Origin of the sequence: Antiquaquibacter metalliresistens, assembly GCF_029211225.1 — a bacterium.
Classification (GTDB): Bacteria; Actinomycetota; Actinomycetes; order Actinomycetales; family Microbacteriaceae; genus Rhodoglobus; species Rhodoglobus metalliresistens.
The window spans coordinates 1-225,615 of the sequence record NZ_JARGEM010000001.1; the positions used below are offsets into that span (position 1 = coordinate 1).

General features: G+C 69.5%; 218 protein-coding genes and 5 tRNA genes (1 of these 223 only partly in view). 84 read left to right on the forward strand and 139 right to left on the reverse strand.

All coding sequences use genetic code 11. The features are described 5' to 3' along the window. Positions 1–616: 616 nt before the first annotated feature. The 5 genes from PYV02_RS00005 to PYV02_RS00025 all read right to left on the reverse strand — a co-directional run bounded on the left by PYV02_RS00005 (position 617) and on the right by PYV02_RS00025 (position 4,798). Positions 617–706: transfer RNA gene (locus tag PYV02_RS00005), tRNA-Ser, on the reverse strand. A gap of 42 nt (positions 707–748) precedes the next feature. After that, positions 749–1,849 carry an ABC transporter permease gene (locus PYV02_RS00010; RefSeq protein WP_275754894.1) on the reverse strand — a complete coding sequence of 367 codons (1,101 nt, stop codon included), beginning with the start codon at positions 1,847–1,849 and terminating at the stop codon, positions 749–751. After that, the gene (locus PYV02_RS00015) at positions 1,849–2,769 is read right to left on the reverse strand and encodes an ABC transporter ATP-binding protein (RefSeq protein WP_275754896.1); all 921 of its coding nucleotides are present in this window, start codon (positions 2,767–2,769) and stop codon (positions 1,849–1,851) included. Before PYV02_RS00015 ends, PYV02_RS00010 begins: the two co-directional genes overlap by 1 nt. 104 nt (positions 2,770–2,873) lie before the next feature. After that, a complete protein-coding gene (locus PYV02_RS00020; protein ID WP_275754898.1) occupies positions 2,874–3,533 on the reverse strand; it encodes a response regulator in 660 nt (219 codons plus the stop codon). Next, positions 3,530–4,798, reverse strand: coding sequence for a sensor histidine kinase (locus PYV02_RS00025; RefSeq protein WP_275754900.1), 1,269 nt, complete (start codon positions 4,796–4,798; stop codon positions 3,530–3,532). Before PYV02_RS00025 ends, PYV02_RS00020 begins: the two co-directional genes overlap by 4 nt. A gap of 93 nt (positions 4,799–4,891) precedes the next feature. Between PYV02_RS00025 and radA the strand changes: the two genes are divergently transcribed. Beyond that, positions 4,892–6,232: a DNA repair protein RadA gene (radA, locus tag PYV02_RS00030; protein ID WP_275754902.1), complete on the forward strand. Its 1,341-nt coding sequence runs from the start codon at positions 4,892–4,894 to the stop codon at positions 6,230–6,232. Between the two features lie 35 nt (positions 6,233–6,267). On the opposite strand, the gene PYV02_RS00035 is transcribed toward radA, so the two are convergent. The 9 genes from PYV02_RS00035 to PYV02_RS00075 form a co-directional block, all read right to left on the reverse strand. Then, a complete protein-coding gene (locus tag PYV02_RS00035; protein ID WP_275754903.1) occupies positions 6,268–7,335 on the reverse strand; it encodes a DUF2510 domain-containing protein in 1,068 nt (355 codons plus the stop codon). Positions 7,336–7,386: 51 nt separating this feature from the next. Beyond that, complete coding sequence (locus PYV02_RS00040) at positions 7,387–8,277, reverse strand: aminotransferase class IV (RefSeq protein ID WP_275754905.1); 891 nt, start codon at positions 8,275–8,277, stop codon at positions 7,387–7,389. Between the two features lie 15 nt (positions 8,278–8,292). Beyond that, positions 8,293–9,765 carry an MFS transporter gene (locus PYV02_RS00045; protein ID WP_275754907.1) on the reverse strand — a complete coding sequence of 491 codons (1,473 nt, stop codon included), beginning with the start codon at positions 9,763–9,765 and terminating at the stop codon, positions 8,293–8,295. A gap of 57 nt (positions 9,766–9,822) precedes the next feature. Further along, complete coding sequence (locus PYV02_RS00050; protein ID WP_275754910.1) at positions 9,823–10,221, reverse strand: SseB family protein; 399 nt, start codon at positions 10,219–10,221, stop codon at positions 9,823–9,825. After that, on the reverse strand, positions 10,221–10,841 hold the full coding sequence (locus PYV02_RS00055) for a hypothetical protein (RefSeq protein ID WP_275754912.1): 621 nt from the start codon (positions 10,839–10,841) through the stop codon (positions 10,221–10,223). The genes PYV02_RS00050 and PYV02_RS00055 overlap by 1 nt, the downstream gene beginning before the upstream one ends. Before the next feature lie 68 nt (positions 10,842–10,909). Beyond that, complete coding sequence (locus PYV02_RS00060) at positions 10,910–11,677, reverse strand: LLM class flavin-dependent oxidoreductase (protein WP_275754914.1); 768 nt, start codon at positions 11,675–11,677, stop codon at positions 10,910–10,912. Further along, positions 11,674–12,174, reverse strand: coding sequence for an amino-acid N-acetyltransferase (locus PYV02_RS00065; protein WP_275754916.1), 501 nt, complete (start codon positions 12,172–12,174; stop codon positions 11,674–11,676). Before PYV02_RS00065 ends, PYV02_RS00060 begins: the two co-directional genes overlap by 4 nt. Positions 12,175–12,183: 9 nt before the next feature. After that, positions 12,184–13,005 carry a DUF2207 domain-containing protein gene (locus tag PYV02_RS00070; RefSeq protein WP_275754918.1) on the reverse strand — a complete coding sequence of 274 codons (822 nt, stop codon included), beginning with the start codon at positions 13,003–13,005 and terminating at the stop codon, positions 12,184–12,186. An 81-nt stretch (positions 13,006–13,086) separates the two neighbouring features. Further along, entirely contained in the window at positions 13,087–15,564 is a 2,478-nt protein-coding gene (locus PYV02_RS00075; protein WP_275754920.1) for an ATP-dependent Clp protease ATP-binding subunit, read from the reverse strand. A 125-nt stretch (positions 15,565–15,689) separates the two neighbouring features. Between PYV02_RS00075 and PYV02_RS00080 the strand changes: the two genes are divergently transcribed. Then, positions 15,690–15,836, forward strand: coding sequence for a hypothetical protein (locus PYV02_RS00080; protein ID WP_275754922.1), 147 nt, complete (start codon positions 15,690–15,692; stop codon positions 15,834–15,836). Positions 15,837–15,839: 3 nt separating this feature from the next. On the opposite strand, the gene PYV02_RS00085 is transcribed toward PYV02_RS00080, so the two are convergent. Both PYV02_RS00085 and PYV02_RS00090 read right to left on the reverse strand, forming a co-directional pair. Then, positions 15,840–17,069: an RNA polymerase sigma factor gene (locus PYV02_RS00085; RefSeq protein ID WP_275754924.1), complete on the reverse strand. Its 1,230-nt coding sequence runs from the start codon at positions 17,067–17,069 to the stop codon at positions 15,840–15,842. After that, the gene (locus PYV02_RS00090; protein ID WP_275754926.1) at positions 17,066–17,491 is read right to left on the reverse strand and encodes a YciI family protein; all 426 of its coding nucleotides are present in this window, start codon (positions 17,489–17,491) and stop codon (positions 17,066–17,068) included. The genes PYV02_RS00085 and PYV02_RS00090 overlap by 4 nt, the downstream gene beginning before the upstream one ends. 114 nt (positions 17,492–17,605) lie before the next feature. Between PYV02_RS00090 and PYV02_RS00095 the strand changes: the two genes are divergently transcribed. Then, positions 17,606–18,574, forward strand: a complete 969-nt coding sequence (locus tag PYV02_RS00095) for a pirin family protein (protein WP_275754927.1) — start codon at positions 17,606–17,608, stop codon at positions 18,572–18,574. On the opposite strand, the gene PYV02_RS00100 is transcribed toward PYV02_RS00095, so the two are convergent. The 15 genes from PYV02_RS00100 to tilS all read right to left on the reverse strand — a co-directional run bounded on the left by PYV02_RS00100 (position 18,558) and on the right by tilS (position 30,908). Next, positions 18,558–18,791, reverse strand: a complete 234-nt coding sequence (locus PYV02_RS00100; RefSeq protein WP_275754929.1) for a hypothetical protein — start codon at positions 18,789–18,791, stop codon at positions 18,558–18,560. The two genes, PYV02_RS00095 and PYV02_RS00100, sit on opposite strands and share 17 nt — an antisense overlap. A 98-nt stretch (positions 18,792–18,889) precedes the next feature. Next, positions 18,890–19,030 (reverse strand): hypothetical protein, encoded by a 141-nt coding sequence (locus PYV02_RS00105; RefSeq protein ID WP_275754931.1) that lies wholly within the window; start codon positions 19,028–19,030, stop codon positions 18,890–18,892. 1 nt (position 19,031) lies between these two features. Next, complete coding sequence (lysS, locus tag PYV02_RS00110; RefSeq protein ID WP_275754933.1) at positions 19,032–20,531, reverse strand: lysine--tRNA ligase; 1,500 nt, start codon at positions 20,529–20,531, stop codon at positions 19,032–19,034. Between the two features lie 9 nt (positions 20,532–20,540). Continuing rightward, a complete protein-coding gene (gene panC, locus PYV02_RS00115; RefSeq protein ID WP_275754935.1) occupies positions 20,541–21,407 on the reverse strand; it encodes a pantoate--beta-alanine ligase in 867 nt (288 codons plus the stop codon). Between the two features lie 47 nt (positions 21,408–21,454). After that, on the reverse strand, positions 21,455–22,153 hold the full coding sequence (locus PYV02_RS00120) for a DUF2520 domain-containing protein (protein ID WP_275754937.1): 699 nt from the start codon (positions 22,151–22,153) through the stop codon (positions 21,455–21,457). Further along, positions 22,150–23,688 carry a PH domain-containing protein gene (locus tag PYV02_RS00125; RefSeq protein WP_275754939.1) on the reverse strand — a complete coding sequence of 513 codons (1,539 nt, stop codon included), beginning with the start codon at positions 23,686–23,688 and terminating at the stop codon, positions 22,150–22,152. Before PYV02_RS00125 ends, PYV02_RS00120 begins: the two co-directional genes overlap by 4 nt. Continuing rightward, positions 23,685–24,209 carry a PH domain-containing protein gene (locus tag PYV02_RS00130; protein ID WP_275754941.1) on the reverse strand — a complete coding sequence of 175 codons (525 nt, stop codon included), beginning with the start codon at positions 24,207–24,209 and terminating at the stop codon, positions 23,685–23,687. The genes PYV02_RS00125 and PYV02_RS00130 overlap by 4 nt, the downstream gene beginning before the upstream one ends. Then, on the reverse strand, positions 24,206–24,685 hold the full coding sequence (locus PYV02_RS00135; protein ID WP_275754943.1) for a DUF3180 domain-containing protein: 480 nt from the start codon (positions 24,683–24,685) through the stop codon (positions 24,206–24,208). Before PYV02_RS00135 ends, PYV02_RS00130 begins: the two co-directional genes overlap by 4 nt. Then, complete coding sequence (gene folK / locus PYV02_RS00140; protein WP_275754946.1) at positions 24,682–25,185, reverse strand: 2-amino-4-hydroxy-6-hydroxymethyldihydropteridine diphosphokinase; 504 nt, start codon at positions 25,183–25,185, stop codon at positions 24,682–24,684. Before folK ends, PYV02_RS00135 begins: the two co-directional genes overlap by 4 nt. Further along, positions 25,182–25,580, reverse strand: a complete 399-nt coding sequence (folB, locus tag PYV02_RS00145; RefSeq protein WP_275754948.1) for a dihydroneopterin aldolase — start codon at positions 25,578–25,580, stop codon at positions 25,182–25,184. Before folB ends, folK begins: the two co-directional genes overlap by 4 nt. Beyond that, positions 25,577–26,386 (reverse strand): dihydropteroate synthase, encoded by an 810-nt coding sequence (gene folP, locus PYV02_RS00150; RefSeq protein WP_275754950.1) that lies wholly within the window; start codon positions 26,384–26,386, stop codon positions 25,577–25,579. The genes folB and folP overlap by 4 nt, the downstream gene beginning before the upstream one ends. Continuing rightward, on the reverse strand, positions 26,383–26,949 hold the full coding sequence (gene folE / locus PYV02_RS00155; protein ID WP_275754952.1) for a GTP cyclohydrolase I: 567 nt from the start codon (positions 26,947–26,949) through the stop codon (positions 26,383–26,385). Before folE ends, folP begins: the two co-directional genes overlap by 4 nt. A 6-nt stretch (positions 26,950–26,955) precedes the next feature. Then, positions 26,956–28,959 (reverse strand): ATP-dependent zinc metalloprotease FtsH, encoded by a 2,004-nt coding sequence (gene ftsH / locus PYV02_RS00160; protein ID WP_275754954.1) that lies wholly within the window; start codon positions 28,957–28,959, stop codon positions 26,956–26,958. Between the two features lie 224 nt (positions 28,960–29,183). Next, positions 29,184–29,735 carry a hypoxanthine phosphoribosyltransferase gene (hpt, locus tag PYV02_RS00165; protein WP_275754956.1) on the reverse strand — a complete coding sequence of 184 codons (552 nt, stop codon included), beginning with the start codon at positions 29,733–29,735 and terminating at the stop codon, positions 29,184–29,186. A 9-nt stretch (positions 29,736–29,744) separates the two neighbouring features. Next, complete coding sequence (gene tilS / locus PYV02_RS00170; RefSeq protein WP_275754958.1) at positions 29,745–30,908, reverse strand: tRNA lysidine(34) synthetase TilS; 1,164 nt, start codon at positions 30,906–30,908, stop codon at positions 29,745–29,747. A 47-nt stretch (positions 30,909–30,955) separates the two neighbouring features. On the opposite strand from tilS, the gene PYV02_RS00175 reads away from it, so the two are divergent. After that, positions 30,956–31,447, forward strand: coding sequence for an inorganic diphosphatase (locus tag PYV02_RS00175; protein ID WP_275754960.1), 492 nt, complete (start codon positions 30,956–30,958; stop codon positions 31,445–31,447). A 27-nt stretch (positions 31,448–31,474) separates the two neighbouring features. On the opposite strand, the gene PYV02_RS00180 is transcribed toward PYV02_RS00175, so the two are convergent. Together PYV02_RS00180 and PYV02_RS00185 are read right to left on the reverse strand one after the other, a co-directional pair. Continuing rightward, positions 31,475–32,725: a C40 family peptidase gene (locus tag PYV02_RS00180; RefSeq protein ID WP_275754962.1), complete on the reverse strand. Its 1,251-nt coding sequence runs from the start codon at positions 32,723–32,725 to the stop codon at positions 31,475–31,477. Positions 32,726–32,950: 225 nt separating this feature from the next. Further along, positions 32,951–34,120 carry a M23 family metallopeptidase gene (locus PYV02_RS00185; RefSeq protein ID WP_275754964.1) on the reverse strand — a complete coding sequence of 390 codons (1,170 nt, stop codon included), beginning with the start codon at positions 34,118–34,120 and terminating at the stop codon, positions 32,951–32,953. Positions 34,121–34,401: 281 nt separating this feature from the next. Here PYV02_RS00185 and PYV02_RS00190 point away from each other — a divergent pair. From PYV02_RS00190 to PYV02_RS00200, 3 genes are all read left to right on the forward strand, one after another. Then, a tRNA-Glu gene (locus PYV02_RS00190) sits at positions 34,402–34,474 on the forward strand. 41 nt (positions 34,475–34,515) lie between these two features. After that, a tRNA-Asp gene (locus tag PYV02_RS00195) sits at positions 34,516–34,589 on the forward strand. Between the two features lie 45 nt (positions 34,590–34,634). After that, positions 34,635–34,710: transfer RNA gene (locus tag PYV02_RS00200), tRNA-Phe, on the forward strand. A 28-nt stretch (positions 34,711–34,738) separates the two neighbouring features. On the opposite strand, the gene PYV02_RS00205 is transcribed toward PYV02_RS00200, so the two are convergent. Both PYV02_RS00205 and PYV02_RS00210 read right to left on the reverse strand, forming a co-directional pair. Beyond that, positions 34,739–35,017, reverse strand: a complete 279-nt coding sequence (locus tag PYV02_RS00205) for an amidohydrolase family protein (RefSeq protein WP_275754966.1) — start codon at positions 35,015–35,017, stop codon at positions 34,739–34,741. Then, a complete protein-coding gene (locus PYV02_RS00210; RefSeq protein ID WP_275754968.1) occupies positions 35,014–35,931 on the reverse strand; it encodes an amidohydrolase family protein in 918 nt (305 codons plus the stop codon). The genes PYV02_RS00205 and PYV02_RS00210 overlap by 4 nt, the downstream gene beginning before the upstream one ends. A 175-nt stretch (positions 35,932–36,106) precedes the next feature. On the opposite strand from PYV02_RS00210, the gene PYV02_RS00215 reads away from it, so the two are divergent. Next, complete coding sequence (locus tag PYV02_RS00215; RefSeq protein WP_275754970.1) at positions 36,107–36,340, forward strand: hypothetical protein; 234 nt, start codon at positions 36,107–36,109, stop codon at positions 36,338–36,340. A 43-nt stretch (positions 36,341–36,383) separates the two neighbouring features. Here the strand turns inward: PYV02_RS00215 and PYV02_RS00220 are convergent, their stop codons facing one another. The 5 genes from PYV02_RS00220 to PYV02_RS00240 all read right to left on the reverse strand — a co-directional run bounded on the left by PYV02_RS00220 (position 36,384) and on the right by PYV02_RS00240 (position 48,337). Continuing rightward, positions 36,384–41,015, reverse strand: a complete 4,632-nt coding sequence (locus tag PYV02_RS00220; protein ID WP_275754973.1) for a LamG-like jellyroll fold domain-containing protein — start codon at positions 41,013–41,015, stop codon at positions 36,384–36,386. A gap of 263 nt (positions 41,016–41,278) precedes the next feature. Next, positions 41,279–45,343, reverse strand: coding sequence for a LamG-like jellyroll fold domain-containing protein (locus tag PYV02_RS00225; RefSeq protein WP_275754976.1), 4,065 nt, complete (start codon positions 45,341–45,343; stop codon positions 41,279–41,281). 182 nt (positions 45,344–45,525) lie between these two features. Then, entirely contained in the window at positions 45,526–46,257 is a 732-nt protein-coding gene (locus tag PYV02_RS00230; protein ID WP_275754978.1) for a GntR family transcriptional regulator, read from the reverse strand. A 21-nt stretch (positions 46,258–46,278) separates the two neighbouring features. Further along, positions 46,279–47,535 (reverse strand): HupE/UreJ family protein, encoded by a 1,257-nt coding sequence (locus tag PYV02_RS00235; RefSeq protein WP_275754980.1) that lies wholly within the window; start codon positions 47,533–47,535, stop codon positions 46,279–46,281. 40 nt (positions 47,536–47,575) lie between these two features. After that, on the reverse strand, positions 47,576–48,337 hold the full coding sequence (locus tag PYV02_RS00240) for a GntR family transcriptional regulator (protein ID WP_275754981.1): 762 nt from the start codon (positions 48,335–48,337) through the stop codon (positions 47,576–47,578). 136 nt (positions 48,338–48,473) lie between these two features. Here PYV02_RS00240 and PYV02_RS00245 point away from each other — a divergent pair, with 136 nt between their 5' ends. Genes PYV02_RS00245 through PYV02_RS00255 form a run of 3 tightly spaced genes read left to right on the forward strand, consistent with a single transcriptional unit; the run spans position 48,474 to position 51,753 of the window. Then, complete coding sequence (locus PYV02_RS00245; protein ID WP_275754983.1) at positions 48,474–48,968, forward strand: hypothetical protein; 495 nt, start codon at positions 48,474–48,476, stop codon at positions 48,966–48,968. Continuing rightward, positions 48,968–50,863 carry an ATP-binding cassette domain-containing protein gene (locus tag PYV02_RS00250; protein WP_275754985.1) on the forward strand — a complete coding sequence of 632 codons (1,896 nt, stop codon included), beginning with the start codon at positions 48,968–48,970 and terminating at the stop codon, positions 50,861–50,863. The genes PYV02_RS00245 and PYV02_RS00250 overlap by 1 nt, the downstream gene beginning before the upstream one ends. Beyond that, the gene (locus PYV02_RS00255; RefSeq protein ID WP_275754987.1) at positions 50,860–51,753 is read left to right on the forward strand and encodes an ECF transporter S component family protein; all 894 of its coding nucleotides are present in this window, start codon (positions 50,860–50,862) and stop codon (positions 51,751–51,753) included. The genes PYV02_RS00250 and PYV02_RS00255 overlap by 4 nt, the downstream gene beginning before the upstream one ends. Here PYV02_RS00255 and metH read toward each other — a convergent pair. The 6 genes from metH to PYV02_RS00285 all read right to left on the reverse strand — a co-directional run bounded on the left by metH (position 51,641) and on the right by PYV02_RS00285 (position 61,602). Further along, positions 51,641–55,261 (reverse strand): methionine synthase, encoded by a 3,621-nt coding sequence (metH, locus tag PYV02_RS00260; protein WP_275754989.1) that lies wholly within the window; start codon positions 55,259–55,261, stop codon positions 51,641–51,643. The two genes, PYV02_RS00255 and metH, sit on opposite strands and share 113 nt — an antisense overlap. Positions 55,262–55,290: 29 nt before the next feature. Continuing rightward, positions 55,291–56,526 (reverse strand): alpha-hydroxy acid oxidase, encoded by a 1,236-nt coding sequence (locus PYV02_RS00265; protein ID WP_275754991.1) that lies wholly within the window; start codon positions 56,524–56,526, stop codon positions 55,291–55,293. After that, on the reverse strand, positions 56,519–57,148 hold the full coding sequence (locus tag PYV02_RS00270; protein ID WP_275754993.1) for a GntR family transcriptional regulator: 630 nt from the start codon (positions 57,146–57,148) through the stop codon (positions 56,519–56,521). The genes PYV02_RS00265 and PYV02_RS00270 overlap by 8 nt, the downstream gene beginning before the upstream one ends. A 202-nt stretch (positions 57,149–57,350) precedes the next feature. Continuing rightward, positions 57,351–58,745, reverse strand: a complete 1,395-nt coding sequence (locus PYV02_RS00275; RefSeq protein ID WP_275754995.1) for a rhamnulokinase — start codon at positions 58,743–58,745, stop codon at positions 57,351–57,353. Then, positions 58,742–60,778, reverse strand: a complete 2,037-nt coding sequence (locus tag PYV02_RS00280; protein ID WP_275754998.1) for a bifunctional aldolase/short-chain dehydrogenase — start codon at positions 60,776–60,778, stop codon at positions 58,742–58,744. The genes PYV02_RS00275 and PYV02_RS00280 overlap by 4 nt, the downstream gene beginning before the upstream one ends. A 77-nt stretch (positions 60,779–60,855) precedes the next feature. After that, positions 60,856–61,602: a DeoR/GlpR family DNA-binding transcription regulator gene (locus PYV02_RS00285; RefSeq protein ID WP_275755001.1), complete on the reverse strand. Its 747-nt coding sequence runs from the start codon at positions 61,600–61,602 to the stop codon at positions 60,856–60,858. Positions 61,603–61,827: 225 nt separating this feature from the next. Between PYV02_RS00285 and PYV02_RS00290 the strand changes: the two genes are divergently transcribed. The 6 genes from PYV02_RS00290 to PYV02_RS00315 are packed head-to-tail and all read left to right on the forward strand — an operon-like array spanning position 61,828 to position 68,614. Beyond that, complete coding sequence (locus PYV02_RS00290) at positions 61,828–63,093, forward strand: cupin domain-containing protein (protein WP_275755003.1); 1,266 nt, start codon at positions 61,828–61,830, stop codon at positions 63,091–63,093. Then, the gene (locus PYV02_RS00295; RefSeq protein WP_275755005.1) at positions 63,090–64,130 is read left to right on the forward strand and encodes an aldose 1-epimerase family protein; all 1,041 of its coding nucleotides are present in this window, start codon (positions 63,090–63,092) and stop codon (positions 64,128–64,130) included. The genes PYV02_RS00290 and PYV02_RS00295 overlap by 4 nt, the downstream gene beginning before the upstream one ends. Further along, a complete protein-coding gene (locus PYV02_RS00300; RefSeq protein ID WP_275755008.1) occupies positions 64,127–65,623 on the forward strand; it encodes a sugar ABC transporter ATP-binding protein in 1,497 nt (498 codons plus the stop codon). Before PYV02_RS00295 ends, PYV02_RS00300 begins: the two co-directional genes overlap by 4 nt. Beyond that, complete coding sequence (locus PYV02_RS00305) at positions 65,620–66,612, forward strand: ABC transporter permease (protein ID WP_275755010.1); 993 nt, start codon at positions 65,620–65,622, stop codon at positions 66,610–66,612. Before PYV02_RS00300 ends, PYV02_RS00305 begins: the two co-directional genes overlap by 4 nt. Beyond that, complete coding sequence (locus PYV02_RS00310; RefSeq protein ID WP_275755012.1) at positions 66,609–67,652, forward strand: ABC transporter permease; 1,044 nt, start codon at positions 66,609–66,611, stop codon at positions 67,650–67,652. The genes PYV02_RS00305 and PYV02_RS00310 overlap by 4 nt, the downstream gene beginning before the upstream one ends. Beyond that, positions 67,649–68,614, forward strand: coding sequence for a sugar ABC transporter substrate-binding protein (locus PYV02_RS00315; RefSeq protein ID WP_275755014.1), 966 nt, complete (start codon positions 67,649–67,651; stop codon positions 68,612–68,614). Before PYV02_RS00310 ends, PYV02_RS00315 begins: the two co-directional genes overlap by 4 nt. 78 nt (positions 68,615–68,692) lie before the next feature. On the opposite strand, the gene PYV02_RS00320 is transcribed toward PYV02_RS00315, so the two are convergent. Both PYV02_RS00320 and PYV02_RS00325 read right to left on the reverse strand, forming a co-directional pair. Then, positions 68,693–69,694, reverse strand: coding sequence for a LacI family DNA-binding transcriptional regulator (locus PYV02_RS00320; RefSeq protein ID WP_275755016.1), 1,002 nt, complete (start codon positions 69,692–69,694; stop codon positions 68,693–68,695). A 104-nt stretch (positions 69,695–69,798) separates the two neighbouring features. Beyond that, a complete protein-coding gene (locus PYV02_RS00325; RefSeq protein WP_275755020.1) occupies positions 69,799–70,086 on the reverse strand; it encodes a hypothetical protein in 288 nt (95 codons plus the stop codon). Between the two features lie 133 nt (positions 70,087–70,219). Between PYV02_RS00325 and PYV02_RS00330 the strand changes: the two genes are divergently transcribed. Further along, the gene (locus PYV02_RS00330; protein WP_275755023.1) at positions 70,220–71,242 is read left to right on the forward strand and encodes a LacI family DNA-binding transcriptional regulator; all 1,023 of its coding nucleotides are present in this window, start codon (positions 70,220–70,222) and stop codon (positions 71,240–71,242) included. On the opposite strand, the gene PYV02_RS00335 is transcribed toward PYV02_RS00330, so the two are convergent. The 6 genes from PYV02_RS00335 to PYV02_RS00360 form a co-directional block, all read right to left on the reverse strand. Beyond that, on the reverse strand, positions 71,214–71,675 hold the full coding sequence (locus PYV02_RS00335) for a pyridoxamine 5'-phosphate oxidase family protein (RefSeq protein WP_275755025.1): 462 nt from the start codon (positions 71,673–71,675) through the stop codon (positions 71,214–71,216). The genes PYV02_RS00330 and PYV02_RS00335 overlap by 29 nt on opposite strands. Positions 71,676–71,707: 32 nt before the next feature. Continuing rightward, a complete protein-coding gene (locus PYV02_RS00340; RefSeq protein ID WP_275755028.1) occupies positions 71,708–72,307 on the reverse strand; it encodes a hypothetical protein in 600 nt (199 codons plus the stop codon). Next, a complete protein-coding gene (gene cydC / locus PYV02_RS00345; protein ID WP_275755030.1) occupies positions 72,304–75,588 on the reverse strand; it encodes a thiol reductant ABC exporter subunit CydC in 3,285 nt (1,094 codons plus the stop codon). Before cydC ends, PYV02_RS00340 begins: the two co-directional genes overlap by 4 nt. Then, entirely contained in the window at positions 75,585–76,613 is a 1,029-nt protein-coding gene (gene cydB / locus PYV02_RS00350; protein WP_275755032.1) for a cytochrome d ubiquinol oxidase subunit II, read from the reverse strand. The genes cydC and cydB overlap by 4 nt, the downstream gene beginning before the upstream one ends. 28 nt (positions 76,614–76,641) lie before the next feature. Beyond that, on the reverse strand, positions 76,642–78,213 hold the full coding sequence (locus tag PYV02_RS00355) for a cytochrome ubiquinol oxidase subunit I (RefSeq protein WP_275755033.1): 1,572 nt from the start codon (positions 78,211–78,213) through the stop codon (positions 76,642–76,644). A gap of 92 nt (positions 78,214–78,305) precedes the next feature. Next, entirely contained in the window at positions 78,306–79,142 is an 837-nt protein-coding gene (locus PYV02_RS00360; protein ID WP_275755035.1) for a universal stress protein, read from the reverse strand. A 212-nt stretch (positions 79,143–79,354) separates the two neighbouring features. Between PYV02_RS00360 and PYV02_RS00365 the strand changes: the two genes are divergently transcribed. Both PYV02_RS00365 and PYV02_RS00370 read left to right on the forward strand, forming a co-directional pair. After that, positions 79,355–80,950, forward strand: a complete 1,596-nt coding sequence (locus PYV02_RS00365) for a sensor histidine kinase (RefSeq protein ID WP_275755037.1) — start codon at positions 79,355–79,357, stop codon at positions 80,948–80,950. Continuing rightward, on the forward strand, positions 80,947–81,594 hold the full coding sequence (locus PYV02_RS00370) for a response regulator (RefSeq protein WP_275755039.1): 648 nt from the start codon (positions 80,947–80,949) through the stop codon (positions 81,592–81,594). The genes PYV02_RS00365 and PYV02_RS00370 overlap by 4 nt, the downstream gene beginning before the upstream one ends. 16 nt (positions 81,595–81,610) lie before the next feature. On the opposite strand, the gene ypfJ is transcribed toward PYV02_RS00370, so the two are convergent. Then, entirely contained in the window at positions 81,611–82,498 is an 888-nt protein-coding gene (gene ypfJ, locus PYV02_RS00375) for a KPN_02809 family neutral zinc metallopeptidase (protein ID WP_275755041.1), read from the reverse strand. A gap of 67 nt (positions 82,499–82,565) precedes the next feature. On the opposite strand from ypfJ, the gene PYV02_RS00380 reads away from it, so the two are divergent. Next, entirely contained in the window at positions 82,566–83,363 is a 798-nt protein-coding gene (locus PYV02_RS00380; protein WP_275755043.1) for a tryptophan-rich sensory protein, read from the forward strand. Between the two features lie 9 nt (positions 83,364–83,372). Next, on the forward strand, positions 83,373–84,962 hold the full coding sequence (locus PYV02_RS00385) for a DHA2 family efflux MFS transporter permease subunit (protein WP_275755045.1): 1,590 nt from the start codon (positions 83,373–83,375) through the stop codon (positions 84,960–84,962). Positions 84,963–85,074: 112 nt separating this feature from the next. Here the strand turns inward: PYV02_RS00385 and PYV02_RS00390 are convergent, their stop codons facing one another. The 5 genes from PYV02_RS00390 to PYV02_RS00410 form a co-directional block, all read right to left on the reverse strand. After that, positions 85,075–86,682 (reverse strand): hypothetical protein, encoded by a 1,608-nt coding sequence (locus tag PYV02_RS00390; protein ID WP_275755047.1) that lies wholly within the window; start codon positions 86,680–86,682, stop codon positions 85,075–85,077. Between the two features lie 126 nt (positions 86,683–86,808). Further along, positions 86,809–88,290, reverse strand: a complete 1,482-nt coding sequence (locus PYV02_RS00395) for a helix-turn-helix transcriptional regulator (RefSeq protein ID WP_275755049.1) — start codon at positions 88,288–88,290, stop codon at positions 86,809–86,811. A 190-nt stretch (positions 88,291–88,480) separates the two neighbouring features. Further along, a complete protein-coding gene (locus tag PYV02_RS00400) occupies positions 88,481–90,553 on the reverse strand; it encodes an acyl-CoA dehydrogenase family protein (RefSeq protein WP_275755050.1) in 2,073 nt (690 codons plus the stop codon). A gap of 140 nt (positions 90,554–90,693) precedes the next feature. After that, the gene (locus tag PYV02_RS00405) at positions 90,694–91,497 is read right to left on the reverse strand and encodes an SDR family NAD(P)-dependent oxidoreductase (RefSeq protein ID WP_275755052.1); all 804 of its coding nucleotides are present in this window, start codon (positions 91,495–91,497) and stop codon (positions 90,694–90,696) included. 41 nt (positions 91,498–91,538) lie between these two features. Further along, positions 91,539–92,090 carry a TetR/AcrR family transcriptional regulator gene (locus PYV02_RS00410; RefSeq protein WP_275755054.1) on the reverse strand — a complete coding sequence of 184 codons (552 nt, stop codon included), beginning with the start codon at positions 92,088–92,090 and terminating at the stop codon, positions 91,539–91,541. 37 nt (positions 92,091–92,127) lie between these two features. On the opposite strand from PYV02_RS00410, the gene PYV02_RS00415 reads away from it, so the two are divergent. Continuing rightward, positions 92,128–92,508 (forward strand): thioredoxin family protein, encoded by a 381-nt coding sequence (locus PYV02_RS00415; RefSeq protein WP_275755056.1) that lies wholly within the window; start codon positions 92,128–92,130, stop codon positions 92,506–92,508. A gap of 25 nt (positions 92,509–92,533) precedes the next feature. Here PYV02_RS00415 and PYV02_RS00420 read toward each other — a convergent pair whose 3' ends face one another. From PYV02_RS00420 to PYV02_RS00445, 6 genes are all read right to left on the reverse strand, one after another. Beyond that, positions 92,534–93,058: a GNAT family N-acetyltransferase gene (locus PYV02_RS00420; RefSeq protein ID WP_275755058.1), complete on the reverse strand. Its 525-nt coding sequence runs from the start codon at positions 93,056–93,058 to the stop codon at positions 92,534–92,536. Next, a complete protein-coding gene (gene recQ, locus PYV02_RS00425; RefSeq protein WP_275755060.1) occupies positions 93,055–94,854 on the reverse strand; it encodes a DNA helicase RecQ in 1,800 nt (599 codons plus the stop codon). The genes PYV02_RS00420 and recQ overlap by 4 nt, the downstream gene beginning before the upstream one ends. A gap of 58 nt (positions 94,855–94,912) precedes the next feature. Then, entirely contained in the window at positions 94,913–99,145 is a 4,233-nt protein-coding gene (locus tag PYV02_RS00430) for an ExeM/NucH family extracellular endonuclease (RefSeq protein ID WP_275755062.1), read from the reverse strand. 189 nt (positions 99,146–99,334) lie between these two features. Beyond that, positions 99,335–99,871: a serine O-acetyltransferase EpsC gene (epsC, locus tag PYV02_RS00435; RefSeq protein WP_275755064.1), complete on the reverse strand. Its 537-nt coding sequence runs from the start codon at positions 99,869–99,871 to the stop codon at positions 99,335–99,337. Continuing rightward, positions 99,868–100,800, reverse strand: coding sequence for a cysteine synthase A (gene cysK, locus PYV02_RS00440; protein WP_275755066.1), 933 nt, complete (start codon positions 100,798–100,800; stop codon positions 99,868–99,870). The genes epsC and cysK overlap by 4 nt, the downstream gene beginning before the upstream one ends. 68 nt (positions 100,801–100,868) lie before the next feature. Then, positions 100,869–101,351 carry an ATP-dependent zinc protease family protein gene (locus PYV02_RS00445; RefSeq protein ID WP_275755068.1) on the reverse strand — a complete coding sequence of 161 codons (483 nt, stop codon included), beginning with the start codon at positions 101,349–101,351 and terminating at the stop codon, positions 100,869–100,871. A 27-nt stretch (positions 101,352–101,378) separates the two neighbouring features. On the opposite strand from PYV02_RS00445, the gene PYV02_RS00450 reads away from it, so the two are divergent. Then, a complete protein-coding gene (locus tag PYV02_RS00450; protein WP_275755070.1) occupies positions 101,379–102,569 on the forward strand; it encodes a RimK family alpha-L-glutamate ligase in 1,191 nt (396 codons plus the stop codon). 165 nt (positions 102,570–102,734) lie between these two features. On the opposite strand, the gene PYV02_RS00455 is transcribed toward PYV02_RS00450, so the two are convergent. Then, complete coding sequence (locus PYV02_RS00455; RefSeq protein WP_275755072.1) at positions 102,735–104,831, reverse strand: DEAD/DEAH box helicase; 2,097 nt, start codon at positions 104,829–104,831, stop codon at positions 102,735–102,737. 228 nt (positions 104,832–105,059) lie between these two features. Here PYV02_RS00455 and PYV02_RS00460 point away from each other — a divergent pair, with 228 nt between their 5' ends. Continuing rightward, positions 105,060–106,016, forward strand: a complete 957-nt coding sequence (locus PYV02_RS00460) for an alpha/beta hydrolase (RefSeq protein ID WP_275755074.1) — start codon at positions 105,060–105,062, stop codon at positions 106,014–106,016. Here PYV02_RS00460 and PYV02_RS00465 read toward each other — a convergent pair whose 3' ends face one another. Further along, positions 106,017–106,382 (reverse strand): DUF4406 domain-containing protein, encoded by a 366-nt coding sequence (locus PYV02_RS00465; protein WP_275755076.1) that lies wholly within the window; start codon positions 106,380–106,382, stop codon positions 106,017–106,019. It lies immediately after the preceding gene. A 59-nt stretch (positions 106,383–106,441) separates the two neighbouring features. On the opposite strand from PYV02_RS00465, the gene PYV02_RS00470 reads away from it, so the two are divergent. Continuing rightward, positions 106,442–107,197 (forward strand): DeoR/GlpR family DNA-binding transcription regulator, encoded by a 756-nt coding sequence (locus tag PYV02_RS00470; protein WP_275755078.1) that lies wholly within the window; start codon positions 106,442–106,444, stop codon positions 107,195–107,197. A 4-nt stretch (positions 107,198–107,201) separates the two neighbouring features. On the opposite strand, the gene PYV02_RS00475 is transcribed toward PYV02_RS00470, so the two are convergent. Next, a complete protein-coding gene (locus tag PYV02_RS00475) occupies positions 107,202–110,267 on the reverse strand; it encodes an efflux RND transporter permease subunit (RefSeq protein WP_275755080.1) in 3,066 nt (1,021 codons plus the stop codon). 104 nt (positions 110,268–110,371) lie between these two features. Beyond that, a complete protein-coding gene (yczR, locus tag PYV02_RS00480; protein ID WP_275755082.1) occupies positions 110,372–111,790 on the reverse strand; it encodes a MocR-like transcription factor YczR in 1,419 nt (472 codons plus the stop codon). A gap of 61 nt (positions 111,791–111,851) precedes the next feature. Between yczR and yczE the strand changes: the two genes are divergently transcribed. Further along, positions 111,852–112,490, forward strand: coding sequence for a membrane protein YczE (gene yczE / locus PYV02_RS00485; protein ID WP_275755084.1), 639 nt, complete (start codon positions 111,852–111,854; stop codon positions 112,488–112,490). A gap of 153 nt (positions 112,491–112,643) precedes the next feature. Here the strand turns inward: yczE and PYV02_RS00490 are convergent, their stop codons facing one another. Then, positions 112,644–113,405, reverse strand: coding sequence for a MerR family transcriptional regulator (locus PYV02_RS00490; RefSeq protein ID WP_275755086.1), 762 nt, complete (start codon positions 113,403–113,405; stop codon positions 112,644–112,646). Between the two features lie 343 nt (positions 113,406–113,748). Between PYV02_RS00490 and PYV02_RS00495 the strand changes: the two genes are divergently transcribed. The 5 genes from PYV02_RS00495 to PYV02_RS00515 are packed head-to-tail and all read left to right on the forward strand — an operon-like array spanning position 113,749 to position 117,775. After that, positions 113,749–114,549: a DUF4097 family beta strand repeat-containing protein gene (locus PYV02_RS00495; protein ID WP_275755088.1), complete on the forward strand. Its 801-nt coding sequence runs from the start codon at positions 113,749–113,751 to the stop codon at positions 114,547–114,549. Further along, the gene (locus PYV02_RS00500) at positions 114,546–115,178 is read left to right on the forward strand and encodes a PadR family transcriptional regulator (RefSeq protein WP_275755089.1); all 633 of its coding nucleotides are present in this window, start codon (positions 114,546–114,548) and stop codon (positions 115,176–115,178) included. Before PYV02_RS00495 ends, PYV02_RS00500 begins: the two co-directional genes overlap by 4 nt. A 56-nt stretch (positions 115,179–115,234) precedes the next feature. Beyond that, positions 115,235–115,507 (forward strand): hypothetical protein, encoded by a 273-nt coding sequence (locus tag PYV02_RS00505; protein ID WP_275755091.1) that lies wholly within the window; start codon positions 115,235–115,237, stop codon positions 115,505–115,507. A 2-nt stretch (positions 115,508–115,509) separates the two neighbouring features. Then, the gene (locus PYV02_RS00510) at positions 115,510–117,285 is read left to right on the forward strand and encodes an alpha/beta hydrolase (protein WP_275755093.1); all 1,776 of its coding nucleotides are present in this window, start codon (positions 115,510–115,512) and stop codon (positions 117,283–117,285) included. Positions 117,286–117,289: 4 nt separating this feature from the next. Beyond that, positions 117,290–117,775 carry a hypothetical protein gene (locus PYV02_RS00515; RefSeq protein ID WP_275755095.1) on the forward strand — a complete coding sequence of 162 codons (486 nt, stop codon included), beginning with the start codon at positions 117,290–117,292 and terminating at the stop codon, positions 117,773–117,775. Here PYV02_RS00515 and PYV02_RS00520 read toward each other — a convergent pair. After that, positions 117,772–118,407 (reverse strand): hypothetical protein, encoded by a 636-nt coding sequence (locus PYV02_RS00520; protein ID WP_275755098.1) that lies wholly within the window; start codon positions 118,405–118,407, stop codon positions 117,772–117,774. The genes PYV02_RS00515 and PYV02_RS00520 overlap by 4 nt on opposite strands. Before the next feature lie 63 nt (positions 118,408–118,470). Here PYV02_RS00520 and PYV02_RS00525 point away from each other — a divergent pair, with 63 nt between their 5' ends. Genes PYV02_RS00525 through PYV02_RS00535 form a run of 3 tightly spaced genes read left to right on the forward strand, consistent with a single transcriptional unit; the run spans position 118,471 to position 121,234 of the window. Further along, positions 118,471–120,498: an APC family permease gene (locus tag PYV02_RS00525; protein ID WP_275755100.1), complete on the forward strand. Its 2,028-nt coding sequence runs from the start codon at positions 118,471–118,473 to the stop codon at positions 120,496–120,498. After that, positions 120,495–120,881, forward strand: a complete 387-nt coding sequence (locus tag PYV02_RS00530; protein ID WP_275755102.1) for a fluoride efflux transporter FluC — start codon at positions 120,495–120,497, stop codon at positions 120,879–120,881. The genes PYV02_RS00525 and PYV02_RS00530 overlap by 4 nt, the downstream gene beginning before the upstream one ends. After that, positions 120,878–121,234, forward strand: coding sequence for a fluoride efflux transporter FluC (locus PYV02_RS00535; RefSeq protein ID WP_275755104.1), 357 nt, complete (start codon positions 120,878–120,880; stop codon positions 121,232–121,234). The genes PYV02_RS00530 and PYV02_RS00535 overlap by 4 nt, the downstream gene beginning before the upstream one ends. Positions 121,235–121,237: 3 nt before the next feature. Here PYV02_RS00535 and PYV02_RS00540 read toward each other — a convergent pair whose 3' ends face one another. Next, the gene (locus PYV02_RS00540; protein ID WP_275755106.1) at positions 121,238–122,398 is read right to left on the reverse strand and encodes an AAA family ATPase; all 1,161 of its coding nucleotides are present in this window, start codon (positions 122,396–122,398) and stop codon (positions 121,238–121,240) included. 102 nt (positions 122,399–122,500) lie between these two features. Here PYV02_RS00540 and PYV02_RS00545 point away from each other — a divergent pair, with 102 nt between their 5' ends. The 3 genes from PYV02_RS00545 to PYV02_RS00555 are packed head-to-tail and all read left to right on the forward strand — an operon-like array spanning position 122,501 to position 124,100. After that, entirely contained in the window at positions 122,501–122,929 is a 429-nt protein-coding gene (locus tag PYV02_RS00545) for a hypothetical protein (protein WP_275755107.1), read from the forward strand. Further along, positions 122,923–123,147, forward strand: a complete 225-nt coding sequence (locus PYV02_RS00550; RefSeq protein ID WP_275755109.1) for a helix-turn-helix transcriptional regulator — start codon at positions 122,923–122,925, stop codon at positions 123,145–123,147. Before PYV02_RS00545 ends, PYV02_RS00550 begins: the two co-directional genes overlap by 7 nt. Beyond that, a complete protein-coding gene (locus PYV02_RS00555) occupies positions 123,144–124,100 on the forward strand; it encodes an NAD(P)-dependent alcohol dehydrogenase (RefSeq protein ID WP_275755111.1) in 957 nt (318 codons plus the stop codon). The genes PYV02_RS00550 and PYV02_RS00555 overlap by 4 nt, the downstream gene beginning before the upstream one ends. Here PYV02_RS00555 and lspA read toward each other — a convergent pair. From lspA to PYV02_RS00570, 3 genes are read right to left on the reverse strand one after another with little or no spacing between them, the layout of a single operon-like run. Beyond that, positions 124,097–124,621 (reverse strand): signal peptidase II, encoded by a 525-nt coding sequence (lspA, locus tag PYV02_RS00560; RefSeq protein ID WP_275755113.1) that lies wholly within the window; start codon positions 124,619–124,621, stop codon positions 124,097–124,099. The two genes, PYV02_RS00555 and lspA, sit on opposite strands and share 4 nt — an antisense overlap. A 7-nt stretch (positions 124,622–124,628) precedes the next feature. Continuing rightward, on the reverse strand, positions 124,629–124,784 hold the full coding sequence (locus tag PYV02_RS00565; RefSeq protein WP_275755115.1) for a hypothetical protein: 156 nt from the start codon (positions 124,782–124,784) through the stop codon (positions 124,629–124,631). Then, positions 124,784–125,890: an NAD(P)-binding domain-containing protein gene (locus PYV02_RS00570; RefSeq protein WP_275755117.1), complete on the reverse strand. Its 1,107-nt coding sequence runs from the start codon at positions 125,888–125,890 to the stop codon at positions 124,784–124,786. Before PYV02_RS00570 ends, PYV02_RS00565 begins: the two co-directional genes overlap by 1 nt. A 165-nt stretch (positions 125,891–126,055) precedes the next feature. On the opposite strand from PYV02_RS00570, the gene PYV02_RS00575 reads away from it, so the two are divergent. Further along, a complete protein-coding gene (locus PYV02_RS00575) occupies positions 126,056–126,295 on the forward strand; it encodes a DUF3073 domain-containing protein (RefSeq protein WP_275755118.1) in 240 nt (79 codons plus the stop codon). A 6-nt stretch (positions 126,296–126,301) separates the two neighbouring features. On the opposite strand, the gene purM is transcribed toward PYV02_RS00575, so the two are convergent. After that, positions 126,302–127,408, reverse strand: coding sequence for a phosphoribosylformylglycinamidine cyclo-ligase (purM, locus tag PYV02_RS00580; RefSeq protein ID WP_275755120.1), 1,107 nt, complete (start codon positions 127,406–127,408; stop codon positions 126,302–126,304). A 260-nt stretch (positions 127,409–127,668) separates the two neighbouring features. Here purM and purF point away from each other — a divergent pair, with 260 nt between their 5' ends. Together purF and PYV02_RS00590 are read left to right on the forward strand one after the other, a co-directional pair. Then, positions 127,669–129,126, forward strand: a complete 1,458-nt coding sequence (gene purF / locus PYV02_RS00585; RefSeq protein ID WP_275755122.1) for an amidophosphoribosyltransferase — start codon at positions 127,669–127,671, stop codon at positions 129,124–129,126. After that, positions 129,126–129,578: a DUF2087 domain-containing protein gene (locus PYV02_RS00590; RefSeq protein ID WP_275755124.1), complete on the forward strand. Its 453-nt coding sequence runs from the start codon at positions 129,126–129,128 to the stop codon at positions 129,576–129,578. Before purF ends, PYV02_RS00590 begins: the two co-directional genes overlap by 1 nt. Here the strand turns inward: PYV02_RS00590 and PYV02_RS00595 are convergent. The 3 genes from PYV02_RS00595 to PYV02_RS00605 are packed head-to-tail and all read right to left on the reverse strand — an operon-like array spanning position 129,563 to position 130,678. Beyond that, complete coding sequence (locus PYV02_RS00595) at positions 129,563–129,850, reverse strand: hypothetical protein (protein WP_275755126.1); 288 nt, start codon at positions 129,848–129,850, stop codon at positions 129,563–129,565. The two genes, PYV02_RS00590 and PYV02_RS00595, sit on opposite strands and share 16 nt — an antisense overlap. Continuing rightward, positions 129,847–130,218 carry a sterol carrier family protein gene (locus tag PYV02_RS00600; RefSeq protein WP_275755127.1) on the reverse strand — a complete coding sequence of 124 codons (372 nt, stop codon included), beginning with the start codon at positions 130,216–130,218 and terminating at the stop codon, positions 129,847–129,849. Before PYV02_RS00600 ends, PYV02_RS00595 begins: the two co-directional genes overlap by 4 nt. Next, a complete protein-coding gene (locus tag PYV02_RS00605) occupies positions 130,190–130,678 on the reverse strand; it encodes a hypothetical protein (RefSeq protein WP_275755129.1) in 489 nt (162 codons plus the stop codon). Before PYV02_RS00605 ends, PYV02_RS00600 begins: the two co-directional genes overlap by 29 nt. Positions 130,679–130,723: 45 nt before the next feature. Here PYV02_RS00605 and purD point away from each other — a divergent pair, with 45 nt between their 5' ends. Genes purD through PYV02_RS00620 form a run of 3 tightly spaced genes read left to right on the forward strand, consistent with a single transcriptional unit; the run spans position 130,724 to position 133,271 of the window. After that, positions 130,724–131,965 carry a phosphoribosylamine--glycine ligase gene (gene purD, locus PYV02_RS00610; RefSeq protein WP_275755132.1) on the forward strand — a complete coding sequence of 414 codons (1,242 nt, stop codon included), beginning with the start codon at positions 130,724–130,726 and terminating at the stop codon, positions 131,963–131,965. Continuing rightward, positions 131,962–132,807, forward strand: coding sequence for a phosphoribosylaminoimidazolesuccinocarboxamide synthase (locus PYV02_RS00615; RefSeq protein WP_275755134.1), 846 nt, complete (start codon positions 131,962–131,964; stop codon positions 132,805–132,807). Before purD ends, PYV02_RS00615 begins: the two co-directional genes overlap by 4 nt. Beyond that, on the forward strand, positions 132,804–133,271 hold the full coding sequence (locus PYV02_RS00620; protein WP_275755136.1) for a GNAT family N-acetyltransferase: 468 nt from the start codon (positions 132,804–132,806) through the stop codon (positions 133,269–133,271). The genes PYV02_RS00615 and PYV02_RS00620 overlap by 4 nt, the downstream gene beginning before the upstream one ends. Here PYV02_RS00620 and PYV02_RS00625 read toward each other — a convergent pair. After that, the gene (locus PYV02_RS00625; protein WP_275755138.1) at positions 133,249–133,695 is read right to left on the reverse strand and encodes a MarR family winged helix-turn-helix transcriptional regulator; all 447 of its coding nucleotides are present in this window, start codon (positions 133,693–133,695) and stop codon (positions 133,249–133,251) included. The genes PYV02_RS00620 and PYV02_RS00625 overlap by 23 nt on opposite strands. 49 nt (positions 133,696–133,744) lie before the next feature. On the opposite strand from PYV02_RS00625, the gene PYV02_RS00630 reads away from it, so the two are divergent. After that, entirely contained in the window at positions 133,745–134,611 is an 867-nt protein-coding gene (locus PYV02_RS00630; protein WP_275755140.1) for a VOC family protein, read from the forward strand. A gap of 9 nt (positions 134,612–134,620) precedes the next feature. Further along, positions 134,621–134,947, forward strand: coding sequence for a hypothetical protein (locus PYV02_RS00635; protein WP_275755142.1), 327 nt, complete (start codon positions 134,621–134,623; stop codon positions 134,945–134,947). On the opposite strand, the gene PYV02_RS00640 is transcribed toward PYV02_RS00635, so the two are convergent. Continuing rightward, positions 134,944–135,957, reverse strand: a complete 1,014-nt coding sequence (locus PYV02_RS00640) for a serine hydrolase domain-containing protein (RefSeq protein ID WP_275755144.1) — start codon at positions 135,955–135,957, stop codon at positions 134,944–134,946. The genes PYV02_RS00635 and PYV02_RS00640 overlap by 4 nt on opposite strands. Positions 135,958–135,980: 23 nt before the next feature. On the opposite strand from PYV02_RS00640, the gene PYV02_RS00645 reads away from it, so the two are divergent. Further along, the gene (locus PYV02_RS00645; protein WP_275755146.1) at positions 135,981–136,715 is read left to right on the forward strand and encodes an SGNH/GDSL hydrolase family protein; all 735 of its coding nucleotides are present in this window, start codon (positions 135,981–135,983) and stop codon (positions 136,713–136,715) included. Here PYV02_RS00645 and PYV02_RS00650 read toward each other — a convergent pair. Next, entirely contained in the window at positions 136,684–137,904 is a 1,221-nt protein-coding gene (locus PYV02_RS00650) for an MFS transporter (protein WP_275755148.1), read from the reverse strand. The two genes, PYV02_RS00645 and PYV02_RS00650, sit on opposite strands and share 32 nt — an antisense overlap. 51 nt (positions 137,905–137,955) lie before the next feature. Here PYV02_RS00650 and PYV02_RS00655 point away from each other — a divergent pair, with 51 nt between their 5' ends. Then, the gene (locus PYV02_RS00655; RefSeq protein WP_275755150.1) at positions 137,956–138,570 is read left to right on the forward strand and encodes a nucleoside/nucleotide kinase family protein; all 615 of its coding nucleotides are present in this window, start codon (positions 137,956–137,958) and stop codon (positions 138,568–138,570) included. Between the two features lie 48 nt (positions 138,571–138,618). Here the strand turns inward: PYV02_RS00655 and PYV02_RS00660 are convergent, their stop codons facing one another. The 5 genes from PYV02_RS00660 to phnD are packed head-to-tail and all read right to left on the reverse strand — an operon-like array spanning position 138,619 to position 143,965. Next, a complete protein-coding gene (locus tag PYV02_RS00660) occupies positions 138,619–139,284 on the reverse strand; it encodes a phosphonatase-like hydrolase (RefSeq protein WP_275755152.1) in 666 nt (221 codons plus the stop codon). Continuing rightward, positions 139,281–140,378, reverse strand: coding sequence for a TIGR03364 family FAD-dependent oxidoreductase (locus tag PYV02_RS00665; RefSeq protein WP_275755154.1), 1,098 nt, complete (start codon positions 140,376–140,378; stop codon positions 139,281–139,283). The genes PYV02_RS00660 and PYV02_RS00665 overlap by 4 nt, the downstream gene beginning before the upstream one ends. Then, complete coding sequence (phnE, locus tag PYV02_RS00670) at positions 140,375–142,147, reverse strand: phosphonate ABC transporter, permease protein PhnE (protein ID WP_275755157.1); 1,773 nt, start codon at positions 142,145–142,147, stop codon at positions 140,375–140,377. Before phnE ends, PYV02_RS00665 begins: the two co-directional genes overlap by 4 nt. Beyond that, on the reverse strand, positions 142,144–143,022 hold the full coding sequence (phnC, locus tag PYV02_RS00675; protein ID WP_275755159.1) for a phosphonate ABC transporter ATP-binding protein: 879 nt from the start codon (positions 143,020–143,022) through the stop codon (positions 142,144–142,146). The genes phnE and phnC overlap by 4 nt, the downstream gene beginning before the upstream one ends. 13 nt (positions 143,023–143,035) lie before the next feature. After that, positions 143,036–143,965: a phosphate/phosphite/phosphonate ABC transporter substrate-binding protein gene (gene phnD, locus PYV02_RS00680; RefSeq protein WP_275755161.1), complete on the reverse strand. Its 930-nt coding sequence runs from the start codon at positions 143,963–143,965 to the stop codon at positions 143,036–143,038. Between the two features lie 201 nt (positions 143,966–144,166). On the opposite strand from phnD, the gene purS reads away from it, so the two are divergent. Genes purS through PYV02_RS00695 form a run of 3 tightly spaced genes read left to right on the forward strand, consistent with a single transcriptional unit; the run spans position 144,167 to position 145,604 of the window. Then, entirely contained in the window at positions 144,167–144,445 is a 279-nt protein-coding gene (purS, locus tag PYV02_RS00685) for a phosphoribosylformylglycinamidine synthase subunit PurS (protein ID WP_275755163.1), read from the forward strand. Beyond that, on the forward strand, positions 144,445–145,140 hold the full coding sequence (gene purQ / locus PYV02_RS00690) for a phosphoribosylformylglycinamidine synthase subunit PurQ (protein WP_275755165.1): 696 nt from the start codon (positions 144,445–144,447) through the stop codon (positions 145,138–145,140). Before purS ends, purQ begins: the two co-directional genes overlap by 1 nt. Continuing rightward, entirely contained in the window at positions 145,137–145,604 is a 468-nt protein-coding gene (locus tag PYV02_RS00695) for a DUF3817 domain-containing protein (protein ID WP_275755166.1), read from the forward strand. The genes purQ and PYV02_RS00695 overlap by 4 nt, the downstream gene beginning before the upstream one ends. Positions 145,605–145,619: 15 nt before the next feature. Here PYV02_RS00695 and PYV02_RS00700 read toward each other — a convergent pair whose 3' ends face one another. Then, entirely contained in the window at positions 145,620–146,480 is an 861-nt protein-coding gene (locus tag PYV02_RS00700; protein WP_275755168.1) for a CPBP family glutamic-type intramembrane protease, read from the reverse strand. An 83-nt stretch (positions 146,481–146,563) separates the two neighbouring features. Here PYV02_RS00700 and PYV02_RS00705 point away from each other — a divergent pair, with 83 nt between their 5' ends. From PYV02_RS00705 to PYV02_RS00715, 3 genes are read left to right on the forward strand one after another with little or no spacing between them, the layout of a single operon-like run. After that, the gene (locus tag PYV02_RS00705) at positions 146,564–147,985 is read left to right on the forward strand and encodes a thioester domain-containing protein (RefSeq protein ID WP_275755170.1); all 1,422 of its coding nucleotides are present in this window, start codon (positions 146,564–146,566) and stop codon (positions 147,983–147,985) included. Positions 147,986–148,021: 36 nt separating this feature from the next. Further along, positions 148,022–150,304, forward strand: coding sequence for a phosphoribosylformylglycinamidine synthase subunit PurL (purL, locus tag PYV02_RS00710; RefSeq protein WP_275755173.1), 2,283 nt, complete (start codon positions 148,022–148,024; stop codon positions 150,302–150,304). Positions 150,305–150,307: 3 nt separating this feature from the next. Further along, positions 150,308–152,719 carry an HAD-IC family P-type ATPase gene (locus tag PYV02_RS00715; RefSeq protein ID WP_275755174.1) on the forward strand — a complete coding sequence of 804 codons (2,412 nt, stop codon included), beginning with the start codon at positions 150,308–150,310 and terminating at the stop codon, positions 152,717–152,719. On the opposite strand, the gene PYV02_RS00720 is transcribed toward PYV02_RS00715, so the two are convergent. The 5 genes from PYV02_RS00720 to PYV02_RS00740 form a co-directional block, all read right to left on the reverse strand. After that, positions 152,680–153,135: a hypothetical protein gene (locus PYV02_RS00720; protein WP_275755177.1), complete on the reverse strand. Its 456-nt coding sequence runs from the start codon at positions 153,133–153,135 to the stop codon at positions 152,680–152,682. The two genes, PYV02_RS00715 and PYV02_RS00720, sit on opposite strands and share 40 nt — an antisense overlap. Then, positions 153,128–154,033, reverse strand: coding sequence for an SDR family NAD(P)-dependent oxidoreductase (locus PYV02_RS00725; protein WP_275755179.1), 906 nt, complete (start codon positions 154,031–154,033; stop codon positions 153,128–153,130). Before PYV02_RS00725 ends, PYV02_RS00720 begins: the two co-directional genes overlap by 8 nt. Next, on the reverse strand, positions 154,030–154,338 hold the full coding sequence (locus PYV02_RS00730; RefSeq protein ID WP_275755180.1) for a chorismate mutase: 309 nt from the start codon (positions 154,336–154,338) through the stop codon (positions 154,030–154,032). Before PYV02_RS00730 ends, PYV02_RS00725 begins: the two co-directional genes overlap by 4 nt. Positions 154,339–154,436: 98 nt before the next feature. Next, positions 154,437–156,032: a solute symporter family protein gene (locus tag PYV02_RS00735; protein ID WP_275755182.1), complete on the reverse strand. Its 1,596-nt coding sequence runs from the start codon at positions 156,030–156,032 to the stop codon at positions 154,437–154,439. Between the two features lie 8 nt (positions 156,033–156,040). Continuing rightward, positions 156,041–156,391, reverse strand: coding sequence for a DUF485 domain-containing protein (locus PYV02_RS00740; protein WP_275755184.1), 351 nt, complete (start codon positions 156,389–156,391; stop codon positions 156,041–156,043). Between the two features lie 179 nt (positions 156,392–156,570). Between PYV02_RS00740 and PYV02_RS00745 the strand changes: the two genes are divergently transcribed. Genes PYV02_RS00745 through PYV02_RS00760 form a run of 4 tightly spaced genes read left to right on the forward strand, consistent with a single transcriptional unit; the run spans position 156,571 to position 160,338 of the window. Next, positions 156,571–157,776 carry a sensor histidine kinase gene (locus PYV02_RS00745; protein WP_275755187.1) on the forward strand — a complete coding sequence of 402 codons (1,206 nt, stop codon included), beginning with the start codon at positions 156,571–156,573 and terminating at the stop codon, positions 157,774–157,776. After that, positions 157,773–158,510 carry a LytR/AlgR family response regulator transcription factor gene (locus PYV02_RS00750; RefSeq protein ID WP_275755190.1) on the forward strand — a complete coding sequence of 246 codons (738 nt, stop codon included), beginning with the start codon at positions 157,773–157,775 and terminating at the stop codon, positions 158,508–158,510. Before PYV02_RS00745 ends, PYV02_RS00750 begins: the two co-directional genes overlap by 4 nt. After that, on the forward strand, positions 158,507–158,872 hold the full coding sequence (locus tag PYV02_RS00755) for a DUF485 domain-containing protein (RefSeq protein WP_275755192.1): 366 nt from the start codon (positions 158,507–158,509) through the stop codon (positions 158,870–158,872). The genes PYV02_RS00750 and PYV02_RS00755 overlap by 4 nt, the downstream gene beginning before the upstream one ends. Continuing rightward, positions 158,869–160,338, forward strand: a complete 1,470-nt coding sequence (locus PYV02_RS00760; RefSeq protein ID WP_275755194.1) for a sodium/solute symporter — start codon at positions 158,869–158,871, stop codon at positions 160,336–160,338. The genes PYV02_RS00755 and PYV02_RS00760 overlap by 4 nt, the downstream gene beginning before the upstream one ends. On the opposite strand, the gene PYV02_RS00765 is transcribed toward PYV02_RS00760, so the two are convergent. Next, positions 160,324–160,926, reverse strand: a complete 603-nt coding sequence (locus tag PYV02_RS00765) for a GNAT family N-acetyltransferase (RefSeq protein ID WP_275755195.1) — start codon at positions 160,924–160,926, stop codon at positions 160,324–160,326. The genes PYV02_RS00760 and PYV02_RS00765 overlap by 15 nt on opposite strands. A 26-nt stretch (positions 160,927–160,952) precedes the next feature. On the opposite strand from PYV02_RS00765, the gene PYV02_RS00770 reads away from it, so the two are divergent. Continuing rightward, positions 160,953–161,600 carry a hypothetical protein gene (locus PYV02_RS00770; protein WP_275755197.1) on the forward strand — a complete coding sequence of 216 codons (648 nt, stop codon included), beginning with the start codon at positions 160,953–160,955 and terminating at the stop codon, positions 161,598–161,600. Positions 161,601–161,606: 6 nt separating this feature from the next. Here PYV02_RS00770 and PYV02_RS00775 read toward each other — a convergent pair whose 3' ends face one another. The 3 genes from PYV02_RS00775 to PYV02_RS00785 all read right to left on the reverse strand — a co-directional run bounded on the left by PYV02_RS00775 (position 161,607) and on the right by PYV02_RS00785 (position 165,162). Then, positions 161,607–162,893 carry an adenylosuccinate synthase gene (locus PYV02_RS00775; protein WP_275755200.1) on the reverse strand — a complete coding sequence of 429 codons (1,287 nt, stop codon included), beginning with the start codon at positions 162,891–162,893 and terminating at the stop codon, positions 161,607–161,609. A gap of 121 nt (positions 162,894–163,014) precedes the next feature. Further along, positions 163,015–164,472 carry a TolB family protein gene (locus tag PYV02_RS00780; RefSeq protein ID WP_275755202.1) on the reverse strand — a complete coding sequence of 486 codons (1,458 nt, stop codon included), beginning with the start codon at positions 164,470–164,472 and terminating at the stop codon, positions 163,015–163,017. Between the two features lie 75 nt (positions 164,473–164,547). Next, positions 164,548–165,162 (reverse strand): TrmH family RNA methyltransferase, encoded by a 615-nt coding sequence (locus tag PYV02_RS00785; protein ID WP_275755204.1) that lies wholly within the window; start codon positions 165,160–165,162, stop codon positions 164,548–164,550. 125 nt (positions 165,163–165,287) lie between these two features. Here PYV02_RS00785 and PYV02_RS00790 point away from each other — a divergent pair, with 125 nt between their 5' ends. The 3 genes from PYV02_RS00790 to PYV02_RS00800 are packed head-to-tail and all read left to right on the forward strand — an operon-like array spanning position 165,288 to position 168,041. Further along, positions 165,288–166,343, forward strand: a complete 1,056-nt coding sequence (locus PYV02_RS00790) for a zinc-dependent alcohol dehydrogenase family protein (protein ID WP_275755207.1) — start codon at positions 165,288–165,290, stop codon at positions 166,341–166,343. A gap of 46 nt (positions 166,344–166,389) precedes the next feature. Then, positions 166,390–167,244 carry a DNA-methyltransferase gene (locus PYV02_RS00795; protein ID WP_275755209.1) on the forward strand — a complete coding sequence of 285 codons (855 nt, stop codon included), beginning with the start codon at positions 166,390–166,392 and terminating at the stop codon, positions 167,242–167,244. Next, the gene (locus PYV02_RS00800; protein ID WP_275755211.1) at positions 167,241–168,041 is read left to right on the forward strand and encodes an HAD-IIA family hydrolase; all 801 of its coding nucleotides are present in this window, start codon (positions 167,241–167,243) and stop codon (positions 168,039–168,041) included. The genes PYV02_RS00795 and PYV02_RS00800 overlap by 4 nt, the downstream gene beginning before the upstream one ends. On the opposite strand, the gene PYV02_RS00805 is transcribed toward PYV02_RS00800, so the two are convergent. The 3 genes from PYV02_RS00805 to PYV02_RS00815 form a co-directional block, all read right to left on the reverse strand. Further along, on the reverse strand, positions 168,038–169,177 hold the full coding sequence (locus PYV02_RS00805; protein WP_275755214.1) for a septum formation family protein: 1,140 nt from the start codon (positions 169,175–169,177) through the stop codon (positions 168,038–168,040). The genes PYV02_RS00800 and PYV02_RS00805 overlap by 4 nt on opposite strands. 4 nt (positions 169,178–169,181) lie before the next feature. Continuing rightward, positions 169,182–169,733 carry an orotate phosphoribosyltransferase gene (gene pyrE / locus PYV02_RS00810; RefSeq protein WP_275755216.1) on the reverse strand — a complete coding sequence of 184 codons (552 nt, stop codon included), beginning with the start codon at positions 169,731–169,733 and terminating at the stop codon, positions 169,182–169,184. A 78-nt stretch (positions 169,734–169,811) separates the two neighbouring features. Beyond that, positions 169,812–169,952 carry a hypothetical protein gene (locus PYV02_RS00815; protein WP_275755218.1) on the reverse strand — a complete coding sequence of 47 codons (141 nt, stop codon included), beginning with the start codon at positions 169,950–169,952 and terminating at the stop codon, positions 169,812–169,814. Positions 169,953–170,054: 102 nt separating this feature from the next. On the opposite strand from PYV02_RS00815, the gene PYV02_RS00820 reads away from it, so the two are divergent. Continuing rightward, the gene (locus tag PYV02_RS00820; RefSeq protein WP_275755219.1) at positions 170,055–170,891 is read left to right on the forward strand and encodes an exodeoxyribonuclease III; all 837 of its coding nucleotides are present in this window, start codon (positions 170,055–170,057) and stop codon (positions 170,889–170,891) included. Here PYV02_RS00820 and PYV02_RS00825 read toward each other — a convergent pair. Beyond that, positions 170,888–171,811, reverse strand: coding sequence for an AEC family transporter (locus tag PYV02_RS00825; protein WP_275755221.1), 924 nt, complete (start codon positions 171,809–171,811; stop codon positions 170,888–170,890). The two genes, PYV02_RS00820 and PYV02_RS00825, sit on opposite strands and share 4 nt — an antisense overlap. A gap of 75 nt (positions 171,812–171,886) precedes the next feature. On the opposite strand from PYV02_RS00825, the gene PYV02_RS00830 reads away from it, so the two are divergent. From PYV02_RS00830 to PYV02_RS00855, 6 genes are all read left to right on the forward strand, one after another. Next, positions 171,887–172,546 (forward strand): GntR family transcriptional regulator, encoded by a 660-nt coding sequence (locus tag PYV02_RS00830; protein ID WP_275755223.1) that lies wholly within the window; start codon positions 171,887–171,889, stop codon positions 172,544–172,546. 153 nt (positions 172,547–172,699) lie between these two features. Beyond that, on the forward strand, positions 172,700–174,073 hold the full coding sequence (locus PYV02_RS00835) for a DUF6421 family protein (protein WP_275755225.1): 1,374 nt from the start codon (positions 172,700–172,702) through the stop codon (positions 174,071–174,073). Positions 174,074–174,077: 4 nt separating this feature from the next. After that, positions 174,078–175,136, forward strand: a complete 1,059-nt coding sequence (locus PYV02_RS00840) for a threonine aldolase family protein (protein WP_420833585.1) — start codon at positions 174,078–174,080, stop codon at positions 175,134–175,136. Continuing rightward, the gene (locus PYV02_RS00845; protein WP_275755228.1) at positions 175,133–175,504 is read left to right on the forward strand and encodes a hypothetical protein; all 372 of its coding nucleotides are present in this window, start codon (positions 175,133–175,135) and stop codon (positions 175,502–175,504) included. Before PYV02_RS00840 ends, PYV02_RS00845 begins: the two co-directional genes overlap by 4 nt. Positions 175,505–175,582: 78 nt before the next feature. Further along, complete coding sequence (gene acs / locus PYV02_RS00850; RefSeq protein ID WP_275755231.1) at positions 175,583–177,562, forward strand: acetate--CoA ligase; 1,980 nt, start codon at positions 175,583–175,585, stop codon at positions 177,560–177,562. A 41-nt stretch (positions 177,563–177,603) separates the two neighbouring features. Continuing rightward, on the forward strand, positions 177,604–178,074 hold the full coding sequence (locus tag PYV02_RS00855) for a GyrI-like domain-containing protein (RefSeq protein WP_275755233.1): 471 nt from the start codon (positions 177,604–177,606) through the stop codon (positions 178,072–178,074). Positions 178,075–178,104: 30 nt separating this feature from the next. Here PYV02_RS00855 and PYV02_RS00860 read toward each other — a convergent pair whose 3' ends face one another. From PYV02_RS00860 to dnaK, 5 genes are read right to left on the reverse strand one after another with little or no spacing between them, the layout of a single operon-like run. Continuing rightward, a complete protein-coding gene (locus PYV02_RS00860; protein ID WP_420833580.1) occupies positions 178,105–180,273 on the reverse strand; it encodes an ATP-dependent Clp protease ATP-binding subunit in 2,169 nt (722 codons plus the stop codon). Positions 180,274–180,279: 6 nt separating this feature from the next. Next, positions 180,280–180,696: a heat shock protein transcriptional repressor HspR gene (locus tag PYV02_RS00865; RefSeq protein ID WP_275755237.1), complete on the reverse strand. Its 417-nt coding sequence runs from the start codon at positions 180,694–180,696 to the stop codon at positions 180,280–180,282. Further along, positions 180,696–181,673, reverse strand: a complete 978-nt coding sequence (locus PYV02_RS00870; protein WP_275755240.1) for a DnaJ C-terminal domain-containing protein — start codon at positions 181,671–181,673, stop codon at positions 180,696–180,698. Before PYV02_RS00870 ends, PYV02_RS00865 begins: the two co-directional genes overlap by 1 nt. 17 nt (positions 181,674–181,690) lie before the next feature. Further along, positions 181,691–182,287 (reverse strand): nucleotide exchange factor GrpE, encoded by a 597-nt coding sequence (locus tag PYV02_RS00875; protein WP_275755242.1) that lies wholly within the window; start codon positions 182,285–182,287, stop codon positions 181,691–181,693. Beyond that, a complete protein-coding gene (gene dnaK, locus PYV02_RS00880) occupies positions 182,287–184,140 on the reverse strand; it encodes a molecular chaperone DnaK (RefSeq protein WP_275755244.1) in 1,854 nt (617 codons plus the stop codon). The genes PYV02_RS00875 and dnaK overlap by 1 nt, the downstream gene beginning before the upstream one ends. Positions 184,141–184,313: 173 nt before the next feature. Here dnaK and PYV02_RS00885 point away from each other — a divergent pair, with 173 nt between their 5' ends. After that, positions 184,314–185,729, forward strand: a complete 1,416-nt coding sequence (locus PYV02_RS00885; protein WP_275755246.1) for an MFS transporter — start codon at positions 184,314–184,316, stop codon at positions 185,727–185,729. A 31-nt stretch (positions 185,730–185,760) separates the two neighbouring features. Here the strand turns inward: PYV02_RS00885 and PYV02_RS00890 are convergent, their stop codons facing one another. Continuing rightward, positions 185,761–186,333 (reverse strand): MarR family winged helix-turn-helix transcriptional regulator, encoded by a 573-nt coding sequence (locus PYV02_RS00890; protein WP_275755248.1) that lies wholly within the window; start codon positions 186,331–186,333, stop codon positions 185,761–185,763. A 26-nt stretch (positions 186,334–186,359) separates the two neighbouring features. On the opposite strand from PYV02_RS00890, the gene PYV02_RS00895 reads away from it, so the two are divergent. Beyond that, on the forward strand, positions 186,360–186,740 hold the full coding sequence (locus tag PYV02_RS00895; RefSeq protein ID WP_275755249.1) for a hypothetical protein: 381 nt from the start codon (positions 186,360–186,362) through the stop codon (positions 186,738–186,740). 9 nt (positions 186,741–186,749) lie between these two features. Beyond that, complete coding sequence (locus PYV02_RS00900; RefSeq protein ID WP_275755251.1) at positions 186,750–187,169, forward strand: MarR family winged helix-turn-helix transcriptional regulator; 420 nt, start codon at positions 186,750–186,752, stop codon at positions 187,167–187,169. Position 187,170: 1 nt separating this feature from the next. Here PYV02_RS00900 and PYV02_RS00905 read toward each other — a convergent pair whose 3' ends face one another. From PYV02_RS00905 to PYV02_RS00930, 6 genes are read right to left on the reverse strand one after another with little or no spacing between them, the layout of a single operon-like run. Continuing rightward, complete coding sequence (locus PYV02_RS00905; protein ID WP_275755253.1) at positions 187,171–188,028, reverse strand: prenyltransferase; 858 nt, start codon at positions 188,026–188,028, stop codon at positions 187,171–187,173. Continuing rightward, positions 188,021–188,314, reverse strand: coding sequence for a lycopene cyclase domain-containing protein (locus tag PYV02_RS00910; protein ID WP_275755255.1), 294 nt, complete (start codon positions 188,312–188,314; stop codon positions 188,021–188,023). The genes PYV02_RS00905 and PYV02_RS00910 overlap by 8 nt, the downstream gene beginning before the upstream one ends. Next, positions 188,311–188,619: a lycopene cyclase domain-containing protein gene (locus tag PYV02_RS00915; protein WP_275755256.1), complete on the reverse strand. Its 309-nt coding sequence runs from the start codon at positions 188,617–188,619 to the stop codon at positions 188,311–188,313. The genes PYV02_RS00910 and PYV02_RS00915 overlap by 4 nt, the downstream gene beginning before the upstream one ends. Then, on the reverse strand, positions 188,616–190,196 hold the full coding sequence (gene crtI / locus PYV02_RS00920; protein ID WP_275755259.1) for a phytoene desaturase family protein: 1,581 nt from the start codon (positions 190,194–190,196) through the stop codon (positions 188,616–188,618). Before crtI ends, PYV02_RS00915 begins: the two co-directional genes overlap by 4 nt. Continuing rightward, on the reverse strand, positions 190,193–191,029 hold the full coding sequence (locus PYV02_RS00925; protein ID WP_275755261.1) for a phytoene/squalene synthase family protein: 837 nt from the start codon (positions 191,027–191,029) through the stop codon (positions 190,193–190,195). Before PYV02_RS00925 ends, crtI begins: the two co-directional genes overlap by 4 nt. After that, positions 191,026–192,096, reverse strand: a complete 1,071-nt coding sequence (locus PYV02_RS00930; RefSeq protein WP_275755263.1) for a polyprenyl synthetase family protein — start codon at positions 192,094–192,096, stop codon at positions 191,026–191,028. The genes PYV02_RS00925 and PYV02_RS00930 overlap by 4 nt, the downstream gene beginning before the upstream one ends. Positions 192,097–192,113: 17 nt before the next feature. Here PYV02_RS00930 and idi point away from each other — a divergent pair, with 17 nt between their 5' ends. Further along, the gene (gene idi / locus PYV02_RS00935; protein WP_275755265.1) at positions 192,114–192,638 is read left to right on the forward strand and encodes an isopentenyl-diphosphate Delta-isomerase; all 525 of its coding nucleotides are present in this window, start codon (positions 192,114–192,116) and stop codon (positions 192,636–192,638) included. Here idi and dcd read toward each other — a convergent pair. Both dcd and PYV02_RS00945 read right to left on the reverse strand, forming a co-directional pair. Then, on the reverse strand, positions 192,635–193,240 hold the full coding sequence (gene dcd, locus PYV02_RS00940; protein ID WP_275755267.1) for a dCTP deaminase: 606 nt from the start codon (positions 193,238–193,240) through the stop codon (positions 192,635–192,637). The genes idi and dcd overlap by 4 nt on opposite strands. A 21-nt stretch (positions 193,241–193,261) precedes the next feature. Next, complete coding sequence (locus PYV02_RS00945) at positions 193,262–193,882, reverse strand: hypothetical protein (protein ID WP_275755269.1); 621 nt, start codon at positions 193,880–193,882, stop codon at positions 193,262–193,264. 65 nt (positions 193,883–193,947) lie between these two features. Here PYV02_RS00945 and PYV02_RS00950 point away from each other — a divergent pair. After that, positions 193,948–194,018: transfer RNA gene (locus PYV02_RS00950), tRNA-Gly, on the forward strand. 156 nt (positions 194,019–194,174) lie between these two features. On the opposite strand, the gene PYV02_RS00955 is transcribed toward PYV02_RS00950, so the two are convergent. The 5 genes from PYV02_RS00955 to PYV02_RS00975 all read right to left on the reverse strand — a co-directional run bounded on the left by PYV02_RS00955 (position 194,175) and on the right by PYV02_RS00975 (position 202,355). Then, positions 194,175–194,678, reverse strand: a complete 504-nt coding sequence (locus PYV02_RS00955) for a DUF4190 domain-containing protein (RefSeq protein WP_275755271.1) — start codon at positions 194,676–194,678, stop codon at positions 194,175–194,177. A gap of 105 nt (positions 194,679–194,783) precedes the next feature. Beyond that, the gene (locus tag PYV02_RS00960; protein WP_275755273.1) at positions 194,784–197,873 is read right to left on the reverse strand and encodes a type I restriction endonuclease subunit R; all 3,090 of its coding nucleotides are present in this window, start codon (positions 197,871–197,873) and stop codon (positions 194,784–194,786) included. Then, positions 197,873–199,081 carry a restriction endonuclease subunit S gene (locus PYV02_RS00965; RefSeq protein WP_275755275.1) on the reverse strand — a complete coding sequence of 403 codons (1,209 nt, stop codon included), beginning with the start codon at positions 199,079–199,081 and terminating at the stop codon, positions 197,873–197,875. The genes PYV02_RS00960 and PYV02_RS00965 overlap by 1 nt, the downstream gene beginning before the upstream one ends. Further along, entirely contained in the window at positions 199,078–201,018 is a 1,941-nt protein-coding gene (locus PYV02_RS00970; protein WP_275755276.1) for a type I restriction-modification system subunit M, read from the reverse strand. The genes PYV02_RS00965 and PYV02_RS00970 overlap by 4 nt, the downstream gene beginning before the upstream one ends. Positions 201,019–201,680: 662 nt before the next feature. After that, the gene (locus tag PYV02_RS00975; RefSeq protein WP_275755278.1) at positions 201,681–202,355 is read right to left on the reverse strand and encodes a TetR/AcrR family transcriptional regulator; all 675 of its coding nucleotides are present in this window, start codon (positions 202,353–202,355) and stop codon (positions 201,681–201,683) included. A gap of 160 nt (positions 202,356–202,515) precedes the next feature. Between PYV02_RS00975 and PYV02_RS00980 the strand changes: the two genes are divergently transcribed. The 5 genes from PYV02_RS00980 to PYV02_RS01000 all read left to right on the forward strand — a co-directional run bounded on the left by PYV02_RS00980 (position 202,516) and on the right by PYV02_RS01000 (position 204,949). After that, positions 202,516–202,998: a DUF6326 family protein gene (locus PYV02_RS00980; RefSeq protein WP_275755280.1), complete on the forward strand. Its 483-nt coding sequence runs from the start codon at positions 202,516–202,518 to the stop codon at positions 202,996–202,998. A gap of 162 nt (positions 202,999–203,160) precedes the next feature. Beyond that, the gene (locus PYV02_RS00985) at positions 203,161–203,454 is read left to right on the forward strand and encodes a DUF2470 domain-containing protein (protein ID WP_275755282.1); all 294 of its coding nucleotides are present in this window, start codon (positions 203,161–203,163) and stop codon (positions 203,452–203,454) included. Positions 203,455–203,456: 2 nt separating this feature from the next. After that, complete coding sequence (locus PYV02_RS00990) at positions 203,457–203,852, forward strand: DUF4383 domain-containing protein (protein ID WP_275755284.1); 396 nt, start codon at positions 203,457–203,459, stop codon at positions 203,850–203,852. Between the two features lie 73 nt (positions 203,853–203,925). Next, complete coding sequence (locus PYV02_RS00995) at positions 203,926–204,576, forward strand: biliverdin-producing heme oxygenase (RefSeq protein ID WP_275756001.1); 651 nt, start codon at positions 203,926–203,928, stop codon at positions 204,574–204,576. Continuing rightward, complete coding sequence (locus tag PYV02_RS01000; protein ID WP_275755286.1) at positions 204,554–204,949, forward strand: hypothetical protein; 396 nt, start codon at positions 204,554–204,556, stop codon at positions 204,947–204,949. Before PYV02_RS00995 ends, PYV02_RS01000 begins: the two co-directional genes overlap by 23 nt. Here PYV02_RS01000 and PYV02_RS01005 read toward each other — a convergent pair. After that, positions 204,939–206,234 (reverse strand): ATP-dependent DNA helicase, encoded by a 1,296-nt coding sequence (locus PYV02_RS01005; RefSeq protein WP_275755288.1) that lies wholly within the window; start codon positions 206,232–206,234, stop codon positions 204,939–204,941. The two genes, PYV02_RS01000 and PYV02_RS01005, sit on opposite strands and share 11 nt — an antisense overlap. An 82-nt stretch (positions 206,235–206,316) precedes the next feature. Here PYV02_RS01005 and PYV02_RS01010 point away from each other — a divergent pair, with 82 nt between their 5' ends. Further along, positions 206,317–207,288, forward strand: coding sequence for a hypothetical protein (locus PYV02_RS01010; protein ID WP_275755290.1), 972 nt, complete (start codon positions 206,317–206,319; stop codon positions 207,286–207,288). On the opposite strand, the gene PYV02_RS01015 is transcribed toward PYV02_RS01010, so the two are convergent. The 5 genes from PYV02_RS01015 to rpmB form a co-directional block, all read right to left on the reverse strand. Then, entirely contained in the window at positions 207,289–209,259 is a 1,971-nt protein-coding gene (locus PYV02_RS01015; RefSeq protein WP_275755293.1) for a bifunctional copper resistance protein CopD/cytochrome c oxidase assembly protein, read from the reverse strand. 81 nt (positions 209,260–209,340) lie between these two features. Beyond that, positions 209,341–209,628, reverse strand: a complete 288-nt coding sequence (locus tag PYV02_RS01020; RefSeq protein WP_275755295.1) for an HU family DNA-binding protein — start codon at positions 209,626–209,628, stop codon at positions 209,341–209,343. Between the two features lie 80 nt (positions 209,629–209,708). Continuing rightward, on the reverse strand, positions 209,709–210,014 hold the full coding sequence (gene rpsN, locus PYV02_RS01025; RefSeq protein WP_275755297.1) for a 30S ribosomal protein S14: 306 nt from the start codon (positions 210,012–210,014) through the stop codon (positions 209,709–209,711). A 2-nt stretch (positions 210,015–210,016) separates the two neighbouring features. Then, positions 210,017–210,184 (reverse strand): 50S ribosomal protein L33, encoded by a 168-nt coding sequence (gene rpmG / locus PYV02_RS01030; protein ID WP_108518565.1) that lies wholly within the window; start codon positions 210,182–210,184, stop codon positions 210,017–210,019. Next, positions 210,184–210,420, reverse strand: coding sequence for a 50S ribosomal protein L28 (gene rpmB, locus PYV02_RS01035; RefSeq protein WP_275755301.1), 237 nt, complete (start codon positions 210,418–210,420; stop codon positions 210,184–210,186). The genes rpmG and rpmB overlap by 1 nt, the downstream gene beginning before the upstream one ends. A 169-nt stretch (positions 210,421–210,589) precedes the next feature. Here rpmB and PYV02_RS01040 point away from each other — a divergent pair, with 169 nt between their 5' ends. Beyond that, positions 210,590–211,684, forward strand: a complete 1,095-nt coding sequence (locus PYV02_RS01040) for an LLM class F420-dependent oxidoreductase (protein ID WP_275755303.1) — start codon at positions 210,590–210,592, stop codon at positions 211,682–211,684. Here PYV02_RS01040 and PYV02_RS01045 read toward each other — a convergent pair. From PYV02_RS01045 to PYV02_RS01080, 8 genes are all read right to left on the reverse strand, one after another. Then, complete coding sequence (locus PYV02_RS01045) at positions 211,681–212,085, reverse strand: Fur family transcriptional regulator (RefSeq protein ID WP_275755305.1); 405 nt, start codon at positions 212,083–212,085, stop codon at positions 211,681–211,683. The genes PYV02_RS01040 and PYV02_RS01045 overlap by 4 nt on opposite strands. After that, a complete protein-coding gene (locus PYV02_RS01050; RefSeq protein ID WP_275755307.1) occupies positions 212,082–212,954 on the reverse strand; it encodes a metal ABC transporter permease in 873 nt (290 codons plus the stop codon). The genes PYV02_RS01045 and PYV02_RS01050 overlap by 4 nt, the downstream gene beginning before the upstream one ends. Continuing rightward, on the reverse strand, positions 212,954–213,751 hold the full coding sequence (locus tag PYV02_RS01055) for a metal ABC transporter ATP-binding protein (protein WP_275755309.1): 798 nt from the start codon (positions 213,749–213,751) through the stop codon (positions 212,954–212,956). Before PYV02_RS01055 ends, PYV02_RS01050 begins: the two co-directional genes overlap by 1 nt. Continuing rightward, a complete protein-coding gene (locus PYV02_RS01060; RefSeq protein ID WP_275755311.1) occupies positions 213,751–214,683 on the reverse strand; it encodes a metal ABC transporter solute-binding protein, Zn/Mn family in 933 nt (310 codons plus the stop codon). Before PYV02_RS01060 ends, PYV02_RS01055 begins: the two co-directional genes overlap by 1 nt. Before the next feature lie 78 nt (positions 214,684–214,761). Beyond that, positions 214,762–216,081 carry a dihydrolipoamide acetyltransferase family protein gene (locus PYV02_RS01065; RefSeq protein WP_275755313.1) on the reverse strand — a complete coding sequence of 440 codons (1,320 nt, stop codon included), beginning with the start codon at positions 216,079–216,081 and terminating at the stop codon, positions 214,762–214,764. 9 nt (positions 216,082–216,090) lie between these two features. Then, positions 216,091–217,071, reverse strand: a complete 981-nt coding sequence (locus PYV02_RS01070) for an alpha-ketoacid dehydrogenase subunit beta (protein ID WP_275755316.1) — start codon at positions 217,069–217,071, stop codon at positions 216,091–216,093. Then, a complete protein-coding gene (locus PYV02_RS01075; RefSeq protein WP_275755318.1) occupies positions 217,068–218,183 on the reverse strand; it encodes a thiamine pyrophosphate-dependent dehydrogenase E1 component subunit alpha in 1,116 nt (371 codons plus the stop codon). Before PYV02_RS01075 ends, PYV02_RS01070 begins: the two co-directional genes overlap by 4 nt. Positions 218,184–218,219: 36 nt before the next feature. Further along, a complete protein-coding gene (locus PYV02_RS01080; protein ID WP_275755319.1) occupies positions 218,220–219,281 on the reverse strand; it encodes a histidinol-phosphate transaminase in 1,062 nt (353 codons plus the stop codon). Positions 219,282–219,335: 54 nt separating this feature from the next. Between PYV02_RS01080 and PYV02_RS01085 the strand changes: the two genes are divergently transcribed. Then, the gene (locus PYV02_RS01085; protein ID WP_275755321.1) at positions 219,336–219,734 is read left to right on the forward strand and encodes a phage holin family protein; all 399 of its coding nucleotides are present in this window, start codon (positions 219,336–219,338) and stop codon (positions 219,732–219,734) included. On the opposite strand, the gene PYV02_RS01090 is transcribed toward PYV02_RS01085, so the two are convergent. Both PYV02_RS01090 and PYV02_RS01095 read right to left on the reverse strand, forming a co-directional pair. Continuing rightward, positions 219,712–221,166: a hypothetical protein gene (locus tag PYV02_RS01090; RefSeq protein ID WP_275755323.1), complete on the reverse strand. Its 1,455-nt coding sequence runs from the start codon at positions 221,164–221,166 to the stop codon at positions 219,712–219,714. The two genes, PYV02_RS01085 and PYV02_RS01090, sit on opposite strands and share 23 nt — an antisense overlap. Then, positions 221,159–221,413: a hypothetical protein gene (locus PYV02_RS01095; RefSeq protein WP_275755325.1), complete on the reverse strand. Its 255-nt coding sequence runs from the start codon at positions 221,411–221,413 to the stop codon at positions 221,159–221,161. Before PYV02_RS01095 ends, PYV02_RS01090 begins: the two co-directional genes overlap by 8 nt. Before the next feature lie 110 nt (positions 221,414–221,523). Here PYV02_RS01095 and PYV02_RS01100 point away from each other — a divergent pair, with 110 nt between their 5' ends. Both PYV02_RS01100 and purB read left to right on the forward strand, forming a co-directional pair. Continuing rightward, entirely contained in the window at positions 221,524–222,048 is a 525-nt protein-coding gene (locus PYV02_RS01100; RefSeq protein ID WP_275755327.1) for a low molecular weight protein-tyrosine-phosphatase, read from the forward strand. Then, complete coding sequence (gene purB / locus PYV02_RS01105; protein WP_275755329.1) at positions 222,045–223,430, forward strand: adenylosuccinate lyase; 1,386 nt, start codon at positions 222,045–222,047, stop codon at positions 223,428–223,430. The genes PYV02_RS01100 and purB overlap by 4 nt, the downstream gene beginning before the upstream one ends. Positions 223,431–223,435: 5 nt before the next feature. Here the strand turns inward: purB and PYV02_RS01110 are convergent, their stop codons facing one another. Together PYV02_RS01110 and PYV02_RS01115 are read right to left on the reverse strand one after the other, a co-directional pair. Further along, positions 223,436–225,412 (reverse strand): flavin-containing monooxygenase, encoded by a 1,977-nt coding sequence (locus tag PYV02_RS01110; protein WP_275755331.1) that lies wholly within the window; start codon positions 225,410–225,412, stop codon positions 223,436–223,438. Then, positions 225,396–225,615, reverse strand: the end of a protein-coding gene (locus PYV02_RS01115; protein ID WP_275755333.1) for an FAD-dependent monooxygenase. 1,391 nt of this gene lie beyond the right edge of the window; the window shows 220 of its 1,611 coding nt (coding positions 1,392–1,611); its start codon lies beyond the right edge, outside the window; the stop codon is at positions 225,396–225,398. Before PYV02_RS01115 ends, PYV02_RS01110 begins: the two co-directional genes overlap by 17 nt.

A 225,615-nucleotide genomic window follows, 5' to 3' on the forward strand; every position in this document is an offset into this window, starting at 1 on the left:
ATGAAGCTGCTCACCGAACACGAGGAGGTGGCGATCCCGGAACTGACCGCGGCATAATCAACTCAGCTAGATCTCGCACGGTGTCCAGAAACTCCACCACTCAGCGGGACGTCACCCAGATCCCGCGGTTCAGTGGTTGTGGCGCTGATTGGTTCCCAGTACCTCGGTTGAACTACACGCGGCCCCCGGGTCAGCGGGGGCGCTGAGCGTTCAAAGCGACATCACTTCCAGAAAAGGGGAACAAGTCCGCCCCGGTGGGACGAACTTGTTTTCGTTAGCCGTACCGGTGGGATCTGACGCCCCTACTGAGCCGCCTGCCCACCGCGCGGTCACGCGTCGGCGAGACCTCTGAGAGGGCGCGATGGTCCGGACTGCTCAGCGGGGGCCCTGAGGGTTCGAAGCGACACCACTGCCACAAACGAAAACAAGCCCGCCCCGGTGGGACGGACTTGAATTCGATGGCGGTACCGGTGGGATTTGACGCCCCACCGGCACGGCCGCCAAGCCGCTACGCGGCTCGTCGGAACCGGCGCGGCGGGGACCCCTGAGCGTTCAAGGCGACACCAGTGCCACAAATGAATCAAGTCCGCCCCTGAAGGGACGGACTTGATTCATTTGGCGGTACCGGTGGGATTTGAACCCACGGTGGGCTTTCACCCACACAACTTTTCGAGAGTTGCACCTTCGGCCGCTCGGACACGGTACCGGGAGAGAGTTTAGTACACCCCGGCGGCGTGGGGCGCGGCGGTTAGGTTGCCTTCAGGGCCTCGCGGAGGGAGACTCGGGCGCCCATGCGCAGCAGGGAGTTGCTGTAGATCTTGCTGGCGATGAGCACCACGACTGCGGTGGAGGCCACGAGCAGGGCGAGGGAGATGAGGGGCTCCCACCACTGGGCCTCTCCGAAGAACAGGCGCACGGGCATCCCGACCGGGGCACTGAAGGGCACGTACGACAGGATCGTCAAGATCAGCGGGTTGTCGCCGAAGAAGACCACCCCGAAATACGGGATCATCACGAGCATCATCGCCGGCGTCATCACGGCGCCGGTGTCCTCCTGCCGCGAGACCAGGGCGGCCCCGGCGGCGAAGACGCTCGCCACCAGCACGAAGCCGAAGATGAAGAACACCACGAACCAGATCAGCGGTGCCGACAGCAGATCGAGCAGTTCGCTCTGACCGGTGATCGCCAGGCCCAGCGCGGCGGCAGCGGCGATCGCCGCCGCGGTGCCCACCCCGATCACCGAGTTGCCGAGGATCTTGCCGGCCAACAGCGCCCGGGCGGGCACCGCCGCGAGCAGGATCTCAACGACCCGGGACTGCTTCTCTTGCACCGTGTTCTGCATGATCGTCGCGCCCGAACCGAGCACGGCGAGCATGAACACCAGGCCGAAGGCCAGACCGATGAGGAAGCGCAGGCCCGGCGCCGTCTGCGCTGGGTCGAGCAGTTCGAGCTGCGGGCTCACCGAGAGCGCCGCCATGAGCGCGTCCGGAGCCTCGTCGAGCGCGACCACCATGAACCCGACCGGGCTGTCGTCGGGCACGAGCGCCGCCTCGACATCGCCGGAACGGATCATCCCCTCCGCCTCGTCGCGGTCGGCCACCTCGGTGACCTCTACCAGCTCGGAGCCGGCGACCGCCGCGGGCACCGACCCGACGACCGCGATCGGCGTCGCCTCGGTGCGTCCCCCGAGCACGCTCGAGAGGATGATGCCGCCGATCACCAGCGCGAGCGTGATGCCGGTCGAGATGATGAACGCCTTCGAGCGCACCTGCGAGAGGATCTCGCGCTCGGCCACCAGCAGCGTCGCACCCCAAGTGCTCAGACGCTCGGTCTTCGTGTTCGTGCTCATCAGGCTGCCGCCCCCTTCGCGTTGTCGTGCTCCGTGGCGTCCACCACGATGTCCCTGAAGATCTCGCCGAGCGTCGGCCGCACCGGCCGGAAGCTCGACACCGTGCCGCGTTCCACCGCGGCGCGCAGCACCGCGTCGGCCGCGGCGGGCTCCGCCTCGAAGAGCACCGTGGTGCCGGCGAGCTCCGCGACGGTGACGCCCGGGATGCCACGCACCCAGCCCGCATCCCCGCTCGTCTCGATCGACCAACGATTGCCCGAGTACTGCGCCCGCAGCGCCTCCCGCTCGCCGGAGGCGCGCACCTGGCCGCCGGCGATGATCACGACGTCGTCGCAGAGCCGCTCGACGACATCCAGCTGGTGCGACGAGAACAGCACCGGCACCCCGCGGGCCGCGTGCTCGGCGATCACGGTGACCACCTCATCCACCGCCAGCGGGTCGAGGCCCGAGAATGGCTCGTCCATGATGAGCACGTCGGGGTCGTGCACGAGGGCCGCCGCGACCTGCACGCGCTGCTGGTTGCCCAGCGACAGCGCCTCGAGCTTGTCGCGGCGACGCTCGATGAGCCCCAGCCGCTCGAGCAGGTCGTCCGCACGCTGCGTGGCGGTGGCCTTGTCGATGCCGTGCAGTCGCGCCAGATACGCGAGCTGCTCGCCAATCTCCATCTTCGGGTACAGGCCGCGCTCCTCCGGCATGTAGCCGAAGCCGTGCAGCACGCTCTCGCCGATCGGGGCGCCATCGAGGGTGACCTCGCCGGAGTCCGGACGCAGCACCCCCAGGATCATGCGCATCGTCGTCGTCTTGCCCGCGCCGTTGCCGCCGACGAACCCGGTGAGGCGCCCGCGCCCCACATCGAAACTGACATCGTCGACGACGCGACGGGTGCCGAAGCTACGCGTGAGATTGCGCACGCTGAGCATATGACCTCCTGGATTGAATGGATGCCTCAACGCTACGAACCCCGCGAGGCGGCCGCCTCCCCCGCCGGGCTGAACCCGCCCCCTCCGCCTCGCGGCGGAGGGGGTCACTCCACGAGGCCGGAGCGGTACGCGAACGCGACGGCCTGCACTCGGTCGCGCAGCGACAGCTTCATCAGCACGTTCGAGACGTGCGTCTTCACCGTCGCGCGGCCCACGACGAGCCGCTCGGCGATCTCGTCGTTCGACAGGCCCTGCGCCATCAGCCGCAGCACCTCCACCTCGCGCTCGGTGAGCTGCTCGGGCATCACCCCGGTGGGCGTGCTCGGCGTGCGCTCGCGGGCCACGGCCCGCTCGATCACCGCACGGGTGAGCTCGGGCGCGAGCAGCGCCTCCCCGGCCGCGATCGCCCGCACCCCGTCGACGAGGTGCTCGGGCCGCGCATTCTTCAGCAAGAACCCGCTCGCGCCGGCCTCGAGCGCGGCGAGCAGGTAGTCCTCCCGCTCGAACGTCGTGAGCATGAGCACGTGGGCGGTCACCTCGGGGTCGGCGACGAGCCGCCGGGTCGCCTCCAGTCCGCCGATGCCGGGCATCTCGACATCCATGCACACGACGTCGGGCCGGGTGCGGCGCACCACCTCGATGGCCTCCTCGCCGCTGGATGCCTCCCCCACCACCTCGAGGTCGGCCTGCGCCGACAAGATGGTGCTGATGCCCTGCCGCATGAGGGCGTGGTCGTCGACGAGCACGACGCGCACGCGGCTCATACCCGTGCCCCGAGCGGCACGGTGACCCGCACGACCCACCCGGAGTCGGCGCGGGCGCTCGCCTCGAGGGTGCCGCCGAGGGTCGCCGCGCGCTCGCGCATCCCGAGCAGGCCCAGCCCAGCGCCGCGTTGCTTGGGACCTGGGCGACCGCGGCCGTCGTCGGTGATCTCCAGCTCGACCGCCTCGTCGCCGTAGCGCAGGTGCACGCGCGTGCGCGTGCCGGGGCCCGCGTGCTTAAGCACGTTCGTGAGCGACTCCTGGGCGATGCGGTACAGGTTGAGGCCTACGAGGGCGGGCACGGGGAACGGGGCACCCACCTGCTCGAGCGAGGCGCGCAGACCGGCGGCCTCGGCATCCGCGATCAACGTCGGCAACGCGTCGAGCCCCAGGGATGCCGTCGCCGGCTCGATCGCGGACTCCTCGTCGCGCAGCGTGCCGAGCAACTGGTACAGCTCGCTCACCGCCGCCCGGGACGAGGCCTCCAGCGCCTCCAGCTGATCGCGCGCCCGCTCGGGCTCGGTGTCGAGCACCGCCCGCGCGGCCGCGGCCTGCACCCCCATGAGCGACACGTGGTGCGCCACCGCGTCGTGCAACTCGCGGGCGATGCGCAGCCGCTCGATGGTGATCGCCTGCCGAGCCACCTTCGCCTGCTCGCGCTCGAGCTGCACGGTGCGCAACTGCGTCAGCGCGCGCTGGCGCGCCGAGGCCCAGGCGTGGTCGCCGAACCACCAGGCGCCCGCGAAATAGAGCACGTTCACCAGCACCTGCTGCAGCATGTACGCGGCGACCGGGGTCAGCACGCCGATGCCCGGCCCCTCGAACTCGAGCTCTTGCGTGCTCGCGCGGAAGAAGCCGATGAGCAGCCAGATGCCCATGACGACCACGAGCACCCCGCGCGCGACGTTCGCGCGGGTGCGGTCGCGATCCCAGGCGCCGACGCTGTAGATCGCCATGAAGAGCGCGATGTTACTGATCGTCAGCTCGGGCACGCGCAGCTCGCCGAGTAGCACGAACCCCACCGCGGTCACGGCGAGCACCGGCACGGGAGCCACCCGGCGGAACGCGAGCGGCAGCGTGATGAGGGCCAGGATCCCGGCGCTCAGCGCCGGATCGGCGGGGTCGGGCCACAGTCCCATCGCCCGCCCGAGCACGAGGGAGAGGATCGCGGAGGCGAACAGACCGGCGGCGATCGCAGCATCCGCCTTGCGCTGCCCGGCATCCGCCGCGGGTCGCCGCCAGGCGCGGGAATCTGGGTCGGCGCTCACCAGGCCAACCTACACAGCGGGTGCGGATGCCACCTCCGCCCCAAGACGGAGGTGCACCCACCCCGTGACGGCGGCCCCGCCTAGAGTTGCCCCATGGCCCGCCCCACCACCACGTTCCGCTGCACCGAGTGCGGGTGGACGAGCCTGAAGTGGGTGGGCCGTTGCGGCGAGTGCCAGCAGTGGAACACCGTCGTCGACGACACCGCGCCCGCCGCACGCGTGACCGCGATCGTGCCCTCCCGCGGGGCGCTCGCGATCACCGAGATCGGGGCGGAGGCCGCCGCGCACTGGCCGAGCGGCATCGCCGAGTTCGACCGGGTGCTCGGCGGGGGCATCGTGCCGGGGGCGGCGATCCTGCTCAGCGGGGAACCCGGCGTGGGCAAGTCGACACTGCTGCTGGAGGTGGCCAGTCGGGCCGCGGCATCCGGTCAACGCGTGCTCTACGTGAGCGCCGAGGAGTCGGTGAGCCAGGTGCGGCTGCGGGCCGAACGCACGGGTGCGCTGCAGCCGAGCCTGTTCCTCGCGGCCGAGACCGATCTCGCCACGATCCTCGGGCAGATCGACCAGGTGTCGCCGCAACTGGTGATCGTCGACAGCGTGCAGACCGTGGCATCCGGGCTCACGGATGGCCTGGCCGGCGGCCCCTCGCAGGTGCGGGAGGTGGCGTCCACCCTCATCCGCGTCAGCAAAGACCGCAACCTGCCGGTGCTACTCGTGGGCCACGTGACCAAAGACGGCTCGATCGCCGGCCCCCGACTGCTCGAACACCTCGTGGATGTCGTGCTGCAGTTCGAGGGCGACCGCCAGACCGCGCTGCGCTTCGTGCGCGCCCACAAGAACCGCTTCGGCCCCACCGACGAGGTCGGCTGCTTCGAGATGACCGGCGACGGCATCGCGGAGGTCGCCGACCCCTCCGGGCTGTTCCTCTCCCGCTCGCGCACCCCGACCAGCGGCACGTGCGTCACCGTCGCCGTCGAGGGCCGGCGCGCGCTGCCGGTGGAGGTGCAGGCGCTCATCGTCAAGACGCAGGCGCCGCAGCCGCGCCGGGTGGTCAACGGCGTGGACTCCTCGCGCGTGGCGATGCTGCTCGCGGTGCTCGAGCGGCGGGCGGGCCTGAAGCTCTCGGATGTCGACGTCTACGTCTCGACCGTCGGCGGCATCCGCCTCACCGAGCCGGGCGCGGACCTCGCGATCGCGCTGGCCCTCGCGAGCGCCCAGCGGGATGCCGCCCTGCCCGTGACCCTCGCGGCGATCGGGGAGATCAGCCTCGCCGGGGAGATCCGGCACGCGTCATCCGCGAAGCAGCGCATCGCCGAGGCGAAACGGCTCGGGTTCTCGACCGTGCTCGACTCGGATGCCGTGCACCTGCGCGAGGCGATGCGGCTCGCCTTCCAGCACGCCGACCGCGATCGCGTCGACGCCCCCGACTTCTAGTCGGCGCTTCTCGTCGGCGCTTCTCGTCGGCGCTTCTAGTCGGAGAGCACCCAGCTGCCCCAGTCCTCCACGCGCCAGGCGATCCAGCCGTTCTCGCGCTGGAGGCTCACCGAGATGGAGTCCGTGGCACCGTCGACCTTGGTCGCGCGGCAGGTGATCGATTCCCCGACCAGCAACGGCGGGGCGGGGCACTCGACGGTGAGGTCCGCGCCGAACGCCGCGGCATCCGCCGATACCGACTGCTCGATCTCGTCGGAGAAGGTCTGCGGCAGCACCGACAGCAGCAGGCCCGGCAGCACGAGCACGCCCACGAGCACGCCGAGCAGGCTGGAGGCCCAGACGATGAGCGGCGCGAAGCCCTTGCCGGTCTCGCCGTAGCTGCGCAGGGCGCGGGCCACGAGGTAGCCGGGCTGCCCGAGCAGCGCCCACCACGGGCTCGCCGGGTTGCGGTGACCCCAGGTCTGCAGCACGAGCTTGTCGTACGCGGCCATGCCGAGCACCAGCACGTACGGCCCGATCCACACCACGAGCAGCAGCGGCAGGTTGTGACCGAGACCGCCGACGATCAGGGCGATGCTGACGATCACCTGCAGTAGCGGCAACGCCGCCATGAGCCACACCGCGCCCGTGTAGGTGCGCATCTGCTTGATCTCGCGCTCCGGCGCCAGCTCCTCGGCGAGCGCGGAGAGCGTGGATGCCGCGGGCGCAGCGTTCGTGTGGGCGCTCGCGCGCTTCGGGCCCGGCGCACCCTCGTCCACCGCGTCCGCGGGCGGCGGCTCGAGCTCGCGCAGGGTCATGGCCAGCAGCGGCTGCGCGCTCAGCTCGTCGTCGACGGAGTCGGTCTCGGTCTCGAGCGTGTCGGGCAGGGCCGCCTCGAACGGCTCGGCGCTGTGCTGGGCGCGCTCGCGCTCGCGCTGTTCCCGGCGCGAGGGAAGGTCGTCGTCGGCGTACGCGAACTGCGTCGCCGGCTGCTGGATCACGATCGGCGCACGCGCCTCGGAGGTGTGCTCGGTCCATGCCTGGGAGTCCCACCAGCGCAGCTGTGGGAGCCCGAGGGGGTCTGGATACCACCCCGCAGGCACGCCGAACTTGTTGTCCTCCACCAGTTCAGCGTACTGGCCGCAGAAGAGGATAGAAAGTCGGTTCTACCGGCACTATTCCGCGAGCACGCGCAACCAGGAGTTCAGCGCGGCGGTGAACTCCGGGTCGCTGCCGAGCGGGGCGCCGTCGACGGAGCGGATGGGTGCGGCCAGGCGCACGCTGGAGACCAGCCACGCGGCATCCGCCGAGCGCAGCGAATCGGGGGTGCCGAGTTCGAACCCGGTCGACAGGCCGCGTTCGCCCGCGAATCGGAACACGTTCGCGAGCGTCGTGCCGTCGAGGATGCCCAGCCCCGTGCCCGGCGAGAACAGCGTGTCGCCGCGGCGGTACACCAGCGTCGAGGTCGGGCCCTCGAGCAGGTAGCCGTCGCTGGAGACGAAGACCACGTCCTGCGCCCCGCGCCGTGCCGCCTCGCGGGCGACCGCGCGGTTGATCGCGTAGCTCAGCGTCTTGGCGCCGGTGAGCAGCCACGGCGAGGTGGACTCCACGTCGTGGCGGTAGCCGCGGTCGAGCAGCACGACCGTGACGCCCTCGGTGCGCTCGCGCGTGAAGTCCGCGGAGTGGGTGGCATAGACCCAGCCGGTGGGGCGGCCATCGCCCTCCACGCCGCGGGTCATGACCGCTTTCGCCCAGGCCTCCTCGGCCGGGTCGAGTTCGGCCGCGGCGGCCAGGATCGCGGCGCGCCAGGCCGAGGCATCCGGTGCCGGCAGGTCGAGCGCGGCGGCGGATGCGGCGAACCGGCGCAGGTGGTGGTCGAAGGCCTGGGGCTTGCCGAAGCCGATGCTCAGGGTCTCGAAGATGCCATCCCCGCGAGTGGCACCCAGGTCGAGCACGCTCAGCTGCGGTGCGGCGGGGTCGGCGAGGCGCCACGGCGCGGCCGCGGGGTCATGGGCCGGGGCATCCAACGAGGGCTGATTGAGCATGACGAGAACCTGGCTGGACATGGCGCCCATTCTCCCTCAGTCCTGCACGGGGATGCTGGCCGTGGCCATGCCGGTCCAGCGACGCGGAATGAAGAACGCGAGCACGAATCCCGCGGCCGTCACGCCGACCCCCATCACGAACACCCAGGCGAAGGCCTCCCTGCTGGGACTCGCGACCCCGGCGACCGTGACGTGGTTGGCGGCGAGGATGACCCCCACCAGCGTCGCCGACAGGCTCGAGCCCAGCGTGCGCATCACGGCGTTCAGGCCGTTCGCCGCCGCGGTCTCGGTGGCCGGCACCGCGCGCATGATCAGGGTCGGCATGGCGGCGTAACTCAGGCCGATGCCGATGCCGGTGATCGTCGAGATCAGCACGACGTGCCAGATCTCGTCGAGCAGCACGATGCCGAGCGCGAAACCCGCCGCGATCACCGCGATGCCGATGAGCAGACTCGTGCGCGGTCCGCGCGCGGCGGTGAGACGGGCGGCCAGCGGCGAGATCGCGAACATCACCAGGCCGAGGGGCATGAGGCACAGGCTCGCGGTCACCAGGTCGAGGCCGAGGCCGGCCGGGGTGGTGACCGGCGCCTCGAGCACGATCGGCAGCGACCCGGTGACGACGAAGAACGAGAAGCCCACGGCGATCGACGCGAGGTTGGTCAGCAGCACCGGCCTGCGCGCGGCGACCCGCAGGTCGACGAGCGGGTCGGTGACGCGCCGCTCGTAGGTCGCCCACGCGACGAGCACCACGATGCCGCCGACCGCCAGGGCGAGGGTCACCGGACTGAGCCAGCCCCACTCATCCCCCTTGGAGATGGCTAGCAGGATGCCGACGAGCCCCACGGCGAGCCCGAGCGCGCCGATGAAGTCGAATCGGCCACCCGACCGCAACGTGCTCACCGGGATGACGCGCAGCACCACCACGATGATCGCCCCCGAGAGCACCGCCCCCAGCCAGAACAGCAGGTGCCAGTCGAAGTTCTGCGCGATGACCGCGGCGAACGGGAGCCCGACCGCGCCGCCGACCCCGAGGGTCGCGCTCATCAGCGCCACGGCGCCGCCGAGTCGCTTCGGGTGCAGCACGTCGCGCATGATGCTGATGCCGAGCGCGATGGCACCGAGGCCGGCGCCCTGCAGGGCACGCGCGACGATCATCGGGATGAGGTCGTTCGAGAACGCGGCGATCACGTTGCCGATCGCCACCAGCACCAGGATCGCGACGAGCACGCGCCGCTTGCCGTACATGTCGCCGAGGCGCCCGCTGATCGGGGTGAAGATGGTCGCGGCGAGCAGGGTCGCGGTGAGCGCCCAGGAGGCATCGGCGGGGGTGGTGTGCAGGTACTCGGGCAGGTGCGGGATGATCGGCGTGATCACGGTCTGCATGAACGACACCACGAGGCCGGCCGCGGCGAGGGCGGCGATGCGCGCCCTGTCACTCGAGATGCGCGTCAGCGCCTTGCGCTGACGGGAGGTGAGGGGCTCCGAATCGGAGTCGCCCTCGTCTGTCACACTTTCACCATACTCCGCGAGCACGGATGCGCCGACCGGGGCGGACTGCGAGAGCGCTCAGGCCTCGAGGGTCAGCGCGTCGAGCACGTCCTGCGGGGTCGCCTGCATCGCGTGCGGCCCGGCCACGTCGAACCACACCGCCTCGAGCACGCCGAGGTTCTGCTCGAGGAACTCGCGCAGACCCTCGGGACCATAGGTGAGCACCCGGTGGTCGCTCTCCTGCGGAACCATGCGTACGTAGTTCTCCGCCGACGAGAAGAGCAGCAGCATGTACTTGTCGGCGTCCCCCCGGCGGAACACCCGCACCTGCGGGGGTCCCTCCACCGGCAGCATGGGCACGACCACCCGGTCGTTGCGCAGCGCAAACGCGACCGCCGCGGTGTCTTGCGCCTCGAGCGCGCTCGCGAGCGCCTCGGAGCGGAACTCCGCGTCATCCGCCTGGATCTTCTTGGCCATCAGTAGAGCAGGAACTGCCGGGTCTCGGCCGACGTGAGTTCGCCCACCTTCACGCCCAGGTGGTAGCTGGCCCCTTCGGCGGTGACGGGTGCCCGCTCGCTGTTGCAGGTGTCGGTGGACGACCGAGTGCGATCCCAGGTCAGTGACGGACCCTGTTTGGGAACACCCGGCATCAGGGTGACGACCGCGGCGACCTCGTCGGTCTGGCAGTCGCGGGACGACCAGATGAGCTCGTCACCGCTGGTGATCGTGAACTCCTGCACGTCCGAGCCTGCCGCGACCGTGCACGGCACGGTCATCGTGCTCTTGAGGGTGAACGACAGCACCGGATTGACGCCGGCGTCATAGCTGTTGGAATCGGTGACCGGCGTGAGCGTGACCTTCGCGGGGTCGCACGCCTCGGCATCCGCGGCGTCGGTGGGATTGCCGGTGGAGGTCGACTGCCCACTCGGCGATGACGAGGGAGTCGGATTCGGCCCCGGCTGCGCTCCGCCTCGGGGCTGCACGACGATGAGCACGATGATCGCGATGACCGCGACCAGCCCGATGAGCACCAGCAGGCGGCGGCGCCAATACACCCGGCTCGGCTGCGGGCCGACGGGATTGCGGAACGTCGACATGCGAACAGGGTAAGCGCGGGTGCGTCAGGCCGCGGCAGGGCACGCCAGAACGCGGCGAACCGGCAGCCTCAGAGTGCGGCGACCGCGGCATCCACGAAGGCGAGCAGCTCGGCCCTCGACGAGCCGGCCGTCACGACCCGCAGTACCACCTCGTCGACTGCGGCCGAGAACTCGGCCAGCCGCGGCGCGAGTGAGGCGATACCGTCGATCGTGGTGTCCATCGGGGCGATGCCGAGCAACGCGAGATTCGCGGCGTACGAGGGGATGCGGCCGTAGCGATCCGCCTCGGCCTCGAGCGCCGGGCGCGCGGCGTCGTCGAGCGCGGTGCGCACGTAGAGCACGCTGCGTCGCGGCGCGCCGCCGGAATCCGCCCGCAACTGCGCGGTCGCCGCTGCCGCGGATGCCGGGTCGAGCCAGTTGAGCAGGATGCCGTCGGCGCGTTCGGCGCCCAGCCGTCGCATCCGCGGTCCGAGCGCACCGACGAAGACGGGCGCGGTGAGGTCGGCGTGCAGGCGGTCGACGGCGTCGCCGACCCGGCGCAGCGCGTCGTGCGGGCCGCCCGAGCCGACGCCGACCGAGAGGCGATGCTGCGGAAGGCCGAGCGCGAGAACGGAGGCCGCGACCTGCGCGGCGTCGCGGCGATCGAGCGGGATGACGCCGCTGCCGAGCCCGAGCATGGTCGTCACCTCGGCGGCCACCGCCAACCCACCGAGCGAGTCCGCGCCGCCGCTCTCGTTCAGCCAGAGCGCGGCGAAGCCGGCCGCCTCGATGCGCGGGGCCAGCTCGCGCAGCACGGCGTGATCGGTGGAGCCGACGAGACCGATCGAGACGCTCATAGGCGCTTCAGCATCCGGGTGTTGCCGAGGGTGTTGGGCTTGACCCTGGCCAGGTCGAGGAACTCGGCGACGCCCTCGTCGGGCGACAATGCGAGTTGTGCGAAGACATCGGGCGAGACGAGCTCCTCGCCGATCGGCTCGAAGCCGTGACGGCCGAAGAAGCCGGTCTCGAAGGTGAGGCAGAACAGCTTCGTCACGCCGAGCTCCCGCGCGTCGTCCTCGATGCGCTCGAGCAGGGCGTGACCGACTCCCTTGCGCAGCCATGACTCCTCGACGGCGAGGGTGCGCACCTCGGCGAGGTCGTCCCAGATCACGTGCAGCGCGCCGCACCCGATCAGGCGACCGCCGTCGTCCTCCGCGACGCGGAACTCCTGCAGTGCCTCGTAGAAGACCACCCGGTCTTTGCCCAACAGGATGCGACGCTGCACGAGCGGTTCGATGAGGGCTTGGATGGCGGGCACATCGCTGGTTCGCGCGGGCCGGACGGTGAAACTCACCTGCCCACGCTAGCCGAGGTCGGGCAGTTCCAGGTTCGAGAGCGCCTCGCCGATGCCGCCGAAGACGGCGCCGACGCCCTCGAGGGCGTCCGTGGCATCCACGAGCGTCGCGATCTCGGCGACCGCGCCGACCAGCTCCAGTCCCTGCCCGGCCACCTCGACGATCAGGAGCAGATCGCCCAGCTGCTCGGTGAACTCCGCGGGCAGGTTGCGGTACTCGAGGTCGAGTTCGCGCATCCACTGCTTCTCGAGCCCGAACAGCACCGCGTAGGGCAGCAGCTTCTCGTTGAGCTGCAGCACCTCGAGCTCGTTGCGCAGCGCGCCGTCCGGGGATTGCAGCACCCGGAACCGCTCCTGCTCCGCGAGGCGCACGTAGTCGTGGATGCCCCACAGATGATCGACGATCGGCGCCGCGAGCGCGGTCGGCTCCACCGGCTGCTTGCGCCACGGGGTCAGCAGCTTGCGCCAGAACGGCACCTGCCCCGCGAGCCCGGATGCCACGAGCCGTGCGACCGCGTCGCGCTGCACCGTGCGCAGCCGCTGCCCGAGCTCGCGGTTGCGCCCCCGCGCCAGGCGCACGCTCGCGGCATCGTTCGCGAACAGGTGCTGCAGGAACTCCTGCTCATCGGCGCCTGCGCCCTCCCCCTGCAGCGTGAGCGTGAAGCCCTTCTTCCGACGGCTGATCGCGATCACCTTGCGCACGGCGAGATCGATCACCTGGGCGGCGGCGGCGCGCTTGCCGTCGCCCAGAAGCTCGGCGGCGGCGATGAGGCTGAGGTTCTTCGGGGCCGTGTACTGCGGCACGATGATGCGGTCGGGGCGGGGGAGCATGGGCACAAAAATACCGGTGATCGAGCCGTGTCGAGATCAGATCTCGACCGGCCCGATCACCGGTACAGGGCGATCGGCGGATTACGCCTCGACGGCCTCCGGCTCCTTCTCGGGCAGGCCGGGCTGCCGCGAGGTGGTGAAGACGAACTCGCCGTCCGCGTAGTCGACGTGCACGTGGTCGCCCGCGTTGAGCTCGCCGTGCAGGATCTTCTCGCTCAGCGCGTCCTCCACCTCGTGCTGCACCGCGCGGCGCAGCGGCCGGGCGCCGAGCGCCGGGTCCCATCCCACCTTGATGAGCTGGGCCTTGGCCGGCACCGTGAGCTCCACGGTCAGGTCGCGGTCCATCATCCGGTCGCTCAGGCGCTTGATGAACAGGTCCACGATCTGGAGCAGTTCGTCCTGCGTGAGCTGCGGGAAGACGATGGTCTCGTCAACACGGTTGAGGAACTCGGGCTTGAAGTGCTTCTTCAGCTCCTCGACGACCTTGCCGCGCATGCGGTCGTAGCTCGTGGCGGTGTCGCCCTCGATCTGGAAGCCGACCGGGCCACCCGTGATGTCCTTCGTGCCCAGGTTGGTGGTCATGATGATCACGGTGTTCTTGAAGTCGACCACGCGACCCTGGCCATCCGTCAGGCGTCCCTCCTCCAGAATCTGCAGGAGCGAGTTGAAGATGTCCGGGTGCGCCTTCTCGATCTCATCGAACAGCACCACGCTGAACGGCTTGCGCCGCACCTTCTCGGTGAGCTGGCCGCCCTCCTCGAAGCCGACGAACCCGGGAGGGGCACCGAACAGCCGCGAGACGGTGTGCTTCTCGCCGTACTCGCTCATGTCGAGCGCGATCAGTGCGTTCTCGTCGTCGAAGAGGAACTCGGCGAGCGCCTTGGCGAGCTCGGTCTTACCGACACCCGTGGGGCCGGCGAAGATGAACGAGCCCGAGGGCCGCTTCGGGTCCTTCAGTCCCGCACGCGTGCGGCGGATGGTCTTGGCGAGCACACTGATCGCCTCCTCCTGACCGATGACGCGCTCGTGCAGGGCCTTCTCCATGAAGATGAGCCGGCTCGACTCCTCCTCGGTGAGCTTGAAGACCGGGATGCCCGTGGCTGCAGCCAGCACCTCGGCGATGAGTCCCTCATCCACCGTGCCGCTGGCGCCGACGTCACCCGACTTCCACTGCTTCTCGAGGCGCAGCCGCTCGCCGAGCAGCTTCTTCTCCTCGTCGCGCAGGGACGCGGCCTTCTCGAAGTCCTGGTCCTCGATCGCGCCCTCCTTCTGGGCGCGCACGGCGGCGATCTTGTCGTCGAACTCGCGCAGCTCCGGCGGGGCCGAGAGGATCGACAGCCGCAGGCGTGCGCCCGCCTCGTCGATCAGGTCGATCGCCTTGTCGGGCAGGAAGCGGTCGGCCACGTAGCGGTCGGCGAGGTTCGCGGCGGCGACGATCGCGCCGTCGGTGATCGAGACCTTGTGGAAGGACTCGTACTTGTCGCGCAGCCCCTTGAGGATGTTGATGGTGTGCGGCAACGAGGGCTCGTGCACCTGCACGGGCTGGAAGCGGCGCTCGAGCGCGGCATCCTTCTCGAAGTGCTTGCGGTACTCGTCGAGCGTGGTCGCACCGATGGTCTGCAGCTCGCCACGGGCCAGGAGCGGCTTGAGGATGCTCGCCGCATCGATCGCGCCCTCGGCGGCACCCGCACCGACGAGGGTGTGGATCTCGTCGATGAAGGTGATGATGTCGCCGCGCGTGCGGATCTCCTTGGTCACCTTCTTGAGGCGCTCCTCGAAGTCGCCGCGGTAGCGGCTGCCGGCGATGAGGCTGCCGAGGTCGAGCGAGTAGAGCTGCTTGTCCTTGAGCGTCTCGGGCACGTCGCCGCGCGCGATCGCCTGGGCGAGCCCCTCGACGACGGCGGTCTTGCCGACGCCGGGCTCGCCGATCAGCACGGGGTTGTTCTTGGAGCGGCGGGAGAGGATCTGCATGACCCGCTCCATCTCCTTCTCGCGCCCGATCACCGGGTCGAGCTTGCCCTCGCGCGCGGCCTGCGTGAAGTTGCGGCCGAACTGGTCGAGGATCTGGCTGCCCTTGTCGGGGGCCTGGTCGTTGCCGCCGACGGCGACCGCTTCCTTGCCCTGGTATCCGGAGAGCAGCTGGATGACCTGCTGGCGCACGCGGTTGAGGTCGGCGCCGAGCTTGACGAGCACCTGCGCTGCCACGCCCTCGCCCTCGCGGATGAGACCGAGCAGGATGTGCTCCGTGCCGATGTAGTTGTGGCCGAGCTGCAGCGCCTCGCGCAGGGACAGCTCGAGCACCTTCTTGGCGCGTGGCGTGAACGGGATGTGGCCCGTCGGCTGCTGCTGGCCCTGGCCGATGATGTCCTGCACCTGCTCGCGCACGGCGTCGAGCGAGATGCCAAGGGACTCCAGTGCCTTGGCTGCGACGCCCTCACCCTCGTGGATGAGGCCGAGCAGGATGTGCTCGGTGCCGATGTAGTTGTGGTTGAGCATCTTGGCCTCTTCTTGGGCCAGGACGACGACACGACGGGCGCGGTCGGTAAATCTTTCGAACATCAGTCACTCTCCCCGACGCCGGGCAGGAGGCGCCGATATAGAGAGACTAGCCACCAGGGACGGCCGCGTGGCCGGTGTTCGCCGTGGGCGTGAGGGCGAGCGCACGCGCCGCTAGGCTCGCCTTCATGAGCGATGACGATGACGACCGCCCGGTCGGCTTCCTGGGACGACTGCGCAACATGAAGGCGATCGCCTGGATCGTCATCATCGGGCTCGTGCTGCTCACGGTCGGGGCGTCGACGATCCTGTTCATCCTGCAACTCGGCCGCTGAGGCTCAGCGCAGGCCGTCGACCTTCGCCTGCAGCACGGCGCGCTCCCGCTCGTTCGCCGCGAGCTCGACCGCGCAGAGCAGCTCCGAACGGGCCTCCTCGGTGCGGCCGAGTCGGGCGAGCAGTTCGCCGCGCACGCTCGGCAGCAGGTGCGACCCGCGCAGCGCCCCATCCTCGGCGAGGCGATCCACGATGCGCAACGCGTTGGCCGGTCCCGTGGCCATCGACACGGCGACGGCGCGGTTGAGCTCGACGACGGGGCTCGGCGCGAGCCGGCCGAGCGCCTCGTAGAGCAGGACGATGCGTTCCCAGTCGGTCTCCTCGACGCTCGGCGCGATCGCGTGGCACTCGGCGATGGCCGCCTGCAGCCCGTAGCTGCCACGGCCGCGGCCCGCGGCATCCGCGCGCTCGAGCGCCTGACGTCCCCGGCGGATCTGCGCGCGGTCCCAGCGGGCGCGGTCCTGGTCGGCGAGCAGCACGGCGTCGCCGTCGGGCCCCACCCGTGCGGCGAACCGCGAGGCCTGCAGCTCCATGAGCGCCACGAGCCCGTGCACCTCCGGCTCACGCGGCAGCAGTCCGGCGAGCACCCGCCCGAGTCGCAGGGCCTCGTTCGCGAGGTCGGCGCGAATCCAGCGATCCCCGGATGTCGCGGCATACCCCTCGGTGAACACGAGGTACACCACCCCCAGCACACCGCCCAGCCGTTCCCCCCACTCGGCGGGATCCGGCGTCTCGAACGGCACGCGCGCCGCCGCGAGCGTCTTCTTGGCCCGCACGATGCGCTGCTGCACGGTGGCGACCGGCACCAGGAGCATCCGGGCGATCTCCTCGGTGGTGAGGCCGCCGACGACGCGCAGGGTCAGGGCCACCTGCGACTCGCGGGAGAGCGCCGGGTGGCACGCGGTGAACACCAGCCGCAGCACGTCGTCGTCGATCGGCTGCCAGTCGTCGTCCTCCCGATCCGCGAGCGCGTGCGCGATGGCGCGGTGCCGCTCGTCCAGGCGTTCGCGGCGACGCCATCCGTCGATCGCCCGGCGCTTGGCGACGGCCGTGAGCCAGGCGCCCGCGTTGCGCGGGACGCCCGACTCCGGCCACTGTTCGAGCGCGGCGAGCACGGCCTCCTGGGCGAGGTCCTCGGCCAGGCCGACGTCGCCGGTCATCTTCGCGAGGCTCGCGACGATGCGGACGCTCTCGATGCGCCAGATCGCATCGACGGTGCGCGCGATCTGCGTCATCGCTTGTTCTCGAGCTCCTCGCGCCAGCCGGCCTCCTTCTGCACGTACTCGTTGTCAGCGAAGTCCGCGAAGTCGCTCTCGCTCGTGACGCGGCGCACCTCGAGCTTCGCGCCCGGGCCGAGCGGGGCGCGGCTCGCCCACTCCGCCGCCTCCTCCTTCGACGAGACCTCGAGAATCCAGAAGCCGTTGAACAGCTCGTGAGTCTCGCCGTAGGGCCCGTCGGTGATGATCGGCTTCTCCGCGGCGAAGTCCACCACGAAGCCCTCCTTCGCGTCCGCGAGCCCCTCGCCCGCGATCAGCACGCCCGCCTTGATCATCGATTCGTTGTAGGCCCCCATCGCGTTGATGATCTCCTCGAAATCGAGGTCCTTCGAGGCCTCGAGCGCGGCATCGGTCACCCGCATGATCAGCATGTACTTCATCGTCGTCTCCTTCTGGTCTGGCCGCCGGATGCGTCCTCCCACTATTGCGTCGAATGGGGCGCACGCCAATCGACATCGCGCCGACACTTCGTGTGCCGCGGGTAGCATTCCGGCATGAGCAACCAGGAGCTCGACCCGCCCGAGGTGGTTGCGGTCGACATGGCCGGGCACGGCGTCGAGATCCTCGAGCCGCGTGAGGTGCCGTTGGGCGGACCGCGCGCGATGACGGTGCGCCGCACGCTGCCGCAGCGGGCCCGGTCCCTGATCGGAGCGTGGTGCTTCGTCGACCACTACGGACCCGACGATGTCACCCAGCGTCCGAACATGGACGTTCCGCCGCATCCGCACACGGGACTGCAGACGGTGAGCTGGCTGTTCCAGGGCGAGATCGAGCACCGCGACAGCCTCGGATCGCACGCGCCGGTGCGCCCCGGCGAGCTCAACCTCATGACGGCGGGTGCCGGCATCGCGCACTCCGAGGTCGGCTACCCGACGAACACGATCGTGCACGGCGCCCAACTCTGGGTGGCATTGCCGGATGACGCCCGCGGCGGCCCCCGAGGCTTCGAGCACGTCGTGCCGGAGCCCGTGCGGCTCGGGGCCGCGACCGTGCGGGTGTTCATCGGCGAACTGGCGGGCGCGGCATCCCCGGCTCGGGTGTTCTCACCTCTGGTCGGAGCGCAGGTGGACGTGCCCGCGGGCGAGACCGTGCGCATCCCGATCGAGGCAGGCTTCGAACACGGCGTGCTCGTCGACGCCGGCGAGATCACCGTCGACGGTGAGAGCGTGCCGCTCGCGCATCTGGCCTATGTGGCGCCCGGGGCGAGCGAACTCACGATCGCCGCGATCACGGATGCCCGCCTGCTGCTCATCGGCGGCGCGCCGTTCGGCGAGCAGATCGTGATGTGGTGGAACTTCATCGGGCGCAGCCACGAGGAGATCGTGGGATTCCGCCAGCAGTGGCAGACCGAGGTGATCGAGGGCCGCTACCCGGACGGTCGCTTCGGATCGGTCGCCGGTTACGCGGGCAGGCCGCTGCCGGCGCCGGAGCTGCCGACGGTGCGGCTCAAGCCTCGGGGGTAGGCGACTGGGCAGATCGAGCCTGTCGAGATCCGGTCCCGACGGTCTGCGCCGCCGACAGTCCGGCCTTGGCGCGCTCCTCGGCCTCCACCTTCGCGTAGGCCTTGCGCTCGGTGCGGTCGGAGCGGATGATCGCCCGGATAACGAACCAGAAGATCAGCCCGAGCGCGATCGTGGGCACGAGCGAGTAGATCGCGTTGAACCAGAACTCCTCGGGCATGTCTCAAGCGTACGTGTTCAGCAGCCACACGACCGCGACGACGACGATGGTGCCGACCAGTGCGAGGGTCATCACCAGCCGGGAGGTGCGACGGTCCATCAGCCGCCCTTGACGAGGATGCCCACGATGCCGGTGATGAGCAGGTAGGCGCCGATGCCGCCGACGATCACCCAGATCGCGATGCGCCCGAACGACGGGCCCTTCTTCTCGTCCTCGCCGGGCAGCTTCAGGTCGCTCATGTCATTTCACCAGGGGGAAGAGGATGGTCTCGCGGATGCCGAGACCGGTGATGGCCATGATAAGCCGATCGATGCCCATGCCCATGCCGCCCATCGGCGGCATGCCGTGCTCCATCGCCCGCAGGAAGTCCTCGTCGAGGCGCATCGCCTCCGGGTCGCCGCGCCCGGCGAGCAGCGCCTGCTCGACGAAGCGCTCGCGCTGGATCACCGGGTCGACGAGCTCCGAATACCCGGTGGCCAGCTCGAAGCCGCGCACGTAGAGATCCCACTTCTCCACGACGCCGGCGGTCGTGCGGTGGTCCCGCACGAGCGGTGAGGTGTCGACGGGAAAGTCCATGACGAAGGTCGGGCGCGTGAGGCCCGGCTTCACGTAGTGCTCCCACAGCTCCTCGACGAGCTTGCCGTGGGTGGGCAACGGCACCTCGATCTCGACGGTCGCGGCGTGCGCGATCAGTTCATCGACCGGGGTCTGCGGGGTGATCGCCAGTCCGGATGCGGCGTTCAGCGAGTCGTACATCGACAGCCGGTCCCAGTGCCCGCCCAGGTCGTACTCGCTGCCGTCGGCCCAGGTCACCGTCGTGGAACCCGCGACCGCGAGCGCGGCGTTCTGCACCAGCTCCTGCGTGAGGTCGGCGATCTGGTGATAGTCGCCGTACGCCTGGTAGGCCTCGAGCATCGCGAACTCGGGGCTGTGCGTGGAGTCCGCGCCCTCGTTGCGGAAGTTGCGGTTGATCTCGAACACCCGCTCGATGCCGCCGACGACGGCGCGCTTGAGGAACAGCTCGGGCGCGATGCGCAGGTAGAGCTCGGTGTCGAACGCGTTCGAGTGGGTGACGAAGGGGCGCGCGGATGCCCCGCCGTGCTGCACCTGCAGCATGGGGGTCTCGACCTCCAGGAAGTCGTGCCCGGCGAAGGTGGCGCGCAGCGACGCGTTGACCGCGGCGCGCGCGCGAACGGTGGTGCGCGCCTGATCGCGCACGATGAGGTCGAGGAACCGGCTGCGCACCCGAGCCTCGTCGGAGAGCTCGCTGTGCAGGTTCGGCAGCGGGCGCAGGGCCTTGGAGGCGATGGCCCAGTCGCTGACGAACACCGAGAGCTCGCCGCGACGACTCGAGATCACCTCGCCCTTGACGAACAGGAAGTCGCCGAGATCGACGAGCTCCTTGAACTGCTCGAGCGACTCTTCGCCGACCTCACCGAGGGAGACCATGGCCTGGATGCGCTGCCCGTCGCCGGACTGCAGGCTCACGAAGCACAGCTTGCCGGTGTTGCGAAGGTGCACCACGCGTCCGGCGAGGCCGACGATGTCGCCGGTGGAGGCATCCGCTTCGAGCGCCGGGTACTTGGCCCGCACCTCGGGAATCGTCGTCGTGATCGGCACCCCGACCGGGTACGCCTGCGCACCGGAGTCGATGAGGCGTTGGCGCTTCTCGAGCCGCACCTCGCGCTGTTCGGAGGTCTCGGCCTCCGTGGGCTCGGCGGCTTGAGTCTCGTCAGTCACCATGCAAGCTTAATGAGTCAGGTGCACGGTCTCGTTGTCGATGAGCCGGGTGCCCCCCAGGCGCGCGGCCACGATCGCCGTCGCCTTGCCGCGGTAGTCGTCGTCGACGGGCAGGAACGTGATGGGGTTCACGATCGTGAAGTAGTCGAGTTCGACGAGCTTCTCGCCCATGAGCGCGCCCTGGGCGGCACCCAGCGCGGCGTCGATGCCCTGGTCTGCGGCCGACGCCGCGGCGTCGAGCGCGATCGAGAGGGTGCGTGCGGCCCGTCTCTGGGCCGGGTCCAGGAAGCGGTTGCGGCTGGAGAGGGCGAGTCCGTCCGACTCGCGCACGGTCTCGATCACCTCGATGCGCACCGGGATGTTGAGATCGTCGACCATGCGTCGCACGAGGAAGAGCTGCTGGGCATCCTTCTGCCCGAAGGTCGCGACGTCGGGGGTGACGATGTTCAGCAGCTTCGCCACGACCGTGAGCACGCCGTCGAAGTGACCCGGGCGCGCGCGGCCCTCGTACATGCCGCCGACCGCCCCGGCGTGCACCGTGACCTGCGTGGCGCCGTAGGGATACATCTCATCGACCGAGGGGTGGAAGACGTAGTCGACGCCCTCCTCGGCCAGCCGATCGAGGTCGTCGTCGAGGGTGCGCGGGTACTTGGCGAGGTCCTCGTTCGGGCCGAACTGGGTCGGGTTGACGAAGATCGAGACGATGCGCACGTCGGCGAGCGCCGCGGCCGTGCGCACGTGCTGCAGGTGCCCCTCGTGCAGCGCGCCGAGCGTCGGCGTCAACGCGATCGTCAGTCCCTCGCGTCGCAGGGTGCTCGTCAGGTCGCGGATGCCCGCGATCGAGTCGATCACGACGGGCCTCGTCGCCGCAGTCACGGTGGTGCCTCCTCGTCGGCAGGTGCTGTGGGGCCGACCACTCGATGCTAGCCCTGCGGCAGACCGGCTCCCGCCGCGCCGAGCGCGGTCTCCACCGAAGAGCGCACCAGCGGGCCGAGCACAGTCGCCGGCTCGTCGATGCCGAGCTCGGCCAGCAGGCTCGTGGACTGCCGCACGATCTCCGCCGAGAAGCTCGTCGCCGTGGCGACCGCCTCCGCCCAGGTCGGGCGATCGTCCTCGGCGATCACGATCGGCTCGGCGCCCATCTCCACCACCAGCGCCTGGGCGATCGGCAGCACGGGGTTCGGGGCGGTGACCGCGCACCAGCTCTCCCGCAGCCGCACGAGATCGAGACTCGTGCCCGTGAACACCATGGCCGGATGCACGGCGAGCGGAATCGCGCCGGCCCGGGTCGCGGCATCCAGCGCAGCCGTGCCGAGGCCGGGCGCGGTGTGCAGCACGAGCTGGCCGGGGTGCCACGCGCCGGTGGCGGCGAGGCCGGTGACGAGCGACTCGATCTCGGACTCCGGGATGGCGAGGATCACCAGCTCGCTGCGCTCGAGCAACTGCGGGATCGGCAGGATCGGCACCCCGGGCAGCATCGCCTCCACGCGCTCGCGGTTGCGCTCGGTGACGGTGGCGAAGCCGACGATCGCGTGACCGGCACCGGCCAGGGCCGAGGCGAGCACGGGCCCGACGCGACCACCGCCGATCACGCCGATGCCGAGCCGGCCGGGCGGCGTCATGCCGGGCGCTCCCGCCAGCGGTGGCTGGTGTCCGAGTCGGCGGCGGCGACCGCGGCGTCGGCGATGTCGGCGAAGGCGCGTTCGGCCTCGGTCGCATCGATCGCGCCCAGTTGCGCCGAGACGGGTCCGGCCACCGTGTGCAGCCGGATGGCCGCGAGCCGCAAGGAGCGCAGCACGGGGCCCTGGCGCAGGGAGACGCTCTGCAGACGAGCCTGCGGCACGATCACCAACTGGCGCCACACCGCGCCGCGGCGCAGCAGCACGACGCCCGAGCGCAGGGCGAACCCGTTGCGCTTGCGAGAGAACCAGCGCAGCACCCGCGCCCGCGGCGGGGAGTTCACGAAGCCGTCCTCGTCGCTCGCGCGACCCAGTCCGCTGTCGATCACCGGGTCGTCGGCGATGGTCGGCACGATCAGCTCGAGCACCTTGCGCACGTCGCCGAGGTTGCCCACCGGCAGGATCGTGGTGTTCGCCTGTCCGGCCGCCCCCTGCGCCTGCGACTGGGAGGCCCGGTTGATCTTGATCTCCCACCAGCCGAAGGGCCGCCAGACCAGCGGCTGACTGACCTGCACCGCGTGGATGCGACCGGGCGGCAGCGTCTCGTTGCTGGTCGTGAACAGGCCATGCCCGACCCGCACCCCGTCTGGGGTCGCGGCGATGGAGTAGCGCAGCGACTTGGTGATGCGCGACAGGTAGTAGCCCCCGAAGCCGATCGCGACGGGCACGAGGCTGAAGAGCAGCCAGCCGGAGCGCACGAGTCCCAGGCTCAGGCCGATCACCAGTCCGAACGCGATGAGCAGCAGCGGCAGCGCGCTGAGGGCGATCGAGCCGACGAGGCGGCCGGTGTTCAGCTGCACGACGGACTCGGGCGGTGCGGCATCCGGGTCGAGTTCGGGGGCGAGCAGCTCGTTGACGCGGCGTTCGATGACCGATCCGGACTGCGCCCGATCACCCGTCGTCGCCTCGGCCCGAGTGCCGGATGCCAGCAGCAGGATGTCGCGTCGCAGCTCGTCGGCCGCCGCCGACCCGAGGTAGGCGAGCGAGACGTTGGCGTCCTGGCCCGCGACGTTCACCTCGAGCTTCGCCGCGCCGAACAGCCTGGCCAGGAACGGCCGCACGATGTTGATGCCCTGGATGCGGTCGAGCCGCCCACGGCGATGCGTGCGGAACAGGATGCCGCTGCGCACCTCAACGAGTTCGTCCGTGATGCGGAAGGTGTGCATGCGCCACGACAGCCAGAAGCCGCCGATCGTCAGCAGCAACCCGAGGAGCACGGCGAGCAGCACGAGGCCGAGCAGCTCGTGCTCGATGAGGTACTCGAAGGGCTCGGCCTCGTCGCCGGGGCCGCCGATGAGGATCTCGATCCAGAGGTCGCGCAGGTTGACGAGCACCACACCGAGGATCGCGACGAAGGCGATCCCGCCGCGCAGCAGCGGCGTCGCGGGGTGCAGCCGGTGCCACTGACCGTCGGCGAGGCGCGAGTCGAGCGGCGGCGCGACGACCGGCTCGGCCTGCGCGGCATCCGGTTCGGTCACAGCCCCGCCCGGCGGCTCTCGGCGAGCGCGACGAGCCGGTCGCGCAGCTCCTCGGCCTCCGCCTCGGGCAGACCGGGAACGACCACGTTCGTGGCGGCCGCCGCGGTGACGAACTTGAGCTCGCTGAGACCCACGGCCCGATCCAACGGTCCGCGATTGATGTCGACGAGCTGCATGCGACCGTATGGCACAGCGACGAACCGCTGGAACATCAGCCCCTTGCGAAACAGCAGGTCGTCTTCACGCAGCTGGAACCCGATCGCCCGCACGCGACGCGGCGTGAGGGCGAGCGTGATGATGAACACGACCGCCAGCGACGCGGGCAGCGCCCAGAACCACGCGATCCCGGTAACGAACACGGGCACCGAGGTGGCCGCGAGGGCGACGACGGCACCGATGAGCGTGCCGCCGAGGTCGACCCAGACGTACTTCGGCGAGACTCGTCGCCACTGAGCGGGGATGTCGATCGACTGTCGCTCTTCGGTGGTCGCGGGGCTCGCATCGCCCTGGTGGAGTGTCACGCGTGTCCTTGGGGTTCGGGGGTGCCGGGATGCTCGTCATCGTCCGGCGGGATGGTGCACCAGTGCTCGGCGACGAGACCGGCGACGAGCAGCAGGATCGCACCGGCGGCCGCGGAGACCGCCATCGCGATCGAGCCTACGCCCGGCACCACCGACCGGGTCAACAGGTAGGCGACCACACCCAGTCCGCCTCCGCCGAGCAGTGCGCCACCGAGACTCGACGCCTTCGCCAGCACCACGACGCGGGTCGCGTAGAACGGGTCGACGTGCGCGCCCGGCACCCGTCGCGAGACCCGCCAGACCGGCCAGGCCATGGCCACGATGATCACGCCGATCAGCAGCAGGGCGATGCCGAGCGTGTACGGCGGGATGATCACGGGACGGCCGGCGACCGCGAGCGCGACCTCGACGAACCACAGCACGGTCGCCCCGAACACGGCGAGCAGCACGAGGGTGAGCGGGCGAGTACGGGTCACAGCAGCGGCTCCGCGGGGTACGGCGTCGGCGCCTGCGTGATGAGCTGGGCGATCGGTCCACGGCCGGGCAGTTCGGCATCCGGATCGATCTGCGCCCACGGCGCGAGCACGAAGTCGCGATCGGCGGCGCGCGGATGCGGCACGGTCAGCCCCGGCGAGTTGATGGTCTCGCGGCCGAAGGTGATGATGTCGAGGTCGAGGGTGCGGTCACCCCACTGGATGTCCCGCACCCGGCCGTGGTGCCGCTCGATGCCGTGCAGCGCCTCGAGCAGTTCGTGCGGGTCGAGCAGCGTCGTGACGGCGACGACGGCGTTGAGGTAGGCGGGGGCATCCGTGTCGACGCCCTCGGGCTTGAGGGCCGGGGTCTCCACGAGACCGGATGCCGCGACCAACACCACACCCGGCAGCTCGCCGATCTCGTGCACGGCCGCCCGGATCGTCGCCTCCCGGTCGCCCAGGTTGCTGCCGAGCGCGAGCACGGCGGTGTGCGCGGCGGTCACAGCCCGAACCCCACCGAGCGAGGACGCTCCGGGCGGGCGCGCACGATGCGCACCGAGACGTCCTCGAAGGGCACGGCGATCGGGGCGCTCGGCTTGTGCACGGTCACGGTGACGAGCAAGGCGCGCTCGTGGGCGAGCACGACCTCGGCGACCCGCTCGGCGACGGTCTCGATCAGATCCACCGGGTCGCGCTCGACGGCGGCCACGATCTCCTCGGCCAGCTCGCCGTAGTGGATCGTGGCATCCAGATCGTCGGAGGCGGCCGCGGCCGCGAAGTCCATGCCCACGGTCACGTCGATGAGGAACACCTGCCCGGTGCGACGCTCGTGCTCGAGCACTCCGTGGTGGGCCGAGGCGCGCAGGCCGGTCAGGGTGATCTCGTCCAGGGGGTTCATGCGTTCCGTCCGTCGTCCAGGGCCTGCCACGTGGCGAGCGCCACGCGGGTCGATTCGGCGTCGTGCACGCGCACCGCCCACACGCCCGCCTCCGCGGCGAGCGCGCTCAGCACCGCCGTCGGCAGGTCGCGCTCCGCGGTCGGCGCGCCCTCCGGCAGCAGGGCGCCGAGAAACCGCTTGCGCGAGACGCCGACGAGCATCCGGTGCCCGAGTGTCGCGAACTCGGGCAGGTGGCCGAGCAGCCGCCAGTTGTGCTCGGCGCTCTTGGCGAAGCCGATACCCGGGTCGAGCACGACCTTGCGCAGGTCGATGCCCCACACCACCATCTCGGCCAGGCGGGCCTTCAGCTCCTCGCGCACCTCCGCGACCACGTCGCCGTACACGGGCGCGTCGTGGCCGTGCGAGCCGGCCTGGCGCCAGTGCATCGCGATGTACTCGAGCCCGGTCTCGGCGACGATGCGGTACATCCCCGGGTCGGCCAGGCCGCCCGAGACGTCGTTGATGATGGATGCCCCTGCCGACGTCGCCGCGACCGCGGTGTCCGCGTTCATGGTGTCGACGCTCACCGTCACGCCCGCCGCCACGAGCTCGCGCACCACCGGCACGACCCGCGCGATCTCCTCCTCCACCGGCACGCGTGACGCACCCGGACGAGTCGATTCGCCGCCGACGTCGATGAGCTGCGCGCCCTGGTCGCGCAACGCGAGCCCGTGCGCGATCGCGTCGTCGAAGCTCTCGTAGCGGCCACCGTCGCTGAACGAGTCGGGGGTGACGTTGAGCACGCCCATGATCAGCGGGGCGGTCATTCGGCCCCCCGTGCGATGAGGGCGACCGCCTCGGCGCGACCGGCGGCCTGCGCGAGCGTGCCGCGGGCCGCCACCGTGAGGGTGGAGCTGCCGGCCTGCCGGGGGCCGCGCGTGCGCACGCAGCCGTGCTCGGCATCCAGGATCACCAGCGCACCCGCCGGTTCGAGCGCGGACTCGATCGCGTCGGCGACCTGCTCGCCGAGCCGCTCCTGCAACTGCGGGCGGGATGCCACGACCTCCAGCACCCGCGCCAGGTCGCCGAGCCCGGCGATCCGCTCCCCCGGCGCATAGGCGATGTGCGCCACCCCGGTGAAGGGCAGCAGGTGGTGCTCGCACATCGAACGGAACGCGAGATCGCGAACCACGACGAGCTCGCCCTCGCCGTCGGTGGGCACCCCCGGCAGCAACGGCACCGGGTCGACGTCGACGCCCGCGAAGAACTCCGCGTACGACTCGGCGACGCGGCGCGGGGTGTCGACGAGACCGGGCCGGGCCGGGTCCTCACCGATCGCGGAGAGGAGCTCGGCCACGGCGGCCTCGATGCGCGCGCTGTCGACCGGCACGTCGGTTCAGGCCGTGGCGATGCCGGGCGTCTTGCGCGGGCGCGGGGTGCGCTTGGGCTTCTCGACGTCCGACTCCACCCCGCCGTCGACGAGGTGCGAGTCGACCGGAGCCTTCGTCGGCACCTTCACGGGCGGGCGGTCCGAGAGCGGACGCGCATCGCTCGAGAGCCACTGCGGGCGCTCGGGGAGCTTGTCGACATCCTTGAAGATCTCGGCGAGCTGCAGGTGGTCGAGCGTCTCCTTCTCCAGCAGCGCGGTGGCGAGCCGGTCGAGGGTGTCGCGGTTCTTGTTCAGCATCTGCCAGGCCTCGTCGTGCGCCTGGTCGATGAGCGCGCGCACCTCCTCGTCGACCGTCTCGGCCATCGTGTCGGAGAAGTCGCGGGTGTAGCCCATGTCGCGACCGAGGAACGGCTCGCCCTGGCTCTGCCCGAGCTTGACCGAGCCGACCTTCGCGCTCATGCCGTATTCGGTGACCATCTTGCGCGCGATCGCGGTGGCCTTCTCGATGTCGTTGGATGCACCGGTGGTCGGGTCGTGGAAGACGATCTCCTCGGCGACCCGCCCGCCCATCGCGTAGGTGAGCTGGTCGAGCAGCTCGTTACGGGTGACCGAGTACTTGTCCTCGAGCGGCAGCACCATCGTGTAGCCGAGGGCCCGGCCGCGCGGCAGGATCGTGACCTTGGTGACCGGGTCGGTGTGGCGCATCGACGCGGCGGCGAGGGCGTGGCCGCCCTCGTGGTACGCGGTGATGAGCTTCTCCTTGTCGTTCATCAGTCGCGTGCGGCGCTGCGGTCCGGCCATCACGCGATCGATGGCCTCGTCGAGGGCGCGGTTGTCGATGAGCTGCGCGTTCGAGCGGGCCGTCAGCAGGGCGGCCTCGTTGAGCACGTTCGCGAGGTCGGCACCGGTGAACCCGGGCGTCTTGCGCGCGACGACCTCGAGGTCGACGCCCTTGGCCATCGGCTTGCCCTTGGCGTGCACCTCGAGGATCTGCTTGCGACCGTGCATGTCGGGCGAGTCGACGCCGATCTGCCGGTCGAAGCGGCCCGGGCGCAGCAGTGCGGGGTCGAGCACGTCTGGCCGGTTGGTGGCGGCGATCAGGATGACGTTGGACTTCACGTCGAAGCCGTCCATCTCCACGAGCAGCTGGTTGAGGGTCTGCTCGCGCTCGTCGTTGCCGCCGCCGATGCCGGCGCCGCGGTGGCGACCGACCGCGTCGATCTCGTCGATGAAGATGATGGCGGGCGAGTTCTGCTTGGCCTGCTCGAACAGGTCGCGCACCCGGCTGGCGCCGACGCCGACGAACATCTCCACGAAGTCCGACCCGGAGATCGTGTAGAACGGCACGCCCGCCTCGCCTGCGGTCGCACGCGCGAGCAGGGTCTTGCCGGTTCCGGGAGGGCCGTAGAGCAGCACGCCCTTGGGGATGCGCGCGCCGACCGCGAGGAACTTCGCCGGATCCTTGAGGAAGTCCTTGATCTCCTCGAGCTCCTCGATCGCCTCGTCCGCGCCGGCGACATCGGCGAAGGTAACCTTCGGGGTCTCCTTGCCGACGAGCTTGGCCTTGGACTTGCCGAACTGCATGACGCGGTTGCCACCGCCCTGCATCCTCGAGAGCAGGAAGTAGAAGATCACACCGATGATCAGAAACGGCAGCAGGATGCCCAGCAGGCTCGTCCAGAAGTTCGCCTGGGGCACTTCGTCGTCGAAGTCCTTGAGGTTGGCGCCGTTGATGGCCTCGACGACCTCGGAACCGCGGGGCGTGACGTAGTAGAACTGCACCTTCGTGCCGTTGTCGCCGTCGGCCTTGGTCAGCGTGAGATCGACGCGCTGCTCGCCGTCGACGATCTTCGCGGACTCGACCGTGTTGCCCTTGAGCAGCTCCAGCCCCTGCTGGGTCGAGATCTCGCGGAACCCGGTGCCGGTCAGCAGCGAGGACCCGATCCACACGGCGGCGATGGCCAGCACGATGTAGATGATCGGGCCGCGGAAAATGCGCTTGATATCCATGTTCTTCCGGGCGTCGAGCCCCCGGCACCTTCCTCACGAGAAATGTCCTGCAAGGCTACCGTTCCCCCGCTGCACAGCGGCTGCGTGTTCGCCGTAGGCGTGCTCCGGGTGCGCTCGGGTCGCGAGCCCGCCATTGCGGAGGATGACACGCCGCCGCGCGGCAGGACGCGCGCCGCGTGCGGCGCGTCGTCCTCCGCAATGGTCGGGCGGGGCCGATGCGCGCGCTAGGCGTAGACGTGGGGGGCGAGCACGCCCACGCCGCGCAGGTTGCGGTAGCGCTCCGCGTAGTCCAGGCCATAGCCGACGACGAACTCGTTCGGGATGTCGAAACCGAAGTACTTGACGTCGACGTCGACCTTCGCGGCATCCGGCTTGCGCAGCAGCGCGAGGATCTCGAGGGATGCCGGAGACCGGGTCTCGAGGTTGGCCTTCAGCCACGCGAGCGTCAGCCCGGAGTCGATGATGTCCTCCACGATGATCACGTGGCGACCGGCCAGATCCGCGTCGAGGTCCTTGATGATGCGCACGACGCCGCTCGACTCGGTGCTGGAGCCGTAGGACGACACGGCCATGAAGTCCAGCTCCACCGGCAGCTTCAGCTCGCGCGCGACATCCGCGACCACCATCACGGCACCCTTGAGCACGGCGACGAGCAGGGGGGTCTCACCGGCGTAGTCCCGCTCGACGCGGCGACAGAGTTCGGCGATCTTCTCGTGGATCTGCTCCTCGGTCAGCAGCACCTGGGTGAGGTCGCCCGCGACGTCGTCGATGTTCATGTGTGGTGTTCAGTCCTTCGCGGTGAAGAGGAGCAGGCCGTCGTGCCGTTCCACCCTAACGCCGGGCACGTCGACCGGCCCCTGGCCGTGCCAGTCGGTGATCAGGCGCGCCACCTCCAGCGTGTGCGCGCGACTGAGCGAGGCGTGGAACTCGCTCGCGACCGCGAGCCGGATCAGCCGCTGCCGCAGCGCCGGCGGCTGGGCGGCGAGCGCGGCGACGGGCAGCGAGATGCCCGCCTCGGAGTGCTCGGCGAGGTCCTCGACGATCTCGTGCGCGAAGTGGTCGAGGGCGTCGGCGTCCTCCCGCAGCTGGTCGGCCGTGCGGGCGAGTGCCTCGGCGATGCCGGGGCCGAGCTCCTCCTCCATCACCGGCAGCACCCGGCGGCGCACCCGCACGCGCGCGAACGCACCGTCGTCGTTCTGCGGGTCGAGCCATGGCTCGAGCCCCGAGTCCGCGCAGCACTGCACCGTGGTGGAGCGACGGATGCCGAGCAGCGGCCTGCGATACAACCCGGCCACGCGATCCATGCCCGTCAGACTCGTCGCGCCGCTGCCCCGCGCAAGGCCCAGCAGCACCGTCTCGGCCTGGTCGTCGAGGGTGTGGCCGAGCAGCACCGCCACGGCGCCCGTCTCGGCGGCGACCCGGGTCAGCGCCGCGTAGCGGGCGGCGCGGGCGGCGGCTTCGGGTCCGCCCTCGGCGCCGACGACGACGTGCTCGAGCCGCACGGGGTCGAGGCCCAGGGCGGTGGCCTGCGCCGCGGCGTTGGCGGCGGCATCCGCGGAGCCCGGCTGCAGCCCGTGGTCGACGATCACCGCACCGGCGCGCAGACCGGCGCGGGGTGCCTCGAACGCGGTCGCGGCCGCGAGGGCGAGGGAGTCGGGGCCGCCCGAGAGGGCGACGAGCACGAGGGGCGCTCCCCCCTTTCGCAACTCATGGTCCGAGGCCTCGGCGCGCCGCGCAGCAGCCGTCGGGTCGGCGTGTTGAGACTCATCCCATGAGTTGCGGTAGGCGGGGAGGGGGTTTCGGCCGGCCGGGAGGGGGTTGCGGTCGGCCGGGAGGGGGTTGCGGTCGGCCGGGAGGGAGTTGCGGTCGGGCAGGAGGGGGGCGAGGGATGCCCGCACCGCCCGTCGCACGTCGGCGATCGCGGGGCTGAGCCGGGGCCGATCGGGCATCCGATAACGTTAGTGCAGCAATCCCAGAGACTTCCGAGGAGCATCAAGTGGCCGTGTACGACATCATCGTCGAGATCCCCAAGGGCAGCCGCAACAAGTACGAGGTCGACCACGAGACCGGCCGCGTCTTCCTCGACCGCTACCTCTTCACGACCTTCCAGTACCCCACCGACTACGGCTTCTTCGAGAACACCCTCGGCCTCGACGGCGACCCGGTCGACGCGCTCGTGCTGCTCGACGCTCCGACGTTCCCCGGTGTCGGCATCAAGGTGCGCCCGGTGGCCGTCTTCAACATGACGGATGACGGCGGCAGCGACGCGAAGGTCATCTGCGTGCAGGCGAAGGACCCGCGCTGGACTCACATCCAGGACATCGACGACATCCCCGAGCTCACCCGCCAGGAGATCCAGCACTTCTTCGAGCACTACAAGGACCTCGAGCCCGGCAAGTGGGTCAAGGTCGAGGGCTGGGGCAACGCGGCCGAGGCCGAAGCGGTCGTGCAGGCGGGCCTGGAGAAGTTCAAGGCCGAAGGGCACTGAGCCGCCGCGTAGTGCACGAGCTCGAGCTCAGCCCGCCGGTCGCGCCGCGTACGGCACGAGGTCGCGGTAGCGCAACGGCGTGACCTGCACCGAGAGCGGCTCGTACGGCGCCTCGATCATCAGTCCGCCGCCGATGTAGATCGCGGTGTGGTACTTCGTGCCCGAGGTCGATCCGCCCGTGGAGTAGAACACGAGGTCGCCGGGGATCAGCGAGTTCACCGAGACGAGTCGACCCTGGCCCGCGAGGTAGTTGTACTGGCTCGACGCACCGTGGATGCCGATGTAGACCCCGACCGACTGGTAGGCCTTCATCGTCAACCCCGAGCAATCCCAGCCGTTGGGCCCCGCACCGCCGTAGACGTAGGGGTCACCGACCTGCGCGTAGGCGAAGTTGATCGCACCCTGTGCTGCGCCGGATGCCGGCGGCGGGCTCCCCGGGTCCGGATCGGTGGGCGGTGGCGTCCCCGGCCCCGGACCGGGGTTGCTCGGGTTGCTCGGCGTGCCCGGGTTCGCGACACCGGCGAGGTACTGACGCTCGGTCTCCGCGGTGGTGCCCTTGAGACTCGCGAGCTGGGCGTAGAGCTGGTCGGCCGCGGCGTACTGCGCGGCGAGCTCCTGCCGCGCGGCGGCGGAGGCGGCCTCGGCGGCGGCTGCGGCATCCTCGGCGGCCTTCGACAGCTTCGTGCGCTCGGTCTCGGCGACCCGCGCCTGCTCGGTGAGGGATGCTGCGGCATTGCGGTCCGCGATCGCCTCCTGGTAGATGCGCGACGACTGCTCGGTGACCTTGCCCATCGTGCCGAGGGTGGCGAGCAGGTCTGCCGCGTCGGGACTCGTCAGCAGCGCGAGACTCACGCTGCCGCCGCCGGTGCGCGCGAGCTGGGCGATGAGCTGGCCCGCGCGACGTGCGGAGTCCGTGGCGCGCTGCTCGGCATCCTTCGCCTGCTGTTCGAGGGTGTCGGCACGCGCGGCGGCGACGTCGAGCTCGTTGCGGGCGGCGTTGTAGGCCTCGGCCTGCGTCTGAGCCTGCCGGGCGAGCTCCGCGGACTGCATCTCGAGGCCGGCGAGCAGCTCCTCGATCTCGCTCACGGCCGCGGCCGCCGAGGCTTCGTTCTGGCGGGCCTGCTCGACCTCATCCCAGGTCGGGTAGTCGTCGGCGAGCGCGGGGGATGCCACGGCGAACCCCGCGAGCAGGCTCCCGACCGCGAGCACGCCGAACAGACGGTTGCGCACTCGCGCTCCCGTTGCGCCCGCCCCCGGACGCACTCGACTGATGGCCATGATGTCCCCGACCCGTGTCAGCGAATCACGCTGATCACACCAATAACAGTGATCACAGTAGCAACATCGCGGGCGTTTGCCCAGGGCGATCGGGCGGGCGCGACGGCGCCACAGCGGGCGCGCGCGACGGCGCCACAGCGGGCGCGCGCGAGTTGCGGGCGTGAGCGGGTGCGGCGGGGGGGGTGAGCGCGCGCCCGGCAGAACCCGTGCTCGACCGGCCGGGGCTCAGCCGATGCGAACGCCCTGGTTCGCGAAGAACGTGACCGGGTTCTGGGTCTGGCCGTTCACCTTCACCTCGAGATGCAGGTGGCAACCGGTGGACTTGCCGGTGGTGCCCACCTTGGCGATCTGCTCGGCGACGCCGACCTGCTGGCCGTACTGCACGAGGATGCCGCCGTTGACGATGTGGCCGTAGGAGGTGGTCAGCCCGCCCCCGTGGTCGATCATCACGAAGTTGCCGTAGTTGCCGTACCAGCCCGCGTAGATCACGGTGCCGGGGTGCGCGGCGAAGATGGGCGCATTGCAGCCCGCGCCGATGTCCGTGCCGGTGTGGAAGCTGTAGTACGGATCGGTGCGCCAGCCGTACGACGAGGTGATGTAGCCGGCGGCCGGGCGAACCCAACCGCTGTCGCTGATCGGGCCGGCATCCAGGCCGGCGGCGGCGTAGCGCTCGCGCACGCCGGCGAGGTAGTCCGCCTCGGTGGCGACGCGCTTCTCGCGCAGCACCACGAGCTGCGCCTGCAGCTCCGCCTGCCGGTTCAGCTGATCCTCGAGCGCGGTCTGGGCGGCGATCGCGGCGGCCTGGGCCTCCGCGAAGGCCTTGGCCGCAGCATCCTTGAGCACCTCGAGCTCGGCCTTCGCGACCTCGGCCTGGTCGGTGAGCGCCTGCGCGGTGTTGCGGTCGAGAATGGCGCGCTCGTAGATCGCCTGCGACTGCTCGGTGATCTTGCGCGACATGCCGATGCCGTTGAGTAGGTTGTCGGGGTCGCCGGAGACGAAGAGGCTGGCGGAGAAGTCCTCCCCCGTGCTGCGGGCGAGCTGGGCGGCCATCTGGCCGGCACGCTGCTCGGAGGCGGCGGCGGTCGCGCTCGCGGCATCCGCCTGCTGCTGCAGGGTGTCGGCCCGCGCGGCCGCGGCCTGGAACTTCTCCTCGGCCTGCTGCGCGATGAGGCCCTTGGCCTCGGACTCCACCCGCGTGCGCTCGGCCTCGGCCTGCAGTCCGGCGAGCAGACTCTCGATCTGGCGCACGAGCGCCTCGGCCTGGGCGACGTCGTTGCGCGCCGCGCTGACTTCGTCCCACGTGGGGTAGTCGGCGGCGGTGGCGGACTGCGTCGCGCCGAGGATGCCCGTGGTGGCAGCGAGCGCGAGCGCGGCGACAACGGCCGCCAGCCGCATGCCAACCGCCCGCGGCCCCGAACGGCCTGCCCCTAGGCGACGTCCCGTGATAGCCATCGAATATCCCCGAACCGCGTCATCGAACTCACGTTGATAACACTGTTAACTCTGGTCACTGTAACAACGCGCGCACGCACCTTCAACAACAGGTCGAAACTAACCCGGGATGCTGCAAACGGTCGGCACATTCTGCCCTGTCGCGCAGATCCGCCGCCGTTTGGCGTTTACCAGCGTCCCCCCTTATGCTTGACCGTCGGTAGCTAAGGAGTCCTGGACTTCGCGGCCCCATCGTTTAGTGGCCTAGGACACCGCCCTTTCACGGCGGCAGCACGGGTTCGAATCCCGTTGGGGTCACGTTTCGAGGGCTTCGGCTACCGACAAAGTTCCACAAGTAAGGCCCTGTAGCGCAGTTGGTTAGCGCGCCGCCCTGTCACGGCGGAGGTCGCCGGTTCAAGTCCGGTCAGGGTCGCAAGGCACGGCCTTCTCTCGCCAGAAAGGCCGTGCCTTACTACACGGCTCTGTAGCTCAGTTGGTAGAGCGCACGACTGAAAATCGTGAGGTCACGGGATCGACGCCCGTCGGAGCCACCACTAAGAGTGCGTCACCCGCAACCGAGACTCATCCGGCGCTGACCCGGCCCCGATCCGCCACGGGGAACCAGCGGCCGTCGAAGACCGTGCCGACCACTCGAATGTCGCGAATGTGCTCGGGGGCGACGGCGTACGGGTCCTGCGCGAGCACGGTGAACCGCGCGAGCTTGCCGGGCAGGATGCTGCCGATCTCGTGCTCGCGGCGCCACGAGTACGCCGCCTCGATCGTCACCGCGCGCAGGGCATCGTGCACGCCGATTCGCTCCTCCGGCGCGGCGACGCGCCCCGACACGGTGAGGCGATTCACCGCGCACCACACGAAGCCGAGCGGTGAACTCGGACCCATCGGCAGTCGGAGTGGAACGAGAGCGGGATCCCCCTGGCGAGCACCGAGGCGCTGCGGACCATGTGGTCGGCGCGGTCGGGGCCCAAGCCGACGCGGCCGTACTCGTCGGCGAAGCGCGTCGTGTAGTACGGGTTGGCGCTCACGATCGCGCCGAGCCGCGCGATGCGGTCAATGAGTTCGGGGGTGCTCGTCGCGAAGTGCACGATGACGGTGCGGTGGTCGACGCGCGGGTGCTCGACCATGCAGGCCTCGAGAATGTCGAGGAGCACCGCGAGCGCCTCGTCGCCGTTGACATGGCAGTGGATCTGATACCCGGCGTTCCAGAAGCGCCGCACGCGCTCGCGCAGCACGTCCGGCTCGATGAGCCACTCCCCCATGTGCGTCGGGTCCGGGCGCCCGTCGGCGTCGAGGTAGGGGTCGTGCATCTGCATGAGCTGCGAGATGATGGCGCCGTCGGCGAAGAGCTTGACCTGGTGGTCGAAGAACTCGAGCTTGCCGCCACCGGGCGGCGCGAGCGCGATCTGCTGCTCGGCGTCGGCGAGCACGTCGTCGAGCGCGATGCCCCGATCGACCTGGGAGCGCCCATCGACAAGGAAGCTCGTGGCGAAGGGAGTGTCATCCGCGCCGAGGATCGCCTGGTAGAGCCGCCAGAGGTCGGGGGTGAACAGCGCGCCAGGCTCGTTGACCGCGGTGACGCCGTTGGCGTGGAGGGTCGCGACGAGCTGCGTGAGCCCTCGGGTCATGCGCTCGGGCGTGAGGATGTACGGCGTGAGCGCCGGCAGCAGCAGGTTCATCCCCTGCTCCCACCAGTGGCCGGCGGCCCAGTCGACCATCGTGCTCGCCGCGCCGTGACTCTGCATCTGCGCCTCGGTCACGCCGATACGGGCGATGGCCGCGGAGCCCGGAGACGAAGGATGCCTCGTCCGACAGCAGCCACGCGATCGTCTGGGCGATCTCGATGGGCTTGGAGGCGTGAGAAGGCCTGGCCGATACCGGCGGACGTTTGCCGCGGCATCCAGACCGCCGAAGGCTGCGACAGCCTCGCGCACCATGCGCGACGCGTCGTCGGCGCGCGCTCGACCCGACCGACAGTCGGTCTTCGAGATCGGCGACCGCATGATCGACAAGCTCACCGAGGGGTGGGCGCCCAGCGACATTGCCACGCTGAACGACCTGCTGGCTCGGCTCGCGCGCAACGCGGTGGCGTTCGCGCGAGGGCTGGAAGCGACCGAGCCCGGCACGCACGGAACGCCCCGAGCGGGGCAGGCCGGTCCCGAAGGGTGAACCGACCCGCCCTGCTCAGGGCGTTCCGCGCTGCGGGCTGCGACTAGCGCACGGCCCGCCGGCGCCTCACGGCGATCAGCGCGACACCGCCCAGCAGCAGCAGGCCGAGCGCGAGCCCGCTGATGCCGAGCGTGCGGCCGAGGTCGCTGCCGGTGAAGGCCAGGCCGCTGATCTTCAGCGGCGTCCAGCCGATCAACGAGCCGTCGAGGGCCTGCACCACCAGACGGTGGTCACCCGCGGCCACTCCGGCCGGCAGCGTCACCGTCACGGTGCCCGCCGGGCTCACCGTGAAGGTGCCGAGCAGCACCGGCGTGGAGTGGAGCCACACCCGCACCTGCTCGCCGGCGTGGTCGGTGCCGACCGTGATGACGACCTTCTCACCGGCGGTCGTGCTGGACGGCGTCGCCGTGACACCGCCGGACGGCGCACCATCGAGCACCGAGTCGGGCACGGGCGTCGGCTCGGGATCGGTCGGATCCGTCGGGTCGGTCGGGTTGATGAACGCGTCGTACAGCCCCGCGATGTCGCCCGGGGTGAGCGGGTTCGACCAGATGCGGGCCGACGAGATCATGCCGGTGAAGGGATTCGACACCCCGTTGCCGGGCGCCGCGTCGCCGCCGATGACCCAGTTCGCCGTGCCATCGCCCGGCGCCGAGGGCGCTTTCGCGCCCCCCGTCTCCGCGGCGAGTTCGCCGTTGACGTAGATGCGCTCGCTGGCGAGATCGTTCGTCGCGACCACCTGGTACCAGGTGTCGTAGTCGAGCGCCACCGACAGGCGGTCGTCAGCGCTCGGCTCGGTCCAGAGGGTCACGCAGTAGTCGTGGCCCGCCTTCTGCTCCGTGGTCAGGAAGCAATCGCTCGAGCCGATCTTGTACGCATCGAATCCGACGCCAGCGCCCTGCTGGTTGCTGAAGACGTTCTGGTACTCGTTCCAGGGCGACGACGACGACATGTTGAACGTCGACTCGAAGCTGTACCCGTCGTTCTGCAGGGCGTAGTCCGACTCGCTCCACGCCGTGCGGTACGAGAGGTCGTTGCTGTTGGCAAACGTCGCCACCGGCTTGCGGAGCTCCTCGTTCATCGAGATCGGCGCTCCGGTCACACGGGTGAACTCGCGGTCGTAGGGCGAGTGGTCCGTGAGGGCCGCACCATCGGCGACACCCGTACGGCTCGCATTCCAGAAGTCGACGTCGAGCATGTCGGCCGCGGGAACCTCGTCGCTGGTGCCGGAGGTGGCGCCGAGCGTCACCGTCACGGAGTATCGTGCAGCGTTGTCGTTGCCCGCTCCATCGGTCGCGGCGTACACCAGGGTGTACCGTCCGGGCAGCTGCGGCGTGAAGACACCACCCGCGCCCGTCGTCGACACCACGTCGTCACCCCACGGCCCGATCACGGTGATCGACGTCTGCTCGAGCACACCGGAGTCGTCGACCGACTCCAGGGCTGGGAACGAGTAGGCCACACCGGTCGTGCCGGTTGTCGCGAGCGCCGAGACCGCGCGCACCGCCGGCAGCACGTGGTCGATGCCGGGCTGCGCCTGGTGGGCGATCCGCGCCATCTCGATGTCGGTGAGCGGCACCGAGAAGCCACGCGCAACCGTGACCTCGCCGTCGAGCGGGTTGACGATGCCGCCCGACCCGTTGGACGAGCCTCCCGCGACGAAGAAGTAGGCGTAGCCCGGGATGCCGAGCGCCGGCGCGATCTGCGCGTCGACGTTCGTCGTGCCCAGCTGCTCACCGTTGACCCACATGTCGAGCACGGAACCCGTGAAGCGCAGCGCGACGTGGTAGGGCTGCCCGTACGAGATCGTCCGCTGCCAGTCGGTCGGCTCGCTCTCACCTTGGATGACGGCGATGGCCGACAGCGTGCCGTGAGTGGCATCCAGCGCGCTCACCCTCAGCACGATCTCGAGTGCGCCCGGCTGGCCGTAGGCGAGCACGTCGCCCGGGCCGTCCGCGACGAACGCGGCGTCCTCGGTGAAACCGTCGACGACGGTCGCCTTATCGGCCTCGCTGAACATCGCCTGCACCGGCATTGAGGTCGCCGGGCCCGATGCGGTCGAATTCAGCAGCGTGTACGGGATCGCGTTGGTCGAGACATCCGTGAGCGTCTCGACGTCGACATCGATGATGTCCGCGACCGGCATGGGCGCACTGTGGTCGACGAAGCTCGAGATCTGGTCCGCGCCGACGCCCGCGGTGCGGAAGGTGGTCGTCAGCGGCTCGCCGACCTTCGCCCACGCGTTGATCGGGGAGATGCGGATCTCGTAGTCGGTGCCCGGCTGCAGGTTCCAGACGTCGTGGCCAACCGTCGCCGGCATCGGCATCACGTAGTACTGCGACCAGCGCTGGAACGAGAGCACCGTCTGCGCGGTGTTCGAGTTCACGACCTCGACGAGGTACTTCTGCACGATGTCGTGCACGTCGTTGGGTGCGGGCTCGGCCTGCGTCCAGTCGACCTGTGCCTTGTCCTCACCGATGCTCGTCACCGTGATCGTGTCGTCCTCCTGCCAGACCGGGCCGGCGGTGTGGTCGGCGCGGGCGTCGCCGAGGGGGAAGCGCTCCTCGAAGGTCGCGGACTCGTCGAGCGAGTCGGCGACATCCCACTCCCAGATCGTCGGCTCCCACATGTCGGCCTGCAGGTCGTAGTTGGTGATCTTCACCTTGCTGCCGTCGACCTCCACGATCGCGGTCTCACGGTTGTTGCCCGCGTCATCCGGGGTCGAGTCGGACAGCGTGTGGCTGTTGGCGCCGACCACGCCGCTCTCCATCTCGTAGTAGGCCAGCGGCGGCGCGTTGACGGTCGTGAAACCGCCGCCCGCCTCCGTGCCCTGCCAGATCGAGGTGGGGATGTGGTTGGGGGTGTGGATGTGACCGCCCCAGACGACCGCCTGCGGGTAGTCCTCGAGGAACGAGTCGAAGTTGTTGCCGCAGCCGGTGGCCAGGCCATCGCCGTACCACTCGTTCGAGACGTAGTGGGTGCAGCGGATCGGGTGGTGCACGAGCACGAAGATCGGCTTCTCCGGCTCCTCGGCGGTGATCGCCGCGAGGCGAGTTTCGAGCCAAGCGGCCGCGTAGCCGTAGCCGCCCGAGGAGGCGACCGTCGGCGTCCCAGAAGACTCCGTGCCCGCGGCCGCGGTCTCGTCTTCGGCGAACTCGCCCGAGCCCGGGCTCACCGTGATCACGTGGTAACCGTTCACGACGTAGTCCGCGTTCGGGCGCTGCCCGGTAGCGGTCTCGAAGAGCGCGTAGTCGCCGAACTGTCCGCCCGCGACGTCGTGGTTGCCGAGCGAGGCGTAGTGCTCGATGCCGTAGCCGGCGACCGAGTCGATGGTGTTCTTCAGCGCCACGTACTCGGCCTCGGTGTTGCCGTTGGTGAGGTCACCAGGCCAGAGCGTCGTCTCCACACCCTGGGCGGCCCAGAAGTCGTAGGCCTCGACGAGCTCGGTCCAGTTGTCGTGGATGTCACCGATCGCCGAGAACTTCCAGTCGGTCACGCCGTCGGCGGTCGACTCGGGCGCTGCGGGCGTCTCCGGCCCCGTCGGCAGTTCGGCGTCGCCGCCGGCGACGAGGTACTCGACGGTGCCGACGTTGCCGGCGTCGTCCACTGCCTGGTAGGTGAGGGTGTAGACGCCGTCGACGGTGGGGGTGAACGACCGGGTCTCGAGGTCGAGCGGTGCGGTGACGTCGTCGGGGCCGGTCACCGAGATCGACAACGCGGGCTCGGCGTCGAAGTCGTCGATCGCCTCGATGCCGGGAGCGACGTACGCGACGTTCAGCGCTGCGTGGTCGGCCGGCGTCGTCACCGCGCGCACGACCGGAGCGACGGTGTCATCGGCGAAGCCGCCCGAGACCGCCAGGCGGTAGGCGTTCATGTCGTCGATGGGGTCGGAGTAGATGCGGGCGACGGCGAGACCGCCGACCAGGCGCGCCGAGGAGTTGCCGCTGCTGTCGACGTCACCGCCGATGATCCAGGTGCGCGCCGCCGAGGGCGGTGTGGTCAGGGTCGCGGAGCCCGCGGCCGTCGAGCTGATCAGATCGCCGTTGACATAGACCTTCTTGTCGACACCGTCGAAGGTGGCGATGACGTGCACCCACTCGCCATAGCGGTAGGTCGCCGTCGGCAGGGCGCCGTAGCCGCCGCTGGTCGTATGCGCGTAGATCTCGATGCCGCCATGCTGCGCGTCCGGGCCGGGCACGAGCTCGATGCCGAAGCCCGCGGACTGCATGTTGCCGATGACGTCCTGGTACCCGGAGGTGATCGGGGTGTCGACCTTGAACACCGCCTCGAGGGAGGCTCCGTCGTTCTCCAGCACGTAGTCGGCGTCGGACCACGCCGCGCCCCACGCCTGCGAGCCGTCGAGGTTCGCGACCCAGCCGAGCGTGGGGTCTTCGACCGTCGTGCCGGCGATCGGCTTCGGCGTCAGTGCATGAGCCGCCGCCGAGACGTCGGTCGCGGCTCCGTCGGCGGCGAACTCGACATCGAGCAGGTCGGCCGTCGGCAGGGATGCCGCCACGGCATCCCAGGTGACGTCCTCAGGTGCGGGGGCCGCGAGGGCAGGGCTCGTGACGACGATGGTCGTGGTTGCGAGCGCCGCCATGACCGTCGCGGCGAGACCGCGGGCGAGCCAGGTGCGCAAGGCGGGGCGGGGGGATGTGCTGCTGCGGCGAGACATGACGCTCCGATGACGAGGGCCGATTGGGTACCGCAACAGACCAGCTTCGGGAAGCGACGCCGAGGTGAACAGAAGTCGTCAGGAGCGCCGCGACGCGCCGTTTTGACGGAATTCGTGAGCCCACTGTGCACAGTGAGCCCCCGGACGGGGGGTGCGGCGGCGGGTCGGGCGAAGCCGATCGGGCGGGGCGGGGCATCCCGTGCGCGCGCAGCGACGAGCGGGCCGAGGGATGATCCCCCGGCCCGCTCTTCGCTGCGCGCAGGTCAGCGCGCCGCTCGCCGCCGCCCCACGACGAGGAGCGCGATGGTGCCGAACAGCAGCAGCGCGAGCGCAAGTCCGACGGGCCCACGGATGTCGGTTCCGGTGTAGGCGAGGCCCTTGACCTCGATCGCCGTCCAGCCGATCAGCGAGCCGTCGAGCGCCTGCACGACGAGTCGGTGCGAGCCCGCGGCGACCCCGGCCGGAAGCGTCACCGTCACGTTTCCGGCGCTGCTGACCACGTAGGATCCCAGCAACGTCGGGGTGGAGTGCAGCCAGATCCGAACCTCATGGCCCGCCTGCGCTGCACCGACGGTGACGACGAGCTGCTCGCCCGGGGTCGTGATGGAGGGCGTCGCCATGACACCGCCCCGGGGAGCGCCGTCGAGCACCGAGTCGGGCACCGGCGTGGGCTCCGGATCGGTGGGATCCGTCGGTCCGGTCGGCTCGGTCACCGTCAGGGTCAGCGGCGTCACGAGACGCATGTAGCCGTCGTTGTAGAGGAACTCCACGCGGTACCGCCCGACCGGCAGCACGTCGCTGAACGTGATCGAGCCGGTCGCGTTCGGTGCGTACTCCCATGCCAGGGATGCGCTGGTGCCGGGCTCGCCCTGATCGACCGAGTAGATGCCGATCCAGTTCAGCGCGTTCGCCGGCGTCGTCGAGTAGTCGACGGTGAACGGGGTGCCGTGCTCGACGCTGTCGGCGCTCAGCGAGATCGAGTGCGCGACCGAGACCGTGACCGCAGGCGTCGTCGCTGACTCGGTGAGCGCCCCGCTCGTGGCCGTCATCGCGACGGTGATCGCGGTACCGACCGGGAACGCGGAGCCGAGCTCGAGCGTGCGTGCCGTCGCACCCGGAATGTCGACGCCGTCGGCCTTCCACTGGTACGCATAGGTCGGGTCCGTGAGGCTCCACCCCGAGCCCGGCATCGCGGTGAGCGTCTGACCTGGCGTCGGCGTGCCGGCGATCACCGGGGCCGGGGTCGGGGCCGCAGCGACGACGTTGATCGTGAACGCCGAGCCGATGAAGTTGCCCGTCGTGTCGTTGTAGACGAGGCACACCTTCTGCGTCGTGCCCGCCGCCCAGCCGCTGGTGCTGAACGTGCGGGTACCGCTCTGCACCGCCGTCGAGCCCGCGGTCTGCGTGCCGCTGTTGAGGTACATCCACTTGGTGGACGGCGAGGAGCACGACGACTTGTTGTAGACGCCGATCCAGTTCGTGCGGCTCAGCCGGTCGGTGGTCGCCCCGAACCGGAACGTGATCGGCTGTCCGACCACGACGGTCGAGGTGTCCGAGGTGACCGCGACCGCCGTGAGCGGGAGCCGGTCGCCGATGACACCTGCGGGCGCCGCCTGGTCGTTGTGGAGCAGGCATGCCGTGTAGGAGCCGTAGGTCCAGTTCGCCGTCGCGAACGAGACCGTGCCGGTGGCGAGCGCCTCGGTGCCGGCGGTCTGCGTACCGCTGTTCGTGTAGGCCCAAGCGACCGGCGTGCCCTCGCAGGTGGCCGCCTTGTAGACCGCGACCTTGTTGGTCGCACTCGACTTGGACGCCGGATCGGTGAACGCGATGGCGAGCGGGATGCCCGGGGTCACCGCCCTGGTGGTCGTGCTCAACACCGCGCCGCCGGGAGCCTGCGGCTCCCCGTCCGGGTCGCCCCCCGCGGTGGTGAAGCTCTGCGTGAGCGGCACGCCGGCCTTGCCCCAGGCGTTGTACGGCGTGATCAGCGCCTGGTACTGCGTGCCCGCCACGAGACCGGTGAAGGTCTTGCTGCGCGTCGCCGGCAGCGGGGTGACGTAGAACCCGGATGCCTGCGTCACGTTCTGCACGCGGGCTCCCGTCGATTGGTTCACGAGCTCGTAGCGGTAGTAGTACGTGATGTCCTGCACGTCGTTCGGCGCGGGAACCGCCTGCGGGTGGGTGAGCGTCACCGCGGTCTCGGTGAGGCCCGTCAGCGCGACGGTGGCACCGCCGGTCCACAGCGGCCCCGAGGTCGCGAGCGCGCGGGCGTCACCGAGCGGGAAGCGCTCCGGGTAGTCGAGCTCGGGGTCGAGGCTGTCCGCGACATCCCAGGTCCAGGTCTGGTCGATCCAGTTGTCGCCGAGGAGGTCGTAGCTGCGGATCGTCACGACACTGCCGGTGACCTCGACCACCGCGGTCTGGCGGTTGTCGCCTGCGTCGTTCGGTGTGTCGTCCCCGCCGTTCGCCGCCGGGTCGATGTACATCGTCGCCATCGAGGGGGCGTTGACGCTCGTGAAGCCGCCGCCGGTCTCGGTGCCCTGCCAGATGGAGGTCGGGATGTTGTTCGGCGTGTGGTTGTGGCCGGACCAGACGACCGCCTGGGGGTAGTCCTCGAGCAGCGAGTCGAAGCCGTCGCCGCATCCGGTGGCAACGCCCGAGCCGTACCAGAGGTTCGAGGTGTAGTGGGTGCAGCGGATCGGGGCGTGCACGAGGATGAACACCGGCCGGTCCGGATGCTCGGCAGTGTCGGCCGCGAGCCGGGACTCGAGCCACGGGGTCGCGTAGGCGTAGTCCATGCTGTTGACGACGGAGGGCTTGCCGGTGCTCTCGTCGAGCGTCCCCGCGCCGGGGCTGACCGCGATGAAGTGGTAGCCGTTGATCTCGTAGTCGGCGTTCGGAGCCAGGCCGGTGGCACCGCGGAACAGGTCGTAGTCCTGAATGCCCGAGTACGTGTCGTGGTTGCCGAGCGCGGCGACGAGGGCGCGGTCGCCCTGCCGCTCGTCGATGACCTGCTTGATGCCGTTGTACTCGCTCGCGGTGCCGTTGTTGGTCAGGTCGCCGACGAACAGGGTCGCATCGAGGCCGAGGGTGTCGTAGAAGTCATAGGTCTCGCGCAGCTCGGTCCAGCTGTCGTGGATGTCGCCGATCGCACCGAAGGAGACGTGCGGCTCCTGCGGGTCGACGGGTTCGGTCGGGTCGGTGGGCCCCTCCGGGTCGGTGGGCTCGCCACCCGGATCCGCCACGGTAACCGAGTACTCGCGGGTGCCGAGGTTGCCGGCCGCATCGACCGCGGAGTAGCGCAGCGTGTAGCTGCCGGCGACCTCCGGGGTGAACACGGCCGGTCCCCCAGTGGCCGTGAGGGCGACGTCGGTGCCGTCGGGAGTGACGACCGAGATCGCCGTCGAGACCACCGGGCGGCCGTCGTCGACCGCGAGCGCGTCGGGCGCGGAGTACTCGACGCCGATCGCTGCGGTCGTGGCGGGATCGGAGACCGCCTTCACGAGCGGCTGCATGGTGTCGAGCGCCAGCACCTCCGCGCGCGAGAGGCGGTGGACGTCGAGCTCACCGAGCGGCTGGTCGTAGATGCGCGCGAGTGCGATGCTGCCGTTGGCCGGGCTCTGGATGCCGCCCGTCGAACTCACATCGCCGCCGATGACCATCTTCTGCGCGGCCGACGCGGGCACCAGCACGGCGCCGGTCATCGCCGTGCTGGCCACGAGCGCGCCGTCGAGGTAGAGCTTCAGGCTCGCCCCGTCATAGCTGCCGGCGATGTGGTACCACCGACCGACCTCGAGGGCATCGCTCGCCCGGGCCTCCCGGTATTCGCCGTTGTGCGCGTAGAGCGAGAGATGCTCCCGACCCGCGGTCGACGAGTTCGTCACTTCGAGGCCGAATCCTGCCTTCTCCATGCCGCTGAAGATGTCGCGGTAGCCCGAGGCGAGTTCGGTATCCATGCGGAACACCGTCTCAATCGTGAAGCCGTCGCCCGTCTTCGCGTAGTCCTCCGAGGTCCACGTGGTCGCGAATGCGGCGGCGGTGGTCTGCGCGATCGTCGCGACCGGCACGCCGAGTTCGGCATCCTGCGCGATCGACGGGGCGCCCGACGTGAAGGTGCGTGCGTAGCCGGAGTGGTCGACGATCGCGCCGCCCTCGAAGTCGGCGTCGAGCAGGTCGGCCGTCGGCAGCGGCGCGCCGAGCTGCTCGAAGGTCAGGGTCTCGGGGTCGACCGCAGCCTGGGCGGACGCGGCGATGAGGCCGCCGCTGAGGATGACCGCGGATGCGGCGAGGATTGCGGTGGCACGGCTCAGCCTGGGGCGGGCTGTCGGCATCATGGGCTCCGGTTCGCTTGCTGGGATGGGGATGTCCGCGGCACTCGGGTGTGCATGCCGCACTCTCGAGGGAACGGGCCGATGGTGGCCGCGAGGTGAACGGACACGGTCCTGCGGCGGACGGACAGCGATCCTGGGCCCAATCACCGCACCCGGCGCGCAAAGCTGTATCGAAATCGGCCTCAGTCGGAGGCGCTCGTGATGAAGTGGGTCGAGGCGGAGGTGTGCACTTCGAACGTCATGACGTCGGGCGCGTAACGGTCATCCCCCGACTCGATCGCACGACCGTCGCGCGTATAGCTCTCCCGACGCAGCCGCAGCAGCCGCGTCGAACGACGCACACCGAGAGACTCGGCGTCTTCACCGGAGGCCGGGACGGTGTCGATGTGATGGACGCCGTGCGCTGGCATGACACCGGCCTCGAGCATGGCCTGGGTGACGGAGGGCTGGTCGGCGGGAAGCGGCTCGATGATCGGGATCATCCAGGTCGGGTAGGTCGTGCGCTCGAGCATCGCCGGACTGCCCCCGAGGGTGCGCACCCGAGTCACGCGGAGCACGTCGTCGCCCGCCCGCATGCGCAGCATCCGCGCATCGTGCGCCGTCGCGGGGACGCGCTCCTGGTGCATCACGAGACCCGCGGGGACGAGCCCCCGCGAGCGGGCCCACTGCGCGAACGAACGGAACTCGACGAACTGCTGCGTCTGCAGATCCGAGTGCACCCTCCAGCCGGAGCCGGGGATCGGCACGAGCATCCCCCGCCGCTGCAGGGTGGCCAGGGCGTTGCGGATGGCGCCGCGCGAGACGCCGTAGCCCGCCGCGAGCCGCTCCTCGCCGGGAAGGCGAGCGCCCGCGACGAACTCGCCCTGCAGCAGTCGGCGCCGCAGGTCGTCGGCGATCTCGCGATACCGCGTCACGGTCGGCTCACATCCGGTGACTCACGCCCCCGCCACGAGCCGCTCGACGAACCAGTACAGCCCCACGACCGCGACTCCCGCCGAGACGACGACGCCCACCCAGAATCCGACGGGCGAGAGACGGCGGCGCAGCAGCACGAGGATCGGGAACACGATAGCGATGATGGTCAGCTGCACCACCTCGATGCCGACGTTGAACACGAGCAGTGCACCGAGGAGGCCCCAGCTGAACGGCTCGGAGATGCCGAGTGCCCCGGCGAACCCGACACCGTGGATGAGGCCGAAGAGGAACACCACGCCGATGCGCACCCAGTCCGACCGACGCATGGGCGAGCGATCCGGCACGGCAGCGGTCTCGGCGATCACGCTCGTGCGCCGGCGCCAGACGCCGTACAGGTACCAGAGCGCGACGAAGGCGATCGACGCGGCGATGATCGGTTCGACGATGAACGCCGGCACGGACACGACGCCGAGCGCGGCGAGGATGAAGGTCACCGAGTGCGCGACCGTGAAGGCGCTCGCTGCGAGCACGATGTCGCGCAGCCGCCGGGACCCGACGATCAGCGCGAGCAGGAACAGGATGTGGTCGAGCCCGAACAGCAGGTGCTCCGCGCCGAGCACGAAGAACTCCCACATGCGCGAGCCCCAGTCCTGCGCCGTGGTCATCGTCGGGCTCGTGTCGGTGTCGAGGTTCGCGACACCGACACCGGCCAACGTGTCGTAGGTGACGATCGTCGTGGTCTTGCCGCCCGGCGCGGTGCCGGGGAACAGCTCGGTCGAGATGCGGTAGACCGCAACCGCGCCGTCGGCGACCTCGCGGCAGTCGTAGTCGAAGACGAAGCGAGCGTGCGGCACGCCCTCGATGAGCACGATCGAGAGCGGCTCGGCGAGCTCGCTCGGGCACGGCTCGGCCGAGCCCTCCTCACCATGACTCGGCTCGACCGCGACCTGGAAGCGCGGCTGCACGTAGCCGAGCACGGTGTCGGAGTACTGCTCGAGCACCTGGGTCGTGAGCTTCGTCGGATCCTGCCCGCTGGCCTGCACGTCGGCGTACGCCGCGTCGGTGAACTCCGTGTCCTGCATCGCCGCGCCGCCATCGATCGCCAGCAGCACGTACTCCATGTCCAGCTGCACGCGCAGCAGTCCCGGATCGAGCTCGGTGACCTCCGCATAGACCGTCGCGGAGTAGGCGTGCGCCGCGGCGGGCGCGGCCGGCAGCAGTACCGCGAGCAGAGCGAGGGGGATGGCGAACAACGACATGAAGCGATGACGGAGCATGCGGCCAGTGCAGCGGATGCTCATGGACCGGATGTGAACGTCAGGCGACGAACTCGCCACCAAGTGTTCGCACTCTCGTCGCCACGTCCTCGGCGGTCCCGGCCGCCTGCGCCTCGAACGCGATCGTGTTGGGCAGGTAGCGGTCCACCCCGAGTTCGATGACGCGACCGTCCTTCGCGAATGCCTCGCGCCGCACCTGCAGCAGCGGGCTCGATCGTCGCACCCCGAGCATCCGCGCCTCTTCGCTCGATGCCGCGACGGCCTCGATGCGGTGGTTGCCGAAGACCACCGAGACCCCGGCCTCGGCCAGCGCCCGCGTCGATGAGACGGCGCCCTCGGGAAAGGATTCGAGCAGAGGCACCACCCACGGCGCCCAACTCGAACGCTCGAGCATCACGACGCGACCGTCGAGGGTGCGGATGCGGCTCCAGCGGAGCACGTCCGCGCCGACCGGGATGCGCAGCAGCTGCGCCTCGCGCTCCGTGGCCGGCCCGTGCTCGCGGCTCACCATCCGCGCTCCCGCGACCATGCCGCGTCCTTCGGCCCACTGCGTGAACGAGCGCATCCGGTCGAACCCCTGCACCTGGTGCGGCGCACGCAGAAACCAGCCGATGTTGCGTCGCGCGGTGACCAGACCGCGCTGCTCCAGCCAGTGGAGCGCGTTGCGCACCACCGATCGCGTGACCCCGTACTCGGCGGCCAGCGCCTGCTCGCCCGGCAGTGCCTCGCCCTGGACGAATCCGCCTGCGGCGATTCGCTCGCGGAGCATCTCCGCCAGCTCCCGATACCGCGGACCATTCACTCACGCGAGTGTGACGAACCCCGATGAACGGCAGATTGCCGCGCGTCGACGAGGCCGTGACCGCCACTCCCCGCGCCCCGCTCGGCGACCTCGCCGGCACCGTAACACGGCTCTCACGCTCGGTAGGCTTGCCAGAATGAAGACTTCTCTGGCCGCCATTGCCCTGCTCGCCGCACTCGCCCTCAGCGGGTGCGCCACGACCGCCCCGGAGGCGGCGCCGAGCCCCTCGGCCACTGACGAGTGCGCGGGCGTGCAGGTCGTCGTCGACTTCGGTGTGCTCGATGCACCATCGGTGAACGCGTGCGTCGATGCCGGTGCCGCCGCTGACGCGGTCGCGGATGCCGGGATCACGACCGAGGGAACCGTCGACTGGGGCGATCAGATCGTCTGTCGTGTCGACGGTCGTCCCGCCGCGGACGAGACCGTCGAGGTCGACGGCGCGGAGCCCTTCGTCGAGGCGTGCCAGTCGATGCCGGCAGCGACCGCCTACTGGGCGCTGTGGGTGAAGCTCGCCGCCGATGCCGAGTGGGAGTACGCCCAGGAGGGCCTCAGCACCCTGCAGCTCGACGCCGGTCAGTCGGTCGGTCTGGTCTACACGACGGGCACCGAGTCCACGCCACCGAGCAGCTGATGCTTCGCGGCCGCCTCGCCCCGCTGCGAGCGGCAGCGATGCTTGCGGCCGCATTCGTGGTGCTGCGTGTCGCCTATCGCGTGCTCTTCGGGGGCACCTCGGGCGGCGAGTTCCAGCTGCTCGACCTGCCGCGCATCCCGCTCGGCGGTCCGTTCGAGCACATCACGCTGTTCGGCCCGGTGACCCTCGGAGGCATCGCCACGGCGGCGGCGAGCGCGCTGCCGTTCGCGGCGGTCATCCTCGCCTTCGGCCTGCTCAACGTGATCGTGGACGTGCGCGGCCTGTTCACCAGGGGCGCGGTGCGCGGGCCGGTGCGGACCGTGTCGAGGGCCATCGTGATCGCGTGGACCACCTTCCCCGCCCTGCTCGACTCGGTCAGACGCGTGCGCGTGGCACGCGAACTGCGCGGCGCGCGCGGGCCGTCGTCGCTCGTGGTGCCGGTCTTCGAGCACACCGTGGAGCGTGCGATGACCATCGCCGCCTCGATGGAGGTGCGCGGGTTCGCGGCCGCCCGCCGGCTCGAGCCCTCGTGCGAGCGACCGGTCGTGATGCGCGACGTCACCCTCGGCTTCGCCGACGCCACGGTGCTCGCGGGGGTCGACCTGAACCTCGCCCCCGGCACCCTCACCCTCGTGACCGGAGCGACCGGCTCGGGTAAATCGAGCCTGCTGCACGCGATGAGCGGACTCTTCCAGCACTTCATGCAGGGCGAGCAGCACGGAACGATCGAGATCGGCGGTGCGGATCGGGCGACCATACCTCCGCGTGACACCGCCGGATTCGTCGGGGTCGTTCCGCAGTCCGCACGGCTCTCCTTCGTGGCAGAGACGGTGCGGGACGAGCTCGGCTTCACGCTGGCCGTTCGCGGAGTCGCCCGTGTCATCGTGCACGACCGGGCGTCGGAGGTGGCCGGTCATCTCGGCATCGAGCACTTGCTCGACCGCGACGTGCGGGCGCTTTCGGCCGGTGAGGCCGAGCTCGTCGCGATCGGTGCCGCGCTCGTCTCGCGACCCGTGCTGCTCATCGTCGACGAGCCTCTCGCCGAGCTGGACGCTGCGGCACGCGCTCGGGTCGTCGATGCGCTCGACCGACTCGCCCACGAGGCCGGCGTCTGCGTGGTCGTCGCCGAACACCACGCCGCCGAACTCGAGGGCGTCGCGGATGCCCGACTCGAGCTGCGCGATGGCGGCGTGCACCTGGTCCGCCCGCGCCGGGCCCCCGCCGCACCGGCCGTGCGCCCGGCGCCCACCGCGGCCCTGGAACCACGCGCCGACATCCGTCACGTCTCGGTCAACCATGGCGAGCTGAGCGCCGTCGACGACGCGAGCCTCGAGGTCGCCGGCGGAGAGCTGGTCGCGCTGCTCGGGCCGAACGGGGCCGGCAAGTCCAGCCTGCTGCACGCCATCGCCCGGCCGGAGCGCATCGGTACGGTCATCATCGACGGCCGAGACGCCGCCGCCCTGAAGCCACGCGCCCGTCGGCACGCCGTGGCTCTGGTGCCGGAGGCGTTCGACGATCTGCTCTTCACGACGACGGTGCAGGACGAGTGCCGCCGCGCGGACGGCGCGGTCGAGGCGTTCGCACGATTCCTCGGCGACGACACCGCCTCCCGGCTGATGGATCGCCACCCCCGCGACCTCTCGGCCGGCGAGCGCCTGTGCCTGGTGATCGCGCTGCAGTGCTCAGCGAGACCGGGGCTGCTGCTGGTGGACGAGCCCACCCGCGGGCTCGACCCCTCGGCGCGCGCACTGGTGGGGCAGGCGCTGACGAGCGCCGCGGCATCCGGAGCAGCGGTGGTGTTCGCGACCCACGACCAGGAATTCGTCGACCGGTTCGCCACGCGATCCGTCACCATGTCCGCGGGCCGCATCCAGTCCCGGGCGGTGACCACGTGAGCGCGATCACGACCGGCGGACGCTGGACCGGCTGGGCCCTGGGGGCGACGAGTCTCGTGGCGGTCGCGAGTTTCGGCTGGCCGCTGTTCGCGTCGGCGGTGCCCGCGGATGCCCGTGGTGCGGTGCCCTTCGTGGCGCTCGCCCTCGTGCCCGCCCTCGCCGTGGCGCTCGCGCTGGCACTCGACCGGGAGATGTACACCGCGAAGACCGTCGCCCTGCTCGGGGTGCTGGCCGCCGTCGGTGCCGCGATCCGCATCGCCGGCACGGGAGTCGGCGGGGTCGAGGCCGTGTTCATCGTGCTGATCCTCGCGGGTCGCGCGTACGGGCCGCGGTTCGGATTCCTGCTCGGCATGCTCACGATCGCGATGTCCTCGGTGCTGTGGGGCGGCTTCGGGCCGTGGACACCGTTCCAGATGTTCGCGTGCGGCTGGGTGGGCGCCGGTGCCGGGCTGCTCCCGCGCATCGCCGTGGGCGCACCGCGCACCTCGGCGCGCCTCGAGGTGGGGATGCTCGTGGCCTACGGCATCGCGGCGTCCTACCTCTTCGGCCTGATCATGAACCTCTGGTACTGGCCGTTCGCGGTGGGGATGGGCACCGACATCTCCTACTCGGCCGGTGCGCCGATCGGGCAGAACCTGGCATCCTTCGGGCTCTACTCGCTCGTGAGTTCCACGCTCACCTGGGACACCGTGCGGGCGATCACGACCGCGGTCGGCATCGCCCTCGTCGGACGGGCGGCCCTCGCCGCACTCCGTCGGGCGAAGCTCGGAAGACCGATCACACCGAGAAGTAGCGCGCCTCGGGGTGGTGGAACACGAAGGCGTCCGTCGACTGCTCCGGATGCAGCTGAAGCTCCTCCGACAGCTCGACACCCATCCGCTCGGGCTTGAGCAGCTCGACCACCTTGCGGCGGTCCTCCATGTTCGGGCACGCGGGGTAGCCGAGCGAGAATCGTGCGCCGCGGTACCTGAGCTTGAACATGCCGGCGATGTCGTCGGGGTCCTCGTCGGCGAATCCGAGTTCGGCGCGCACGCGCGAATGCCAGTACTCGGCGAGCGCCTCCGTGAGCTGCATGGTGAGCCCGTTGAGTTCCAGGTAGTCGCGGTACTTGTTCTCGGCGAACAGCTTGGCAGTCACGGCATCCACCGCGGCGCCGGCGGTCACGAGCTGTACGGCGACGACGTCGATCTGGCCCGACTCCTTCGACCGCACGTAATCGGCCAGACACAGGTGGCTGTCGCGACGCTGCCGCGGAAAACTGAACCGCAGCCGCTCCGTGCCGAGTGGTCCACCGGATCCGCCGTCCGGGGCGAGAAGCCCGGATGCACCGAGCACGCCGGTGGGGTCGTCGCCGTGGTGCAGCACCACCATGTCGTCGCCCTCGGCGTAGACGGGGAAGTAGCCATAGGCGACGGAAGCGTCGAGCATCCCCTCGGCCAGGATGCGGTCGAGCCAGTACCGCAGGCGCGGACGGCCCTCGGTTTCGACCAGCTCCTCATAGCTCGCACCGTCGTCGGCGCGGCTCGGCTTGAGGCCCCACTGCCCCATGAATGTGGCGCGCTCGTCCAGGAACGCGGCGTAGTCGTTCAGCGCGATGCCCTTCACGATGCGGGTGCCCCAGAACGGCGGGACCGGCACGGGGTTGTCGGCGACGACATCCGAGCGAGCCGGCATGTTCTCGGGCTCGGTGATATCGATGGTCGTGCGGGCGTGGATGCGCTTCTTCAGCGGCGGCAGGCCGACCGTCTCGGGATCGGCGCCCCGGGCGATCGCCACGAGCGGCTCCATGAGGGCGAGCCCTTCGAACGCGTCGCGGGCGTAGCGCACCTCCCCCTCGAACAGCGAGGCGAGGTCGTCCTCGACGAACGCGCGGGTCAGTGCGGCCCCGCCCAGCAGCACGGGCCACTTCGTGCCCAGCCCGCGCGCGTTCAGTTCGAGCAGGTTCTCCTTCATCACCACGGTGGACTTCACCAGCAGGCCGCTCATGCCGATCACATCGGCGTCGTGCTCCTCGGCCGCGCGGATGAACTCGCTCAACGGCTGCTTGATGCCGATGTTGATCACGTCGTAGCCGTTGTTGGTGAGGATGATGTCGACCAGGTTCTTGCCGATGTCGTGCACATCCCCGCGCACCGTTCCGATCACGATGGTGCCCTTGCCCGCCGCCTCGGACTTCTCCATGTGCGGCTCGAGCAGTGCGACGGCGGCCTTCATCACCTCGGCGGACTGCAGCACGAAGGGCAACTGCATCTCACCGCTGCCGAAGCGCTGACCGACCACCTGCATGCCGGCCAACAGGTGCTCGTTGACGATGTCGAGCGCACTCATGCCCCCGGCGCGAGCGAGGTCGAGGTCGGCCTCCAGCCCCTTCGCCTCACCGTCGATGATGCGCCGTTCGAGGCGCTCCCCCACGGGCAGGGCCGCCAGTTCGGCCGCGCGCTGGTCCTTCAGCGCCGCGGAGTCGACCCCCGCGAACAGGTCGAGCATCGCCGACAGCGGGTCGTAGGTGAGGTTGCCGTCGGCGTCGTACTCACGACGGTCCCACACCAGATCGAGGGCGACCTTGCGGCGGTCCTCCGGCACGGAGGCCAGCGGCACGATCTTCGCCGCGTTGACGATCGCCGAGTCGAGTCCTGCCTCCACGGCCTCGTGCAGGAACACCGAGTTCAGCACCGAGCGCGCGGCAGGGTTCAGACCGAAGGACACGTTCGAGACGCCGAGCGTCGTATGGATGCCGGGGTACTTGGCGGTGATCTGGCGGATGGCCTCGATGGTCTCGATCGCATCGCGGCGGGTCTCCTCCTGGCCGGTCGCGATCGGGAACGTCAGGGCGTCCACGATGATGTCCTCGACCCGCATACCCCACTCGTTCACGAGCGTGTCGACGAGACGGGATGCGATGCGCACCTTGTTCTCCGCGGTGCGCGCCTGCCCCTCCTCGTCGATGGTGAGGGCGATCACCGCGGCCCCGTGCTCCTTGACCAGCGGCATGATGCGGCCGAAGCGCGTGCCCGGGCCCTCGCCGTCTTCGAAGTTCACCGAGTTCACCACCGGCCGCCCGCCGATGAGCTCCATGCCCGCCTGCAGCACGAGCGGTTCGGTGGAGTCCACCACCAGCGGGAGGGTGGAGGCGCTCGCCAGACGCGAGACGACCTCCCGGATGTCGGCGACGCCATCCCGGCCCACATAGTCGATGCACACGTCGAGCAGGTGAGCGCCCTCGCGGATCTGGTTGCGAGCGATGTCGACGCAGTCGTCCCAGCGCTGCTCGAGCATCGCCTCGCGGAACGCCAGGGAGCCGTTGGCGTTGGTGCGCTCGCCGATCGCGAGGTACGAGGCATCCTGATTGAAGCCGACATGCTGATAGAGGCTCGCGACTCCCGGGTCCTCCTCGACGGCGCGCGGGAGCACGCGCGCCCCGCCGATCCGGTCGACGACGGCCTTCAGGTGCGCGGGCGTGGTGCCGCAACAGCCGCCGACGAGCGAGAGACCGAACTCCTTCACGAACTGCTCGTGCGCCGTCGCGAGCTGATCGGGCGTCAGCGGGTAGCTGGCGCCGTCGGCGGTGAGCACGGGCAGGCCGGCGTTGGGCATGCACATCACCGGCACGTGCGAATACTTGGAGAGATGGCGCAGGTGCTCGCTCATCTCCATGGGGCCCGTGGCGCAGTTGAGGCCGATCATGTCGACGCCGAGCGGCTCCAGGGCGGTGAGGGCCGCCCCGATCTCGCTGCCCATGAGCATGGTGCCCGTGGTCTCGACGGTCACCTCGACGAAGATCGGCAGGCGAACGCCGGTCTCCACGATCGCCTGCTTGCAGCCGTTGACCGCGGCCTTGGTCTGCAGGATGTCCTGCGAGGTCTCGATGAGCAGGGCATCCGAACCGCCGAGGATCAGCCCGCGCGCCTGCTCGGCGAACGTCGCCTTGAGGTGCGCATAGGTCGTGTGCCCGAGGCTCGGCAGCTTCGTGCCCGGACCCATCGACCCGAGCACCCAGCGGACGCGGCCGTCCTGCGCCTCGAACCGCTCGACGGTGCGCCGCGCGATCTCGGCCCCCGCCCGCGCGAGCTCCTCGATGCGATCCTCGATGCCGTAGTCGGAGAGATTCGACCAGTTGGCGCCGAAGGTGTTGGTCTCGATGGCGTCGATGCCGGTCTCGAGGTACGCCGAGTGGATCGATTCGAGCATGTCGGGCCGGCTGACGTTGAGGATCTCGTTGCAGCCCTCGAGCTGCTGGTAGTCGTCGAGCGTCGGGTTGAACTCCTGCAGCATCGTGCCCATCGCGCCGTCCGCGATCACCACGCGCTCCTTGAGCGTGGCGAGCAGGAGTTCGGCGCGCTGCGTGCGCGGGACGCCCGCGATGTCGAGAGACGGTGAGGAATCGACGGTTGCTGGCACCCGCCTAGCGTAATCGCCGCGGCCGCGACCTACCCCCGTCGCGGTACCAGCCGTTCGAGCTGCGTCACGTGCCGGGGCTCCAGCTCCGCGATCTCCCGCACGCCCAGCAGCTTCATGGTGCGGGTGATCTCGTCGCGCAGGATCGCGATGGTGCGATCCACGCCCTCGCGGCCGCCGGCCATCAGGCCGTACAGATAGGCACGACCGATGAGCGTGAACTTGGCCCCGAGCGCGGTGGCCGCCACGATGTCCGCGCCGTTCATCACACCGGTGTCGACCATCACCTCGGTGTCCTTGCCCACCTCGCGCACGACCTCCGGCAGCAGGTGGAAGGGGATCGGCGCTCGATCCAGCTGCCTGCCGCCGTGGTTGGAGAGCAGGATGCCGTCCACGCCGAGCGAGGCGAGCCTCCTGGAGTCCTCGAGGTTCTGCACGCCCTTCACGACGAGCTTTCCCGGCCACATCCCGCGGATGATCTCGAGGTCCTCGAAGCTGATGGACGGGTCCATCGCGGAGTCGAGCAGCTCGCCGACGGTGCCACCGGTCGAGGAGAGCGACGCGAACTCGAGCGGCGGGGTGGTGAGGAAGTCGAACCACCACCACGGCCGCGGGATCGCGTTGACGATCGTGCCGAGCGTCAGCTGCGGCGGGATCGAGAAGCCGTTGCGCTTGTCGCGCAACCGCGCACCGGCGACGGGGGTGTCGACCGTGAACATGAGGGTGTCGAAGCCGGCCGCCGCCGCCCGCTCGACGAGCCCGTAGGAGATCTCCCGCTGGCGCATGACGTAGAGCTGGAACCAGTTGCGGCCGTCGGGGTTCGCGGCCTTGACGGCTTCGATCGACGTCGTGCCGAGCGTCGACAGCGTGAACGGGATGCCCGCCGCCCCCGCGGCACCCGCCCCCGCGATCTCGCCCTCGGTCTGCATCAACCGCGTGAACCCCGTCGGCGCGATGCCGAACGGCATCGCGGACGTGCCGCCGAGCACGGTCGTGGTCAGGTCGACGGCGGAGACGTCGCGCAGGATCGAGGGGTGGAACTCCACGTCTTCGAAGGCCTGGCGGGCGCGAGCCAGCGAGAGCTCACCCTCCGCCGCGCCGTCGGTGTAGTCGAAGGCGGCCTTGGGGGTGCGGCGCTGCGCGATGGCCTTGAGGTCGTAGATGGTGAGCGCGGCATCCAGTCGGCGCTTCTTCGCGTTCAGCGTGGGCTTCTTGAACTTCATCAGTTCGAAGAGCGCCTTCGGGTTGGGGATGCTGCGCTTAGTCATGGTTCGTCCCGTCGAGGTGCTGGAGCAGCGCGTCGCGCGCCGCGTGGATGTGGGCGCGGGTGAGCGATGCCGCGGCATCCGCGTCGCCGCTCGTGATGGCGTCGAGGATGGCCTGATGTTGACGAGCGATCTCGGCGGCCGAGAGCAGGCTCGCGGCCTGCACCTGCCCGATGCACAACTCGATCTCGCCCATGAGCAGGGTGTGCAGCCGAGTCAGGCGCGGGCTCGGCTGGGCCGCGACGAGGGCGCGGTGGAAGGCGATGTCTGCTTCGGCAAAGTGCTCGGACGCGGTGAGCGCGTGATGCGCCTCGAGCGCGGCGGCCGGGATGCTGCGCAGGGCCGCGATCGCCGCCGACTCGAGCAGCGCGCGATTGTCGTAGAGGTCGACGATGTCGTCGCGCGTGAACTCGGGCACCCGGGCCGCACGATGTGCCTCGCGACGCAGGAGACCGTCGGCGACGAGTTTGTCGATCGCAAGCCGGGCCGTCGGCCGCGCGACCCCGAACCGCACCGCCACGGCGGCCTCGGTGAGGGTCGAGCCGGGCGCATCGGTCTGGTTCAGGATGCTGGCACGCAATCGCCCGGCGATGCTGTCGGGCAGCACGGCGCTCGACTCGATCACCACGCCCCCTCCCGTCGTCCTTGGCATCGGATTGCCAGACAACATAGCAGATTGTCTAACAATACTGCTCAGCGGGATGCCCGCGTGATCGCAACTGCACAGAATCGGGCGCGGCACGCCGTGCACGGGCAGCCGGTCGCGGCGTGTCGCGCCGATTCCGTGCAGTTGCGCACGAGCGGGGCGCTTGGGTGCCGTCGGCGACTCAGGCCGTCGGCAGGTACCGCACGGGCGAGAACGCCGCCGCTACGAGCGCTCGCAACGACTCGAGCGATCCCCCGACGAAACCCTGTGCTCGCGCCTGGATGAGCACGTTGCCGATCGCGGTGGCCTCGACGGGACCGGCGAGCACGGGCATCCCCGCGATGTCGGCGATGCGCTGACACAGGAGGGCGTTCTGCGAGCCGCCGCCGACGATGTGGATAACGGCGACCGGGTGCGCCGAGAGCGTGGCGGCATCGTGCACCGCCGCCGCGAACGCGACCGCGAGGCTCTCGATGATGCACCGCACGAACTCAGCGCGTGACCTCGGCACGGGCTGGTCGTGAGCCCGCAGCCACGCGGTGATACGACCCGGCATGTCGTCGGGCGGCAGAAAGCTCGGGTCGTTGGCGTCGAACACCGCGACCGGAGGGTTCACGGCCGCAGCCTGCGCGAGCAACGTCGGCAGGTCGGTCTCGCCCCACTCGCGCACGCATTCGGTGAGCAGCCACAGTCCCATCACGTTGTGCAGAAACCGCACCCGGCCGTCGACGCCACCCTCATTGGTGAAGTTCGCGGCGCGTGCGGCCTCAGTGAGCACCGGGGCTTCGAGCTCGACTCCGACGAGACCCCAGGTGCCGCACGAGATGTAGGCGAAGTCGGTGGATGCCGCGGGCACCGCCACGACGGCCGATGCCGTGTCGTGCGAGCCGACCGCCGTCACGCTCACGTCATCGCGCGCCCCGATGCGTGCGGCGAACTCGGACGTGAGACCACCCAATCGCGTGCCAGGCGACACCAGTTCGGGGAACAGCGAACGCGGCAGGCCGAGCCGCGCGACGAGCGCCTCGTCCCACTCCCCGGTCGTCACCGAGAGCAGCCCCGTGGTCGAAGCGTTGGTGCGCTCGGCGACCGCACGCCCCGTGAGCCAGTATCCGAACAGGTCGGGGATGAGCAGAAAGGAGTCCGCCTCCGCGAGGCGTTCTTCGGCCTCCAGCTGGTAGAGGGTGTTGAACGGCAGGAACTGCAGACCGTTGGCGGCGTAGAGCTCCGCGGCGCCGACGCGAGCGTGGACTCGGTCGACGCCGGCGTGGTTTCGGCCGTCGCGGTAGTGAAAGGGCTCGGCGAGCATCCGGCCATCGCGCATGAGCGCGTAGTCGACGGCCCACGAATCGACGCCGATGCTCGCGACACCGGGTTCATCGCGCACGGCCGCCGCGAGGCCGTCGAGCACGTGCTCGCGCAGCGCGTCGATGTCCCAGTGCAACCCGTCCGGACGAGTCACCGGGCCGTTCGGAAAGCGCGCCACAGGCCGCACGCTCAGTTCGTTGTGGCCGACGTGGCCGAGCATCACCCGACCGCTCGTGGCGCCGAGATCGACCGCGGCGACCGCGTTCATCGCAGGAACGCCGCCGCCACACCCGCGTCAACGGGGATGTGCAGCCCGGTCGTGTGGGAGAGATCCGGTCCGGTGAGCACCGACACCGCGTTCGCGACGTTCTCGGGCAGCACCTCGCGCTTGAGGATCGTGCGCTGCGCGTAGAACTTGCCGAGGTCCTCCTCTTCGATGCCGTATGTCTTGGCGCGGTTCGCCCCCCAGCCCGCGGCGAAAATGCCGGAGCCGCGCACGACGCCGTCGGGGTTGATGCCGTTGACCTTCACGCCGTGCTCGCCGAGTTCGACCGCGAGCAGGCGCACCTGGTGGGCTTGGTCGGCTTTCGTCGCCGAATAGGCGATGTTGTTCGGCCCCGCGAACACCGAGTTCTTCGACGAGATGTAGATCACGTCGCCGCCCATGCCCTGCTCGATGAGTACGGGCGCGGTGGCCTTCGAGACCAGGAACGAGCCCTTGGCCATGATGTCGTGCTGGAAGTCCCAGTCCTGCTCAGTGGTCTCGAGCAACGGCTTGGAGAGTGAGACGCCGGCATTGTTGACGACGATGTCGATGCCGCCGAAAGCGAGTACGGCATCCTGCACCATCCGCTCGATCGCGGCCGCGTCGGTGACGTTGACCTGCAGACCGATGGCGACATCGGTGCCGCCGATCTCGGCCGCCGCCGCCTGCGCCTTGCCAAGGTCGAGGTCGGCAATCACGACGCAGGCCCCGTCCGCGGCGAGGCGGGTTGCGATCGCCTTGCCGATGCCGGATGCCGCACCGGTCACCAGGGCGACGCGCGTCGCGTGGGACTTGGGCTTCGGCATGCGCTGCAGCTTGGCCTCCTCGAGCGACCAGTACTCGATACGGAACTTCTCGGCGTCGCTGATCGGTGCGTACGTGGAGATCGCCTCGGCACCACGCATGACGTTGATGGCGTTGACGTAGAACTCGCCCGCGACGCGAGCGGTCTGCTTATTGGCGCCGTAGCTGAACATGCCGACGCCTGGCACGAGCACGATGAGCGGGTCGGCGCCGCGCATCGCCGGGGAGTCCTCGACGGCGTGCTGCTCGTAGTACTTCGTGTAGTCCTTGCGGTACTCCTCGTGCAGTTCCTTGAGGCGCGTTGTGGAGTCCTCGACGGATGCCCCGGCCGGCAGGTCGAGCAGCATCGGTTTGACCTTGGTGCGCAGGAAGTGGTCGGGGCAACTCGTGCCGAGCGCCGCGAGCTTTGGAGCGCTGGCCGAGGCGAGGAAGTCGAGCACCACATCGGAGTCCGTGAAGTGGCCGACCATGGGCTTGTCGTGGCTCGCGATGCCGCGGATGGTCGCGGCGAGCGCGGCCGCCTTCGTCCTGCGCTCCTCGGGCGGCAGCGCCGCATTCTTCGCCACGGTGCGACCGAAGGGGGCCTTCTTGCCCTTCGCTGCAATGTAGTCCTCGGCGGTCGCGATGATCCAGAGACTGTTCTTCTCCGCCTCCTCGGAGGTGGAACCCCACGCGGTGATGCCATGGCCGCCGAGAATGCACCCGATCGCCCGTGGGTTCGCGGCCTTGATGGCCGCGATGTCGAGCCCGAGCTGGAACCCGGGGCGACGCCACGGCACCCACACCACCTTGTCGCCGAAGGCCTTCTTGGTGAGCTTTTCGCCATCCTTCGCGGTCGCGAAGGCGATGCCGGAGTCGGGATGGAGGTGGTCGACGTGCGCGGCACCCACGAGCGCATGCATGGCCGTGTCGATCGAGGGGGCAGCGCCGCCCTTGCCGTGCAGACAGAAGTCGAAGGCGGCCACCATCTCATCTTCGCGATCGACGCCCTGGTAGACCTCGACAAGCGCACGCACGCGATCGAGTCTCAACACGGCGAGGCCCGTCTCGGTAAGGGTGCCAAGGTCGCCGCCCGAGCCCTTCACCCACAGCAGTTCGACCGGTTCCCCCGTCACGGGATCGGTCGTGGCACCCTTCGCCGAGGTGTTGCCTCCGGCGTAGTTGGTCACGCGCGGGTCGGAGCCGAGACGGTTGCTGCGGGCGATGAGATCCTGGGCGGGGGTGGAGGCCACTCTGCGCTGCTTTCCGGCGCTCAGCTTCCCGCCGAACAGCCTTTGTTACGTTTTGTGAGATCGAACAGAACGTGACTCTAGCGCAGGTCGGTGAGATCGCGGTAGGGGTCCAGACGCTCGTCCCGCGGATCGAGCTCGGTCACGAGGAGGTCGATCCGCGACCAGTCGAGCCCCTGGGCAAGGGCCATGTGACCGATCTTCGATGAGTCCAGCAGCAGGATGGTCTCCTCGGCGTGCTGGGCGAACACGTCCTTGAGTTGTGCCTCCTCCAGCGACACCTCGCTCGTGCCCCCCGGCGAGACCGCGGAGGCGGAGGTGAAGAATCGGGCATAGCCAAGGGATGCCGCGGCACGACAGGCGACCGCGCCGACGAAGCTCCCCGACCGCTCGTCGAGCTCCCCGCCGATGAGCACCGAGCGCACCCCCGGCCGGTGTCTCGCGGTCGCCGCGTTGTCGATCGAGTTCGTCGCGACAACGAGATCGCGCGCGGCGAGCGCGCCGAGGAGAACGCCGCTCGTGGTCGAGGCGTCGAACGCGACAGCACCGGTCGCCGGCAGGAGATCACTCGCCTTGCGGGCGATGACTGACTTCGAAACGGAGCGTGTCGACATCCGATCCCGAAAGGGCCGCGGGAGCACCGCGGCAACCGCGCCTCCGCGCACCCGCCGGGCGAGCCCCTCGGCCTCGAGATCGTCGAGGTCGCGGCGCACCGTCATAGCGGACACCCCGAGCTGCTCGGCGACGGGATCGAGGCGCAAGGCACCGTCACGGGCGAGGATCTCGAGCAAGCGGGCCCGCCGCTCCTCGCTGAGTATCGTCGCCATGGCCGCCATCGTATTCCCGGGGCCCGCCCCGCGCGTGCGCAGGTGTCGGATGCTGCCAACGCGCCGATCCGAACGCGCGCACGAGCCGTCTACTTGACAGCGCCGCGATCTCAAACTAGTTTCACTGAAACCAGACATGGTTCAATGAACCCGGTTCATCACGAGCCGGACAGCACGACGGCAACGGCGCCCCGCTCAGGTGGCGCCCCATGACAGAGGATGGCAATGACCAAGGCGGGACCGTACGAGGGTGTGACCTCAACCGAGGCGAGCATCGAGCGCGCAATGGAGGCCGCGGGCGGCGTGCTGCGCTTGGCGCCGACGTGGGTGCCCCGCTCGTTCTGCACTCCCGCCCAACGGCTTCGACTGCATCCCGACGACTACTTCCCGCTCGGCAAGGAGCGCGGCGGCATCGACGAGCGTTGGTTCGCCAGTGCCATTCGCGCCGAGAACGGCCCGCTCACCGACCCGTTCGAAGGCCTGAGCCTCGTCGTCGGCCCCGACGGCGAGATCATCCCCTTCGACGAGTTCATCGCTCACACCAAGGATGCCGCGATCGGCAACCTCTGGAACCGCTACGGCAAGTGGCCGATGTACTCCAAGTTCTTCGACAACCAGTACCCGCTGCCGTTCCACGTGCACCAGATGGACCAGCACGCCGCGCTCGTCGGCAAGATGGGCAAGCCGGAGGCTTACTACTTCCCCCCGCAGCTGAACAACCACGGCGGCATGTTCCCTTACACGTTCTTCGGCTTCCACCCAGAGACGTCCCGCGAGCAGGTGCTCGAGAAGCTCGAGCTCTTCCTCAAGGGCGGCGACAACCGCATCACCGAACTCTCGGTCGCGTATCGCATCACGCCCGGCACCGGGTGGGACGTGCCCCCGGGCGTGCTCCATGCCCCCGCGAGCATGTGCACCTACGAGCCGCAGGCGGCAAGCGACGTGTTCGCCATGACCGAGTCGTGGTCGAACAACCGCGAGGTGCCCGACGAGTTGCTGTGGAAGGACATCCCCGCCGACAAGGTTGGCGACCTCGACTTCGTGCTCGAGATCCTCGATTGGAACCTCAACGTCGACCCCGAGTTCTGGAGCCACCGCTTCAGCCCCGCCCTCGAGACCTCGGCGAGCGCCGCGGCCGGCGGCGAGGACTACGTCGAGAAGTGGATCACCTACCGCTCGGCTGCATTCAGTGCAAAGGAGCTCACGGTGAAGCCCGGCGCGACCGTACGGGTCGAGGATGCCGATGCCTACGGCTTCATCGCCGTCGATGGTCGCGGCGAGATCAATGGGCAGACCGTCGAGGCGCTGTCCTCCATCCGCTATGGCCAGCTCTCGCACGACGAATACTTCGTCACGGCTGACGCCGTGAAGGACGGCGTTACGATCACGAACGCCTCGGCGAGCTCCGATCTGGTGCTGCTGAAGCACTTCGGTCCGGGCAATGCCGAGCTCGCCGCCGACACCGGTGCCGTCGCGCGGGAGCGCGTGTGACACCCGCCGTCCCGATGGTCCACGGGCGATCGCGCGACGAGCTCGCACGCCGCACCGGGACACTCGCGCAGGTCGCGCGCATCGACCGCCTCGTCGATGAGGAGGGTCCTGCACGCGGTGCGCGCCGCATCCGTCTCGTGACCGGCGGTGGACTCGAGGTCGAAATCCATCCCGACCGCGCGCTCGACCTCGGGCAGGTCACGTTCCGCGGAGTTCCGGTCGCCTGGATGTCTCCCACCGGGATGATGGCACCGGGGCTCGCCGAGAGCTCCGGATCTCAGTGGCTGCGGTCATTCGGCGGCGGGCTTCTCGCGACGTGCGGTCTGGACTCGTTCGGACCGCCCACCGTCGACGAAGGTGTCGAGTACCCCCAGCACGGCCGCGTTGGTGTCGTTCCGGCGACGATCACGCGTGCTGAGGTGCGCGGCGGAGAACTCATGGTCAGTGGCATCGTGCGCCAGACCGGCGTCTTCGCCGAGAACCTCGTACTCGAGCGCACCTGGTCGGCCGACATCGGCGGGACGACGCTGCGCTTGCGCGACGTCGTGCGCAACGAAGGCTTCGCCGACGCCGGCCACATGGTGCTGTATCACGTGAACATCGGCTGGCCGTTGCTCGACGAGACAGCGAGTCTCGAGCTGCCCTCACGCGAGGTCAATCCGCGTGACGCGGACGCGCGCTCGGGCGCCGGGCGGTGGCACCAGATCGAGGAGCCCCAGGCCGACTACCGAGAGCAGGTCTTCGGCCACGACTTCCGTGACAGCGGCACCGCGGTCGTCGCCATCGACAACCCCGGGATCGACACGCGTCTCGAACTACGATTCGACACCGGCACGCTCCCCGCCCTCCACCAGTGGAAGATGAGTGGCGAGGGTCACTACGTGATGGGGCTCGAGCCGGTCAACGTCAACACCTTCACCGGTCGCGCAGGGGCGCGCGCTGCAGGCAATCTGCCGACGATCAAGCCCGGTCGTTCGGTTGCCTACACGGTCGATCTCGCCTTCTCCCCGTCAACCGAGAGGAAGGGCAAGCGATGAGCGAGGCCGCGCCCGCGCTGCGCATGAGCGGGATTTCGAAGAGCTTCCCCGGCATCCGGGCGTTGACCCACGTCACGCTCGAAGTCGCCGCCGGCGAGGTGCACGCGATCGTTGGCGAGAACGGCGCAGGCAAGTCGACGCTCATGAAGATCCTTGCCGGCGTCTACCAGCCCGACGAGGGCACGATCGAGTTGCAAGGCGACGCCGTGCGCATCGCCGGGCCGATCGACGCCCGCAAGCGCGGCATCGGCATGGTCTACCAAGAGCTCAACCTCGTCCCCGACCTCACGGTCGCCGAGAACATCACGCTCGGATCGCCACCCTCACGCTTCGGCATCGTCGATCGCAAGGCCCTCCGCGCCCGCGCCGAAGACGTACTCGCCGAACTCGGGGCCAAGGTCGGGGCCGACGACCTCGTGGGCTCGCTTCCGGTGAGCCAGCAGCAGATCGTCGAGATCGCCAAGGCCTACGCGTCGTCGCCGCGCATCATCGTGCTCGACGAGCCGACCTCATCGCTCTCCGAGAACGAAGCGCAGGCGCTCTTCCGTGTCGTTCAGCGCATGAAGGATGCCGGCATCGCCGTCATTTACATCTCGCACCGTCTCCGCGAGGTCATCGATCTCGCCGACCAGGTGACGGTGCTGCGCGACGGACGCCTCGTCGAGACGCGCCCGGTGGCGGGTATCACCGCCGCCGACATGATTCGCTTGATGGTCGGGCGCGACCTCACCGACGTTTTCCCCAAACGCGAGGTGCCGATTGGCGAGGTCGTGCTCGAGGTGCGCGGGCTCACCCGCGCCGGCGTGTTCGACGACGTTCATCTCGACGTGCGTGCCGGGGAGATCGTCGGTCTCGCCGGCTTCGTCGGTGCCGGTCGAACCGAGGTCGCACGCGCGATCTTCGGCCTCGATCGGGCCGAGCAAGGCGAAATCCACGTCAAGGGCAAGCTCGTGACGATCCGCCATCCCCATGACGCCGTCGAGGCCGGAATCGCCTATGTTCCCGAAGACCGCAAGCGTGATGGGCTCGTGCCCCAGCTCTCGGTGAAGGACAACATCTCCCTGCCGGTTCTCGGCGAGGTCGCGACCATCGGCTGGATCCGCGGCGGCGCCGAACGTCGTCTTGCAACCGACAAGGCGCGGGAACTCGGCGTCTCGCCTCCGGTCATCGACCGTCAGGTCGATACGTATAGCGGTGGCAATCAGCAGAAGGTCGTCTTCGCGAAGTGGCTTGCGACCCGGCCCGACGTTCTCATTCTCGACGAGCCGACACGCGGCGTCGATGTCGGCGCCAAGGCCGACATCCACACGATCATCGGCGAGCTTGCGGCGAACGGCACGGCGATCCTCATGATCTCGTCGGAACTTCCGGAGGTGCTCGCGGTGAGCGATCGGATCTACGTGCTCCACGAGGGACACGTCTCGGCGGAGCTCCCGCGCGGTGCCGGAGAGCAGGATGTCATGCTCGCGGCGACCGGGGAGGTGGCGGCATGAGCATCCCCACGGACACCATCCCGGGCGATCGCATCGTCAAACAGAGTGCCCTGGCACGGCACGGCGCGACGCTTGCCATGCCTGCCGGCATCGTCGTGCTGTTGATCATCGGCACCGTGTTGAGCGACCGATTCCTCTCGGTCGGCAACCTCACGAACGTGCTGATCAATATGTCGATCGTCGGCATCATCGTCGTCGGCATGACCTTCGTCTTCGTCAGCCGCGGGATGGCCGACCTCTCGGTTCCGGCGACCGTCGCGGTGGGCGGCATCCTCGTGCTGATGCTCGACGATGTGATCGGCACCCTGCCCGCTGCGCTGGTCGGCGTGCTCGTCGCGAGCCTGGCCGGGGTCATCAACGGTTTGCTCATCGGCTATGCCGGGCTCAACCCCGTGATCACCACGCTCGCAAGCGGCATCATCGTGCTCGGTACCGCTCAGGCCTTCGTCGGCGGTGTCATCGTCTACGGGCAGGATGCGGCTGCGAAGGACTTCCTCACCGGGCGACTGTTCGGCGTCGTGCCCGTCATCGTGCTCGTCTTCCTCATCGTCGCGCTGCTCGGACACCTCGCGCTCTCTCGCACGGTCTTCGGACGCTGGACGTACGCGGTCGGTAGCAACCCTTATGCGACCGAGGCGAGCGCCGTTCCAGTGCGGTTCGTCAAGGCCGGTGCGTTCGTGCTCACCGCGACCCTCGCCGGCTTCAGCGGCGTACTGCTCGGCATCTCACTGCAGGCCGCCCGCCCGGAGATCGGCACCGGATACGAGTTCGACGCGATCACCGCCGTCGTCGTGGGCGGCGTGAGCCTGCTCGGCGGCTCCGGCAGCATCCCCCGTGCCATCGGCGGCCTGTTGTTCGTGACGCTGCTCAACAACATCCTGATCCTGCAGGGGGTTCCGTCCGAGCCGCAAGGCATGGTCAAGGGTGCCCTCATCGCCGGCGCCGTCGCGCTCGACGTGTATCTGCGACGCCGAGGAGGCCGCGAATGAACGCCATCCGTCGAGCTTTCGACAGCGACGTGTTCCTCGGAATCGTGCGCTACCGCGTCGCGATCATCCTCGTCGCCACGATCGTCATCTCAGCATCGATGGTGCCCGGCATTCTCGAGTTCCGTGCGCTGAGCCTGAGCCTCGACCGCATCAGCACCACCGCGCTCGTCGCCGTGGGCCTCACGGTCGTGCTGCTGGCTGGCAAGCTGGATCTCTCGGGCGGCGCGATCCTCGCCCTCTCCGGCATCGCGGCGATTGGACTGCAAGAGGAGCTCGGCCAGGTGGCGGCGGCCGTCGTCGGGGTCGGCGTTGGACTCCTCGCGGGCGTCGTCAATGGAATCCTCGTCGTGACGCTGCGCATCAACTCCCTCGTCGCGACGCTCGCCTCGATGCTGTTCTTCCGCGCGCTGTGCCACTTCCTCACCGAGTCCCGTCCGATCAGCGGCCTCGATCCGCTCTTCGGCCTCGTCGTCTCGCGACCGATCGAGGGCACCGTGACAGTGCGCACGATCATCTTCATCGTGCTACTCGTCACACTGCATCTGTGGCTCACGCGGGCGGTTGCCGGCCGAAACCTGTTCGCCGTGGGCAGCAACCCGGTCGCCGCGGAGGCGAGCGGCATCCGTTCCAACGCCTACGTGTTCGGCACGTTCGTCTTCGCCGGCACCACTGCCGGGGCGGCGGGTGTCATCCAGAGCCTGAGCGTCAATACCGGCTCCCCGGTCTTCGGCGAATCGACGTCACTGCTCGCCATCGCCGCCGTCGTCATCGGCGGTACGCGCCTCGAGGGCGGACGGGCCTCCGCCCTCGGCACCCTCGGCGGGCTCCTGGTGCTGGCGATACTCACCACGGCGATGGAGTTCTCGAACGTCCCCGCCTACATCCAGAACATCGTCACAGGAGTCATCCTGCTGCTGCTGATTTTGCTCGACCGATTCGTGTCGGGCAAGAAGGGCCGGGACCTGTCGTTGAGCGCATTCGTGCGGTCGATGCGGCGGGCCCGGCGAAACCCCGAGAACGAGAGGACTCACGCACCATGAGAACCAAACCCCTCATCGGCGGCGCCGTTGCCGCTGTGGCAGCGCTCGCGCTGGCCGGTTGTGCCACAGGAGGCACCGGCGGCGACGCCGCATCGCTGAACATCTGCTACGTCACGGCGGCAGAGTCGCACGCCTATGTGACCCCGGCGAACGAGGCGTTCGACGAGGCCGCTGACGCGGCCGGCGCGACCGTCAATCGCCTGTCGCAGGAGTTCGATGTGCAGACCGGCACCGACCAGCTGACGACGTGCGTCAGCCAGGGCGCCGACGGCATCGTCCTGTGGCCGCTCGACCCCCAGGCCTACATCCCCGGCATGATCGCCGCCCAGGATGCCGGCATCCCGCTCATCATCATCAACTCGCCGATGGACGCCGAGGCCGAGGAGTACTACGACTCCTTCACCGGCCCGGACGTCTACGAGGAGGGCGTGCTCTCCGCTGACGCGCTCAACGAGGTGCTCGGCGGCGCGGGCAAGGTCGTAATCATCGCGGGCCAGGCGGGCAACGGCACGACCATCGGTCGCACCGACGGTTTCACCGAAGAGCTCGAGGAGCTCGGCTCGAGCATCGAGGTACTCCAGGTCGTCAACGCCGACTTCGACCAGCAGAAGGCGCTTGAGGCGAGCCGCGACCTGCTGACGCGCTTCGGCGACGACATCGACGGCGTCTACGCCAACGACGACACGATGGCGCTCGGCTTCATCGACGCCTGGAAGGAGTCGGGACGCAGCCTCGACGCCCTCCCGCCGATCGTCGGCATCAACGGCCAGGTTCAGGCGTTCGATCTGATCAAGACCGGTCAGTACTACGCGACGATCGTGCAGTCGCCGGCCGAGGACGGCAAGCTCGCCGCCGAGACGATCATCAAGCTGATCAAGGGCGAGAAGGTCGACAAGCGTCTGCCGATCCCGCTGACGGTCGTCACGAGCGAGAACGTCGAGTCGGTCGACCCGGCGTTCTGATCACGCTCGCGACTTTCATCGCGACGGCGGCCCGTTCCTCTTCACGAGGGGCGGGCCGCTGCCTCGTTTCCGGGTTCGTCAGGCGCTGTCACGCACGATGAGTTCGGGCTGCAAGACGACGTGATTGCTGCGCGGAATGCGAGCGCTCGGACGCCCGAGCAGTTCCATGATCATGTCGACCGCGGTACGTCCGAGGCCCTGCCGCGGCTGGCGCACCGTGGTGAGCGGAACACTCGATACCGACGCCCACTCCAGATCGTCATAGCCGACGACCGCGATATCGTCCGGGATGCTGAGGCCTTCACGCAACAGCTGCTGGGCGAGCCCGAGCGCGAGCATGTCGTTGGCGCAGAACACGGCCGTCGGTCGCTTGTCTGGGGAACGCTCGACGAGCCGCGCCCCGGCGCTGCGTCCGGCCTCGATCGACCACGATCCGGCCTCGAGCAGCTCGAGCTGCACCCCCGGGCTCTCGGCCACGACCGAACGGGCACCCGCGAGGCGTGTGCGCACCTTCGGGGAAGTCTCCGGGTGTCCCAGGAAGGCGATGCGACGGTGACCGGCGGCGATGAGGTGGCGGGTGCCGAGTTGCCCGCCACGGAAGTCGTCGACGACGACCGACCAGCAGTCGCGATCGTCGCCGACCCTGTCGACGAAGACCATGGGAACCCCGCGGTCTTTGAGCATCTCGAGCCGAGAGCTGTTCTCGTCGACTGGCGCGATGATGATGCCCTGGACCCTAGACTGCACGAGCAAGTCGAGATTGTGCGTCTCGCGCACGGGGTCGTAGCCACTATTGGTGATGACGACGCCGACCCCGAGCTCTGCGCAGCGCTCCTCGGCGCCGAGCGCGACGTCGACGAAGAAGGGATTGTCGAGGTTGGCGATCGCCAGCCCGAGCGTGCGCACCCGGCCGGGTCGAAACTGGCGGGAGCCCTGTCGTGGCACGAAGTCGAGGTCACGAATGGCGGCGAGCACGCGCTCACGGGTCTCGACGTTGACGTATGAGGGACGGTTGAGCACATTGCTCACCGTGCCCGCCGAGACTCCAGCGAGCTGTGCGACATCCTTGATGGTCGCCATCGATCTCCCCGGATGGTCGCCGACGGCGACTCGTTCAATGAACCATAGTAGAACGATGCGGTGCCGGGATGCTCCGGTTCACGCGAACTCGATGACCGCCCGATTCAGACCAGGCGGAAGTCGATGCCCAGCAGGTCGGCCGCAGCCCGATAGTCGGCTGCACGATGACCAACCGACAACGACCAATGGTGTCCGGTACCGGTGGCACTCCAGTCGTCGACCCACTGGCCGGGGTCGCGACCGAAGTCGACGCGCGAGGTCGTGTTGCCGATCTCGAGCAGCGGCCCGGGCACGACGATGCCCTCCGACGCGACGAATGCCAGGGCGCCATCCCGGTCTTGGGCAAGGCTCAGCTCGGCGAGGCGGGTGGTGAGGGTGGCGGCGTCCGTCATGTGGTCTTTCCGTTCTGGGCAGCGTCGGCCAGTATGAATCGTTTCAATGACTGTATCGGCGCTCACGCGCACTGTCAATCGGAGACCTGGTCTCGGCCATGCCATGATGGTGCCGTCCGGTGGGAGGGCGATCATGACGACGAGCATCAAAGACGTCGCCGCGCGCGCAGGAGTCTCGGTCGGCACCGTCTCGAACGTGCTGAACTCCCCGGACAAGGTCGCGGCCAGCACGGTGGAACGCGTGCTCTCCGCGATCCGGGAGCTGGACTATGTGCGCAACGACGCCGCTCGACAACTGCGGGCCGGCAACAGCAACACCCTCGGACTCGTCGTGCCCGACGTGCGCAACCCGTTCTTCACCGATGTCGCGCGGGGCGCCGAGGACCGCGCCGCCGAGACAGGCCTCACGGTCACGCTCGGCAACAGCGACGAGAACGAGGGTCGGGAGTCGATGTACCTCGACCTCTTCGAGCAGCAGCGCGTGCAAGGCATGCTCATCTCGCCCTACGGCGAGGTGACCGCCCGACTTCGCCTCTTGCGGGAGCGCGGCATCCCCGTGGTGCTGGTCGACCGCACCAGCGACGATCCGAGCCTGAGCTCGGTCTCCGCCGACGATGTCGCGGGTGGGCGGCTGGCGGTCGAGCACCTCATCGCCCAGAGTCGCCGCCGGATCGCCTTCATCGGCGGGCCGCTGGCGGTGCGACAGGTCGCCGACCGACTGGAGGGCGCCCGAGCCGCGGTGGCTGCGGCATCCGGCGTCACGCTCGAGGTGATCGAGATCGACGCGACGACCGTTGTGGAAGGACGGGCCGCGGGTGCCGCGATTCAGGCGCGCGCTGCCGATCAACGTCCGGACGGCATCTTCGCGGCGAACGATCTCGTGTCGATGGGCCTGCTGCAGTCATTGCTCATGCATGGCACACCCGTTGCGGTTCCCGACGAGATCGCGATCATCGGGTATGACGACATCGACTACGCGGCGGCCGCGGTCGTGCCCCTTTCATCGATCCAGCAGCCAAGTGCACTCATCGGCAAGACCGCGGTGGAGCTGCTCCTCGCGGAGGCCGAGAACCCGAACGTCGAGCCGAGGCAGGTGGTGTTCCAGCCCGTGCTCGTCGCACGGGCCTCTACCGACTCGGGAAGCTCCGGCCCGTGATCGTCTCCGGCACGATGCGCACGTAATTCGCCTTCTCGCCAGGTCCGCTCGTCAGCAGCCGCGTGACACCTGAGGCGAGGATCTCGTCGTCGAACGCGAGCCGCTCGGCCCGACCCTTCACCACGACGCTCGACCATTGCGCGTCCCGGTACCGCTCCACCTGAACCGCGACGTGCGGATGCTCGGTGAGCTCCACGAGCTTCGTGCCCGATGCACTGCGGAAGTAGAGCTGCTGCTCGTGGATCAGGTAGTTAATCGGCACGATGTCAACGCCCTGCGGTTGCGACCGCAGCGCGAGATGACCGATGCCCGTGTCACCGAGCAGTGCCCAACACTGCTCCGGCGTGAGCTCGGTGACCTCGCTGTCGTCACTGAGCACGATGCGCGAGGGGCCGCCCGCAGGCTCGTTCCGGTCGTCGTGCGAGTTCGTCATCGCCCCATTGTGACCTGTCGGCGGGTGCGCTGTCAGGCGCGAGCGCTCTCGGCGGCGAACAGTCGTCGCGCGAGGGGCGCGGTAAAGCTTGCGATCGTCACCGCCATGAGGAGCCCCGCGAGCACATAGAGCACGACGACGAGCGCCAACGGACTGCGTTCGTCGATGATCGGTGAGGGCGCGAAGGTCCAGAGGATCGCGACCGCCCACGCCCCCATGTTCACGGGCACCCACGCGAAGGTGCCCGTGCGGTGCAGCACGAGCCACTGCGTGACTGGGATGCTCGCGAGCAGCACGAGGCCTCCGAGCGTGAGGGCGACGATCGTTGCCGGGGAGCCGAGGTCAACGCCCAGCGTGCTCGGCAGCATCCCGAGCAGCCAGGCGAACGCGGCCGCCGCGGCAGTTCCCGCGATCCACGGCAATGGGCGCGGACGTCCGCTTCGCATGGCGAGGTACTGGCCCGTGCCGAGCGCCGCACCCTCGAGCGCACCACCGGCGACCACTGCGGCGAGCGACCACGCCCCGGTCAGTCCGCTCGAGATCGTCGCGACCGCGACCCCGGTGGCGATCGCGAAGCCTGCCGCCTCGGCGACGCCGACCGTGACGATCCAGCGGCGGACGAACGCACTCACGGCTGCGCGCCGGTCGCCGCCATCCGCTGCTCCCCCGCGCCGGTCAGCGTGAGTCGGCGGTCCGCGGGCCGATGATCGCTCGAACGGTGCGAGACGAGCACGACGATGCGGTCGCCCGTCGCGCGACGGATGTCGTGCATCATCGCCGCGGCCGTCGGCTCGTCCAGGTGCGCGGTGGGTTCGTCGAGCAGCAGGATGTCGGCGTCGCTCAGCAGCGCCCGCGCGACCGCGAGTCGCTGGCGCTCGCCACCGGACAGCGCACCCCCACGAACGCCGACCCGCGCGTCCAGCCCGTCGTCGAGTTGGCGCAGCAACGGATCGAGTCCGACCCGCCCGAGCACATCAACCATCTCCTCGTCGGTGACCCCCGCGGCGCGCGGGCGGGCGATGAGGAGGTTGCCGCGGATCGTCGAGTCGAACACGTGCGCATCTTGCGGGCACCAGGCCACGCGTTCGCGCCACGCGGCGGAGTCGAGTTCAGCGAGGGGAAGGCCGTCGGCGAGCACGACGCCGGCGTCGGCATCCTGGGCACCGAGGATCACCGAGAGCAACGTGGACTTGCCCGAGCCGGAGGGGCCCTCGATCACGAGCCACTCCCGCGCCGTGACACCGACGCTCACCGGACCGACGACGGGATGGCCGTAGCCGGCCTCGACGTCGACGAGGTCGAGGCGGGCGACGGGGGCATCCGGGGTGCGGCCGTCCCGATCGATCGGGGCCGTGCTCGCGAGCGGCGCAAGACGGCGAGCGACGGCGAGCAGCGCCGGGAGACGACGCGCGGAACCCGCGGCGGCGGCGATCGGTTCGAACGAGGCCAGGGCGAGCAGCGCGACGACCGCCACCAGCTCGGCCGGTACGCCCTCGGCAGCCGCGAGGGCGGGCACGAGCGCGGCGACCGCCCCGGTGCCAAGGCTCGCGAGAGCGGTCGCGAGTCCCTCCGAGCGTGCCGTGCGCCGCTCGGTGATCGCGCGCTCGGCGTCGGTCGTCGCGATCTGCGCGAGGGCCCGGTCGGCGACACCGTTGGCGCGCAGATCGTCGGCGGCCGAGCCGAGGGCGCTCATCTGGCGCACGAGGGCGGAGCGCACGGCCACACGGGAGCGCTGCGCGCGCGCGTCGTGAGCGAACCCGACGAGGCACGAGACGACGAGGGTGGCCCCAAGGCCGCCGAGCACCACCCAGGTGAAACCGGGTGCCACGAGCGCGGTCGTCACGGTGATGCCGACCACGGTCAGCACGCCGACGGCCGCCGGGGTGACCACGCGAGGCACGGCGTCGCGCAGCTGGGCGACGAGCACCACGAGGTAGTCGAGGGCGGTGCCGCCCTCGAGCAGGTCGCGCGAGCCCGCACCGCGGGCGGCGATGCCGCGCCACAAGCGCAGGCGCAGGGTATCCGTGGCCGCGAACACGGCATCGTGGCTCGCCAGCCGTTCGGCGTACCGTGCGACCGCGCGACCGATACCGAAGAAGCGCACCCCGACGATGGCGACGAGCAGATACATGATCGCCGGCTGCTGGCTCGCGCGCACGATGAGCCACGCGGAGACGGCGGTCAGGGCGAGGCCCATGCCGGTGGCGAGGAGGCCGAGCAGCACGGCACCGATCCAGCGTCCGAGGGAGGGGCGCAAGAGACCCAGCAGGAAGCGGGTGGGGCTCTGCGGGTGCTGCGCTGCGACCGGAGCGTGCTGTGGACGCTGGGTGGCGACATCCGTTGCCGCCGGCGACGGCACGGCGCTCATCGGCGAGGAATCATCGAGCGCGAGCACATGGTCGGCGAGAGCGAGGGTCGCGGGATCGTGGCTGACGAGCACGATCGTCGCGGTGCCGCGCACCGAGCGGATCGCCCGGCGCACGAGCTCTGCCGAGACCTCGTCGAGGTGTGCGGTCGGCTCGTCGAGCACGAGCAGGTTCGCCCCCGCGCGTACCCGCAGGATCGCGCGCGCGACGGCCACCCGGCGCAACTCGCCGGGACTCAGCGTCGCGGTGCCGGCACCGAGCAGTGCGCCGATGCCGAGCTCGTCGGCGACGACATCGATCTGGGTCGCATCGTCCGCATAGAGCGCGAGTTCGGCACGCACCGACGGCTCGAACGCACGCGGCGCCTGCGGGGCGTAGGCCACGCGGGCGGGGTCGACGCCCCGCACCCAACCGCGCACCTCGGCGTCGGCGGGCACGGTGCCGGCGAGCACGGCGAGCAGGGTCGACTTGCCCGCCCCGCTCGCACCGGTCACCGCGGTGATCTTGCCCGCTTCGAAGGCGGTGGCGCAGACGCTCAGGGCGGGTTCGGTGCGGCCCTCATAGCGCACGACCAGCGCGCTGAGGCGCACGTCGTTGCCGCCACCGCGCGCGATGACCCGCGGCGTGCCGGCCAGCAGCTCGCGCACGCGACGCAGGGCACCACGACCGTCTTGCGAGGAGTGGAAGGCGGCGCCGACGTCACGCAGGGCGCCGAAGCACTCGGGGGCCAGCAGCAGCGCGAGCAGCGCGGCGGAGAGCGTCACGTCGCCGGAGAGCAGCCGGATGCCCAGCACCACCGCGACCACGGCGACGGAGAGCGTGGCGAGCAGTTCGAGTGCGAGCGCGGAGAGGAACGCCGAGCGCAGGCTCGCGTTGGTGCGCTTGCGATACTCGTCCTGGATGCCGGCGAGCGCGCGGCTCTGCTCGTCGACCCGTCCGAGTCCGACGAGCACGGGCAGCCCGTGGGCGAGCTCCACCAGGTGGTCGGCGAGACGATCGAGGGCGCCGCTGGCGGCATCCACCTTGTCCCGGGTGTGCATGCCGATGAGCGCCATGAAGAGCGGTACCAGCGGCAGCGTGACCGCGATGATCACCGCGCTCAGCCAATCGACGGTGAGGATGCGCAGACCCAGCACGAGCGGGATGACGAGCGCCGCGACCGTGGTCGGGATGACGACGCCGTAGTACTCGTCCAGGTCATCGAGACCCAAGGTCGCCAGCACGGCGTCTCGCCCGCTGCCATTGCCGCCGTCCTGCACCAGGCGGGCGGCGACCTGCGCTCGCAACGCGGTCTTGGCCGCGATCGCGCCGCGGGCGGCCACGATGGGCAGTGCCCAGGAGACGACCGCGCGCAGCAGCACGCCGCCCGCCGCGAGTGCGGTGCCGAGGCGCCAGTCCTGGGTGCCGGACGCGAGCGCGGCGATCGAGGTCGCCAGCCCTTCGGCGATGAGCACCAGTGCGATCGCGCGCAGTGCGGAGAGCACCCCGATCACCGCGACCGCGCGGGTGCCCCCCGGTCCGAGGGCACCCGCGAGGCGTTCGCTCACGGTCGGACGGCCGGGAGCACCGCGTGGGCGTCCGGGATGCTGGCGCCGGTGATGCGGCGGCGGAACACCCAGTAGCTCCATGCCTGGTACGCGAGCACCACCGGCAGGGCGATCCCCGTGATGATCGACATCACCGTGAGGGTGTAGTCGCCGCTCGCCGCGTTCTCGATCGTGAGGTTGTAGGCCGGGTCGACCGTCGAGGGCAGCACGACCGGGAACACGGCCGCGAAGATGGATGCCGCACCCGCGACCAGGAACACCGCGAAGCCGACGAAGCCCCAACCCTCGCGTCCGACCCGACTCTGCAGCCAGCCGAACACCACCGCCACCACGGCGACGACGACGAGCGCCCACGAGAGCAGGTCACCGGACTGGAACTGCACGAGCAGCACCCAGCCCACCAGCGGCAGCAGCGCGATCGGGGAGAGGCGCACGGTGTCGCGGCGGGCGCGCTCGCGCACCGCGCCATCCGTCTTCAACGCGAGGAAGTTGGCGCCGTGCACGAAGGCGAAGCCCACCACCGCGAGTCCGCCGAGCACCGCGATCGGTGTCAGCCAGACGAAGGGTCCGCCGACCCGGTCGCCGTTGGCATCGATCGGCAGCCCGGTCGTGGTGAGCGCGAGCGCCGCACCGATGCCGAAGGCGGAGAGGAAGGATCCGAGGCCGATGGCCCAGTCCCAGCCGCGACGCCAGCGGTCGCTGTGCCCCTTGCCGCGGTACTCGATCGCGACCGCCCGGAAGATGAGACCGAGCAGCACGAGCACGAGCGGCACGTAGAGGGTGGAGAAGAGCGAGGCGTACCAGAACGGGAAGGCGGCGAAGGTCGCCGCTCCCGCGGTGAGCAGCCACACCTCGTTGCCGTCCCAGACGGGCCCGATCGTGTTGAGCATCACGCGGCGCTCGTTCTCCGAGCGGGCTCGCACCAGCAGGTGCATGCCGACCCCGAAGTCGAAGCCCTCGAGCAGCAGGAAGCCGGTCCACAGGATCGCGATTGCGATGAACCAGATGATGGGCAGGATGTCCATGAGTGTTTGTCCTCGTGTCTCGAAGGGATCAGTAGGCGAACGCGAGCACGTCGCGCTTGTCCTGGTCGTCGCTGCCGGGCTCATCGGGCTTGCCCAACTCGGGCATCGCGGCCGCGACGCCGCCGCGCACGTAGCGCACCATGATCGCCAGTTCCACGACCAGCAGTGCGGCATAGACGAGGGTGAGGGTGATCACCGAGAAGAGCATCTCCCCCGCCGTCACACCGGGCGAGACCGCGGCGGCGGTGAACATGAACACCCCGTCGATGCCACTCGGGTTCGGGTTGGGTGCGACCACGAACGGCTGGCGCCCCATCTCGGTGAAGATCCAGCCCGCGGCGCTCGCGGCGAACGGCGCGAGGATGCCCAGCAGAGCCAGTCGCATGATCCACTTCGACTGCGGCACCGTGCCCTTGCGGGTGAGCCACAGGGCGACCACCGCGGCGAACGCCGCGACGGCGCCGAACGCGATCATGAGCCGGAAGCCCCAGTAGGTCACCCACATGATGGGCACGTAGTTGACCTCCTGGCCGGCGCGGTCACCGTAGATCTCGCCCTCCGGCAGCGTGGCGCCGTACTCGGCCTGGTATTGCGGGAGCAGGTCGGACACTCCCTCGACGGTCGTGTTCGGGTCGCCGTTGGCGAGGAAGCCGAGCAGGCCGGGCACCTCGATCACCGTGACGACGTTGCCGCAATCGGCCGACTCCAGGTCGCCGAAGGCGAGCACGGAGAAGCCCGAGCCGGTCTCGCACGCCGCTTCGGCCGCGGCCATCTTCATGGGCTGCTGGTCGAACATGAGCTTGGCCTGCAGGTCGCCGGTGAGGGTGACGCCGGCGAAGCCGAGGATCGCGATGACCGCACCCACCCGAAGCGACTTGATCCAGACGCTGTGGTCGGCCTCGTCGCGACCGGGAATGGTCGGAGCCGAGCCGACGACGACGCGACCGGTCGCATCGACCGTGTCGATGCCGTCCTTGCGGCGACGCCAGAGGTGGTACCAGGCGATGCCGAGCAGGAAGGCTCCGGCCACCGAGACCGAGCCGAGCAGGGTGTGCGTGAAGGCGGCGATCGCCGTGTTGTTGCCCAGCACCGCCCAGATGTCGACCAGCACCGGCCGACCGTCGATGAGTTCGACGCCGACCGGGTGCTGCATCCAGGAGTTGGCCACGATGATGAAGAACGCGGAGATCCACGAGCCGATCACGGCGAGCCAGATGGTGGCGAGGTGCACGCGCTTGGGCAGGCGGCCCCATCCGAAGATCCACAGACCGAGGAAGGTCGACTCGACGAAGAAGGCGAGCAGGCCCTCCATCGCCAGCGGTGCGCCGAAGACGTCGCCCACGTATCGCGAGTACTCGCTCCAGGCCATGCCGAACTGGAACTCCTGCACGATGCCGGTCGCCACACCGAGGATGAAGTTGACCAGGTAGAGCTTGCCCCAGAACTTGGTCATCCGCAGCCAGCGCTCGTTGCCGGTGCTGACGTACATGGTGTGGAAGAACGCGACGACGGGACCGAGCCCGAGCGTCAGCGGCACCAACAGGAAGTGGTAGACGGTGGTGATGCCGAACTGCCAACGGGCGATGTCAACGGGGTCCACGGGATGCTCCTCACGGCCGCCGGGTGCGACCAACACAACACTCGTGGAGTCGCGTCCGCGCACGTAGGGCCCAAGGTCCCGCCGCGTCCTGATCAGGTCGAGATCGGCTGAGCCGGCGGCACGACGCACACCGGAGCGTGCCCGTTGTTGAGCACCGAACGCACCGTCGAGCCGAGCACGGCGGCCATTACGGTTCCGCGGCGGTGCGTGCCGAGCACGACGAGCGAGGCGCGATCGGCATGCGGCACGATCCGGTCAGCCGGTGGACCCTCGTGCAGGTAGCCGCGCACGCGCACCGACGGGAACGCGGCGCGGACGCGCTCCATGGCCGCCGACAGCAGCTCGCGGTGCGCCCGACGCAGGTCGGTGGGACTCAGCGGCACACCCACGAGGGTGTCGGTCACCGCGGGCAGCTGCCAGGCGTGCAGGACCTCGAGTTCGCAGTCCGCCTCGGTGGCGTTGAGCGCGGCGAAGAGCAGGGCACGGTTCGCGGTCGCATCGTCGCCGACGCCGACCACGACCGGTCCGCTCGACTGTCTCCAGTCCGAGGGCACGATCACGGTCATGCAGCGTGCGCGGGATGCCACGCGGAACGGCAGCGACCCGGTGAGGGCCGACCGCACCGGGTGGTGGGGATGGGCTCCGAGCACGAGCAGGTCGAACGACGCGGAGAGCTCGACGAGCCCCTCGACGATCGAGCGGTCCGTCACCGTCGTGGTGACCTCGACGCCCGGGGCGCTCTGGCGGATGCGGTCGGCGGTGCGCGCCAGGCGCGCGTCATCCTCCGCAGGATCGCCGGTGAGCAGATCGCCGGAGGTCACGAGCGTCACGACGAGTTCGCGGTCGCGGGCACGTTGAATCACCCAGTCGACCGCGGTCTGGCTCGCTTCCTCGGCATCGATGCCGACCAGCACGCGCTCGGTTCTCATACCGCGCATCCCTCCTCGTGAATGACCACTCTGTGGGCGAGCCGGGTGCGCAGACAGGGCCGGAAGTCCCATGGGACGCGGAGACGGGATACGCTGGCGCTGTCCGATTGGGAGAAACGATCCACGTGACGAGCGAAGAGATAACCTTCCCCGATACCCCTCGATCTGAACTGGAACGTACGATCGAGGAACTCGTCGCGAACGCGCAACGAGTGCTCGCGACTCAGAGTCGCCTGCGCAACCTGCTGCGGGCCAATCGTGCCGTCGTCGAGGATCTCGAACTGCCCGAGGTGCTGCGTCGTATCGCGCAGGCGGCCGTGGAACTCGTCGATGCGCAGTACGGCGCGCTCGGGGTCATCGGGCCGGATCGCGGACTCGAGCAGTTCATCCACGTCGGCCTCGACGAGCCGCTCGCGACGCGCATCGGGCACCTCCCCGAGGGGCACGGGCTGCTCGGCGCCGTGATCGACTCCGGTGAGGCGATCAGGCTCGAGCACCTGCACGACGATCCGCGCTCCGCGGGGTTTCCGCAGCATCACCCGAACATGGATGCCTTCCTCGGCGTACCGATCCGGGTGCGCGACGAGGTGTTCGGCAACCTCTACCTCACCAACCCGGCCTCGGGCGCATTCAGCCGGGAGGACGAGGAATTGGTGAGCGTGCTCGCCGCGACCGCGGGGATCGCGATCGAGAACGCACGGCTGTTCGACGAGACCCGTCGTCGCGAGCGCTGGAGCGCCGCGAGCGCTCGCGTGACCGCCGAGATCCTGCGCAGGGACTCGGAGGCGCTGCCGGTGATCGCCGATGAGGTCGCCGCGCTCGTCGATGCCGAGCTCGTCTGCGTCGTCGTTCCGGCGGACGATCCGGTGCTGCTGCGCATCGCGGTCGCCCGCGGCGAGCAGGCCGAGCGCGTGCGGGACCAGGTCTACCCCGCCGCCGGCAGCATCGTCGGGCGATCCCTGGAGTCCAACGAGCCCATGCTCGTGGAGGTCCTCGACGCCGAGGCGGCGGACTGGCCGCAGGCCGGACCCACCTTCGTGGTGCCGCTCTACGGCGGTGAGCGCACGATCGGAGCGCTCACCGTCAGTCGCGCCCTCGGCGCGCAGCGCTTCTCGCCCGCCGACCTGGAGCTCGCCACGGAGTTCGCCGCCCAGGCGAGCGTCGCGATCGAGATCGCCCGCGGTCGACGCGACCGGACTCGGCTCGAGCTCTCCGAGGACCGCAGCCGGATCGCGCGCGATCTGCACGACCACGTCATCCAGCGCCTCTTCGGTGCCGGGCTGAGCCTGCAGAGCGCCGCCGTGCGTCACCCGGAGGTGAGCGAATCGGTGCTCGAACAGGTGGACGCGATCGACACCGCCATCGCCGAGATCCGCACCGTGGTGTTCGCGCTCTCCTCCCCCGAACGAGCCCGCGGTCAGACCCTGCGTCACCGCCTGCTCGACCTGGTCAGCGAGCTCGACTCCGGCCTGAAGGCCTCCCCCAGGCTGTCGTTCCTCGGTCCGGTCGACCTGCTCGTACGGGCGGACCTCGCGGAGGATGCCGTGGCGGTCGTTCGTGAGTCGCTCACCAACGTCGCGAGGCACGCGCAGGCCTCGATGTGCGAGGTGGAGGTCGCCGTCGAGACCGATGTGCTGCGCATCCGCATCGACGACGACGGTGTCGGCTTTACCCCGGGCGGTCGCACGAGCGGCACCGCGAACCTCGCCGAACGCGCCGCCCGCCGTGGCGGCAGCTACTCGATCGACGCCAGACCCGACGGCGGGACGCGTGTCGCCTGGACCGCCCCCTTGGAGGCCCATTCATGACCACCGTCTTCCTCGTCGACGACCACGAGATCGTGCGTCGCGGCATCGCCGACCTCATCAACGCCGAGCGCGACCTCGAAGTCGTCGGCGAGTCCGCGACCGTCGAGCGCACCCTCGGCCGGGTGAGCGCGACGCGGCCGGACGTGGTCGTGCTCGACGTGCGGCTGCCCGACGGCAGCGGCATCGACCTATGCCGTGACATCCTCTCCGTGCTCCCGGAGACGAAGTGCCTGATCCTCACTGCGTACGATGACGATCACGCGAGCGTCGCCGCCGTCATGGCGGGTGCGAGCGGGTACGTGCTCAAGGACATCCGGGGCCAGCGCCTGATCGAAGGCATCCGCGCCGTGGCCGGCGGCAAGAGCCTCATGCGCCAGGATGTCGCCCAGCGCGTCGTGCAGGACCTCACCGCGACGACCCTGCCCTCGACCCCCGCCGCGCCGGCGCCGGAGCTCTCCCTGCGCGAGCGTCAGGTGCTCGAGCTCATCGCCGACGGGCTCACGAACCGACAGATCGGCGAACGCCTCGAGCTCGCCGAGAAGACCGTGAAGAACTACGTCTCGGGGCTGCTCGCGAAACTGGGCATGGAGCGGCGCACTCAGGCCGCCGTCTACGGCGCTAGCGTCAAGACGCCCGAGCACTGAACCGGTCGGTCGGCGGCTAGAGCTGCGAGCCCTCCACGTCGAAGGTATTGCACGCGTCCGGACCGCCGTTCGCGCCGACCAGGAACCACTTCTGGCGGCTCTCGCTCGAGCCGTGCGTCCACGTCTCGGGCGTGACCTGCCCCTGGGTCGACTGCTGGATGCGATCGTCGCCGACCGCGGATGCCGCGCTGAGGGCATCCCGAATCTGCTCCTCGGTCACCGGCTCGAGAAAGCTGACGCCGTTCTCGTCGGTGATGGACGGCGCCGCCCCGACCCACGCGCCCGCGAAGCAGTCCGCCTGCAGCTCGAGCCGCACCCCGTCGGAGTCGGGGCCGGCGTTCTGCAGGTCGAGGCCCGACATGATCCCGGTGATGTTCTGAATGTGGTGACCCCACTCGTGCGCGATCACATACATCTCGGCGAGCGGACCGCCGGACGAGCCGAAGCGGGTGCGCAGCTCGTCGTAGAAGGCCGTGTCCACGTAGATCGTCTCGTCGGCGGGGCAGTAGAACGGGCCGACCGCGCTCGTCGCGCCACCGCAGCCCGTGTCGGTCTGTCCGCTGAACAGCACGATCTGCGTCGAACGGTAGGTGCCGCCGAACTCCGGCAGGGTCTGCCCCCAGTAGGTGTCGAGCGAGTCGGCGGCGCCGGCGATGCGGCAGTCGATCGAGGCGTTGGCCTCGGCACCGGTGTCGCAGCCCGCGAGCGGCTCGCCCTGTTGTCCGCTGCCGGTGCCGCCGCCCTGGATCGCGGGGGCGAGGCCGGTGAGGTCGACGCCCAGCAGTTGCGAGAGCAAGAAGAGGCCAACGACGAGCAACCCGCCGCCGCCGATCGCGATACCGGTGTTGCGGCCGCGACGGCTCACGCGATTCGGGTTGATCTTGGCGTTGTCGTTGAACGTCATGGCTCGACGCTACCGGTCATCGGGGGCGGCGCGCGGCGTAGTCTGGGCCAGAAACGAGGAGGTCACCATGCGCGACGCACGCGACACGGCACGGCAGATCACGGTGGCGGCCTCGGCGGTGATCGCGGTGATCGGCTCCTTCATCGGATCGGGCGCAGCAGGCGGCACGCCGATCCAGGATGCCGCGGGCGGTGCCCTCGCCGCCGACGCGACCCTCATCGCCCCCGCCGCTCCCGCGTTCTCGATCTGGTCGGTGATCTACCTCGGACTCCTGGCGTACGCGGTGTGGCAGTTCCTGCCGGCGCAGTCCGGCGCGCAGCGGCACCGGCGGATCGGGTACTGGGTCGCGGCATCGCTGGTGCTGAACGCGGCGTGGATCCTGTCGATCCAGTTCGACCTGCTGCCGCTCAGTGTGCCGATCATCGCGGTGCTGCTGGCGGTGCTGCTGCGCATCCTGCTGGAGCTCACCGCATCGCCGTCGACGAGTCGCCTGGACGCCGTCATCACCGACGGCTCGCTCGGCCTCTACCTCGGCTGGGTGACCATCGCGACCGCCGCGAACGTCACCGCGTGGTTGGTGGCGAGCGGCTTCACCGGCTTCGGCTGGCCGCCGGAACTGTGGTCGGTGCTGGTGATCGTCGCCGCGGCGGCCGCCGGCGTCGCGATCGCGATCGCGGGGCGCGGGCGCATCGCTCCGGCGCTCTCGCTGAGCTGGGGGCTGGCCTGGGTGGCGGTCGGGCGGCTCACCGGGGAACCCGCCTCGACCGTCACGGCGGTCGCGGCGATCGCGGCCGTGGTCGTGGTGCTGGGCTCGGCGGCGCTGCTGCGAGCGCGGCGGCGCGATGCAGTTCGCTCCCGGGCGTAAGTTTGCGCCGTGGCATCCGAACGCACCCGCTGGCTCGGCCTCGTCTTCATCAGCGTCGCCGTCGCGCTCATCATCGTCGACTCGACGATCGTCAACGTCGCGATCCCCTCGATCGTCGACGACCTCGGCATCTCCTCGACCCAGGTGCAATGGGTGCAGGAGAGCTACACACTGGTGTTCGCGGCGCTGCTGCTCGTGTTCGGCACGCTCGCCGATCGCTTCGGCCGTAGACGGATCACGCTCATCGGTGTCGCCCTGTTCGCCATCGCATCGGTGTTCGCTGCGCTCGTGACCACGGGCGAACTGCTGATTCTCGCGAGGTTGATCCAGGGCGTCGGCGGCGCCATGATCCTGCCCGCCTCGCTGTCGACCATCAACGCCACCTTCCGCGGGCGGGAGCGCGCCATCGCGTTCGCCGTCTGGGGCTCGACGATCGGCGGCATGGCCGCGGTCGGCCCGCTGCTCGGCGGCTGGCTGACCACCTACTTCTCGTGGCGCTGGGCGTTCGGCATCAATGTGCCGCTCGGCGTGATCATCATCGTCGGCATCCTCGTGACCGTCTCCGAATCACGCGAGGTCGGCGAGCCACGCCGGGTGGATGTCGTCGGAGCCATCCTCTCCGTGCTGCTCTTCGCAAGCCTCGTCTTCGGTCTCATCGAGGGCCGCACCTACGGCTGGTGGTTCAGCGACACCCCGCCGAACTTCTGGACGTTCGGGATCTCGCCGATCCCCTTCGTCTTCGCGCTGACCCTGGTCGCGCTCGCCGCCTTCGTGCTCTGGGGGCTGCGCCGCGAGCGCGAGGGCAAGCCCACGATGCTGGCGTTCGGCCTGCTGCGCATTCCGTCGTTCCGCAACGGCAACATCGCGGCGCTCATCGTCTCGCTCGGCGAGTTCGGGCTCATCCTCTCCCTGCCGCTGTGGCTGCAGAACGTGCTCGGCTACGACGCACTGCAGGCGGGCTTCGTGATCCTCGCCCTCGCGATCGGGTCGTTCGTGGCGAGCGGGTTCGCCGGCGGCTTCGGCAACCGGGTCAGTCCCGTGACGATCGTGCGCGTGGGCATCGTGGCCGAGGTGATCGGCATCCTCATCGTCGCGCTCGGCATCTCACCCACCTCCGAGTGGTGGCAGATCGTGCCGGGCGTCTTCGTCTACGGCTTCGGCGTCGGCCTCGCGACCGCGCAGCTGACGAGCGTCGTGCTCAAGGACGTACCGCTCGATCAGAGCGGCCAGGGTTCCGGCACGCAGAGCACGGCGCGACAGGTCGGCTCGGCGCTCGGCATCGCGGTGCTGGGCACGATCCTGTTCGCCAGTCTGGGTGCGGGGCTGCAGTCCAAGCTGGACGAACGCGACGAGATCCCCGCCGATGTGCGCACCCAGATCGTGGACGCCGTCGTCGACTCGGCGGGCAGTGCCATCCCGAGCCTGGACGATCGGTCGCCGGATGCCGCCGCCGACGCCCGGGCCGCCTTCAGCGACGCGACCCGCCTCGCCGCGTTCTCCGCGGCAGGATTCCTCGCCCTCGGGTTCCTCGCCACCCTGCGCCTCACGGGCTCCGGCCGACGTGAGGAGCACCTCGAGGACTCCACGACCCCGAGCTGAGCGAACGGTCCACCCACATGGGTGAGCCGGGAGCGCTGTATCGGGTCACGCTCCCGGCTCACGTTGGGGGGGGTGCGGGCCACCCGGGGGATGCTGACCCGCACCCGGCTCCTTACTCCTCTTCGGCCTCCATCAACGGGCGACGACGGCGCACCGCCCCGGCGACCATGAGTCCGGCACCGATCGGCACCAGCGCGAGCGCCGGCAGCAGCTGCGAGCTCGGACCTTCACCCGTGTGGGCGAGCGCCGGGCACGAACTGATCGTGCCGGTCGCGGTCCACGTGAGCGGGTCGTACTCCGGCACGTCGACGTACTTGGCGCCGAGCACCGCGTACTCGATGTCGTAGCTCTGCGTGTCGACGACCGTCACGGTGTAGGTACCTGGCGGCAGGTGTGCCGGGGGCACCGCCCACGTCGTGGCGTCGGCGATGAAGGTCACGTCGGTCACGACGCCGCCCGGCCCTTCGACCGTCACCCAGTACTCCCGACCGATCACCAAGCCGGACAGCGTTGCGCCGAGCGAGCCCGCATCGTTGGTCGAGCAGGTCGGCGTGATCGTGATGACCACCTCACCCGGGCACGGTGCGACCGTGAACTGGTAGGTCACGGGGCCGAGTGCGGGCACGTGCTTCCATCCCTCGCTCGTCACGGTGACGGTGTAGTCGCCGGGCACCAGGTAGAGATCCTTCTCCCAGTACGAGGTCCAATCGGCCTGGAACGTCTCGTCACCGTTGGGTCCGCTCACGACGATGTCGTAGGTTCTCCACCAGTCGAGATCGGCGACCCGCACCTCGACCTCGGCGTCGCCACCGATCACCTTGCATTCGTGCTCGACATCGGTCGAGATGTTCGGGCAGACCTGCCAGAGCCACTCGTGCTCATAGGCAACCTTGTGATCGCCGCGGTAGACCTTCACCTCGAAGGCGCCCTCCTCGGCGGCCACGGTGAACGAGGTCTTGCCCCACTTGTCGATCTCGAACTGCTGCTCGACGCCGTTGACGGTGATCGAGTAGTCCAGCCATTCCGCGAACCAGAGATGCTCGACACTCACCACGACCTCGATCGGGCAGACGTTCGTGACGTCGATGTCGATCTCGGGGTCCGGGAAGCACCATCCCCAGCGATCGGTGTCCTGCGAGTACGTGGAGAAGCTCACGTCATTGCAGTTGTTCACCATGCGCTCGGACGAGACCTCCGAGGACGGCTCTTCGACCGTCTCCTCCGCGGGAGGGTTGGCGGCGGCCAGCGCCTCCTCGGCGGCGACTGCGGCAGCCTCGAGCTCTTGCGCCGTCGCGAGCGCCGCGGCAGCGGCAGCCTCGGCTTCGGCGGCAGCGGCCTCGGCCGTGAGCGCGGCAGCATCCGCTGCCTCGAAGGCGGCCTGGGCCTCGGCGGCGGCGGTCTGCAGAGCAGGGTCATCCGGCGATGCGGCCAACGCGTCGGCTGCCGTGGTCGCGGTCGCGGAGGCGGAGTCGGCAGCAGCGCGTGCTGATGCCGCACTCTCGGCGGCGGCCGCGGCATCCGTCTGGGCCTGGGCGGCCGTGGCGTGCGCGGCGTCGGCGGCCGCCCTCGCCTCCTGCGCAGCCGTCGTGAGGTCGGTCAGGTCGTCGGCGGCGGCGGGCAGCGCCGGGAGCAACGCCAGCGAGGCGGCGGCGAGGACCGCCGTGCAGAACGCTGCAAGACTCCTCGGCCGCACGGCGCCGTGCGGGTATCGGGTAGACATTCGTGCCTCATTTCCTGGGAACGGACCCCGGGCAGTCGCATACAAGCACCGGGCCCCGGGTGATCAGGGGGTGAGGGATGGGTGATCCGGGGTGAGACCCGGTACGAAAGTGGGGGATGCTCAGGGTCAGTCGGCGAGGCCGAATCGCGCCGCCCGGTCGAGCGCCTCATGCCGGTTCGATGCGCCGAGCTTGCGATAGATGCTGCGCACCTGCGCCTTGACCGTGTTGGGCGAGACTCGGAGCTGCGATGAGATCTGCCGCCGCGTCTCACCCGCCGCGATCCGCGCCAGAACGATGCGCTCGCGGGAGCTCAGCGGCGCGATGTCGGGAGCCGCTCCCACCGCGGCGCCCGCGAGCACGTCGAGCACTTCGCGGGACTCGGGGGGCTGCGGGCGCGCGGCCGCGTCCTCGAGCATCCCCGCGAGCCGAGTCGGAGGGATCACCTGGAAGTGCCGTCGCCACCCGGTGCGCGCCGCTTGCATCAGCACGCGATCGAACGTCTCGCCCGCCGTGATGGCGTCACCCAAGGCATCGTGCGCCGCCGCACGCAGCACCTCCACCGCGGCGAGGGAACGCGGCGCGTGCCGATCGCCCATCGCCCTGCACGGCGCGGTCAGCTCGAGCACGCCGTCATGGTCCGCCGAATGCAGGGCGAGCCGGGCCGGCGCCACGGCCGGGCAGTCCGCGTGCCGGGTGTGCAGGGGGTTCTTCTTCGGCAGCCCGGCCACCGCATCCCGCGCGGCGCCGAACGAGCCGAGTCGGATCAACGCCGCGACGCGTTCGCCGTCGTGCAGGGCGCGCAGCAACGCCGGGGACTGCCAGTCGTGTGTGACGAAGACGACGGAACGCAGCACATCGAGCCTTTCCAACTCCGTGGTGATGTCGGCCGACATCGCCCGCAGCTGCAGGACGAAGGCCTCGAACTCCGTGCCGCCCGCAATGGCTTCGAGCCGGTCGATCGTCGAGCCGGCCCGCACATGCTCGCCGTCGTCGAGGGCGACCAACGCGTCCGCGAGCAGTGCCGGTGCCACCTCGAGCCGATCGGCGCCGCCGCCCATCGGAACCGCGGCGAGATGACGTGAGGCATCGGCCGCGCCGCCCAAGAAGTAGTCAACGACGACGAGCCAGCCCCTCGCCTCGACGAGCCCGGGCACCTCGAGTGCACCCGCCAGGCCGAGGCCGTGACGGATCTGGCGACTCGCTGCATCCAGTTCGCCCATGAGTGCGAGGCACGCCCCCTCCTCGAAGAGGGTGCGCGCCTCCAGATCCAGCCGCACGCCCACGCGGAACGGCGCGGCCGCGACCAGCTGACGCGCGACCAGCGCCTGCGCCCGGGCGTCGGCGAGGCGCCCGAGTCCCCGCATCGAGCGAGCCCGCCCGAGGGCGACGAGCACCAAAAGGTCGGGCCGCGCCTCGATCAGCCGGGATGCCGCATCCAGATAGGCGAGCGCGGCGAAGTGGTTGCTGTCCGGCGCCTCGCGGAAGGTCGCGGCGAGCGCCACCAGCAGTGCGGGATCGTTCTCCCAGCACGACTCGGGCAGCGAGGTGATGCGCTCCGCGAGCTCCGCGGCCCGGTCCGGCAGGTAGTGCTCCCAGGCCGTAGCCATCCTCTCCGTCGCCTCCTCATAGGAGGTGGAGCGGACCAATGCGAGAAACTCGTCATCAAGGGCGTCGATGGGGGGCACGACAGCTGCTTCGGGTAGCGGTCCCCCAAAAGGGGGACGTCTGCGAACTGTAGCACCGAGCCGGAGTTTCCGAAAACCCCCACTTTCCGAAGCCCGTGGGGTCGAGCAGGCGTCAGGCCGAGGCGGGCCTCCCGGCCTTCGCCGGAGCCTTCTCCTCCTCGGGCAGCGTGCCGGCGGCACGCTGGGCCGCGTAATACGCCCGCGCCTCATCCTGCCTGGCCTGCTCGGCGCCGAGCGCGATCGGTGCACCGATGAGCTCCGGCGTGAACTCGAACGCGGCGACGAGGTCGAGGGCATGCGCGCGCAGTCGGGGCAGCAGGCGGTCATCGATGTAGCTCGTGACGGCCTGGATGCGCTGCGCCGAGATCCGCCCATAGGTCAGGTACCACGCCGCGTGCTGCTCGATCAGACCGAGCCCGAAGAGGTCGCGCAACCAGGTGAGCACCTGCTTCGTGCCGGCATCCTGAATGTCGTCCAGCGCATCCGTGAACGCCTCCCACTGCAGCAGCTCACCGTGCGCCCGGGCCGCCTCGATGAGCGCGTTCTGGTTGCTGTTGAACAGTGCGGCCGCTTCGGCCTTCGGCAGCTTGTTCGCGTTGCGCAGGCGACCGGCGATCTCCGCGACCATCGTCTGCACCCGGTCGGTGAGCAGCTGGCGCTGCGAGTCGGTGTCACGGATGTAGCCGACCGAACGTGCCGTCGAGCCGAAGTCGCGCACCTTCTGCGCGAAGCTGCGCAGCCCGGTGCGGTTGATCGCGGCATCCCCGACCTGGTCGGCGACGAACGCGGCCATCGCACCCGCGTCGAGGCTCGCGAACTTCTTCGAGTAGTCGGTGAGCAGTCGCTTGGCGACCAGCTGCAGCAGCACGTTGTTGTCGCCCTCGAACGTCACGTAGATGTCGAGGTCGGCGCGCAACTGCGTGAGCCGGTTCTCGGCGAGGAATCCGGCGCCGCCGCACGCCTCGCGCGCCTCTTGCAGGATGTCGAGCGCGGCCCAGGTGGAGAGCGGCTTGAGGGCCGCCGCGAGCGTCTCGAGGTCTTGGCGGTCGGCATCCGTGTCGTGCGCACCGCTGAAGACGTCGTCGAACTTCTCGAGGAAGCGCTCGTGCGCGAACGACATCGCGTAGGTCGTCGCCAGGCGGGTCAGCAGGCGGCGCTGGTGCCGCTGGTAGTCGAGCAGCACTTCCTCGTCGGTGTCGCTGCCCGCGGTGAACTGCCGGCGCTGCGTCGCGTAGGTGATCGCGATCGTCAGCGCGGCCTTCGAGGCGACCGTCGCGGCTCCGTCGAGCGAGACGCGACCCTGCACGAGGGTGCCGAGCATCGTGAAGAACCGCCGACCCGGGCTCGCGATGGGCGAGCTGTAGGTGCCGTCTTCCGCGACGTCGCCGTAGCGGTTGAGCAGGTTCACGCGCGGCACCCGCACGTGGTCGAAGTGCAGCCGGCCGTTGTCGATGCCGTTGAGGCCGCCCTTGAGGCCGTCGTCCTCGCCGCCGACGCCGGGCAGGAAGCCGCCCTCGTCGCGGATCGGCACGTAGAAGGCGTGCACGCCGTGGTTGACGCCCTTCGTGATGAGCTGGGCGAAGACGACGGCTGCCTGTCCGTGCAGGGCGGCGTTGCCGAGGTAGTCCTTCCACGCCGCGCGGAACGGTGTGTGCAGCACGAAGTCGCCGGCCTCGGGATCGTAGGTGGCCGTCGTGCCGATCGCCGCGACATCCGACCCGTGGCCGGTCTCGGTCATCGCGAAGGCGCCGGGCACCTCCAGCGTCATGATCTTCGGCAGCAGGGTCTCGTGGTGCAACGCCGTGCCCAGGTGCAGCACCGCCGCGCCGAACAGGCCCCACTGCACGCCCGACTTGATCTGTAGGCTGGGGTCGGCGAGCACGAGCTCCTCGAAGCCGGCGATGTTGCCACCGTGGTTGTCCTGGCCGCCGACGGAGACCGGGAAGGCGCGCTGCACGGCGTTCTCCTGCACGAGCAGGTGCAACTGGGTGAGCACGCGTTCGCGATGCTCGGCCATCGACTGGCCGGGGATGCGCTGGATCTCGGGGCGCGCAGCGAGCGCGCGGGCGGTGCGGCGGATGTCGGCCCAGCGACCGAGGAGCTGTTGGCCGAGCGCGGAGACGTCGACGGTCGGAGCCTCGTCAACGGCGGACGCGGCGGCTGTGCGATCGGCAATCTGGCTCATGACACCACGCTACGTCCGGGGTTCGGAGCGCGCCAGCCACCGGTAGGGAGCCACCAAACAGCCGCGACCGGCCCGCCCGACCGTTGGTGGATTCCTGCAAAGAACCCCAGGTCGAGTTGTGGAGTTGCGCCGGGGTGACGTCAGCCCAGGAGCGACTTCATCTGGCTGGCGATCAGCAGGGTCGCACGGCGCGGCGCCAGGCGGGCGAGACGGTCCATGAGGCGCGCATCGCCGCCGATGGTCGCCCGGAAGGCGCCCTTCTCCATCGCCTGGACGATCTGACGCCCGGCATCCGCCGCGCTCGTCGCCTTGGGCTGCTTGCCCGTGCTCGCCGCCATCCGCGGCATGTCGACGCCGGAGTTCGTCGTGATGTTCGTCGCGACCCCACCGGGGAAGACCACCGTCACCGCGAGCGGTGTGCCCTGCGTCTCCGCGAACAGCGCCTCGGTGAACAGCTTGACCGCAGCCTTGCTCGCGCCGTATGCGGCCTGACCCGGAACGGGGAGGAAGCCGCCCATGCTCGAGACGTTCAGCAGGCCCGACTCGGGCCGTGCCAGCAGGTGCGGCAGGAATGCCTTCGACATGTTGACGACGCCCCAGAAGTTGACGTTCATCACACGCTCGATCACGTCGAAGCCGAGCTCCTCGAGCTTCACGAACGGTTGGATGATGCCGGCCACGTTGAAGAGGCCGTCCACCTGGCCGTGGGCCTTGATCACCGTATCCGGCAGCGCGAGCACCGCGTCCCGATCGGCGACGTTGACGGCATGGGTCGTGAGTCGGCCTTCCGTTGCGCCGGCGAGCGCGACCGTCTCGGCGAGACCGGCCTCGCTCAGATCGACGGCGGCGACTCGAGCACCGCGCTGGATGAGCTGAAGCACCACCTCGCGGCCCATCCCGTTACCACCGCCGGTGACGACGAATACCTTGTCGGCGATCTGCATGGCGTGGCTCTCTTCTCTTCGCAGCGGACAACAGTGTCCGGTTAAGTATGCACCTCGATGCCCAGGAGGCGCCATGCCCCGGCGCTGACGGCTTCCCGAGTCCCCTCGACCGATCCCGCAAGCGCCCCCGCGACCATGCGGATCGCAAGCAGCACGTCGTCGACGGTGTAGTGCGCCGGCACCGTTCCCGACCGCACACCCTCGACGATGGTCGCCTCGATGACCGCCCGGATTCGCACCCCGAGGCTCGCCCAGTCGGGTTCCTGCGCGAGCGGCGCGAGAAGCTCCAGGAAGGCGACGGATGCCCTGGCCTGCTCAGTGACGAGTGCGAGCACCTGCGCAAGAGTTCCGCCGCGGGCCGTCAGCGCCTCGATCTCGGCCAGCCCCTGATCGAAGGCCGCGTATGCGAGCGACGCCCTGGTGGGAAAGTGACGATAGAGACTGCCCTGTCCCACTCCCGCGCGCTTGGCGATGGCGTTCAGCGGCGCGTTCAGACCCTGCTCTGCGAAGATCTCGCCGGCGGCTCGAATGATCGCCGCTCGGTTCTGCGCGGCGGCGGCTGGACCCCGGTTGACGCGTGCATTCGTACCCATCGGCTGAAGTCTACGGTGGGGCGTCTAGGCTTGATCAATGGCTACTGTCGCCCTCACCGCCGACGGATTCGGCGAGACCGTCACCGCCCCCGGCATCACGCTCGTCGACTTCTGGGCGGAATGGTGCGGCCCCTGCCGCCAGTTCGCGCCGATCTTCGAGGCCGCCTCCGAGGCGCATCCCGAGATCACCTTCGGCAAGGTCGACACGGAGGCCGAGCGCGAGCTCGCCGGTGCGGCGGGGATCACGTCGATCCCGACGCTCATGGCGTTCCGCGACGGCATCCTGGTGTTCTCGCAGCCCGGCGCCCTCCCGGCACCCGCACTCGAACAGGTCATCGCCGCCGTCGAGGCTCTCGACATGGACGAGGTGCGCGCCAAGGTGCAGGAGCTGGGCGGGGAGCCGGCCGAGGAGAGTTGACCGGTGCGTTGAGCGCGGCGCCCTCTCAGGTGCGCGCCAGCCGGTACAGCACGTGCGACCTCACCGGACTGCCGACCGGCACCGCAGGATGCTCGAAGTCGCCGCTCGGATCCCGCACCATTCCGATGCGCTCCATCACCCGCATCGACGGCAGGTTCGAAGCGGCCGTGAACGACACGAGCTCGGCCAGATCGAGGCCGTCGAACGCGTGGTCGACGACCGCGAGCGCGGCCTCTGTGGCGTAGCCGTGCCCCCAGGCGTGGCGCGCGAAGCGCCAGCCGATCTCGGTGGCGGGTGCACACGGCAGGTCGTCGGCGACGGTGCTCAGCCCGGTGAAGCCGAGGAACTCGCCGTCGAGGTCGACGGCCCAGAGGCCCCAGCCGCGAGACTCGAGCGCCGAGGAGATGCGCTCGAACGCGGCATCCGACTCGGCGCGCGTGAGCACGGAGGGGAAGTGTCGCCGAACCTCGGGGTCGGCGTTGAGCGCCGCCCACGGTTCGCGGTCGGACTCGCGCCACTGCCGCAGCAGCAGGCGCTCGGTGCGGATCACGCCGCAGCGGCGACGACCGCGAGCACGGCATCCCCGTAGGTCTCGAGCTTCTTCTCGCCCACGCCCGTGATCTGGCCGAGCTCGTCGAGCGTCGAGGGTTTGGTGACCGAGATGCCGCGCAGCGTGGCATCCCCGAACACGATGTAGGCGGGCACGCCCTGCTCGCGCGCGGTCTCGGCGCGCCAGGAGCGCAGCGCCTCGAAGAGCGGCAGCGCCTCACCCGGCAGGTCGGCGGCGACAGCGCGCTTGGCGGCCTTCGAGCGCTTGGGAGCCTCCTTGCGCAGGCTCACCGTGCGCGAGCCGTCGAGCACCGCGGCGCTGGCCTCGGTGAGCACGAGGATGCCGTACTCGCCCTGCACCGCGAGCAACCCCTGGGCGAGCAACTGTCGCACCACCCCGCGCCACTCGGCCTCGGCGAGGTCCTGACCGATGCCGAAGGTCGCGAGGCTGTCGTGACCCTCCTTCGTGACCCGGTCGGTCTGCTTGCCGAGCAGGATGTCGATGAGGTGGCCGCCGCCGTAGCGCTGGTTGCGCTCCCGTTGCAGTCGCACGACGGTGGAGAGCAGCTTCTGGGCGGGCACCGTGCCGTCCCAGCTCTCGGGCGGCGAGAGGCACGTGTCGCAGTTGCCGCACGCCTGGGACTCCTGGCCGAAATAGGCCAGCAGCTGCACCCGCCGGCACTCGATCGTCTCGCAGAGGGCGAGCATCGCGTCCAGGTGCGCGGTGAGGTTGCGGCGGTGCGCGAGGTCGCCCTCGGACTGGTCGATCATGCGCCGCTGCTGCACGACATCTTGCAGACCGTAGGCGAGCCAGGCGGTCGCGGGCGCACCGTCGCGACCCGCGCGACCGGTCTCCTGGTAGTAGCCCTCGACGGACTTGGGCAGGTCGAGGTGGGCGACGAAGCGCACATCGGGCTTGTCGATGCCCATGCCGAAGGCGATCGTGGCCACCATCACCATGCCCTCTTCGCGCAGGAACCGGGACTGGTTGCGGGCACGCACCCCCGAGTCGAGGCCGGCGTGGTACGGCAGCGCCGGGATGCCCTGCTGCACGAGGAACTCGGCCGTCTTCTCCACGGAGTTGCGGGACAGGCAGTAGACGATGCCGGCATCCCCCGGGTGCTCGGTGCGGATCAGGGACAGCAACTGCTGCAGCGGCTGCTGCTTGGACTCGATGCGGTACTGGATGTTGGGCCGGTCGAAGCTCGACACGAACTGCCGTGCGCCCGTGAGGTCCAAGCGAGAAGCGATCTCCTTGCGGGTCGCCTCCGTCGCGGTCGCGGTGAGCGCGATGCGCGGCACGGCCGGCCAGCGCTCGTGCAGCATCGAGAGCCGCAGGTAGTCGGGCCGGAAGTCGTGGCCCCACTGCGAGACACAGTGCGCCTCGTCGATCGCGAACAGCGCGATGTTGCCGCGATCGAGCAGGTCGAGCGCGGACTGGGTGCCGAGCCGTTCGGGCGCCAGGTAGAGCAGGTCGAGCTGACCGGCGAGGAACGCGGACTCCACCCGGGCGCGTTCGTCGGGCGACTGGGTGGAGTTGAGGAACTCGGCGCGGGCCCCGACGGCGGCGAGGGCATCCACCTGGTCTTGCATGAGCGCGATGAGCGGGGAGATGACCACACCGGTGCCCTCGCGCACGAGCGCCGGGATCTGGTAGCACAGCGACTTGCCGCCGCCCGTGGGCATGAGCACGAGGGCGTCACCGCCGTCGATCATGGTCTGGATGATCTCCGCCTGCTGGCCGCGGAACGCGGAGTACCCGAAGGTCTTCTCCAGTACGGCGAGGGCGGGGGTCATGCTCCCACTGTACGAGGGAGAGCCGACCTGAGCCGTGCCCTCCCCCGCACCGGTGGAACTAGAACGTGATCACGACGGAGGGGAAGCCCCACGAGGGTTCAACCTGCTCGTTGCCGAGGTAGCGCGCCGTCAGCAGGTGCACGCCGCGATCCAGCCCCTCGATCGGCAAGGTGACGCGCCCCGCATCGCCTGGCTCGAGCACGACCCTGGTGAGCTCCCGCGAGCCGTCGTAGATCACCACCTCGCCGGTCGGCTCGACGCCCTCCGCCGCCTTGACCGTGACGGTGTAGTTCAGCGGCTGGTTGCCGAAGACGAGCAGCCGACTCGCGGTGCCCGTGGTGCGGCTGTCGAGCAGCGCGACCGACTTGCCCGCCGTCGTCGCCGTGCCGTCGGCGTAACCGGCCGCACTCGCGGTGACGGTCACGGTGAGCTCGGCGCCGGCATCCTCGACCGTGACGACGTAGCGCTCGCCCGTCGCGCCCTCGATCGGCACGCCGTCGCGGTTCCACTGGTAGGCGAAGGACGCATCGCGCACGCTCCACTTGCCCGGCTGCACCGTGAGGGTGCGGCCCACCTTCGCCGCCCCCGCGATCTTCGGCGCCTTCTCGTTGACGATCGCCTCCGCGTTCGAGGTGACCTCGATCGGCACATCGATCGAGGATCCGCTCGCCGGCACCGCGATGCTCAACAGCAGCTGACCACTCGGCGTCCCCTCCGGGATCGTGACGGTGGCGGATGCCCGCCCCACCTCATCCGTCGTGTCGACGATCGCGGGGTCGATCACCGCGGAGCCGAGCTCGCTCCCGCCGGCGCTCACCGTCACCGTGCCCTCGCGCGGCCCGTCCCGGGTCAGCAACAGGGAGGACAAGTTCAGCGTCAGTTGGTCACCGGGCGAGTACCCGTCGGCGTCCGGCGCGGAGAGCGTGACACCGATCGAGCGCTGCGCGTAGTCGGGGTCGGCGCTCTCGAACTCCTCGAAGTAGTCGACCATGCTCTGCAGGTCGACCTTGCCGGTGTCCGTGGGGTTCGCGCCCTGCGCGAGCGTGACGAAGTTGTCACCCCCGGCCGCGAGGAACGAGTTCGCCGCCACCGTGTACATGGCCGCCGGGTTGATGAGCTCGCCGTCGATCCACACCGCGGTGATGCGGCTGCCCGCCGGTGCGGCCGGGTCGTAGCTGTACTCGAGGTTGCTCGAGACGCCGAGCTTGAGGAACGGGCGGCTCGCCCCAGCGGGCTGCCACTGCTCCTCGAGCACCTGCTTCACTTGCGCGCCCGTGAGTTCGGTCGTGAACAGCGTGTTCGCGAACGGCTGCACGCCGGCCGCCTCCGCGTAGGTCACGACGCCCTCGGCATCGCCCGGCTGGGCCGGGTTGGCGGCGAACTTGAGGTCCGCGCGCAGACCACCGGGGTTCATCACCGAGATCTCGGCGCCGTTCTCCTGCGTGGCCCACAGCTGCACGTCGGCGACGAAGTTGCCGAGCGTCGACTCCGCGCCTCGGTTCTCCGAACCACCGGATTGCACGCCCCGGTTGAAGTCGGCGGACACCTCGCCGAGCGGCACCGAGCCGAGCTCCGTCGCGACCGCGGTCGCCTCCGCGACGATCGCGGCGACCTCCGGGTCGGGGGTGAAGCCCGCGAGCGGCAGCACGTCCGCCGTGATGCTCAGCAGGTCGCCGGTCTCGGGGTCGATCGACAGCGCCGTGTGGCTGTACTTCTCGCCGTACTGACCGGAGGAGAGCACCGGACGCACGCGATCGGTTCCGGGGATCGGCACCTCGTGGTCGTAGGCGAGGTGCGTGTGGCCGGAGATGATCGCGTCGATGTTCGCGTTCGCGCCGGTGACGATCTGACCGAAGGCCGAGTCATCCGTGGCGCTCGCGATGTCGGTCGTGACCGCACCCTCGTGCACGAGCAGGATGATCACGTCCGCCTCGCCGTTGGACTCGTCGCCGTCGCTGAGCTGATCGGCGACCCGGTTGACGGCGGGCACCACCGGCCCGACGTCGAGCGTCGCGATGCCGGCGGGGCTCACGAGGCTCTCGAGCTCGTCGGTGACGGCGCCGACGAAGCCGACGGAGACATCCCCGTAGTCCTGTACCCAGTACTCCTGGTACGCGGGCTCGTCGGTGCCCTTCTCGTAGAGGTTCGCAGCCAGGTAGTCCCAGTCGATGTACGGCAGGATGCGGTCGTCCACGTCCGTGCGACCCTGGTCGAACTCGTGGTTGCCGAACGCGCTCGTGTCGAGCCCGATCTCGTTGAGGATGTCGAGGGTCGGGATGTCGTCCTGGATGAACGAGGTGAACGTCGATGCCCCGATGAAGTCGCCGGCACCCACGAACAGGGTGTTGGGGTTGTTCGCCCGGTAGGAGTCGACCATGCCGCCCATCACCGCGGCACCCGCCACGGCACCGTTGGCCTCGAGCCGACCGTGGAAGTCGTTGACGCTCACGATGTCGACCGCAACCGGAGCCGGTGCGGAGCTGAAACCGACCTTGATCGGGTCGTGGTCGCTCGAGCGGAACGGTGTGCCGGCCTCGGTCGCGCCGTACGCGTAGCCGCGATCCGACCACTCCGGCGCGTTGATCGTCCACACGTCGACACCGGTCACGGCGGCCGCGAGCGAGCCGCTCACGTAGGCATGGTCGAGCGAGCCGAGCTCGCCGTTGAACGTGTAGGTGTACTCGTCGGTCGCGTCCGGGACGAGGTCGGTGAAGCCCGCACCGGTGATGACCTGGCTCGGGTCCTCCTCGTGATACGCATTGAAGTCACCGAGCAGGATGACGTCGGCACCCTTGGCAGGATCGGCCTCGATCTCGTCGACGAAGGCCATGAGACGCGTGGCCTGCTCCACCCGCTCCGCGGTGAAGAAGCCCTGCAGGTCGGCCGGCTCCGGGGCGGTGTTGCCGTCCGGCGGGGTCTTCGACTTGAAGTGGTTCGCGACCACGGTGACGGTCTTGCCGTCGACGTCGAAGGTCTGCGCGAGCGGTTCGCGGGCGATGTCCCACACCGCCTCGTCGACGTCGGCGAAGCTCGCACCCACCGGCGTCGCGCTCGCCGTCTGATAGATGATGCCGTTGGTGATCACGTCGACGATCGCCGGGTCGGTCAGCTCCGCCGGGGTGGGGACGTAGGCCCAGGTGCCGGCCCCGGCGGCCGCGTTGAGCGCGCCGACGAGATCGGCAATCGCCTCGTCGACCGGCTCGCCGAGCTTGAGCGAGTTCTCGATCTCCTGGAGCGCCACGACATCGGCGTCGAGGTCGAGAATCGCGGCGACGATCTTCGACTGCTGGATCGCGAACTGCTCCGGGGTGTCCGCCCCGCGGGCGTCGCCGCCGAAGGTGGTGAAGTAGTTGAAGACGTTGAAGGCGCCGATGGAGAAGTCGCCGCCGACCTCGGCGGGGGCATCCGTTCGCGGGTTCAGCGACTCCCAGGTCGGCTCGTACGCGACGTACTCGGCGGGTGAGGTGGAGCTCAGCGGACGCTGCGGCTGCAGTCGCCAGTCGTTGAATCCCCAGCTGAGCACCATTCCGGCGGAAGGCCCGACGTAGCGGTCGCCGTTGCGCACCACGGTCGCGGTCTCGAAGTAGGGCTGGTCGCCGGGGTGGGCGCCGTTGGAGATCTGCAGGCTGTACCCGTCGTCGAGCAGCAGCCGACTGGCGGCGTTGGCCGCGGCGATCGCGTTGGCGGCGTCACCGGCATCCGTCGTCTCGGTGGCCTTGACCCGCATGCCGCCGGTGCTCATCCAGAGCGTGCCGAAGTTGTAGAGTTGGTGGCTCGAGGTCAGGTACGCGCTCTCGGGGGCCACGAGCATGCCCTCGAAGGCCTCCCGCGCCGCGCCGACGACACTGTCGGGCAGCACGGTGGCCGCTGGGAGCCCGGCACCGGGCGTGAGCACCTCGACGCCCGCGGCGTCGGCGATCGTGATCTGGGTCTGGCCCTGGTATTCGCCGGCCGTGCCCGTGATGCTCACCAGGTCGCCGATCTCGCCGGCGGGGTCGTGGTTGCCGGTGAAGACGAAGATGCCGTCGGATGCCCCGGCCACCGCCCCAGCGTTCGGATCCTGCACGAACAGCCCCCGGTACCCGCTGCCGGTCGGCGCGGTGAGGTCCGCGGTGATCACGCCGTGCACGGTGACGAGGCTGCCGCCGACCGGCGTGCTCTCCCCGGTGCCCTGCACCTCGGCGATGGTCGTGGTGGCGTCGGCGGCGACAGCGGGCGCCGCCGTGAGCGTGCCCAGCCCGAGGGCGACGACGATGGCGGTGAACGCGGCGGCTGGCCTGAGGCGTGACATGAGCGGATGGTCTCCCTGGTCGTGCGAACGGTGATCATCGGGTTCTACCCCCTTATGGGGGGTTCAGCTCACCGTACGTCGCTCGAGGGAGGATGTCGAGGGCAGCACCAGAGATTCACCCAACGGCAACCGGGCGCGCGGGTGTGCGACCCGAGCCGTCGGGGGGCATCCCGCGCAGAACCGCGCGACTCAGATCACGTAGAAGGCCGCTGCCGGCGACGAGGTTCGAGGGCGGGCGACGGCGGGCACGCCGACGATCGTGGAGTCGGCCGGGGCATCCCGGATCACGACGGCGTTGGCGCCGATCACCGAGTTCGCGCCGACCGTCACCGGGCCGAGCACCGCGGCCCCCGCGCCGACGACGACGTGGTCGCCGATCATCGGATGCCTGCGCCCCGCCTGCGATCCCGTGCCGCCGAGCGTGACCCCGTGATAGAGCAGCACGTCGTCGCCGACCACGGCGGTCTCACCGATCACGACACCCATGCCGTGGTCGATGAACAGCCGCCGCCCGATGGTCGCGCCCGGATGGATCTCGATGCCGGTGAGAAAGCGCGTGAACTGCGAGACCACGCGCGCGAGCAGCCTCAGCCGCCAGCGCCACAGACGGTTGGCGAGGCGATATCCCCACACCGCGTGCAGGCCGGAGTAGGTCAGCCAGACCTCGAACGCGGAACGTGCTGCGGGATCCCGACGACGCGCGTTGGCGACGTCTTCCCGGATCATGCCAGGTGCTCGTACAGCGCGGTCGAGAGGTAGCGCTCGCCGTAGCTGGCCACGATCACGACGATCGTCTTGCCCGCGTTCTCCGGTCGCTTCGCGATCTCGACGGCGGCGTGCACCGTCGCGCCCGACGAGATGCCGGCGAGGATGCCCTCTTCCACCGCGAGTCGTCGCGCCATCGCCAGCGACTGCCCGATGTTCACGTCGAACACCTCGTCGTAGATCTCGCGGTCGAGGATGCCGGGGATGAAGTTCGCCCCGATGCCCTGGATCTTGTGCGGCGCCGCCGTGCCGCCGTTGAGCAGCGGCGACTCCTCGGGCTCGACCGCGACGATCGTGACCTCCGGCTTCTGCTGCTTGAGGTAGTTGCCGACTCCGGTGACGGTGCCGCCCGTGCCGACGCCGGCCACGAAGATGTCGACGGCGCCGGCGGTGTCTTCCCAGATCTCGGGGCCGGTGGTCGCGAAATGGATCGCGGGGTTGGCAGCATTCTCGAACTGGCGCGCGAGCACGGCTCCCGGTCGCTCGTCGACGATCTTGCCCGCCGCCTCGAGCGCGCCGCGCATGCCGTCGGCGCCGGGGGTGAGCACGAGCTCGGCGCCATAGGCGCGCAGCAGCAGCTTGCGCTCGTTGCTCATCGTCTCGGGCATCGTGAGCACGGCCTTGTAGCCGCGCGCGGCGGCGACCATCGCGAGCGCGATGCCCGTGTTGCCGCTCGTCGCCTCCACAATCGTGCCGCCCGGCTTGAGCTCGCCGGAGCGCTCCGCCTGGTCGACGACCGCGATCGCGAGACGGTCCTTCACGCTCGCCGAGGGGTTGTAGAACTCGAGCTTGGCGAGCACCGTCGCGCCCGCGCCATCCGTCACCCGGTTCAACTGCACGAGCGGGGTCTTGCCGAACGCCTCGGTGATGTCCTTGTAGATGCCGGCCATGACCTGTCCAATCTCCTCGCGGGAACCTGGGTCAAGCCTAGAGAACGGCGGGGCGGACGTGTATTGCGTTACGCGAGCTTGCCGCGGTTGCGGCGCCGCGCCTCGCGCGGGGCGCGCCCGCCGAGGAACGACTTGCCGGAGGTGACGTCGATGCCGTGACGCAGCGCCTCGCGGCCGATGAGCATGCGAAAGCCCATCTGGTCGCGGTTGCTCAGCGTGACCTCGGCGAGCACCTCGCGGCCGACGAGCACCACGCGCATGAGCACCACGAATCGGTGCTGCACGTGGCCCGAGGAACTGCGCACCCGACGCCGGTCGTGCACGGGGCACTCGACCACGACCTCGTCTTCGATGGACTCCTGCCACGGTCGCACGTGAAAGCGCACCCAGTCGGCGCCGTCCCGATCGAACACGGTGATGCCGTACGCGTGCAGCGACGACGTCTGGGCGCCCGTGTCGAGTTTCGCCTTGATCCAGGGGATGCCCACATCCGGCAGCTGCACCCATTCCCGCCACCCGGCGAGGGTGTTTGAATGGGGTGTCCTACTCACCGCTCCATCTTGGCAGGGCCCCTCCCCATGAAACTTGCGATCCTGTCGCGCGCGCCGCGTTCCTATTCGACGCAGCGCCTTCGCGCCGCTGCCGAGCAGCGCGGGCACGAGGTGAGAGTGCTCAACACCCTGCGCTTCGCGATCGACCTCTCCGGCGACGATCCGGACCTGCAGTACCGCGGCAAGCCGCTCAGCGATTACGACGCGATCCTGCCCCGCATCGGCAGCTCGATCACCTACTTCGGCACGGCCGTGGTGCGCCAGTTCGAGCAGATGGACGTCTACACGCCCAACACCGCCAACGGGATCTCGAACGCGCGGGACAAGCTGCGGGCCACCCAGATCCTCTCGAGGCACAACATCGCGATGCCCGCCACGGCGTTCGTGCGGAATCGGGCGGATGTGCGACCGGCGATCGAGCGCGTCGGCGGCGCCCCGGTGGTGATCAAGCTGCTCGAGGGCACCCAGGGCATCGGGGTGATCCTGGCTCCGGAGATCAAGGTCGCCGAGGCGATCATCGAGACCCTGCACTCGGCTCGGCAGAACGTGCTGATCCAGCGGTTCGTCAGCGAGAGTCGGGGGCGCGACATCCGGGCCCTCGTCGTGGGCGATCGGGTGGTCGCGGCGATGCGGCGCACCGCGACCGGTGACGAGTTCCGTTCCAACGTGCACCGCGGCGGCACGGTCGAGCCGGTGGAGCTCGCGGCCGACTTCGAGCAGGCCGCCGTGCGCTCCGCCCAGATCATGGGCCTTCGAGTCGCCGGCGTCGACATGCTGGAGGGCCCGGACGGGCCCCTCGTGATGGAGGTCAACTCGTCACCCGGCCTCGAGGGCATCGAGAAGGCGACACAACTGGATGTCGCGGGCGCGATCGTCGACTACATCGCCAACCAGGTGGCCTTCCCCGAAATCGACGTGCGCCAGCGCCTCAGCGTCTCCACCGGCTACGGCGTCGCCGAACTGCTCGTGCACAACAACGCGGACTTCGTGGGGCAGAAGCTCGGCGACCTCGACCTCTGGGAGCGGGACATCACGGTGCTCACCCTGCACCGGGGCACGACGGTGATCCCGAACCCGCGCAAGGGTGTCATCCTCGAGGCGAGCGACCGCCTGCTGTGCTTCGGCAAGCTCGAGGAGATGCGCTCGATGATCCCCGAACGCCGTCGCCGTCGTGCGAAGGTGCGCAAACTGCCGCCGGAGGCGCTGCCCGCCGAGTAGCGGGCGCCCGGGAGCGGATTGCGCAGTCGGCGGGAGACGTGGCGCGTCGGCGGGAGACGCTCCGTATTCGGCGGGAGCTCGTAACGATTGGCGGGAGTCATTCCTCCCGCCAATCGTCCGCAACTCCCGCCGAAGGGTGAAGCTGGGCTCCCGCCGAAGGGTGGCTTACAGGGCGGCGAGCTGCTCGATGACGGCGTCGCCGGGCGCGGCGTACTCGGACTTCGCCTCGATCTCGGCGCGGCCCAGCAACTCGTCCATCTTGCGACGACGGTTGCGGTTGACGAGCGTGACGACGGTGCCCACCTTGCCCGCGCGGCCCGTGCGGCCCGAGCGGTGCAGGTAGGTCTTGTACTCCTCGGGCGCGTCGGCCTGAATCACGAGTGAGATGTCGTCGACGTGGATGCCGCGTGCCGCGACATCCGTCGCCACGAGCACGTTGACCCGGCCGCTGGTGAGCAGCGACAGGTTGCGCGTGCGGCGGGACTGGTTGAGGTCGCCGTGCAGGCTCGTCGCGGGGATGCCGGCGTCCTCCAGGTAGTCGCTCATCTCTTCGGCGAACGCGCGGGTGCGCGTGAAGATGAGCGTCTTGCCCTCGCCCGAGGCGAGCTGCTGGATGATCTCGCGCTTGTCGCGCTGCTCGATGAGCAGCACACGGTGATCGATCGTCGAGGACGCCTGGTCCTCACCGGCGACCTCGTGCACGGCCGGGTCCACGAGGAACTCGTCGACGAGCGTCGCGACGCCCTTGTCGAGAGTCGCCGAGAACAGCAGCTTCTGACCGCCGGGCTTGGTCTCGTTGAGGATGCGCTGCACCGGCTCGAGGAACCCCAGGTCGCACATGTGGTCGGCCTCGTCGAGCACCGTGATCATGACGTTCGAGAGGTCGAGCTTGCCCTGCTCCACGAGGTCTTCGACGCGACCGGGGGTCGCGATGATGATGTCGACGCCGCGCTGGAGGCCGGCGACCTGCTTGTACTGCGGCACGCCTCCGACGATCGTGACGGTGAACAGGCCGACCGAGCGGGCGATGGGCTGCACGGTGCGGTCGATCTGCTGCGCGAGCTCACGCGTCGGCGCGAGGATGAGGGCGCGGGGCAGACGACCGATCTTGCGATCCTTGCCGCCGTTGTTCTCCATGAGACGCTCGACGAGCGGCGCCCCGAAGGCGATGGTCTTGCCGGAGCCGGTCTTGCCACGGCCGAGCACGTCCTTGCCGGAGAGCACGTCCGGGATGGTGGCAGCCTGGATCGGGAACGGCGCCGCCGCACCCATCTCGGACAGCTGGCGCACGATGTTGCCGCCGAGGCCGAGGTCGGCGAAGGTCACACCGTCGACGTCCGTGGCCGTGATGACGGCGGCCTCGAGACGCTCGAGCACGACATCGTCCTGCGGGGTGAAGCGCTGGGCCTCACTGGGCCCACGCCGGCCGGTTCCGGACGATGCGTCAGCATCGGACGGCCGTGCCCGGTGGGGAGCCGGGTAGTAGCTCGAGTCGCGGCGCGGGGCGCGGTCGTCGAAGTCGCGACGCGGTCGGTCGTCGCGGACCGGACGGTCGTATGCGGGGCGAGCGGGACGCTCGGCACGGTCGTACGCGGGGCGGGCGGGACGCTCGGCACGGTCGTACGCCGGGCGGGCCGGACGGTCGGCACGGTCGTAGGCCGGACGAGCGGGACGCTCACCGCGGTCGTACGCCGGACGGGCGGGACGGTCGTAGCTCGGGCGCTCGGCGCGCGCCGGGCGGTCACCGCGGTCGTAGGCCGGGCGCGCGGGACGCTCGGTGCGGTCATCGGAGCGCGGGCGCTCGGTGCGGTCGCCGTACTTCGGGCGGTCGCCATACGCCGGACGCGCAGGACGGTCACCGTAGGCGGGACGCTCGGTGCGCTCCGGGCGGTCACCGTACGCAGGGCGGGCCGGACGCTCGGTGCGGTCGCCATACGCCGGGCGGGCCGGGCGGTCACCGTACGCGGGACGCGCCGGACGCTCGGTGCGGTCACCGTAGGCCGGACGGGCGGGACGCTCGGTGCGGTCACCATACGCCGGGCGAGCGGCGCGGGCCGGCTTCTCCCGCGGGGTCCAGTCGGGGCGGCGGTCGTCGCCGGCGGGGCGGGCCGGACGGTCTCCGGTGCGGGCGGCACGGTCATCCGCGCTCCAGCGCTTCTTGGGGGCGGGGGCGCCGGCCTCCTCCGGGCGGTAGCCGCGGTGGTTGGGGCTGCGCGAGCCGGACTTCGGGGCGCCGCTGCGCGGCGTGGAGTTCTTGGGCATTGGAATACTCTCTGGTGGGTTCATCCGTGCATGTCGAGCGCGCGCACGCGCTCACGAACCCGAGCAGTCATTGGCCGGGGCCATCACAGTTGTGATTGTCACCAGGGGATTCCACTGGTGAACCGGCCCGCAAGACCTACACAAAATGCTGCGCGTGACTTCCGCGCGCGTCTTGAGCCGACCTGGCTACGTTACTGCATCGAGGCCCGCAGCACTAGGGTTGACCGGATGACGCGCCGCACCCCCGCGCGCCCGGCCGGCGCACTCCTCGCCGCCGCCGTCCTCCTCGCGCTCACCGCGTGCGGTCCCACGGGGGACGACTCGCAGCGCGTCGACCCCGAATCCCAGCCGGTGTACCCGCAGCTGCAGACCTATCCCGACATCCCTGTGCTCGAGAATCTGGCGTACGGCTCCGACCCCGCGCAGGTGCTCGACGGCTGCTTCCCGCTCGAGCGCGGCATCGGGGCCGAGCTCTCGGATCCGCGACCGGCGATCGTCGTCATCCACGGCGGCAGCTGGCAGCGCGGCGACAAATCCAACCTGAACTGGCGTGCGGTGTGCCAGTGGTTCGCCTCGGAGGGGTTCGTCGCCGTCTCGGTGAACTACCGGCTCGCCCCGGCGTCGACGTTCCCGGCGCAACTCGACGACGTGCAGGCGGTCGTCTCGTGGCTGCGCGACGAGACGCAGGTGCGGCGGTTCAATCTCGACCCCGACCGCATCGGCGCGTTCGGCGGCTCGGCCGGCGGCAATCTCGCCGCCCTGCTCGGCACGGCCGGTTCCGGCGACCTGGTCACCGGAACGAGAGTGGCCGCGGTGGCAGAACTCAGCGGTCCGGCGGATCTGCGCGCGGCGATCCCCACGATCGACAGCTACCACCAGGACTTCGGCGAGGTCGTGCTGCAGTACGTCGGGTGCCTCGACTTCGTGGATTGCGCGGCGGCGAGCGCGGCATCCCCGGTCACCCTCGTCGACTCGACCGACCCGCCGTTCTTCGTGGGGCACTCCGTCGACGAGTTCATTCCGCGCTCGCAATCCGACGGACTCGTCGAGACGTTGCGCGACGCGGGCGTGGCCGTCGACTACGTGACGGTCGAGGGTGCACTGCACTCGATCGCCATGCTCGACGACGACATGCGCGAGCGGATCATCGCCTTCTTCGAGCGCACCCTCGCCCCGATCGCGTAGCTAGCCCGCGACGAGCTCCTCGATCGAGTGGTACACGGGCAGCCCGCGCTCCAGGGCGATCGCGACATCCTGGTCGGCGCCCTTCGACTCGCCCGGCAGGCGCAGCACGGCGTCGCAGTGCTGCAGCAGGCGCTCGGCGGTCGGGTACATGATCGCCTCCGCGATGGGGTCGGCGAGACCCGTTCCGCCGGCGCTGCGCAACACGGGCAGCGCGACCCATTCGCCGATCATCGGGATGTGGCCGGCCTCGAACACCGGCCAGGCAGCCTCCTCGAGACGGCGCAGATTGGCCTCGAGGAGCACGGGATCGTCGCCGGTGCCCGAGCGGTAGGGACCGGCGATGAGGATGAGCTTCGGTTTGGACATGGCGACAGCATACGTGCATGTTCGTGTAGAATCGTGCACAATCAAGAATCGAGGACCGGATGCTCGCCGCCGAACGTCGTGACCTGCTGCTGGCCAGGCTCGCCCGCGACGGCAAGCTCGTCGCCCGCGACCTCGCCGCCGAGCTCGGTCTCTCCGAAGACAGCGTGCGCCGAGACCTGCGCGAACTCGCCGCCGCGGGCCTTGCGCAACGGGTGTACGGTGGCGCGCTGCCGATCTCACCCGCGATCGGCGACTACGCCGCCCGGGAGACGATCTCTGCCGACGGCAAGGCACGCATCGCCACGGCCGCCGCTCGGCTCGTGCTGCCATCCTCGACCGTCATCATCGACGGCGGCACGAGCACGCTCGCCGTCGTGCGGGCGCTGCCCCGCGACCTCGCGGCGACGATCGTCACACACAGCCCGACGATCGCCTCGGCACTCATCGAGTACCCGAACATCGAGATCTACCTCATCGGCGGGCGGGTGTTCAAGCACTCCGCGGTCACGAGCGGGGCCGCGGCGGCGGAGGCCGCGGCGGGTGTCAACGCCGACCTGTTCCTGCTCGGTGTCACGGGCGTCCACGCCGAACAGGGTCTGACGACCGACGACGCCGACGAAGCCGCGATGAAGCGCCTGCTGTCGCGGCGCGCCGCGGAGACCTGGGTGCTGGCCAGCTCCGAGAAGGTCGGCACGGCATCCCGGTTCGCGGTGTTGCCCTTCGAGCAGGTCGCCGGCGTCATCACCGACGTGCCCCCCGACCACCCGACGATGCTGGCCGTGCGCGCTCGCGGCGTCGAAGTACTCGCCGCCTGAGGCCTCAGCCCTCCGCCGCCGCCCGCTTCGCCGCGCGCCGTTCGCTCGCACCCTCGACGAGCGCATAGAGCGTCGGGAGCACGACGAGCGTCAGCAGCGTGGACGACACGAGCCCGCCGATCACGATGATCGCCAGAGGCTGCGAGATGAAGCCGCCGTGGCCCGTGAGCCCGAGTCCCAGCGGCAGCAGCGCGAAGATCGTCGCCGCCGCGGTCATGAGGATCGGCCGGAGCCTGCGCGAGGCACCCTGCACGACGGCCTCGCCGACCGTCATCCCCTTCTCGCGGTACTGGTTGATGAGGTCCACGAGCACGATCGCGTTCGTGACGACGATGCCGATGAGCATGAGCACGCCTATGAGCGAGGCGACGCCGAGCGGGATGCCCGAGATCACCTGCAGCAGGATGGCACCGGTCGCCGCGAACGGCACCGACACCAGCAGCAGCAGCGGCTGCCGCAGCGACTTGAAGGTCGCCACCATCACCACGTAGACGATGAGGATCGCCACCAGCAGCGCGAGGCCGAGCTGTTGGAAGGCATCCGACTGCTGGGCCGTGACGCCGCCGAGCTCCGCGGTCGCGCCCGCGGGAAGGTCGGCGCCATCGAGGGCGGCCTGCACCTGAGCCGAGGCCGTGCCCACGTCGTCGCTGTTCGGCGTGACGCTCACCGTCGCGCTGCGCACGCCCTTGATGGTCACGAAGCTCGCGGGACCGTTGACCTGCTCCACCGTCGCCAGCTCGGAGAGCGGCACGGGGCCGGTCGCCGTCGGGATCACGAAGTCGCGCAGCTCTTGGATGGTCACGGGCGCCGAGGAGTTCACGATGTAGATCGAGAGCGTCTTCTCGTCGATCACGACCTCGCCGACGGCGCTCGGGTTCATGGCCGCCGTCACGATGCCGCCGACCGCGAGTTCGCTGAGGCCGCGTTCGGCGGCGGCCGCGCGGTCCACCTGCACGGCGATGTAGGGCTGATCGTCGGCGAGGTTGCTGGTCGCCTCGGCCACGACATCCAGGTCTCGCATGACCTCGACGACCTTGTCCGCCGCGTCGCGCAACTCGGACGCGCTCGTCGCGGTGATGTTGACCTCGATGTTCGAGGAGGCGAAGCCGGAGCCGGCTGCGGCGAGGGTGATCTCGCCGGCGTCGCTCAGGCCCTCGACGGCGTCGCGCACCTGAGCCTGCAGCTCCACCTGGTCGAGGTCGGGGTCGGTCGTCAGCGAGAACGTCGTCGCACCGCCGCCGGAGAAGATCGAGCGCAGCGAACTGCCGCCCGACCCGATCGAGGTCTGCACGATGTCCACACCGGGCACGTCCGCGAGCGCGGCCTCCACCTTCTCGGCCGCGGCGTCACGCGCGTCGAGGCTCGCGCCCACGGGGAGCTCCTGACGCACCGTGAGCGTGTTCTGCCCGCTGTCGCCGATGAAGTTGGTCTTCATGAGCGGCGCAGCGGCGATCGTGCCCCCGAGCACGAGCACCGCGATGATGAGGGTGACGGCGGGCCGCTTGAGCGTCCAGTGGATGACCGGCAGATAGGCGCGCTGCAGGCGGCCGGGCTTCTCCTCCACCTGCTCGGTGCCGTCGCTGGCGTGGCGGTGCTGCTTGTTGCCGAGGAACCAGTAGGCGAGCACGGGCACGATCGTGAGCGAGACGAACAGGGATGCCGCGAGCGCGATCGTCACCGTCAGCGCGAACGGTCGGAACAGCTCTCCCGTGATGTCGCCGACGAGGGCGATGGGCAGGAACACCGCGACCGTCGTGGCCGTGGACGCGGTGACCGCGCCGGCGACCTCCCGCACCGCGGAGAGGATGGCCGGCAGCTTCTCCTCCCCGAGCGTGAGGTGCCGCTTGATGTTCTCGATCACGACGATGGAGTCGTCGACCACGCGACCGATCGCGATGGTGAGCGCGCCGAGGGTGATCACGTTGAGCGTGTAGCCGGCGGCGAGCATGCCGATGAAGGTGATGAGCACCGAGGCGGGGATCGAGATGGCCGTGACGAGCGTCGAGCGGATCGACAGCAGGAAGATCAGGATCACGATGACGGCGAAGGCGAGACCGAGCAGGCCCTCGGTCGCGAGCGAGTTGATGGACTCCTCGATGAACGGCGCCTGGTCGAACGCGACCGTGAACTCCGTGTTCTCGCCGAGCGCCGCCGCGAGCTCGGGCAGCAGCGCGTTGACCGCCTTGGAGACGGCGACCGTGTTGCCCGCTGGCGTCTTCGTCACGGCGAGGGTGAGCGCCGGCTCGCCGTTGACCCGGGAGATGCCGGTGATCGGCTCATCTGCGATCTCGACGGTCGCGACATCCCCGATCGTCACGACGCCGGTGCCGTTGCCCCCGAGCAACGGCAGTGCTGCGAGCTGTTCGATGGAATCCAGTCGCGTGCCGGCCTGCACGATGAGCGTCTTGTCGTCTTCGGTGATCTGACCGGCGGGCAGCAGGATGCCGTTGGCGTCGAGCGCGTCACGGATCGCCTGGGTGCTGAGCCCCCGGGCGAAGAGCTCGGCGGTGTCCGGCGTGATCGCGACCCGCTTCTCGGTGGCGCCGAGCAGGCTGACGTCGCCGACCCCGTCGATCTTCTCGAGTTCGACGATCGTGGAGGACTGCAGCTTCGCGGCGAGGTCTTCCGGGCTCAGGTCGCTCGAGACGGCGATCTGCATCACGGGAAGGTCGGAGAAGTTGAACGAGAACACCTGGGTGTCGGCCCCGTCAGGCAGGCCGGTGATGCGATTGATCGCCAGTTGCACCTTCTGCTCCGCCGTGGCGATGGAGGTGCCGTAGGTGAACGATGCGGTGATGTTGGAGACGTTCGCGCTGGAGGTCGCGGTCGTGGACTCCAGGCCGTCGACGCTCTGGATCGCGGCCTCGATCGGGGTCGAGACATCCTTCTCGACGACCGCGGGCGAGGCGCCGGGGTAGCTCGTGACGATGAAGAGCTGGGGCAGCGAGAGGCTCGGAATGAGCTCCTGCTTGAGCGAGGTCAACGCGATGCCGCCGAAGATGCCGATGACGATGGTCACGAGCGCGATGAGCGCCCGGTTGCGCAGGCTGAAAACGGAGAGCAGGTGCACTGGGTCTCTTTCGTGCGGGTCGGAAACGGGGGCGCACGGCGGCGTGCCTCTGGTTAGGAATTATCCAGTCATTGTGCCGGGGACACATACTCCGGCGGGATGATTCACAGCACCGCGGGAGCGAGGTCGTCGTCCGACGCCGCCATGGGATGACGCCCGACCGCCGCCCAGGCACGGGCGAGGGCATCCACTCCGCGCTCCATGTCGTCGGCCGGATAGCAGAACGGCACGCGGATGAACCGCTCGAACGCCCCGTCGACGCCGAACCGCGGACCCGCGGCGATGATGAGCCCCTCGTTGCGCGCAGCGATCGCCAGTTGCGAGCTGACGGGATGCCCGAGCCCGACCCACGCCGTTAATCCGCCGCCCGGCAACGGCACGTCCCACTCCGGGATGCGCTCACGCAACAGCGCGACCAGACGGTCGCGGCCGTCGCGCAGATACGCGCGGCGAGTCTCGAGGATGCCGTCGTAGTCGCGCAGCAGGTTGGCGACGATGAGCTGTTCGATGAGCGGCGTGCCCAGGTCGCTCGAGGAGCGCTCCCGCACCAGGCGCTGGATGACGGTGCGGTCGGCACGGATCCAGCCGATGCGCACCCCGCCCCACACCGACTTGCCGACCGAGCCGACGGTGATCGCGGGGCCGTGCGCCGCGAAGGGCACCACCGGGCCGTGCACGTCGAAGCCGAGCTCGCCCATCGTCTCGTCCGCGACGAGCGTCGTGCCGTGGCGGGCGGCCAGACCGAGCACACGCTCGCGCAGCTCGGGGCTCATGCTGCGGCCGGTGGGGTTGTGGTTGTCGGGCATGAGATAGCCCAGTGACGGGCTGGTGCGCTGGATGGTCTGCTCCAGCACGAGTTCGTCCCAGCCGTGATCGCTCGTCACGCTGACCGGGGCGAGCCGCGCGCCCGCCGCCTTGAGCGCGTCGAGCGCATGCGGGTAGGTGGGGTTCTCGATGAGGGCGCGATCGCCGCGGGCCATGATGGTGCGGGCGATGAGCGCGATCGCGCTCTGCGCACCGACCGTCACCATGATCTGGTCGGGCTCGGTCGGCAGGCCGCGGGCGGCGTACCGGTTCGCGAGCGCCTGCCGCAGCACCGGCAGGCCCACGGGGTCGAAGCCCGACTCCCCCAGGTAGGCGGGCAACTGCTCGGCGGCCTCGCGCGCCGCCGCGACGACTCCCGGCAGCGCGGGCATGGTCGCCTTGCTGAAGTCGAGGTAGCCGGGCGCGCTGGGCTCGGCGATCGACGGGGCGCGGAACGGCAGGCGGGCCACGCTGCCGGAGCCCCGCAGGCTCTGCAGGTAGCCCGAGTCGCGCAGTTCGGCGTAGGCGGCGGTGACGGTCGTGCGACTCACGCCGAGCTGGGCGGCGAGCTCGCGCTCGGCCGGCAGTCGCGTGCCCGGCGCGATGCGACCGTCGAGCACGAGCAAGCGGATGCGGTCGGCGAGCGCCGCATAGGCGACCCCACCGACCCGCCAACTCTCCAGCAACAAGGCCAATGCGCGCGCAGAGACGGTCGTCATGGCGCCACTCTAGCAAGATTGGACTCTTGCTTACAGTCCAATTCGGCAATTGGATGCTGATGTGACCTCCGCACCGACCATCCGCCCGCTCTGGCGCCCGCTGCGCCACCCGCTCGCCGCCCGGCTTCCGCAACTGGTCGTCGGACTGCTCCTCTACGGCATCGGGCTCGCACTCATGGTGCGCGCGGGCATCGGCGTCGCCCCGTGGGATGTGCTCTCGCAGGGCATCGCCCTGCAGACGGGCCTGCCCTTCGGTCTCGTCACCAACCTGGTGGGCGCGACCGTGCTGCTGCTGTGGATCCCGATCCGCCAACGACCGGGGCTCGGCACCGTGCTCAACGTGCTCATGATCGGCACGAGCGCGGAGGTCGGGCTGTGGCTCATCCCGGTGGTCGAGGAACTCGTGCCACGCGTGCTGCTCTTCGCCGCCGGACTCCTGCTCACGGCGATCGCGACGGGGCTCTACATCGGGGCGCGATTCGGGCCCGGCCCGCGCGATGGGCTGATGACTGGCATCCATCGACGTTGGGGCTGGAAGATCTGGATCGTGCGCACCGCGATCGAGGTCACGGTGCTGACGATCGGTTGGCTGCTCGGCGGCAACGTCGGAGTGGGAACCCTCGCCTTCGCCCTGCTCATCGGCCCGCTCGTGCAGGTGACGCTGCCGCTGCTCCGCGTGCCGGACGAGGTGAAGGCGTGACGGTCGTGCTGCTCGTGCTGATCGCCGCGATCGCGACCACCGGCATCGTCGGCGCGCTCGTCACGGCGGCTCGCGACGGGTATCGGCGGGTGCCCGACCGGTGATCGAGCTCGTCGAGATCCTGGATCCCGGCTCGCTCGATCACCGACCCGTCTAGCCCAGCTCGCGCTCGGCGTAGACCCGCATCGCGTCGCGCACGAACGTCGCACTCTCGACGCCGCCGTAGGTCGCCGCGAGGCGCTCGTCCGCGACATACATGTCGCCCAGACCGACGAAGTACTCCTTCGTCGGGGTGCCGTCGGCGCTCTGCGGGGTGCCCGGGATTCCGGACAGCCACTCGAACTGGCGGTGGGCCAGGGCCTGGGCGTCGTCGCTGTCGGAGGCGAGGCCGCGAGCCGCGGCATCCTTCCAGTCGACGATGAGGCCGGCGGCGCGGGCCTGCCAGGCCCGCTGCTCGTCGGTGCCGAGTGAGGTCCACCAGCGATTGCCGTCGGCGTAGGCCTGCTCACCCCAGCGCTGCTCGACCTCTTCCCGGTACACGGTGTGGTCGAATCCGTCGAACATCTCCTCTGCCATCAGTTGTTCACCTCCCTCCATCTTTCGGATCGTGGTCTCGACGGAGGCGATCTGCCGGTCGAGACGCTGCTGCTCCTGCCGCAACCACTGCAGGTGGGTGACGAGGGCCTGGGCGTGGTCGCGTTGACCCTCGAGCACGTCCGCGATCGCCGGGATGCCGAGCCCCAACTCGCGCAGCATGAGGATGCGCTGCAAACGCGCGAGCGCTCGCTCGTCGTAGTAGCGGTATCCGTTGCTGCCGATGCGACTCGGAGGGAGGATGCCGACCTCGCCGTAGTGACGCAGCGTGCGCGAGGTGGTGCCCGCGAGCCGTGCGATGTCTTGGATGCTCCAGTCCATCTCGACGCTCCCTTCCGTGGTTGTGATCCCACGGTAAAGGTTGACGTCGCGTCAAGGTCAAGGCGCGGCATCCGAGCTGGCAGCGCTTTGTCGGAGCTTGTGGGCGGAGAGAAGAACCAGTGGCGGGAGTTATGAGTCCCGCCACTGGTGCGGTGCTCCCTCCGCATTGGGAGGGAGTCCCGCCATCCGCTCACTTCTCCCGCCACTCATACCCCGCCACTCATCCGCCGACAGTCATCCGCGACCGCTGCCGGCGAGCACTCGCGATATAGCTTGACATCGGTGAATACGCGATATAGCGTGACTTCATCACACGCGATACATCGCGAGAAGGGAGCCGATCGTGGCCCAGGAGAAGTGGCTCGTCGACGGCGAGAAGATCATCGACGTGGACAACGTCACCAAGCTCAAGGTCGGCCTCGTCGCCGGTCAGGTGAACGTCATCGGTCATGACGAGAGCTATGCGCGCGTCGAGGTGCACTCGGTCAAGGGCAAGGACCTGCTCGTGCAGGTGGTCGGCGACACCCTCGTGGTCGACCACGCCCAGTGGAGCTGGGACAACTTCATCGAGGTCTTCAAGTCGTTCCGCGGCAGTGCCCGAGCGGATGTCACGATCACGGTGCCGCGCGACATCGCGCTGAAGTTCGGCGTCGTCTCCGCAACCGCGCTCATCACCGGCCTCACCGCGGAGGCATCGGTCAGCTCCGTCAGCGGCGATGTCGTCGTCGACGGCCTCTACGGCGACCTGCAACTGAACACCGTCAGCGGAGAGCTGTCGGTGCGAAACCACTACGGCCAGATCAACGCCCACTCGATCAGCGGCGACATCACGAGCTCGGGCGAGCTCATGCGATTCGCGGGCGACACGGTCTCCGGCGACGTGTTCCTCGATGTGCGGGGCGTGCCCGACGAGGTGCGGGTCAACACGGTCAGCGGGGCCATCACGGTGCGGCTCGAGAGCGAGGTTCCCGCGCAGTACAAGATCAACACCGTCAGCGGGCGACTGCAACTCGACAACGCGGAGATCACCGGCGTGCGCGGGGCGTACACCGGCAAGTACGGCACCCTCGACCAGCGTTGGCTCGAGTTCAAGGCCAACACCGTCTCCGGCAACATCTCCGTGCTGCACCAGGTGTCGGCGTGACTCCGCCGGTCTTCGCCCACGGTCACCTGCGGCTCTACCTGCTGAGTCTGCTCGCGGCATCCGACACCGGCATGCATGGTTACGAACTCATCCAGGCGCTCGGCGACCGGTTCGGCGGCACGTACGTGCCGAGCGCCGGCACCATCTACCCGCGACTGGCCAAGCTCGAGTCCGAGGGCCTGGTCACCAAGGTCGCCGACGGCCGCAAGACCGTCTACGCGATCACGGATGCCGGTCGCGCCGAACTCACGGCACGCGAGTCCGAGCTCGACGACATCGAGAGCGACGTCACCGACTCGGTGCGCCGACTCGCCGACGAGGTGCGGGCATCCGTCAATGACGCCATGCGCACGCTGCGCGCGGACCTCGCCGCGGCCGCACGCGAGGCGCGCAGCGAAGCCAGACAGGCGGGGCGTTCCGCGCGGGCGGAGCAGACGAGCGATGCGACCTCGAGTCGCCTGCAGCTGCAGGCCGCCGAGGCGGCGCTGCACGAGTTCCGCGACGCGCTGCGCTCGGAGCTGCGCCAGCACGTCGCGCGCGGCAACGAGCTCGGGGATGACACGGTGCAGGCGCTGCGCGACGGCCTCGCGGCCCTGCGCACCGACGTGACGGCCCGGCTGCACCGCTAGTCGAATGGGCAGCGGTACCCATTCGCAACGGGTGCCGACGCCGCTACCGTTTGACCATGACGGATCTTCAGGTCGCGGGCGACTTCATGGACGAGCTCGCCACGAAGCTCTCCGAGCTCGCCGGACTCGTCGACCCGCGCGTGGACGGGATCGTGGACTACACGGTCACCGGCTCCGCGACCGTCGAGATGGCCGCGGAGACCGCCCAGGCATCCCAGCGGGCCCGCGCCACGCAAGTGAGCGCCAACCTGCTCGCCCTCTCGCAGCACGCGAGCGCCGCCCGCATTCAGATGGATGCCGTCGACGAGTCGCTCGCCACGGGCGGTTGACCGTGCGCTGGACTCAGGAGGATCCGGGGGTCGGCGACCCGGGGATGCTGCACGGCGTCGCCCGGGTACGCGGCGCGCTCGCCACCGAGCTCGACCTCGTGGTCGTGCGCCTCGACGCGCTCGCGACCCAACTGCCCGAGGCCTGGCAGGGCACCTCGGGGGCCGCTCACCTCGGGCAGTACTCGCTCATGCGCGCCGACCTGGATGCGCTCGCCTCCTCCTATCGCGCACAGCAGGCCGCGATCGAGACCTACGCGACGGCGCTCGACCGCATCCAAGCGGCGGCGGCACCCGTAGTCACCGGCATCCGCGGACTCGAGGAGGAGTTGCCGCGCCTGCGCCTGCTCCGCCGCAACCTGAACGTGCCCATCCCCACGCCGCGCGAGTTTTCGGAGGTACTCGTCGCCGCGCTCGACCCGTGGGACGCCTACACGATCGCGGACTACAGCTACGCACTCCGTCTCGACCAGCAGATCCGCGAGTACCAGGCCGAGCTCGGCCGCCTGGTCGCCGCCCGCGGCGGCATCGTCGAAGACCGGCGTGCCGCGGATGCCGCCGCGACATCCGCGCTCGGCTCGCGCGCCGCGGTGGGGGCGCTGACCGCGGACACCATCCGCGATTCGCGCACCTGGGATCGGGACGAACTGATGCGACAGCTCTCGACCATGACGGCGTCGGAGCGGGCGCTGCTGCTCGCGCAGCACCCGGAGCTCTTCGCGCTGCTCACCGCCGACAACGACGACCCCGACAACATGCTCGCGGTCGCGGCGGTGTGGGGCAGCATCGGACCGGCGGGCGGCGCGCTGCTCGCGAAGACCTACCCGCAGCTCGTCGGCAACCTCGAGGGCGCCGCCTACCGCGACCGCGCGAGCGCGAACACGACGATGATCACCGCGGAGCGCAGCGCACTCAAGGCCTACGTGCGTGAGCATCCCGACGATCAGGACGCGGTCGAGCGGTTGAAGGCGATCGACGCGATCCTCACCACCCTCGGCACCGGCACGGGCACCCCGCCGCGCTCGCTCATCAGCCTCGACCTGGGCGATCCGGTGCTGGCCGCGATCTCGTTCGGCGACGTCGACACCGCCGACATCACCTCGTTCCTCGTACCCGGCATGAACACGACGGCCGCATCGATGCCCGACTGGGGCGGCTCGGCCCTCGACTTCTACAACGAGCAACTGCTGGTGATGCGGGAGGCCGGTCTCACCGGAACCATCGCGACGATCGCCTGGATCGGCTACGAGACGCCGACCGAGCTCACAGTGAAGGACGCCGATCTCGCGATCGCCGGTGCGGCCCGTCTCGGCCAGGCCCTCGACGGGTTCAACGCCGCGACCCTCTTCACCAATCAGAGCGCCCAGCTCAACGTGTTCGCCCACTCCTACGGTTCGACGACGGCCATGTACACGCTCAAGGAGGATCACGGGGTCGACACCTTCGCGGCCTTCGGATCGGCGGGCTGGATCGTCGACGACCGGGTGCTGCACGGCGATGACGGCAGCGGCGACCCGTTCTACGTGGTCGGCGACGGCGGGTTCTGGTACACGGATGCCCCGCTCGACTTCGTCAACGACATCGGCGTCGGGCTCAGCCAGTTCAGCGCGAACCCCCGGCTCATGCCCGACGTGCTGCCGGGCACGCAGGAGTTCGGCAGCGACGGCGGCGACGACTTCGAGGCCTCCTACCACCACGGCGACTACCTGCGCGTGGGCACCGAGGCGTTGCGCAACATGGCCATCCTGGCCGCTGGGCGTCCGGACTTGCTGATTGAATAGCGCGATGAGCACACGGGGGGTGGCGCTGCTGGCGATCGGGGCGCTGCTGCTGACCGGATGCTCGACGGGCGGATCGGAGAACACGATGACTCCCCAGGAGGCGCAGGCGGAACTGCTCGCCCTGCTCGACGAGACCCAGGAGGCGGTCGGCGGTCAGTGGCAGGTGGACGACGATGACACTCCGCTGCAGTGCGTTCTGCCGTCGGGCGAGACCGGCGTGACGTTCTCCGGCTATCGCCGCTCATCGCAACCCGTCGAGGGGGGTGCCGACGCTGTCGCGGAGTTCTGGGAGTCCAAGGGCTTCACCGTCGAGCCGCGGCCCGAGCTGGCCGGGCTCGACGACGTCTTCGTGCGCTTTCCCGGCGAGCCGGACCGCTACCTGCACTTCGCGATCGGCGACAACGTGATGGCGCTCGAGGGCTGGGGCCGCTGCGTTCCCGGCAACGCCCTCGATGAGATCGAGCGCATCCAGCGGGAATCGGCCGACTAGAACCCCACCGGGATGTAGACGTCCTGCACACGGTCGCCGAGCGCCGTGTGATCGTTGCGCGTGTAGATGCCGCAGGCCTGCTCGCGGCAGTCGAAGCCCTCGCCGACGGGGTCGCCGACCTCGATGTACGCGGTGAACGTGCCGGTCGTGATGTCGTCGTAGCTTCTGGCGCCGAACAGCTTCCACGCCCAGTCGTCGTTGATCCAGTTGCTGGGGGCGAACTCCACCGCCCCCACGGTGGACTGCGTGGACTCCTGCTCGGGCACGCCGCCGATGCACGGCCCGGGCTTGGTGGCCGGGTCATCCGGGATGACGCAGATCGCCACGTAGATGCCCTGCGTCGCGTCGTACCCGGTTCCGCTCACGACCAGGCGCTCACCGACCTCGAGCGTCGAAGTGTCGACCTCCCCGCCCGGCTCGACCGGATGCACGGACAGCACGCGCGTGCGACCGTCGTCACCCTCGGCCGTCACGGACAGCGGCCATTGCTCGCCGGTGGACTCCTGGTTGGAGAGCCCCGCGTTCTGGTGGGTGAGGATCGGCACCACGAGGATCGCGACCGGCACGAGCAGCACCACGATCACGGCCCCGACGATCCAGGGCCAACGGCGGCGGCGGCGGGTGGCGGGCATGGGGGAATTCTAGGCCGCAAGTGCTTGCTCACACGCTCCGCGGCAGGAGTAGGCTCGCCCCTCGTGACGGAAGTAGGACGCTCCCCGAAGCGATGGCTCATCGGTGAGCCGCTGCCCTCGGACAAGCTCGAGGGCCAGCTGCTGCCCAAGCACCTCGCGCTGCCGATCTTCGCGAGCGACCCGCTCTCGTCCGTGGCCTACGCGCCGCAGGAGCTGCTGATGATCCTGCTCATCGGCGGGCTCGCCTTCCTCTCGTTCGCGCCCTGGGTCGCGGCCGCGGTCGTCGTGCTGCTCATCGTGGTGGTGCTCTCCTACCGCCAGCTCATCAAGGCCTATCCGAGCGGCGGGGGCGACTACGAGGTCGCCTCGAAGAACCTGGGCGAGAAGGCCGGCCTCGTGGTCGCCTCCGCGCTGCTCGTGGACTACGTGCTCACGGTGGCCGTATCGGTCGCCTCGGGCGTGGACAACATCATCTCCGCGATCCCGGAGCTCAATCCGTTCCGCATCGAGATCGCGGTCGGCTTCATCGTGCTGCTGGCCGCGATCAACCTGCGCGGGGTGCGGGAATCGAGCAAGGCCTTCGCGATCCCGACCTACCTGTTCATCGGCAGCATCGCCGTGATGGTCATCGTCGGCCTGGCACGCACCTTCGCCGGGGACGCGCCGGTCGCCGAGAGCGCCGAGTACGTCGTGCAGGCGGAGCAGCTCACGCAGGCGGGCATCATCCTGCTGCTGCTGCGCTCGTTCGCGAGCGGCTGTGCGGCGCTCACCGGCGTGGAGGCGATCTCCAATGGCGTGCCCGCGTTCCGTCGGCCCAAGATCCAGAACGCGCAGAAGACCCTCGTGGCGATGGGCGCGATCGCCATCACGCTGTTCAGCGGACTCGTCGCCCTCGGACTCATCACGGGCGTGCACTACGCCGAAGACGCCTGCCACCTCATCGGCTTCGAGAACTGCGAGACCAGCCCGCAGCGCAGCCTCATCGCGCAGATCGCGGCGGCGACCTTCGGCAACAACTCGATCGCGTTCTACGTGATCCAGGCCACGACCGCGGCCGTGCTGCTGCTGGCGGCCAACACCGCGTTCAACGGATTCCCCCTGCTGGGCTCGGTGCTCGCGCAAGACCACTACGCGCCGAAGTCGCTGTCGACGCGCGGGGACCGGCTCATCTTCTCCAACGGGGTCATCGCCCTCTCCGTGATCGCCGCGGCCATCCTCGTGGTCTACCAGGCCGAGGTCACGGCGCTCATCCAGCTCTACATCATCGGGGTGTTCATCTCCTTCACCCTCGGCCAGGCGGGCATGGTGCGGCACTGGTGGCGGATGCTCAAGAACGGCTGCGCAGACCGCGGCACCGTCTGGCGATCACTGGTGCTCAACGGCGTCGGCGCGGCCATGACCGCCAGCGTGCTGATCGTGGTGACGATCACGAAGTTCACCCACGGCGCCTGGCTGGTCTACGTGATCATGCCGGTGCTCTTCGTGCTCATGCTCGGCGTGCACCGCTACTACCGCGATGTCGACAAGGAGCTCGAGGTCGACGCGACCACCAAGTTCGGTTCGCACGGCGACCACGCGATCGTGCTCGTGGGCCGCATGCAGAAGCCCATCCTGAAGGCGCTCGACTACGCGATCGCCGCGCGTCACCAATCGATCGAGGCCGTGCACCTGTCGATCGACGACGCCGCGAGCGAGCAGCTCGAACGCGATTGGGAGGCGCAGAACATCAAGGTGCCGCTGCGCATCATCGCCTCGCCGTACCGGGACATCAGCGTGCCGCTCGCGAACTACATCAAGCACCGGCGCGAGGAGTTCGGCCCCGAGGTCGTCACGGTCTACATGCCGCAGTTCATCGTCGGGCACTGGTGGGAGAACTTCCTGCACAATCACAAGGCACGCCGCATCCGTCACAAGCTCGTGCTCGTGCACGGGGTCGTGATCGCGCTCGTGCCGTGGCTGCTGGACTCCTCGACGCTCATCTACGGTCGCCGCTCGCGGCCCCTGCCCGGTGAGGATCGCCGCGGCGAGCCCCGCCGTCCGGTGGTGCGCAAGCCGATGCCGCCGGCGAAGCCACCGGCCGGACGACGATGACGTTGCTCGCGGTGCTGATCGGCGGCGCCGTCGGCACCGCGCTGCGCCTCGGGATCGACGCCCTCCTGCCGCACGGCGACGACGCCTTCCCCTGGGCGACGCTCGGCATCAACGTGCTCGGCGCCTTCGTGCTCGGTGCGCTCGTCTCATCCGCCTGGGATCGCGCGCCGGCCTGGCTTCGGGCCGGACTCGGCCCTGGACTCCTGGGCTCCTTCACCACGTTCTCCGCACTCGCCGTCTCCCTGGTGACCCTCGCCGCAGCGGACGAGTGGATGCTCGCCGCGGGCTATCTCGCCGCCTCCATCCTGCTCGGCCTCACCGCCGCCGGGCTCGGGCTGCGACTCGGTCGCCGGAGTCCCCTGATCGACGAGGCCGCCGAGTGAGCGCCCTGCTGGCGGCGGTCGTGGTCGGGGCCCTGGCCGCGGTCGTGCGCTTCGAGGTCACGCGTCGCATCCGGGCGCCCTGGGGTGTGCTCGTGGTCAACGTCGTCGGCTCGGCGATCGGCGGTGCCGTGGTCGGTCTCGCGGCCCGCGCGGCGCTCGGCGAGGACCTGCGGCTGGTGCTGCTCGGGGGTCTGTGCGGTGGCCTCACCACCTTCAGCACGCTGAGCGTGGAGACGATCCAGCTCGTGCAGCAGGGCAGGTGGCGGCCCGCGATCGGCAGCGTCGCCGCCAACCTCGTGCTCGGCATCGGCGCCGCAGCCGCGGCCTGGGCTCTCGTCGCGCTGACTGCCTGATCGCTACCGCTTGGGCCATTGCCAGGCCGGGGCGTCGAGCAGCCCCTGATCGACCACGCTCGTCTCACCGTTCGACTTGGCCAGTTCGATGCGCGAGGCGCCGGCGGCATCGAGTGCGGCGATGAGTCGCGGAGAGTGCGAGACCACGACCGTCTGCGTGCGCTCGGCGGCGGCGGCGATGAGCTGGCCGAGCGGCTCGATCAGGTCCGGATGCAGACTCGTCTCCGGCTCGTTGAGCACGAGCAGCGCGGGCGGGCGGGTGCTCAGGAGCGCGGCGATCCACAGCAGGTAGCGCAGCGTTCCGTCGGAGAGCTCCGCCGCGGCGAGCGGACGCAGCATGCCGGGCTGGCGCATGCCGAGCGAGAACCAGCCGTCGGTGCCCGTGATCTCCAGGTGTGCGCCTGGGAAAGCGGCGGAGACGGCGTGGTCCAGTTCGTCGGATCGCCCCTGCTCTCTGATCGTCTGCAACGCGGCGGCGAGGTCGGAGCCGTCGTGGGCGAGCACCGGGGTGCGCGTGCCGAGCCGGCTCGCGCGGGCCGGTGCGCCGGCATCCGTGCGGAAGTGGTCGTAGAAGCGCCAGGAGCGCATGCGTTCGCGCAGCTCGAGCAACTCGGGCGTCAGCCTCGGGTCGGCGAACTCGGCGAGCATCGAGTCGAACGGTCGCAGCCGGTGGTCGTGAGCACGCCAGGCGCCGTCGTCGTCGCGCATGCGCATCGCGGGTCCGTGGCGTTCGGTGAGCGCGGTCGCCGGGCGCAGCACCGCTCCGCTGAAGACGGCTTCGGCCTTGATCTCGGGATCGAGGCCGAACATCGTCTGGGAGGGGATCGGCAGCCCGAAGTCGATGGCGTAGCCGAACTCGTCGCCGGAGAACCCCAGCCGCAGCGCAACCGGCGCGGAACGCGCGGTGCCCTGCACCGCGAACTCGCCGGAGGCCACCCGTCGTGCGACGGTCTCGGGCCCCGCCCACAGGGTGCTGCGCAGGCCGCCCTCCTGAGCGAGAGCGGCGACGGCACCGCCCATCGAGCAGGCCGCGAGCAGCCGCAGCGCGCGGTACAGGCTCGACTTGCCGCTGCCGTTGGGACCGGTGACCACGGTGAGCGCGCCGAGGGGAACGACGAGACTGCGCAGGGAGCGGTAGCCCTCCACGGCGAGCGTTCTGATCACGTCCTCGAGCGTACGGGGGCCGACCGACTGTACGGATCACTTGACATGTTGTCTGAGATTCTTTACATTGGGCGCGTCAAAGATTCTTTACAAGGAGGAACCGTGTCCTACGAGGAGAAGGGCGTCTGGGTGCTGGGCATCATCGCGGTCGTCGCCTACAGCATCTACGTGGCCATCGTGCTGAACGCCGCCGCAGGCGGCCCGCTCGTGGACGTCGCCTACCAGTGGCCGATGATCTGGACCATTGTCGGGGCGATCGTCGGAGGCATCGTTGTGACGATCTTCGTCGCCATCTTCTCGCCGCGCGATCGGGGACAGCGCGACCAGCGCGACCGGGACATCTACCGCTGGGGCGAGTACGTCGGTCACTCCTTCGTGATCGCGGGCGCGCTCGGCGCGCTCGCGCTCGCCATGCTCGACGCGCACCCGTTCTGGATCGCCAACGTGCTCTACCTCGCGTTCGTGCTGTCGGGCATCCTCGCCACGATCACCAAGCTCATCGCCTACCGCCGGGGACTGCCGACATGGTGAAGCCGACCAAGGTCACCAACGCCATCCGCACCCTGCGGTTTCACCACGGCGAGATGACGCAGGCGGAGCTCGCCGACCGCATCGGCGTCACCCGCCAGACCGTCATCGCGATCGAGCAGGGGCGCTACTCCCCCTCGCTCGAGATGGCCTTCCAGATCGCCCGCGTCTTCGGCGTGCCTCTCGACGACGTGTTCCACTACCCCGAGGAGACGGCATGAGAGCCATCCAGCAAGACCGCTACGGCGACGTCGACGTGCTCGAGTTGCGCGACGTGCCCATCCCGAGCCCCGGCGACGACGAGGTCGTCGTCGAGGTTCGCGCTGCGAGCATCAACCCAGCCGATTGGCACCTCATGACCGGCCTGCCGACCATGGTGCGCCCATTCCTCGGGCTCCGCGGTCCGCGCCAGGCGACGCGCGGCGTGGATGTCGCGGGCGTCGTGCACGCCGTCGGCACGAAGGTCACGCACCTGAGCCCCGGCGACGAGGTACTGGGCACGGCGCGCGGATCCTTCGCCGACTACGCCGTGGCGCGAGCCGACCGTCTCGTGCCCAAGCCCGCCGGGCTGGGGTGGGTGCAGGCGGCGAGTCTGCCGCTGGCGGGCAGCGCGGCCGTGCACGCGGTGCGTGGCGCGGAGGTGGCATCCGGCGATCGTGTGCTGGTGATCGGCGCGGCCGGCGGCATCGGCTCGATCGTGGTGCAGCTCGCGGTCGCCGCCGGTGCGACCGTCACGGGTGTGTGCAGCACGAGCAAGACCGACCTGGTGCGCTCGCTGGGCGCGAGTCGGGTGATCGACTACACGCGCGAGACGCTCGACGGCGTCTACGACGCGATCATCGACACCGCCGGTGGGCGTGCGCTCGACCTGCTCCGCGCGCACCTGACGGCCACGGGGGCCCTCGTGCTGGTCGGCGCCGAGGGCGGCGGGCGCGTGCTCGGCGGACAACGCCGCCAGTTCGCCGCGATGCTCCGCGACCCGTTCACGAAGCAGCGACTGCGGTCGGTGATCTCCTCGGAGACGCCGGAGGTGCTGCAGCAGTTGCTCGAGGCGGTGTCGGCAGGCGACCTGAGGGTGGTGATCGACCACGAACTGCCGCTCGATTCGGTGGCCGACGGCATCCGCTACCTCGCCGAGGGTCGTGCCCGCGGCAAGGTGGTCGTCGTGCCCTAGGCCTCGGGACGCTCGGCGGTCTCCGCGACCTCGGCTGGGGCCGCCTTGCCCCGGATCGGCACCTGCATCAGGGCGAGCACCCCGCCGAGGATCGCGCCGCCAACGATCGCGATGTCGGCGACGTTGCCGATGAAGAAGTTGCCGTAGCCGATGAAGTCCACGACCTTGCCGCGGAACACGCGGTCGCCGAAGTGCGTGACGGCGCCGCCGAGCACGAGGCCGAACACGACCGCCCACCACCAGGAGCGCACGCGCCAGCCGTACCAGGCGATCGCCACCGCCGCGGCGCCCGCAACGAGGGCGAGCACCCAGGTGTACCCGGCGCCGAGCCCGAAGGCGGCGCCGGCGTTGTACACGAGTACGAACCGGATGAAGTCCCCGATCACCGGGATGACCTCGCCATCGCCGAGCGCCGCCTCCGCCCAGACCTTGCTGAGCTGGTCGGCGATCACGACGAACACGGCGAGCGCGATCACGAACCAGTAGCGGCGTTGCGGGGGACGGGGTGTGGCCTCGGTCATCGGGCCATTATCGTGCACCCGGGTCATGCTCCTCGTCGGCCGAACGCGCGCGGTCGATCTCCACCTGCCGCCGGGCCGCCGGGATGAGCACCGCGAGCACGATCACGCCGAGCACGACGACGAGCACGCCGAACACGATCGGCACCAACCAGAACAGCTCCATCAGCGCCCCGCCTGCAGTTTGCTCAGCGTGGCGATGACCTGACGGGCGATCATTCGCCCCGCCCGGTTCGCGCCGATCGTGGAGGCCTGCGGTCCGTAGCCGGCGAAGAACACGCGCGGGTCCTTCCACGACGCGCCCTGCGCCACGACGACGCCGCCCTCCTTCTCGCGCAGCTTCAGCGGGGCCAGGTGGCGCAGTTCGGGACGGAACCCGGTGGACCAGATGATGGCATCCGCCTCGACGAACGCCCCGTCGGCCCAGCGCACGCCCTTCGGTTCGATCGAGGCGAAGATCGGGCGTGGAGTGAGCACGCCGCGCTCGATTCCGGCCTGGATCTTGCGCGTGCGCGGCACCCCCGTGCCGCTGACGATGCTCGGCAGCGCGCGGCCGGCCCGAGCGGCCTCGTCCTGCGCGCGCACCGCCTCCATGCGCGCCTCGAGGTTCAGGTCGCCGTCTTCCAGAAAGTCGATCGGGCGGCGACTGACCCAGGTGAGCTTGGATGCGACGTTCTCGAGCTCCAGCAGAAAGCCGATCGCCGAGGTGCCGCCGCCGACCACCACGACGCTCTTGCCGCGGAAGTCCTCGGCGGAGGTGTACTCCCCGGTGTGCAGGTGTCGCCCCTCGAACGACTTCAGCCCCGGGTACCACGGGATGAACGGCGCGCCCCACGTGCCGGTCGCATTGACGACGGTGACCGTGGAGACCTCCTTCTCCTCGTCGTCGAGTGTGAACTTCACGGTGAGATCGGTGCCCAGATTCTCGACGGCGGTGACGTCGGCGGGGCGCACCACCTGCAGGCCGTAGTACTGCTCGTACCGCGCGTAGTAGTCGGCCACGACGTCTTTGGCCGGCGCGTGCCGATCCGCGGTCTCGAAGCTCAGCCCCAGCGCGTCGAGGCCCGGAAGGTCGTTGATCTTGTGCGCCGAACCGATGCGCAGGGACTCCCAGCGGAACTGCCACGCGCCGCCCGTGCCGGGGCCGCGATCGAGCACCACGAAGTCGTTGCCGGGATCGAGCCCCAGACGTCGCAGATAGTACGAAACCGAGAGACCGGCCTGACCCGCACCGATGACGACGACCGAGGTGTCGGTAGTCGCGGAAGCCACCGACACAGGCTACCGGGCGCCGCGCGCGCCCGCGCTCGCCCACGGTGAACAACACCCGGATCGGGCGAAGACCGCGTGCTAAACTGCCGGTTAGTTTTCTTCATCCCTGTTCGCACACGTTCCTCGGCGCCACGCGCGACTGGACAGACCAAGAGGGGGTCTCGCATGGGGCGCGGCCGTCAAAAGGCAAAGCACACGAAGGTCGCTCGCGACCTCAAGTACTTCAGCCCGGACACCAACTACGGTGCCCTCGAGAAAGAGCTTGGCGCAACCCCGAGCGACCCGCGACTGGCGGAGGACCTCGAGAAGTGGCCCGAGTTCGCCGGTTCGGTCGACCCCTACGCGGACGACTACGCCGAGGATGAGTTCGACACCGAAGACGCGGACGAGTCCAAGAGCGCCTGACCGCTCCTAGCTCGCGTAGCTCCCGCTCAACCTGACGGCCCCGCCGTCGACGCCCTTCGCGCCCTGCTCCCAGCCCTGCGCCGAGGCCAGGGGAGCGAACGAGACTCGCCCGACCTCCCACGCGGGGATGCCCTCGGCCTCGATCGACGCGATGACCTCGGATGCCGCATCCGCCGCCACGATCGCGATCATGCCGATCCCGAGGTTCCAGGTGCCCTCGGCCGACTCGAGGCTCGTGCCGCCGAGGTCGGAGAGCACGCGGAAGATCGACGGCGGCGACCACGTGGAGCGCTCGACCTCGACCGAGGCGCCCTTGGGCAGCACGCGCGCGAGGTTCGCGGCGATGCCGCCGCCGGTCACGTGGCTGAGCGCATGCACCGCGTCCGGTTGCGCCGCCAGCAGCCGCAGCAGCGGCGTGGTGTACAGACGCGTCGGCACCAGCAGCGCCTCGCCGACGGTGCCGAGGTCGTCGATGCGCTGCGTGTAGCCGATCCCGCGCTGGGCGAGGATGTGCCGCACCAGCGAGAAGCCGTTGCTGTGCAGTCCCGATGATGCCATCGCGACCACCACATCGCCGTCGAGCACCAGATGCGGGCCGAGCAGGGCATCCGCCTCGACCGCACCGACCGCGGCACCCGCGACGTCGTAGTCGTCGGGCCCGAGGAGCCCGGGGTGCTCCGCCGTCTCGCCGCCGACGAGCGCGGTGCCGGTCGCCTCGCAGGCCGCGGCGATGCCGCGCACGATGTCGGCGATCCGCTCGGGCACGACCTTGCCGCACGCGATGTAGTCGGTCATGAACATCGGGCGCGCGCCGACGACGACGATGTCGTCGACGACCATGCCCACGAGGTCCTGGCCGATCGTGTCGTGCTTGTCGAGCGCCTGCGCGATCGCCACCTTGGTGCCGACGCCGTCGGTGGACGACGCGAGCAAGGGCCGCGAGAACGCCTTGAGGAACGAGACATCGAAGAGGCCAGCGAACCCGCCGACCCCGCCGAGCACCTCGCTGCCGTGCGTGGCGCTGACGGCCGCCTTCATGAGCTCGACGGCAAGGTCGCCCGCGGCGGTGTCGACACCGGCGTCGCGGTACGTGCTGGAGGAATCCGCGGTCACGCCCTCAAGCGTACCCGGGCTCGTTTCGCGGCTCGCAACGCCACCGCCGACGCACTTGCGGAGGATGACACGCCGCGCGCCGCGCGCCGCGCGGCACGAGCCGGCGCGCCATCCTCCGCAACGTCGACTCGCCCGGCGCGCCATCCTCCGCAACGTCGACGGGCCCGTGTGCCGCACTCGAGGTCGCCTGGCCATCAGTGTGAGAAACTAGAACGTACCCGCCCGGGTGCGTTCGCAGACCTCGGGAGTTCCCCGCCCACATGTGCGGCATCGTCGGCATCGTCTCGTCCCAGCCCGTCAACCAGCAGGTCTACGACGCCCTGCTGCTGCTGCAGCACCGCGGCCAGGACTCGACTGGCATCGCGACGGATGAGGGCAGCATCATCCACATGTTCAAGGCCAAGGGGCAGGTGCGCGAGGCCTACCGCACGCGCGACATGCGCAGCCTGCTCGGCAACGTGGGCCTCGGGCACGTGCGTTACGCGACGAAGGGCAGCGCCTCGAGCGAGGAGGAGGCGCAGCCGTTCTACGTGAACGCGCCCTACGGCATCACGCTCGTGCACAACGGCAACCTCACCAACACGCGCGAGCTCACCGACGAGCTGTTCCACATCGACCGCCGCCACCTCAACACCTCGAGCGATACCGAGCTGCTCGTCAACGTGCTCGCCAACGAGTTGCAGGCGCAGATCTCGGGCACCGACCTCGACCCCGACCAGGTGTTCAACGCGATCACGCGCGTGCACGAGCGGGTCGAGGGCTCGTACGCGGCGATCGCGATCATCGCCGGGCACGGGCTGCTGGCGTTCCGCGACCCGTACGGCATCCGCCCCCTCGTGCTCGGGCGGCGCCCGGCCGGCTTCGTCGGGGATGACTGGATCGTGGCATCCGAATCGCTCGTGCTCGAGAGCGCGGGCTATGAATTCGTGCGGGATGTCGCCCCCGGCGAGGCGATCTTCATCACGCCCGACGGACAGATGGCCTCGAAGCAGTGCGCGGCGAACCCGCGGCTGATCCCCTGCTCGTTCGAGTACGTCTACCTGGCCCGTCCGGACTCGGTGATGAACGGCATCTCGGTGTACGAGGCACGTCTGCGCCTGGGCAACCGGCTCGCGGACACCATCGCCAGGTACACACCGATGGGCGACATCGATGTGGTCATGCCGATCCCGGATTCCTCGCGGCCCGCCGCGATGCAGGTCGCCCAGAAGCTCGGGGTCGAGTACCGCGAGGGCTTCTACAAGAACCGCTACGTCGGCCGCACGTTCATCATGCCCGGCCAGGCCGAGCGCAAGAAGAGCGTCAAGCAGAAGCTCAACGCGATGTCGAGCGAGTTCAAGGGCAAGAACATCCTGATCGTCGACGACTCGATCGTGCGCGGCACGACGAGCAAGGAGATCGTGCAGATGGCCCGCGAGGCCGGGGCGAACAAGGTCACCTTCACCTCGGCAGCGCCGCCCGTGCGCTACCCGCACGTCTACGGCATCAACATGCCGAGCCGCCATGAGCTCGTCGCGCACGGCCGCAAGATCCCCGAGATCGCAACCGAGATCGGCGCCGATTACCTCATCTACCAGGAGGTCGCAGACCTGGAGGCGGCGATCATCGAGGGTTCGGATGTCACGGCCCTGGAGATGAGCTGCTTCACCGGCGACTACGTCACCGGCTCGGTCACCCCGGAGTACCTCGCCTGGGTGGAGAAGACCCAGCTCAGCTGATGAGCAACCGGTGGCGCGCGGTGGCCGCGGCCCTCGCCGACCCGTATCGGCGCCGCGTGTACGCCGAACTCGTGCTCGGGCTGCCCGGCTCCGTCGGGCGGCGCCGCGAGAAGGCGATCGCTGATCTTCGGGCGGCCGGACTGGTCGACGACGTCGGCGCACCGACCGAGCGATTCGCCGAGCTGCTCGCCGAGAGCGCCCCCGAGCGACTCGAGGGCGTCGACCGCTGGGTGCGGGACGGGCGAATCGACCAGTACCCGGCGAAGCCCTCGGACCGCCTGGAACTGCTCGAGTGGGCGGCCGCGCGGCTGCCCACTGGAGAGCTCGACGAGCGCGCTGTCACCGAGGCTCTCGCGCAACTCGCGCCGGACGGAGTCACCCTGCGGCGCTACCTCGTGGATGCCGGGCTGCTCGTGCGAGCCGCCGACGGATCGCGCTACTCGCGCCCCTGAGCCTCGACGTGCTCGATCTCCACGGCGACCGTCTTCGCTCGCTTGCGCGAGATCCAGTCGAGCAGAATCGCCAGCAGCGCGCCGAGCGCGACGCCGATCGGGATGCCGAACAGGCTGAAGTAGGCGAAGAGCGCGCCGAAGCCGACCGCGGGGTCCGCGGGCTGCAGCGAGGTGACGATCAGGGTCGCGAGCAACCCCACCATGCCGCCCACGATCATGAAGGCGCCGAACTTCGGGGCCCTGCGCACGGTGGTCTGCTCGGGTTGGCTCACCCCTCCATTGTCTCCCACGGCAGCGGAAGGTGCGCGCTCAGGTCGGCGCGGGATCCGGATGCCGCCACCGAGCCCGCGGCGACGGCATCGGCCCAGTCGAGCCGACCGGTCGCGAGGTGCAGCCAGGTGGCGGCATCCGTCTCGATGACGTTGGGTGGCGTGCCGCGCGTGTGCCGCGGCCCTTCGATCGCCTGCACGGCACCAAATGGCGGCACCCGGATCTCGACCGTGTTGCCCTCGGCGCGCTCGGCGAGCACCTGCAGCAGGTAGCGCACGGCGGTCGCGGTCGCCTCACGCGCGGCGGCGGGTTGCAGGGCGGCGGCGACCGCGGCCCTGCCCTCAGCCGGCGGGATTCGCTTCGGCGGCATGGTCGATGGCATCGCGATGCAGCAGACCCTCGCGGTACTCGGTGTAGCCCGGGCCGACCATCGCGATGAGGGATGCCGTGCCGAGCACGCTGATGATCCCCGCGGTCCAGTCGAGGGTCTCCGCTTCGATGCTCCAGATCACGCCGACGATCGTGCCGGAGATGATCGCGATCATCACGAGCACCCACGCGACCGCGATGAGGCGTGCGGTCGTCGTCGCCTTGATGAAGGCGACATCGCGCACCCCGGCCTTGGTCAGCCGACGCACGAAGATCAGCGCCAGCACGGCGGCCACCGACGCGAGGATGCTCGCGGCCATACCCGCGAAGTTCTCGGCGCCATCGAGCGCCACGGCCAGAATCGCCTGAAACAGCAGGAAGAAGCTGCCGATTGTACCGGCCCACTGCACGCGGATCCAGGCACGCTGTTCCCTGCCGGGGCGCGGTGCTCCTTCGTTCACGACAGCAGAGTAGCGGACCGGACCGCGCTCGATAGTCTTGAACCCGTGCGTATCCTCGTTCTCGGTTCCGGTGCCCGCGAGCACGCGATCGTCACCGCGCTGCTGCGCGAGGAGGGCGAGCACGAGATCATCGCGGCCCCCGGCAACGCCGGCATCGCCGCGGTCGTGCCGGTGATCGCCCTCGATCCCACGAATCCGACCATCGTCGCCGACTACGCGATGGACAACGACATCCAGCTCGTCGTGGTCGGCCCCGAGGCCCCACTCGTCGCCGGTGTCGCCGATGCGCTGCGCCGCCGCGGCATCGCCGTGTTCGGCCCCGGCAAGGCGGCGGCGGCCCTCGAAGGCAGCAAGACCTTCGCGAAGCGGATCATGGATGACGCGGGCGTGCCCACCGGTCGCGCCACCCGCGCGGGCACCCTCGACGAGGCCGTGACGGCGATCGACGAGTACGGCGCCCCCTACGTGGTGAAGGCGGACGGCCTCGCCGCCGGCAAGGGCGTGCTCGTCACGGCGGACCGCGGTGCCGCGCTCGCCCACGCGGAGTACTGGCTGCAGCAGGGCCCCGTGCTCGTCGAGGAGTTTCTCGCCGGCCAGGAGGTCTCGCTGTTCCTGCTCAGCGACGGTCACGACGTGCTCCCGCTGGCCCCCGCCCAGGACTACAAGCGCGCCTTCGACGGTGACGACGGTCCGAACACCGGCGGCATGGGCGCCTACTCGCCGCTGCCCTGGCTGCCGGAGGGCTTCGTCGACGAGGTGATCGAGACGATCGCGCTGCCGACGGTGCGCAAGCTCGCCGAGGAGCAGACCCCGTTCATCGGGCTGCTCTACTGCGGGCTCATCATCACCAAGCGCGGCGTGCGCGTGATCGAGTTCAACGCCCGCTTCGGCGATCCGGAGACGCAGGTCGTGCTGCCGAGACTGATCACACCGCTTTCGGGCCTGCTGTTCGCGGCCGCGACGGGCGGGCTCGGCGCGCTGCCCCGCCCCCGATTCAGCGACGACGTCGCCGTGACGGTCGTGCTCGCCAGCGAGGGCTACCCCGACAACCCGATCACGGGCCGGGAGATCACCGGGCTCGAGAACGTCGGCGACGTGACCATCGCGCACGCCGCCACCGCCATCGTCGACGGCAAGGTGCTCGCCACGGGCGGGCGGGTGCTGAGCGTCGTCGCGACCGGCGCCGACTTCGCCGTCGCCCGCGCGAAGGCCTACACGGCGCTGGACGCCATCCACCTCGAGGGCGGCCACTACCGCACCGACATCGCGCTGCGGGTCGCCGAGTGAGCTGGGAGCACAGCTACTCGGGCAAGGTGCGCGACCTCTACTCCGACGCGGAGCACCCCGAGCTCGTGCTCATGGTGGCCAGTGATCGGGTGAGCGCGTTCGACCATGTGCTCGAGCCGGGCATCCCGGGCAAGGGCGAGCTGCTGACGCGACTGAGCCTGTGGTGGTTCGCGCAGCTCGACGAGGTGCCCAATCACCTCGTCGACCCGGTGGTCGAGCGCGTCGAGGTCCCCGTCGAGTTCGCGGGCCGCGCCATGCTCGTCAAGCGTCTTGAGATGCACCCGATCGAGTGCGTCGTGCGCGGCTACCTCACCGGCAGCGGCTGGGCCGAGTATCGCGAGCAGCAGACCGTGTGCGGCATCGCGCTGCCGGCGGGCCTCCAGGACGGCGACCGGCTGCCCGAGCCGATCTTCACCCCCGCCTTCAAGGCCCCGATGGGCGAGCACGACGAGAACATCTCCTTCGAGCGGGCCGCCGAGATCGTGGGCGCACCCGCGGCCGAGGCGCTGCGCGACCGGTCCCTCGCGATCTTCGCGCGGGCCTCCGCGATCGCCGAGGCCCGCGGCATCATCCTCGCCGACACCAAGTTCGAGTTCGGCGACGACCCGGCCACGGGCGAGCTCACCCTCGGCGACGAGGTGCTCACGAGCGACTCCAGCCGGTACTGGGATGCCGTCGAGTACGACGCCGGGCGGCGCGGCCTGAGCTTCGACAAGCAGATCGTGCGCGACTGGCTCGCCGCCAACTGGGACAAGCAGGGCACGCCGCCCCGGCTGCCGCAGGAGATCGTCGAACAGACCGCCGCGCGCTACCGGGAGCTGATCGAGCGGCTCACCGCGTGATCGAGGTGCGAGAGGTGCCCTGGGCGCATCCCGACGCCGTCACGCTGCGGGCCGAGCAACGCACCGAGATCGATGCGCGCTACGGCACGCCCGACTCGGAGCCGGGCCCGGCGCCCTCCGCGGACGACGTGAGCGCGTTCTTCGTCGCCTACCGCGACGGCGAACCCCTCGGTTGCGGCGGGCTGCGCGAACTCGATGCCTCCCACGCGGAAGTGAAACGGATGTTCGTGCGCCCCGCCGCGCGCGGCTCCGGCGTCTCCTCGGCCGTGCTCGCCCGGCTCGAGCACACCGCCCGCGGCCGCGGCTACGACCGGCTCGTGCTGGAGACCGGCGACCGCCAACCCGACGCGATGCGGTTCTACGAGCGTGAGGGCTACGTGCGCATCCCGAACTTCGGGTACTACGCCGACGAGCCCTCGTCCGTCTGCTACGAGAAGCGGTTCACGCCTCCAGCGCCCGCGTGATCGCGGTCGCGATGCGTTCGAGGGCCGCGACATCCGCGGCCGACAGCGCCTTGAGCACGGGTTCACGCACCTCGGCGACCTGACCGGGCGTCACCGCGCGCACGATGCCGGCGCCCTCGGCGGTGAGTTCGGCGAACTGCACCCGCCGATCCTCGGTGGAGCGCACCCGCCGCACCCAGCCGGAGCGCTCGAGGCTCGCCACCGCGTGCGCCAGGCGGCTCGGCGAGTAGCCCAGCTGCACGGCGAGCTGCGACATCGCGAGCCGTCGATCCCCGGACTCGTAGAGGAACACGAGCAGCTTGTAGTACGCGTGCGGAATGCCGCCGTCCCGCCTCGACTGCCGGTCGAGCGCCTCGTCGAGACGGTGGGTCGCCATCACGAGCGCACGCCACGCACGCTGTTGCGCGGCGGTGAGTTCGGACATGATCCGAGCGTAGCGGAATACTTGAACTCTCAACTAAGTTGAATCCGACATGAACGACATCACGCACCAACTCGCCGCGGACACCGCCATGGGCCCGGTCACCCTGAAGGTCGGCGACCTCGACGCGATGACCGCCTACTACCGGGATGCCGTGGCCCTGCAGGTGCTCACCGCAACCGCCGACACGGTCACCCTCGGTCGCGGCACGACACCGGTGGTCATCCTGCAGCACGCCCCGGAACTGCGGCACGCCAGCCCACGGGACGCCGGGCTCTTCCACACCGCCATCCTCTTCGACACCGAGGAGGCGCTCGCCGCCGCGGTCTACTCGGTTGCCCGCAAGTTCCCGAACACGTTCACCGGCAGCTCGGACCACCTGGTGAGCAAGGCGTTCTACTTCACCGATCCGGAGGGCAACGGGGTGGAGCTCTACTGGGACCGTGAGCGCAGCGCCTGGAGCTGGGCGCACGGCACGGTCGAGATGAGCACGCTCTACCTCGACCCGAACGCGTTTCTGCAGCAGAACCTCACCGAGGCGGCCGTCGCCGAGCCCGTGATCGGCGGGGCGCGGGTGGGGCACGTGCACCTGCAGGTCGGCGACATCCCGAGCGCCCGCGAGTTCTACGTGAATCGGCTCGGCTTCGACGAGACCGCCGCCTACGGGCCGCAGGCGCTGTTCGTCAGCGCCGGCGGCTACCACCACCACATGGCCATGAACACGTGGAACAGTGCCGGCGCAGGTCCCCGGCTGCCCGCGCTCGGACTCGGGCAGATCGACATCGCGGTGCCGAGCACCGACGACCTCGGGGCGCTGACCGAACGGCTCGGGCACCACGGCATCCAGGTGCGCGACGACGGGCGCACCGTGAGCTTCGACGACCCGTGGGCGAATCTGATCCGGGTGGTGGCTGGCTAGGCTGGGATGATGTCAGCCACCCTCGCCCAGCTCGCCACGCACGTGCAGGCGCTCACCACCGACGATGTCGCCTACAGCGTGGACGGCGCCACCGTCACCGCGACCGTCGCGGACGAGCCCTTCGTGGTCGCCGAGCTCGACGAGAAGGCGCACACCTTCCGCTTTCTCGCGGTGAAGTCGTCACGGCCGACCCCGCGAACGCCGTCGTGGGATGCCGGCGGTATCTACAACGCGGCCAAGCGCGGCGGGCTCACCGGCCACAAGCCGTCCCAGCTGCGGGTGAAGGCGACGCTCGGCGAGCTGTTCACCCGCAACGGGTGGACGAAGGTGCGCTAACCCCCGAGGCGCTCGTCGAGCTCCTGGATGATGGGCCAGGCCCCCTCCTCGGAGTTGGAGAGCACCGCGATGTCGAGCCCGGCATCCACGTAGTGACGCAGGATGCCGGACGCGCCGACGTTGATGCCGTCCTTGTAGTACGAGCGCACCGTGCCGTCGTCCTCGAGGTCGAACTCGAGCCCGAAGCCGTAGCTGACCGTCTCGTCGTGCGCGACCTGCGGCACGAAGAACTCCTCGGTCCACTCGGCGTCGAGCAGCTCGCCCCCGCGCACGGCCTGCATGAACCGCACCAGGTCGCCGACCGTGGTCTGCGCGCCGCCCTCCGGGGAGCCGATCGGCGGGGAGCTGTAGATGTTCGAGAACCAGGTGCCGTCGTCGCGACGGTCCCAGCCCTCGGCGACGCGGGGCGCGGCGTCGCGGCGATCGTAGAAGCCGGAGTCGAGCATCCCCGCCTTCGTGAACACCTCGTCGAAGACCACCTGACGGTAGGGCAACCCGGTGACCCGCTCGATGGCGAGGCCGGCGAGCACATAGCCGACGTTGTTGTAGCGGCAGACGGTGCCCGGCTCGGCCAGCGGTGTCTTGTGCACGAACTGGGGCAGGAAGTCCTTCGTCTCGACGATCGAGTAGTTGGGCACCTGGAGGAACAGGTCCTCGTAGCGCTCGCCCGCCTCCTCGTCGGCGTCGTCCGCGATGCCGCTCGTGTGGGTCAGCAGGTGCAGCAACGTGACCCCGACCGGGATCTGCGTGCCCTCGAGGTCGACGTAGTGATGGATCGAGGTCTCGAGGTCCAGCTCGCCCTTGCCCACGAGCTGCAGGGCCGCGACCGCGGTGAAGAGCTTCGTGATGGATGCCGTGTCGAACCGCATGTCGAGCGTGTTCGGCACCTCCCACCGCGGTGTCGCGAACCCGGTCGCGGCCTCGTACAGGGTCGCGTTGCCCTTGCGGATGAGCACCGCACCGCTGAACTCGTGCTCGGCCAGAACGTCGTCGAGCCCGTTCGTATCCATGCCGCAACGATAGCCTGAGTGCCATGCTGCTGAGTCGGCTCGCCATCGTCCCGACAGGCCCGGTGCTCATCGCGCAGGCCCGCCGGCTGCGCCGTGACACGCCCCGGCTGCCGGATGCCGCACCGCCGTGGCAGGGCGCGTTGCCCGGTCCGCGGCCGTTGCGGCTGCTCGTGCTCGGTGACTCGACGGCGGCCGGAGTCGGTGCCGACACCCAGGATGACGCGCTGCCCGGTGCCCTCGCCCGGGAGCTCACCGCACGACTCGGCCGTGGCGTGGAGTGGCGCGCGGTGGGGCGCAACGGCGCCACCGCTCGCGACCTCATCACGGACTACCTCGACGAGGCCACCTCGGCTCCGGTCGACCTCGTGTTTCTCAGCGTGGGGGCGAACGATGCGCTCGGCATCCGCTCGCGGGGGGCGTTCGCGCGCGACATCCGCACCATCGTCGCGAGGCTGCGCGAAGCGAACCCGAAGGCCACGATCATCATGTCGTCGCTGCCCGCGTTCCACCGCTTCGAGTTGCTGCCCAACCCCCTGCGCTGGAACCTCGCGCTGCACTCGCGCAGCCTCGAGGATGCCGCCCGCGCGATCATGGACGCCACTCCGAACGCGACGATGTCGCCGAAGCCGCCACCGTACACGGCCGGGTTCTTCGCGAGCGACCTGTTCCACCCGAGCGCCCAGGGCTACCGCGACTGGGCCCGCTTCGCGATCGAGGATGCCGCGCTCAACGGATCGCTGCCACCGGCCGCCACATGACCAGCGCCGCGGCGACGACGAGCACCACGAGCACGCCGGCGGCCCAGGCCAGCCCCGAGTAGCCGAGGAGGGCGAGCACGGGACCGGCGCTCGCGCCGCCGAGCGCACCCGAAAGGCTCATGATCGTGTCGGTGCGACCCTGCACCCGCACCCGTGTCGCTCCGGTGACGAGATCGGAGACGAGCGCCGATCCCGCGACGGTGGCAGCGCTCCAGCCGAGTCCGAGCAGCACCAGGGCCACCGTCACCGCGACGTCGCTCTGCTCGGCCAGGCCGATGACGACCACCGAGGCCGCGAGCATCGCCTGCCCGGCGATGATCACCGGCATGCGTCCCACGCGATCGCTCGCCCAGCCGAACACCGGCGAGAGGGCGAACATGCCGGCGACGTGCAGGCTGATGGTCAGCCCCACGATCGAGATGCCGACCCCGTGACTGGTCAGGTGCACCGGCGTCATCGACATGATCGAGACCATCACCGCATGGCTGACCGCGATCGTGCCGATGGCGAAGACCAGCGTGCTGCGGCCTCGCACGACCCCGGCATCCGCGACCGGTGCGAGTTCGACCTCGCGGCCCTTCGCGAGCAGCAGGGGATCGGGCCGCAGCGCCGCGACATACAGCGCGGCCGCGAGCAGCTGGGCCGCGATCGCGATCACGAACGAGCCGGTGTGGGTCGGCAGTCCGAGCGCGTGCTGGATGAGCTCGCCCGGACCGAACAGGTTCGGGCCGATCACGGCACCGATCGTGGTCGACCAGACGACGAGCGAGAGATCCCGACCGCGGCGGGCGGGCGCGGCGACGTCCGTCGCGGCGAACCGGGCCTGCAGACCGACCGCGGTGCCGACGCCGAGCATGGCGAAGCCGACGACGAGCAGCGGAAAGAAGACCAGCCCGGTACCGACGACGGTGAGGATCGATCCCAGCGCCGCCGTGAACGCGCCGGTCGCCAGCGCGGGGCGACGACCGAGTCGCTGGGCGAGCCGCGCGAGCGGGATCGCGGCGATCGCCGCGCCGAGCGTGCTCGAGGTCGCGGCGGCGCCGGAGAGCGCCGGCCCGGCGATCTCCGCGGCGATCACGGCACCGATCGCGAGGGTGGCGCCCTGCCCGAGCCCGGCGAGCACCTGCCCCGTGACGAGCACTCCGACGATGCGGCGCTGGACGGCGGTGTCGGCTGTCGCGGTGGTCACCGACCCATTCTCCCCCGTCGCCGGCGAGCGCCCCGCCGGTAGCGTGTGGGCATGGCCACGTTCCGCTCGGTTGCCGCCGTCGCCGACGAGCTCTGTGGTGCACCGCCCGCCGCCCGCCGCATCATCGGCATCACCGGGCCACCCGGCGCCGGCAAGTCGACGATCGCCGAGCAGCTCGTGCAACGGCTCGACGCCGCGGCGCTCCTCCCGATGGACGGCTTCCACTTGCCGCAGGCCCGCCTCATCGCCCTCGGCCGGCGCGAGCGGATGGGGGCTCCGGACACCTTCGACATCGACGCCTTCGTCGAGACGCTCGCGCGTGTGCGTGGTGACGCGACGGTGCTGGCGCCCGGCTTCGACAGGCAGATCGAGGAGCCGGTGGATGCCGCCATCACCATCGCGCCATCGGTGCGCACCGTGGTGGTGGAGGGCAACTACCTGCTGCTGGACTCCGGCGGGTGGGAGCGGGTCGCACCACTGATCGACGTGAGCTTCTTCGTGCGCGTCGATGACGGCATCCGTCACGATCGACTCATCGCGCGGCACGTACGTTACGGCAAGAGCGAGACGGATGCCCGGGCCTGGGCTCTCGGGCCGGACGAGACGAACGCGCGGCTCATCGCGGCGAGCGCGGGCCGCGCCAACCACGTGATCGAGTTCCCGTAAGGCAGCCCGTCGGGCGCCCCGCGACCATCCTCCCTCTGGGGCCCAGCCTCAGGGCAACGCCGCGGGAAGATCGGCGACGCTCTGGAGCACGATGTCGGCGCCGGCGCTCGCCAGGGCCGACTCCTCACGTCCGCCCGTGAGCACGCCCACCACGAGCCCGGCCCCGGCGGCGCGGCCGCTCGCGGCGTCGGACTCGGTGTCTCCGACCGTGACCATCGCGGCCACCGAACTGGTCGCCGTCCGCAGCAGTGCCGTCAGTGCCAGGTCGGGGGCGGGACGACCGCGCCCGGCGTCCGCGGGGGTGAGCACGACATCCGCGAGATCGGTCCAGCCGAGCGCGGCGAGGATCGCATCCGCCGTCGAGCGGGAGAACCCGGTCGTGAACGCGATCTTCAGACCACGGGCGCGCAGCGACCGGATGGCCTCCTCCGCGCCGGGGATGGGTTCGCAACGCCCCTCGTCGATGAGCTCGCGGAATGCCGCCTCGAACTGGGCATTGATCGCCTGCGCCGTCTCTTCGTCGGCGAGCGCCCGGAAGACCTCGATCTTCGACTGGCCCATGGTCGCGCGCACGTGATCGAGCGCCGCCTCTCTACCGTCCTCGGTCGCCTTCACCCGATCCCAGGCCCGAGCGAACGCGCTCTCCACGAGGCCGTCGTCGACGACGGTCGTGCCTGCCATGTCCAACACGACGAGTTCGAACTGCGATGTCATGGTGCTCCTTCTGTGGTCGAGAACAGTTCCGCGACGACCCGATCGCCCAGACCGAGCCCCGTCGTCATGCCGATCCCGGTGGTGACCGCCACGACGCGCACGCCGTCGGCCGGCCGCTCCACCAGGAAGTCCTGCGGGGCCGAGGCGTAGACGCCCTGCCACCGCTGCCGAATCCGCACGGGCTTGCCGAACAGCTCGGCCGTGATCCGCTCCAGCACGCCGAACGCGGCCTCGTCCTGGAAGGGCGAGACGGTGACCGCCCGAACGTGTGTGTCGCCGACGACGAGGGTGCCGTCCGGCCGCTCGGTGTACATCTGGTTGATGTCGTGCTCGATGAGCTCGGGATGATCGCGCTCGAACCGCTGACGCACGTCGGTCGCCGACGGGGATGACGCGAACGCCGAGTACCGGAGCATCGACGAACCGGTGAGCACCGGCAGTTCGAGGCCGACGCCGTCGGCCAGCAGCATGTCGAGGGAGCAGCGCACCACACCGTGCCGCTCCGCGAGCTGCGGATACAGCTGGTCGACATCGAAGTTGGTCGCGACCACGATGCACTCCGCGCGAACCTCGCCGCGGCTCGTGTGCACCGTTCCGCTCTCGACGCCGAGGGCGGTCGTGCGCCACAGGAAGTCGACGCCACGGTCGGCGAGGTGGCGGGCGATCGCGGGCGCGGCGGCGCGGGGGTCGACCTGCAGGTCGAGCTCGCTGCGCATCCCCCCGACGGCGCCGATGACCGGTGCGAGGTCCGACACCTGCGCGGCGGTCAGCAGCGGGCCCGCACCGGACTCGGCGAGCACCGCCAGCTCGTCCTCGGCTCGGGCGACCACGAGCGCTCCGCTCTGCCGCATCCAGAACCCGCACCGCTCTGCGAGATCGATCCAGAGCGCGCGGGCTCGCGCGGCGTACTCGCCCGCCTCGCCGCGATGCATCCCCGTGCCGACGTGTCCGAAGTTGCGCACGCTCGACCCGACGATCTCGGTCGATCGCTCGATCACGACGACCCGCAGCCCTCGCCGCAGCGCCGCGTCCGCGTGGGCGAGCCCGACGATCCCGGCTCCGACCACCGCGAGGTCGTATCCCCCGCCGGTCATTTCAGCGCTCGCCGGATGAGCATCGCAGCACCCTCGATGAGCAGCACGAGCGCGATGATCAGCAGCAGGAAGGCGGTCACCTGGTCGTACTTGGAGACCCGCAGCGAGTCGTAGAGGTAGAGACCGATGCCGCCACCGCCGACGATGCCGAGCAGCGTGGCCGCTCGAACGTTCTGCTCGAGCAGATAGAGCAGGTGCCCGACGAATGCGGGGATGCTCATCGGCAGGGTCGACGCGAAGAACACCTGAGGTCGCGTGCCGCCGACGGCGATGATCGACCGCTCCGGACCGTGGGGCACCTCTTCGAGCGAGTCGGCGATGAGCTTGCCGAGCAGGCCGATGCCGCCGATGCCCAATGCCAACGTGCCCGCCTGCGCGCCGAGACCCGAGACGATCACGAACAGGATCGCCAGGATGAGCTCGGGGATGCCGCGGATGACGAGCAGCGCACCGCGAAACGTGTTGCGCACGATCGGACCGGGGGCGACGTTGCGCGCCGCGAGGGTGCCGAAGAGCGCCGAGAGCACCGCGCTGATCAGGGTCGCCGCGAACGCCACCTGGAAGGTCACCAGAATGGCGCCCATCACGTCGTCGAGGCTGTAGATGCCGAAGGTCGGCGGCCACAGGTTGTCCTTGGCGAGCAGGATCGGCAGATTGCTCCAGAAGGTGAAGAGATCCGACCAGTGGGCCTGCGAGGCCACGAAGCTGCCGGCGAGCACCGCGACGGCGATCCAGATCGAGACGGTCGCGCCGAAACGTTCGCCGGTCCACGGCCGCTTCATCGCCGCCTGGATCGCGGCCCCGCGATCCTCCTCGACCCCGGGCTTGCGGATGGCCGCGGCGATGGACGTCGACCTGCGGGCCGCGGCGCGCACGATCGTGTCGCCCATGCCCTTGCCGGTCGGCCGCACACCGAGCAGACGGGACCGCACCACCGACGAGACGATCTCGAACAGGATGCAGAGCACGATGATGGTCAACGCGATCGGGATCGCCCGACGGTAGTTCAGCGCGTGGATGGCGTTGGAGAGCTCGAGCCCGAGGCCGGCGACGCCCACGTAGCCGAGGATGACCGTCTCGCGCAGGTTGATATCCGCGCGATGCAATCCCACCGCGACCCAGGCCGGGAACACCTGGGGCACGACGCCCGCCCAGAACTCCTGGGCCTTCGAGCCGCCCGCGGAGCGGATGGCCAGCCGCGGTCCCTCGTCGATCTGCTCGATCGCGTCGGCGAACATCTTCGAGATCATGCCGATGGAGTGCAGGGCGAAGGCGAGGATGCCGGGCAGCGGTCCCAGCGAGAACAGGAAGACGAAGATGCTCACGAACGCGATCGCGGGAATCGACCGGGAGACCACACCGAGTCCGCGGCAGAGCATCATCACGACCGGATGCGGCGTCGTGTTCCGCGCGGCGCCGTACGCCACGGGGATGGAGATGAGGGCCGCGATGAAGGTGCCGACGATGACGATGCCGAGGGTCATCCCGACCGCGCCCCAGAACTCGCCGACGCCGGCCCAGCCCTCCCAGACCAGGGAGGCGGACTCGCGGTCGTAGCGCCAGCCGGGCCACACGAGAGGGGTGGCGCGGGCGACGAACTGCGGGATGTTGTCGAGGCTGTCGATCATCGAGCTCAGGGAGAACCCGAGCCCGGAGAACGACACGACGCCGAGCACGAGCAGCACGAGCAGGGTCACCACCGAGACGACCGTCGCGGGCTTCGGCGGCGGGCGGCGCACGGCCGCGACGCGCGCCGCGAGGTCGGTCACCGCTGATCCTGGTCGGGGTCGTGCTCGAGTTCCCGCTGGAGCTCCTCGGTCAGCATCTGCGTGCGAACATCGGCGAGCTCGAGTTCGATCGCGGTCAGCTCGGTGGTGCTGGTCGCGACGCGGCCGTAGATCTCCATGACCTGGTCGCGGCCGAGGTCCTGGGTGGGCGTGTCGAGCACGACGCTGCCCGCACGCAGGCCCACGATGCGGTCACCCCAGCCGAGGGCGAGGTCCACCTGGTGCAGGCTGCAGATCACCGTGAGCGACCGTTCGGCGGCGATCTCACGGATGAGGGCCATCACCTGGCTGCTCGACTCCGGATCGAGCGAGGCGACCGGTTCGTCGGCGAGCAGGATCTCGGGGTCCTGCATGAGCGCGCGGGCGATGGCAACGCGCTGCTGCTGTCCGCCGGAGAGCGTGTCGGCGCGCTGATAGGCCCGCTCGAGCAGACCGACGCGGTCGAGGTGCCCCAGCGCCTTGAGGCGCAGCGAGCTCGGATAGCTGAAGACGCCGAGCCGGGGCGCGTGCAGCTTCGCCAGGGCCCCGGTGAGCACGTTCTCCAGCACGGTGAGGGGGCCCACGATCTCGAACTGCTGGAAGATGAAGCCGATGCGGCCGCGAAGTGCGCGCAGGGCGGCGCCGCGCAGGGCCGGAACATCCTGGCCGAGCGCGCGGACGGTGCCGGTGCTCGGTGATTCGAGCCCGTCGATGTGCCGCAGGAGGGTGGACTTTCCGGAGCCCGAGAGCCCCAGGAGCACGACGACCTCGCCGCGCTCGACCGTCAGCGACACCCCCTGGAGTGCAGGATCGGCGGCGCCCGGGTAGGTCTTGCCCAGGTGCTGGATCTCGACGACGGGAGTGTCGCTGACGGTCATGATGCGATGTTCCTTACTGGCAGGACTCGACCGACGGCAGCTCGGTGCAGAGCTCGCGGATCTGGTCGTAGTAGGCGTCGTCGACGGGCTTGAGCGCGGACATCCAGTCCTTCGCGGCGGCGACGTCGTCGACCACCACACCGGCCTCGATCATCTCCTCGAGGGTGACGTCGGAGAGGCCGGCGACCAGCGCGTCGATCACCGACTGCGGGAGCGCGTTCGAGTAGACGATCGGCGGGCCGGGGACGAGCTCACGGGCGACCTCGATGAGCTTGCCCTCCTCGATCAGCGGGTCGGCGACGGCGTCCTCCGCGAAGCCCACGGTGCACTCGCTGCCCGCGACGACCTTCTCGGCCGACGCGTCGTGCTTGCCCGCGAAGACGGGGGTCAGGTCGGCGGACGGGTCGACACCGGCCTCGAGGAGCGCCTTGCTCGGGAACAGGTAGCCCGAGGTCGAGGTCTCCGAGACGAAGCAGGTGTTCTGGCCCGCGAAGCCCTCGAGCGTCGTGATGCCGGACTCGGGGTTCGCGACGGCGACCGAGTAGTAGCCGGGCTCGGTGAGCTCACCGGTGACCACCGCCGAGAACGGCGTGACCTCGGCGCCGTTCTTGTTCGCGGCGTAGTAGGTGAAGCCCGAGAACGCGGCGACGTCGACCTTGCCGGCGATGGAGGCCTCGATGAGCGCAGTGTAGTCGGCCGCCTCGAAGTAGTCCACCGTCTTGCCGGTGACGATCTCGATGTACTGAGCGAGCGGCTCCCAGTTGTTCTGGGTCGACTCGGTGTCGGGCACGACGCCGAAGACGAGCGTGCTCTCGTCGCCCGACGCGAAGGTGCCCGCGTCCGCGGTGGCGTCGTCGGCCGGCGTCGCGGCGCACGCGGTCATGGCGCCGAGCACGAGCGCGGCAGCGCCGACGCTCAGCAGACGCTTGGATGCAATGTTCAAGGGAGAACCTTTCGTGAGTGTCGGCGGCTGGCCGACGGTGAGAGCAGGACGCACCGAAGCTAAGCGGGGCATGTGTCCGCGAACGCAGCGCCGAGTGAACGGCAGCCGAACAGCGAGCCACGCGAGCGCACCGAGGGCCGCCGGGGACGCGACACCGACCGGGCCGCGTAAACTAGTGAGCACACCCCGCGAAGGAGTCACGTGCCCACCATCGTCGTCGAGGTCATGCCCAAGGCCGAACTGCTCGACCCGCAGGGCAAGGCCATTGCCGGTGCCCTCGCGCGTCTCGGCAAGAGCGAGTTCAGCGCCGTGCGGCAGGGCAAGCGCTTCGAGCTCACGGTCGACGGCCCCGTCGACGAGGCGCTTCTCGCCGAGGTGCGTGAACTCGCCGAGGACATGCTCGCCAACACCGTGATCGAAGACGTCGTGAGCGTGCACCAGGCCGAGATCGAGTCCGTCGCCGCGGGCGAGACGCACTGATGCGCATCGGCGTCATCACCTTTCCCGGCTCGCTCGACGACCGGGACGCGCAGCGGGCCATCCGTCTCGCCGGGGCCGAGTCCGTGTCGCTCTGGCACGGCGAGCACGACCTGAAGGGCGTCGACGCGCTCGTGCTGCCCGGTGGCTTCAGCTATGGGGACTACCTGCGTTGCGGCGCCATCGCCGCGCGGTCGCCGATCATGTCCGAGGTCATCGACGCCGCGAATGCCGGGATGCCCGTGCTCGGCATCTGCAACGGCTTCCAGATCCTCGTGGAGGCCCACCTGCTGCCCGGCGGCCTCATCCGCAACGATCACGGCGACTTCATCTGCCGCGACCAGCGGATGCGCGTCGAGAACACCTCGACCGCGTGGACGAACGGCTTCACCGAGGGCCAGGAGATCACGATCCCGCTCAAGAACGGCGAGGGCGGCTTCATCGCCGATGCCGAGACCATCGCCCGACTCGAGGGCGAGAACCGCGTGGTGTTCCGCTACCTCGACGTGAACCCGAACGGCTCGATGAACGACATCGCCGGCATCGCGAACGAGCGCGGCAACGTCGTGGGTCTGATGCCGCATCCCGAGCATGCCGTGGAACCCGGCTTCGGACCGGACACCCCGGACGCGATGCGCTCCGGCACGGACGGCCTCACCTTCTTCACCAGCGCGATCGCCGCGTTCGTCAGCGCGTGACGCCCCGCGCACTCTTCCGGCTGGTCGCCATCGCCGAGGCGATCACCTGGACGCTGCTCATCGCCGCGCTCATCGTGCGGGCGACCACCGGGTTCGCCCTCGGCGTGACGGTCGCGGGTGGCATCCACGGTTTCGTGTTCCTGGCGTACGGCGCGACCGCGGTGCTGCTCGCCGTGAACCAGCGCTGGCACCCGGGCGTCGCCGCGGTCGCGATCGTCAGCGCCATCGTGCCCTACGCGACCATCCCGGTCGAGATCTGGCTCGCGCGCACCGGTCGCCTCGACGGTGATTGGCGACGCGACGAGACGGATGACCCGCGCGACCGGGTCTGGATCGACCGGCTCGCCCGGTGGTTCATCCGTCACCCGGTGCTGCTCGTGCTCGCCATCGCGGCCGCCGTGGTGGTGCTGTTCGTCGTGTTGCTGTCGCTCGGGCCGCCACAGTTGCCCGGCTCCGCGCACTAGCCCTCCCGAGCGCCGCTACGGCGAGATCAGGAAGAACGGGATGACCCCGTCGTTGCGCGCGTGCACGATCACCAGGAACACCACGGCATCGAACAGCAGGTGCACGGTCAGCACGTAGACGAGCGACTTGGTCTGGGAGTAGATCCAGCCCTGCAGCAGCGCGAACGGGATCGTCAGCAGCGGGCCCCACGACTGGTAGCCGAGTTCCCAGAGGAACGAGACGAAGATGATCGCCTGCAGCAGGTTCGCCTGCCAGGTGGGGAAGTGCCGCTTGAACAGCACGAACACGGTGATGATGAAGAACAGCTCATCCCAGGTGCCGACCGCGTTGACGCCGATGAAGAGGCGCCCGATCTCGTGCCACTCGGTCACCGCGGGCCAGTTGAGGTAGACCCCCGAACTGATGAAGTAGAACGGCAGGATGAGCCAGCCGAGGAACAGCACGAGCGCGAGGTACCCCCACTGCACCGGGGTCCAGGGCCAGCCCCCGCGCCAGCGGAACCGGATGATGCGGTCTTTGAACACGAACCGCGAGATCAGGTACGGCACCGCCACGGCGGCGGCGAGCACGACGCCGAGCAGGAAGAAGTTGGTCCAGCCGATGTCGGCCTCGACGGAGATGGTGGAGACGATCGCCATGCCAACCGCGATCAGCAGCAGGTCGCGGAACAGTCCTTCGCTCAGCGCCCGGCGGTCGAACGCCCAGGCGACGACGAGGGCGACGACGAGCATCCCGTAGCCGACCAGGGTCGACGCGACGGAGGTGCCGCGCCAGGCGAACAGGAACAGGGCCGATGCGCTCAGCAGCACGGCCGGCACGAGGGACCACGACCATGCGGGGCGAGGCGGGGCGTCGATCGTCTCGTCGGCGGGCACGGGGTCAGCCTAGCCGGGGCGTCGTGATGTGCCGCGGGGTCGCACGAGCGCTACCTTCGTCGTACGAGCGATGGAGGCAGTAGATGCGACGCGGCGGTCGGACGATTCTCTCCGGTGGACTGACGGTGGCACTGGTCGGCGGCATCATCGCGCTCGCCTCGGTGTTGCCGGCGAGCGCCACGGTCGTCACCCCCGGCGGCGACCCCGACACCGACGTCGACCAGGTCGCCGCGGACCTCGAGGTCGTCGGGCTGGAACACGACTCGATCCTGCTGGCCAATCGGCTGCCCGCGCCGCCGGTCTCGCCCACCGCATACCCGGCCGGCTCGTTCAGCGGCACGGGCACCGATGCCGCGCTCGTCGTCGTGCGCGACACGCAGACCCTGCGCGAGAGCCGCGCGTTCTGCATCGACCTGGACACGACGACCTATGCCGGCATCGACTACTCGAACTCCGACTGGACGACCGCGGGCGTGCCGAACAGCTCGTACATCGTCTACATCCTGCTGAACTACCCGTGGGATGCGGTTGCGCCGGGCTCGCGCACGGCCGAGGTCGGGGCGATCCAGGCGGCGATCTGGTTCTTCAGCGACGGTCTCGTGCTCACCTCGGGCGACCCGGCTCGGCCGCGCACCGCGGCGATCGTCGACGACGCGATCCTGAACGGTGGTGCGACCCCACCCCCGACCCCGCCCACCCTCGTGGTGACGCCCGCGGATGCCGAGGCGCCGTCGACCGGCGAGCTCACCGGCCCGTTCACGGTCTCCGGCTCCGCGACCGGGGCGACCGTGCAGACCATCGACGGACTCGACCTGTACCTGGATGCCGCGGGCACCATCCCCGCATCCGTCGGTACGGCCGCACCCCCGGGAACGCAGTTCTGGGTCGCGAATGCCCAGACGATGACGCCGCCGGCCTCGTTCTCCATCGGGTTGGACTACACGATCCCGGTCGGCACCGTCTACCTCGCCGATCCGGACCCCGACGACTACCAGAAGATCGTGCTCGCCCAGGAGGCGAGCCTGCCGGTGCGCGCGGGAGCGTCGGTCTCGGTCTACTCCGCGGGCTCGGTGGTCGTGACGCAACGCATCGAGGGGCCCGCCGCAGGCGACCAGGGGGAGATCACCCTGGTGCTGAACTGCGATCTGCCCGTCGCGTCGCCCGCGACGACGACGTTCACGGTGGCCGCGGGCGCGGCGGCCGGGGACCGGTCGTTCACGGCGACGGGACTGCGAGCGGGCGCGACCTGTCGAGTGACGCAGACCGCGAACGGTGCGACGGCCCGCGCGATCGTGTCCATCACGACGATCAGTCCGGCGAGCGTCGCGGTGCCCGCGGCGCCGGCGACGGCAGCGCAGGTGCTCGTCGTCACGCGGTACACGGCGCCGCTGCCCGTCACCGGAACGGGCCTCGGCCTCACCCCGACGGCGGGTCTGCTCGTGCTGCTCGGCGGCGGCGTGCTGCTCATCGCTCGACTGCGACCGGCGAGGCGACCGCGCGGGTAGGATCGAGGCATCCGGCCATCGCCACTCTGGAGCTCCGTGACCTTCGTCGACACCGTTTCCAACGCCGCCGCGACCCCCGAGAAGCCGCAGCCATATGCTGCGCTCGGGCTCAAGGACGACGAGTACGCGCGCATCCGTGAGATTCTCGGCCGCCGCCCCACGAGCGGCGAGCTCGCCATGTACTCGGTGATGTGGAGCGAGCACTGCTCCTACAAGAGCTCGAAGATCTACCTGCGCCAGTTCGGCCAGAAGGTCAGCGAGAAGATGCGCAAGAACCTCATGGTCGGCATGGGCGAGAACGCCGGCGTCGTCGACATCGGCGAGGGCTGGGCCGTGACGTTCAAGATCGAGAGCCACAACCACCCGAGCTACATCGAGCCGTTCCAGGGCGCGGCCACCGGCGTGGGCGGCATCGTGCGCGACATCATCTCGATGGGCGCCCGCCCCGTGGCCGTGATGGATGCCCTGCGCTTCGGCGCGATCGACGACCCGGACACCGCACGCGTGGTGCACGGCGTGGTGAACGGCATCAGCTTCTACGGCAACTGTCTGGGCCTGCCGAACATCGGCGGCGAGACCTGGTTCGACCCGGTGTACCAGGCCAACCCGCTCGTCAACGCGCTCGCGGTCGGCGTGCTCCGCCACGAGGATCTGCACCTGGCGAACGCGAAGGGCGCGGGCAACAAGGTGGTGCTCTTCGGGGCGCGCACCGGCGGTGACGGCATCGGCGGGGCATCCATTCTCGCGAGCGACTCGTTCAGTGCGGGCGGACCGACCAAGCGCCCGGCGGTGCAGGTCGGCGACCCCTTCGCGGAGAAGGTGCTCATCGAGTGCTGCCTCGAGCTCTTCCAGCAGGATCTCGTCGAGGGCATCCAGGATCTCGGCGCGGCCGGCATCTCGTGCGCGACGAGCGAGCTCGCCTCGAACGGCGACGGCGGCATGTACATCGAGCTGGACAAGGTGCTGCTGCGCGATCCCAGTCTCACCGCCGAGGAGATCCTCATGTCGGAGAGCCAGGAGCGCATGATGGCCATCGTGCGCCCGGAGAAGCTCGAGGGCTTCCTCGCCGTGACCGCCAAGTGGGACGTCGAGACGAGCGTGCTCGGCGAGGTCACCGACACCGGTCGGCTCATCATCGACTGGCACGGCGAGCGCATCGTCGATGTCGAACCGCGCACCGTGGCCGTCGACGGCCCGGTGTACGAGCGACCCGTCGCCTACCCGACCTGGATCGACGCCCTGCAGGCCGACACCGCGGCGACCCTGCCCCGCTCGACCGACCTGCGCGGCGACACGCTGCGCCTGCTCGGCTCACCGAACCTCGCCGACAAGACCTGGGTCACCAACCAGTACGACCGCTACGTCATGGGCAACACTGCGCTGAGCTTCCCCGACGACGGCGGCATGGTGCGCGTCGACGAGGAGTCGGGACTCGGCTTCGCCGTCGCGACGGATGCCAACGGCCGCTACTGCCAGCTCGACCCGTACCGCGGCGCGCAGCTCGCACTGGCCGAGGCGTTCCGCAACGTGGTCGCGACCGGGGCGACGCCCGTCGCGGTCAGCGACTGCCTGAACTTCGGCAGCCCGGAGAACCCCGAGGTCATGTGGCAGTTCTCGAAGGCCGTCGAGGGACTGGCCGACGGATGCCTCGCGCTCGAGATCCCCGTCACCGGCGGCAACGTGAGCTTCTACAACCAAACCGGGGACGTGCCGATCCACCCCACGCCGGTGGTCGCGGTGCTCGGCGTGATCGATGACGTCGGTCGTCGCATCCCCTCCGGCTGGCAGGACGAGGGCAACAACATCTACCTGCTCGGCGTCACGCGCGACGAGCTGGACGGCTCGGCGTGGGCGGGCGTGCTGCACGAGCACCTCGGCGGACTGCCGCCCGAGGTGGACTTCGAGGCCGAGCAGCGACTGGCGGGCCTCATGTCCGCGGCCGCGATCGAGTCGCTCACGGCATCCGCCCACGACCTCGCGGACGGCGGCCTGGCGCAGGCGCTCGCGGAGAGCGTGCTGCGCTTCGGCATCGGGGCGAGGGTGTGGATCACCGAGATCATGCAACGGGACGGCGTGGACGCCACGGCGGCGCTCTTCAGCGAGTCGACGGCACGCCTGCTGGTGAGCGTGCCGCGCGAGGACGACGTGAAGTTCCAGTCGGTGTGCGAGGTGCGCGGAGTGCCGTTCCTGCGCATCGGCGTCACGGAGAACTCGGGCGTGCTCGAGGTGCAGGACGAGTTCACGATCACGATCGACGAACTGCGTGCCACGCACCGGGGAGCGCTTCCCGCCGCATTCGGCGCGGTCGTCGGCGGGTAGGTCGTGACCGACCTCGGGGCGACGGCCGGCATCGGCCTGACGTCCGCCGAGGTGCGCGAACGCCGTGAGCGCGGCGAGGTCAACACGCTGCCGGATGACACGGGCCGGTCGTTCCTTCGAATCCTCTACGCCAACGTCTTCACCCTGTTCAACGCCATCGCGGGCGCGGGCTTCCTGCTCGTGCTGCTGCTCGGCTACTGGCAGGACGCCCTCTTCGGCGGGTTCCTCATCGCCAACGTGCTCATCGGGGTGGTGCAGGAGTTCCGGGCGAAGCTCACGCTCAGCCGCCTGAGCGTGCTCCACGCCCAGAAGGCCCGCGTGCTGCGCGACGGCGTCGTGCAGGAGATCGCGATCGCCGAGGTCGTCCTCGACGATGTCATCCTGCTTTCCACCGGCGATCAGGTGGTCGCCGACGCGATCGTGATCGAGGACGGCCGTCTCGAACTCGACGAGTCGCTGCTCACGGGCGAGGCGGAACCGGTCGCCGGCACCGTCGGCCGCGAGGTGCTCTCCGGCTCCAGCATCGTCGCCGGCAACGGTGTCGCCCGCGTGGTGCGCGTGGGCGGCGACTCCTACGCGAACCGGGTGACGAGGGAGGCGAAGCAGTTCTCGCTGGTCAACTCGGAGCTGCGCACGTCGATCGCGCGGGTCATCCGATGGATCAGCTGGCTGCTGCTGCCGATCGGCGCGATCGTCGTCAACGGTCAGATGCAGGCGCGCGGGGGTTGGCAGGCTGCGATCGAGAGTGGTGCCTGGCGTGAGGCCGCGGTCGCGTCCGTCGCCAGCCTGATCGGGATGGTGCCGCAAGGGCTCGTGTTCATGACGAGCGTGGCCCTCGCCGTCGGAGCGGTGCAGCTCGGCCGCCGCGGGGTGCTCGTGCAGGAACTGGCGGCGGTCGAAGGGCTCGCGCGCGTCGACATTCTCTGCCTCGACAAGACCGGCACGCTCACCGAGGGCGGCGTCGAGTTCGAGGCGGTCGAGGTGCTCACCGAACCGCGGGGTTGGCGGCACGCGCTCGCGTGGTTCGGCGCCGACGTGCACGCCAACGCCACCGCGCGAGCCCTCGCCGGCGCGTTCACGGATGCCGCGCCCGAGCCGGTCTCGACCGTCGAGTTCTCTTCGGCACGCAAGTGGAGCGCGGTGAGCTTCGACGATGGGCGGGCGCGTGGCACGTGGCTGCTCGGCGGACCCGACATCCTGGTCGCGGACGAGGATGCCGTGCTCGACCGCGCGAGGCAACTCACCAGCGCCGGCGCCCGCACGCTCATGCTCGCGCACGTGCCCGAGCCCATGACGACGCAGCAGGCGGACTCCGAGCTGCTGCCCGATGCCATCACCCCCGTGGCCTTCCTGACCTTCCGCGAGAAGCTCCGCCCCGACGCGCGCCGGATTCTCGAGTACTTCGACGCGGAGGGCGTGGATCTCTGCATCATCTCCGGCGACGACCCGCGCACCGTCGCCTCGGTCGCGCGCGCTGCGGGGATGACCGTGACGGGGCACGGATTCGACGCCCGGGACCTGCCCGAGGATGCCGCGGCGCTGGCCGAGGTGATGTCACGCGAGCGGGTGTTCGGCCGCGTCACCCCCGCGCAGAAGAAGGACATGGTGATCGCCCTGCAGTCGGCCGGGCACACGGTGGCGATGACCGGCGACGGCGTGAACGACGCCCTCGCGCTGAAGCACGCCGACCTCGGCATCGCGATGGGCTCCGGCGCGCCCGCCACGCGTGCCGTCGCCCGCATCGTGCTGCTGGACGGCCAGTTCTCCCACCTGCCGCGCGTGGTCGCCGAGGGCCGCAAGGTCATCGCCAACGTCGAGCGGCTCGCGAAGCTCTTCCTCTCGAAGACGGTCTATGCGATCGCACTCGCGGTCTTCTTCGGCGCGGTGCTCTGGCCGTACCCGTTCCTGCCGCGCCAGCTCTCGATCGTCGACGGGCTCACCATCGGTCTCCCGGCCCTCGTGCTCGCCCTGCTGCCGAACCACCCGCGCTATCTCGCGGGGTTCTTGGGCAGGGCGGCCAGATTCTGCATCCCCTCCGGGCTCACCATCGCGGGGGTGCTCATCCCGGTCGTGGCCTACGCCTACCTCAGTGGGCAGTTCGACACCGCAGCGATCCAGGGCACCGCGGTCATCACCCTCACGCTCACGGGCCTCTGGGTGCTCGTGATCCTCAGTCGGCCGTTCAACTGGTGGAAGGCCTGCCTCGTCGCCGCGATGTACGTCGGGCTGGTGCTCGTGCTGGCGACGCCGATCGCCCGCGAGTTCCTGCAGCTCGAGGTGCCCCCGCTCGAACTCATCCTGATCTCGGTGGCCGCCGCCGCAGTGGGCACCGTCGTGCTCGAGGTGCTCTACCGGTTCGGGGGCGCCCGCGGCTCTCAGGCGCCGGCGAGCAGGTCCACGCGCTCGGCGAGGTAGTCCCCGAGCGGTCGCGTCGCCGTGCCGTTCCAGCGCACCAGCACCGAGCTCCCGTCGACGACGAGCGGATCGCCCGGTGGCTCGAGCTCGATCGCCCGATAGTCGAAGTTGACGGTCTCCCCTTCCGGAAAGCGCCCGCGCGCCGCGGCGCGGCGATGCTCCCGCCGCACCTCGGCATCCGGCGACTTGTTCGCGACCCCTCGCAGCGGCTCGATCGCCCGCGTGACCTGGCCGGTCGCGTACAGCCGGCCATTTCGATCGAGCAGCAGCACGCCGAGCCGCCACGCTCGGCCCGCGGGGACCAGCCGGCGCCCCCGCCAACGCGAGTTGCGCTCCTCGGCGAGCGCCTCGTCGGGAAGCTCCCGTGCCTCGAGCTCCTCGACCGTGCGGCGCAGCAGCGCCGACAGGTCAGACATCGAAGGTGACGCCGGTCGCCTCCTCGGCGAGCCGCCACACCTCGGCGCCGAACGCGGGTTCGGCGCTCTGAGCCACGGGTGTGGTCGGCGCGGGCCGGCCGACCGTCGAGAACCTCGGCCCGAAGAACTGGCCGCCCTGCACGTCGGGATCGGTTGCCGCACGGATGACAGGGGCGGCCCCGCGATCCTTGCCGTGCGCCATGGGTCGCAGCAGCCAATCGCCGAGCTTCTGGCCCGCGGACCCGGTGTCGGTGATCCCGGCACGACGCGCCGACGTGGCGTCGAGCGCGAAACCGGGATGGGCCAGGATCGAACGAACGGCGAGTCCCCGGGCCCGCGCCCGACGGTCCAGTTCGAGCGCGATCGCGTGCACCGCGTGCTTCGAGGCGGCGTATGCGCGCGAGACCGAGAAGCGGCCGCGCTCCTGCTGGAGGTCGGCCAGGTCGGCCTTGGACAGTCGGGTCGCGAGGCTGCCGAGCCAGATCACCCGGGCATTCCGGCTCAGCGACGGCCAGAGCAGCGCCGTGAGCGCGAACGGGCCGTACGCGTTCGTGCCGACCATGGTCTCGAAGCCGTCGGCGGTGGTCTCGCGACGACGCGGCGCGGAGGTGCGCCCGGCGTTGTTGACGAGCACGTCGATCGGAGCGTAGGCAGCGAGCTCTTTCGCGGCCGTGCGAACGGAGGCGAGCGAGGCGAGGTCGAGCGTGACGTGTTCGAGTTGCGCATCGGGTACGCGGGCACGGATCGAGGCGAGCGCGACCTCGGCCTGCGACGCCGAGCGCGTGGTGAGCACCACTCGGGCGCCCGCGGCGGCCAGCCCTTCGGCCACGAAGTAGCCGACGCCCCGGCCGGCACCGGTGACCACGGCCGTGCGACCGTGTTGCGACGGCGTCGTCACGGCGTCTCGATGGCGCCCGTGGCGATCTGCTCGTGGTGGTGGATGACCTCAGCGATGATGAAGTTCAGAAACTTCTCGGCGAGGTCAGGGTCGAGGTGCGACTCCGAAGCGAGCTGACGCAGTCGCGCGATCTGCACGCGCTCACGCTCGGGATCCGACGGAGGCAGCCCGGTCTCGGCCTTCAAGCGACCGACGCGCTGCGTGAACTTGAAGCGCTCCGCGAGCAGGTGCACGAGCGCGGCATCGATGTTGTCGATGCTCTGCCGCAGACTCGTCAGCTCGGCAGGCGGCTGGTTCTCGTTCATCGCTCAACGATAACGGCTGGCCGCACACAGAACTGATCGGCGGGGCCGGACCCTGGCGATCCGGCCCCGCCGACGATGGGGGGTGTGACGACGAGGCGTCAGTGGTGGATGGCCTTCTCGGCGCCGATGCCGGTCAACGACCGCACCTCCATCTCCGCCTGCTTGCCCGGGTCCTCCTTCTTGCGATCGAGCACCGTGCCGAGCCAGCCGAGGAAGAACGCCAGCGGAATCGAGATCAGGCCCGGGTTGGAGAGCGGGAAGAACGCGAAGTTCACACCGGGGATCATCGAGGTCGGCGACCCCGACACCACGGGGGAGAAGGCGATCAGGATGATGGACGACGCGAGTCCACCCACCATGCTCCAGACCGCGCCCCGCGTCGTGAACCGCTTCCAGAACAGCGAGTAGAGGATGGTCGGCAGGTTCGCAGATGCCGCGACGGCGAAGGCGAGCGCGACCAGGAACGCGATGTTCTGTCCGTTCGCGCCGATGCCGCCGATGATCGCGACGATACCGATCACGACGACCGTGCGCCGCGCCACCTTCACTTCCTCCTCGGGCTTGGCCTTGCCCTTCTTCACCACGTTCGCGTAGATGTCGTGCGCAAAGGATGCCGCCGCCGTGATGGTCAGGCCCGCCACCACCGCGAGGATGGTCGCGAACGCCACCGCCGAGATAAGGCCGAGCAGGATCGGTCCGCCCAGCTCGAACGCGAGCAGGGGAGCCGCTGAGTTCGCGCCGCCCGGAGCCGCCGCGATCACGTCCGGTCCGATGAGCGCCGCGGCGCCGTAGCCCAGCACGAGTGTGAAGACGTAGAAGATGCCGATGAGCCAGATCGCCCAGACCACCGAACGGCGGGCCTCCTTCGCGGTGGGCACCGTGTAGAACCGCATGAGCACGTGCGGCAGACCGGCGGTGCCCAGCACGAGGGCGAGCCCGAGCGAAACGAAGTCGATCTGCGTGATCGCGTTCACGCCGTACTTGATTCCGGGATCGAGGATCGCAGGGTTGCCCGCGGTCTCGACGGCGTGGTCGAGCAGGGTCGAGAGATTGAAGCCGTGGAGCGCGAGCACCCACACCGTCATCACGCCGGCACCGACGATCAGCAGCACGGCCTTGATGATCTGCACCCAGGTGGTGCCCTTCATGCCGCCGATGAGCACGTAGAGGATCATGAGCGCGCCGACGATGGTGATGACCACCGACTGACCGACCCGGTCGTTGATGCCCAGCAGCAGCGAGACCAGCCCGCCCGCCCCGGCCATCTGCGCGAGCAGATAGAAGAAGCACACCACGAGCGTGGTCGTCGCCGCGGCGATGCGCACGGGGCGTTGCTTCAGCCGGAACGAGAGCACATCGGCCATCGTGTACTTGCCGGTGTTGCGCAGCAGCTCGGCCACCAGCAGCAGCGCGACGAGCCACGCGACGAGGAAGCCGATGGAGTACAGAAAGCCGTCGTAGCCGGTGATCGCAATCGCGCCGGCGATGCCGAGGAAGGATGCCGCCGACAGGTAGTCGCCGGCGATGGCCGCACCGTTCTGCGGCCCGGTGAACGATCGACCGGCGGCGTAGTAGTCGGCGGCGGTCTTGTTGTTCCGGCTGGCGCGGATCACGATGACGATCGTGATGGCGACGAACGCGCCGAAGATCGCGATGTTGAGAATCGGGTTGCCGGGCGAGGTCGCCGTCTCCATGAAGACCATCAGCGCACCACCCCTGCGGTCTCGGCCTCGTCGCGGATCTCGGCCGCGAGCGGGTCGAGGCTGCGGTTGGCGAAGGAGACGTAGATCATCGTGACCGCGAACGTGGTCACGACCTGCGCGAGCCCGAGCACCAGGCCGACGTTGATGCTGCCGATCACCGGGATGGACATGAAGTCCTTCGCGTAGGCCGCGAGCAGCACATAGGCGAGGTACCAGAGCAGACTCGCGGCGGCGACGGGGAAGACGAACCCGCGCAGTCGTTTGCGCAGTCGTCTGAAGTCGTCCGATTGCTGGATTCGAACGAAGTCGGCCTCGGTCGGCTCCGTGCTGGCGGGGGCGTCGTTGCCCATGGATGCTCCTCCGTGCTTGCGGCGCGGGCTCATCACCCGCGCGCCATCGGTCAGGTCGGTTCACTGTCGCGCACGACGGGCGTGCGCGCCGCCGCGCGCCGTTCGTCGTCGCTCAGCGGCGGCTGTGCTGCGACGAACGGCACTGCCGGGTCGGCGAACGATGGCCTATCGTGAGGTTCATGGCCGAGTCGACGCTGCTCGCCCTGGCTGGCGGGTGCCTTCTGGGGATCGTTGCGGCTGCGATCGTGGTGTTCGCGCGGCGATTCGCGCGGCGCTCCGAGTTCGCGACGGACGCCGAACGCGCCACCTACACGACCCTGCACCTCGCCTCACGCGCTGCGACCCATCTTCGGGGCGGACTCGTCGGGGGCGAACCGGCCAAGGCCGCCCGGCAGTTGCGTTCCCTGCTCGACTGCCACGCCCTCGCCCTCGCCGACGAGCGCGGGGTGCTCGCCATCGACGGCGAAGGGGGTGCGGACTGGGCGGCCGCGGCGGAGCGGCTCGCGTCATCCGTTCGGGTGTCCGGGCGCGAGGAGATCCTGCGTGACGCCGTGCGTTCCCACCGTGACGTCTTCCACGCGGTCGCCGCGCCCATCCGCAGTGGGGATCGCGCCGTCGGCGCGGTGGTCGCCTTCGCGCCCGCGGTGCGACCCGGTCTCGTGCGCGCCACCGGCGAGGTCGCCGAGTGGGTCGCGGCGCAGCTCGAGCTCGCCGAGCTCGACGCGTCCCGGGCCGCGCTCGCCGAGTCCGAGGTTCGTGGCCTGCGTGCACAGATCAGTCCGCACTTCATCTACAACGCGCTCAACGCGATCGCCTCGTTCATCAACAGCGACCCCGCCAAGGCGCGCGATCTCGTGCTCGAGTTCGCCGATTTCACGCGCTACTCCTTTCGACGCGACAGCGACTTCACGACGCTCGCCGAGGAGCTCGGCAGCATCGACAACTACCTGAAGCTCGAGCGGGCTCGATTCGGCGACCGCCTTGCGGTCTCGCTGCAGATCGCTCCCGAGGTGCTGGGCACCGTCATCCCCTTCCTCAGCATCCAGCCGCTCGTCGAGAACGCGGTGCGCCACGGGCTGGAGGGCCTGGAGGGGGGCGGGCGCATCACGATCACCGCGGCCGACTCGGGAGCGTACGCGGAGATCACGGTCGAGGATGACGGGGTCGGCATCGACCCGGAGGCCCTGCGAGACGTGCTCGCCGGCCGCCCATCGAGCGCCCATGTCGGCCTGCGGAACGTGGACGCCCGCCTGCGCCGCGTCTACGGCGACGAGCATGGGCTCGTCGTCGAAACCAACCTGCGGGCGGGCACCCTGGTCACGCTGCGGGTTCCGAAGTCGCAGCCCGGCCGCGATGTCACCCCCGGCGTGAGGTTCGCCTCGTGATCTCGGTGCTCATCGCGGACGACGAGCAGCCGGCGCTGGACGAGCTCGCGTACCTGCTCGGCCACGACCCGCGCGTCAGCGTGGTGCACCGCGCCGCCTCGGGGGCCGATGCGGTGCGGCAGCTGACGGCGGAGTCCGTGGATGCCGTGTTCCTCGACATCCACATGCCCGGCCTTTCCGGCTTCGACCTGGCCCGCACACTCGCCCGCTTCGACCGGCGACCGGCGCTCGTGTTCGTGACCGCGGACGAGGAGGGCGCGATCGAGGCGTTCGAGCTCGCCGCCGTCGACTACCTGCTCAAGCCGGTGCGTGCGGCCAGGCTCGAGCGGTCGTTGAGCCGCGTCATCCAGTCGCTGCAGACCGGGGCACCGGCACCGCAGACCGCGGACCAGCAGTCGTTCGTCACGGTGAGCGTCGGCAGCACCACGCGCATGATCCAACGCGACGAGGTGCGCTTCGTGCAGGCACAGGGCGACTACGCGCGGCTGCACACCGCCAGTGGGTCGCACCTGGCTCGCATCCCCATGGCCGACCTCGAGCGGCAGTGGGCCGCACACGGGTTCGTTCGCATCCACCGCTCGTATCTGGTCGCGTTGCGCCACGTCACTCGGCTGCGGTTGGCCGGTCCGCATCCCGCGGTCGAACTCGAGGGGGTCGAGTTGCCGGTGAGCCGCCGACTGCTCCCCTCGCTGCGCGAGGCGCTGGCGGCGAACCGGCTGAGGTCGCGGCGATGACCCAACCGGTGCCGGCCCGCGTGCGGGTCACGGCGCCCCGCGCTGGCGAACCCCGACCGGGCCTCTCCCATGCGCCGACGAACGACAGCGATGTCGGCATCGAGTACGCGCGATCGCTGCTGCGCTCGCAGCTGCGGTTGGGGCTGCTGTGCGCGAGCGTGTTCATTCTCTCTCTGATCGCGATCCCGCTCAGCTTCGCGCTGCTGCCCCGGCTGGAGACGCTGCTCGTCGCGGACCTGCCGCTGTCGTGGTGGCTGCTCGGGTTCGGCGTGTACCCGATCGCGATTGTCGTCGCGATCGTCTACGTGCGCGCCGCCGCGCGCAACGAGGCGCGGTACCGCTCGCTCGCGGAGCCCGAATGAACCCGGTCGTGGGCTATCTCGCGATCGCCGGCGTCACCGTGGTCACCGCCGCGATCGGCTTCTTCGGGTTGCGGTTCTCGCGCACCACGAGCGACTTCTACGTCGCCTCCCGTCAGGTGCGACCGTGGTGGAACGCCTCCGCGATCGGAGGCGAGTACCTCTCGGCGGCGAGCTTTCTCGGCATCGCGGGGCTCATCCTGTTGCAGGGCAAAGACGCGTTCTGGTTTCCGATCGGCTACACCGCCGGCTACCTCATGCTGCTGCTGTTCGTGGCCGCTCCGTTGCGTCGATCCGGCGCCTACACGATCCCGGACTTCACGCAGGCTCGCCTCGAGTCCCGCGCGGTGCGCCGCATCACCAGCGCGCTCGTCATCATCATCGGCTGGTTCTACATCGTGCCGCAGCTGCAGGGCGCGGCACTCACCGTCGGCATCACCACCGGCCTGCCGCCGTGGATCGGCTCCATCGCGATCGCGGTGATCGTCGGCGTGATCGTGGCGGCGGGCGGTATGCGCTCCATCACCTTCGTGCAGGCCTTCCAGTTCTGGCTCAAGCTGACGGCGCTGGCGGTGCCCGCGGTCTTCCTGCTGATCGTCGTGCGCGATCCCGCGATCGGCCGCCTCGACCCGTCGATCGCCTTCGCGGCCGCCCCCGTCGTCCACGGCGACGCGTACAGGGTGATCTCCCTGGCGGTGGCACTGCTGCTGGGCACGATGGGACTGCCGCACGTGCTGGTGCGGTTCTACACGAATCCGGATGGCGCTGCCGCCCGCCGCACGACTCTCATCGTGCTCGGCCTGCTGTCAGTGTTCTACCTGTTCCCGACGGTCTTCGGACTCCTCGGCCGGGTGTTCGCCCCCGAGCTCGCCGCCGAGGGCGCCGCCGACGCCCTCGTGCTGCTGCTGCCCGGCATGCTCGTGCCCGGCCCGCTCGGCGATGCCCTCACCGCGCTGGTGATCGCCGGGGCGTTCGGGGCGTTCCTGTCCACCTCGTCCGGCCTGGTCGTCTCGCTCGCGGGGGTGATCAGTCAGGATCTGTTCGGGGGGAGCGTGCGCGGGTTCCGGATTGCGGCGGTGGCGTCATCCCTCGTCCCGCTGGCGGTGGCCCTGACGACGGCCAGCGGCGGCCTCGCCGGCAGCGTCGGGCTCGTGTTCGCCTTCACGGCGTCCACCCTGTGCCCGGTGCTGCTGCTCGGCATCTGGTGGCGCGGGCTGACCGCGCGCGGCGCGATCGCCGGCATGCTCACCGGGGCGGTGGCGTGCGGCGCGGCGATCCTCGTCGGTCAGTTCGTCGGGGGCGAGCCGATCTGGTTGCGCGGCATGCTGCAACAGCCCGCTGCCTGGACGGTGCCGCTGGCCTTCGCCGTCACCGTGCTGGCGTCACGTCTCGATCGGCGGGGTGCACCGCGCAACGCGGCGCGGTTCCTCACCCGGCTCCACACGCCGGAGCGCTCACTGACCGGCTGAGACGAGCCGCGAGCGCAGTCGCTCGCGCACCTCGGGCCACTCCTCGGCCAGGATCGAGTACACCGCGGAGTCCCGCCACGTGCCATCGGGTCGGGGCATGTCGCGTCGCACGACGCCCTCGAACGTGGCCCCCAGCTTCAGGATGGCTGCCCGCGACCGCGCGTTCACCGCGTCGGCCTGGAGCTTCACGCGACCGAAGCCGTGCGCGAACGCCTCCTCGAGCAGCAGCAGCTTCGCCTCGGGGTTGACGAAGGTGCCCCAGACGCGTGGCGCGTACGCCGTCCACCCCAGGTGGGCGTGCTCGCGCCGTTCGTCGAAATCGCTGAGCGTGGAGGTGCCGACCAGGTCGCCACTCGCGAGCCGCACACCGTAGACGTTGCCGTCGCGCCAGGGGTAGTACGAGCGACCGAACTCCACGAAGCCGGCCTCGGTGTCCCGAAACCCGGTCGGGCCCCCGCCGTACCCCGCGGCGAAGACCTCCGGCACGCCGATCGCCGCGAACAACTCGGGCAGGTCGTCGACCGTCAGCGGTTCGAGACGGATGCCGCGTCCCTCGAGCACGCGCCGCGGCGGAATGGTGGCTGACACGGCATCCAGTCTCCTACAGTGTGGTCGTGACCTACTCAGCTGACGCGAAGGCCGGATGGCGGGACTCCCCGCTGGTGCGCATCCTCGGTTCCGCGATCGGGTGGTTCGGCTTCGCGCTCTGCTTCACGCTGTTGTTCCAGGTCTCGCTCACCGTCATGGCCCTCGGCGGATTCTGCGCCAGCGGCGGCGCCTACGAGATCGCGGTCGAGTGCCCGGCGGCCGTCGCCGGCTTCGCCCCCCTCAGCATCCTCGGCGGACTCGCCGCGGTCGGGATCGCACTGTGGCTCTCACAGGGATTCGGCACGCCGCTGCTCTCCCTGGCCTGGCCGATCCTGTTCGTCGGGCTTGGCGCTGCATTTCTCATGAGCTTCGTGACCTACGGCGATCCGACGGGCCTGTTCATCGGCATCCTGTTCGTGATCATGGGGCTGGTACCGCTCGTGCTCGAGCTGCGCGCGAGTCCGCGCCGGGTGATCCTCGGGCGTCGCACTGCCGACGGTCGCGAGTTCATCGAAGAGGGCGCCGGCCGGTCGATACTGGCCATGCGCGGGCCGAACTCCGATGGCACGGTGCGACCGAACGCCGGCCACTGGCTGCTCCCGATCGCTGTGACGGCGATCGCTGCGACGCTCGGCTGCATCACCGGGCTCGCCTGGTTCGCCAGCGTGACCTGACCCCGGTCAGCCCACCAGGTCGTGCCGCACGATGATCGCCTCGCGGTCCGGGCCGACGCCGATGGCGGAGATGCGGGTGCCGCTCATCGCCTCGAGTGCGAGCACGTAGTCGCGGGCGGTCTTCGGCAGGTCGTCGAACTCGCGAACCCCGGTGATGTCCTCGCTCCAACCGGGGAAGTGCTCGAAGATCGGCCGCGCGTGGTGGAAGTCGGACTGGGAGACCGGCACCTCGTCGAAGCGCTGTCCGTCGACGTCGTAGGCGACGCACACCGGGATCGTCTCGAGGCCGGTGAGCACGTCGAGCTTGGTGAGCACGAAGTCGGTCAGCCCGTTGATGCGCGAGGCGTAGCGCGCGATCGGAGCGTCGTACCACCCGGTGCGCCGCGGGCGGCCCGTGGTCGTGCCGAATTCGAAACCGCGCGCCCGCAGCCACTCGCCGGACTCGTCCAGCAGCTCGGTCGGGAACGGACCCGACCCGACGCGCGTCGTGTAGGCCTTGACGATGCCGATGATGCGGTCGAGCCGATTCGGCCCGACACCGGATCCGGTCGCCGCGCCGCCGGCGGTCGCGTTCGAGGAGGTGACGAACGGGTAGGTGCCGTGGTCGACATCCAGCATCGTCGCCTGGCCGCCCTCGAACACGACGGTCTTGCCGTCGGCGAGCGCGCCATCGAGCAGCAGCCCGGTGTCGGCCACCATGGGGCGCAGGCGCTCGGTGTACTGCAGCAGATCGTCGACGATCTCCTCGACCGCGATCGCCCGCCGGTTGTAGATCTTCACGAGCAGGTGGTTCTTCTGGTGCAGCGCACCCTCCACCTTCTGCCGCAGGATGTTCTCGTCGAAGAGGTCTTGGATCCGGATGCCGACCCGGTTGATCTTGTCGGCGTACGCCGGCCCGATGCCGCGCCCGGTCGTGCCGATCTGCCGCTTGCCGAGGAAGCGCTCGGTGACCTTGTCGAGCGTGCGGTGGTACTGCGTGATGACGTGGGCGTTCGCGCTCACGACGAGCTTGGAGACATCCAGTCCACGGCTGGACAGGGCCTCGAGCTCGTCGAAGAGCACCTCGAGGTCGACGACGACACCGTTGCCGATGATCGGCACAACCCCGGGGGTCAGGATGCCCGACGGCAGCAGGTGCAGCGCATACTTCTGGTCGCCCACCACCACGGTGTGGCCGGCGTTGTTGCCGCCGTTGAACTTGACGACGTAGTCGATGCGGTCGGCCAGCAGATCGGTGGCCTTGCCTTTGCCCTCGTCGCCCCACTGGGCGCCGACGATCACGATTCCAGGCATGGATTTTCCTCCTCAGACGGGCGAGCGAAGCCCGTCGTTCCGGCGCGTGCGATGGCCGTGCGGTTTGGGGATTACACCACAGTCTATCGATGCCGGCGTGCGCAGCCGAAGGAAGAAGCGGTCAGGCGCGGCGCCGGTGAACCACGAGCCCGCCGGCGACGAGCAGCACGAGACCGAGTGCGAGCACCGGGGCGGCGTCGAGGCCGGTCGCCGCGAGCGCGGGCTTCGCGGCGACGGTGACGTCGAGGCCGCGAGCGAACATGTCGGTGGCACCATTGGCGTCGTTCGAGGTCAGGTCGTCGGCATCCGAGGCGAAGGCTGCGATCGACCCGTCGCCCGACAAACTTGCCCCGTACGATCGATCGCTCCCCCCGCCGGTGCCGGCGAGGTTCATGGACACCAGGGTCGTCGTACCCGCCGCGAGCGAACGAACATAGATGTCGCCATTGCCCGTGACCGGGTCTGCGACGAGGTCGGTTCCCTCCGATTCGAAGGCGACGAACCTGCCGTCGCCCGAGATGGATGGGGACTCCGAGGCGCCCGCGGTACCGCCGCCGCTCGTGCGGGGCACGCTCACGACCGTCAGCGAGTCGTCGACGAGCGAGCGCACAAAGACGTCCTCGACGCCATTCGTGTCATTCGGATACATCTGATCGGACGTCGACGAGAACGCGACGAGCGAGCCGTCGGAGGAGATCGACGGGGAGAACGCGTTGGGACCGCTGCCCCCGTGACGGTCATGGCTGACCCCGAGGGTCTCGCCGGTCGTCAGGTCCCTGCGGTAGATCTGGGACCCGGTGCTGCCCGAGGGGAAGATGCTCTGGTCCAGTGAGTCGTACGCCACATACCGGCCGTCGAACGAAAGGGAGGCCGGCGCGGAGCCGGAGCTTGCCGTCATCTGATCCAGCGTGGTGCGAAGGCTCACGAGCGCGGTGACCGGAATCGCGGCGGAGACGGTGCGGAAGAAGACATCCATCACACCGTTGGTGTCCGTCGCGACCAGGTCGGAGGCATCCGAGGTGAACGTGACGATCGAGCCATCCCCAGAAATCGCGGGGTTGGAGGAATAGCTGTCACCGCCCGCCGTGCCCACGGCGTTGACGCTCACGAGCGTCGTGACGCAGAGGTCCATGTCGCGCAGGAAGACATCGTCGTCTGTGCTCGTGTCGAGCGGGTCGATGTCGGTGGCCGTCGAGGTGAACACGACGTATCGACCATCCGCCGACACCGCGGCGCCGCCCGATCCTGCGTTCGCCTGCTGAAGACCCGTGGCGTCGAAGCTGACGAGCACCGTCACGCCGGTGAGCAGGTCGCGACGGAAGACGTCGTACTGCCCGCCCGTTGCCGCAGGCACGGTCACGAGGTCCTGCGCCGTCGAGGCGAAGACCACGTAGCGACCGTTCGCCGAGACCTGCCCGCTGCTGACGAATTGCCCCGAACTCGCGCCGCCGGTGTTGACGCTGACCAGCTGCGTCTCACCGACGATCGGAGTCGCGGCGAGGGCCGGGGCGACGGAGACCAAGCTCGCCGTGGTGGCGAAGGCGGCAATCGCAAGCAAGCGCGACCGGATTGCGGACATTGGGAACCGTTCTGTCATCGAGAGGGATACCTCGCGACCCTATCGCAGTTGTGCCAGCGGCACACAGTGCTGCGCTCAGAACCTCACGTGCTGGACGATCCAGGTGTGCATCGTCACGGCGGCCGCGGCCGCGGCGTTGATGCTGCGGGTCGAACCGAACTGGCTGATCTCGACCACGACATCCGCTGCCTCGATCGCCTCCGTGGAGAGGCCCGGTCCCTCCTGACCGAACAACAGCACACAGCGCTGCGGTAGCGCGAAGGTCTCGAGAATCACCGAACCGGGCACGTTGTCGATCGCAACGATCGGCAGACCCTCGGCATTCGCCCACGCGGCGAGCGCCGCGACATCCTCGTGGTACTGCACGTGCTGGTAGCGATCGGTGACCATCGCGCCGCGCTTGTTCCACCGCCGCCGCCCGACGATGTGCACGGTGTGGGCGAGGAACGCGTTCGCGCTGCGCACGATCGAGCCGATGTTGAGGTCGTGCTGCCAGTTCTCAATCGCGACGTGGAACGGGTGCCGGCGCGCATCGAGGTCGGCGACGATCGCCGCCATGCTCCAGTACCGGTACTCGTCGACGACGTTGCGGGTGTCGCCGTGCTCCAGCAGTTCCGGGTCGTAGCGCTCGTCCGTGGGGTGGGGACCGGACCAGGGGCCGACGCCGTGTACGGGGGCGACGTCATCCATGCTCCGAGGGTAGTCGCGGGACCTTTGGCCTTCCAGCGGCGCGAGCGCAAGCGTAACTTCGGCCAGAGGATCGCGGTCGATCACCCAGGTGGCACCCGACGCGAGCGAAGCGAAAGGCAACGGCAATGAAGGCACTCGTCTATAAGGGTCCCGGTGAGAAGTCCTGGGAGGACGTTCCCAACCCGACCATCCAGCACCCGACCGACATCATCGTCAAGATGGACGCGACGACGATCTGCGGTACCGACCTGCACATCCTCAAAGGCGATGTGCCGGCGGTGACACCCGGTCGCATCCTCGGTCACGAGGGCGTCGGCACGATCACCGAGATCGGTGCTGCCGTCACCACCCTCAAGGTCGGCGACCAGGTGATCCTGTCGTGCGTCTCGGCATGCGGCAAGTGCTCGTACTGCAAGCTGGGCGTGTTCTCGCACTGCCTCGGCGAGGAGGGGGCCTCCGGCATCGGCTGGATCTTCGGGCACCTCATCGATGGCACCCAGGCCGAGTACGTGCGCGTGCCGTACGCAGAGACCTCGGTGTACCCACTGCCGAAGGGTGTCACGCCCGAACTCGGTTGCGTGCTCTCCGATATCCTGCCGACCGGTCACGAGATCGGTGTGCAATACGGGGCGATCAAGGCGGGGGATGTCGTGGCCGTCGTCGGCGCCGGCCCGGTCGGTCTCGCTGCGATCGCGACCGCGGGCCTGTACGGACCGTCGCGCATCATCTCCATCGACCTCGACGCGAACCGCACCGAGGCGGCGAAGAGGTTCGGCGCCACCGACGCCGTCGTCGGGAGCGACAAGGACTGGAAGCAGCAAGTGCTCGCACTCACCGACGGTCTGGGCGTGGATGTCGCGATCGAGGCGGTCGGGGTGCCCACGACCTTCCAGATGTGCGTCGACATCGTGCGTCCCGCCGGACATGTGGCGAACGTCGGCGTGCACGGCAAGCCCGTCGAGCTCGCACTGCAAGACCTCTGGATCTCGAACATCACCCTGACCATGGGTCTCGTGAACACGAACACCCTCGGCACCCTGCTGAAGATGGTCGCGCAAGACAAGCTGCCGGCGAGCGAGTTCATCAGCCACCGGTTCGCACTCGCGGACATCATGGAGGCGTACGACGTGTTCGGGCGGGCCGCGGAGACGAAGGCGCTCAAGGTCATCCTCAACGCGTGACGAGGTGAGGCGATCGGGTGCGGTCGGCCCCTGTTAACCTCGGCACATGCCCTGGACGCCGGACGGACCCGATCTCGTCATCCGCGGTGACAACCTCACGGTCACCGCGGGGTTCCCCGACGCCTCATTCCGCCTCATCTACCTCGACCCGCCGTTCAACACGGGTCGCACGCAGTCCCGTCGCACGATCACCACGAAGCGCAGTCCGACGGGTGGTCGCGTCGGCTTCCAGGGCCAGACCTACGAGACCGTCAAGGGCGCGCTCACCCGATACGACGACCGCTTCGCCGACTACTGGGCCTTCCTTGAGCCGAGACTCCAGGAGGCGTGGCGGCTGCTGGACGAACGCGGCACGCTCTACCTGCACCTTGACTATCGCGAGGTGCACTACGCGAAGGTCGCGCTCGACGCGCTGTTCGGCCGCGACTCGTTCCTCAACGAGATCATCTGGGCCTACGACTTCGGCGCCAGAGCCACCAAGCGCTGGCCCGCCAAGCACGACACGATCCTCGTGTACGTAAAGAACCCGAAGCGCTACTACTTCGACAATCTCGCCGTCGATCGCGAGCCCTACATGGCGCCCGGCCTCGTCACACCCGAGAAGGCGGCGTTGGGCAAGCTCCCGACCGACGTCTGGTGGCACACCATCGTCTCGCCGACGGGGCGGGAGAAGACGGGGTATGCGACCCAGAAGCCGGCGGGGATCCTGCGCCGGATCATCCAGGCCTCGAGCGCCCCCGGCGACTGGGTGCTGGACTTCTTCGCCGGCAGCGGCACCACCGGCGCGGTCGCCGCCGAGCTGCAGCGCCGCTTCGTGCTCGTCGACGAGAGCCCGGACGCGGTGGCCGTGATGCGTGACCGCCTCCCGCTCGACACGGCCTTCGCTAGCATCGACGCATGAGCTCACGCAGCGACATCGAGTGCTGGCTGACCGACATGGACGGCGTGCTCGTGCACGAGAACCAGCCGATCCCGGGCGCGCCGGAGCTGCTGCAGCAGTGGCGCGACGAGGGCCGGCCCTTCCTGGTGCTGACGAACAACTCGATCTTCACGCCGCGCGACCTCAGCGCCCGGTTGCGCGCCTCCGGGCTCATCGTGCCGGAGGAGTCGCTGTGGACCTCGGCATTGGCGACCGCGGACTTCCTGCACTCCCAAATCCCCGGGGGCAGCGCCTTCGTCATCGGCGAGGCCGGCATCACGACGGCCCTGCACGAGGTCGGCTTCGTGATGACCGAGTCCGACCCCGACTACGTGGTGATCGGCGAGACCCGCAACTACTCGTTCGAGGCGATCACGAAGGCGATCCGCCTGATCGGCTCCGGCAGTCGCTTCATCGCGACGAATCCGGATGCCACGGGCCCGAGCACCGAGGGGCCGATGCCCGCGACCGGCGCCGTCGCCGCGCTGATCACGAAGGCCACCGGCAAGGAGCCCTACGTCGTCGGCAAGCCGAACCCGATGATGTTCCGCTCGGCGATGAACAGGATCGGTGCGCACAGCGAGAACACCGGCATGATCGGCGACCGCATGGACACCGACATCGTCGCGGGCATCGAGGCCGGGCTGCACACCATCCTCGTGCTGACCGGCATCAGCGACCGCGCCGAGATCGAGCGCTACCCGTTCCGTCCGGACGAGGTGATCGACAGCGTGGCCGACCTGCTCGCGCCCGGACCCATCGAGTCCGAAGCGTTCTAACCCGCTTGCGGTAGGACGAGCGAGGCGCTGAGCGGCTCGCCGCCCGAGCGGTTGACGAAGCAGAAGTAGTCGCGGTTGCCGTCATCCCAGTCCGCGGCATCCACGGCGTAGCTCGCCGTCACCTGCAGGTCGAGCACCGTGGCGGCAACGACGTAGTCGATGATGGTCGGCGCGGTGCACAGCAGGTTGATGCGGCTCTGCAGCTGCTCGACGCCCGGAAACGCGGTATCCGCCGCATCGTCGAAGACCCCGCGGTGCACCATCTGCGCCGCGTGCGGCTGCGCGCACGGCACCACGGTGTACTGGTCCTGCCAGGCCGACTCCAAGGGCTCGAGGCATTCCCCGCCGAGCAGCGCGTTCCAGCGCACCAGACCCGGGGCGACCGGCCCGAGCGCCGACGGACCGCTGCTCGCCGATGGTGTGGGTGATGGGGACGCGGATGCCACGACCGCAGGCGCTGGCACCAGGTGCGACAGCCGCGTGCCGACCAGGAACAGCGCGACGAGCGCGAGAGCGGCGACGAGTCCGCCCGCGACGCCCAGCAGAATCTTCTGCACGCGCGGCAGCGGCGCTCGCGCGGCCTTCGGTGCGCGCGGCACCACCACGAGCTCCTGTCCCGGGCCTTCAGCGGGCTGGCGACGCGGCGGCGGCGGCAGGATCGGCGTCGCCTCGTACTCCACGAACGCCGCCTCGCCGAACAACGAGTCGAGCGCGGATGACTCCACCGACTCGTCGACCGGGTCGGGCAGTCCCACCGGCTGAGGCATGAGTGCCTCGGTCACCCCCTCCATGGCGGAGTCCAGGGGCGGGAACGCCGCGGTCGGCTCCGTCGGGGCTGGCTCCGCTGCCGCAGTCGGCTCGGTCGGGGCGGGCGCGGGGAATGCCGTGTAGGCCTGCGTCGGGGCGGGATCGTAGGCCGCCGGCGGCGGGGTGAACGTCGGCGGCGGGGTCACGGCCGGCGGCGGGGTGAACGTCGCCGGCGGCGTGAACGGTGCCGGGGGCTCCGGTGCCGGAGGCGGCGGCGCGGGGGCGGGCGGCGGCGCGGCTTCGGGCGCATCCCCGCCACCGGGGGTCAGCCCCCACGGGAACGGCGAACCCGTCGGCGCCGCGGCCTCCTCGTCGCGCTCGTCGGTCATCGCGTCACTTCGTCAGGCCGAGGTCGGCGAGCCCGATCGCAGCGTAGTAGGGGTAGCCGGCCGCCTCGATGCGCTCGCGCGCGCCCGTGTCGCGGTCGACGACCACGGCCACGGCCGCGATCTCCGCCCCGACCTTCAGCAGCGCGTCGATCGCGGCGAGCGGTGAGCCGCCGGTCGTGGAGGTGTCTTCGAGCACGATCACCCGCTGTCCGGCGAGATCCGGCCCCTCCACCTGCTTGCCGCGCCCGTGATCCTTCGGCTCCTTGCGCACGACGAAGGCGTCGTAGGCGAGCCCGCGGGCGGCACCCTGGTGCAGGATCGCGGTCGCGATCGGATCGGCACCCATCGTCATCCCACCGACCGCGCGCACACCGGGCACGTCGGCGATGAGATCGAGCATCACCTGGCCGATCAGCGGCGCCACGCGGTGGTCGAGCGAGACCTTGCGCAGATCCACGTAGTAGCTGGCGCGCTTGCCGCTGGTGAGGACGAAGTCCCCGTGGAACACTGCCTCGGCGGCGATGAAGTCGATGAGCTGCGCTCTGGCGTCGGTCACGACTCCAGAATAGTGACTCGCTCCCGTGAGCCACCCCTCGTGATCGAGCCCGCCGGGTTCGCCCGGAACGACACGAGCTCAGAGCGTGCCGAGCACCAGCAGCAGACTCGCGACCAGCACGGCGGCCGTCGCCGAGACGGAGATGACCCAGGCGGCGCGCATCTGGCGGCGGTCCGCGGCGGCAGCCGCGTCATCCATCAGCTCGTCGATCTCACGCACGCTGAAACCCTAGGCGCGCGCTCGACCCGCTGTCGCCGCCCAGTTAGGGGGCGAACCGGTCGTGGTTCGGATGCCGTCGGTGTGCGCCAGTAGCGTTGGTGCATGCGCATCGCCACCTGGAACGTCAACTCGATCCGCAGCCGCGTAGCCCGTGTCACCGACTGGATGATCCGGCAGGACGTGGACGTGCTCGCGATGCAGGAGATCAAGTGCACGGAGGCCCAGTTTCCGTTCGACGCGTTCACCGAGGCCGGCTACGAGGTGGAGCTGCACGGACTCAACCAGTGGAACGGCGTGGCGATCGCCAGTCGACTCGGCTTCGACGAGGTGATGCTCGGCTTCGACTCGGCACCCGGGTTCGGCAAGCCGCTCGACGACGGCACGCTGCCGAAGGAGGCACGCGCGCTCGGCGCCACGATCAACGGCGTGCGCGTCTGGAGCCTCTACGTGCCGAACGGCCGCGAGCTCGACAACGCCCACTACCCGTACAAACTCGAATGGCTCGCGGCGCTCGCGGCCGAGACCCGAGCCTGGCTCTCGGCGCACCCCGACCAGCCCCTGGCCCTCATGGGCGACTTCAACATCGCCCCGCTCGACATCGACGTCTGGGATATCGCGCTGTTCCAGGGCAAGACCCACGTCAGCCAGCCCGAGCGGGATGCCTTCGCCGCCCTCGAGGAGGCCGGACTGATCGACGCGCTGCGCACCCGCGGGGTCGAGGGCTACACCTACTGGGACTACCAGCAGTTGCGCTTTCCCCGGAACGAGGGCATGCGCATCGACTTCATCCTCGGCTCCAAGTCGTTCGACGACCTGGTCACAGGCGCCGCCATCCACCGAGACGAGCGCAAGGGCGACGCACCGAGCGACCACGTTCCGCTCACCGTCGACCTCGACCTGCCGACCGAGGACGACGACGACCGCCCGATGTTCCTCTAGCGAGCCAGTAGGGCCGCGATCAGCGCGATCACCGGCACCGCCCCGATCGTGGTCAGGAGCACCACGTCGCGAGCGAGAATCACACCCCGCTCATAGCGCTGGGCGTAGTTGAACACGTTCTGCGCGCTCGGCAGTGCGGCGAGCACCGTCACCGCGAACAGTTGCTCGCCGTCGAGCGAGAAGACGAACCTGCCGAGACTCCAGGCCACCAGCGGCATCACCGTGAGCTTGAGCGCGGTGGCGAGCACCACATCCCGTCGCGCCGTGCCGGGCGCAAGCGGTCGCTGACCGTGCAACGAGATGCCGAAGGCGATCAGGATGACCGGCACCGCAGCACCCCCGATGAGCTTGAACGGCTCCAACACCGCAGCCGGCAACTGCACCCCGGTGACCGCGATCAGCACTCCGAGCACGGAGGCGACCACCAGCGGATTGGTCACCGGCTGCAGTAGCACTCGCCGCAGGGAGACGACTCCCCGAGTCTGACTGTCGAGGATCGTCAGGGCGATGGGAGCGAACACGAGCATCTGCAGCAGCACGACCGGTGCCGAGAGCGCCGGGTCGCCGAGCACGTAGAGCGAGACGGGGATGCCGATGTTGTTGGCGTTCACGTAGCCGGAGGCGAGGCTGCCGACGACCGTCTCGGAGACCGGCCGGCGCCAGACGAACCGCGCGACGGCGGCGAACAGCAGGCCGACCGCGACGGCGGCGATCGCCGAGACCGGCAGCAGGGCGGAGAACAGGTGCGCGATGTCGGCTTCGGAGAGCACGGTGAGCAGCAGGCACGGGGTGAGCACGGCGAAGCCGATGCGGCCGAGCACGAAGCCGGCGTGCTCGCCCAGCACCCCGAGCCGCCCGACGAGGTACCCGACGAGCACGATCACCGCGATGACCGCGAACCCCGTGAGCACACCGATCATGACCACCAGTCTGGCCGAGCGCTCGGGTGCGTGGCGTAGCGTCACCCATTCGGGGGTGCACCGTAGGATCGCGGAATGATCCACCCGCCGTCCTCATCCGAGCCGGATGCACTGCTGGCCACGAGTTCGGTCGTCACCCGCGTGTTCGATCAGGTGCTCGCCGCCGTGCACGCCGGCACCCTGCTGCCCGGGCAACGCATCAGCGATGCCGCGCTCGCGGACGAGTTCGGCGTCTCGCGCACCCCGGTTCGGGAGGCCCTGCAGCGGTTGCGCGAGATCGGCATCGTCGAGGCATCCGCGAGCCGTTTCACCCGCATCGCCGATGTCACCCCGCGGCAGACCGCGCAGGCCTACGTCGTGTGGCTCGCCCTCTACCGCGCGCTGGTGACGGAGACGGTGCCGATCGCCTCGCCGCAGACCGCGGACGCGATGCGCGATGATCACGCCCGTTTTCTCGCGAGCCTCATCGAATTGAACTTCCAGCGCATCGCGACCACCAACTTCGACTTCTTCAATCGGCTGCCCGCCGAGTCGGGGAACCGCGCCCTCACCCGCGCGCTCACCGCGGTCGTGCACATCGTGCGCCTCGGAAGCCTGCACCTGCCGGCGACAATCGATCTCGAGGCGGTCGGGCGAGCGCAGGGCCTGCTGCTCGAAGCCACCGTGACCCACGACGTCTCGATGGCGCTCGAGGCCATGGATCTGCTCGGGCAAGTGGAGGTTCCGCAGGCCTGACGCGCACATCGTGCGCGAAACCGGCGATGCGCGCGCAGCGCGTGCGTATCGTGGTGCGTTGCGCATCTTTCCCGCGTCAACCGCAACCAAACCGCGCGAGCCGATCGTTACGCTCGAAGGAGGCATTCGAACGAGACGACGGGAGGTCGATCCATGGCACGTGCGACGTCACAGCGCGCAATCCTCGGCGAACCCGAGGTGCTCGAGGACACCGCCCCCGCCTGGCTGCGTCTCAAGGCCGCGGTCGGCGAGTTGCGGCTGCTGCAGGCGCACGATGGGAGCATTCCGGATGCCGCTCAGCACGGTCGCGCCCGCGAGCTCGTCGAGGCGGTGCGCGCCGAACTGCCCGAGTTCGCCCTCGCGCTGCCGCACGACGCCGACTACCTGAAGGCGCTCGACGCCGACCTCGCGCGCTGGAGCGACCTCGGATTCACCGAACCCGACTTCCTCGATTCGCTCGTCGCCTTCCAACCCCAGCGCGACCGCGTCGACGGGCTTCGCCATCTGGTGCTGTTCCCGATGCTCACCCAGAACGGCTCGCCGGATCGGCTCATGGAGGCGGTGCTGATCGAGGTGATCTGGCCCGAGTTCGTGGCATCCCTCGAGGCCGGCGACTACGGCAACAAGCTCTTCGTGCCGGTGCGCTTCGTCGACTTCACCGGTGGCTACGACACCAACTCCGCGGTGCTGTTCCCGGAGACGGTGGCGATGCGGGAGATCCCCACGTTCACCTGGGGCGCGATCTTCGCCGACCGCGAGGCCGCCAGGTTCCGTCGAGTCGTGCGTGCGGCGTCCGAGATCACGAAACTGGATCTTCCGGACGGCGCCGCGCGCCTGCTCGACGATCAGCACCTCACGGAGGAGACCTTCGTGATGTGGGACCTGATCCACGACCGCACGCACATGCGCGGCGACCTGCCGTTCGATCCGTTCATGATCAAGCAGCGGATGCCCTACTTCCTGTACTCCCTCGAGGAGCTGCGCTGCGACCTCATCGCCTTCCGCGAAGCCGTGCGCCTCGTGCGCGCGCCGGAGACGGACCCGGTCGTGCGCGAGCACGCTCAGCTCGTGCAGTACGCGGTGATCTTCGACCGCATCTTCCGCTTCGCGATCACCGGCTCGCGCAAGCGCAACTACGACGGACTCGGCGGTCAGCTGCTGTTCGCGTGGATGCATCAGCGCGGCGTGCTGCACTGGACCGATACCCGCCTGACGATCGACTGGGCCGAGGTACCGGATGTCGTGGTCGCCCTCTCGGACGCCATCAACGATCTCTACTGGCGCTCCATCGACCGCCCGAAGGTCGCCCACTGGCTCGCGGCCTACGACCTGGTCTCCTCCACGGTCACGCCGCACCCCGCCTCGCGCTGGGCCAGGCGTGACCTCCCGCTGGAGGGCGCGCCGCGTGAACTGACCGATGCGGTGATGGACGACGAGTTCCCGCTGTCGATGTTCTACGAGGCCCTCGCGAAGAAGATGACGACGGTGATCGAGTCGACGGCGGGGATCACGGGCACATCGGACTGACAGACTGGATGCCGTGACCCAGCTCCACGACCCCGCCTGGCGCGGCTTCGCCTCCGACAACTACGCCGGCGCGCACCCCGAGGTGCTCGCCGCGATCGCGGACGCCAACGGCGGGCACCAGATCGCCTACGGCGAAGACGTGTACACCGCGCGCCTGCAGGAGGTGATCCGCGCACACTTCGGCGACCGCGCGGAGGCGTTCCCCGTGTTCAACGGCACGGGGGCGAACGTCACCGCGCTCACGAGCATGCTGCCGCGGTGGGGTGCGGTCGTGACGAGCTCGAACGCGCACATCCACACCGACGAGAACGCGGCACCGGAGCGCGTGAGCGGGCTCAAGCTGCTGACCGTGCCGACACCGGACGGTCGACTCACTCCCGAGCTCATCGATGTGGAGGCCTGGGGCTGGGGCGACGAGCATCGCGCGCAGCCGCTCGCCGTCTCGATCACGCAGTCGACCGAGTTGGGCACGGTGTACTCGGTCGAGCAGATCCGCGCCATCACCGATCACGCCCACGCGCGCGGCATGACGGTGCACATGGACGGCGCCCGCATCGCGAACGCTGCGGCGGCACTGGGCACCGGGCTCCGCGAGTTCACCACGGATGCCGGGGTCGACGTGTTGAGCTTCGGTGGCACCAAGAACGGGCTGCTGTACGGGGAAGCCGTCGTGGTGCTGAACCCCGAGGCATCCGAGGGTCTGGTCTTTCTGCGCAAGCTCTCGATGCAGTTGGCCTCGAAGATGCGCTTCGTCTCCGCGCAGCTCATCGCGTTGCTCGAGGGCGACCTGTGGCTGCGGTCCGCCGGACACGCGAACGCGATGGCCGCGCGCCTGCGTTCCGCCCTGGAGGGGGTGCCGGGCGTGCAGTTCACCCAGCCGAGCGAGGCGAATGCGCTCTTCGCGATTTTGCCGCCCGGCGTCGCGGACCGGCTGCGACAGCGGTTCCGCTTCTACGACTGGAACCCGGCCACCGGTGAGGTGCGTTGGATGACGGCCTTCGACACCACGGAGGCCGACGTCGATGCGTTCGCGGCCGCGATCCGCGCGGAGGTCGGCGCGTGAGCGACGAGATCGTCATCGACGATCGCGCGGACAAGCCGCCGCGCACCTGGGACTTCTTCCTCACGGTGTTCCTCCTGCTCATGCTCGTGGTGATGACGGGGATCTTCGTCGTCTCCGGCCTCGCCTTCGGTGTCACCACGCTCAGCTGCGCGGATTCGGCGCAGGCCTGCAACGGCCTGGCGATCAGCGTGGGCGCCATCCTGGCGATCGTGGGAACACCGATCGTCGCGATCGCGGGCATCACCGTCTCGATCATCTGGATCGCGCGACGCAAGATCTCCTCCCTGGTCGCGTTCATCTCGGTGCTCGCCTGCGCCGGCGTCTTCATGCTCGGCGGATGGCTCGTGGAGCTCGCCGTTCCGGCCTGATCGTCGACCCCCGACCGCATGTTGCGTCATGCGTCGCCCCGGCCCGCGGCGACGACGGCTCGCGCCTAGCCTCAAACCATGGCGCGTTCGACCCCGACCCCGTTCGATGAACTGCTCACCGAGACCCGTCGTTTCGCCCCGCCCCCGCACCTGACCGCGACCTCGAACGTCGAGCCCGGCGCCTGGGAGCGCGCCGCTGCCGACCCCGTCGCGTTCTGGGAGGATGCAGCAGCCCGCCTGACCTGGGCCGAGCCCTGGCACACGGCCCAGCGCTGGCGCCCGGCCCTGCAGCATGACGGCTCGCTCGAGCCGCCGTCTGCCGAGTGGTTCGAGGGCGGCACCCTCAACGTCGCCGTCAACTGTGTCGACCGCCACGTGGATGCCGGGCTCGGCGACAAGGTGGCGTACTACTTCGAGGGGGAACCGGGGGATCGCCGGACCATCACCTTCGCCGAGCTGCAGCGCGAGGTGAGCAGAGCCGCGAACGCGCTGGAGGCGCTCGGCGTCGGCCAGGGCGATCGGGTCGTGATCTACCTGCCGGTCATTCCGGAGACCGTGTTCATCACCCTCGCGGTGGCGCGCATCGGCGCGATCCACTCGCTCGTCTTCGGCGGCTTCTCCGCAGAAGCACTGCGCTTCCGCGTCGAGGACACCGGTGCGAAGCTGGTCGTCACCAGCGACGGCCAGTTCCGGCGCGGCAAGGCCGTGCCGGTGAAGCAGAACGCCGACGCGGCGGTCGAAGGTCTCGACCACGTCGAGCACGTGCTCGTCGTCCGCCGCACCGGTGACACGGTCGACCTGCGCGAAGGCCGGGACGTGTGGTGGCACGAGATCGTGGACTCCCAGCCGGACACCCACGCCGCGGTCGCCTTCCCCGCCGAAACGCCGCTGTTCATCATCTACACCTCCGGCACCACCGGGAAGCCGAAGGGCCTCGTCCACACCTCGGGCGGCTACCTGACTGGCGCGAGCTGGACCCACTGGGCCGCATTCGACGCGAAGCCGGATGATGTGCACTGGTGCACCGCGGATCTCGCCTGGGTCACCGCCCACACCTATGAGCTCTACGGCCCGCTCTCGAACGCGACCACGCAGGTGATCTACGAGGGCACGCCCGACGCACCGAACCGGAGTCGGCACTTCGAGATCATCGAACGCTACGGCGTCACCGTCTACTACACCGCGCCCACGCTCGTCCGCACGCTCATGACCTGGTTCCCAGAGGGGCTGCCCGGCGAGGCCGATGTGTCGAGCATCCGCCTGCTCGGCTCGGTGGGGGAGTCGATCAATCCGGAGGCCTGGGTCTGGTTCCGGGAGCACCTCGGCGCCGGCTCGGCCCCCGTCGTCGACACGTGGTGGCAATCCGAGACCGGATCGGCGATCATGGCGCCGATCCCCGGGCTGTCGACGCTCAAGCCGGGTTCGGCCACCCGCGCTCTGCCGGGGGTGCGCACCTTGGTGGTCGACGACGCCGGAGAACCGGTCCCGGCGGGCGCCGGAGGTTACCTCGTGATCGACGGCACGTGGCCCTCCATGGCCCGCACCGTGTGGGGCGATCCGCAGCGCTACCTCGACTCCTACTGGGCCCGGTTCGCCGAGCGCGGCTACTTCTTCTCCGGCGACGGGGCGAAGGTCGACGCGGACGGCGACATCTGGCTGCTCGGCCGTGTGGACGACGTCATTAATGTCTCGGGCCACCGACTGTCGACGATCGAGATCGAGTCGGCGCTCGTCGCCCATCCACTCGTCGGCGAGGCCGGGGTGACCGGGGCGGACGACGCGACGACGGGCGAGGCCATCGTCGCCTTCGTGCGAGCGGCTCGGGATGTCGGCCCCGACGCCGCGCGGGAGCTGCGCGAGCACGTGGCACGCACCATCGGGCCGATCGCCAAGCCCCGCGACATCCATTTCGTCGGCGACCTGCCCAAGACGCGCTCTGGCAAGATCATGCGACGCCTGCTGCGGGACATCGTCGACGGTCGACCCCTCGGTGACACCACCTCACTGCAGGACCCGGACGTTCCCGCCCGAATCGCCGCCCACATCCGAAGGAGCTGAACGGGGCCGCGATCGTCGACCAACAGGCGCACAATGACAGCATGAGCGAACCCTCGAACAACCCCGAGATCGTCACCCTCGCACCGACGCCGGCCACCCTCGTGCGGGAGGTCGTTCCCATGACCGCGCTGTCCGAGTTCTTCGGTCGCGCGTTCGAGGCGAGCGCCACGGCCCTCGAACGACAGGGCATCGCGATCGCGGGGCCTCCGCTCGGCGTCTACTACGGCATGCCGACCGACACCGTCGATGTGGGCGCCGGTTTTCCCAGCGCGAGCCTCCCCACCGATGCGGAGGGCGTCACCGGCACAATGCTGCCCGGTGGCCGCGCCGCCCGCGTGGTGCACTTCGGCTCCTACGACACGCTGTCCGAGACCTACGGGCGTCTCATGTCATGGCTCGCCGAAGAGGGGCTCACCCCGGGACCGGTGATGTGGGAGTCGTACCTCAACGAGCCGCAACCCGACGACCCCACCGCCACCCAGACCCTCATCGTCTGGCCGCTCGCGGAGTAGGCGCACTCGCACCCGGCCGGGCGCGCTCGCCTACAGCGCGGTCGGCGACTCCGCATCCATGCGGGTGACGCGCAGACCTTCGCCGGCGGCATCCACGAGCACCGTCTCGCCGTCGCGGATCTCGCCCGCGAGCAGGGCCCGTGCGAGCTTGTCGTCGATCTCCCGCTGCATCAGCCTGCGCAGCGGACGGGCGCCGTAGATCGGGTCGTAGCCACGCTCGGCCAGCCAGCTGCGCGCTGCCGGTGTGACCGCGAGGTCGAGTCGACGATCGGCGAGTCGGCGGGTGAGCCGGTCGATGTAGAGCTCCACGATCTGCCCGAGGTCTTCCGTGGACAGTGGCGAGAACACCACGATGTCGTCGAGCCGGTTGATGAACTCGGGCTTGAACGCCTGACGCACCAGCTCGTTGACCGCGTTCTTGCGGTCCTCCCACGGCAGGGACTGGTCGGTGATGAACTGGCTGCCCAGGTTGCTCGTGAGGATCAGGATCACGTTGCGGAAGTCCACCGTGCGGCCCTGCCCGTCGGTGAGCCGCCCATCGTCGAGCACCTGCAGCAGCACGTCGAAGACCTCGGGGTGCGCCTTCTCGACCTCATCGAGCAGGATCACCGAGTAGGGACGACGGCGCACGGCCTCGGTCAGCTGCCCGCCCTGCTCGTACCCGACGTAGCCGGGAGGGGCACCGACGAGCCGCGAGACAGAGAACTTCTCCCCGTACTCGCTCATGTCGATGCGCACGAGCGCCTTCTCGTCGTCGAACAGGTACTCCGCGAGGGCCTTCGCGAGCTCGGTCTTGCCGACGCCCGTGGGCCCGAGGAACAGGAACGAGCCCGTCGGCCGGTCGGGATCGGAGATGCCGGCGCGCGTGCGGCGCACGGCCTCCGAGACGGCGGCGACGGCATCCTTCTGCCCGATCAGGCGTTTGCCGAGCTCGGCCTCCAGGTGCAGCAGCTTCTCGGTCTCGCCCTGCGTGAGCTTGTCGACCGGGATGCCCGTCCACTGCGCCACGACGGCGGCGATGTCCTCGTCCGTCACCTGGTCGTTGACCATGCGCGGGCCGGTCTGCTCCACGGACTCCGCCTGCGCGAGCGAACGCTCGATGCCCGGGATCGTCTCGTAGTTGAGCTTGGAGGCCTTCTGGTAGTCACCCTCGCGCATCGCCTTGTCGAGCTCGATGCGGGCGTCGTTCAGCCGGGTCTTCAGGTCGCCGACGCCGTGCAGGGACGCCTTCTCCGCCTGCCACGCGGACTCCAGCCGGTCCAACTCCTTCTGCCGCTCGGCGAGATCCTCGCGCAGCTTCTCGAGACGGGCCTTGGATGCCTCGTCCTTCTCCTTCTTCAGCGCGAGCTCCTCGATCCGAAGCCGGTCCACCGCGCGCTTGAGCTGGTCGATCTCCACCGGCGAGGAGTCGATCTCCATCTTCAGCCGGGAGGCCGCCTCGTCGATCAGGTCGATCGCCTTGTCCGGCAGCTTTCGCCCCGTGATGTAGCGGTTACTGAGGGTCGCCGCGGCGACGAGCGCGGCATCCGCGATCGCGACCTTGTGGTGCGCCTCGTAACGCTCCTTGAGTCCGCGCAGGATCGCAACGGTGTCCTCGACGGAGGGCTCGCCGACGAACACCTGCTGGAAGCGGCGCTCGAGCGCGGCATCCTTCTCGATGTACTGGCGGTACTCGTCGAGCGTGGTCGCGCCGATCAGGCGCAGCTCACCGCGGGCGAGCATGGGCTTGAGCATGTTGGATGCCGCGACCGAGCCCTCCCCGCCGCCCGCGCCCATCAGCGTGTGCAGCTCGTCGATGAAGGTGATGATCTGGCCGTCGGAGTCGTTGATCTCCTTGAGCACGGCCTTGAGTCGCTCCTCGAACTCACCGCGGTACTTCGCGCCAGCGACCAGGGCCGCGAGGTCGAGCGAGACCAGCTGCTTGTCCTTGAGCGAGTCCGCGACATCCCCTGCGACGATGCGCTGGGCGAGGCCCTCCACGACGGCGGTCTTGCCGACGCCGGGCTCACCGATGAGCACGGGGTTGTTCTTCGTGCGCCGGGTGAGCACCTGGCTGACGCGCCGGATCTCGGCATCCCGCCCGATGACGGGGTCGAGCTTGCCGCTGCGGGCGATGTCCGTGAGGTTGACCCCGTACTGTTCGAGCGCGGTCTTCTGCTCCTCGTCGGTGCCGGGAGCACCCTGCATGTTGGCCACCATGACCTCCTAGTTTTTCCTGAGCGGTCGCCACACGACGACCTGATTGGAGCGCTGCGCCCGGGTTCCGGCACGCAGCGAGATCACGTCACCGGCGGGCCCGGCAGCGAACACGCGGCGGCCCGGCCGGTTGAGCAGTTCGTCGGCGAGCGCGTGCTCGAGCTCGCGCACGCGTTCGACGAGTTCCGCGTTCTGGTTCTCGAGTTGCAGGATGCGCTTGATGCCCTCGAGGTTCAGGCCCTCAGCACTCAGTGCGGCGATCTCGCGCAGCTGGGCCACATCCCGCATCGAGTAGCGACGCGACTGCCCGGCCGTGCGGGTGGGGCTCACCAGACCGAGGCGGTCGTACTGACGCAGGGTCTGCGGATGCATGCCCGCGAGCTCTGCCGCGACCGCGATCGCGAACACGGGCGAGAACTCGTCCATCAGCGATCCGCCCTCGCCCTCGTCAGCAGGTCGTCGCGCGGGTTCTCCTGGGGCATCGCCGCGGCGAAGGCCTCGAGCTTGGTGAGTGCGTCGGCCGGCAGGTGGTCCGGCACCGCGATCTGCACCTCGGCGAGCAGATCGCCGGAGCCCTTCGCGGTGGTCACCCCGCGGCCCTTCACCCGCAGCACGCGACCGCTCGGAGTGCCGGGCGCGACCTTGAGCTTCACCGGGTCACCGCCGAGCGTGGGCACCTCGATGGTCGCACCGAGCACCGCCTCGGGAAAGGTGACCGGCACGACCACGCGCAGGTTGAGCCCATCGCGCTCGAACACGGGATGCTTGCGCACCGCCACGGTGAGCACCAGGTCGCCAGGTTCGCCGCCGTCCGGGCTCGGTTCGCCCTTGCCCTTCAGCCGGATCTTCTGACCGTCGCTGACCCCCGCCGGGATCTTGACGTTGATCGCCTTGCCGCCCGCGGGCTGGAGCTTGATCGTCTCGCCCCGGATGGCCGTGACGAAATCGAGCGTGGTGGATGCCGTGACATCCCGGCCAGGAGTCGGCCCACCGAATCCGCGGTAGCCGCCGGTCGAGCTGCCGAAGCCGCCCGAACCGCCGAACATGCCGCCCAGCAGGTCTTCGAAGCTCGCGTTCGACTGGTAGCTGCGCTGGCCGCCGCCGAACATGCCGCCGAACACGTCCTCGAAGCCGCCGGAACCGCCGGGTGCGGTGAAGCGCGCCCCAGAGCCCATCGCGCGGATCTGGTCGTACTCCTTGCGAAGCTCGGGGTCGGAGAGCACCGAGTGCGCCTCGCTGATCTCCTTGAACTTCGCTTCGGCCTTCGCATCCCCCGGATTCGAATCCGGGTGGTACTGCCGCGCGAGCTTGCGGTAGGTCTTCTTCAGCTCCGCCTCGGACACGTCCTTGGACACGCCGAGCACCGCATAGAAGTCCTTGTCGAACCAGTCCTGACTGGCCACGTCGCCTCCTGAGACCCTTACTCGGCGGGAACGGAGACGGCGACCTTGGCCGGCCGCACGAGGCGGTCGCCGAGGATGTAGCCGGCCTGGATCACGTCGGCGACCGTCTGCGAGGTTGCGGCGGGGTCGGGCAGCTGCACGACCGCCTCGTGGATGGTCGGATCGAAGGGCTCACCCTTGACGCCGACCTCCTTGAGCCCGTACTTCTCGAACGTGGCCCGCAGCTTCTGCGCGATCAAGGTCACCGGAGCACCCTCGACCAGATCGCCGTGCGCTTCCGCGAGCGCGAGGTCGTCGATCACCGGCAGCAGCGAACGCAGCACCTCGGCGATGACCGCCTCGCGGTTCGCGGCGCGGTCGCGTTCGACTCGCTGCCGGAAGTTCACGAGCTCGGCCTGCGCCCGAAGCATGTCGTTGCGCATGTCGGCGACCAGATCCTTGCTGGCCTCATCGAGAAGGGCCTGATCCTCCGGGCTCAGTTCCTCGCCCTCGACGGGGGCGTCGTCGGACGCCCCCGCCTGAGGCTCGCGAACGTCACCGGTCTCCGGGTCGATCCGCCGCTTGTCACGGATGATCGGCTCGTCCTTCTCGGACTCGTCCCTGTTGTCGGTCATTACTTCTTGGGCTCTTCCTCGTCGTCGACGACCTCGGCGTCCACGATGTCCTCGTCGGACTCCGCGGCGCTCTCACCTGCCGCATCCGCGGTCGGCTCGCTCTGCGCGGCCGAGTAGATGGCCTCGCCGAGCTTCTGCTGCGAGGCGCTGAGCGTGTCGAACGCGGTCTTCACCGCGGCCTCGTCGTCGCCCGCGAGCGCCGAGTTGAGCGCGTCGACATCCGCCTGCACCTCGTTCTTGACGTCCTCGGGCAGCTTGTCCGCGTTGTCCTTGATGAGCTTGTCGGTGGAGTAGGCGAGCTGCTCCGCGGTGTTGCGGGTCTCGGCTGCCTCGCGACGCGCCTTGTCCTCGGCGGCGTGCTCCTCGCCCTCGCGCACCATGCGCTCGATGTCCTCCTTGGAGAGCGCCGAGCCGCCGGTGATCGTCATCGACTGCTCCTTGCCCGTGCCCTTGTCCTTCGCGGACACGTGCACGATGCCGTTGGCGTCGATGTCGAAGGTGACCTCGATCTGCGGGATGCCGCGGGGCGCCGGCGCGATGCCGGTCAGCTCGAACGTGCCCAGGTTCTTGTTGTCGCGGGTGAACTCGCGCTCGCCCTGGAACACCTGGATCGCGACGGAGGGCTGGTTGTCGTCCGCCGTCGTGAAGGTCTCGCTGCGCTTGGTCGGGATCGCGGTGTTGCGCTCGATGAGCTTGGTCATGATGCCGCCCTTGGTCTCGATGCCGAGGCTCAGGGGGGTGACGTCGATGAGCAGCACATCCTTGCGCTCGCCCTTCAGCACGCCGGCCTGGAGCGCGGCGCCGACGGCGACCACCTCATCCGGGTTGACGCCCTTGTTGGGATCCTTGCCGCCGGTGAGCTTCTTGACGAGCTCGGTGACGGCGGGCATGCGGGTCGATCCGCCGACGAGCACGACGTGGTCGATGTCGCCGACCTTGATGCCCGCCTCCTTGATGACGTCTTCGAACGGCTTCTTGGTGCGGTCGAGCAGGTCGCTCGTCATCTGCTCGAACTGGGCGCGCGTGAGCGTCTCGTCGAGGTTGGCGGGCCCGTTCTCGGTGAGGGAGAGGTAGGGCAGCTGGATGCTCGCGGACGTCTGGGAGCTGAGCTCCTTCTTCGCCTGCTCGGCGGCCTCCTTGAGGCGCTGCAGCGCGATCTTGTCCTTCGAGACATCCACCCCGGTGGTGTCCTTGAACTTCTTGATCAGGTACTCCACGATGCGCTGGTCCCAGTCGTCACCACCGAGCCGGTTGTCGCCCGCGGTGGAGCGCACCTGGATGGTGGAGAAGTCGTCGTCCTTGCCCACCTCGAGCAGGGAGACGTCGAAGGTTCCGCCACCGAGGTCGAAGACGAGGATGAGCTCGTCCTCCTTGCCCTTGTCGAGGCCGTACGCGAGCGCCGCCGCAGTGGGCTCGTTGATGATGCGCAGCACGTTGAGGCCCGCGATCTCGCCGGCTTCCTTGGTGGCCTGGCGCTCCGAGTCGTTGAAGTACGCGGGAACGGTGATGACGGCATCCGTCACCGGCTCGCCGAGGTACTGCTCGGCGTCGCGCTTGAGCTTCGCGAGGATACGCGCGGAGATCTCCTGCGGCGTGTACTTCTTGCCGTCGATGTCGGCCTTCCAGTCGGTGCCCATGTGGCGCTTGACGGAGGCGATCGTGCGATCGACGTTGGTGACGGCCTGGCGCTTGGCGGTCTCGCCGACGAGCACCTCGCCATCCTTGGTGAAGGCGACGACCGACGGGGTCGTGCGGAAGCCTTCGGCGTTGGCGATGACGGTGGGTTCCCCACCTTCGAGGACGGCCACCACCGAGTTGGTGGTTCCGAGGTCGATGCCTACTGCTCGAGCCATGTGCTCATACTCCTTGTGTCTGTGGATGCGCGGCGCTGGTTAAACCTGAGCCGCGTGGTATCAAGTTTGGTGGATGCCCGCACGCGCGTCAAGTTCTCCACCTGAAAATTGAGTGGGAGTGGCTCAAGAATCCAGTCACCTTTCGGCTACCTTCTGCCACTAGCGTGATCACCATGACGGACGCGCCCGACGCTGTGCCCCCCACCGACAAGACCCTCCCCGCCGCCGCGAACACGCTCGCGATCGGCGTCATGGGCCTGGAACTCCAGGAGGGAGTCGTCGTGCCGCGCCGCCGGGTGTTCGCCTGGGCGTTCTGGGACTGGGCGACGCAGCCCTTCAACACGGTGCTGCTCACCTTCGTTTGGGTGCCGAGCTACCTCACGAGCACGTTCTTCGTCGACCCCGCCGTGATCGGTACCGCCGGAGAGGAGGCCGCGCTCGGTCAACTGGCGAGCTACCTCGGCTACGGCGTCACCGTCGCCGGCCTGCTCATCGCGCTGCTCGCGCCCGTGCTCGGCCAGCGCGCCGACCGCGCCGGCCGCCAGAAGCTCCAGTTGCTCGTCTTCACCGGCCTGCTCATCGCCTCCCAACTCGGCATGGTCTTCGTGCAGCCCGGCGGCGAGTGGTTCTGGATGGGGGTCGCCCTCATCGCCGTCGGCAGCGTCTTCGGCGAGATCGCCGGGGTCAACTACAACGCGCTGCTCATCTCCGTCTCGAACCCGAGGACGATCGGCAAGGTCTCCGGTCTCGGCTGGGGCTTCGGCTACCTCGGCGGCATCGTCGCCCTCGCCGTGGTCGTCGGGCTGATCCTCGGTGGGGTGCTCGACGGTACCGCGGCATCCACCTTCCAGATGATCGCGCTCGGCTGCACGATCTGGACCGTGATCTTCGTGATCCCGATCTTCGTCAGCGTGCCGGAGCCGTCGCACACCTACGCCGGTGAGAAGGTCGGGTTCTTCCAGAGCTACGTCGAACTCGTGCGCGGCGTCATCCGCCTCTACAAGGAGACCCGCCCCACCTTCTGGTTCCTGCTCGCCAGCGCGGTCTACCGCGACGGCCTCTCCGCGGTGTTCACCTTCGGGTCGATCATCGCCGCCGTCGTCTTCGGCTTCGGCTTCACTGACCTCGTGATCTTCGGCATCGTGCTCAACATCGTCGCGGGGGTGTCGACGATCCTCGCCGGCCGCCTCGACGATCTCTTCGGCCCGAAGCGGGTGATCCTCGTCTCCGTCTTCGGTCTCGTCGCCTGCACCCTCGTCGTGTTCTTCGGCGCCGGGCTCGGAGCACCGCTGTTCTGGGCCGCGGGCATCGTTCTCGCCCTGTTCGTCGGGCCGGCCCAAGCGGCCTCCCGCTCGTTCCTCGCCCGGGTCACACCGGCGGGGCGCGAGGGCGAGGTCTTCGGCCTCTACGCGACGACCGGTCGCGCGGCCGGCTGGATGGCGTCGCTGCTCTGGGGCGTGTTCATTGCGATCGCCGCGAGCCAGACCCTCTACGGCATCCTCGGTATCACCCTCGTGCTGCTTGCGGGCGGCATCATGCTGCTGTTCGTCAAGGCGCCGCCCGCCGCCGTGAAGGCGCACGAGGCGTAGTACCCAGGGCAGGCTGTTTGCCTGGCGACCGTCAGCGTGGCCAGGCGGCCGCGAAGCGGCTGAGCAGGGCGGCGAACTGCTCTCGTTCGGCATCCGTGAAGCCGACGAGCGCCTCGGTCACCGCCGAGCGTCGGGATGCCCTCGCCGCCTCCAGCACGCCGCGGCCGACCTCGGTGATCGTGACGACGCTGCGGCGAGCATCCCGGGGATCGACGGCGCGATCGACCAGGCCGCGTTCGGCGGCGTCGTTGACCAGTCGGGAGGCGCGGGGCTGATCGACCCCGATCGCGGCCGCCACCTCCGAGATGCCCAGCCGGGTGTCGACGGATGCGGCGGCGAGCGCCTCGAGCAGCCGGAACCGCGCGGCCCCGCCGAGCGAGCGGTCATGACCGCGGCCGGGACCGTGCCCACCCGCCCACGGCGGAGGGCCGTCGCCCCACGGGGGGCGACGCGGGCCCTCGTCATCGGCATCGCGCGCCCACGGGGGCCGGTGCGCGCTGGGGCCGTGGCCACCCGGGCGGTGGGCGCGGCCCGGGGTGGGGCGCAGCAGGAGGAGGGCGTCCTCGATGCGGCGCACGGCATCCGCTTGACTTTCGGAATCCATGTATGTAACTATACAACTGTTGTCATATGACATGCATCGCCGATCCCGGTGAGAAGAACCCGGCGACCGCCGGAGAAGAAGAGACGAAGAACATGAACACCCCCAACGACACCGACACCCCCACCCACCCCCGACGCCCCGGCTTCTGGCTGCGCGCGATCGAACAGCGCAAGCACGCGCTCGCGCACGAGTACCGCAAGGGCCTCGGCGACACCGCCCGCGAGGGCATCAGCGACGAGGACTACGCCACCACCATGGCCACCCTCGAGCGGATGGCGCGCAATCTCGGCTGGGACGAGGAGCAGACCCCGTTCGGGCGCGGCTTCGGCGGCCACGGCCGCCCCGGCATGCGCGGTCACCGATTCGGGCCGCGTCGCCCCTCCCGCGACGAGGCGCCCGAGGCGTAACGTCGAGACATGAACGCACCTCGACCGATCGGATTCTGGCTCAAGCTCGTCGACCGCCTGATCGACGAGCAGTTCGCCTCGACTCTTGAGGAACACGGCGTCACCCGGCGCCAGTGGCAGCTGTTGAACGTGCTCGCTCGCGAGGCGTCGACGGTGGAGCAACTGGATGCCGCGGTGGCGCCATTCCTGTCGACCGACGACCAGGAGTCCTCGGTCGAGCACCTCACCGAGCTCATCGAGTCGGGCTGGGTGACCACGACCGTAGCCACCTACGAGATCACGGAGCGGGGCCGCGGCGCCTTCGAGCGCCTCGTCGACGTCGTCGCGGTGCAGCGCACCGTCATGGCGGAGGGCATCAGCGAGCAGGAGTACGAGCAGGCGATCGCCGTGCTCGAGCGCCTGGCCCGGAACCTCGGCTACGAGGACTGAACTAGGCGGCGAGCCGCCACCAGATCAACAGCATCGTCACGAGAAACCCCGTCGCGAAGTTGAGCCAGAGGAACCGCTTCCAGCCGCGGTTCGCGGACTCGCAGGTGGCATCCGTCACGTTCCAGAACTGCGCGCAGCTGATCGCGTAGGGCAACGCGAGGATCGCCGCGAGCGGTCCCGGCCACTGCGTCACCAGCAACAGGGCCCCTGCCAGCAAGTAGAGCACCACCGAGAGCCGCGCGGTGGCGCGAGCCCCGATGACGGTCGCGATGGAGGAGATCTGCGCCTCGCGGTCGGCGGTGACATCCTGCACGGCACCGAAGGCGTGCGAGGCCATGCCCCAGAGGAAGAACGCGCCGAGCAGCGCCCAGAGCTGCGGGGTGAAGACCGCCCCGGCGAGCACGAGGCCGTAGACGGCGGGCGAGACGAAGTGCGTGCTCGAGGTGATCGAGTCGAGGAAGGGCTTCTCCTTGAAGCGCAGGCCCTTCGCCGAGTAGGCGACCACCGCGAACAGGCTGATCGCGAGCACGAGCCAGCTCAGCGGTGAGCCGACGGCGACGAGATACACCACGAAGGGCACCGTGGTCACGATCGAGGCGATGATCGTCGGTCGGTGCATCCTGGTGTCGAGCACCGCGCCCTCGACCCCGCCCTTGCGCGGGTTGCGCAGGTCGGACTCGTAGTCGAACACGTCGTTGATGCCGTACATCGCGAGGTTGTAGGGCACGAGGAAGAAGACGGTGCCGAGCACGAAGGTCAGGTCGATACTGCCGGTCGTCAGCAGGTAGGCGGCCGCGAAGGGGAACGCGGTGTTGACCCAGCTGAGCGGGCGGGATGAGACGAAGAGTTCCCTAATCACGGGGCCGCCTCTCCAACAGCACCCACAGCGAGGGCAGGCCGATGATCGCGGCGAGTGCGTAGGCGAAGTCCTCCAGCGGGGCGATGCCCAGGAACGCGCCGCTGATCAGGGTCGGCTCGTAGGCGACGAGCCCGACGCCGATCATCACGTTGTCGAAGACCGCCGTCATCACCAGCAGCACCGCGGCGGTGAGACCGATCGCCGCCCACGACAGACGCCTGGCCGCAAGGATGCCGGCGAGCGCGGCCACCGCGAGAAAGGGCAGGTTGAGCAGCCAGTACGTCACGGTCGCGGCCGATCCAGCGCGTTGTAGACGTTCATCGTGAGGTAGCACAGCAGCGTGAGGAAGAAGACCTCCTCGAGCGGCACCTCCGGCGCGACCTGCAGCCCGGTCATGAAGCTCGTCTCGCCGCGGAAGAAGACGCCGAGGCCGACCCCGAACAGATCCCAGACGAGAAAGAACAGCACGCCAGCCGCGAGCACGATCGCCGCCCGGCGCGTGTCTCGCCAGAAGAACAGGCGGAACCGCCGATCGAGCAGCACCATGCCGGTGAGCGCCACGAGCAGCGCACCGAGGTAGAGCAGCATCATGGCGCCGCGGTCTCCACGGACCCGACCACCGGCAGCGGCTCCGGCAGCGGCTCGGTCGAGGTGTCGCCGCGCAGCCGCTTGAGCAGCACCTCGGCGCTGATCAGGCACATCGGCAGGCCGATGCCGGGGATCGTCGAACCACCGACGTAGTACAGCCCCTTGACCTTCTTCGAGACGTTGCCCGCACGGAAGAACGCGCTCTGCTTGAGCGTGTGGGCCGGGCCGAGGGCCGTGCCCCGCCACGCGTGCAGCTCCTGCTCGAAATCCCCCGGGCCGACGATGCGTCGCACGGTGATGCGATCCGCAAGGTCGTCGATGCCGGTCCAGTCGCTGATCTGGCCGATGACGCGGTCCGCAAGCGCCTCGAGCGCGGCATCCCCGTCTCCGTCCACGCCACCCCGCCCGATGGTCGGGTCGGCGGGGATCGGCACGAGCACGAAGAGGTTCTCCGAGCCCTCGGGCGCGACATCCGGGTCGACCCCGCTCGGCTTGCAGATGTACAGCGACGCCGGCTGGGGCACCGAAGGGTTCGCGCCGAAGATCGCGTCGAAACCGCGCTTCCAGTCCTTGGTGAACAGCAGCGTGTGGTGTTCGAGCTCGGGCAGGGCACCGTCGACACCGAGGTAGAGCAGCAGCGCGCTCGGCCCGGGCACCCGCTCGGCCCAGTACTCGGCAGGGTAGGTGCGCTGCTGCGGCTCCAGCAGTTCGGTCTCGGTGTGGTGCAGGTCGGCGGCGGAGACCACGAGGTCGGCGTCGGCGAAGTGCAGCTGACCTGCGGCATCCCGGTACTCGACCCCGGTCGTGGTGCCGTGCTCGACCACGATGCGCACCACCTCGGCACCGGTCGTCAACTCGGCACCCTGTGCCCTGGCGAGATCGGCGATGCTCTCGATCACCCGCGCGAAGCCACCCATCGGATAGAGCACGCCGTCTTCCAAGTCGAGGTGGCTCATGAGGTGGTACATGCTCGGCGTGGAATATGGCGAGGAGCCGAGGAACACCGCCGGGTAGCCGAGCACCTGCCGCAGCCGCGGGTCGCGCACCGTGCGCGCCGCGAGCCGGTCGAGCGGCTCGGTCAGCAACCGCAGGAAGGTGCCGGTGCGGGTCACGACGTCGCGGCGGGCAAGGCGGCGGATGTCCGCGAAGGTCGTGTAGAGAAACCGCAGCTTCGCGAGGTCGTACGTTCGCTTCGCGGAGTCCAGGTAGGCCCGCAGCCGCGCTCCGGCGCCCGGCTCGATCTCGTCGAACAGCGCGATGTTCTCGTCGACGTCCGCGGCGATGTCGAGCGGGGCATCCTGACCCTCGAAGTACACCCGGTAGCCGGGGTCGAGCGTCACGAGCGTGAGCTGCTCCTCGGCCGAGGTGCCCAACAGCCGGTAGAAGTGGTCGAAGACCTCGGGCATGAGGTACCACGACGGCCCGGTGTCGAAGCGGAACCCGTCGAGCTCCCACGAACCGGCCCGGCCGCCGAACTCGTCTCGGCCCTCCAGCAGGCGCACCTCGTGACCCTCACGGGCAAGCAGCGCGGCACTGGCCAGACCGGCGATGCCACCCCCGATGACGACGACGCGACTCACGGCATGCCTCCAAACGCGGCCACGAGCGCAAGCCTGGCCTTGACGGGATCGGGTACCCGCACACGCGCGCGCACGAGCTGCTCGGCCGGAGTCGCTCGCAGCCTGCGAGACAGCTCCGCGAACAGGGACTGCGCGAGGGCGACCGCACGACGGCTGGACCGAGGCAGCTGCGGCACGACCGCGGCGCTGACCGCCAGATCGGCGTCGATGTCGTCGAGCAATCGCCGCTTCGTCGCCTCGTCGAAGGCGGCGACGTCGACGCCCGGAAAGTAGCTGCGACCGAGGGCCTCGTAGTCGGCGGCGAGATCGCGCAGGAAGTTGACCTTCTGGAATGCGGACCCGAGCGCCCGCGCGCCGTCGCTCAAGCGCTCGTACTCCCCCGCCGGACCGCCCTGCAGGAAAGCGCGCAGACACATCAGACCCACGACCTCGGCGGAACCGTAGACATAGCGCTCGAAGCTCGCCGGGTCGTGCACCTTCTGCTGCAGATCCATGCGCATGGAGTCGAAGAACGGCGCCGTGAGCTCGCGGCCGAAACCGGTCTCCCGCGCCGTGAGCGCGAACGCGTGCACGACCAGGTTGGTGCTGAAGCCGAGCTGGATCGCGCCATCGGTCTCCTGCTCGAGCGCGTCGAGAGCGCGACGTGCCGAGGGCTCGTCGATGTCCGCGCCGCCGTCGACGACCTCGTCGGCCACCCTCACGAGCGCGTAGATGTTCTCGACGTGGCGGCGCACGTCGGGCGCGAGCAACCTGGATGCGAGGCCGAACGAGGTCGAGTACCGCCGGATGACGATGCTCGCCGTCTCGCGCGCAACGTCGTCGTAGAGACTCACTTCGCCCTGCCGAGCACGGCGTCGGCGACCGGGTGGAGCTCGTCGCGCAGTGCCGGCGGGATGTGCGGCTCCGCCAGGCGGGCCAGCGCGCGGTTGGCGTAGTACCGGGCCAGCCCCTGCGCGAAGGACCGTGCGCCGCAGTCGATGAGCGCATCCCTCACGAGCTGCGCGCCGGGCTCGTCGAGCTCGTGATCTCCGAACAGGTGGGCGACGCCCTCCCACTCGGTCGTCGACGAGGCATAGGCGATCAGCACCGTGCGCTTGCCCTCCCGCAGGTCGCCGAGCGTCGACTTGCCGGTCTCGGCCTCGAGCCCGAAGACGCCGAGCAGGTCGTCGACGATCTGATAGGCGATGCCGATGTCGCGGCCGAAGTCGCCGAGCGTGGTCACGACATCGTCCGATGCGCCAGCGAGGATGGCACCCGCCTGCAGGGGGCACTCGAAGGTGTACACCGCGGTCTTGAGGCGCTCCATCGTCAGGATGTCGTCGACGCGGGGAACCTCGGGCAGGTTGGCGAAATCCACGTCGATCAGCTCGCCGGCGGCGGAGGCGAAGAGCGCGTCATCCATCACCTCGAGCAGGCGGGCACGGGTGAGACTGGACACGCCGCTGCGGTCGATCAGCCGGTAGGAGTTGAACAGCGCCAGATCGCCGGCGATGACCGCGGCGGAGAGTCCCGCGTGGTCGGCGACCCGATCGGAGGCGCCGTGTTCGGCGGCGAGCTGCCGGAAGGTGCCAGCGATGTTCGGCAGTCCCCGGCGCAGGAAGTCGCGGTCGATCACGTCGTCGTGCACGATGAGCGCGGTGTGCAGCAGCTCGAATGCGGCTCCGACGTAGGCCGCGGCCTCGGTGTCGGTGCCACCCAGCGACTGATAGGCAGCCATCACCATGCGCGGGCGAAAGCGCTTGCCGCCCGTGGTGTTGGCCTCGAGGCTCTCCCACAGCCGCATGTACTGCGGGCCCATCGTGGTGGCACGGTTCTTGGCTAGGCTGAAGAATCGCGCCAGCACGGCGTCGACCTGTGCTTGCCTCTCCTCGGAGAGGGCGAGCAGACCAACACCGTCCATTGAGGCAGACTACCGCGATGACTCCACCCGCCGAACAGGTCGTTCTGCTTTCCGAGCAGGGCGAGCCGATCGGCGTCGCGGACAAGCAGGCGGTGCACACCACCGAGACGGCGCTGCACCTCGCGTTCTCCTGCCACGTCACCAACCCCGAGGGGCTCGTGCTCGTGACCCGGCGTGCGCTCTCCAAGCTCACCTGGCCCGGCGTCTGGACCAACTCGTTCTGCGGACACCCGGCACCCGGCGAGTCGATGGAACTCGCGATCGCCCGCCGAGCGCGCGCCGAGCTCGGCCTCGAGGTCACGGACATCGCGGTCGTGCTGCCCGACTTCCGGTATCGCGCGGTCGATGCATCCGGCATCGTCGAGAACGAGATCTGCCCGGTCTACCGCGCGGCGACCACGGATGTCGTGCTTCCGAACCCCGACGAGGTCGCGGAGTTCGAGTGGGTCACCCCGCAATCCCTGCACACCGCGGCCACGGCCGCGCCCTACGCGTTCAGCCCGTGGCTGGGCTGGCAGCTGGAGCAGCTGGGCGCGTCCTAGGCGCCCTTCGAACCGGCATCCGTCGACCGCACGTCGGTGCGGTGGAAGCCGATGTGGCTGCGGGATGCCGTCGGCCCGCGCTGCCCCTGATACCGGTTGCTGTACGTGCCCGAGCCGTAGGGGTTCTCCACCGGGGAGCTGGTGCGGATGAAGCACAGCTGCCCGATCTTCATGCCCGGCCACAGCTTGATCGGCAACGTCGCCACGTTGGAGAGCTCGAGCGTCACGTGACCGGAGAACCCGGGGTCGACGAACCCTGCAGTCGAGTGCGTGAGCAGCCCGAGACGACCGAGCGAGCTCTTACCCTCCAGCCGCGCCGCGATGTCATCGGGCAGGGTCACGAGCTCGAAGGTGGAGCCCAGCACGAACTCTCCGGGGTGCAGGATGAACGCCTCATCCGCCTTCGTCTCGATCAGCCTGGTCAGCTCCGGCTGATCCTCCGCCGGGTCGATGAACGGGTACTTGTGGTTGTCGAACAGCCGGAAGAAGCGGTCGAGCCGCACGTCGATGCTCGAGGGCTGCACCATCGAGAGGTCGAGCGGGTCGAGCCCGATGCGGCCGGCGGACAGCTCGGCACGGATGTCGCGGTCGGAGAGCAGCATTCGATCAGACTAGCGAGCCGATCACAGGCCCAGGGTCGGGTTCGCCGCACGCAGGGCGTCGAGAGCGGATGCCGCGACCGGCGTGCTGAGCGCGAGCCCCGTGCCATCGGCGAGGATCCACACGTCCCCCGTGAACACGTGCACGGCGGACTCGGTCGACACCATCCCGTCGCGCTCGAGCTCGTAGCTCGTCGCCGGCCCGGCGGTGGATGTTGCGAACCCGGCGGCAGTCAACGCCGTGGTGAGGCTCGCTCGCTCCGCGGGGGTGATCTCCGCGACCAGTAGGGAGAAGGCACCGTCGGAGTTCGGAACGCCCCAGCGGCACGTCTTCGACTGCGACGCGCTGGTGACCGCAGTCACGATCTCGGGGATCTCGAAGCGCCCGGCGAACTCGACGCCGGGGAACTGCCCGAAGAACTCGGTGCTCTCGGAGAACAGGGCTCGGGCATCCTCGAGGCTGAGCAGGTCTTCGCACTCGGGAATCACGAGCGCAGCTGGCGCGGGCGAAGGAGTCGGGGATGCCGTGGCGGAGGGTGATTCGGATGACGCGGGGCTCGGTGACGGAATCGTGGCCGTCGGGCCGCACGCGGCCAGCCCCAGCAGCGCCACGGTCACGGGAACGATCAGCAGGGCTCGCCTCATGTCGAGCAGCGTAGCGGCTCGCCTGCGCTACAGGTAGGCTCGTTGCCTGGCGGTTCGCCGCCGACGCGGATGTAGTTCAATGGCAGAACTTCAGCTTCCCAAGCTGATAGCGCGGGTTCGATTCCCGTCATCCGCTCCGATGTCAGTTCTCAAGCAACTTGAGACTTGTCTCACTCAAGTTGAGACTCGCCGAGTATGTGGCGTTCATGGCACTCGCGGCCGGACCGGTGTCATCGGCGGACGAGAGGGTGGTGACTGCATGCTTCGCGGACGTCGAAGAGCGCGCACGATCTCAGAAGTTCCGCATCAGCGCCCCGGGTATGGCAAGAAGCAGGATGAGCCCTGAACCACACGTCGCGATCACGCTGAGGACCAGCCCCGCGGTAGCGAGGCCGCGGCCTCGAGCGCCGTACGGAATGACTCTCAGCGCCTTATTGGCGTACACCCACCCGACGATCCCGAGGGGTATCGCGGCGATGGGGATGCCGATGAAAATGACTCCGAGGAGTCCGAGAACAAACGCTGAGGTACGCCCTGAAACCATCATCCACTCGGACCCCGCTGGCGTAGGCGCGGCGGTGTAGTGGACTGTGGCCCCGGAAGGCGCCGGCGGCGCGGGTGCTGGCGGAATGACGGGAGCGGGCCGACTCTCGGACCAGCGAGCGTAGTACGCGGAGGAGAGGATCTCGTCGTCGGCGATCCAGTTCGCTTCTTCAGCAGACATGGTCAGCCCTATACGCGCCCGCGCGGCGTCGTTGCGGAGGGATGCACGAAACTGTTCGAGGGATGTTGCCATGTTCGCTCCTCCGGGCCCGGTTGCCGGACAGATTATCGCCTCCCGGCGGTCCAGTCGGCCCAAGGTTCTGAGCGCGGCCGCTAACTTTCCGAGACGCGGTGATCGCTAGGCCGCATCCCCGCGCCCGTACTTCTCGTAGAAGTCGCGCGCGAGGATGGCGAGGACGGCCTTCTGGATCTTCTTGCTGCCGAGTACCTGTTCGCTCATGTTGCGGAAGTTGGTGTCGGAGTCGATCACGGCGTCCATGAATGCGGATGACAGGTCGGGACTGCCGAGGAACTGCTCCAGCGTGTTTGCTGCCGCTTGCTCGCGCAGCACGGTGCTTTCGTCGAACTTGCCGCCCACGTATCCGGTGAAGCCGACCATGTCGGCGTCGGTGAGTTCGTCGCCTTCGAACAGAGTGTTCATTTTCTCGATGATCTCGCGCAGGCGCACGAACTCCGGGTCCTTCGCGGTGCCCGAGCCGAGGGCGGTGAAGGGCGCGAGCGGGTCGCCGTCATCGGAGAGTTGGAGGTCCTCGGCCTCCTCCGGTCGCAGGCTGTAGTGGGTGAGTTTGACCGCGTTGAGGTCGATCGAGCGGTCTCGGTTCTCGTCGCTGATCAACGGGGCGAGCAGTCGGTAGAAGATCGACCGCTTCTCGAGGCCGGTGTCGTGGTAGTTGATGATTTGGGAGAGGAAGTCGTAGGCGCGGATGAAGGAGTTCAGGTCGCTGCGGAACAGGTCCAGTTCCTCGAGGCGGGCGGCATCGCCCGATTCGCGTGCGGCACGGTACTGGCCGGCGAAACGCTGGTGCGCGGGCGTCAGCCACTTCGTCAGCGCGTTGTTGCCCTCCTCGAACACCCACGCTTTCGCAGCCCCCTCAACCTCGGATTCCTCGTAGATGAGGGCCTGGTCGAGTTTGTTCTGTAGATCGTGGATCACGTTCGGGTCCGACACCGCCGCAAGCGACGCTGCGCGGTAGTACTGCTGGAACGCCCCGAGTACCTCGGCTGGGTCGTTGACAAAGTCCAGCACGAAGGTCTGGTCTTTGCCGGTTGCGGTGCGGTTCAGGCGTGACAGGGTCTGCACGGCGGTGACCCCGGAGAGGCGCTTGTCGACGTACATTGCCACGAGCAGCGGTTGGTCGAAGCCGGTCTGGAACTTGTTGGCGACGATCATCACCTGGTAGTCGTCGGAGGCGAACGCCTGGGGCAGGCTGCGCTTCTTGAGCCCCGGGTTCATCGTGGTCTCGTTGAAGACGCCCGGGCCAGACTCGGGATCGGTGACCTCGCCAGAGAAGGCGACAAGCGCGTGCAGGCCCACGTACTTGTGCTCCGAGATGTATGCGTCGAAGGCGAGCTTGTAACGCACGGCCTCGACCCGACTGGCGGTAACCACCATCGCTTTGGCCTGCCCATTCAGCCGCCACGAGACGTTGTCGCGGTAGTGCTCGACGATCACGGCGACCTTCTGGGCGATGTTGTGCTCGTGCAGTCGCACCCACCGCATCAGGTCTTTCGCGGCCTGCGTCTTGTCCACCAGCGGATCGTTCGAGTCGTACTCGACGCCGTTGTGGGCAAGCTTGAATGCAAGCTTGTAGGGCGTGTAGTTCTGCAACACGTCGAGGATGAAGCCCTCCTCGATCGCCTGCTGCATCGTGTATAGGTGGAACGGGTGCGGCAGCCCATCCGCACCCGGGCGCCCGAACAGCTCGAGCGTCTTCGCCTTCGGGGTGGCGGTATAGGCAAAGAAGCTGATGTTGGTGGCATCCGCCTTCTCCGCCATCTCCGCCGCCAGCAGCGCCTCGATGTCGAACTCACCGCCGTCCTCTAGGGAGGCCAGCTCCTCAGGCGAGAGCGCCTGCTTGAGCTTGGCGGAGGTGTTGCCGGTCTGTGAGGAGTGCGCTTCATCGGCGATGATCGCGAAGCTGCGCCCCTTGAGGGCACCGGAGGTGCGGATCTCCTTGAGCGCATGGGGGAAGGTCTGGATGGTGACGATGATGATCTGCGCGCCGCTCGACAGCGCCTTCGTGAGCAGTTTCGATTTGGACTCGCCGCTGCCCCGCGTGATCGGAACGACGACACCGGACTTGTGGTCGATCTGGTAGATCGCATCCTGCAACTGGTCATCGAGCACGGTGCGGTCGGTGACCACGATCACCGAGTCGAACACCTTCGCGCCGGCATCGTTGTGCAACGTGCTGAGCTGGTGGGCGGTCCAGGCGATCGAGTTGGTCTTGCCCGACCCGGCGCTGTGCTGGATGAGATACCGGTGTCCTGGGCCTTCTTCGCGCGCCGCCGCGACGAGCTCGGTCACCGACTCCCACTGGTGGAACCGGGGGAACAACAGCGACTCACGCTGCGTCACCTCACCCGTGACCGGGTCGGTCTCCTTCCACGACGACGCGTGCAAGAACTTGCCGATGATCTCCAACCACGCATCCCGCTGCAACACCCGCTCCCACAAGTAGGAGGAGGGCGAGCCATCGGGGTTCGGCGGGTTGCCCTTGCCCCCGTCGTTCCCGATATTGAAGGGCAAAAACACCGTGTCGTCGCCGGCCAGCCGAGTGGTCATCCACACCTCGGAGTTGGAGACCGCGAAGTGCACGAGCGCCCGGCTACCGAAGCCAAGCAGCGGCTCGGTCTTCCTGGTGACCGGATCCTTCGGGGTGCGATCCTTCTGGTACTGGATGATGGCATCCTGAACCGACTGTGTGAAGTCGGTCTTCACCTCCATCGTCGCCACCGGCAGACCGTTGACGAAGAACACCAGATCAAGGCTCTTCTGGTTCGATGTGGAGTAGTGCACCTGCCGCATCACCCGCAACCGCACCTTGGCGTAGCGCTCCAGGGTCGCCGGGTTCAGCTGCTGTGCAGGCCTGAACTGGCACAGGTCGAACTGGGTCGAGACATCCTTGAACCCACGCCGCAACGCGTTGAGCATGCCACCGCCCTGCGCGAACGGCTTGTCGAGCACCTGCGCCAACCGGCCCAGCAACTGCTGCCGCGCCTGCTCCTGCACGGCAGGCGAATCGGATGCCTTCACCCGCTGCGCGAGCGCCTCCGGCTGCGTCTCCTCCAACCACGCGAAAACGTCGGCCGGGAACAGCGCCAACTCGCGGTCGTAGCCCTCGTCATCGTGGGAGTACAGCCAGCCGTGCGCGACGAGGTGCTCGCACAACTCATCCTCGAACCAGAACTCGTTGTGCTTACCCATCAGGCCAGCCCCCTCACGTCGATCTTGCCCGTCACCGCCGCACTGATCAGCGCCTGCCGCCGCTCCTTCAACACGTCGATCATCTCGCGCGCCTTCGCCGATAGTGTGTCAATCTGGGACGTCTCGCGGTCGAGGTGGGCGACGATCTCGCGTTGCGCTTCCAGCGTCGGAAGTGCGATTCGGATCTCCCCAAGATCGGTTGCGTTGATTCGCGGGGTACGTACCGTTCCTGTTTCTGTGTTGCCGATTCCGCGAAGTCGGGCGGTCATCAGTCCGACGAACCATCGCGACCGCATCACGAGGGTCAGCCAATGTGGGTCCACTTGCTCGACGGCGCGCAGGACGAGGTAGTCCGGGCTTACGAGTCCCGGTTCGGAGGCAATTCCTACTGCCCCCTGAAATGCTCGCATTCGGTTCACAACGACATCCCCGGATGCGCAAATCTTGTAGACCGATAGGTCGTCTGATCGCGGTCGGTCATCCGTTACTTCGTCTCGGCGTTGAACTCCGCGATGAATGGAGACTGACAATAGCGGGAGGTCCGCCGACCCTGCTCGAGTGTCTACGACTGCATACGCAGTCTTGATCCGCGAGCCAGGTTGATCGAGGCGTTCTGGGTTGGCTTGACCCTCGATCTGCTGGCTGATGACCGCCTGCCGCCGCTCCGCGAGCGTCTCAATCAGCCGCTCCTGCTTCCCCGTCAGCGCGTCGATCTTCGCCGTCTGCGCGTCCAAGTAGTCGGCGATTTGTCGCTGCTCAGCGAGCGGAGGCACACCGATCGCGAGGTTTGCGATGGTCTCAACCGACAAGCCGGGCTGCGCGGCTGACACCGAGTATTGGCCCAGCTCCATGCTCTCCAGGAGCCCGACTAGCCAGCCGAGGCTCAGTTGACGACGAGGGGTGACAACGACGGCATGTTCCGAAGCCCAGAATCGGCCGCTCACTCGATTGACGTTCCCGCAAAGCGCCCCTTGGCGACCGATCAAGGCATACTGCCCGTCATGCGTGTACGCGCTCGTGAAGCCTCTAAGGCCGTTCCCCCCATAAACGGGGTACTGTCCCTGGGGATCAATCTCGTCAGATGTGATCGAATCGCCGCTCCTCAGCGACACGAGGTGCTTCAGCTTCTGGTTTGCCCATTCAGGGCCCTTGTCTCGCGAGGCTTGCTCCAGGCTCGCCGCCAGTGCTGTCGGCGCGGGGCCCGTCACGCCTCCACCTCACGCAGCAGTTCCGTGATCTCGCGGATGAGCTTGTTGAGGTCGGCGTCGATCTCCTCGAGCGGGCGGGGCGGGAGGTACTTGTAGAAGTGGCGGGTGAAGGGGATCTCGTAGCCGACCTTTGTCTTCGTCTCGTCGATCCAGGCGTCCGGCACGTGCGGCAGCACCTCGCGAGCGAAGTACTCGTGGATGTCCTCGTCGAGGGGCACGTTCTCGGTGTCGCGGGCGTCGGTGTCCGGCAGCGGCTTGCCCCTGGCATCGGTGACAACGGGGGCGGTGTCGTCGCGTTCGGAGAGGCCCTGGATGAGGGACTTGAGTTGGGCGGGGGTGAGGGTGATTGCGGCATCCGCCAACAACTGCTTGAGCGTCTTGGCGAAGGTCGGCAGGTCGGTGGTGGTCTCGACGGGCTCGACCACCGGCAGGTCGACCTGTGCGAGCGCATCTGCCACGGCGGCCAGCGGTTTCGCGAGCACTGCGGCATCCCACCGTTCCTTCGTGAGCGCCCAGTTGAGGCGCAAAGGGCGTTCGACGGTGATGGTGCGGTAGCCGAAGTCCTCGTTGCGGAAGATCTTCGACACGTCGGATTGCTCGGCGTTGCCGTAGAGCTTGACGATCTCTTTGATGTCGTCGAGGTCGAGTTCTTTGCGTTTGGCGCCGAGGGACTTGCGCATCTTGTGGGAGAAGCCGGTGCCGTCGATGAGTTGCACGGTGCCTTTGCGGTCGGGGTGCTTGTCGTTGTCGATGATCCACAGGTAGGTGGCGATGCCTGTGTTGTAGAACATGTCCGTGGGCAGGGCGACGATCGCCTCGAGCAGGTCGTTCTCCAGCAGGTAGCGGCGGATCTCCGACTCACCCGAACCCGCGCCACCTGTGAACAGCGGGGAGCCGTTGAGCACGATGCCCGCACGCCCGCCGCCCTGGGCCTTCGGGCGCAGCTTCTTGATCAAGTGCAGCAGGAACAGCAGTGACCCGTCGGAGACGCGCGGCAGGCCGGGGCCGAAGCGGCCGTTGAAGCCCTCCTGGTCGTGCTCCTTCTGCACGGCGGGTTGCTGCTTCTTCCAGTCCACGCCGAACGGCGGGTTCGAGAGGCCGTAGTCAAACGTCTGGCCGGCCAGGCCATCATCGGTGAGGGTATCGCCGAGCACGATGTTCTTGATGTCCTGACCCTTGATGACCAGGTCGGCCTTGCAGATCGCGTAGGACTCGCCGTTGACCTCCTGCCCGAACATCACGAGCCGCGCATCCGGGTTCAAACCCAGCAGATACTCATCGGCCACCGACAGCATCCCGCCCGTGCCGGCCGTGGGGTCATAGATGGAGCGGACCACACCCTTCTTGGTCAGCGCCTCGTCATCGGCGATGAACAGCAGACTCACCATCAACCGGATCACCTCGCGCGGGGTGAAGTGCTCACCCGCGGTCTCGTTCGAGGTCTCCGCGAACTTGCGGATCAGCTCCTCGAACATCAGGCCCATCTCGATGTTCGACACCACCGACGGGTGCAGGTCCACCTCGGCGAAACGCTTGGTGATCAGGTAGAGCAGGTTCTCGCCGTCGAGCTTCTCCAGCTGCTTCTCGAACTCGAACTTCTCGAAGATGTCACGCACGTTCTCGCTGAACCCGCGCACATAGTCCAGCAGGTTCGCGCGGATGCCAGCCGGGTCACCCATGAGCGACTTCAGCGTGAACTGGGACGTGTTGTAGAAACCCTGCCCGGCGGCCTTCGTGAGAAACACGGATGCCGACGCGGCATCCCCACGCTTCGCCGCCTCATCGAGCACCGCCTGCTTGGTGGGCTCCAGCACACAATCCAGCCGCCGAAGGATCGTGAACGGGAGCACCACGGACCCGTACTGGTGCGGCTTGTACGGACCCCGCAGCAGGTCAGCGATCGACCAGATGAAGTTGGCGTTGTTGTTCTGGGCCATTACAGGGGTCACTCCATTCGAGGGGCGGTTCGAGGTTCGCTCGACGCTGGTGCCGACTCTATGAGAATCGACGGGCACGCGGGTTATTTGCGACGGTCGAGGTTGCAGACTGCCCGCTCGATCGTGCTGAGCTGGTCGCTCTCGCTGCACGTCGGCGATGCCGACTAAGCGGATCAGCCCAGTTTCGACTGCGCTGCTGGCGCGCGAACCCATCCGCGCTGTGAGGTCACATGCCATGCGCGACAGTGGGCGCAGGGGTGGATCCCGACGAGCTCAGGGTACTTCAGGCGCCGCAAGGCGGTGAGGGCACGCGTTGCGGCGGCCGGCGTTGGGTACGGACGTTTGACGCAGATGGGCATGACAGTGCTCCCCTTCAATTCGGGATGGGTTGCACTGCATATCCAGGCGGTCGACACGTCGTTGGATCGCCGTCAACCAGAACCTAACAGATGTGCGGCTCAGCAGCAGCACGAGTGGGCGACTCCCGGCGACAGACCCCCGCCCTGGAGGGCACCCGGTGGTGGATGAGGAACCGATGAGCGACGTGCGCCGGTACGGGAGCGTATCGTGTGGCGGCACGCTTCCGAGTCGGCGAGCTCACAGAGTCGGCCGGAGTTGGCAGCGCGAGGTTGTTGCCTCCACAGCTCCAGTGGACAGCGCCACTACGCGGAACCCCTCAGCGGCTCGAGGGCGGCGAGCACGAGGTCGAGGCCGAAGATGAACTCCTGCGACGGGTCGTAGCCAGCGGCAACGAGCGCAGCGGCGGACTCGTTGAGGTAGGGGAACTCGTCCGGGGGAAGCTGGGGCAGGTAGACGTCCTCGGTCATGTCCGCGAGCTCGTCCGCCGTGTCGAACGGCAGGCTGGCTGCCTGTAGGGCGTAGCCGTAGACGTAGCTGTTGATCGTCCAGTTGGCGTGCGTCGCCATCACGACCGAGAAGCCGGCCCTTCGCAGGCAGGAGGTGACGGCTTCGCGGTGGCGAAGGTTGGCGGGTCCCGGCGTGGTCCGCGATTCCATCAGGCCGATCGCCCACTGGTGGCGGGCGAGAACCTGCCGGGTGGATTCCGCCTCCAGGCGCATCGCCGACTGCCAGTCGACTTCTTCCGGCGGATGCTCGATCTCCTCGAACACGACGTCGATCATGGCGTCCAGCAGTTCCTCCTTGCTGGCCACATAGCGGTAGAGCGACATCGCCCCCGCGTCGAGCACGCCGGCGAGTCGGCGCATGCTCAGCCCATCGACCCCCTCGCGGTCGGCGAGCCGCACCGCCTCGGCCACCACTCGCTGTTTGCTCAGCCCCGCATCCGACGCGACCTGGCGCTGTTCCCTCGCAGACACGGGCCTCCTCGCTCAAGCGACTTGACAATCGTACAGCGTACGCAGCAGAGTACAGTGTACGCGTACGGTGTACTCGCGAGTGATCGCCACAGCTCCACTCCTGCGCCATCCAACCTGCCGCCACCCGGCGGGCAGCCCGCTCCTATCGAAGGAAGAACCAATGACCAACCCAACGAAGAACTCGCTCGACAACCCGCGGATCCCCGTGCAGGCGAAACTCGCGGCGGCCTGGACAAGCCTCATGTTCCTCGTGATCTACATCGACTACTTCCACCTCTACCAGCCCGGCGAGATCGACGAGATCCGGGGTGGCACCATCTTCGCGTTCGACATCAGCGCGACATTGATGTCGATCTTCTTCGTGGTCATCGCGATCCCGGCCCTGATGGTGATGCTCTCCGTGGCGCTGCCCGCCCGAGTGAACCGCACCACGAACCTCGTCGTTGCGTCGCTCTACATCCCGGTCATGGTCTTCAACGTGGCGGGGACGTCGGCTGATTGGGTCTTCTACTACGGCCTCACCATCGGGGTCGAGGTGCTGATCCTCGCCTTCATCCTGCGCTCCGCGTGGGCCTGGCCTCGAATTCCCGCGGTCTCGACCCGTCCCGCGACGGACGACCTTCGGCGGCGTGCATCCGTGTAGCCGCGCAGCGCACGACCCTCCGGCGTGACGCGGACGCCGGGCCCACCGTGAGCAGGTTCAGCCGCGAGTTGCGCGGTGAGCCTGCTCATGGGCTCGGTGTCCGCCGCTCGACGTCGCCGAGGGCGAAGGTCCCGGCGACGTGCCCTCGGGTAGCGTGGAACCGTGACCTTCCCCACCGAGACCGTGACCGCCGTGCTCGCGCACATGAACGGCGACCACCCCGAAGACTCGCTGCTCATCGCCCGCGCGTTCGGCGATCCGGATGCCACGGCCGCCACCATGACCACGCTCGACCACCGCGGCGGAACGTGGGTGTACACCGCCGGCGGAGCCGACCACGAGCTCACCGTGCCCTGGACCGCGGAGATCAACGAGCGTCCCGAGATCCGCCGCGAGATCGTGGTGCTCTACGACCGCGCCTGCGAGAAGCTCGGCATCGCGCCGCGCCCGCACTGACCGTGTTCCGCTCGCCCAACCGGCTCGTCGGCGTCGCACTCGGCGTCGGATACCTGCTGCTGGGCGGGTTCGGCTTCGCCGTGACCCAAGACCTGCTCGCGGTGGACGGCGGCCTGCTCTTCGGGGTGCTGCAGGTGAACGGGTTGCAGAACCTGATCCACCTGCTCGTCGGTGCCGTGCTGGTGGCGGGGTCCATCGTCGGGGTGCCCATGGCGCGCGCGACGAACACGGCCGCTGGCACCCTGTTCCTGCTCCTCGGGCTCACCGGGCTGTTCCTGGCCGGCAACCCGTTCAACGTGCTCGCCATCAACGCCGCCGACAACGTGCTGCACTTCGGCTCCTCGGTGCTGCTGCTGGCCGCCGGGCTCGGCGCCGAGCAGCGTCAGCGCGGCGCCTGAGGCCGAAAGTCCTGTTGGCCTCAGGGGTGCGCCCGGTAGGCTAAGGGTCACCTAACCCGGCCACTTTGGAGTCATCGTGAGCGTCATTCCCTTCTCGCAGGCCCTGCGCGAGCGCACCTGGACGAGTCACGGCGACAGCGAGGGCGCTGACTTCATGCACGACCTCATGACCGGCAAGGGCACCCGCGAGGACTACATCGCGCTCGTCGCGCAGCACTACTTCATCTACGAGGCGCTCGAGGCGGCAGCGGCCCGCTTCGCGAGCGACCCGATCGCCGCCCCCTTCATCAGCGAGCAACTCACCCGACTGCCCGCGCTCGAAGCCGACCTGCGATTCCTGCTCGGCGCCCATTGGCGCGACGAGATCGCGCCCCTGCCCACCACGGTGCGCTACGTCGACCGCATCAACGAGGTCGCCGACGAGGGCTGGGCCGGCGGCTTCATCGCCCACCACTACACGCGCTACCTCGGCGACCTCTCGGGCGGTCAGGCCATCGCCAAGCTCATGGCCCGCCAGTTCGGCTTCGAGACCAACGGCATCGGCTTCTACATCTTCGATCAGATCGCGAGCCCCAAGCACTTCAAAGACACCTACCGCGAGCAGCTCGACGCGGTGGCCTGGGATGCCGTCGAGCGCGAGCGCGTGATCGACGAGGTGCTCGCCGCCTACCGCTTCAACACCGAGCTGTTCGTGGACCTCAGTGCGGCCAAAGCCGCAGCCTGAGCTGGATGACGCGGCGCTGGTCGCCGGGTTCGAGGCGGGCACGCTCCGGGCGTTCTCCCACGAGGACCACCTGCGAGTGGTGTACCTGCTGATCCGTGAGCACGGCGAGGCGGAGGCGCTGCGCAGGGTGAGCGAGGGCATCCGTGCCATGGCGATCGCGAACGGCAAGGCCGAAGCGTTCCACGTCACCCGCACCACCGCGTGGACGAGGCTCGTCGCCGCAGCGGGCGATCACGGCGACTCCCGCCGGTTTCTCGCCGCGAACCCGCAGCTGACCCGTCGCGACCTGCTCGACGACTACTACGACCGGGAGCGGCTCACCAGCGATGCGGCCCGGGTCGGCTTCATCCAACCCGATCGGCCTATGCCCTGATCGCGGGGATGGCGGTGGCGCGCGACATGAACCGCACGACATTCTCGTCGACGATGATGTCGCTCGGTCGCAGCGGCCGCGTGAGGTAGAGCCCCTCGAGCTCGCTGATGCGACTGAGCGCCACATAGGTCTGGCCCGGCGCGAAGGCGCGGTTGCCGAGGTCGACGATGGCCCGGTCGTAGGTCTTGCCCTGCGACTTGTGCACCGTCACCGCCCACGCCAACCGCAACGGGAACTGGTGGAACTCGGCCACGACATCCTTGCGCAGCGCCTTCGTCAGCGGCGAGTAGGTGTAGCGGAACTTCTCCCAGATCACCGGGCGCACCTCGTGGATCTCGCCGTCGACATCCACGAACACCGTCGCGTCGATCTTCTTCACGGTGCCCACGCTGCCGTTCACCCAGCGGCCGCCGTTCTCCCCGGTGTCGTTGCGCAGGAACATCACGCGCGCGCCGATCTTGAGCTCGAGCGCCTCGTCGGCGGGGTAGGCGCGGCCACCGAACTCGCCGTTGATCTCTGCGCGCGCGGTGAGCACCCGGCCCGGCAGGCGGGCAAGCTCGGATGCGTTGATGCGCGTGACCGTGCCGTTGGTGGTGGCGAGGGTGATCGCCCCGTCCGTCGGCGCCGGGCGGGCGCCGACCTCGTTGAGGCGGGCCGCGATCTCCGCGGTGACCATGTTGTGGCGCACCGCCTCGAGCATCCACTTGAAGTGGTCGTCGTGCTGGCGGTGGATGGTGGAGAGCTCGTAGATGGTGAGGTCGGTGTCATCCCAGACGTGCGCGTCGAAGAACCACATCGAGCGGTAGCGGTCTTCGTAGTACGCCCGCTCGTCACCCTCGCCCGGCACGGGAGCCAGCTGGTAGGGGTCGCCGAACAGGATCACCTGCACGCCGCCGAAAGCCTCGTGCCGCCGGGCGCGCGCCTGGCGCAGGGAGCGATCGATGGCATCCAGCAGGTCGGCGCTGACCATCGAGACCTCGTCGATCACGAGTGTGTCGATGGTGCCGAGCAGCTTGCGCAGCTCCGCGGACTGCTCGATGTCGGAATCGGCGATCACCCCGATCGGCAACCGGAACAGCGAGTGGATGGTCTGCCCGCCCACGTTGAGCGCCGCGACCCCGGTCGGTGCGCAGATCACCACCTGCTTGGAGGTGTGCTGCGAGAGGTGGTTCAGCAGGGTGGACTTGCCCGTGCCGGCGCGGCCGGTGACGAAGATGTTGTCGAGGGTGGTCTCGATGCGGTCGAAGACGGCCTGCTGCTCCGGGGAGAGGTCGGGCTCGGACACCACCTCACTGTACCCGCGACGCCGCCGGGCACTCGGGTGCGCCGCCTAGGATGTGGGCTAGTTCTCGTGAAAGGAGCACACTGTGCGTCGCGTGCTCATCACCTGGGGCGTCGCCCTGGCCGTCGTGGTCGCCGGGTTCTTCGGCACCGTGCTCGTGCTCGGGGCCACCGTCTTCAGCGCCGGCGGCTTCGTCGGCGGCTACCTCGACGCGCTCGCCCGGCACGACGCGGACGGCGCGCTCGAGCTCGCCGGTCCGCGACCGGAGGCGGGGGATGCCTCGGACGAACTGCTCGTCGCCGCGGCCATGGGCGAGCTCAGCGACATCCGGCTCATCGACGACCTGACACAGCCGGACGGCACGCACCTCGTCACCTACGCGTACACGGCCGGCGGCGTCGCCGACGAGTCGGCCTTCGTGGTGCGCAGCAGCGGCGCGCTGTTCGGGCTCTTCGCGACCTGGGACTTCGTTACGAGCCCGATCGGGGTGCTGCAGGTGACCCCGCGCAACGATCCCCGTTTCACCGCCAACGGGGTGCAGGTGCTCGCCCCGGCGCAGGACACCGCGACCCCCTACCTGGTCTTCACGCCGAGCACGACCGTGCTCGGCCACGAGAGCACGTTTCTGCAGGCCGATCCGGAGCCGGCGACCGCGACCGTGCCGGGTGCCGCCGTGGCGGCCGCGGTCACCGTGCGCCCGAACGCCGCCTTCGTCAAGCAGGTTCAGCGGGAGCTCAACGACTACCTCGACGAGTGCGCGACGCAGGAGGTGCTGCTGCCGACCGGATGCCCGTTCGGTGAGGAGATCACCAACCGCATCATCAGCACGCCGCAGTGGTCGATCGCCAGCTACCCGCAGGTGACCATCGTGCCGGGCCCGGAGCCCCTGACTTGGCTCATGCCCCGCACCACCGCGGCGGCGCACCTGGTGGTGGAGGTGCGGTCGCTGTTCGACGGCACGGTGTCGACCTTCGACGAGGACGTGTCGTTCACCACGAGCTACCTCATCACCTTCCTGGACGACGACGAGCTGCTCATCACCGCCCAGTACGAGTGATCAGTCGCGGTCGGCCCGCGCGGCGAGCATCGCGTTGTACTCGGCGAGCTCGGCATCCCCGTCCCGGTCGGCCTTGCGGTCGTAGCGTTTGGCCTCGCGGATGCCGTCGCGATACCAGAGGATCGCGACGATGATCGCCAGGGCCACCGTCGGGGCCTCGCCGATGCTCCACGCGATGCCGCCGCCCACCTGCTGATCGGCGATCGCGCTCGTGCCCCAGCCCATCGCGCCGTACCAGTCCGCCAGCAGCAGCCCGGTGCCGGTGATCAGCGCGAGACCGAAGAAGGCGTGAGCGGCCATCGTGGCCAACAGCAGCAGCAGCCGCACCGGGTACGACGGGCGGTTCGGCGCCGGGTCGATGCCGATGAGCGCCTGCACGAACAGGTAGCCGACGGCGAGGAAGTGCACGATCATCCACTCGTGCCCGAGATGGTCGGTGGTCGCCCAGCGGAACAGCGGCGTGTAGTAGAACACCCACAGCGAACCGACGAAGAGCACCGCCGCCACGAGCGGGTGGCCGATGATCGCCAGGTAGCGCGAGTGCACGATCAGCGAGATCCACTCCCGCGGGCCCCGGCTGCCGTCGGTGCGTTTGACGATCGCGCGCATCGCGAGGGTGATCGGCGCTCCCGGCACGAGCAGCACCGGCACCATCATGCCGAGCGTCATGTGGGCGAGCATGTGCGCCGAGAACAGGTACTCCTGGTAGAGGTTCACGCCGCCGTTCGTGACCACGAACAGCAGCAGCATGCCGAGCACCCAGAGCACGGTGCGATGCACCGGCCAGCGGTCACCGCGGCGGTGCAGGCGCCACACGCCAGCCAGGTAGAAGAACACGCCGAACGCGCAGATCAGCAGCCAGAGCAGGTCGATGTTCCACAGCGTCAGCAGGTTCGTCGCCGAGATCGGCGGCGGCAGCGGGCTGCCGGTGAGAATCTCCGCCGGGGTCGGCGCCGTGAGCTCCGACGCCGGGATCTCGGGCACCGGGGTGGGGGTCCGCGCGAGCGCGGCGGCGACTCCGGAGGCGATGCCCATGAACCCCAGCTCGGCGGCGACCAGCCACCAGAACCAGCCGGAGGCGCGAGCGACCGAGCGCCGCATCCGGTCGATCACGACCCGGCGGTGCACCGCACCGAACAGCCCGAGCACCAGCAGCGCCGCCGTCTTCGTGAGGATCAGGATGCCGTACGGCGACAGCAGGTTGCCCAGCTCCGCGATGCGCAGTTGCGCACCCAGGTAGCCGGAGACGGCCACCACGACGAAGCTCACGAGGGCGACCGTGGAGTAGCGGGGCAGCAGCGCCTCGAGGCGACCGCGACCGAGCACGGGCCGCAGGATGGCCAGGGTCACGAACCCACCCAGCCAGACCCCCGCGAACAGCACGTGCAGGAACAGCGCCGTGACGGCGGTGTTGTGCCCGGCAGCGCCCGCCACGTGGCCCTGGGAGGCCATCGGGTAGAGACCGGCGACGGCGAGGGCGAGCACCGCCACGAGCACGCTGAGGTTGCGCACCGCGAAGCACAGCACCGTCACCGCGGCGGCGAACAACGTGGTCGCCAGCCAGGCCTGACCGAGCTCGGTGTCGGTGAGGAATCGGCCGAGATTCTGGCCGAACGTGGGATCGAGGCTCACCCCGCCGGTGAAGTTGCCGGTGTAGATGAGAAACCCGGTGACCGCGGAGGCGACCGTCCACAGCGCGGCCGACGCGGCAGCGACGTCGAGCGCCCGACCGAACTCCGGCTGCTTCGGGTCGAGCGCGAAGGCGGTGAGCACGAGGGCGCCGACCGTGACTCCGCCGCCGAGGTTGACCAGCAGCTTGGCGATGGGCAGGCCGTAGAGCACGACGGGGCCGGGGTCGACGAGGGCGGGGGCATCCGCGCCGCCACCGTACGCGAGCGCGGCGATGAGCGCCGCGAACGAGACGAGCAGCAGGATCGCGGGGCCTGCGATCCACAGAGGGCGGGGCACCATGCAAGCCTATGCTTCGCCGCCAATGACGAAGGGCGGCCACCCTTGCGGGTGCCGCCCTTCGTGGTGGGACTGTGGCCTGAGTTACTTGGCCGCGGCCTTGAGCTTGCTGCCGGCGCTGAGCTTCACGCCGTAGCTCGCCTTGATCTCGATGGTCTCGCCCGTCTGCGGGTTGCGCCCCTGGCGCGCCGAACGGTGGGTGCGCTCGACTGCGAGCCATCCCGGGATCGACACCTTGGTGCCCTCGCCGACCGACTTGGCGAGCACGGAGAACAGAGCGTCGACAACGCCGCTGACGGCAGCCTGGCTCTGTCCGGACTCCGCGGCAACAGCCGCGACGAACTCGGTACGGTTTAGTGACTTGTCAGCCATGGGATGTCCTCCTCGGACCTCATGCAGTTATCGGTGGAGCGTTTCGCTCGGGGGCGAAAACCCCCCGAGCCGCTTGGAATCTACCAGCTTGACTTGGTGATTCCGGGCAACTCTCCCCGGTGAGCCATATCCCGGAAACGAACACGTGATACGCCGAACTGGCTGAGGAAACCACGCGGACGGCCGTCGATCGCGTCGCGACCGCGCACGCGGATGGGGCTCGCGTCGCGCGGGAGCTTCTGCAGACCGAGGCGCGCGGCCTCACGGGACTCGTCGGTGCCGTTCGGGTCGACGAGCGCCTTCTTCAGCTCGGCACGCTTCGCGGCCCAGCGCGCGACGATGACCTTGCGCTGCTCATTCTTGGCGATCTTGCTCTTCTTGGCCATGGTTAGCGCTCCTCGCGGAATTCGACGTGCTGGCGGATGACCGGGTCATACTTCTTCAGCACCAGACGGTCGGGGTTGTTGCGACGGTTCTTGCGCGTCACGTAGGTGTAGCCGGTGCCTGCGGTGGACCGGAGCTTGATGATCGGACGGACGTCCTGCTGCTTCGCCATTAGAGCTTGACCCCCTTCGCGAGGAGGTCCTTCACGACCGCCTCGATGCCGCGTGCGTCGATGACCTTGATGCCCTTGGCGGACAGCGTCAGCGTGACGTTCTTGCGAAGCGACGGCACGTAGTACGTCTTCTTCTGGATGTTCGGGTCAAAACGACGCTTGGTGCGCCGGTGCGAGTGCGAGATGTTGTGCCCAAAGCCGGGAACGGCTCCGGTCACTTGGCAGACTGCTGCCATGGCGGTACTCCTGTTCTGGTTACCGTGACGCTTCCATTGCTGGATGCTTCACCCAAGATCACTTGTCGGCATGCCTTGATCCCGGACGTGCATGGGAGGCACACAGTGTGCGCGGATGCGCAACCTGTCTAGGGTACGCGGGCGCGGTCGCATCTGCAACAATCGGGACGTGCGCATCGGCTATTCGACGGGGTATTGGAAGCAGGGCCCACCCGCTGGCGCCCTCAAGGCGATCCGCACCGCGGAGCGGCTCGGGTTCGATTCGATCTGGACCGCGGAGGCCTACGGCTCCGACGCCTTCACGCCACTGGCCTGGTGGGGTTCGCACACGCGGCGCATCCGCCTCGGCACGGGCATCGCCCAGATCTCCGCCAGAACGCCGGCCGCGGCGGCGATGGCGGCGCTGACCCTCGATCACCTGTCGGGGGGCCGCGTCATCCTGGGCCTCGGCGCATCGGGGCCGCAGGTGGTGGAGGGATGGTACGGCCAGCCCTACCCGAAGCCGCTGGCCCGCACCCGCGAGTACATCGACATCGTGCGCCAGGTGCTCGCCCGCGAGGCGCCCGTCACCTCCGCCGGCCCGCACTACCCTCTGCCATACACGGGTCCGGATGCCGCGGGCCTCGGTAAGCCACTGAAGTCCACCGTGCACCCACTGCGCGCCGACATCCCGATCTTCCTCGCCGCGAGCGGACCCAAGAATGTCGCGCTCGCGGCGGAGATCGCCGACGGTTGGCTGCCGTTCCTGCTCTCACGCAACGCGCTCGACGAGGCCCGCGCCCACCTCGAGGAGGGGTTCGCGCTGCGCTCGGCCGCACGACGACCGCGCGCCGAGTTCGAGGTGGCCCTGCAGATCCCGGTGATCCCGCATCCCGACGTCGAGAAGGCGGCCGATCTCGTGCGTCCGCTGATCGCGCTGTACGTGGGCGGGATGGGTGCCAAGGGCGCCAACTTCTACCGCGACGCGATCGACGCGCTCGGCTACGCGGATGCCGGAGAGACGATCCAGGATCTCTACCTCGCCGGGCGGAAGGCCGAGGCTGCGGCCGCCGTGCCCACGAAGCTGGTCGAAGAGATCGCGCTGATCGGCCCGCCGGAGAAGATCCGCGACGAGCTGCAGGCGTGGGAGGAGTCGGTGGTCACCACGATGGTGGTGCAGGGTCCGGCGTTCGCGTTGCGCACCATCCGCGACGTGCTGCAGGGCGGCTCCCTGACCCGTGCCAAGCTCGGCGCGCTCGCTTACGCCTGGTCGACCCGGCGTTAGCCCGCGGGCTGTTCCGCCGCCGTGCACGCGGGGCACAGTCCGAACACGTCGACGATGTGGTGGGGCTGGGTGAATCCGTGCTGGGCGGCGACGTTTCTGGCCCACTCCTCCACGGCATCCGCCTCGATCTCGACCGTCAGCCCGCAGTTGCGGCAGATCAGGTGATGGTGATGGCTGCCGGGCGTGCACGCGCGGTAGAGGCTCTCGCCCTCCTGCTGCAGCGAGTCGGCATCGCCCTCGGTCGCGAGGTCGGCGAGCGCGCGATACACGGTGGCAAGGCCGATGGATGACCCGGCCTCCCGCAACGCCGAGTGCAACGCTTGGGCACTGACGAACCCCTCCGAGGTGCCGAGCGCCTCGCGCACGGCCTCGCGCTGCCAGGTGTTGCGCTTCGAACTCACGCTTCAAGCCTATTCCGGCTGCGGTCGCGCCGCCGGGTGCGGGCGCCGCGGCGTGCATCGATCAGGCGACAGACGAGGTAGATCGCGAACGAGATCGTGGTGATGTAGGGGCTGATCGGCAGGGATCCGCCGATCGCGAGCAGGATGCCCCCGACCGCGGACACGAGCCCGAACACCATGCTCAGCACCGGCACGAGCACGGGGGAGGAACTCACCCGCAGCGCCGCGGCAGCCGGCGTCACCAGCAGCGCGAGCACGAGCAGCGCGCCGATCACCTGCACCGAGACGGCGACGGTGAGCCCCAGCACGAGCATGAACACGAACGAGAGCGTGCGCGTGGGCACGCCGCGCGCCGCCGCGACCTCCGGGTCGAGCGAATCGAACGTGAGCGGGCGCCACACCACGAGCAGCACGAGCAGCACGACCACCGAGATGCCGATCAGCAGGCCGAGCTGCTCGAAGTCCACCGAGATGATCTGGCCGGTCAGCAGCCCGAACTTGTTGCCGCTGCGGCCCGGATACAGCGCCAGGAAGAGGATGCCCAAGCCCAACCCGAAGGGCATGAGCACCCCGATGATCGAGTTTCGATCGCGCGCCTTCGCGCCGAGCAGACCGATGATCGCCGCCGCAATGAGCGACCCGACGAGCGAGCCCGCCACGACGTTGGCGCCGATCAGCAGTGCGCCCGCGGCGCCGGCGAACGACAGCTCACTGATGCCGTGCACCGCGAAGGCCATGTCGCGCTGCATCACGAAGACCCCGACCAGTCCCCCGACGATGCCGAGGATCGCTGCGGCGACGATCGACGAGCGCACGAGGGTGAGCAGTTCCGCGTAGTCGGTGAAGTCGAAGAGGGTCGGCCAGTCCATCACGACTCGCTCTCGAGATGGTGGTGACTGCCGCCCGCGTCCGGCGCGCCGGCGACGAAGACGCGTCCGCCGCTGCGCAGCACCTCGACGGGGGAGTGGTACAGCTCGCTCAGCACCTCGGTGCGCAGCACCTCGTCGGGGGTGCCGACCCGGAACCGACCGTCCGCGAGATACAGGATGCGGTCCACCAGCCCGAGCACGGGGTTGATGTCGTGCGTGACGAACAGCACCGCGGTGTCGTGGTTTCGGCGGCGAGCGTCGATGAGGTCGGCGATGCCGCGCTGATGCTGAAGGTCGAGACTCGCGAGCGGTTCGTCGCACAGCAGCAGCACCGGGTCGCCGGCCAGGGCCTGGGCGACCCGCAGCCGCTGCTGCTCACCTCCGGAGAGGGCACCGAGCGGCCGGTTGGCGTAGCCGGATGCACCGACCGAGGCGACCAGCTCATCCACCTGCCGACGCACCGTCGGGGTCACGATCGGCAGTCCGAAGCGGTGCCCGTCGACGCCGAGCGTGACGAGGTCGCGACCGCGCAGTGGCGTGCCCGGGGGCACGAGCTTCTGTTGCGGGATGTAGCCGATGCGTCGGTTGCCGCCGTGCACGGGACGTCCGTCGACCTCGATGCGGCCGGCATCCAGTCGCTGCTGTCCCAGGATGGCGCGCAGCAACGTGGTCTTGCCTGAGCCGTTGCCGCCGAGCACGGCCACGAACTCGCCGGGCGCGACCTCGAGTTCGAGGTCGCGCCACAGCGAGTGTCCGCCGAAGCCGAGCGAGGCGCCCTCGATGCTGAGGGCCGGCATCACGCCAGTGCCGACTCGATCGCGTCGAGGTTCGCCGTCATCCACGAGAGGTAGTCTTCACCATCCGGCAGCGTCTCGGTGAAGTCGACGACGGGGATGCCCGCGGCCTCGGCCGCCTCGCGCACCCGCTCGGTCTCGGCGCTCGCGGTCTGGGAGTTGTAGGCCAGCAGCACCACGTCTCCGCCGCCGATCACGTCGAGGGTTTCCTGCAGCGCGGTCGGCGGCACGTCGGCACCCTCTTCGATGGCCTCGGTGAAGGCCTCCGGCGTGAGGTTGACGAGTCCGACCTCCTCGAGCAGGTACAGCGGCACCGGCTCGGTCACCGCGACGCCCTGGCCGTCGTGACCGGCCTCGAGACCGTGCGCGCGCTCGGCGAGCGCGTCGACCTCGGCGGCGAAGGCATCCGCGTTGGCGGTGTAGGTCGCCGCGTTCGCGGCGTCGAGCTCGCCGAGCACGCCGGCGAGGTCTTCCGCGAAGTCCTCCATCGCGTGCAGGTCGTACCAGACGTGCTCGTTGAGACCCTCGATGTGACCGTGGCCGTCGTCCTCGGCGTGGTCGTCGGTGCTCTCATCCTCGGCGAGGTCGGCACCCTCTTCGTCGACCACGGTGATCACGCGTGCCGTCGAGTCGCCGAGCAACTGGTCGATGAACGGGTCGTACCCGCCGCCGTTCTCGATCACGACGTCTGCGCGAGAGATCGCCAGGCGGTCCTGCGCGGAGGCCTCGTAGCTGTGCGGGTCCTGCCCGGATGACGTGATGAGGCTCGTGACCGTGACCAGGTCGCCACCGACCGTCTGGGCGATGGAGCCGTAGACATTGGTCGAGGCGATGACGGTGAGCGTCGAATCGTCGCTCGCGGGGGTCTCGGCCGCGCAACCGGCGAGGGTGAGCGCCGCTGCGGCGATGAGGGCGAGGGGGGCGAGGGCTTTCATGGGGTCCTGTCGATAACCGTAATGAGATTCGTTATCAATAGTCTGGCATGCCGGCGCCCGGAGCGCCAAACCGACGAATCAGTCCAGCAGCAGGGCGGGCTCTTCGAGCACGCTGGCGATGTCCGCGGTGAATCGGCTCGCGACATCCCCGTCGACGACACGGTGGTCGAAGCTCGCACCGACCGTGGTGACGAAGGCGGGCCGCACCTCGCCGTCGACCACCCACGGCTTCTGCTTGATCGCACCGAGGGCGACGATGCCGACCTCGCCGGGGTTGAGGATCGGGGTTCCCGTATCCATGCCGTAGGAGCCGAGGTTCGTGATCGTGATCGTGCCGCCGGCCATCTGGGCGGGCTGCGTCTTGCCGTCCCGCGCGGTGATGGTCAACTGCTCGAGCGCGACCGCGAGCTCGCGCAGGCTCAGGTCTTGCGCGTCCTTGACGTTGGGCACGATGAGCCCGCGCGGCGTGGCGGCGGCGATGCCGAGGTTCACGTAGTGGTGCACCACGATCTCCTTGTCCGTCCAGCTCGAGTTGACCGTGGGGTTGCGGCGCACGGCCCAGATCACGGCCTTCGCCATCACCAGCAGCGGGCTCACCCGCACGCCCGCGAAGTCCGGCGAGTTCTTCAGGCGCTTGACGAACTCCATGGTGCGGGTGGCGTTCACGTCGCTGAACACGCTCACGTGCGGCGCGCTGAACGCGCTCTGCACCATGGCCGTCGCGATCGCCTTGCGCACGCCCTTGACCGGGATGCGCTCCTCGCGCTCGGTGCCCCACTCCGGCGTCTGGATGTTGCGGAACACACTCGCCTGCGAGGCATCCCGAATCACGTCGTCGCGGGTGATCTCGCCGGCCAGGCCCGTGGCCGTGACGGTGGCGAGATCCACCCCGAGATCCTTGGCGAGCTTGCGGATCGGCGGTTTGGCGATGATCGCGGATGCCTCGGCCGCCGGCACGCTCGCCGGTCGCGCCGCCTTCGCGGCGGCGGGCACCGCGACCGGCGCCGCCCCACCGGCGCTCTTGCGGCGGCGGGATGTGGCGTGCCCGGCGCTCCCATAGCCGACGAGCACCGCCCCCGACTTCTCCTCCGGCGCCTCGACGATGGCCCCGGTCTCGGCCTCGTCTGCCGTGGGTGCGACGATCTCGATGGCACCCCCCGCCGATTCGACGGAGATGATCGGGGTGCCGACCTCGACGGTGTCGCCCTCCTCGACGAGGATCGCGGTGACGGTCCCTGCGAAGGGCGAGGGCAGCTCGACGAGCGACTTGGCCGTCTCGATCTCGACGAGCACCTGGTTGACCGTGACGGTGTCGCCGGCCTTGACCTTCCACGAGACGATCTCCGCCTCGGTGAGGCCCTCGCCGACGTCCGGCAACGGGAACTCGGAATGTGCCATGACTGCCTCCTAGTAGGCCATCGCCCGGTCGACGGCCTCGAGCACGCGGTCCGCGTCGGGCAGGTAGGCGCTCTCGAGCTTCGCCGGTGGGAACGGGGTGTCGAAGCCGGCGACCCGGATCACGGGAGCCTCGAGCGAGTAGAACGCGCGCTCGGTGACCGTCGCCGCGATCTCGGAGCCGATCGAGACGAACCCGGGGGCCTCCTGCGCGACGATCAGACGGCCCGTCTTGCGCACCGAGGCGAGCACCGGCTCGTAGTCGATCGGGGAGAGGGAGCGCAGGTCCACGACCTCGGCGCTCGTGCCCTCCTGGGCGGCGATGTCCGCCGCGGCGAGCAGCACGTTGACCATGGGTCCGTAGCCCAGCAGGGTGATGTCGGCGCCCTCACGCACGACGCGACTCGCGTGCAGCGGGAAACCGCTGGCCGCGTCATCCACGTCGCCCTTCGGCCAGTAGCGGCTCTTCGGCTCGAAGAACATCACCGGATCGTTGCTGGCGATCGCCTCTTGGATCATCCAGTACGCGTCATGGGGCGTCGCCGGGGTCACGGAGCGCAGTCCCGCGGTGTGCGCGAAGTACGCCTCCGGACTCTCCTGGTGGTGCTCGACCGCGCCGATGTGACCGCCGTACGGCACGCGGATCACCACGGGGAAGGTCATCGATCCGCCGTGACGGGAGGTGAGCTTGGCCAACTGCGAGGTGATCTGGTCGAACCCGGGATAGATGAATCCGTCGAACTGGATCTCGCAGACCGGCCGGTACCCCGCCATCGCGAGCCCGATCGCCGTGCCGATGATGCCGGACTCCGCCAGTGGTGTGTCGAGCACGCGATCGCCGCCGAACTCGGCGTGCAGCCCCTCGGTCACACGGAACACGCCGCCGAGCGGGCCGATGTCCTCGCCCATGAGCAGCACGCGCGAGTTCTCGGTCATCGCGCGGCGCAGACCGAGGTTGATGGCCTTGGCCATGCTGAGGGACTCGATGGTCATCGCTCGTCCTCGAATCCGGCCTCGTAGGCCTCGAGCCAGGCCGCCTGGGCGTCCATCAACGGGTGCGGCTCGCTGTAGACGTGGGCGAACATGTCGGATGCCGGGGGCACCCCGAGCGCGAGCGTGCGGGTGCGCAGATCGGCCGCGACATCCTCGGCCTCGGTCGCGAGTTCCGCGAAGAAGGCGTCGGACTCGCCGCGGCCCCGCAGGTGCGCCTCGAAGCGCTGAATCGGGTCGTTGGCGAGCCAGAACTCCAGTTCCTGCTCGTCGCGGTACTTGGTCGGGTCGTCGCTCGTGGTGTGCGCGCCGATGCGGTAGGTGAGGGCCTCGATGAAGCGCGGCCCCTCGCCGGCGCGGGCGGCGTCCAGGCTGGTGCGCGTGACGGCGTAGCTGGCGAGCACGTCGTTGCCGTCGATCTGGATGCCCGGGATGCCGAACCCGGCCGGCCGGTGGAACAGCGGGGTGCGCGACTGCCGGGTGACCGGCACCGAGATCGCCCAGTGGTTGTTCTGCAGGAAGAACACCTGCGGGGTCTGGTAGCTCGCCGCGAACACCAGCGCCTCGCTCACGTCTCCCTGGCTGGTCGCCCCGTCGCCGAAGTACACCACGACCGCCTCGTCGCGCTCGGGGTCGCCGCTGCGCGTCTTACCGTCGAGGGTGAGGCCCATCGCCAATCCGGTGGCGTGCAGCGTCTGCGAACCGATTACGAGCGTGTAGAGGTGGAAGTTGCCGTGCTGCTTGGGGTCCCAGCCGCCGTGGCTGAGCCCGCGCAACAGCTCGATGATGCGCATGGTGTCGACGCCGCGGATACGACCGACGACGTGCTCGCGGTAGGCAGGGAAGATGTGATCCTGCGGGCGAGCGGCATAGCCGGACCCGACCTGTGCACCCTCCTGGCCGATGCTCGGAATCCAGAGCGCGAGCTGCCCCTGGCGCTGCAGGTTGCCGGCTTCGACGTCGACGCGGCGCATCACCACCATCTGGCGATGGAAGTCCCGGAGCTGATCATCCGAGAGCGCCTCGATGAGGGGCAGGTACTCGGATGTCCTATCATTCCGGATCAGGCTGCCGTCGGAATCGAGAAGCCGAAGCGTGTCGGCGGTGAAGGCCATCGTCCCGATACTAACCCAGGCTCGCAATCGCTCGGTTCAGAGGATTGCCACAACCTCCGCCGTCGCTCGCAGGAGTGTCTCCACAGATTCCGGCTCCCCGACGCTCACGCGAACCCCTTCACCGAGGGGCCGGGCGACGATCCCGTGGGACGCGAGGATTTCGGCGGCGTGCGCCGTGTGCACTCCCGTCGGCAACCAGACGAAGTTGCCCTGCGGTCGCGGGGTGGACCATCCCTGCTCGACGAGGCCGGCCCACAGGCGCTCCCGCCGCTCGTTGAGCTCGGCCACGCGCGCGAGCAGTTCTGCCTCGTGCTCCAGGGCGGCGATCGCCGCGCGCTGCGCCGGTTCCGTGACCGAGAGCGGAATGGCGGTCGCACGTGCGGCATCCATCAGGTACTCCGCACCGATCGCATAGCCGATGCGCAGCCCGGCGAGGCCGTAGGCCTTGGAGAAGGTGCGCAGGATCACGAGGTTCGGGTAGCGACCGATGAGGCTCGCCCCGTCGACGGCATCCGGGTCGGTCACGAACTCCACGTAGGCCTCGTCGAGGACGACGAGCACGGTCGCCGGGACGGCCGCCATGAACTCGGCGAACTCGGCATCGGTGACCACGGTGCTGGTCGGGTTGTTGGGGCTGCAGACGATCACCATGCGCGTGCGGTCGGTGACGGCCGCTGCCATGGCGGTCAGATCGTGTCGATGATCGGCGGTGTTCGGCACCTGCACGGCCGTTGCCCCCGATGTGGCGACCAGCAGCGGGTAGGCCTCGAAGCTGCGCCAGGAGTAGAGCACCTCGTCACCCGGTGCGGCGGCGGCGCTGATGAGCTGCGCGAGCACGGACACCGAGCCGGCACCCACCTGAACCCACTCCGGAGAGACGCCGAACCTTGCGCCGAGGCGCTCGCGCAGTGCCGCGGCCGAGCCCTCCGGGTAGCGGTTGATCGCGCTCGCGGCGATCGCCTCGAGCACCGCGGGAATCGGCGGGAAGGGGTTCTCGTTGGAGGAGAGCTTGAAGGCGTCCTCGGCCGCGGTACGACCCTGACGGTAGGGCACGATCGACTCGATCTCGGGGCGGAGTCTCACTCGCGACGACGACATCCACCCAGACTACGACCGTTGCGATCGACGCGAGCGGCACGCCATCATGGGCACATGAGACTTCTCGTGCGGCTTCTGATCAACGCGGTCGCCCTGTGGCTGACTACCATCATCGTCACCGGCGTGAAGGTCGTTCCCTTCGCCCCCGGAGAGACGTTGCAGGTCGTCGTCACGTACCTGCTGGTCGCGGCGATCTTCGGCATCGTCAACGGCGTCATCGGCAACCTGATCCGCATCGTCGCGTTCCCGATCTACGTGCTCACGCTCGGTCTCATCTCGCTGCTCGTCAACGGCCTGCTGCTGCTGATCGTGCACTGGATCTCGTCGCTGATCGGCTTCGGCCTCGTGGTCGACGGCTTCTGGTGGGGCGTGCTCGGCGCGCTCGTGCTCGGCCTGATCGCCTGGCTCATCGGCATCATCCTGCGCCCGATCATCGGCCGCGACCGGAGCTGATCTCCTCGCCCTCGGGCACCCGTTCGAAGCGGTAGGCGGTGCTCGTGATCGTCGTCGCGCCCGCGCCGAAGCGATCGAGGCTCGCGAGGGCCTCCGTCAGCCGAGGGTTCGACTCGCGATCCATGAGTTGCGCGGTCTGCGCGTAGTACTGGGCATGGTGCGCCGGCACCGCCAGATCCGGCGGCGCCTCGTGCTCGGCGAACACCTCGCGCTCGACCCGCACGGCACCGAGATTGAGCTGCGCGCCGCCGAGTGCGGGCACCAGGTCGTCGCGGTGCTCCACGATCACGGTCGGAATGCCGTCGGGGATCCGGATCTGGCCGGTCGGCCCCCCGAACGTCGCCAGTCCCTGGGTGTTCCATTCGCCCGAAGCGGCGAGCCGGGCCGCGGTACCCCCGCCCTGCGAGTAGCCGGTGAACTGCACGGGGCTGTCGGCGGTGATGCCCGCCTCGCGCATGGCCGTCGTGACGGAGGCGTAGGAGCCGCCGCCATAGCCCGCGGCATTGGCCAGGTTGCTCGTCATGTCCCAGGGCTCGTCGTCGGCCACCGGCGAGAAGGTGACCGTGCCGGCGATGTACACCTCGAAGCGATCCGGCTCACCGGGCGCCTGGTAGCGCTCGATCACCACCTGAGCGCCGCCTGTCTCATCGGTGTCTGGGATGCGCGCGAAGCGCTCCGCGAATCCGGAGGGCGCCGCTGCGGCCGCCGACGTGCTCGTGCCGGCGAGGCGCACCGGGGTCTCGTCGAGCAGGCCCACCATCGAGCCCGCGCGCATCGCGCCGCCGGCCGCGAATGCGACGCCCGCACCCGTGCCGGCGAGCGCGGTCACCAGTTCCGTCGGCAGACCGGTGACGCCGAGCGTGAAGGCCCCGAGATTCTGAGTGGCGCCGCGGATGAGATCCACGGTCGCCGGCCGCTCGAGCCAGTCGGGCGTTCCCCCGCCACCTGACGTGCCGGCCATCGCGCGGTCGAGCGTTCCGCGCAGGCCGCCCGGAGCGGCGCTCGCGCCGACAGCGACACCGCCGGCCGCGGCGAGCGCGACCGCACCGGCACCGCTGAGCAGCAGGCCGGGCGCCAGCCGCCCCGCCAGCGCGGCGAGCCCGCCAGCGAACTGCTGGCCGAGGGAGCCGGCGAACCGCTCGGCCCACGCGTACCCGTCGGCTGCGGTGCCGAGCGCCCACTGCAGCCCGCGGGCGTAGGCCTCGATCTCGGCCATGACGATGCGCGCCTGGTCGATGTCGTGCTCCGCGCGCCCGGCCTCGACCGGCGCACCCACGGCCTGCAGCCACGACATCGACAGCAGCTGATCGAGTCCCGCCAGCCGGGAGCGCAACGCGAAGCTCTCCAGCGCGAGTTCGCGCATGAGCTCGGCGCGATCGAGCAGCTCCTGCGTGATCACCGAGGTGCCGTCGATGACGAGAGTGTCAGCCACGCTGCATCCAGCCGATCGCGGCCGCGGTGCGCTGCCGGGCCGAGCGCACCGCGGCGAGACCCGCCTCGGTCGTCGTCACGACGCCGTCGAGCGCCGCGTCGTAGGCGTGCCGGGCGGCGCCGAGCCAGGATTGCGGTGCCGGCGGCAGCAGTCGGATGCGTGCCGACTCGAGTCGATCGAGCACGATGCCGAGCTCGCGGTACTGGGTCTGCAGCGTCTGCAACGTCATCTCTTCTTCCGGGCTCACGACGACAGGATGCCGCGCGCCGCCCCGCACACGTCCGACGGTTCTCGCGCCCGGGGATGACGTCGCAGAACTCCCGGTGTTGAGGAGCGGAATCTGCGCGACAATGGAGCGTGAGCTTCGACCGTACGTTCGACGAGTCGGCGCTCTTCAGAATCTGTTTCGTGTGCACGGGCAACATCTGCCGTTCTCCCATGGCCGAGACCGTGTTCCGCAGTCTCGTGAAGGGCGCCGGCCTGGAGCACGCGGTCGCGGTGATGTCGGCAGGCACCGGCGACTGGCACGTGGGCGAGCCCTCGGACGATCGCACGCTCGCCGCGCTCGCCGCTCGCGGATACAACGGCACCGGGCATCGCGGGCGTCAGTTCGATCCGGACTGGTTCGCGACCCTCGACCTCGTGGTCGTGTTCGACCGAAGCCAGGAGCGAATCCTGCGCGCTTGGGCCGCCACCGACCAGGATCGCTCGAAGGTGCAGCCCCTGCTGAGCTTCGACTCGACGCAGGCGCCGCTGATCGACGTGCCCGACCCGTACTATTCGGACGCGGACCTGTTCGACCAGGTGCTCGTCATGATCGAGAAGGCCTGCGGCGCACTGTTCCGCCAGATCACGCCAGGAATCCGACAAGGAGCCACATGAGTCCGTTGCCCGACCAGCCCATCAGCCCGCTCGACGGGCGGTATCGGCCCGCCGTGGCATCCCTCGGAGATCACCTCTCCGAGGCGGGGCTGAACCGCGCGCGGGTGCGGGTCGAGGTCGAGTGGTTGCTGTTCCTCACCGATCGCGAGTTGTTCGGATCCACCCGGGTCGACCACGAGCAGGCGCGAGCGCTGCGCGAGTTCGCCGCGGAGTTCGGCGAGGCGGAGATCGAGGAGCTGGCCCGACTGGAAGCGACCACCCGGCACGACGTGAAGGCCGTGGAGTACCTGGTGCGCGGCAAGCTCGCCGACCTCGGCCTGAACTCGATCGCCGAGCTCACCCACTTCACCTTCACGAGCGAAGACGTCAACAACCTCGCCTACGCGCTGACCATCGGCGCCGCCGTGCGCGAGGTCTGGCTGCCCCGGCTGCGCGGCGTCATCGACGCACTGCGGGCCCTGGCGATCGCGCACCGGGATGACGCGATGCTCGCGCACACCCACGGCCAGCCGGCCACGCCCACCACCATGGGTAAAGAGTTCGCCGTCTTCGTCGCGCGACTGGAGCGGATGGCGCAGCGCGTCGAGTCCACCGACTACCTCGGCAAGCTCAACGGCGCGACCGGCACCTTCGCCGCGCACCTCGCGGTCGACGACACGCTCGACTGGCCGGCACTCTCCCGCGAGTTCGTCACCTCGCTCGGGCTGACCTGGAACCCGCTGACCACGCAGATCGAGTCGCACGACTGGCAGGCCGACCTGTACTCGGCGATGAGTCACACCAACCGCATCCTGCACAACCTCTGCACCGACATCTGGACCTACATCTCGATCGGGTATTTCCGTCAGGTGCCGCAGGCGGGGGCGACGGGCTCGTCGACGATGCCGCACAAGATCAACCCGATCCGCTTCGAGAACGCCGAGGCGAACCTCGAGCTCTCCAGCGCCCTGCTGGAGTCCCTCGCCGCGACCCTCGTGACGAGCCGACTGCAGCGCGACCTCACCGACTCGACCACGCAGCGCAACGTCGGGGTGGCCCTGGGGCACGGTCTCGTGGCCTTCGACAACATCGCCCGCGGCCTCGGCGAGATCGACCTCGACCGTCAGCGCCTGGCCGACGACCTCGACGGCAACTGGGAGGTGCTCGGCGAGGCGATCCAGACGGTCATCCGCGCCGAGGTCACCGCCGGGCGCAGCTCGATCGCCGACCCCTATGCCGTGCTCAAGGAGCTCACCCGCGGTCGCCGGGTCGGTCAGGCCGAGCTCGTCGAGTTCATCGACGGTCTCGACATCGGCGACCAGGCCAAGGCCCGACTGCGCGTGCTCACCCCGCAGACCTACACGGGACTGGCGAGCGAGCTGGTCGACTACCTCGACCGCTAGGGCGGCTACGGCAGCTGCTCGTAGTCCTCGATGCGCACCCGCTCGGTGAGCTCCCAGTACTCCGCGTTGGTGAACGGCCAGATCTGCGAGACCCGGCCGGCCGCGTTCTGGTACCAGCTGCGCACGTACGGCTGACCCCACGACATCCGACGGTTCTCCGCGTCGACCCAGCCGACGAACCGGTCGAGCGCGTCCTGCCGCACGTCGAGCGCGGTGATGCCGCGCTCGAGCACCTCGCGCACCGACTTCAGCGCGTACTCGGAGGCGCGCTCGAGCATGAAGTGCAGGCTCCCGGCCACGACTCCGCCCACGTTCGGGCCGTACATCATGAAGAAGTTCGGAAAGCCGGGCACGGCCACGCCGTTGTAGGCGCGGGCATCCCCGCCCCAGTACTGGTGGATCTCACGACCGCCGCGCCCGACGATCTCCACCCCGTCGAGGTAGTCGGAGGGCTTGAACCCGGTGGCGTAGACCACGATGTCAGCGGGATGCTCGATCCCCGCCTCATCGACGATCCCGTGCTCGGTGAACCGCTCGATGCCGGCGGTGACGAGCACCGTGTGCTCCGATCGCAGCGCCTCGGCCCACACACCGTTGTCACGCAGCATGCGCTTGGCTCCGGGCGGATAGTCCGGGATCGCGTGCTGGAGCAGGTCGGGTCGGCCCTCGAACTGCTCGGTGAGGCGCGCGATCAGCTCGTCGCGCACCTGCTGGTTCTTCGCCGAGACGCTCAACGGCGCGCCCGCCCAGCCTTCCTCGGCGGTCACCGTGTGGATGCGACCGGGGATGCCCAGCAGCGTGACCCAGAGCCGGTACCACTGGGCGTAGTGCGGCACCTTGCGGCGCAACCAGGCGAAGGTCTCCGGCATGGCGTCGTGATAGGTGGGCGCCGGCAGCATCCAGGGGGCGCTGCGTTGGAAAAGGGTCAGCTGAGCGACCTCGTCCGCGATGGCCGGCACGATCTGGTAGGCGCTCGCGCCGGTGCCGATCACGGCCACGCGCTTGCCGCGCCAGTCCACCTCCGGGTCCCACTCCTGCGAGTGCATGGTGATGCCGCGGAACTCGTCGGCGCCCTCGAACTCGGGGATGTTGGGGCGATCGAGCTGCCCGAGCGCGCTGACGACGGCGTTGAACCGTCGAACCTGCACGCCGGCCGGGCCGTCGGTGGTGACATCCCAGAGCCCGTCGGATTCGTTCCAGCGCGCCGAGATCAACCGCGTCGAGAACTCGATGCGCTCGGTGAGGCCCGCGCGTTCGGCGACCTGCTGGGCGTAGTCGAGGATCTCGCCGCCCTCCGCGAACTGGTGGGGCCAGTCGCCGCGCTGCGCGAACGAGAAGGAGTAGCCGAACGTCGGGGTGTCCAGGCGCACCCCCGGGTAGCGGTTCTTGCGCCAGGTGCCGCCGAGGTAGGGGGTGTCCTCGATCATCGTGAACGGCACGCCGGCCTGCGCGAAGCGGTGACCGGCGGCGATGCCCGCGAGACCGGCCCCGACGATCAGCGCGCGGAACGGCCGGCCCGCGGCGACCGCCTCGAAGCTCCAGTCCGGGGCACCGCCCTTGTCGGGCGCGAGGTCGAGCTCGTGCTTGAGTGCGCCGAACCAGCCCTCGCGACCGCCGGTGAGGAAGCGCAGGATCGCGTCGACCTCGGCGGGCGGCAGCAGATCCACCGTGGTGATCGACTGCTCGCGCAGTCGCCGCAGCCCCGCCAGCGCGACGGCCCTGGCACGCTCCTGCTGCGCCTGGGTCATGCCGCCGTGGGGATGCCCGACGGTGTCCACCGGCGTCAGCGGCGGCACGAGGTCCTCGGTCAGGCCCGAGCCGTCCCGGGTGGCGGCGGCGAGCGCGGCCAGGAGGGCGGGCAGGTCGGCGGTGGCGACGATCTGCTCGAGGAACGCGTCATCCTCGTCGATGGCCTCCGACGGCGACTGCCAGAACAGGTCGTCGAATCGGGTCTGCGGGGTCTCGTCAGGCGTCATTGCCATGGTCGCTGCTCCTCGGTTCTGGATCGACGTAGGCCCGCAGTGCCCGGATGACCGCGCGCTCGGAGCCGCGGGTGAACACGGCCGCGACGAAGCGATCCGGTCGCACCACCACCCAGTGCGGCTGTTGCAGATCGGGCAGTGCGAGCATGCCCACCGTGTCGTGCAGGGCGGATGCGGATGCGGCCTCGCGCGTCAGGCGCACG

Bases quoted from the DNA above. Each gene is read 5' to 3' on its own strand.
- PYV02_RS00895 (WP_275755249.1), top strand. From the start codon at position 186,360: ATGACATGCATCGCCGATCCCGGTGAGAAGAACCCGGCGACCGCCGGA.
- rpmB (WP_275755301.1), bottom strand. From the start codon at position 210,420: ATGGCAGCAGTCTGCCAAGTGACCGGAGCCGTTCCCGGCTTTGGGCAC.
- PYV02_RS00875 (WP_275755242.1), bottom strand. From the start codon at position 182,287: ATGACCGACAACAGGGACGAGTCCGAGAAGGACGAGCCGATCATCCGT.
- PYV02_RS00900 (WP_275755251.1), top strand. From the start codon at position 186,750: ATGAACGCACCTCGACCGATCGGATTCTGGCTCAAGCTCGTCGACCGC.
- PYV02_RS00360 (WP_275755035.1), bottom strand. From the start codon at position 79,142: ATGAGAACCGAGCGCGTGCTGGTCGGCATCGATGCCGAGGAAGCGAGC.
- PYV02_RS00060 (WP_275754914.1), bottom strand. From the start codon at position 11,677: ATGAGCGTCTCGATCGGTCTCGTCGGCTCCACCGATCACGCCGTGCTG.
- PYV02_RS00020 (WP_275754898.1), bottom strand. From the start codon at position 3,533: ATGAGCCGCGTGCGCGTCGTGCTCGTCGACGACCACGCCCTCATGCGG.
- PYV02_RS00470 (WP_275755078.1), top strand. From the start codon at position 106,442: ATGCTCGCCGCCGAACGTCGTGACCTGCTGCTGGCCAGGCTCGCCCGC.
- PYV02_RS00315 (WP_275755014.1), top strand. From the start codon at position 67,649: ATGAGAACCAAACCCCTCATCGGCGGCGCCGTTGCCGCTGTGGCAGCG.
- PYV02_RS00215 (WP_275754970.1), top strand. From the start codon at position 36,107: ATGCGCGACGCGTCGTCGGCGCGCGCTCGACCCGACCGACAGTCGGTC.
- PYV02_RS00640 (WP_275755144.1), bottom strand. From the start codon at position 135,957: ATGGATACGAACGGGCTCGACGACGTTCTGGCCGAGCACGAGTTCAGC.
- PYV02_RS00795 (WP_275755209.1), top strand. From the start codon at position 166,390: ATGCCCTGGACGCCGGACGGACCCGATCTCGTCATCCGCGGTGACAAC.
- PYV02_RS00040 (WP_275754905.1), bottom strand. From the start codon at position 8,277: ATGTCCAGCCAGGTTCTCGTCATGCTCAATCAGCCCTCGTTGGATGCC.
- PYV02_RS00220 (WP_275754973.1), bottom strand. From the start codon at position 41,015: ATGTCTCGCCGCAGCAGCACATCCCCCCGCCCCGCCTTGCGCACCTGG.
- PYV02_RS00330 (WP_275755023.1), top strand. From the start codon at position 70,220: ATGACGACGAGCATCAAAGACGTCGCCGCGCGCGCAGGAGTCTCGGTC.
- PYV02_RS00505 (WP_275755091.1), top strand. From the start codon at position 115,235: ATGACGGATCTTCAGGTCGCGGGCGACTTCATGGACGAGCTCGCCACG.
- PYV02_RS00105 (WP_275754931.1), bottom strand. From the start codon at position 19,030: ATGAGCGACCTGAAGCTGCCCGGCGAGGACGAGAAGAAGGGCCCGTCG.
- PYV02_RS00645 (WP_275755146.1), top strand. From the start codon at position 135,981: ATGCTGCTGAGTCGGCTCGCCATCGTCCCGACAGGCCCGGTGCTCATC.
- PYV02_RS00120 (WP_275754937.1), bottom strand. From the start codon at position 22,153: ATGACGCCGCCCGGCCGGCTCGGCATCGGCGTGATCGGCGGTGGTCGC.
- PYV02_RS00395 (WP_275755049.1), bottom strand. From the start codon at position 88,290: ATGGCTACGGCCTGGGAGCACTACCTGCCGGACCGGGCCGCGGAGCTC.
- PYV02_RS00265 (WP_275754991.1), bottom strand. From the start codon at position 56,526: ATGACTAAGCGCAGCATCCCCAACCCGAAGGCGCTCTTCGAACTGATG.
- PYV02_RS00455 (WP_275755072.1), bottom strand. From the start codon at position 104,831: ATGCCCAAGAACTCCACGCCGCGCAGCGGCGCCCCGAAGTCCGGCTCG.
- PYV02_RS00390 (WP_275755047.1), bottom strand. From the start codon at position 86,682: ATGTCTACCCGATACCCGCACGGCGCCGTGCGGCCGAGGAGTCTTGCA.
- purB (WP_275755329.1), top strand. From the start codon at position 222,045: ATGAGTCCGTTGCCCGACCAGCCCATCAGCCCGCTCGACGGGCGGTAT.
- PYV02_RS00070 (WP_275754918.1), bottom strand. From the start codon at position 13,005: ATGCTCCCCCGCCCCGACCGCATCATCGTGCCGCAGTACACGGCCCCG.
- PYV02_RS00055 (WP_275754912.1), bottom strand. From the start codon at position 10,841: ATGTCGACGTTCCGCAATCCCGTCGGCCCGCAGCCGAGCCGGGTGTAT.
- PYV02_RS00180 (WP_275754962.1), bottom strand. From the start codon at position 32,725: ATGGCCATCAGTCGAGTGCGTCCGGGGGCGGGCGCAACGGGAGCGCGA.
- PYV02_RS00380 (WP_275755043.1), top strand. From the start codon at position 82,566: ATGCGCGACGCACGCGACACGGCACGGCAGATCACGGTGGCGGCCTCG.
- PYV02_RS00600 (WP_275755127.1), bottom strand. From the start codon at position 130,218: ATGCCGCCGAAGCGAATCCCGCCGGCTGAGGGCAGGGCCGCGGTCGCC.
- PYV02_RS00590 (WP_275755124.1), top strand. From the start codon at position 129,126: ATGAGCAACCGGTGGCGCGCGGTGGCCGCGGCCCTCGCCGACCCGTAT.
- PYV02_RS00050 (WP_275754910.1), bottom strand. From the start codon at position 10,221: ATGGCCAAGAAGATCCAGGCGGATGACGCGGAGTTCCGCTCCGAGGCG.
- PYV02_RS00085 (WP_275754924.1), bottom strand. From the start codon at position 17,069: ATGACGCAGATCGCGCGCACCGTCGATGCGATCTGGCGCATCGAGAGC.
- dnaK (WP_275755244.1), bottom strand. From the start codon at position 184,140: ATGGCTCGAGCAGTAGGCATCGACCTCGGAACCACCAACTCGGTGGTG.
- PYV02_RS00275 (WP_275754995.1), bottom strand. From the start codon at position 58,745: ATGAACGCGGTCGCCGCGGTCGATCTCGGCGCCACGAGCGGTCGGGTG.
- PYV02_RS00970 (WP_275755276.1), bottom strand. From the start codon at position 201,018: ATGGCCCAGAACAACAACGCCAACTTCATCTGGTCGATCGCTGACCTG.
- PYV02_RS01080 (WP_275755319.1), bottom strand. From the start codon at position 219,281: ATGTCGTCGTCGCGAGTGAGACTCCGCCCCGAGATCGAGTCGATCGTG.
- PYV02_RS01075 (WP_275755318.1), bottom strand. From the start codon at position 218,183: ATGGCCTTCACCGCCGACACGCTTCGGCTTCTCGATTCCGACGGCAGC.
- PYV02_RS00325 (WP_275755020.1), bottom strand. From the start codon at position 70,086: ATGACGGACGCCGCCACCCTCACCACCCGCCTCGCCGAGCTGAGCCTT.
- PYV02_RS00410 (WP_275755054.1), bottom strand. From the start codon at position 92,090: ATGGGTACGAATGCACGCGTCAACCGGGGTCCAGCCGCCGCCGCGCAG.
- PYV02_RS00100 (WP_275754929.1), bottom strand. From the start codon at position 18,791: ATGCCCGAGGAGTTCTGGTTCAACGCGATCTACTCGCTCGTGCCCACG.
- PYV02_RS00780 (WP_275755202.1), bottom strand. From the start codon at position 164,472: ATGTCCGCAATCCGGTCGCGCTTGCTTGCGATTGCCGCCTTCGCCACC.
- idi (WP_275755265.1), top strand. From the start codon at position 192,114: ATGACTCCACCCGCCGAACAGGTCGTTCTGCTTTCCGAGCAGGGCGAG.
- PYV02_RS00460 (WP_275755074.1), top strand. From the start codon at position 105,060: ATGACGCGCCGCACCCCCGCGCGCCCGGCCGGCGCACTCCTCGCCGCC.
- PYV02_RS00945 (WP_275755269.1), bottom strand. From the start codon at position 193,882: ATGAGGCGAGCCCTGCTGATCGTTCCCGTGACCGTGGCGCTGCTGGGG.
- PYV02_RS00300 (WP_275755008.1), top strand. From the start codon at position 64,127: ATGAGCGAGGCCGCGCCCGCGCTGCGCATGAGCGGGATTTCGAAGAGC.
- PYV02_RS00665 (WP_275755154.1), bottom strand. From the start codon at position 140,378: ATGACCGGCGGGGGATACGACCTCGCGGTGGTCGGAGCCGGGATCGTC.
- PYV02_RS01060 (WP_275755311.1), bottom strand. From the start codon at position 214,683: ATGAAAGCCCTCGCCCCCCTCGCCCTCATCGCCGCAGCGGCGCTCACC.
- PYV02_RS00800 (WP_275755211.1), top strand. From the start codon at position 167,241: ATGAGCTCACGCAGCGACATCGAGTGCTGGCTGACCGACATGGACGGC.
- dcd (WP_275755267.1), bottom strand. From the start codon at position 193,240: ATGCTGCTCTCCGACCGCGACATCCGTGCCGAGCTGTCCGCCGGCCGC.
- PYV02_RS00960 (WP_275755273.1), bottom strand. From the start codon at position 197,873: ATGGGTAAGCACAACGAGTTCTGGTTCGAGGATGAGTTGTGCGAGCAC.
- PYV02_RS00745 (WP_275755187.1), top strand. From the start codon at position 156,571: ATGGCCGAGTCGACGCTGCTCGCCCTGGCTGGCGGGTGCCTTCTGGGG.
- PYV02_RS00320 (WP_275755016.1), bottom strand. From the start codon at position 69,694: ATGGCGACCATCAAGGATGTCGCACAGCTCGCTGGAGTCTCGGCGGGC.
- PYV02_RS00740 (WP_275755184.1), bottom strand. From the start codon at position 156,391: ATGGGCAACGACGCCCCCGCCAGCACGGAGCCGACCGAGGCCGACTTC.
- PYV02_RS00235 (WP_275754980.1), bottom strand. From the start codon at position 47,535: ATGCTCCGTCATCGCTTCATGTCGTTGTTCGCCATCCCCCTCGCTCTG.
- yczR (WP_275755082.1), bottom strand. From the start codon at position 111,790: ATGACGACCGTCTCTGCGCGCGCATTGGCCTTGTTGCTGGAGAGTTGG.
- rpmG (WP_108518565.1), bottom strand. From the start codon at position 210,184: ATGGCGAAGCAGCAGGACGTCCGTCCGATCATCAAGCTCCGGTCCACC.
- PYV02_RS00630 (WP_275755140.1), top strand. From the start codon at position 133,745: ATGAACGACATCACGCACCAACTCGCCGCGGACACCGCCATGGGCCCG.
- PYV02_RS00865 (WP_275755237.1), bottom strand. From the start codon at position 180,696: ATGGACGAGTTCTCGCCCGTGTTCGCGATCGCGGTCGCGGCAGAGCTC.
- PYV02_RS00830 (WP_275755223.1), top strand. From the start codon at position 171,887: ATGATCCACCCGCCGTCCTCATCCGAGCCGGATGCACTGCTGGCCACG.
- PYV02_RS00635 (WP_275755142.1), top strand. From the start codon at position 134,621: ATGTCAGCCACCCTCGCCCAGCTCGCCACGCACGTGCAGGCGCTCACC.
- ftsH (WP_275754954.1), bottom strand. From the start codon at position 28,959: ATGGATATCAAGCGCATTTTCCGCGGCCCGATCATCTACATCGTGCTG.
- PYV02_RS00530 (WP_275755102.1), top strand. From the start codon at position 120,495: ATGACGTTGCTCGCGGTGCTGATCGGCGGCGCCGTCGGCACCGCGCTG.
- PYV02_RS01110 (WP_275755331.1), bottom strand. From the start codon at position 225,412: ATGGCAATGACGCCTGACGAGACCCCGCAGACCCGATTCGACGACCTG.
- phnC (WP_275755159.1), bottom strand. From the start codon at position 143,022: ATGACCGTCAGCGACACTCCCGTCGTCGAGATCCAGCACCTGGGCAAG.
- PYV02_RS00660 (WP_275755152.1), bottom strand. From the start codon at position 139,284: ATGACATCGCAGTTCGAACTCGTCGTGTTGGACATGGCAGGCACGACC.
- PYV02_RS00095 (WP_275754927.1), top strand. From the start codon at position 17,606: ATGAGCAACCAGGAGCTCGACCCGCCCGAGGTGGTTGCGGTCGACATG.
- PYV02_RS00515 (WP_275755095.1), top strand. From the start codon at position 117,290: ATGAGCACACGGGGGGTGGCGCTGCTGGCGATCGGGGCGCTGCTGCTG.
- PYV02_RS00015 (WP_275754896.1), bottom strand. From the start codon at position 2,769: ATGCTCAGCGTGCGCAATCTCACGCGTAGCTTCGGCACCCGTCGCGTC.
- ypfJ (WP_275755041.1), bottom strand. From the start codon at position 82,498: ATGACGTTCAACGACAACGCCAAGATCAACCCGAATCGCGTGAGCCGT.
- purF (WP_275755122.1), top strand. From the start codon at position 127,669: ATGTGCGGCATCGTCGGCATCGTCTCGTCCCAGCCCGTCAACCAGCAG.
- PYV02_RS00735 (WP_275755182.1), bottom strand. From the start codon at position 156,032: ATGGAGACGGCGACCTCGCCCGGCAACCCGATTCTCAACATCGCGATC.
- folB (WP_275754948.1), bottom strand. From the start codon at position 25,580: ATGAACCCCCTGGACGAGATCACCCTGACCGGCCTGCGCGCCTCGGCC.
- PYV02_RS00245 (WP_275754983.1), top strand. From the start codon at position 48,474: ATGAAGACTTCTCTGGCCGCCATTGCCCTGCTCGCCGCACTCGCCCTC.
- PYV02_RS00310 (WP_275755012.1), top strand. From the start codon at position 66,609: ATGAACGCCATCCGTCGAGCTTTCGACAGCGACGTGTTCCTCGGAATC.
- recQ (WP_275755060.1), bottom strand. From the start codon at position 94,854: ATGACCCCCGCCCTCGCCGTACTGGAGAAGACCTTCGGGTACTCCGCG.
- PYV02_RS00370 (WP_275755039.1), top strand. From the start codon at position 80,947: ATGACCACCGTCTTCCTCGTCGACGACCACGAGATCGTGCGTCGCGGC.
- PYV02_RS00290 (WP_275755003.1), top strand. From the start codon at position 61,828: ATGACCAAGGCGGGACCGTACGAGGGTGTGACCTCAACCGAGGCGAGC.
- PYV02_RS00430 (WP_275755062.1), bottom strand. From the start codon at position 99,145: ATGTCACGCCTCAGGCCAGCCGCCGCGTTCACCGCCATCGTCGTCGCC.
- PYV02_RS01085 (WP_275755321.1), top strand. From the start codon at position 219,336: ATGAGACTTCTCGTGCGGCTTCTGATCAACGCGGTCGCCCTGTGGCTG.
- folP (WP_275754950.1), bottom strand. From the start codon at position 26,386: ATGACCGCCCCGCTGATCATGGGCGTGCTCAACGTCACCCCCGACTCG.
- PYV02_RS01020 (WP_275755295.1), bottom strand. From the start codon at position 209,628: ATGGCTGACAAGTCACTAAACCGTACCGAGTTCGTCGCGGCTGTTGCC.
- PYV02_RS00550 (WP_275755109.1), top strand. From the start codon at position 122,923: ATGGTGAAGCCGACCAAGGTCACCAACGCCATCCGCACCCTGCGGTTT.
- radA (WP_275754902.1), top strand. From the start codon at position 4,892: ATGGCCCGCCCCACCACCACGTTCCGCTGCACCGAGTGCGGGTGGACG.
- PYV02_RS00225 (WP_275754976.1), bottom strand. From the start codon at position 45,343: ATGCCGACAGCCCGCCCCAGGCTGAGCCGTGCCACCGCAATCCTCGCC.
- PYV02_RS01070 (WP_275755316.1), bottom strand. From the start codon at position 217,071: ATGACCATCGAGTCCCTCAGCATGGCCAAGGCCATCAACCTCGGTCTG.
- epsC (WP_275755064.1), bottom strand. From the start codon at position 99,871: ATGATCCGGGAAGACGTCGCCAACGCGCGTCGTCGGGATCCCGCAGCA.
- rpsN (WP_275755297.1), bottom strand. From the start codon at position 210,014: ATGGCCAAGAAGAGCAAGATCGCCAAGAATGAGCAGCGCAAGGTCATC.
- PYV02_RS00465 (WP_275755076.1), bottom strand. From the start codon at position 106,382: ATGTCCAAACCGAAGCTCATCCTCATCGCCGGTCCCTACCGCTCGGGC.
- PYV02_RS00825 (WP_275755221.1), bottom strand. From the start codon at position 171,811: ATGATCGGTGTGCTCACGGGGTTCGCGGTCATCGCGGTGATCGTGCTC.
- PYV02_RS00930 (WP_275755263.1), bottom strand. From the start codon at position 192,096: ATGGACGGTGTTGGTCTGCTCGCCCTCTCCGAGGAGAGGCAAGCACAG.
- PYV02_RS00915 (WP_275755256.1), bottom strand. From the start codon at position 188,619: ATGATGCTGCTCTACCTCGGTGCGCTGCTCGTGGCGCTCACCGGCATG.
- PYV02_RS00805 (WP_275755214.1), bottom strand. From the start codon at position 169,177: ATGACCGACGAGCGCGACGAGGAGGCCGCGGCGCCGACGGGTTCGCCG.
- PYV02_RS01065 (WP_275755313.1), bottom strand. From the start codon at position 216,081: ATGGCACATTCCGAGTTCCCGTTGCCGGACGTCGGCGAGGGCCTCACC.
- PYV02_RS00575 (WP_275755118.1), top strand. From the start codon at position 126,056: ATGGGGCGCGGCCGTCAAAAGGCAAAGCACACGAAGGTCGCTCGCGAC.
- acs (WP_275755231.1), top strand. From the start codon at position 175,583: ATGGCGCGTTCGACCCCGACCCCGTTCGATGAACTGCTCACCGAGACC.
- PYV02_RS00450 (WP_275755070.1), top strand. From the start codon at position 101,379: ATGAAACTTGCGATCCTGTCGCGCGCGCCGCGTTCCTATTCGACGCAG.
- PYV02_RS00250 (WP_275754985.1), top strand. From the start codon at position 48,968: ATGCTTCGCGGCCGCCTCGCCCCGCTGCGAGCGGCAGCGATGCTTGCG.
- PYV02_RS00980 (WP_275755280.1), top strand. From the start codon at position 202,516: ATGACCAACCCAACGAAGAACTCGCTCGACAACCCGCGGATCCCCGTG.
- PYV02_RS00075 (WP_275754920.1), bottom strand. From the start codon at position 15,564: ATGTTCGAAAGATTTACCGACCGCGCCCGTCGTGTCGTCGTCCTGGCC.
- PYV02_RS01055 (WP_275755309.1), bottom strand. From the start codon at position 213,751: ATGCCGGCCCTCAGCATCGAGGGCGCCTCGCTCGGCTTCGGCGGACAC.
- lspA (WP_275755113.1), bottom strand. From the start codon at position 124,621: ATGACCGAGGCCACACCCCGTCCCCCGCAACGCCGCTACTGGTTCGTG.
- PYV02_RS00285 (WP_275755001.1), bottom strand. From the start codon at position 61,602: ATGGCGACGATACTCAGCGAGGAGCGGCGGGCCCGCTTGCTCGAGATC.
- tilS (WP_275754958.1), bottom strand. From the start codon at position 30,908: ATGCCCGATCGGCCCCGGCTCAGCCCCGCGATCGCCGACGTGCGACGG.
- PYV02_RS00760 (WP_275755194.1), top strand. From the start codon at position 158,869: ATGAACCCGGTCGTGGGCTATCTCGCGATCGCCGGCGTCACCGTGGTC.
- PYV02_RS00885 (WP_275755246.1), top strand. From the start codon at position 184,314: ATGACGGACGCGCCCGACGCTGTGCCCCCCACCGACAAGACCCTCCCC.
- PYV02_RS00565 (WP_275755115.1), bottom strand. From the start codon at position 124,784: ATGGAGCTGTTCTGGTTGGTGCCGATCGTGTTCGGCGTGCTCGTCGTC.
- PYV02_RS00010 (WP_275754894.1), bottom strand. From the start codon at position 1,849: ATGAGCACGAACACGAAGACCGAGCGTCTGAGCACTTGGGGTGCGACG.
- PYV02_RS00185 (WP_275754964.1), bottom strand. From the start codon at position 34,120: ATGCGGCTGGCGGCCGTTGTCGCCGCGCTCGCGCTCGCTGCCACCACG.
- PYV02_RS00520 (WP_275755098.1), bottom strand. From the start codon at position 118,407: ATGCCCGCCACCCGCCGCCGCCGCCGTTGGCCCTGGATCGTCGGGGCC.
- purQ (WP_275755165.1), top strand. From the start codon at position 144,445: ATGCGCATCGGCGTCATCACCTTTCCCGGCTCGCTCGACGACCGGGAC.
- PYV02_RS00785 (WP_275755204.1), bottom strand. From the start codon at position 165,162: ATGGATGACGTCGCCCCCGTACACGGCGTCGGCCCCTGGTCCGGTCCC.
- PYV02_RS00860 (WP_420833580.1), bottom strand. From the start codon at position 180,273: ATGGTGGCCAACATGCAGGGTGCTCCCGGCACCGACGAGGAGCAGAAG.
- PYV02_RS00820 (WP_275755219.1), top strand. From the start codon at position 170,055: ATGCGCATCGCCACCTGGAACGTCAACTCGATCCGCAGCCGCGTAGCC.
- PYV02_RS00855 (WP_275755233.1), top strand. From the start codon at position 177,604: ATGAGCGAACCCTCGAACAACCCCGAGATCGTCACCCTCGCACCGACG.
- PYV02_RS00655 (WP_275755150.1), top strand. From the start codon at position 137,956: ATGGCCACGTTCCGCTCGGTTGCCGCCGTCGCCGACGAGCTCTGTGGT.
- PYV02_RS00405 (WP_275755052.1), bottom strand. From the start codon at position 91,497: ATGCAGATCGCCGACAAGGTATTCGTCGTCACCGGCGGTGGTAACGGG.
- PYV02_RS00080 (WP_275754922.1), top strand. From the start codon at position 15,690: ATGAGCGATGACGATGACGACCGCCCGGTCGGCTTCCTGGGACGACTG.
- PYV02_RS00890 (WP_275755248.1), bottom strand. From the start codon at position 186,333: ATGGATTCCGAAAGTCAAGCGGATGCCGTGCGCCGCATCGAGGACGCC.
- PYV02_RS00955 (WP_275755271.1), bottom strand. From the start codon at position 194,678: ATGGCAACATCCCTCGAACAGTTTCGTGCATCCCTCCGCAACGACGCC.
- PYV02_RS00305 (WP_275755010.1), top strand. From the start codon at position 65,620: ATGAGCATCCCCACGGACACCATCCCGGGCGATCGCATCGTCAAACAG.
- PYV02_RS00625 (WP_275755138.1), bottom strand. From the start codon at position 133,695: ATGTCCGAACTCACCGCCGCGCAACAGCGTGCGTGGCGTGCGCTCGTG.
- PYV02_RS00705 (WP_275755170.1), top strand. From the start codon at position 146,564: ATGCGACGCGGCGGTCGGACGATTCTCTCCGGTGGACTGACGGTGGCA.
- PYV02_RS00720 (WP_275755177.1), bottom strand. From the start codon at position 153,135: ATGTCTGACCTGTCGGCGCTGCTGCGCCGCACGGTCGAGGAGCTCGAG.
- cydB (WP_275755032.1), bottom strand. From the start codon at position 76,613: ATGGACATCCTGCCCATCATCTGGTTCATCGCAATCGCGATCCTGTGG.
- PYV02_RS00775 (WP_275755200.1), bottom strand. From the start codon at position 162,893: ATGCCTGGAATCGTGATCGTCGGCGCCCAGTGGGGCGACGAGGGCAAA.
- PYV02_RS00730 (WP_275755180.1), bottom strand. From the start codon at position 154,338: ATGAACGAGAACCAGCCGCCTGCCGAGCTGACGAGTCTGCGGCAGAGC.
- PYV02_RS00415 (WP_275755056.1), top strand. From the start codon at position 92,128: ATGGCTACTGTCGCCCTCACCGCCGACGGATTCGGCGAGACCGTCACC.
- PYV02_RS00790 (WP_275755207.1), top strand. From the start codon at position 165,288: ATGAAGGCACTCGTCTATAAGGGTCCCGGTGAGAAGTCCTGGGAGGAC.
- PYV02_RS00835 (WP_275755225.1), top strand. From the start codon at position 172,700: ATGGCACGTGCGACGTCACAGCGCGCAATCCTCGGCGAACCCGAGGTG.
- PYV02_RS00335 (WP_275755025.1), bottom strand. From the start codon at position 71,675: ATGACGAACTCGCACGACGACCGGAACGAGCCTGCGGGCGGCCCCTCG.
- hpt (WP_275754956.1), bottom strand. From the start codon at position 29,735: ATGAACATCGACGACGTCGCGGGCGACCTCACCCAGGTGCTGCTGACC.
- PYV02_RS01015 (WP_275755293.1), bottom strand. From the start codon at position 209,259: ATGGTGCCCCGCCCTCTGTGGATCGCAGGCCCCGCGATCCTGCTGCTC.
- cysK (WP_275755066.1), bottom strand. From the start codon at position 100,800: ATGGCCGGCATCTACAAGGACATCACCGAGGCGTTCGGCAAGACCCCG.
- PYV02_RS00400 (WP_275755050.1), bottom strand. From the start codon at position 90,553: ATGAGCCAGATTGCCGATCGCACAGCCGCCGCGTCCGCCGTTGACGAG.
- PYV02_RS00090 (WP_275754926.1), bottom strand. From the start codon at position 17,491: ATGAAGTACATGCTGATCATGCGGGTGACCGATGCCGCGCTCGAGGCC.
- PYV02_RS00555 (WP_275755111.1), top strand. From the start codon at position 123,144: ATGAGAGCCATCCAGCAAGACCGCTACGGCGACGTCGACGTGCTCGAG.
- PYV02_RS00755 (WP_275755192.1), top strand. From the start codon at position 158,507: ATGACCCAACCGGTGCCGGCCCGCGTGCGGGTCACGGCGCCCCGCGCT.
- PYV02_RS00490 (WP_275755086.1), bottom strand. From the start codon at position 113,405: ATGGACTGGAGCATCCAAGACATCGCACGGCTCGCGGGCACCACCTCG.
- PYV02_RS01050 (WP_275755307.1), bottom strand. From the start codon at position 212,954: ATGGACTGGCCGACCCTCTTCGACTTCACCGACTACGCGGAACTGCTC.